196 protein-coding genes and 3 pseudogenes (2 of these 199 only partly in view) are annotated in these 230,686 nt (G+C 63.2%); 51 read left to right on the forward strand and 148 right to left on the reverse strand.

Annotation, left to right across the window (positions count from 1 at the left end; genetic code table 11):
• Positions 1 to 129, reverse strand: the beginning of a protein-coding gene (locus tag HXS66_RS01365; RefSeq protein WP_176502705.1) for a YqcC family protein. It extends 237 nt beyond the left edge of the window; only the first 129 of its 366 coding nucleotides appear in the window; the start codon lies at positions 127 to 129; the stop codon falls past the left edge of the window.
• A 76-nt stretch (positions 130 to 205) separates the two neighbouring features.
• On the opposite strand from HXS66_RS01365, the gene HXS66_RS01370 reads away from it, so the two are divergent.
• Entirely contained in the window at positions 206 to 2,194 is a 1,989-nt protein-coding gene (locus HXS66_RS01370; RefSeq protein WP_176502706.1) for a cation:proton antiporter, read from the forward strand.
• A gap of 137 nt (positions 2,195 to 2,331) precedes the next feature.
• Positions 2,332 to 2,589, forward strand: coding sequence for a late competence development ComFB family protein (locus HXS66_RS01375; RefSeq protein WP_084209043.1), 258 nt, complete (start codon positions 2,332 to 2,334; stop codon positions 2,587 to 2,589).
• A 155-nt stretch (positions 2,590 to 2,744) separates the two neighbouring features.
• Here the strand turns inward: HXS66_RS01375 and HXS66_RS01380 are convergent, their stop codons facing one another.
• The 3 genes from HXS66_RS01380 to HXS66_RS01390 form a co-directional block, all read right to left on the reverse strand.
• Positions 2,745 to 3,509 (reverse strand): amino acid ABC transporter ATP-binding protein, encoded by a 765-nt coding sequence (locus HXS66_RS01380; protein ID WP_077372546.1) that lies wholly within the window; start codon positions 3,507 to 3,509, stop codon positions 2,745 to 2,747.
• On the reverse strand, positions 3,506 to 4,180 hold the full coding sequence (locus HXS66_RS01385; protein ID WP_077372544.1) for an amino acid ABC transporter permease: 675 nt from the start codon (positions 4,178 to 4,180) through the stop codon (positions 3,506 to 3,508). Before HXS66_RS01385 ends, HXS66_RS01380 begins: the two co-directional genes overlap by 4 nt.
• Positions 4,181 to 4,411: 231 nt before the next feature.
• On the reverse strand, positions 4,412 to 5,146 hold the full coding sequence (locus tag HXS66_RS01390) for an amino acid ABC transporter substrate-binding protein (RefSeq protein WP_103751385.1): 735 nt from the start codon (positions 5,144 to 5,146) through the stop codon (positions 4,412 to 4,414).
• Between the two features lie 764 nt (positions 5,147 to 5,910).
• Between HXS66_RS01390 and HXS66_RS01395 the strand changes: the two genes are divergently transcribed.
• The 4 genes from HXS66_RS01395 to HXS66_RS01410 all read left to right on the forward strand — a co-directional run bounded on the left by HXS66_RS01395 (position 5,911) and on the right by HXS66_RS01410 (position 9,795).
• Positions 5,911 to 7,041 (forward strand): DUF3549 family protein, encoded by a 1,131-nt coding sequence (locus tag HXS66_RS01395; protein ID WP_176502707.1) that lies wholly within the window; start codon positions 5,911 to 5,913, stop codon positions 7,039 to 7,041.
• A gap of 514 nt (positions 7,042 to 7,555) precedes the next feature.
• A complete protein-coding gene (locus tag HXS66_RS01400) occupies positions 7,556 to 8,065 on the forward strand; it encodes a RimK/LysX family protein (protein ID WP_077372535.1) in 510 nt (169 codons plus the stop codon).
• A gap of 151 nt (positions 8,066 to 8,216) precedes the next feature.
• Positions 8,217 to 9,125, forward strand: a complete 909-nt coding sequence (gene rimK, locus HXS66_RS01405) for a 30S ribosomal protein S6--L-glutamate ligase (RefSeq protein ID WP_077372532.1) — start codon at positions 8,217 to 8,219, stop codon at positions 9,123 to 9,125.
• Between the two features lie 211 nt (positions 9,126 to 9,336).
• Positions 9,337 to 9,795 (forward strand): hypothetical protein, encoded by a 459-nt coding sequence (locus tag HXS66_RS01410; protein ID WP_077372529.1) that lies wholly within the window; start codon positions 9,337 to 9,339, stop codon positions 9,793 to 9,795.
• 111 nt (positions 9,796 to 9,906) lie between these two features.
• On the opposite strand, the gene HXS66_RS01415 is transcribed toward HXS66_RS01410, so the two are convergent.
• The 19 genes from HXS66_RS01415 to HXS66_RS01505 all read right to left on the reverse strand — a co-directional run bounded on the left by HXS66_RS01415 (position 9,907) and on the right by HXS66_RS01505 (position 32,686).
• A complete protein-coding gene (locus tag HXS66_RS01415; RefSeq protein WP_084209048.1) occupies positions 9,907 to 10,593 on the reverse strand; it encodes a vancomycin high temperature exclusion protein in 687 nt (228 codons plus the stop codon).
• Between the two features lie 158 nt (positions 10,594 to 10,751).
• Entirely contained in the window at positions 10,752 to 11,357 is a 606-nt protein-coding gene (locus tag HXS66_RS01420) for a YceI family protein (protein ID WP_084209049.1), read from the reverse strand.
• A 166-nt stretch (positions 11,358 to 11,523) separates the two neighbouring features.
• Positions 11,524 to 12,099, reverse strand: a complete 576-nt coding sequence (gene sufT / locus HXS66_RS01425) for a putative Fe-S cluster assembly protein SufT (protein WP_077372522.1) — start codon at positions 12,097 to 12,099, stop codon at positions 11,524 to 11,526.
• Between the two features lie 165 nt (positions 12,100 to 12,264).
• The gene (locus tag HXS66_RS01430; protein WP_176502708.1) at positions 12,265 to 13,509 is read right to left on the reverse strand and encodes a cysteine desulfurase; all 1,245 of its coding nucleotides are present in this window, start codon (positions 13,507 to 13,509) and stop codon (positions 12,265 to 12,267) included.
• Positions 13,506 to 14,918 carry a Fe-S cluster assembly protein SufD gene (gene sufD / locus HXS66_RS01435; RefSeq protein WP_176502709.1) on the reverse strand — a complete coding sequence of 471 codons (1,413 nt, stop codon included), beginning with the start codon at positions 14,916 to 14,918 and terminating at the stop codon, positions 13,506 to 13,508. Before sufD ends, HXS66_RS01430 begins: the two co-directional genes overlap by 4 nt.
• Positions 14,918 to 15,667 carry a Fe-S cluster assembly ATPase SufC gene (gene sufC / locus HXS66_RS01440; protein WP_077372513.1) on the reverse strand — a complete coding sequence of 250 codons (750 nt, stop codon included), beginning with the start codon at positions 15,665 to 15,667 and terminating at the stop codon, positions 14,918 to 14,920. Before sufC ends, sufD begins: the two co-directional genes overlap by 1 nt.
• Before the next feature lie 75 nt (positions 15,668 to 15,742).
• Complete coding sequence (gene sufB / locus HXS66_RS01445; protein ID WP_077372510.1) at positions 15,743 to 17,185, reverse strand: Fe-S cluster assembly protein SufB; 1,443 nt, start codon at positions 17,183 to 17,185, stop codon at positions 15,743 to 15,745.
• A 125-nt stretch (positions 17,186 to 17,310) separates the two neighbouring features.
• Positions 17,311 to 17,841, reverse strand: a complete 531-nt coding sequence (locus tag HXS66_RS01450) for an SUF system Fe-S cluster assembly regulator (RefSeq protein ID WP_176502710.1) — start codon at positions 17,839 to 17,841, stop codon at positions 17,311 to 17,313.
• 325 nt (positions 17,842 to 18,166) lie between these two features.
• Entirely contained in the window at positions 18,167 to 19,462 is a 1,296-nt protein-coding gene (locus tag HXS66_RS01455) for an adenylosuccinate synthase (protein ID WP_077372504.1), read from the reverse strand.
• A gap of 134 nt (positions 19,463 to 19,596) precedes the next feature.
• Positions 19,597 to 20,781, reverse strand: coding sequence for an ATP phosphoribosyltransferase regulatory subunit (locus HXS66_RS01460; protein WP_176502711.1), 1,185 nt, complete (start codon positions 20,779 to 20,781; stop codon positions 19,597 to 19,599).
• A gap of 400 nt (positions 20,782 to 21,181) precedes the next feature.
• Positions 21,182 to 22,063, reverse strand: a complete 882-nt coding sequence (hflC, locus tag HXS66_RS01465; RefSeq protein ID WP_077372498.1) for a protease modulator HflC — start codon at positions 22,061 to 22,063, stop codon at positions 21,182 to 21,184.
• Positions 22,060 to 23,292, reverse strand: coding sequence for an FtsH protease activity modulator HflK (gene hflK / locus HXS66_RS01470; RefSeq protein WP_176502712.1), 1,233 nt, complete (start codon positions 23,290 to 23,292; stop codon positions 22,060 to 22,062). The genes hflC and hflK overlap by 4 nt, the downstream gene beginning before the upstream one ends.
• A gap of 287 nt (positions 23,293 to 23,579) precedes the next feature.
• Positions 23,580 to 24,950 (reverse strand): ribosome rescue GTPase HflX, encoded by a 1,371-nt coding sequence (gene hflX / locus HXS66_RS01475; RefSeq protein WP_065392482.1) that lies wholly within the window; start codon positions 24,948 to 24,950, stop codon positions 23,580 to 23,582.
• A gap of 15 nt (positions 24,951 to 24,965) precedes the next feature.
• On the reverse strand, positions 24,966 to 25,214 hold the full coding sequence (gene hfq / locus HXS66_RS01480; RefSeq protein ID WP_065392483.1) for an RNA chaperone Hfq: 249 nt from the start codon (positions 25,212 to 25,214) through the stop codon (positions 24,966 to 24,968).
• A 115-nt stretch (positions 25,215 to 25,329) separates the two neighbouring features.
• Entirely contained in the window at positions 25,330 to 26,313 is a 984-nt protein-coding gene (gene miaA, locus HXS66_RS01485) for a tRNA (adenosine(37)-N6)-dimethylallyltransferase MiaA (protein ID WP_255303036.1), read from the reverse strand.
• A 60-nt stretch (positions 26,314 to 26,373) separates the two neighbouring features.
• A complete protein-coding gene (gene mutL / locus HXS66_RS01490; protein ID WP_176502713.1) occupies positions 26,374 to 28,650 on the reverse strand; it encodes a DNA mismatch repair endonuclease MutL in 2,277 nt (758 codons plus the stop codon).
• Between the two features lie 195 nt (positions 28,651 to 28,845).
• Positions 28,846 to 30,330 carry an N-acetylmuramoyl-L-alanine amidase gene (locus HXS66_RS01495; RefSeq protein ID WP_371861104.1) on the reverse strand — a complete coding sequence of 495 codons (1,485 nt, stop codon included), beginning with the start codon at positions 30,328 to 30,330 and terminating at the stop codon, positions 28,846 to 28,848.
• 93 nt (positions 30,331 to 30,423) lie between these two features.
• On the reverse strand, positions 30,424 to 30,909 hold the full coding sequence (gene tsaE / locus HXS66_RS01500; RefSeq protein ID WP_136938177.1) for a tRNA (adenosine(37)-N6)-threonylcarbamoyltransferase complex ATPase subunit type 1 TsaE: 486 nt from the start codon (positions 30,907 to 30,909) through the stop codon (positions 30,424 to 30,426).
• Positions 30,890 to 32,686, reverse strand: a complete 1,797-nt coding sequence (locus HXS66_RS01505) for an NAD(P)H-hydrate dehydratase (protein ID WP_176502714.1) — start codon at positions 32,684 to 32,686, stop codon at positions 30,890 to 30,892. The genes tsaE and HXS66_RS01505 overlap by 20 nt, the downstream gene beginning before the upstream one ends.
• 324 nt (positions 32,687 to 33,010) lie before the next feature.
• Between HXS66_RS01505 and queG the strand changes: the two genes are divergently transcribed.
• Positions 33,011 to 34,081 carry a tRNA epoxyqueuosine(34) reductase QueG gene (gene queG / locus HXS66_RS01510; protein ID WP_176493290.1) on the forward strand — a complete coding sequence of 357 codons (1,071 nt, stop codon included), beginning with the start codon at positions 33,011 to 33,013 and terminating at the stop codon, positions 34,079 to 34,081.
• A gap of 19 nt (positions 34,082 to 34,100) precedes the next feature.
• Here the strand turns inward: queG and orn are convergent, their stop codons facing one another.
• Entirely contained in the window at positions 34,101 to 34,673 is a 573-nt protein-coding gene (gene orn, locus HXS66_RS01515) for an oligoribonuclease (protein WP_084209058.1), read from the reverse strand.
• A 183-nt stretch (positions 34,674 to 34,856) separates the two neighbouring features.
• On the opposite strand from orn, the gene rsgA reads away from it, so the two are divergent.
• Positions 34,857 to 35,867 (forward strand): small ribosomal subunit biogenesis GTPase RsgA, encoded by a 1,011-nt coding sequence (gene rsgA, locus HXS66_RS01520; protein ID WP_077372474.1) that lies wholly within the window; start codon positions 34,857 to 34,859, stop codon positions 35,865 to 35,867.
• A 128-nt stretch (positions 35,868 to 35,995) separates the two neighbouring features.
• Here the strand turns inward: rsgA and pepN are convergent, their stop codons facing one another.
• The 6 genes from pepN to HXS66_RS01550 all read right to left on the reverse strand — a co-directional run bounded on the left by pepN (position 35,996) and on the right by HXS66_RS01550 (position 43,173).
• On the reverse strand, positions 35,996 to 38,647 hold the full coding sequence (gene pepN / locus HXS66_RS01525) for an aminopeptidase N (RefSeq protein WP_176502716.1): 2,652 nt from the start codon (positions 38,645 to 38,647) through the stop codon (positions 35,996 to 35,998).
• Positions 38,648 to 38,774: 127 nt separating this feature from the next.
• Complete coding sequence (locus tag HXS66_RS01530; RefSeq protein WP_255303037.1) at positions 38,775 to 39,245, reverse strand: YbaN family protein; 471 nt, start codon at positions 39,243 to 39,245, stop codon at positions 38,775 to 38,777.
• Between the two features lie 173 nt (positions 39,246 to 39,418).
• On the reverse strand, positions 39,419 to 40,570 hold the full coding sequence (locus HXS66_RS01535; protein ID WP_176502888.1) for a glycerate kinase: 1,152 nt from the start codon (positions 40,568 to 40,570) through the stop codon (positions 39,419 to 39,421).
• 316 nt (positions 40,571 to 40,886) lie between these two features.
• Positions 40,887 to 41,729: a S1 RNA-binding domain-containing protein gene (locus HXS66_RS01540; RefSeq protein WP_077372464.1), complete on the reverse strand. Its 843-nt coding sequence runs from the start codon at positions 41,727 to 41,729 to the stop codon at positions 40,887 to 40,889.
• 250 nt (positions 41,730 to 41,979) lie between these two features.
• Complete coding sequence (locus tag HXS66_RS01545) at positions 41,980 to 42,468, reverse strand: YajQ family cyclic di-GMP-binding protein (RefSeq protein WP_077372461.1); 489 nt, start codon at positions 42,466 to 42,468, stop codon at positions 41,980 to 41,982.
• 78 nt (positions 42,469 to 42,546) lie between these two features.
• Positions 42,547 to 43,173 carry an N-acetyltransferase gene (locus HXS66_RS01550; protein WP_176502717.1) on the reverse strand — a complete coding sequence of 209 codons (627 nt, stop codon included), beginning with the start codon at positions 43,171 to 43,173 and terminating at the stop codon, positions 42,547 to 42,549.
• 220 nt (positions 43,174 to 43,393) lie between these two features.
• On the opposite strand from HXS66_RS01550, the gene HXS66_RS01555 reads away from it, so the two are divergent.
• The gene (locus HXS66_RS01555; protein WP_176502718.1) at positions 43,394 to 44,947 is read left to right on the forward strand and encodes a RimK family protein; all 1,554 of its coding nucleotides are present in this window, start codon (positions 43,394 to 43,396) and stop codon (positions 44,945 to 44,947) included.
• A 151-nt stretch (positions 44,948 to 45,098) separates the two neighbouring features.
• Here HXS66_RS01555 and HXS66_RS01560 read toward each other — a convergent pair whose 3' ends face one another.
• The 5 genes from HXS66_RS01560 to HXS66_RS01580 form a co-directional block, all read right to left on the reverse strand.
• Positions 45,099 to 46,046, reverse strand: a complete 948-nt coding sequence (locus HXS66_RS01560; RefSeq protein ID WP_255303038.1) for a DUF2797 domain-containing protein — start codon at positions 46,044 to 46,046, stop codon at positions 45,099 to 45,101.
• Positions 46,034 to 46,312 (reverse strand): YeaC family protein, encoded by a 279-nt coding sequence (locus tag HXS66_RS01565; RefSeq protein ID WP_176493003.1) that lies wholly within the window; start codon positions 46,310 to 46,312, stop codon positions 46,034 to 46,036. Before HXS66_RS01565 ends, HXS66_RS01560 begins: the two co-directional genes overlap by 13 nt.
• Positions 46,313 to 46,420: 108 nt before the next feature.
• Positions 46,421 to 47,311: a rhomboid family intramembrane serine protease gene (locus HXS66_RS01570; RefSeq protein WP_176502719.1), complete on the reverse strand. Its 891-nt coding sequence runs from the start codon at positions 47,309 to 47,311 to the stop codon at positions 46,421 to 46,423.
• A gap of 316 nt (positions 47,312 to 47,627) precedes the next feature.
• Positions 47,628 to 48,695, reverse strand: coding sequence for a metallophosphoesterase (locus tag HXS66_RS01575; protein ID WP_077372446.1), 1,068 nt, complete (start codon positions 48,693 to 48,695; stop codon positions 47,628 to 47,630).
• Between the two features lie 16 nt (positions 48,696 to 48,711).
• A complete protein-coding gene (locus HXS66_RS01580; RefSeq protein ID WP_077372443.1) occupies positions 48,712 to 49,596 on the reverse strand; it encodes an NAD(+) kinase in 885 nt (294 codons plus the stop codon).
• A gap of 399 nt (positions 49,597 to 49,995) precedes the next feature.
• On the opposite strand from HXS66_RS01580, the gene HXS66_RS01585 reads away from it, so the two are divergent.
• Both HXS66_RS01585 and HXS66_RS01590 read left to right on the forward strand, forming a co-directional pair.
• A complete protein-coding gene (locus HXS66_RS01585) occupies positions 49,996 to 50,574 on the forward strand; it encodes an RNA polymerase sigma factor (RefSeq protein WP_077373190.1) in 579 nt (192 codons plus the stop codon).
• Positions 50,571 to 51,374, forward strand: coding sequence for an anti-sigma factor domain-containing protein (locus tag HXS66_RS01590; RefSeq protein WP_176502720.1), 804 nt, complete (start codon positions 50,571 to 50,573; stop codon positions 51,372 to 51,374). The genes HXS66_RS01585 and HXS66_RS01590 overlap by 4 nt, the downstream gene beginning before the upstream one ends.
• A 243-nt stretch (positions 51,375 to 51,617) precedes the next feature.
• Here the strand turns inward: HXS66_RS01590 and HXS66_RS01595 are convergent, their stop codons facing one another.
• On the reverse strand, positions 51,618 to 52,004 hold the full coding sequence (locus HXS66_RS01595) for a histone-like nucleoid-structuring protein, MvaT/MvaU family (RefSeq protein ID WP_077372437.1): 387 nt from the start codon (positions 52,002 to 52,004) through the stop codon (positions 51,618 to 51,620).
• Between the two features lie 684 nt (positions 52,005 to 52,688).
• Here HXS66_RS01595 and bioA point away from each other — a divergent pair.
• Entirely contained in the window at positions 52,689 to 53,993 is a 1,305-nt protein-coding gene (gene bioA, locus HXS66_RS01600) for an adenosylmethionine--8-amino-7-oxononanoate transaminase (RefSeq protein WP_084209777.1), read from the forward strand.
• A 185-nt stretch (positions 53,994 to 54,178) separates the two neighbouring features.
• Here bioA and HXS66_RS01605 read toward each other — a convergent pair whose 3' ends face one another.
• A complete protein-coding gene (locus tag HXS66_RS01605; protein WP_077372434.1) occupies positions 54,179 to 54,799 on the reverse strand; it encodes a YrbL family protein in 621 nt (206 codons plus the stop codon).
• Between the two features lie 300 nt (positions 54,800 to 55,099).
• Here HXS66_RS01605 and HXS66_RS01610 point away from each other — a divergent pair, with 300 nt between their 5' ends.
• Complete coding sequence (locus HXS66_RS01610) at positions 55,100 to 56,446, forward strand: Na+/H+ antiporter family protein (protein WP_077372432.1); 1,347 nt, start codon at positions 55,100 to 55,102, stop codon at positions 56,444 to 56,446.
• 154 nt (positions 56,447 to 56,600) lie between these two features.
• The gene (gene dinB / locus HXS66_RS01615) at positions 56,601 to 57,659 is read left to right on the forward strand and encodes a DNA polymerase IV (protein WP_176502721.1); all 1,059 of its coding nucleotides are present in this window, start codon (positions 56,601 to 56,603) and stop codon (positions 57,657 to 57,659) included.
• A 49-nt stretch (positions 57,660 to 57,708) separates the two neighbouring features.
• Here dinB and HXS66_RS01620 read toward each other — a convergent pair whose 3' ends face one another.
• From HXS66_RS01620 to HXS66_RS01635, 4 genes are all read right to left on the reverse strand, one after another.
• On the reverse strand, positions 57,709 to 58,842 hold the full coding sequence (locus HXS66_RS01620; RefSeq protein ID WP_176502722.1) for an HlyD family secretion protein: 1,134 nt from the start codon (positions 58,840 to 58,842) through the stop codon (positions 57,709 to 57,711).
• Positions 58,842 to 60,197: a glycosyltransferase family 2 protein gene (locus tag HXS66_RS01625; RefSeq protein ID WP_176502723.1), complete on the reverse strand. Its 1,356-nt coding sequence runs from the start codon at positions 60,195 to 60,197 to the stop codon at positions 58,842 to 58,844. The genes HXS66_RS01620 and HXS66_RS01625 overlap by 1 nt, the downstream gene beginning before the upstream one ends.
• Positions 60,198 to 60,207: 10 nt before the next feature.
• Positions 60,208 to 61,620 carry a hypothetical protein gene (locus tag HXS66_RS01630; RefSeq protein ID WP_176502724.1) on the reverse strand — a complete coding sequence of 471 codons (1,413 nt, stop codon included), beginning with the start codon at positions 61,618 to 61,620 and terminating at the stop codon, positions 60,208 to 60,210.
• A gap of 659 nt (positions 61,621 to 62,279) precedes the next feature.
• Positions 62,280 to 64,070 (reverse strand): bifunctional diguanylate cyclase/phosphodiesterase, encoded by a 1,791-nt coding sequence (locus HXS66_RS01635; protein ID WP_255303043.1) that lies wholly within the window; start codon positions 64,068 to 64,070, stop codon positions 62,280 to 62,282.
• A gap of 673 nt (positions 64,071 to 64,743) precedes the next feature.
• Between HXS66_RS01635 and HXS66_RS01640 the strand changes: the two genes are divergently transcribed.
• A complete protein-coding gene (locus HXS66_RS01640; RefSeq protein ID WP_077372427.1) occupies positions 64,744 to 65,610 on the forward strand; it encodes a 2OG-Fe dioxygenase family protein in 867 nt (288 codons plus the stop codon).
• Positions 65,611 to 66,000: 390 nt separating this feature from the next.
• Positions 66,001 to 66,618 carry a LysE family translocator gene (locus HXS66_RS01645; RefSeq protein WP_077372424.1) on the forward strand — a complete coding sequence of 206 codons (618 nt, stop codon included), beginning with the start codon at positions 66,001 to 66,003 and terminating at the stop codon, positions 66,616 to 66,618.
• 120 nt (positions 66,619 to 66,738) lie between these two features.
• On the opposite strand, the gene HXS66_RS01650 is transcribed toward HXS66_RS01645, so the two are convergent.
• The 9 genes from HXS66_RS01650 to HXS66_RS01690 all read right to left on the reverse strand — a co-directional run bounded on the left by HXS66_RS01650 (position 66,739) and on the right by HXS66_RS01690 (position 76,323).
• Complete coding sequence (locus HXS66_RS01650) at positions 66,739 to 67,356, reverse strand: YceI family protein (RefSeq protein WP_077372421.1); 618 nt, start codon at positions 67,354 to 67,356, stop codon at positions 66,739 to 66,741.
• A 59-nt stretch (positions 67,357 to 67,415) separates the two neighbouring features.
• A complete protein-coding gene (locus tag HXS66_RS01655) occupies positions 67,416 to 67,958 on the reverse strand; it encodes a cytochrome b (RefSeq protein WP_077372418.1) in 543 nt (180 codons plus the stop codon).
• 290 nt (positions 67,959 to 68,248) lie between these two features.
• Entirely contained in the window at positions 68,249 to 69,466 is a 1,218-nt protein-coding gene (locus HXS66_RS01660) for an O-succinylhomoserine sulfhydrylase (RefSeq protein WP_077372415.1), read from the reverse strand.
• Between the two features lie 232 nt (positions 69,467 to 69,698).
• Positions 69,699 to 71,213, reverse strand: coding sequence for an amidophosphoribosyltransferase (purF, locus tag HXS66_RS01665; RefSeq protein WP_136938195.1), 1,515 nt, complete (start codon positions 71,211 to 71,213; stop codon positions 69,699 to 69,701).
• Between the two features lie 245 nt (positions 71,214 to 71,458).
• Positions 71,459 to 72,136, reverse strand: a complete 678-nt coding sequence (locus HXS66_RS01670) for a CvpA family protein (protein ID WP_084209069.1) — start codon at positions 72,134 to 72,136, stop codon at positions 71,459 to 71,461.
• The gene (locus HXS66_RS01675) at positions 72,133 to 72,825 is read right to left on the reverse strand and encodes an SPOR domain-containing protein (protein ID WP_084209070.1); all 693 of its coding nucleotides are present in this window, start codon (positions 72,823 to 72,825) and stop codon (positions 72,133 to 72,135) included. The genes HXS66_RS01670 and HXS66_RS01675 overlap by 4 nt, the downstream gene beginning before the upstream one ends.
• Before the next feature lie 51 nt (positions 72,826 to 72,876).
• Positions 72,877 to 74,322: a folylpolyglutamate synthase/dihydrofolate synthase family protein gene (locus HXS66_RS01680; RefSeq protein ID WP_176502725.1), complete on the reverse strand. Its 1,446-nt coding sequence runs from the start codon at positions 74,320 to 74,322 to the stop codon at positions 72,877 to 72,879.
• Positions 74,315 to 75,346, reverse strand: coding sequence for an acetyl-CoA carboxylase, carboxyltransferase subunit beta (accD, locus tag HXS66_RS01685; protein ID WP_176502726.1), 1,032 nt, complete (start codon positions 75,344 to 75,346; stop codon positions 74,315 to 74,317). The genes HXS66_RS01680 and accD overlap by 8 nt, the downstream gene beginning before the upstream one ends.
• 344 nt (positions 75,347 to 75,690) lie before the next feature.
• The gene (locus tag HXS66_RS01690; RefSeq protein WP_176502891.1) at positions 75,691 to 76,323 is read right to left on the reverse strand and encodes a phosphoribosylanthranilate isomerase; all 633 of its coding nucleotides are present in this window, start codon (positions 76,321 to 76,323) and stop codon (positions 75,691 to 75,693) included.
• Here HXS66_RS01690 and HXS66_RS17590 point away from each other — a divergent pair.
• A pseudogene (locus tag HXS66_RS17590) lies at positions 76,264 to 76,413 on the forward strand (hypothetical protein); the annotation flags it as partial. The gene HXS66_RS01690 and the pseudogene HXS66_RS17590 sit on opposite strands and share 60 nt — an antisense overlap.
• Here HXS66_RS17590 and truA read toward each other — a convergent pair.
• From truA to leuC, 6 genes are all read right to left on the reverse strand, one after another.
• Complete coding sequence (gene truA / locus HXS66_RS01695; protein ID WP_218015132.1) at positions 76,346 to 77,464, reverse strand: tRNA pseudouridine(38-40) synthase TruA; 1,119 nt, start codon at positions 77,462 to 77,464, stop codon at positions 76,346 to 76,348. The pseudogene HXS66_RS17590 and the gene truA overlap by 68 nt on opposite strands.
• Positions 77,464 to 80,229: a FimV family protein gene (locus HXS66_RS01700; protein WP_176502727.1), complete on the reverse strand. Its 2,766-nt coding sequence runs from the start codon at positions 80,227 to 80,229 to the stop codon at positions 77,464 to 77,466. The genes truA and HXS66_RS01700 overlap by 1 nt, the downstream gene beginning before the upstream one ends.
• A 591-nt stretch (positions 80,230 to 80,820) precedes the next feature.
• The gene (gene asd / locus HXS66_RS01705) at positions 80,821 to 81,942 is read right to left on the reverse strand and encodes an aspartate-semialdehyde dehydrogenase (RefSeq protein WP_084209075.1); all 1,122 of its coding nucleotides are present in this window, start codon (positions 81,940 to 81,942) and stop codon (positions 80,821 to 80,823) included.
• Between the two features lie 220 nt (positions 81,943 to 82,162).
• Positions 82,163 to 83,245, reverse strand: a complete 1,083-nt coding sequence (gene leuB, locus HXS66_RS01710; RefSeq protein ID WP_084209076.1) for a 3-isopropylmalate dehydrogenase — start codon at positions 83,243 to 83,245, stop codon at positions 82,163 to 82,165.
• A gap of 142 nt (positions 83,246 to 83,387) precedes the next feature.
• Positions 83,388 to 84,041 (reverse strand): 3-isopropylmalate dehydratase small subunit, encoded by a 654-nt coding sequence (gene leuD, locus HXS66_RS01715; protein ID WP_136938204.1) that lies wholly within the window; start codon positions 84,039 to 84,041, stop codon positions 83,388 to 83,390.
• Positions 84,042 to 84,052: 11 nt separating this feature from the next.
• Positions 84,053 to 85,504, reverse strand: coding sequence for a 3-isopropylmalate dehydratase large subunit (leuC, locus tag HXS66_RS01720; RefSeq protein WP_141392273.1), 1,452 nt, complete (start codon positions 85,502 to 85,504; stop codon positions 84,053 to 84,055).
• A gap of 320 nt (positions 85,505 to 85,824) precedes the next feature.
• Here leuC and HXS66_RS01725 point away from each other — a divergent pair, with 320 nt between their 5' ends.
• Positions 85,825 to 86,709 carry a LysR family transcriptional regulator gene (locus HXS66_RS01725; RefSeq protein ID WP_176502728.1) on the forward strand — a complete coding sequence of 295 codons (885 nt, stop codon included), beginning with the start codon at positions 85,825 to 85,827 and terminating at the stop codon, positions 86,707 to 86,709.
• A 21-nt stretch (positions 86,710 to 86,730) separates the two neighbouring features.
• On the opposite strand, the gene HXS66_RS01730 is transcribed toward HXS66_RS01725, so the two are convergent.
• From HXS66_RS01730 to prmB, 6 genes and pseudogenes are all read right to left on the reverse strand, one after another.
• Positions 86,731 to 87,963 carry an AAA family ATPase gene (locus HXS66_RS01730; protein WP_176502729.1) on the reverse strand — a complete coding sequence of 411 codons (1,233 nt, stop codon included), beginning with the start codon at positions 87,961 to 87,963 and terminating at the stop codon, positions 86,731 to 86,733.
• A gap of 1,063 nt (positions 87,964 to 89,026) precedes the next feature.
• A pseudogene (gene phaC / locus HXS66_RS17410) lies at positions 89,027 to 90,757 on the reverse strand (class I poly(R)-hydroxyalkanoic acid synthase); the annotation flags it as partial.
• 509 nt (positions 90,758 to 91,266) lie between these two features.
• Complete coding sequence (locus tag HXS66_RS01740; RefSeq protein ID WP_167593039.1) at positions 91,267 to 91,716, reverse strand: phasin family protein; 450 nt, start codon at positions 91,714 to 91,716, stop codon at positions 91,267 to 91,269.
• Between the two features lie 170 nt (positions 91,717 to 91,886).
• Positions 91,887 to 92,396, reverse strand: a complete 510-nt coding sequence (locus HXS66_RS01745) for a DUF6489 family protein (protein WP_084209079.1) — start codon at positions 92,394 to 92,396, stop codon at positions 91,887 to 91,889.
• Positions 92,397 to 92,686: 290 nt separating this feature from the next.
• Positions 92,687 to 93,778 (reverse strand): chorismate synthase, encoded by a 1,092-nt coding sequence (gene aroC, locus HXS66_RS01750; RefSeq protein WP_054554938.1) that lies wholly within the window; start codon positions 93,776 to 93,778, stop codon positions 92,687 to 92,689.
• Positions 93,779 to 93,889: 111 nt separating this feature from the next.
• Positions 93,890 to 94,852 (reverse strand): 50S ribosomal protein L3 N(5)-glutamine methyltransferase, encoded by a 963-nt coding sequence (gene prmB / locus HXS66_RS01755; RefSeq protein ID WP_054554939.1) that lies wholly within the window; start codon positions 94,850 to 94,852, stop codon positions 93,890 to 93,892.
• 251 nt (positions 94,853 to 95,103) lie between these two features.
• Between prmB and HXS66_RS01760 the strand changes: the two genes are divergently transcribed.
• Positions 95,104 to 95,709, forward strand: coding sequence for a Smr/MutS family protein (locus tag HXS66_RS01760; protein ID WP_176502731.1), 606 nt, complete (start codon positions 95,104 to 95,106; stop codon positions 95,707 to 95,709).
• Positions 95,710 to 95,839: 130 nt separating this feature from the next.
• On the forward strand, positions 95,840 to 96,682 hold the full coding sequence (locus tag HXS66_RS01765; RefSeq protein WP_176502732.1) for a transporter substrate-binding domain-containing protein: 843 nt from the start codon (positions 95,840 to 95,842) through the stop codon (positions 96,680 to 96,682).
• 96 nt (positions 96,683 to 96,778) lie between these two features.
• On the opposite strand, the gene HXS66_RS17415 is transcribed toward HXS66_RS01765, so the two are convergent.
• The 6 genes from HXS66_RS17415 to HXS66_RS01800 all read right to left on the reverse strand — a co-directional run bounded on the left by HXS66_RS17415 (position 96,779) and on the right by HXS66_RS01800 (position 105,197).
• Positions 96,779 to 98,017, reverse strand: a complete 1,239-nt coding sequence (locus HXS66_RS17415; protein ID WP_255303048.1) for a patatin-like phospholipase family protein — start codon at positions 98,015 to 98,017, stop codon at positions 96,779 to 96,781.
• Positions 98,018 to 98,065: 48 nt separating this feature from the next.
• Positions 98,066 to 99,022, reverse strand: a complete 957-nt coding sequence (locus tag HXS66_RS01780; protein WP_176502733.1) for an alpha/beta fold hydrolase — start codon at positions 99,020 to 99,022, stop codon at positions 98,066 to 98,068.
• Complete coding sequence (locus tag HXS66_RS01785; RefSeq protein WP_254696434.1) at positions 99,019 to 99,957, reverse strand: alpha/beta fold hydrolase; 939 nt, start codon at positions 99,955 to 99,957, stop codon at positions 99,019 to 99,021. The genes HXS66_RS01780 and HXS66_RS01785 overlap by 4 nt, the downstream gene beginning before the upstream one ends.
• Before the next feature lie 97 nt (positions 99,958 to 100,054).
• Complete coding sequence (locus HXS66_RS01790) at positions 100,055 to 101,302, reverse strand: DUF4340 domain-containing protein (RefSeq protein ID WP_176502734.1); 1,248 nt, start codon at positions 101,300 to 101,302, stop codon at positions 100,055 to 100,057.
• Complete coding sequence (locus HXS66_RS01795; RefSeq protein WP_176502735.1) at positions 101,299 to 104,016, reverse strand: GldG family protein; 2,718 nt, start codon at positions 104,014 to 104,016, stop codon at positions 101,299 to 101,301. The genes HXS66_RS01790 and HXS66_RS01795 overlap by 4 nt, the downstream gene beginning before the upstream one ends.
• Positions 104,013 to 105,197 carry an ABC transporter ATP-binding protein gene (locus tag HXS66_RS01800; RefSeq protein WP_176502736.1) on the reverse strand — a complete coding sequence of 395 codons (1,185 nt, stop codon included), beginning with the start codon at positions 105,195 to 105,197 and terminating at the stop codon, positions 104,013 to 104,015. Before HXS66_RS01800 ends, HXS66_RS01795 begins: the two co-directional genes overlap by 4 nt.
• Before the next feature lie 209 nt (positions 105,198 to 105,406).
• On the opposite strand from HXS66_RS01800, the gene HXS66_RS01805 reads away from it, so the two are divergent.
• Both HXS66_RS01805 and HXS66_RS01810 read left to right on the forward strand, forming a co-directional pair.
• Entirely contained in the window at positions 105,407 to 105,595 is a 189-nt protein-coding gene (locus HXS66_RS01805) for a hypothetical protein (RefSeq protein WP_176492849.1), read from the forward strand.
• A 46-nt stretch (positions 105,596 to 105,641) separates the two neighbouring features.
• Positions 105,642 to 106,592, forward strand: a complete 951-nt coding sequence (locus HXS66_RS01810; RefSeq protein ID WP_176492989.1) for an AEC family transporter — start codon at positions 105,642 to 105,644, stop codon at positions 106,590 to 106,592.
• 118 nt (positions 106,593 to 106,710) lie between these two features.
• Here the strand turns inward: HXS66_RS01810 and sixA are convergent, their stop codons facing one another.
• From sixA to HXS66_RS01875, 12 genes are all read right to left on the reverse strand, one after another.
• On the reverse strand, positions 106,711 to 107,220 hold the full coding sequence (gene sixA, locus HXS66_RS01815; protein WP_077372339.1) for a phosphohistidine phosphatase SixA: 510 nt from the start codon (positions 107,218 to 107,220) through the stop codon (positions 106,711 to 106,713).
• A 141-nt stretch (positions 107,221 to 107,361) separates the two neighbouring features.
• Entirely contained in the window at positions 107,362 to 108,489 is a 1,128-nt protein-coding gene (locus HXS66_RS01820; protein ID WP_176492988.1) for an NAD(P)H-dependent glycerol-3-phosphate dehydrogenase, read from the reverse strand.
• A gap of 309 nt (positions 108,490 to 108,798) precedes the next feature.
• Complete coding sequence (locus HXS66_RS01825; protein WP_077372333.1) at positions 108,799 to 110,187, reverse strand: NAD(P)(+) transhydrogenase (Re/Si-specific) subunit beta; 1,389 nt, start codon at positions 110,185 to 110,187, stop codon at positions 108,799 to 108,801.
• Complete coding sequence (locus HXS66_RS01830; protein WP_077372330.1) at positions 110,187 to 110,519, reverse strand: NAD(P) transhydrogenase subunit alpha; 333 nt, start codon at positions 110,517 to 110,519, stop codon at positions 110,187 to 110,189. The genes HXS66_RS01825 and HXS66_RS01830 overlap by 1 nt, the downstream gene beginning before the upstream one ends.
• Positions 110,516 to 111,748, reverse strand: a complete 1,233-nt coding sequence (locus HXS66_RS01835; protein WP_218015133.1) for an NAD(P) transhydrogenase subunit alpha — start codon at positions 111,746 to 111,748, stop codon at positions 110,516 to 110,518. The genes HXS66_RS01830 and HXS66_RS01835 overlap by 4 nt, the downstream gene beginning before the upstream one ends.
• 607 nt (positions 111,749 to 112,355) lie before the next feature.
• Complete coding sequence (locus HXS66_RS01840; protein ID WP_176502737.1) at positions 112,356 to 114,002, reverse strand: YdiU family protein; 1,647 nt, start codon at positions 114,000 to 114,002, stop codon at positions 112,356 to 112,358.
• Positions 114,003 to 114,036: 34 nt separating this feature from the next.
• Positions 114,037 to 116,130 carry an AAA family ATPase gene (locus HXS66_RS01845; RefSeq protein WP_176502738.1) on the reverse strand — a complete coding sequence of 698 codons (2,094 nt, stop codon included), beginning with the start codon at positions 116,128 to 116,130 and terminating at the stop codon, positions 114,037 to 114,039.
• Positions 116,131 to 116,199: 69 nt separating this feature from the next.
• Complete coding sequence (locus HXS66_RS01850; protein ID WP_176502739.1) at positions 116,200 to 116,994, reverse strand: glucosaminidase domain-containing protein; 795 nt, start codon at positions 116,992 to 116,994, stop codon at positions 116,200 to 116,202.
• 456 nt (positions 116,995 to 117,450) lie between these two features.
• Positions 117,451 to 119,334 carry a molecular chaperone HtpG gene (htpG, locus tag HXS66_RS01855; protein ID WP_141392148.1) on the reverse strand — a complete coding sequence of 628 codons (1,884 nt, stop codon included), beginning with the start codon at positions 119,332 to 119,334 and terminating at the stop codon, positions 117,451 to 117,453.
• Between the two features lie 286 nt (positions 119,335 to 119,620).
• Positions 119,621 to 120,802: a PaaI family thioesterase gene (locus tag HXS66_RS17420; protein WP_255303050.1), complete on the reverse strand. Its 1,182-nt coding sequence runs from the start codon at positions 120,800 to 120,802 to the stop codon at positions 119,621 to 119,623.
• Between the two features lie 2 nt (positions 120,803 to 120,804).
• Complete coding sequence (locus HXS66_RS01870; protein ID WP_084209092.1) at positions 120,805 to 121,191, reverse strand: MAPEG family protein; 387 nt, start codon at positions 121,189 to 121,191, stop codon at positions 120,805 to 120,807.
• A gap of 180 nt (positions 121,192 to 121,371) precedes the next feature.
• Complete coding sequence (locus HXS66_RS01875) at positions 121,372 to 121,710, reverse strand: YkvA family protein (RefSeq protein WP_240704169.1); 339 nt, start codon at positions 121,708 to 121,710, stop codon at positions 121,372 to 121,374.
• Between the two features lie 221 nt (positions 121,711 to 121,931).
• Here HXS66_RS01875 and HXS66_RS01880 point away from each other — a divergent pair, with 221 nt between their 5' ends.
• A complete protein-coding gene (locus HXS66_RS01880; RefSeq protein ID WP_255303051.1) occupies positions 121,932 to 123,926 on the forward strand; it encodes a transglycosylase SLT domain-containing protein in 1,995 nt (664 codons plus the stop codon).
• A gap of 110 nt (positions 123,927 to 124,036) precedes the next feature.
• Here HXS66_RS01880 and HXS66_RS01885 read toward each other — a convergent pair whose 3' ends face one another.
• The 8 genes from HXS66_RS01885 to HXS66_RS01920 all read right to left on the reverse strand — a co-directional run bounded on the left by HXS66_RS01885 (position 124,037) and on the right by HXS66_RS01920 (position 129,993).
• Positions 124,037 to 124,984 carry a hypothetical protein gene (locus HXS66_RS01885; protein ID WP_176502740.1) on the reverse strand — a complete coding sequence of 316 codons (948 nt, stop codon included), beginning with the start codon at positions 124,982 to 124,984 and terminating at the stop codon, positions 124,037 to 124,039.
• Between the two features lie 154 nt (positions 124,985 to 125,138).
• On the reverse strand, positions 125,139 to 125,675 hold the full coding sequence (locus HXS66_RS01890; protein WP_077372307.1) for a hypothetical protein: 537 nt from the start codon (positions 125,673 to 125,675) through the stop codon (positions 125,139 to 125,141).
• Positions 125,676 to 125,771: 96 nt separating this feature from the next.
• A complete protein-coding gene (locus HXS66_RS01895) occupies positions 125,772 to 126,416 on the reverse strand; it encodes a LysE family translocator (RefSeq protein ID WP_077372304.1) in 645 nt (214 codons plus the stop codon).
• A 233-nt stretch (positions 126,417 to 126,649) separates the two neighbouring features.
• Positions 126,650 to 127,234, reverse strand: a complete 585-nt coding sequence (locus HXS66_RS01900) for an exopolysaccharide biosynthesis protein (RefSeq protein WP_084209094.1) — start codon at positions 127,232 to 127,234, stop codon at positions 126,650 to 126,652.
• A 97-nt stretch (positions 127,235 to 127,331) separates the two neighbouring features.
• Entirely contained in the window at positions 127,332 to 128,048 is a 717-nt protein-coding gene (locus tag HXS66_RS01905) for a divalent cation transporter (RefSeq protein WP_240499571.1), read from the reverse strand.
• The gene (locus tag HXS66_RS01910; protein WP_176502741.1) at positions 128,045 to 128,470 is read right to left on the reverse strand and encodes a hypothetical protein; all 426 of its coding nucleotides are present in this window, start codon (positions 128,468 to 128,470) and stop codon (positions 128,045 to 128,047) included. Before HXS66_RS01910 ends, HXS66_RS01905 begins: the two co-directional genes overlap by 4 nt.
• Before the next feature lie 109 nt (positions 128,471 to 128,579).
• Complete coding sequence (locus HXS66_RS01915; RefSeq protein ID WP_077372295.1) at positions 128,580 to 128,984, reverse strand: TM2 domain-containing protein; 405 nt, start codon at positions 128,982 to 128,984, stop codon at positions 128,580 to 128,582.
• Positions 128,985 to 129,153: 169 nt separating this feature from the next.
• On the reverse strand, positions 129,154 to 129,993 hold the full coding sequence (locus HXS66_RS01920) for an isopenicillin N synthase family oxygenase (protein ID WP_176502742.1): 840 nt from the start codon (positions 129,991 to 129,993) through the stop codon (positions 129,154 to 129,156).
• 248 nt (positions 129,994 to 130,241) lie between these two features.
• Between HXS66_RS01920 and HXS66_RS01925 the strand changes: the two genes are divergently transcribed.
• Positions 130,242 to 130,445, forward strand: coding sequence for a cold-shock protein (locus HXS66_RS01925; protein ID WP_043335501.1), 204 nt, complete (start codon positions 130,242 to 130,244; stop codon positions 130,443 to 130,445).
• A 228-nt stretch (positions 130,446 to 130,673) separates the two neighbouring features.
• On the opposite strand, the gene HXS66_RS01930 is transcribed toward HXS66_RS01925, so the two are convergent.
• The 7 genes from HXS66_RS01930 to HXS66_RS01960 form a co-directional block, all read right to left on the reverse strand.
• On the reverse strand, positions 130,674 to 131,222 hold the full coding sequence (locus tag HXS66_RS01930) for a hypothetical protein (protein WP_176502743.1): 549 nt from the start codon (positions 131,220 to 131,222) through the stop codon (positions 130,674 to 130,676).
• A 212-nt stretch (positions 131,223 to 131,434) separates the two neighbouring features.
• Positions 131,435 to 131,893, reverse strand: coding sequence for a nucleoside deaminase (locus HXS66_RS01935; protein ID WP_077372290.1), 459 nt, complete (start codon positions 131,891 to 131,893; stop codon positions 131,435 to 131,437).
• Positions 131,894 to 132,011: 118 nt separating this feature from the next.
• Entirely contained in the window at positions 132,012 to 133,037 is a 1,026-nt protein-coding gene (locus HXS66_RS01940) for an SPFH domain-containing protein (protein ID WP_077372286.1), read from the reverse strand.
• Positions 133,038 to 133,140: 103 nt separating this feature from the next.
• Positions 133,141 to 133,578, reverse strand: coding sequence for an NfeD family protein (locus HXS66_RS01945; protein ID WP_176502744.1), 438 nt, complete (start codon positions 133,576 to 133,578; stop codon positions 133,141 to 133,143).
• A 113-nt stretch (positions 133,579 to 133,691) separates the two neighbouring features.
• Positions 133,692 to 134,561, reverse strand: a complete 870-nt coding sequence (locus HXS66_RS01950; protein ID WP_176502745.1) for a DUF2971 domain-containing protein — start codon at positions 134,559 to 134,561, stop codon at positions 133,692 to 133,694.
• Positions 134,562 to 134,733: 172 nt separating this feature from the next.
• Complete coding sequence (gene yegS / locus HXS66_RS01955; protein ID WP_077372280.1) at positions 134,734 to 135,645, reverse strand: lipid kinase YegS; 912 nt, start codon at positions 135,643 to 135,645, stop codon at positions 134,734 to 134,736.
• Between the two features lie 89 nt (positions 135,646 to 135,734).
• On the reverse strand, positions 135,735 to 136,967 hold the full coding sequence (locus HXS66_RS01960; RefSeq protein ID WP_176502746.1) for a multidrug effflux MFS transporter: 1,233 nt from the start codon (positions 136,965 to 136,967) through the stop codon (positions 135,735 to 135,737).
• A 132-nt stretch (positions 136,968 to 137,099) separates the two neighbouring features.
• Between HXS66_RS01960 and HXS66_RS01965 the strand changes: the two genes are divergently transcribed.
• Both HXS66_RS01965 and HXS66_RS01970 read left to right on the forward strand, forming a co-directional pair.
• Positions 137,100 to 138,119: a LysR family transcriptional regulator gene (locus HXS66_RS01965; protein WP_176502747.1), complete on the forward strand. Its 1,020-nt coding sequence runs from the start codon at positions 137,100 to 137,102 to the stop codon at positions 138,117 to 138,119.
• 171 nt (positions 138,120 to 138,290) lie between these two features.
• Complete coding sequence (locus tag HXS66_RS01970) at positions 138,291 to 138,686, forward strand: glutathione S-transferase N-terminal domain-containing protein (RefSeq protein WP_176502748.1); 396 nt, start codon at positions 138,291 to 138,293, stop codon at positions 138,684 to 138,686.
• Positions 138,687 to 138,793: 107 nt separating this feature from the next.
• Here the strand turns inward: HXS66_RS01970 and HXS66_RS01975 are convergent, their stop codons facing one another.
• The 3 genes from HXS66_RS01975 to HXS66_RS01985 all read right to left on the reverse strand — a co-directional run bounded on the left by HXS66_RS01975 (position 138,794) and on the right by HXS66_RS01985 (position 141,757).
• A complete protein-coding gene (locus HXS66_RS01975; RefSeq protein WP_176502749.1) occupies positions 138,794 to 139,996 on the reverse strand; it encodes a heme A synthase in 1,203 nt (400 codons plus the stop codon).
• A 301-nt stretch (positions 139,997 to 140,297) separates the two neighbouring features.
• A complete protein-coding gene (locus HXS66_RS01980) occupies positions 140,298 to 140,894 on the reverse strand; it encodes a hypothetical protein (RefSeq protein WP_176502750.1) in 597 nt (198 codons plus the stop codon).
• A gap of 35 nt (positions 140,895 to 140,929) precedes the next feature.
• Positions 140,930 to 141,757, reverse strand: coding sequence for an SURF1 family protein (locus HXS66_RS01985; RefSeq protein WP_255303055.1), 828 nt, complete (start codon positions 141,755 to 141,757; stop codon positions 140,930 to 140,932).
• On the opposite strand from HXS66_RS01985, the gene HXS66_RS01990 reads away from it, so the two are divergent.
• A complete protein-coding gene (locus HXS66_RS01990) occupies positions 141,756 to 141,947 on the forward strand; it encodes a DUF2909 domain-containing protein (RefSeq protein WP_077372262.1) in 192 nt (63 codons plus the stop codon). The genes HXS66_RS01985 and HXS66_RS01990 overlap by 2 nt on opposite strands.
• 27 nt (positions 141,948 to 141,974) lie before the next feature.
• Here the strand turns inward: HXS66_RS01990 and HXS66_RS01995 are convergent, their stop codons facing one another.
• The 4 genes from HXS66_RS01995 to coxB are packed head-to-tail and all read right to left on the reverse strand — an operon-like array spanning position 141,975 to position 146,308.
• Positions 141,975 to 142,835 (reverse strand): cytochrome c oxidase subunit 3, encoded by an 861-nt coding sequence (locus HXS66_RS01995; protein ID WP_077372259.1) that lies wholly within the window; start codon positions 142,833 to 142,835, stop codon positions 141,975 to 141,977.
• Entirely contained in the window at positions 142,832 to 143,425 is a 594-nt protein-coding gene (locus HXS66_RS02000) for a cytochrome c oxidase assembly protein (protein ID WP_176502751.1), read from the reverse strand. Before HXS66_RS02000 ends, HXS66_RS01995 begins: the two co-directional genes overlap by 4 nt.
• Before the next feature lie 27 nt (positions 143,426 to 143,452).
• The gene (gene ctaD, locus HXS66_RS02005; protein WP_077372253.1) at positions 143,453 to 145,117 is read right to left on the reverse strand and encodes a cytochrome c oxidase subunit I; all 1,665 of its coding nucleotides are present in this window, start codon (positions 145,115 to 145,117) and stop codon (positions 143,453 to 143,455) included.
• A 30-nt stretch (positions 145,118 to 145,147) separates the two neighbouring features.
• On the reverse strand, positions 145,148 to 146,308 hold the full coding sequence (gene coxB, locus HXS66_RS02010; RefSeq protein ID WP_373996112.1) for a cytochrome c oxidase subunit II: 1,161 nt from the start codon (positions 146,306 to 146,308) through the stop codon (positions 145,148 to 145,150).
• A gap of 397 nt (positions 146,309 to 146,705) precedes the next feature.
• On the opposite strand from coxB, the gene HXS66_RS02015 reads away from it, so the two are divergent.
• From HXS66_RS02015 to HXS66_RS02050, 8 genes are all read left to right on the forward strand, one after another.
• Positions 146,706 to 148,454: a carbon starvation protein A gene (locus HXS66_RS02015; protein WP_077372250.1), complete on the forward strand. Its 1,749-nt coding sequence runs from the start codon at positions 146,706 to 146,708 to the stop codon at positions 148,452 to 148,454.
• Positions 148,444 to 148,764: a cory-CC-star protein gene (locus HXS66_RS02020; protein WP_218015134.1), complete on the forward strand. Its 321-nt coding sequence runs from the start codon at positions 148,444 to 148,446 to the stop codon at positions 148,762 to 148,764. Before HXS66_RS02015 ends, HXS66_RS02020 begins: the two co-directional genes overlap by 11 nt.
• The gene (locus tag HXS66_RS02025) at positions 148,755 to 149,939 is read left to right on the forward strand and encodes an ArsA family ATPase (protein ID WP_176502752.1); all 1,185 of its coding nucleotides are present in this window, start codon (positions 148,755 to 148,757) and stop codon (positions 149,937 to 149,939) included. Before HXS66_RS02020 ends, HXS66_RS02025 begins: the two co-directional genes overlap by 10 nt.
• Before the next feature lie 430 nt (positions 149,940 to 150,369).
• Entirely contained in the window at positions 150,370 to 151,665 is a 1,296-nt protein-coding gene (locus HXS66_RS02030) for an efflux RND transporter periplasmic adaptor subunit (RefSeq protein WP_176502753.1), read from the forward strand.
• 103 nt (positions 151,666 to 151,768) lie between these two features.
• The gene (locus HXS66_RS02035; RefSeq protein WP_176492971.1) at positions 151,769 to 154,900 is read left to right on the forward strand and encodes an efflux RND transporter permease subunit; all 3,132 of its coding nucleotides are present in this window, start codon (positions 151,769 to 151,771) and stop codon (positions 154,898 to 154,900) included.
• Between the two features lie 309 nt (positions 154,901 to 155,209).
• A complete protein-coding gene (locus tag HXS66_RS02040) occupies positions 155,210 to 156,637 on the forward strand; it encodes a paraquat-inducible protein A (protein ID WP_084209107.1) in 1,428 nt (475 codons plus the stop codon).
• On the forward strand, positions 156,634 to 158,268 hold the full coding sequence (gene pqiB / locus HXS66_RS02045) for an intermembrane transport protein PqiB (protein ID WP_084209108.1): 1,635 nt from the start codon (positions 156,634 to 156,636) through the stop codon (positions 158,266 to 158,268). Before HXS66_RS02040 ends, pqiB begins: the two co-directional genes overlap by 4 nt.
• A gap of 11 nt (positions 158,269 to 158,279) precedes the next feature.
• Complete coding sequence (locus tag HXS66_RS02050) at positions 158,280 to 158,975, forward strand: membrane integrity-associated transporter subunit PqiC (RefSeq protein WP_176502754.1); 696 nt, start codon at positions 158,280 to 158,282, stop codon at positions 158,973 to 158,975.
• A gap of 191 nt (positions 158,976 to 159,166) precedes the next feature.
• On the opposite strand, the gene HXS66_RS02055 is transcribed toward HXS66_RS02050, so the two are convergent.
• From HXS66_RS02055 to HXS66_RS02065, 3 genes are all read right to left on the reverse strand, one after another.
• Positions 159,167 to 159,706: a glycine zipper 2TM domain-containing protein gene (locus tag HXS66_RS02055; RefSeq protein WP_084209110.1), complete on the reverse strand. Its 540-nt coding sequence runs from the start codon at positions 159,704 to 159,706 to the stop codon at positions 159,167 to 159,169.
• A gap of 309 nt (positions 159,707 to 160,015) precedes the next feature.
• Positions 160,016 to 160,624: a hypothetical protein gene (locus HXS66_RS02060; protein ID WP_176502755.1), complete on the reverse strand. Its 609-nt coding sequence runs from the start codon at positions 160,622 to 160,624 to the stop codon at positions 160,016 to 160,018.
• A gap of 97 nt (positions 160,625 to 160,721) precedes the next feature.
• Entirely contained in the window at positions 160,722 to 162,026 is a 1,305-nt protein-coding gene (locus HXS66_RS02065; protein WP_176502756.1) for a GGDEF domain-containing protein, read from the reverse strand.
• A 686-nt stretch (positions 162,027 to 162,712) separates the two neighbouring features.
• Here HXS66_RS02065 and HXS66_RS02070 point away from each other — a divergent pair.
• The 8 genes and pseudogenes from HXS66_RS02070 to HXS66_RS02105 form a co-directional block, all read left to right on the forward strand.
• Positions 162,713 to 163,213, forward strand: a complete 501-nt coding sequence (locus HXS66_RS02070) for a hypothetical protein (RefSeq protein WP_077372220.1) — start codon at positions 162,713 to 162,715, stop codon at positions 163,211 to 163,213.
• Between the two features lie 516 nt (positions 163,214 to 163,729).
• Entirely contained in the window at positions 163,730 to 164,344 is a 615-nt protein-coding gene (locus HXS66_RS02075; protein ID WP_065392490.1) for a CBS domain-containing protein, read from the forward strand.
• A 219-nt stretch (positions 164,345 to 164,563) separates the two neighbouring features.
• Complete coding sequence (locus HXS66_RS02080; RefSeq protein ID WP_176502757.1) at positions 164,564 to 165,184, forward strand: hypothetical protein; 621 nt, start codon at positions 164,564 to 164,566, stop codon at positions 165,182 to 165,184.
• Between the two features lie 263 nt (positions 165,185 to 165,447).
• Positions 165,448 to 166,647: an MFS transporter gene (locus HXS66_RS02085; protein WP_176492966.1), complete on the forward strand. Its 1,200-nt coding sequence runs from the start codon at positions 165,448 to 165,450 to the stop codon at positions 166,645 to 166,647.
• Positions 166,648 to 167,061: 414 nt separating this feature from the next.
• Complete coding sequence (locus HXS66_RS02090) at positions 167,062 to 167,835, forward strand: DUF969 domain-containing protein (RefSeq protein WP_077372210.1); 774 nt, start codon at positions 167,062 to 167,064, stop codon at positions 167,833 to 167,835.
• Positions 167,832 to 168,743, forward strand: coding sequence for a DUF979 domain-containing protein (locus tag HXS66_RS02095; RefSeq protein WP_077372207.1), 912 nt, complete (start codon positions 167,832 to 167,834; stop codon positions 168,741 to 168,743). Before HXS66_RS02090 ends, HXS66_RS02095 begins: the two co-directional genes overlap by 4 nt.
• 78 nt (positions 168,744 to 168,821) lie before the next feature.
• On the forward strand, positions 168,822 to 169,481 hold the full coding sequence (pcp, locus tag HXS66_RS02100) for a pyroglutamyl-peptidase I (protein WP_176502758.1): 660 nt from the start codon (positions 168,822 to 168,824) through the stop codon (positions 169,479 to 169,481).
• A 116-nt stretch (positions 169,482 to 169,597) separates the two neighbouring features.
• Positions 169,598 to 170,536: pseudogene (locus HXS66_RS02105) on the forward strand (asparaginase); the annotation flags it as partial.
• 220 nt (positions 170,537 to 170,756) lie between these two features.
• Here the strand turns inward: HXS66_RS02105 and ppc are convergent.
• From ppc to cysM, 5 genes are all read right to left on the reverse strand, one after another.
• The gene (gene ppc, locus HXS66_RS02110; protein WP_077372197.1) at positions 170,757 to 173,405 is read right to left on the reverse strand and encodes a phosphoenolpyruvate carboxylase; all 2,649 of its coding nucleotides are present in this window, start codon (positions 173,403 to 173,405) and stop codon (positions 170,757 to 170,759) included.
• A 307-nt stretch (positions 173,406 to 173,712) separates the two neighbouring features.
• A complete protein-coding gene (mazG, locus tag HXS66_RS02115; RefSeq protein ID WP_077372194.1) occupies positions 173,713 to 174,648 on the reverse strand; it encodes a nucleoside triphosphate pyrophosphohydrolase in 936 nt (311 codons plus the stop codon).
• Complete coding sequence (gene relA / locus HXS66_RS02120) at positions 174,645 to 176,909, reverse strand: GTP diphosphokinase (protein ID WP_077372191.1); 2,265 nt, start codon at positions 176,907 to 176,909, stop codon at positions 174,645 to 174,647. Before relA ends, mazG begins: the two co-directional genes overlap by 4 nt.
• A 56-nt stretch (positions 176,910 to 176,965) precedes the next feature.
• The gene (gene rlmD / locus HXS66_RS02125; RefSeq protein WP_176492962.1) at positions 176,966 to 178,369 is read right to left on the reverse strand and encodes a 23S rRNA (uracil(1939)-C(5))-methyltransferase RlmD; all 1,404 of its coding nucleotides are present in this window, start codon (positions 178,367 to 178,369) and stop codon (positions 176,966 to 176,968) included.
• Positions 178,369 to 179,298, reverse strand: coding sequence for a cysteine synthase CysM (gene cysM, locus HXS66_RS02130; RefSeq protein WP_176502759.1), 930 nt, complete (start codon positions 179,296 to 179,298; stop codon positions 178,369 to 178,371). The genes rlmD and cysM overlap by 1 nt, the downstream gene beginning before the upstream one ends.
• Positions 179,299 to 179,638: 340 nt before the next feature.
• On the opposite strand from cysM, the gene HXS66_RS02135 reads away from it, so the two are divergent.
• Positions 179,639 to 182,620 carry a response regulator gene (locus HXS66_RS02135; protein ID WP_176502760.1) on the forward strand — a complete coding sequence of 994 codons (2,982 nt, stop codon included), beginning with the start codon at positions 179,639 to 179,641 and terminating at the stop codon, positions 182,618 to 182,620.
• 173 nt (positions 182,621 to 182,793) lie between these two features.
• Here the strand turns inward: HXS66_RS02135 and acpS are convergent, their stop codons facing one another.
• From acpS to HXS66_RS02180, 9 genes are all read right to left on the reverse strand, one after another.
• Positions 182,794 to 183,171 carry a holo-ACP synthase gene (gene acpS / locus HXS66_RS02140; RefSeq protein WP_077372179.1) on the reverse strand — a complete coding sequence of 126 codons (378 nt, stop codon included), beginning with the start codon at positions 183,169 to 183,171 and terminating at the stop codon, positions 182,794 to 182,796.
• Positions 183,168 to 183,992, reverse strand: a complete 825-nt coding sequence (gene pdxJ, locus HXS66_RS02145) for a pyridoxine 5'-phosphate synthase (RefSeq protein ID WP_176502761.1) — start codon at positions 183,990 to 183,992, stop codon at positions 183,168 to 183,170. The genes acpS and pdxJ overlap by 4 nt, the downstream gene beginning before the upstream one ends.
• 103 nt (positions 183,993 to 184,095) lie before the next feature.
• Positions 184,096 to 184,812, reverse strand: coding sequence for a DNA repair protein RecO (gene recO / locus HXS66_RS02150; RefSeq protein WP_176502762.1), 717 nt, complete (start codon positions 184,810 to 184,812; stop codon positions 184,096 to 184,098).
• A 147-nt stretch (positions 184,813 to 184,959) separates the two neighbouring features.
• The gene (gene era, locus HXS66_RS02155) at positions 184,960 to 185,904 is read right to left on the reverse strand and encodes a GTPase Era (RefSeq protein WP_077373161.1); all 945 of its coding nucleotides are present in this window, start codon (positions 185,902 to 185,904) and stop codon (positions 184,960 to 184,962) included.
• A gap of 92 nt (positions 185,905 to 185,996) precedes the next feature.
• Positions 185,997 to 186,689 carry a ribonuclease III gene (gene rnc, locus HXS66_RS02160; RefSeq protein ID WP_077372170.1) on the reverse strand — a complete coding sequence of 231 codons (693 nt, stop codon included), beginning with the start codon at positions 186,687 to 186,689 and terminating at the stop codon, positions 185,997 to 185,999.
• 343 nt (positions 186,690 to 187,032) lie between these two features.
• Positions 187,033 to 187,836, reverse strand: coding sequence for a signal peptidase I (lepB, locus tag HXS66_RS02165; protein ID WP_077372167.1), 804 nt, complete (start codon positions 187,834 to 187,836; stop codon positions 187,033 to 187,035).
• A gap of 54 nt (positions 187,837 to 187,890) precedes the next feature.
• Positions 187,891 to 189,711, reverse strand: coding sequence for a translation elongation factor 4 (gene lepA, locus HXS66_RS02170; RefSeq protein WP_077372164.1), 1,821 nt, complete (start codon positions 189,709 to 189,711; stop codon positions 187,891 to 187,893).
• Positions 189,712 to 189,988: 277 nt separating this feature from the next.
• Positions 189,989 to 191,395 carry a DegQ family serine endoprotease gene (locus HXS66_RS02175; protein ID WP_176502763.1) on the reverse strand — a complete coding sequence of 469 codons (1,407 nt, stop codon included), beginning with the start codon at positions 191,393 to 191,395 and terminating at the stop codon, positions 189,989 to 189,991.
• A 258-nt stretch (positions 191,396 to 191,653) separates the two neighbouring features.
• Complete coding sequence (locus HXS66_RS02180) at positions 191,654 to 192,124, reverse strand: SoxR reducing system RseC family protein (protein WP_077372161.1); 471 nt, start codon at positions 192,122 to 192,124, stop codon at positions 191,654 to 191,656.
• A 146-nt stretch (positions 192,125 to 192,270) separates the two neighbouring features.
• Here HXS66_RS02180 and HXS66_RS02185 point away from each other — a divergent pair, with 146 nt between their 5' ends.
• A complete protein-coding gene (locus HXS66_RS02185; protein ID WP_084209118.1) occupies positions 192,271 to 192,519 on the forward strand; it encodes a VF530 family DNA-binding protein in 249 nt (82 codons plus the stop codon).
• Positions 192,520 to 192,686: 167 nt separating this feature from the next.
• On the opposite strand, the gene HXS66_RS02190 is transcribed toward HXS66_RS02185, so the two are convergent.
• Positions 192,687 to 193,403 carry a sigma-E factor negative regulatory protein gene (locus HXS66_RS02190; RefSeq protein ID WP_176502764.1) on the reverse strand — a complete coding sequence of 239 codons (717 nt, stop codon included), beginning with the start codon at positions 193,401 to 193,403 and terminating at the stop codon, positions 192,687 to 192,689.
• A 321-nt stretch (positions 193,404 to 193,724) separates the two neighbouring features.
• Positions 193,725 to 194,327 (reverse strand): RNA polymerase sigma factor RpoE, encoded by a 603-nt coding sequence (rpoE, locus tag HXS66_RS02195; RefSeq protein ID WP_077372152.1) that lies wholly within the window; start codon positions 194,325 to 194,327, stop codon positions 193,725 to 193,727.
• 529 nt (positions 194,328 to 194,856) lie between these two features.
• Between rpoE and HXS66_RS02200 the strand changes: the two genes are divergently transcribed.
• Positions 194,857 to 195,945, forward strand: a complete 1,089-nt coding sequence (locus HXS66_RS02200) for a 3-deoxy-7-phosphoheptulonate synthase (RefSeq protein WP_077372149.1) — start codon at positions 194,857 to 194,859, stop codon at positions 195,943 to 195,945.
• Between the two features lie 159 nt (positions 195,946 to 196,104).
• On the opposite strand, the gene dinG is transcribed toward HXS66_RS02200, so the two are convergent.
• Together dinG and HXS66_RS02210 are read right to left on the reverse strand one after the other, a co-directional pair.
• Entirely contained in the window at positions 196,105 to 198,243 is a 2,139-nt protein-coding gene (dinG, locus tag HXS66_RS02205; RefSeq protein WP_176502765.1) for an ATP-dependent DNA helicase DinG, read from the reverse strand.
• Between the two features lie 183 nt (positions 198,244 to 198,426).
• Complete coding sequence (locus tag HXS66_RS02210) at positions 198,427 to 199,731, reverse strand: DEAD/DEAH box helicase (protein WP_084209121.1); 1,305 nt, start codon at positions 199,729 to 199,731, stop codon at positions 198,427 to 198,429.
• A gap of 943 nt (positions 199,732 to 200,674) precedes the next feature.
• Between HXS66_RS02210 and HXS66_RS02215 the strand changes: the two genes are divergently transcribed.
• Complete coding sequence (locus HXS66_RS02215) at positions 200,675 to 200,941, forward strand: hypothetical protein (RefSeq protein WP_077372139.1); 267 nt, start codon at positions 200,675 to 200,677, stop codon at positions 200,939 to 200,941.
• Complete coding sequence (gene xthA / locus HXS66_RS02220) at positions 200,941 to 201,753, forward strand: exodeoxyribonuclease III (RefSeq protein ID WP_176493284.1); 813 nt, start codon at positions 200,941 to 200,943, stop codon at positions 201,751 to 201,753. Before HXS66_RS02215 ends, xthA begins: the two co-directional genes overlap by 1 nt.
• Before the next feature lie 136 nt (positions 201,754 to 201,889).
• Here xthA and HXS66_RS02225 read toward each other — a convergent pair whose 3' ends face one another.
• The 8 genes from HXS66_RS02225 to HXS66_RS02260 form a co-directional block, all read right to left on the reverse strand.
• Positions 201,890 to 203,218, reverse strand: coding sequence for a hypothetical protein (locus HXS66_RS02225; protein ID WP_176502766.1), 1,329 nt, complete (start codon positions 203,216 to 203,218; stop codon positions 201,890 to 201,892).
• Between the two features lie 154 nt (positions 203,219 to 203,372).
• Positions 203,373 to 204,170, reverse strand: a complete 798-nt coding sequence (locus HXS66_RS02230; RefSeq protein WP_176502767.1) for an energy transducer TonB — start codon at positions 204,168 to 204,170, stop codon at positions 203,373 to 203,375.
• A 1-nt stretch (position 204,171) separates the two neighbouring features.
• Positions 204,172 to 204,570 (reverse strand): biopolymer transporter ExbD, encoded by a 399-nt coding sequence (locus tag HXS66_RS02235; protein WP_077372126.1) that lies wholly within the window; start codon positions 204,568 to 204,570, stop codon positions 204,172 to 204,174.
• On the reverse strand, positions 204,563 to 205,198 hold the full coding sequence (locus HXS66_RS02240) for a MotA/TolQ/ExbB proton channel family protein (protein ID WP_077372123.1): 636 nt from the start codon (positions 205,196 to 205,198) through the stop codon (positions 204,563 to 204,565). The genes HXS66_RS02235 and HXS66_RS02240 overlap by 8 nt, the downstream gene beginning before the upstream one ends.
• Complete coding sequence (locus HXS66_RS02245; RefSeq protein ID WP_255303057.1) at positions 205,191 to 206,657, reverse strand: MotA/TolQ/ExbB proton channel family protein; 1,467 nt, start codon at positions 206,655 to 206,657, stop codon at positions 205,191 to 205,193. The genes HXS66_RS02240 and HXS66_RS02245 overlap by 8 nt, the downstream gene beginning before the upstream one ends.
• The gene (locus tag HXS66_RS02250; protein ID WP_167593047.1) at positions 206,657 to 207,523 is read right to left on the reverse strand and encodes a DUF3450 domain-containing protein; all 867 of its coding nucleotides are present in this window, start codon (positions 207,521 to 207,523) and stop codon (positions 206,657 to 206,659) included. The genes HXS66_RS02245 and HXS66_RS02250 overlap by 1 nt, the downstream gene beginning before the upstream one ends.
• A gap of 365 nt (positions 207,524 to 207,888) precedes the next feature.
• Positions 207,889 to 208,815 carry an electron transfer flavoprotein subunit alpha/FixB family protein gene (locus tag HXS66_RS02255; protein ID WP_084209126.1) on the reverse strand — a complete coding sequence of 309 codons (927 nt, stop codon included), beginning with the start codon at positions 208,813 to 208,815 and terminating at the stop codon, positions 207,889 to 207,891.
• Positions 208,812 to 209,564, reverse strand: a complete 753-nt coding sequence (locus HXS66_RS02260; protein WP_077372115.1) for an electron transfer flavoprotein subunit beta/FixA family protein — start codon at positions 209,562 to 209,564, stop codon at positions 208,812 to 208,814. Before HXS66_RS02260 ends, HXS66_RS02255 begins: the two co-directional genes overlap by 4 nt.
• 620 nt (positions 209,565 to 210,184) lie before the next feature.
• Between HXS66_RS02260 and HXS66_RS02265 the strand changes: the two genes are divergently transcribed.
• Positions 210,185 to 211,828 carry an electron transfer flavoprotein-ubiquinone oxidoreductase gene (locus tag HXS66_RS02265; RefSeq protein WP_176492953.1) on the forward strand — a complete coding sequence of 548 codons (1,644 nt, stop codon included), beginning with the start codon at positions 210,185 to 210,187 and terminating at the stop codon, positions 211,826 to 211,828.
• 303 nt (positions 211,829 to 212,131) lie between these two features.
• On the forward strand, positions 212,132 to 213,367 hold the full coding sequence (locus HXS66_RS02270; RefSeq protein WP_176502768.1) for a dicarboxylate/amino acid:cation symporter: 1,236 nt from the start codon (positions 212,132 to 212,134) through the stop codon (positions 213,365 to 213,367).
• Between the two features lie 101 nt (positions 213,368 to 213,468).
• On the opposite strand, the gene HXS66_RS02275 is transcribed toward HXS66_RS02270, so the two are convergent.
• The 16 genes from HXS66_RS02275 to HXS66_RS02350 all read right to left on the reverse strand — a co-directional run bounded on the left by HXS66_RS02275 (position 213,469) and on the right by HXS66_RS02350 (position 229,182).
• Positions 213,469 to 214,410, reverse strand: a complete 942-nt coding sequence (locus tag HXS66_RS02275) for a sulfurtransferase (protein ID WP_255303058.1) — start codon at positions 214,408 to 214,410, stop codon at positions 213,469 to 213,471.
• A 98-nt stretch (positions 214,411 to 214,508) separates the two neighbouring features.
• Positions 214,509 to 217,079 carry an ATP-dependent helicase gene (locus HXS66_RS02280; protein ID WP_176502769.1) on the reverse strand — a complete coding sequence of 857 codons (2,571 nt, stop codon included), beginning with the start codon at positions 217,077 to 217,079 and terminating at the stop codon, positions 214,509 to 214,511.
• A 95-nt stretch (positions 217,080 to 217,174) separates the two neighbouring features.
• Positions 217,175 to 217,837, reverse strand: coding sequence for a DUF1285 domain-containing protein (locus HXS66_RS02285; protein ID WP_176502770.1), 663 nt, complete (start codon positions 217,835 to 217,837; stop codon positions 217,175 to 217,177).
• A 43-nt stretch (positions 217,838 to 217,880) separates the two neighbouring features.
• Positions 217,881 to 218,717, reverse strand: coding sequence for a TatD family hydrolase (locus HXS66_RS02290; RefSeq protein ID WP_084209132.1), 837 nt, complete (start codon positions 218,715 to 218,717; stop codon positions 217,881 to 217,883).
• Positions 218,718 to 218,823: 106 nt separating this feature from the next.
• Positions 218,824 to 219,174: a PilZ domain-containing protein gene (locus HXS66_RS02295; protein WP_077372097.1), complete on the reverse strand. Its 351-nt coding sequence runs from the start codon at positions 219,172 to 219,174 to the stop codon at positions 218,824 to 218,826.
• Positions 219,175 to 219,347: 173 nt separating this feature from the next.
• Positions 219,348 to 220,376, reverse strand: a complete 1,029-nt coding sequence (locus tag HXS66_RS02300; RefSeq protein WP_077372094.1) for a DNA polymerase III subunit delta' — start codon at positions 220,374 to 220,376, stop codon at positions 219,348 to 219,350.
• A complete protein-coding gene (tmk, locus tag HXS66_RS02305; RefSeq protein WP_176502771.1) occupies positions 220,373 to 221,104 on the reverse strand; it encodes a dTMP kinase in 732 nt (243 codons plus the stop codon). Before tmk ends, HXS66_RS02300 begins: the two co-directional genes overlap by 4 nt.
• A gap of 101 nt (positions 221,105 to 221,205) precedes the next feature.
• On the reverse strand, positions 221,206 to 222,207 hold the full coding sequence (gene mltG / locus HXS66_RS02310; protein ID WP_176502772.1) for an endolytic transglycosylase MltG: 1,002 nt from the start codon (positions 222,205 to 222,207) through the stop codon (positions 221,206 to 221,208).
• 72 nt (positions 222,208 to 222,279) lie between these two features.
• Positions 222,280 to 223,131 carry an aminodeoxychorismate lyase gene (pabC, locus tag HXS66_RS02315; RefSeq protein WP_255303060.1) on the reverse strand — a complete coding sequence of 284 codons (852 nt, stop codon included), beginning with the start codon at positions 223,129 to 223,131 and terminating at the stop codon, positions 222,280 to 222,282.
• Positions 223,132 to 223,278: 147 nt separating this feature from the next.
• Positions 223,279 to 224,523, reverse strand: coding sequence for a beta-ketoacyl-ACP synthase II (gene fabF / locus HXS66_RS02320; protein WP_077372085.1), 1,245 nt, complete (start codon positions 224,521 to 224,523; stop codon positions 223,279 to 223,281).
• Between the two features lie 530 nt (positions 224,524 to 225,053).
• Positions 225,054 to 225,287 carry an acyl carrier protein gene (acpP, locus tag HXS66_RS02325; RefSeq protein WP_065392587.1) on the reverse strand — a complete coding sequence of 78 codons (234 nt, stop codon included), beginning with the start codon at positions 225,285 to 225,287 and terminating at the stop codon, positions 225,054 to 225,056.
• Positions 225,288 to 225,387: 100 nt separating this feature from the next.
• Complete coding sequence (gene fabG, locus HXS66_RS02330) at positions 225,388 to 226,131, reverse strand: 3-oxoacyl-ACP reductase FabG (protein WP_043331893.1); 744 nt, start codon at positions 226,129 to 226,131, stop codon at positions 225,388 to 225,390.
• A 60-nt stretch (positions 226,132 to 226,191) separates the two neighbouring features.
• Positions 226,192 to 227,154, reverse strand: a complete 963-nt coding sequence (fabD, locus tag HXS66_RS02335; RefSeq protein ID WP_077372081.1) for an ACP S-malonyltransferase — start codon at positions 227,152 to 227,154, stop codon at positions 226,192 to 226,194.
• Positions 227,155 to 227,527: 373 nt separating this feature from the next.
• Positions 227,528 to 228,550, reverse strand: coding sequence for a phosphate acyltransferase PlsX (plsX, locus tag HXS66_RS02340; RefSeq protein WP_176502773.1), 1,023 nt, complete (start codon positions 228,548 to 228,550; stop codon positions 227,528 to 227,530).
• A gap of 29 nt (positions 228,551 to 228,579) precedes the next feature.
• Complete coding sequence (rpmF, locus tag HXS66_RS02345; RefSeq protein WP_065392644.1) at positions 228,580 to 228,750, reverse strand: 50S ribosomal protein L32; 171 nt, start codon at positions 228,748 to 228,750, stop codon at positions 228,580 to 228,582.
• A 33-nt stretch (positions 228,751 to 228,783) separates the two neighbouring features.
• Entirely contained in the window at positions 228,784 to 229,182 is a 399-nt protein-coding gene (locus tag HXS66_RS02350; RefSeq protein WP_308457318.1) for a YceD family protein, read from the reverse strand.
• Between the two features lie 494 nt (positions 229,183 to 229,676).
• On the opposite strand from HXS66_RS02350, the gene HXS66_RS02355 reads away from it, so the two are divergent.
• A complete protein-coding gene (locus HXS66_RS02355; protein WP_136938265.1) occupies positions 229,677 to 230,264 on the forward strand; it encodes a nucleoside triphosphate pyrophosphatase in 588 nt (195 codons plus the stop codon).
• Here HXS66_RS02355 and sppA read toward each other — a convergent pair.
• Positions 230,261 to 230,686, reverse strand: the 3' end of a protein-coding gene (sppA, locus tag HXS66_RS02360; RefSeq protein ID WP_077372070.1) for a signal peptide peptidase SppA. Its footprint extends 651 nt past the window's final position; only the last 426 of its 1,077 coding nucleotides appear in the window; the start codon falls outside the window, past its right edge; it ends in the stop codon at positions 230,261 to 230,263. The two genes, HXS66_RS02355 and sppA, sit on opposite strands and share 4 nt — an antisense overlap.

Consider the following 230,686-nt stretch of genomic DNA (forward strand, 5'->3'; position numbering starts at 1 on the left):
GGTCGGTGTCTCCATGCGCCACAGATCCGCCGCCTTCATCGTCGCTTCCAGGCGTGCCAGCAGGTCACGCAATTCGTCATGCGCGTTGCCGGCGAGTTCGCCGTCCTGGGGTATTTCGGTCGGGTTCATGACACCTCCGTCAATTCATGCATGATGCGTTCACGGTATTATCCCGTTCATACGCTTGGAAGGCCAGGAGGGCCAGATGGCAGATAGCCTGTTCAATGACGTGATGATCCTGCTGGGGGCCTCGGTGGTCGCGGCGGCGCTGTTCCGACGCCTGCACCTGCCACCGGTACTGGCCTATCTGGCGGTGGGCTTTCTGGTCGGCCCGCATCTGGCAGGCTGGATAGGCCGTCCGGAAGAGCTGGCCTTTCTGTCGGAGTTCGGCCTGGTCTTTCTGTTGTTCTCGCTGGGATTGGAATTCTCGATGCCCCGCATGCGAGCCCTCAAGACCACCGTCTTCGGACTGGGAGCCTCCCAGGTGGTGGTCTGCAGCGGACTCTTCTGGGCGCTGGGCTGCGCACTGGGGCTGACCCCTGCCGCGGCGCTGGTCGCGGCAGGCGCACTGGGACTTTCTTCCACGGCCATCGTGACGCGGGAGCTGGCGCGCTGGAACGAGCTGGACAGCCCCCACGGCCATGCCGCGGTGGGAGTGTTGCTGTTTCAGGACCTTGCCGCCCTGCTGTTCCTGATCCTGATTCCGGCCATGGCGGGTGATGGCAGCCAGCTGCTCAGCGATCTGGGCGTGATGCTGGCCAAGGGCATCGGCCTGGTGGTGGTGATGATGGCCATCGGCAAATGGGTGCTGCCACTGGTCTTTCAGGAAGTCGCGCGCTCACGCTCGGAAGAGCTGTTCGTGCTCACCGTATTGCTGGTGGCCCTGTTCTCGGCCTGGCTGACCCACAGCCTGCACCTTTCGATGGCGCTCGGCGCCTTCCTGGCGGGCATGATGCTCGGTGAAAGCCATTACCGGCATCAGATTGAGGCGGACATCCGCCCGTTCCGGGACATCCTGCTGGGCCTGTTCTTCGTCTCGGTCGGCATGCTGCTCGACCCGCATGTCCTGCTGGCACAATGGTACTGGGTGGTGATCGGCGTGATCTGCCTGCTGACCACCAAGGCACTGTTGATCACGGGGCTTGCCAGACTCTCCGGACGACCACTGGATTCGGCCATGCGCACCGGCCTGGTGCTGTCACAGGGCGGAGAGTTCGGGTTTGCCCTGCTGGCACTGGCCAGTCAACAACAGCTGATGGACACCGATACCGTGGGACTGGTGGTGGCGATCATCATCGGCTCGCTGGTCGTCACGCCCTCGCTCATTCGTCACAACCAGCATCTGTCGCAACGTGCCTGCCGCTCACATACCCCCACCCAGGAAAATCCGCACACCACGGCGCAGTTGAGCGAGGCCACGGCCCCGCTGCATGACCACGTCATCGTGTGCGGCTTCGGGCGTGTCGGTCAGACGGTCGGGCGCTTCCTGACCCAGGAGAAGCTCCAGTGGATCGCCATCGATGCCGACCCCATCCGCGTGCATGAAGCCGCCAGCGCGGGTGAACCGGTGGTCTTCGGTGATGCCCAGCGTCAGGACATTCTGCGCGCACTGGGCATCGAGCGCGCCCGCCAGGTGGTGATCACCGTCAACCAGCTGCCGCATGCACTGGCCATCCTGCATGCCATCCAGCCGCTGAAGCTCCCCGAGCTCAAGGTGCTGGTGCGCACCCAGGATGATGCCGACCTGGACACCTACAAGGCCGCCGGCGCGACCGAGGTGATCCCGGAGGTACTGGAAGGCTCATTGATGCTGGTCTCGCATGTGCTGGTCAATCTCGAGGTGCCATTTCGCCGTGTGGCGCGCTCGATCCAGAAAGCCCGCGAGGCCCGCTACAGTCTGCTGCATGGCTACTTCCACGGCCAGCAGTCCCAGCTGACCGACAAGCGTGGCAACCCGCTGCTGAGACGCCATCCCGTGACCCTGACCGAGAGCACCTGGGCCTGTGAGCGCCGACTGGACGAAATCTCCCTGCCGGAGCGCAGCGGTATCCTGATCTCCCGCATCGTGCGCGCCAACGGGGACTGCATCGAGGAGCCCACGGGTGATCTTCGTCTCGCGTGTGGCGATACGCTGGTATTGTCCGGGCTGGCTGATCATATTGAAGAGGCAGAAGCGCGTCTGTTGTCGGGCTGAGGCTCTGCCTGTCGGACGGGCACAGGAGACCGGCCTTTCGACAGCAGGCAATGACCGCCTTCGTCACGTCACAAGGGAGACTCATCATGCACGGACAGCACGCAACGTCTTGCTCGACCCAGGGGAGCCCACAGTCGATGGGCGTCCACAATTACATGGAGCAGCTGGTGTTCGATGGCATACGCCTGCATGCCACGGCCAGCGGCATGGATGGCGACAGCCGCGAGGATGTCGCCTGCATCGCGCTCAATCAGCTGGCACCGCGCTACATCCGTCATGATGTGGACATGGCCTTCTACATGACCCCTGCCGAACAGGAGCTGCTGGAAGAGCGTGTGGCCCTGGCTCTCGATGATGCGGTGGCCAGGGTGCACAGCATGCCGCGACGCAGCTAGTCGCCGCCCTCTCCTGCCCCGGGCGCATCCCCGCGATGCGTCCGGGCAATCACGATGCTCGCCATCAATCACGACGGGCCTCACCAACCACGACGGCCCACCTGCGCAGGCAGGTGGGCCGTCGTGATGAGGGTTGCCCTTGAGATGGCAGCCGCTCAGATACCTGCCGCTCCCTGCGGCGGGACTTCATCGAGCACCTTGCGCAGGAAGGCGCGGGTGCGGTCATCCTTCGGCGCGCTGAACAGCTGACTCGGTGGCCCCTGCTCGACGATACGCCCGCCTTCCATGAAGATGACGCGGTCAGCGACTTCCCGCGCAAACTGCATCTCATGGGTGACCACGATCATGGTCTGACGCTCCACCGCCAGCTGCTTCATCAGCTCCAGCACTTCGTCGACCCATTCCGGGTCGAGCGCCGAGGTCGGCTCATCGAACAGGATGACCTCGGCCTGGGCCGCCATGGCACGCCCGATGCCGATCCGCTGCTGCTGTCCACCGGAAAGCGCCGCCGGGAAGGCATCCGCCTTCTCGCTCATGCCGATGCGCTCGAGAATCTCGCGGGCGCGTTGATGCGCCTTGGCCTTGGGCCAGCCATTGACGACGATCAGGCCCTCGGCAATGTTCTCAAGCGCCGTCTTGTTGGCAAACAGCGCATAGTTCTGGAACACGAAGGCGCTGTTACGACGCAGGGCAAGAATGTCATGACGACTGGCGCGTGTGGCCGCGACCTTGTGCTCGCCGATCTGGATTTCCCCGTCATCGGGTTGTTCCAGGAAGTTGATGCAACGCAGCAAGGTGGACTTGCCGGTACCCGACGGGCCGATGACGACGATGATCTCGCCCTGCTTCACTTCCAGCGTGATGCCATCGAGCACGGCCTGCCCGCCGAATTTCTTGATCAGATTTCTGACTGCAATCATCGCTGATAGGCCTTGTTGAGACGTTTCTCCATCCAGCGCTGCACGAAGGACAGCCCTTCCACCATCACCCAGTAGACGATGGCCACCATGATGAAGGATTCAAAGTACAGGAAGCTGCTGGCCGCTTCCTTCTGGGTCGCGCCCATCAGTTCGGTCACCCCCAGCGTGAAGGCCAGCGACGTGGACTTGATCATGTCCACGAAGTAGTTCATCAGCGTGGGAGCCGCCACACGGGCTGCCTGTGGCAGCACGATGCGACGCATCAACTGGACATTGGTCATGCCGATGGACAGCGCCGCCTCGGTCTGGCTGCGATCGACGCCGACGATGGCCGCACGGATCGACTCGGCCATGTAGGCCGAGAAGTGCAGCGTCAGGCCCAGAATCGTCGCGGTCACGCCATCGATCTGGGTGAGGAACGACATCACCTGCGGCAGGCCGTAGTAGAACAGGAACAGCTGCACCAGCAGCGGCGTACCGCGGAAGAAGGAGATGAACACCACGGTCAGCGCGTTGAGCACCGGCACCTTCAGCACCCGCACTACCGCCAACAGCGAGGCCAGTACCAGCGCGGCCACCATGCCGATACAGGCCATCTTGAGTGTCAGTGGCAGGTATTTGAGCATGACCGGCAGCAGGCCAAGCATGTAATCGATATTGAGAGTATCCATTCGTTATCCGGACAGGCTGAGGGCTTGGCTGAGAGTCTCACGGAAGACGCCCATCGACGTGATGACGGCAATAACCCGGCGACACGTGGAGCATCATCACGGCAACGGGGTGACGGTTGTGCCGTCACCCCGTTTGCTCACGACATCGATTGACGCGCCTGCACGTGACACACCGTCATGCGTCAGGCTCGTCCACGGGTGCCCCCTGTATCAGGGCGCGCCCGTCAATGTTCAAGGCGTGGTGATGTCATTGCCGAACCACTTGTTGGAAATCTCGGCCAGACGACCATTTTCCTTGAGCTCGGTCAGCGCGGCATCCACCGCGTCACGCTTGGCTTCACCCTCGGCATCCTTGCGGAACGGCAGCGCGTTCTCGAGACGTGAGAACGGTGTGCCTGCCAGCTCCAGCGGCAACGGTGTCTTCTGGATCACCTGGCTTGCGCTGACGCGGTCCATCACGAAGGCATCGACACGGCCCAGGGCGGTGTCCTGCTCGATGTTGGATTCATAGGTCTTGATGTCGATCTGGTCGGCGTACGGCAGCTCCTTCATCAGCGCTTCGTAGTTGGACCCCAGATTGACCGCCACGCTGTGCCCCTTGAGGGACTCGACGCCGGTGATCTCGTCATTGCCACGACGCTTGACCACCTGCGCCCCGTCATAGACGTACGGCTGGGTGAAGGCGAACTTGGCCTTGCGCGCATCGGTGATGGTGATCTGGTTGGCCACGGTATCGATACGACCCGCTTCCAGTGCACCGATCAGACCGGAGAAGCTCATGGTGACGAATTCGACATCGTCGCCGGTGATCTCGCCCACGGCATTCAGGACATCCACCTCAAAGCCCTGCAGCTTGTCCTGCTTGACGAAGGTGAACGGGAAGTAGCCCCCGGACATGCCGACCTTCAGGGTGTCGGCGTGAGCGGCCAGGCTGCCCATGGCAGCAGCCCCCAATGCCGCCGCCATCACGGTGCCCTTGAGAGCAGTGGCAGAGAAGACGGCAGCAAGTGAACGTGAATGGCGCATCGGAAATCCTCGATGGTGGCAGACTTATGCGGGCAGGGCATGTGTCGAAGTGCAGACGTCATCCACCGTCCCACACGCAGCGAGCACATGACAGCAACGAATCAGGCATAAGCGACAGCATTTATATGTGATTTAGTTTTATAGAATAACGAGCCTGTCGCGCATTCCCAAACATTTCCTCCACTTTGGTAAGAACGAAAAGGAATAACGCTACATGCGCGAGCAATGATGAGATTCTAGCATGCTTGCCCCTGCTGACCAGCCATGCGCCGAGGCGTCCCGGCGGGCGCAACGACCGCTGACACTCGGATTGAGTGTGCCCTCTCAAGAGCACGCCACCGGGTAGCGGCTAACGATGACAGCCTGAGGTCATCAGGATGACAGTTATTCACGTCTTCCGTGGACGATACTGTGGATAACCTTGTGCTTCCTCGCTGCAAGCCGCGCCAGAACTGGGCAGGAGAAAATTGATCAAATTTTCATCAGCGAGTCACCAGGACGTCTCCCAACGGCCCCATAGCCGGCAATCCTTCTGCAATCAAGGTGTTGCGACAATGCGCGATAGCCTTCGCGGGTGGCATGCCAAGAGGCGAATCGCTAAAGTCTCAGCCATTCTTGGCGTATCCTTGCCGATATCACGCCCAATCTCAGGTCGTCCCGGACGCGTACTGCGTCCGGGGAGCCCAACCGCAGCGGTGAGCCTCATGACTCCACTCTCCTCCCTGAGCAACTTCTTCCAGCGCACCGGTGCTGACGTGCACCTTTATCATCTGGGGCGCATCCTGTCCCCCTTGAGCCTTGAAGAGCTGGAAGCCTTCGAGACCCAGCAACAGCCGTGGTCGCAACCTTTCAAGGGACAGGCCCGACTGGCGTGCGTCTTCCGACCCGCTGGCATCGACGATCCGCTGGTATGGTTTCTGGCCCTGCCGCTGGATGAAGAAGGCCGGCTTTCTCCGCCGCAACGAGATGCATTCCTCGAACGCCTGCTGACCACACTCGGCCAGACGGCACTGAGCGTCGGTCGTTCTGACCTGTTGCAGGCCGAGGCAGGCAAGATCGACAACCTCATGCAGGACAATCCCCTGGCCTTCACTCCAGATGACAGCCTGCGCGCCATGCTGCATGCCCGCGCCAGCATCGACTGTGATCGCCCTGCCAGTCAGTACTACGAACAGGCGGAACGCTATCTCGCCGCGCAACTGCCCCTTGATGACTGGCCCAGCGTTGGCCTGCAGGGCATCGCCGATGGACTGACGCGTCGCGGTGAGTTCACCAATGAACTTGCCGAGGCGATGATCGAACGGATCGGCTATCTTCCCGACACGCCGCTGCGCGCGCTCGCCCTGTGCCTGGAGCAGGCTCCCCCGGCCCATCCGCAGCTGGCCAGTCCGCTGACGGACAGTCTGGAGGCGGAGCTGCTCGACAGTCTGATTCGCCGCGGTCGGACGGCACGGGAGCTGGGAGACCTGGAAACCCTGTGCGCCTGCCTGCGTGCAGCGGCTGCCAGCCCCCTGCCAGCGGCCGCCGAATGGCTGGATATGCTATTGGCGGACGAGAGCGCCGCCAGCGTGGATGTGCTGGTCGCGATCGCCGCACGCGGTTATGCCCATCTGGAAGATGCCGAGCGCCTGCCGACCTTCCTCGTGCGACTGGCCAACTGCCCGCAGGCCAGCTTCCAGGCTCTCGCCCGTGATCTGGCGCTGATTCCGCGTCTGCGTCTGCCGGTACTGATGACGCTGCGCAACGCCGAACCCGACAGCGCCCTGGGGCTCGCCCTGGGGCTCGCCCTGGCGTCGCTCACCGGCCGGACGGTGGCGCCGACGCAACGCCACTGAGCCTCTGAATTACTGAGCCTCTGAGCCAGCCCTGCCATCAGGACCCGCCGCCCTCGCCGGTCCTGATGGCCCCCCCCTGCCGGCCCGTCCTGGCCAATCTCTCCTCTCGGCTCGTGCCCGGCACTGCGCCACGTACCTCGTTCGGCCCCAGGCCCAGCCCTATGCCTAGCTCTAGGCCCAGCACCTTGCCCGGTGGTCGCCAGCGCAAGCGACAGGTGAGCATCACAGTCCTTGAGATCATGCGCATAACCCACGACACTTGGGAGAGGCCTGATCATCGTGCGCGAGAACTGCCCGGTGAAAGCGCTCTGCAAGGCGTCAGGCACGGGAGCGGCGCTGCTCGCAGCCAAAGATATGCCAACAAGGATTGCTGCTGATACGGTAAGTGACTATGCTGCGCGCCCGTCTGGTCGCAATCCCGCTGTCTGCCACGCGCCATTGCGATCACCACGGTGCCTTTCATGCCGTGACCCGACCTCCAGGCCAGGTCATGCCCTCTGATTCAGGATGAAACATGCCGCATTCCAAGACCCCTGCTCGTCATCACGCTCACAAGGCACCGCCTCTGGATCTCAGATCCCTGAACCACGATCTGCTCGGCTTTCGGCCGCGAGCCGTCGTCGGGCGGCGTGAACTGATCGAGCTGCCGGAGCTGCATCTGCACCTCAACGCCAAGATCGACACTGGCGCGCACTCGAGCGCACTGCACGCAGAGAACATCGAGGTCTTCGAGAAGGATGAAGACCTGTGGGTACGCTTCATCACGCGCAGTGGCGGCAGTGATTCTCCGCCCCATGATGTCGAAACACGGGTCCACGACCGGCGTCGGGTCAGGTCTTCCAACGGTCAGGCACAGTGGCGCTACGTGATTCGCTCCCGCATGCAGCTCGCCGGGCTCGACTACGACATCGACATGACACTGGTCGATCGCTCCCAGATGCGCCACCCCATCCTGCTGGGGCGCCGTGCACTGCGTCGCCTGCTGGTGGCACCGGGTGCCGCCTATCTGCATGGCGAGCCCTGACGACCTTCACATTGTGCAAGACTCGCCCCCGGCATGACTCGAACGGGCACGCCGCCTTCGCGGCGCTCGCGCAAGACGCCTCCTGACGCACCTCTTTCATCCTTTCGCCACCTTCTCATTCCTGACGGCCCTTTCGGCTCTGGAGGATTTCATGCATATCGGTATCCTGTCGCGCAATTCCCGCCTCTACTCCACTCGCCGCCTGATCGAGGCAGCCGAAGCTCGCGGGCATACCGCACGCGTCGTGGACACGCTGCGCTGCTACATGAACATCGCCTCGCACCGCCCCTCCATCCATTACAAGGGTGCCGAGATCGAGCATTTCGACGCCGTGGTGCCACGCATCGGCGCCTCCGTCACCTTCTATGGCTGTGCGGTACTGCGCCAGTTCGAGATGATGGGTACCTACGTGGTCAACGACTCCGTGGCCATCGCGCGCTCGCGTGACAAGCTGCGCTCGCTGCAGCTGCTGTCGCGCAAGGGACTGGGCCTGCCGGTCACCGGCTTCGCGCATTCGCCGGATGACATCCCCGACCTGATCACCATGGTCAAGGGCGCGCCGCTGGTCATCAAGCTGCTGGAAGGCACCCAGGGCATCGGCGTGGTGCTCGCCGAGACCAATCAGGCCGCCGAGAGCGTGATCCAGGCCTTCATGGGCATGAAAGCCAACATCATGGTGCAGGAATACATCAAGGAAGCGCGCGGCGCCGACATCCGCTGCCTGGTGGTGGGTGACAAGGTGGTCGCCTCCATGAAACGTCAGGCGGCTGATGGCGAGTTCCGCTCCAACCTGCATCGTGGCGGCACGGCCAGCGAGATTCGCATCACGCCGGAAGAGCGCTCCACCGCCATCCGCGCCGCCAAGGCCATGGGCCTGGCCGTCGCCGGTGTCGACCTGCTGCGCGCCAACCATGGCCCGGTGATCATGGAAGTGAACTCCTCACCGGGTCTGCAGGGCATTGAAACGGCAACCGGCAAGGACATCGCGGGGATGATCATCGACCACATCGCCAAGTCCGCCGCACCCGCCAGGAAGATCCCGCCCAAGCCCAAGGGGTGAGATGCCGCCGGCTTGCCTGAGCATTCGGGGAGACATGACGCTGATCACGGACAGCCGTGACACTGTCGGACGTCACGATAACGTCATCGAACTGTCGTAAAATGAGTGGATTGACGCTACGGGAAGAAATATCAGGACTTTCTGCACATCAGGGGTAGAAAAACACTGTTTTCACCCGCACAATCTCTCCTGACGGAGGAGGTGACCGCCCATGTTTCTCGACAATCGCCAGGTGGCGATGGATAGCGTCCAGGAAGCCCTGGCAGACAGTCTTGATTATTTCGAGGACAACGCCGAACGGCTGCGTCCCGGGCTGCTGAAGGCCTTTGAACCCTTCTATGCCCGGCGCGTGGAGCTCAAGCAGGCGCTGGAAGTCGAGACGCGCAAGCATCTGAGCCTGATGCCGCGAGACGCTGATGTCGAGCGTGATGACTACATGTGGCTGTGGAGTCGCCTGAAGAGCATCGTCAGCAATGACAATCAGGTTCTGATCAACGAACTGCTCGAACAGGAGCGCGTGCTGATGCAGGCCTGCTCGACGGCCTTCACGCATCCTCTCCCGGACAGCATGGAGAAGGTGCTGGAAGCGTGCTTCCACAACTGCCGCCAATTGATTCGCGAGCTCTATCGTCACCAGACCGGCATCGCGGCACGCCGCCGCGCCGGCTGACCTCGGGCCCGCTCAGCGGAAAAAGCCTCGAGCAGACACGAAAAGCCCCCGCTTCCTATCGGAAGACGGGGGCTTTTCGTGTTGGCCGGCCGGTACGCTGAGCCGCTGTCGTCAACTGCCTGACACGGCCGGTACGGCTGGCAATACCGGTGTCGGCAGTCGCTCCGCCGGCCCCAGGAAACGCGGCTTGCGGCCCCACAGGTAAAGATCCCCCACCGTGGCGGCACGCGCCAGCCATTCGCGCAGCATCAGCCGCAGCCCCGCAGGCCGACGCTCGGAAACCGCCGGACAGCCGACGGCATCCAACCCCAGCACGTCAGCGATGAACAGTGCCCGTGGCAGATGCCAGGGCTGAGTGACCAGCACCGCCTGATCGACACCGAAGACCTTGTGCGCACGCACCAGCGTATCGAAGGTCGAGAATCCGGCGTAATCCAGCGTCATGAACTGCTGTGGCACATTGCGATCACGCAGGTCACGCCACATGGTCATCGGCTCATTGTAATAACGCGTACGATTGTCCCCTGACAGCAGCAGGTTGCTCACTCGATGCAGCCGGTAGAGCTGGGCGGCGGTGTCGAGACGAGCCTGATAGTGCGGGTTGCGTCCTCCGCCCACCAGGCCATGGGAGGTCCCGAAGACGATTCCCACTTCACGGCTTTCGCAGGTCAGCGGGGAAGACGCGATGCGATCACGGGTCGACATCACGACCCACAGATTGAGCCCGACCACTATCATCAGGCTCACGACCAACAGGCCAATCATGGCCATCACGGCCCGCTTGATCACTCGTCGCATCTGCTCCCCGCACCCATCCTTGCCTGTCACTACCGAATATCGCCATTCACTGCATCATGCAAGCATGAGCGCCCAGCCTACCCAAGCCATGCACACGACACCAGCGGGATGACGCCTGCAGGCTCGAAGCCACGGGGTCAGGGCAGACGCCTGTCGGCTCACTCTTCCTGCGTCATGATCGCCTTGACGCTGACCGGCACCTGGGTCGCGATGTTGCCCAGTCCCGCCAGGTCACGCAGGGTACGGATGCCATCCACCAGCGAGAACTGGCTGGCATCGACCATCACCGGCGCGTCCGTCTGCACCAGCCAGCGCTCCCCCTGCAGACGTGTCACCTGCAGGCTCACCGGCAGGGTCTGGGTACTGTCATGCAGCGTCAGCTGCCCTTCCAGGCTGACATGCTGGGTATCGCCCGGCTCCATGACCTTGAGCGTCGGCATGTCCAGTGACGCGGTCAGCACGGCCAGGGGATAGTCACCGGCCTCGAAGAGTTTCTCGCTGACACGCTGATCACGGATCTCGATACCGGTATCGGCGGAGTCCAGGTCGATCTCGACCGACAACTGGCCCGCATCATTGACGCGAGCACGCCAGGAATCGAAGGCGTGCTGCTCGACGGTGCTGGCACCGTTCTTGCTCATCTTGGTGGACTGGAAATTCAGTTGCGAGGCATCGCTGTCCAGTGTCCATGACGCCTGTGCACTGACGGCAGTACTCATGATCAGGCTGGCGGTCAGGACACGTAAGGCTGTCGGGTAGCGCATTGGGATATTCCTTGCTGGCAGAGAATCACGATCTTCGACGCCACATGACGCAACGACGGCGCCATGGTGCAGTCCTTGGCACGGCTTGGAAAGCGGTTGGCGCGAGAGGTTCCGTCAAGACGGCCGTGCCGCCCGTTGCGCGATTGCGCCCGAGCGACACGCAGCGTCAGAACATGCCAAGTTCAAGGCGCGCCTCTTCACTCATCATCTCCCGCGACCAGGGGGGCGAGAACACGATCTCGACGTGAACCTTGGAGACATCCTCCGCGCCCAGGATCTTGCGCTTGGCATCCTCGGCGATCACGTTGCCCATGCCGCAGCCCGGCGCCGTCAGCGTCATCTTCAGATTGACCATCTTCTCGCCGCTGATCAGGGTGTCGATACGACAGCCATAGACCAGCCCGAGCTCGACGATGTCCACCGGGATCTCGGGGTCGAAACAGGTGCGCAGCTGCGCCCAGACGAAGGCCTCTATCTCGGCGTCGCTCTGCCCGGCCGGCAGATGCGGGCGCGGCACGGCGTCCAGTCCCAGTGCATCGAGGCTGAAGCTCTCGATCAGGTACATGCGGCCCTCGTACGCCACGCTGACGGTGCCGCCCTTGGCCTGCATGACTTCGACCACCGAGTCCTCATGCAGGGTCACCGACTTGCCGAAGGGTACCGAGATACCTTCCACGTCACGCTGCAACGGCATCTTCTGGCCCTTGCCGAGGCTGGCCAGCTGGTCTTCAGTGTGGCTCATGCCCTCTCCTTGCCGAACCGCATGACAGCCATGCGGATCAAGAATACTGTGGGTTCACTCAGGATGTGCGGGTCACAACATCCCCTGGCAAGCGCCGATAGCAATGAGGCCCGCCATGCGCGAGCCTCATTGATCAGCGCCCGTCAGGGCCACCGCAGGGGGTGCTCAGCGCACCATGGTCAGCACGCGCTGCAGAGCCTCGACGAACAGGTCGATCTCCTCCGGCGTGTTGTAGGCCGCGAAGGAGGCGCGACAGGTGGCATCGACACCGAAACGTCGCAGCACCGGCTGAGCGCAGTGATGACCGGTCCGGATGGCGACCCCCAGCTGATCGATCAGCAGACCGATGTCCTGGGCGTGGGCACCGTCGACCACGAAGGAGATCGCGCCGGCCTTGTCGGACGAGTTGCCGATGATGCGCAGCCCGTCCACTTCGCGCATGCGCTCGGTGGCATGGCGCATCAGCTGCTGCTCCCAGCGCGTGATCAGCGCCATGTGGGTGCAGTCCAGCCAGTCGATGGCCTTGCCCAGCCCGATGACCTCGGCGATGGGCGGCGTGCCAGCCTCGAACTTGTGCGGCAGATCCGCGAACAGGGTGCCGTTCTCGAACGAGACCGTGCGAATCATCTCGCCGCCGCCCTGCCACGGTGGCATGGCATCGAGCAGCGCTTCCTTGCCGTAGAGCACGCCGATGCCGGTCGGGCCATACATCTTGTGGCCCGAGAAGACATAGAAGTCGGCGTCGATCTCGCGTACATCGACCTGCTGATGCGGCACCGCCTGGGCGCCATCGACCAGAATCAGCGCGTCGTGAGCATGCGCCAACCTGGCCATCTCGGCCACCGGGTTGATGCTGCCCAGGGCGTTGGAGACCTGATTGACGCAGACCAGGCGCGTCTTCTCGCCCAGCAGGTCACGGTAGGCCGCCATGTCGAGCACGCCATCGTCGTCACACGGAATCACCTTGATGACGATATCCAGGCGTTCCGCCAGCATCTGCCAAGGCACGATGTTGGCGTGATGCTCCATCACCGAGATCAGCACTTCATCACCGGCATTCAGCCAGTTGGCCCCCCAGCTGTTGGCGACCAGGTTGATCGCCTCGGTGGTGCCGCGCGTGAAGATGACTTCACGCGTCAGGCGCGCATTGATGAAGGCACGTACCTTCTCGCGCGTCCCTTCGTAAGCGGCCGTCGCCTCGTCCGCCAGGCTGTGCAGGCCACGGTGGATATTGGCATTGGTGTTGCGGTAATAATCGCTCATCGCGTCGATGACGGCAGTCGGCGTCTGGCTGGTGGCGGCGCTGTCGAGATAGATCAGCGGCACGTCACCATGCACGCGACGCTCGAGGATCGGGAAATCCTCGCGAACCCGCACGACATCGAGCATCAGATTGTCGAGTGCGCTCATGCGAAGTCCTCATCACGCGCCACTGCCACGGCCCCGCCGCCCAGCTCGACACTCAGATCCACCAGCTCATCGAGGTGGAAGCGTGACGGCAGGCGACCCGCGACGCTGCGCTCGATACGCTCGGCGATGGCGTCGATGCCCAGACCGGACATGACCTCATTGGCGAAGGCCAGGGTCAGCAGGCCGCGAGCCGTCTGCTCATCGATGCCACGCGCGCGCAGTGCGAAGACAGCCGTCTCGTCGAGCTGGCCGGTCGTGGTGCCGTGGGAGCACTTGACGTCGTCGGCGTAGATCTCGAGTTCCGGCTTGGTATTGATCTCGGCGCGGTCCGACAGCAGCAGGTTGGCGTTGTTCTGATGCGCCTCGATCTTCTGACTGTCACGCTTGACCAGCACGCGGCCATTGAAGACACCACGCGCGCGGTCGGCCAGGATGCCCTTGTAGTTCTCATCCGAGAAGGTCAGAGCCTCGTTGTGATTGACCAGCGAGTGGGTATCCACGTGCTGACGATCACGACCGAAGAACAGGCCATCGAGGCGTGCATGGGCATTGCTGCCGTTGAGATCGCAGACGATGTCGTTGCGCACCAGACCACCACCGGTATTCAGGTTGATGGAGCGGTACTGGCTGTCACGCGGCTGCTCGACCTGCAGTGAGGCGATATGCGTCTCGCCGGTGGCAGCCTCACCCAGCTTGTAGTGATTGAGCACGGCGCCGCGCTCCAGCATCACTTCGCTGACCATGTTGGTGAAGTTGGTCGCGCCGGTCTCGCCGATGTGATGCTCGATCACGCTGGCTTCGGCACGGCTGCCCAGCTGCACCAACAGGCGCGGATGGCTCATGGTCACGGGCTCGCCTTCGACGGCGGCGCGCGACAGGAACAGCGCATAGACCGGCTTGTCGAGCACCGTCCGCGGGCCGACCTGAACCACCGCACCCTCTTCGGTGAAGGCGGAGTTCAGCGCCACGAAGGGCGTGAAGTCGATGCCGGTCAGGCGATTCAGCGAGCCGCCGATCACTTCCGGCTGATCGATGATGGCCTGGGACAGCGGCACGACACGCACGGTGTCCGGCAGGCCCGCGACATCGGAGAGCTCGGCGTTGTAGAGACCATCGACGAACACCAGGCGGTAAGCATCGACGGCGAGCGCCAGCTCGTCCTTCACCGCCGCCGAGAGATGGGCATCGTCGGCGAGACGGTATTGCTGGCGACCCAGCGCCTGGGTGTCGGTGTACTTCCAGGCCTCGACCTTGCGAGTCGGCAGACCCAGCGCTTCAAAGCGGGCGATGCCGGCCTGACGGCGCGCCGCCATCCAGCTCGGGTCAGCCGCGAAGCGAGCCTTGCGCGCGGCGAATTCGCTGGCGAAGGCTTCGCTGCCGGGGACGGACGCGGTAGCAAGTGCTGTCATTACGCGGTTTCCTCCTGCAGCCAGTCATAGCCCTGGGCTTCGAGTTCGAGGGCCAGCGACTTGTCGCCGGACTTGACGATGCGGCCATCCATCAGCACGTGGATGTGGTCCGGCACGATGTGCTCGAGCAGACGCTGGTAGTGCGTGACCATCAGTACGGCGCGGTTCTCGTTGCGCAGGGAATTGACGCCCTTGGCGACGATCTTCAACGCATCGATGTCGAGACCGGAGTCGATCTCGTCGAGCATGGCGAGCTTCGGTTCCAGCACCAGCATCTGCAGGATCTCGTTGCGCTTCTTCTCGCCACCGGAGAAGCCCTCGTTCACCGCACGCTGCAGGAAGCTGGCATCCATCTGCATGAAGGCAAGCTTCTCGCGGATCAGCTTCATGAATTCCGGGGCCGGAATCTCGCCCAGGCCTTCGGCTTCACGCTTGGCGTTCAGCGCCGCCTTGAGCAGGTAGACATTCTTGACCCCCGGGATCTCCACCGGGTACTGGAAGCCCAGCAGCAGGCCGGCACGCGCGCGCTCCTCGACTTCCATCTCCAGCACGTCCTCGCCTTCATAGGTGATGGTGCCCGAGGTCACTTCATAACCGTCCTTGCCGGCGATCACGGAGGACAGCGTGGACTTGCCCGCACCGTTCGGCCCCATGATGGCGTGGACTTCACCCTTGTTGATGGTCAGGTCGAGCCCCTTGAGGATTTCCTTGCCTTCCACCGAGACGTGCAGATCTTTGACTACGAGCATGATGATACCTTTGGCTGACAGGCCGCCCGCAAGCGGCCCTCAAGAATGGGGATGAATGCGAAACAGGCTGTGGCGTTAGCCGACGGCGCCTTCGAGGGTGACGTTGAGCAGCGCCTCGGCCTCGACGGCGAACTCCATCGGCAGCTCCTGGAAGACGTCCTTGCAGAAACCGTTGACGATCATGTTGACCGCATCTTCCTCGCTGATGCCGCGCTGACGGCAGTAGAACAGCTGATCCTCGCCGATCTTGGACGTCGTCGCCTCGTGCTCGACGGTAGCGGTGGCGTTGCCGATCTCCTGATACGGGAAGGTGTGCGCACCACAGCGATCGCCGATCAACAGCGAGTCACACTGGGTGAAATTGCGCGCGCCCTTGGCCCGTGGACCGATCTTGACCAGGCCACGATAGGACTGCTCGGAGTTGCCCGCCGAGATGCCCTTGGAGACGATGGTGGACTTGGTGCCCTCACCGATGTGGATCATCTTGGTACCGGTGTCCGCCTGCTGGCGACCATTGGTGACGGCGACGGAGTAGAACTCCCCGACACTGTCCTTGCCACGCAGGATGCATGACGGGTACTTCCAGGTGATCGCGGAGCCGGTCTCGACCTGGGTCCAGGACACCTTGGAACGATCACCGCGGCAATCGGCGCGCTTGGTGACGAAGTTGTAGATGCCACCCTTGCCGTCTTCATCGCCCGGATACCAGTTCTGGACGGTGGAGTACTTGATGTAGGCATCTTCCAGCGCGACCAGCTCGACCACGGCGGCGTGCAACTGGTTCTCATCACGCTGCGGTGCGGTGCAGCCTTCCAGATACGAGACCTGAGCCTGCTTCTCGCAGATGATCAGGGTGCGCTCGAACTGGCCGGTGTTGGCGGCGTTGATGCGGAAGTAGGTGGAAAGCTCCATCGGGCAGGTCACGCCTTCCGGCACGAACACGAAGGAGCCATCGGTGAAGACGGCCGCGTTCAGCGCGGTGAAGTAGTTGTCTGCCTTGGGCACGACGGTCCCCAGATACTGCTTGATCAGCTCCGGGTAGTCCTGGATGGCTTCCGAGATGGAGCAGAAGATCACGCCCGCCTCGGACAGCTCCTTCTTGAAGGTGGTGGTCACCGATACGGAGTCGAATACCGCATCCACCGCCACGCCAGCCAGCGCGGCGCGCTCGTGCAGCGGGATGCCCAGCTTCTCGTAGGTCTCCAGCAGCTTGGGGTCCACCTCATCCAGACTCTGCGGACGATCTTCCGGCTTCTTCGGGGCGCTGAAATAGGAAATCGCCTGGTAGTCGATCTCGGGGTAATCCAGGTGTGCCCAGGACGGCGCCTTCATCTTCAGCCACTGATGATAGGCATCCAGACGCCACTCCAGCATCCACTCCGGCTCACCCTTCTTGGCCGAGATGAAGCGAATCACGCTCTCATCCAGTCCCGGCGGAATGGTGTCGCTCTCGATGTCGGTCACGAAGCCCTGCTTGTACTCTCGCTGTACAAGCTGCTCCATCTCCTGGCTCGCCATGCTGGTCTCCTCTCCCGGAGAAGCTCCGGGTCTGTTCAGATTCCTGATCACCCCGCCTCAACTGCGGCGAAGCTCGAATATTCGAATATTTCTGATGCCTGTCCCGCTACCGTGGGGCTGAGCATTCAGCGCCCGGACATGCCGTTGACGACGCTTCCTGCACTGCTGTCCTTGTCGGGGGCTCCCCCGTCAGCCTCTTCATCGCTGTAGAGACTGACGGCCTGAATGGGCAACTGGATCGGCATCCGCAGCGGTGTGGTGGATGCCAGATGTGCCAGCGTCACGCTGCCCAGCAGTTCACCGATGGCGCGCGAGACTCTCTGCCAGTTGTCGGCCACGCCACAGGTGTTGACCAGCTCGCAATCGCCATCGGCGTGGCTGCATTCCGTGACGGCCACCGGACCTTCGATGGCGCTGATGATGTCACTGGCCGTGATGTCACTGGCGGGTCGCGCCAGACGGTAGCCCCCCTGCGCCCCACGACGTGACTCCAGCAATCCGGCGCGTACCAGCGCCTTCAAGGTCTTGCTGACGGTGGGATGCGGCAACTGAACGCTTTCCGCGAGATCGATCGCTGCATGGGCCGACTCCGGCTCGCGAGCGATGCGCGCCATCACCACGGCGGCATAATCGGTCATTCTGGAAAGCTTCAGCATCTTGCCTCCACTGCGGGGTTATCAATTGGGGACCATTTTAGTCCTGTATCAGAACGATGTGAAGCCAAGCACTCAGCGAAAACGCCAAATTGCGGCCTGGGCAACCAGTTTGCCGACAAGATAGCCGCCGATCACAACAAAAATAACAATCATTCCCATTTAAAATTCCTACTGACCACCCCACCCTGCCACTCTCAAGACTGTACAAGCCCTTCTGCTGCCAGCCTTGGAACGCAAGACACCCCGCCGGGAAATCCCGACGGGGTGTCTTGGTCTTGCATCATCTCGACATCACGCGCCGCTCAGGAAAGCGACGTGGTCATGATCAGTCGTGGAACGGATTGCGCAGCACGATGGTCTCGTTGCGATCCGGGCCGGTGGAGATGATGTCGATCGGCACGCCGACCTGCTCTTCCAGGAAGCTGATGTAGGCACGGGCATTGGCCGGCAGCTTCTCGACTTCACGCACGCCGATGGTGGAGTCGCTCCAGCCCGGCAGATCCTGGTAGAGCGGCTCGATGGCTTCATAGCCTTCGGAATCCACCGGGTTGTCCAGCACGTCGCCATCCTTGCTGCGATAGCCGATGCAGACCCGGATGTTCTCGAGACCATCCAGCACGTCCAGCTTGGTCAGGCAGATGCCGCTGACCGAGTTGATCTGCACGGCGTGACGCAGGGCGACGGCATCGAACCAGCCACAACGACGCGCACGACCGGTGGTAGCACCGAATTCGTGGCCACGCTCGGCCAGGTGACGGCCGAACTCATCGAACAGCTCGGTCGGGAACGGGCCGGAACCGACACGGGTGGTGTAGGCCTTGGTGATGCCCAGCACGTAGTCGAGATACAGCGGGCCGACACCGGAACCGGTGGCGGTGCCGCCGGCAGTGGTGTTGGAGCTGGTGACGTACGGGTAGGTACCGTGGTCGATGTCGAGCAGTGAGCCCTGAGCACCCTCGAAGAGGATGTTCTCGTTGGCCTTGCGCACGGAGTGGACCAGATCCACGGTGTCGCAGACCATCGGGCGCAGCTCTTCGGCCATTTCCATGGCTTCGTCCAGCACCTGCTGGAAGTCGACCGGCGCTTCACCGTGATAGTGCTGCAGCACGAAGTTGTGGTAATCCAGCACTTCGCCCAGCTTGGAGGCGAAACGCTCACGGTGGAGCATGTCACCCAGACGCAGTCCACGACGCGCGACCTTGTCTTCGTAGGCCGGCCCGATGCCACGACCCGTGGTGCCGATCTTGGCGACACCACGCGCCTTCTCGCGCGCCTGATCCAGGCGCACGTGATAGGACAGGATCAGCGGGCAAGCCGGCGACAGACGCAGACGGTCACGTACCGGCACGTCATTGGCTTCCAGCTCACGGATCTCCTTGATCAGCGCTTCCGGAGACAGCACGACGCCGTTGCCGATGACACAGGTCTTGCCCGGGTGCAGGATACCTGACGGGATCAGGTGAAGAACGGTCTTCTTGCCATCCAGCACCAGTGTATGGCCGGCGTTGTGGCCACCCTGGAAGCGCACGACGGCGCTGGCGGATTCGGTCAGCAGGTCAACGACCTTGCCCTTGCCTTCATCACCCCATTGGGTGCCGAGCACGACTACATTCTTGCCCATGATTCCTAGTCTCTTTCGGTGAATAACCGTCGGTGAAAACCCACTCACAAGTGCAGCCACCTCAAGGGCAGCTGCACCTCGGGACCTGGTGGCCCCTGCTGTTCTGCTGGCTGGCACGTATGGCCGTCAGCGGATCACGACTGCAGCGTCACGACCTGCCAGGCGCCATCGACCTGGACAAGCTCGCGGTTGCAACGGTGCACATCGGCACCGGTGGTCTGGCCCGGTAGCGCGGCGATGACACGCTCGCCGTCGGCGCGCAGCTGATCGACACACTCTCGCAGCGCGCTGTCATTGAGCGCCGGTGCCCAGATGCCATCGCAGGCCGGAGGCTGCACGGCGAGCGACGCCAGCTGCTTCAGGTCCATCGAGAAGCCGGTGGCCGGACGCGCACGTCCGAAGGCACGCCCAGTATCGTCGTAGCGCCCGCCCTTGGCCAGCGCCTGACCGTAGCCCGGCACATAGGCCGCGAACACCATGCCGGTGTGATATTCATAACCGCGCAGTTCGGCGAGATCGAAGTACAACATGACCTGCGGATGACGCTCACGCACGACCTGACTGAGGGCGGCAAGCTGATCCAGTGCGCCGGCGACGGCAGCGGGCGCGCCGGCAAAGGCGGTCCGGGCCTGGGCAAGAATCTCTTCATCCCCGTGCAGGTGCGGCAGGGTCTTGAGCATGCTCGCCACCACCTTGTCACCCACCACGCGATCGATCAATGCATCGAGAGCGGAATACTGCTTGCGTTCGATGGCGGCGAACAGCTCGCGCTCGTGCTCGTCGCTCATGCCGGCTTCGGCGATCAAGGCACGATAGATGCCGATGTGCCCCAGCGCCAGGTGCAGCTCGCCAGCACCGGCCTGCTCGAGGCTGGTCAGTGCCAGGTGCAGGATCTCGTGGTCGGCCTCAAGGCCAGCATGACCGAACAGCTCGGCACCGACCTGCACCGGGCTGCGTCCGCCCTGATGCTTGTCCGCCTTGGTACGCAGCACGTTGGCGCAGTAGCACAGACGCACCGGCCCTTCACGATGCAGGGAGTGGGCATCCATGCGTGCCACCTGCGGGGTGACATCGGCACTGGCTCCCATCATGCGCCCGGTCATCTGATCTGTCAGCTTGAAGGTCTGAAGGTCAAGCTCGGTACCGGTGCCGGTCAGAAGGGAATCAAGGAATTCGACGGGAGGCGGCAGCACCAGGTCATAGCCGAAGCGATGATAGAGGTCGAGCAGCGCGCGGCGCAGCGCCTCCATACGGGTTGCCTGAGGCGGCAGTACCTCATCCATGCCATCCGGGAGGAGCCAGCGATCTGCGATGGTCATTGCGCTATCCTGCGAGAAATTTTTGACAAGGAGTGGCGCGTATCGCGCGTGCCGTCAGTGCAGGGACATGCCGCTGCAACTCAGTGACGAAACACCCGCGCAACACGCTGGACACTCGACGGCAACGCCCTTGAAACACGGCGTGAGACAGGCTCGAGCCGCGCCTTGAGGCGGCTTCGCGAGCAAGGACTGCCACGCTGACAGCGCCTGTCCGGGGCCCATCGGGACTTCGTGGGAACGTCGTCGATAGAGGAAAAACGGCCACAAAAAAACCGGGCGGTGCCCGGTTGCAGGAGTCTAGCATGAATCCTTTCGGGATGAACCCCACACGAGACTTCGTGCGGGGTTCATCCGCGGCATCGTCATCTGTTCGCCTGATGACGATGCGGACGGTCAGCCGTTACTGAGAGCCGCCCTGCGAATCCTTGAAGAAGCGGAAGAATTCGCTATCCGGCTGGATGACCATCATGTTGCCATCACCCTTGAAGCTGTCGCGATAGGCCTGCAGCGAGCGATAGAAGCGGAAGAACTCCAGATCCGCCCCGTAAGCCGCAGCGTAGATGGCGGCCGCTGATGCGTCCCCCTCACCACGCAGGGTCTGCGCCTGCTCTTCAGCCTGCGCAAGCAGTACCGAACGACGGCGGTCCGCATTGGCCTGGATCTTCTCGGCCTGCTCCTGACCCTGGGCACGATATTCACGTGCCTCACGCTGACGCTCGGTCTTCATGCGCTCATAGACCGCCTGAGAGACTTCGTCCGGCAGGTCGATGCGCTTGACGCGGATATCGAGAATCGACACCCCCAGTTCCTTGCGCATCACCGCGTCGAGCTCTTCGGTGGGTTTCTTCATCAGCGCATCACGCTGTTCGGAGATGATCTGTACCAGCTCGAGCTTGCCGAACTCGTTACGCAGACTCTCGTCGACACGCGGCGCGATCAGACGCTCTGCCATCTGCTCATCACCGGACGTCGCCTCGTAGTAGCGCTTCGGGTCGATGATCTTCCACTTGACGAAGGAGTCGACGATGACCGCCTTCTTCTCGCGGGTCAGATAACGGCTCGCCTGGGCATCCAGTGTCAACACGCGCGTATCGAAGGTACGAATCGTGTTGTAGACCGGCAACTTGAAATGCAGGCCCGGCTGGATGTTGTCTTCCACCACCTCACCAAACTTGAGCTTGATGGCGCGCTGGGTCTCATCGATCGTGTAGAGGCTGTTGCTGGCGAACCAGGCAACGACGGCCAGACCCGCCACGGCCATCAGTGAGCGATTGTTGATCATTGACGACCCTCCCGACGAATGCTGTTGCTGCTGTCATTGCTGCTCTGGCTGCTGCGGCCGAGAGCGTCGCTCGCCTGTCGGGACACGCGATCCAACTCACTGCGACTCATGCCACTGGCATCCTCGGACGTGGCATTGGACTTGCCAGCCAGCTTGTCCAACGGCAGGTACATGAGGGAGTTGCCGTTCTCGACATCCACCAGCACCTTGTTGGTCTTGCCGAGCACTTCCCCCATGGTCTCGAGGTACATGCGCTCGCGGATGATCTCCGGTGCCTTCTGGTACTCGGTCAGCAGGGAAGTGAAGCGATTGGCCTCACCCTGGGACTTGGCCACCACCGACTCCTTGTACCCTTCGGCTTCCTCGATGATGCNCTGCGCCTGACCTTGAGCCGCCGGGAGAATCGAGTTCTCGTAGGCCAATGCCTGGTTGATCGTGCGCTGACGATCCTCACGAGCCTTGATGACGTCATCGAAGGAATCCTGGACCGCTGCCGGCGCCGACGTGGACTCGACGTTGATGGTCTGCAATGTCAGACCCACGCCATAGTTGTCCAGGTAGGACTGCAGACGCGACTTGACGTTGCTGGCCAGCAGCTCACGCCCGGAGGTCAGGATGTCGTTCATGTCGGCGCTGCCGACTTCGTGACGCAATGCAGAATCCATGGCGTTCTCGAGGCTGACCTCGGGAGCACGCACGTTGAGCAGGAAGTCACGCGGGTTGGATACCTGATACTGGACGGACATCTGCACTTCGACGATGTTCTCGTCCTGCGTCAGCATCGACTTGGTCTGGGAGAGCGAGCGCACCTTGGTGACGTTGATCTCGCGCACGTCATCGATGATCGGCGGATTCCAGTGCAGACCCGGGCCGACGATGTCGTTGTACTTGCCGAAGCGAAGCACCACGCCACGTTCGGACTGATCGACCAGATAGAAACCGGAAGCCGCCCAGATGGCGACCAGCACCACCCCGATGATGCCCGGCAGGGCAAAGGCATTGGTGCTGCCACCACTGCTGCCGTTGCCGCCCCCGCTGCCGCCACGACGCTTGCGGCCGTTGCCCAGCATGCCGTTGAGCTTGTCCTGGAACTTCTTCAGCGCTTCGTCGAGGTCGGGCGGTCCACCGTTGCCACCGCCGTTGCCTCCACCCCCTTTCTTGTCCCCGTTGCGGCCACCGCCACTCCAGGGGTCATGCTGGTTGCCGCCACCCGGCTCATTCCAAGCCATACGTCGTCTCCACTCAGTCGATGTTCCGCTCGTCATTATGATGACGCCGCCCATGCCGGCTTTCGTTGCCGGGAATCGTCCCCGGCAATTGATGACCGGTTCTTTGCTATGACACGGCGGCGCGCCCCTTGCGGGAGAAGGCCATGGCCCTGCCTGACAACCATCCTCTGCCAGGCGGCATCCGACAATCCCTTCACGTCGAATGCCTGTTGCTCGCTGCACGTCACTATCCGTGCAAGGGCATCTGCATCAGGTACCTGCAGATGCCAGATGACGCAATCACTGCGTCAGGACTTGTGCGTCACCGAGAGGCGATGCTTCTCGGCGCGCTCGGCAGACAGCTCACGCTGCCAGGCCTCACGATCGTCATGCTCGCCCCCGAGGTAGGCCTCGGGAGATTCCCCAAGATGCGACAACAGCTGGAGAAAGTCGCGCTTCTCGAGACGAATGTCCATCAACGCATTGCCCTGCTCGTCATACGCTTCACTCTTGACGGCATCCAGCTCATGCAGACCGGCACGCAGGCGTGACTTCTCCGGCCCCAGCGTCAGACGGGTCGAGATGACATTGTCTGACAGCAGCTCGGAGAAGGCCTGCATCAGCAGATCCAGCCCCTTGCCGTCACGCGCCGACAACCATACGACCAACGGACGCCCGAAGCCGTCGCGCTCGATGCGCGGCGCCATGTCGAGGCGATCGACCTTGTTCATGACCAGCAGGCGTGGCACGTCACCGGCCTCAATCTCGTTGAGCACCTCGTTGACCTGCTCGGTATTGCGATCATTTTCCGGGTCAGCCGCATCGATGACGTGCACCAGCAGGTCCGCCTCGGCGGCTTCCTGCAGGGTGGCCTGGAACGCTTCCACCAGCTTGTGCGGCAGGTGCCGAATGAAGCCGACGGTATCCGCAAGCACCGCAGGGCCCACGTCTTCCAGCTCCAGACGGCGCAGCGTCGGGTCGAGCGTGGCGAACAGCTGATCCGCCGCATAGACCTCAGAGGTGGTCAGCGCATTGAACAGCGTCGACTTGCCGGCGTTGGTATAGCCGACCAGTGACAGGCTGGGGATCTCGGCACGTGCCCGAGCACGGCGGTTCTGATCGCGCTGCTTGTGCACCTTCTCGAGCCGCTTGTGGATCGACTTGATCCGGGCACGCAGCAGACGACGGTCGGTCTCGAGCTGGGTTTCCCCCGGGCCACGCAGACCGATGCCGCCCTTCTGACGCTCAAGGTGGGTCCAGCCACGCACCAGGCGGGTGGACATGTACTCGAGCTGAGCGAGCTCCACCTGCAGCTTGCCCTCGTGGGTACGCGCGCGCTGGGCAAAGATGTCGAGGATCAGACCGGTGCGGTCGATCACGCGACACTGGAGCGAACCTTCAAGGTTGCGCTGCTGGGAAGGGCTCAATGAATGGTTGAAGATCACAAGCTCGGCTTGGTGCTCGGCCAGGGCCTCACGCACTTCCTCAAGCTTGCCTTCTCCGATGAACGTACGGGAGTCAGGGCGGGGCCGGCTACCCTCGATGAGGGTGGCCGGCACGGCGCCTGCCGAACGTACGAGTTCGAGGAGCTCACCGGCATCCTCGCGTTCTTTTTCGTCCCGGAAATTGACATGGACCAGGACGGCCGTTTCACCGGCTTCGGGTCGTTCGAAGAACAATCAGCGCCTCGGATTTCAGCTTTCTGTGGAGGGCACGGTCGCATCCTGGGCCGGCAGGCGCACATTGCGCGAGGGCACCACGGTTGAGATAGCGTGCTTGTAAACCATCTGGGAGACGGTATTGCGCAGCAGGATGACGAATTGATCGAAGGATTCGATCTGGCCCTGCAGCTTGATGCCGTTGACCAGGAAGATCGAGACCGGAATACGTTCCTTGCGCAGGATGTTCAGGTACGGGTCCTGGAGTGATTGACCTTTGGACATGTGACTCTCCGTAAAAAATGTCTCGTTCGAGGCAAGTATGGTTATGTTCGCCAGCGCTCCGGGTTGCCCTCTTTGGGGGGCTTCACGGGCGCGGGTCGTGACAGCTCATGTTACGCTAAGTGCTGGTCTGGCGCACGATTTTCAAGGTTTCACTGTAAGGATTTACACCCATGGAATCCACGTGGTGAATCCCCTTCCAGCTACGCAGCCAGGTCAATTGACGCTTGGCGAGCTGGCGGGTGGCAATGATGCCACGCTCACGCATCTCGTCACGCGTCAGATGCCCCTCCAGATAATCCCACACCTGACGATAGCCGACACAGCGTATCGAGGGCAGCCCGGGGTGCAGCTCCGGGCGAGCCTTCAGCGCTTCGACCTCGCCAATCAGGCCCTGTTCCAGCATCTGGTCAAAACGCGTCTCGATACGTTCATGTAACACGGCTCTGTCATGGGGCGCCAGTGCGATCGGGATCGGCCGGAACGGAAGCTCGGCTTCCGGCTGCTCCGCGAGCAGCTCCGTCATCGAGCGCCCGCTCAACAGACAGACTTCCAGCGCACGTGTCAGACGCTGCGGGTCCGAGGGCCGGATCCTCTCGGCGCTCGCCGGATCCAGCCTGGCAAGCTGCGCATGCAGCGCCGGCAGCCCTTCGTCTCTGGCGCGTGCTTCCAGCTGTTCACGCAGCGCGGGATCCGCCGCCGGCAGCTCCGCCACACCTTCCAGCAGCCGCTTGAAGTACATCATGGTGCCACCGACCAGCAGCGGCATCTTGCCGCGGGACTGGATCTCGGCGATATGCGCCAGTGCATCGCGACGAAACTCCGCTGCCGAATAGCTCTCCAGCGGGTCCAGGAAGTCAATCAACCGGTGCGGCGCCCGCGCCAGCTCTTCGGCGCTGGGCTTGGCGGTCCCGATGTCCATGCCACGATAGATCAGCGCGGAATCGACGCTCACCAGCTCCGCCCCCTGCTCCTCGTGCCAGCGGATGGCCAGGTCCGTCTTGCCGGAGGCTGTCGGCCCCATCAACAGCATGACGGGCGGTTTGTCAGCCAGCTCATGCGCGGCACAGGGGGAAATGTCGGGGGATTGCGTCTGGGTCATGGCCTATTGTCTGGGCAAGGAGGTGAATCAAGGGTGAACCACTGTCGATACCGGGCAGGCTTACTGCCCACGCAGGAACAGCTTGTCGAGTTCATTCATGGAAAGTTCGGTCCAGGTAGGACGGCCATGATTGCACTGACCGGAGCGCTCGGTGCGCTCCATGTCTCGCAGCAGGGCATTCATCTCGGGAACCGTCAGGCGACGATTGGCCCGCACGCTGCCCCGACAGGCCATGTCCGCGAGCAGCTCATTCATGTGAGCTTCCATGCGATCGCTGCGGCCGTAACGCTCGAGATCCTCCAGCATGCCGCGCACCAGTGGCTCGACATCGGCATTGCCGAGCACCACCGGCACCTGTCGCACCAGCAGGGTTTCCGGTCCGGCGGCGTCCAGCTCGACGCCAAGACGCGTGAATGCCTCGGATTCGCGCTCGAAGGTCCCCATCTCGCGCGAACTGACGGCAAGTGACACCGGCACCAGCAACGGCTGGGCCTCCAGATGACCGCCGCCATGCACATGGCGCTTCATGCGCTCGTAGGTGATGCGCTCATGGGCGGCGTGCATGTCGACCATCACCATTCCACGCGAGGTCTGCGACAGGATGTAGACCCCGTGCAGCTGCGCGATGGCGTAGCCCAGCGGTGGCGTATCATCCTCGGCGCTCTGGGCTGGCAGGCCACGCATCACGATGTCAGAGGCGACAGGCGTGGGGCCGTCAGCGGACACATTCTCTGCCGGGACTCCCGACGATGGCTCCGCTGACGGTGCCGAGACCTGCCAACCGGCGGCAGATTCGCTGATACCGGCCGGTGCGTCATCCTCACCTTGGCGCATCCCTTCGCCCAGGGTGACACGCGGGGCGCGCCGCGCCTCGCGCTCGGCACTGGCGATGGCGGCAGGGTCGCGAGCAGCGCCATGCTCAGGCGTCGTGCCCGCAGGCCCGCCACCCGGCGTCAGCAGATGGTCTTCGCTGGGATGCAACGCACGATAGCCGGCCATGAACTGACGCACCCGCTCAGCACTCAGGCGCTCGCTGGAGCGGCCATCTCCGGCCGGCGGCAGCTGTGACGATGGCTTCCAGGGCGCGGCAGCGCCTGACGGCTCACCTGCAGCGGCTGACTGATCCTTCCCGGCCGACGCACCACCACCAGGGGATGACTGCGCTGACGCACCATGCTCCTGCGCATCCTGCTCCTGACGCCCGAGACGCATGCCCTGCTGCTGCCAGCCGGGATCCTCCTCCTTCTCCTGGCCCTCGATACCGGTGGGCGCGGCGCTGTTGTCACCGGGGCGCACCTCGGCCAGTGCCTTGTGCAGGCTGGAGAACAGGAAGTCGTGCACCAGGCGTCCGTCGCGGAAGCGCACTTCGTGCTTGGTGGGGTGAACGTTGACATCCACCACCGTGGGGTCCAGCTCCAGATAGAGCACGAACACCGGATGCCGGCCGTGGAACAGCACGTCGCGATAGGCCTGACGCACAGCATGCGCGACCAGACGGTCACGCACCACACGGCCATTGACGAAGAAATACTGCTGGTCCGCCTGGGCACGCGAATGCGTCGGCAAGCCAACCCAGCCGGAGAGACGCAAGCCGGAGGCCTCGATATCCAGATGCAGCGCATGCTCGAGGAAGTTGCGACCCAGCAGTGCGCCGATCCGTCGCTCCACCGTCAGCGTGTCCTCGCCGGCACGCAGCTGATGCACCACCTTCTGGTTGTGGCGCAACGTCCAGCCGATGTCGTGACGCGACAGCGCGAGACGCCGGAAGCTTTCCTCGACATGGCCGAATTCGGTCTTCTCGGTACGCATGAACTTGCGACGCGCCGGCGTATTGAAGAACAGGTCACGCACGGCCACGCTGGTGCCACGCGGATGGGGCGCCGGCGAGACGCGTGGCGACATCTCACGGCCTTCCGCCACCACCCGCCAGCCATTGGCGGGCTCATCCGAGACGTTCGAGAACAGCTCCAGGCGCGAGACCGAGCTGATCGAGGCCAATGCCTCCCCTCGAAAGCCGAGACTCGCCACACCTTCCAGGTCATCAAGGCTCTCGATCTTGCTGGTCGCGTGACGTGACAGGGCCAGCGGCAGATCCTCCTCGGTGATGCCGCAGCCGTTGTCACGCACGCGAATCAGCCGCGCACCGCCGCCTTCCAGTTCCAGCTCGATGCGCGTACTGCCGGCATCGATGGCGTTCTCGACCAGCTCCTTGACCACGGAGGCCGGTCGCTCCACCACCTCGCCCGCCGCGATCTGGTTGGCAAGACGCGGATTGAGGATGCGGATACGCCGCTCACGTGTTTCAGCGACATCCGTATCAGATGGCTCGACGGACATGGAAGAACTCCTGATTATGCATGCGTAGAGGGCGTCTCTCTGAAAACGACACTGCCCGCCGACCCGGCCTCTCCGTGCGGCGAGCACGCAAGAGCCGAGTCAGCGGACAGTCGACGGGCTTCATGCCCGATGGATAGCGTGCTCGGGCTGCCACGCCCGCCTGCCGCCACGTCGAAGGAGCAGGCGGCCTGACACTCAGCCGCGCGGAATCTTGAGCACCTGACCGACGCGGACCGTGTCCCCGCTCATGCCATTGGCCTGCTTCAGCGCGGCCATGCTCACGTTGTGACGCTGTGCGACTTCCGACAGCGTATCGCCACTCTTGACGCGATACTCGCCACCGTTGCCGCCTCGTGCCTGGCTGCGTCGCCATGCCAGCAGACTGGCAGGCGGCGGATTGCGCTCGAAGTGACTCTGGATACCCGAGAAGATCGAGCGCGCCAGCTTTTCCTGATAGGCGCCACTGTTGAGGTTGCGCTCTTCCTGGGGATTGGAGATGAAGCCCGTCTCCACCAGCAGAGACGGGATGTCCGGCGACTTGAGCACCACGAAGCCGGCCTGCTCCACCTGACGCTTGTGCAGCGAGTTGATGCGGCCCAGATTGGCCAGCACGCCGCTGCCTGCCGCCAATGAATCATTGAGCGTGGCGGTCATGGTCAGATCCAGCAGCACGCCGCGCAGCATCTCATCCTTGTCATTCAGGCTGAGGTTGCCATCCACGCCGCCGATCAGGTCAGCACGGTTCTCGGTGGCCGCCAGCCAGCGGGCGGTCTCTGAGGTGGCGCCTCGGCTGGAAAGCGCAAAGACCGAGCTGCCATGCGGCCGCGGACTGTTGAAGGCGTCGGCGTGCACCGAGACGAAGAAGTCTGCCTTCTGCTCACGCGCGATCTCGGTACGCTTGCGCAGCGGGATGTAGTAATCGCTGTTGCGGGTCAGGATGGCCTTGAAGCCGGGCTGCTCGTCGAACATGCGCTTGAGGCGCTTGCCGATCTTGAGCACCACATCCTTCTCCTTGGTACCGCTCGGGCCGCTGGCGCCCGGGTCCTCACCGCCATGACCGGGGTCAATGGCGATGATGATATCGCGCTTGGGATGCGTCGCCGCCTTGCTGCTCGGCAGCGGCGCGGCAGGCTCGCCCTTCAGCTTGCGCTTGGCTGCCGCCTGCTCCTGCTCGCGGATACGGGCTTCGATCGGGTCAATGGGATTCTCGACCGCGGACTCGCCCGGGAACTCGAGATCCACCACCAGACGGTTGCCGTACTTGTCGTTCGGCGCCAGCGTGAAGTCCTTGGGATTGACCTGGCGCGTCAGATCCAGCACGACCCGCAGGGCATCGTCCTGTCGTCCGGTACGGATCGCCTTGATGGCACTGCCTTCCAGATCCAGCGCATCGAGCTTGCGCTTCACCGCGTTGCTGGCCACCTCGCTTGCCGCGAGGTCGATCACCAGACGCCGAGGATTGTCGAGGCTGAAGATGTTGGCACTGGCTGCGCTATCGAGATCGAACACCAGCCGCGTGTGGTCCGGCGCGGTCCACAGCCGCAGATTCTCGACCTTGGCGGCCAGCGCCTGGGGAGCGAGCGCGAGACTTGCCAGCGAGCACATCACCCCCCCCGCCAGGCAGCGACGTAGACCGCGCATCATGCGCAGGCGAGAGGATTGGGGCGCAGTTTCAGGCATCGGAAAGGGTGACTCGAACAGAAGGAACATGGATGAATATAGCGAAGGATGACCAGACGCAGCCACGAAGATGATACGGCACGTCAGGCGCCATCATGCCTGAGAGGCGCGTCGCTCGGCCAGTGCCTCAAGCCAACCCTCTCCTCGCGGTGTGAGGGCATGCAACTCGGCCTCGCGGCCCTGCTCGGCGACGGACAACGTCACGCGCAGGTCCGGCACCGGCAGGAAGCCCTGACCACAGCTTGGCCACTCGATCAGCGCCAGGCTGTCATCGGCAAGCAGGTCTCGCCCGCCGATGAACTCAAGCTCCTCCGGGTCAGCCAGCCGGTAGAGATCAAAATGATTGATGTGCCATTCGCCGCCCTCGGGACGTGGCAGCACATAGGGCTCCACCAGGGTATAGGTCGGACTCTTCACCGCCCCCTCATGCCCGTAGGCACGCAGCACGCCACGCGTGAGAGTCGTCTTGCCGGCCCCCAGCTCACCTTCCAGGAACACCAGCCCGCGGCCGGCAAGGACGTCGCCCAGCTGGCTGCCAAAGGCAACCTGGGCATTTTCATCAGACAGGAGTATGCGCATTTCGGGCCCGTGGATTGAGCAATAAATGCATATAGGATGCCAGATCACCCGCGAGCAGGCCACGCTCGCCGCGCTCCTGCACCGCACGGTCGGCGGCCAGGGCGTGCACCAGCACGCCGACCCGTGCCGCCTGCGCCATGCAACGCGTGACATGCGCCGCCTGTGCCGTGCCCTGCTCATGGGTACGTGACTGGCGTGCATCGAAGCCACCATTGAGCGCCTGGGCCGCCAGCCCCGCGATGATGCCGCCCAGCACGTCCCCCATGCCGCCACTGGCCATGCCGGGATTGCCATAGGGACACAGCGCCACGTCTGGCCCTTCCAGCACGCCGGCGGGACTGGCAATCAGACTGCCGGCCCCCTTGAGCACTACACTGCCGCCATATCTTTGCTGCAGGGCGCGCACGGCGCCGGGCCGGTCCTGCTCGACCTGTGCCACCGAGCAGCCCAGCAGGCGCGCCGCCTCTCCGGGATGCGGCGTCAACACCCAATCGTCACGACGGATCACCTCACCTTCACCGGCTCGCCAGGCCAGCAGGCTCAGGGCGTCGGCATCCACCACCAGCGGCTGGTCGGCCGCGAGCACGCGAGACAGTCCTCCCCAGCCCCACAACAGGCTCTCCAGCGGCTCCGTCCCCATGCCGGGGCCGACCAGTGTCACGCTGGCCTGCGCCATCTGGGCTTCCAGTACGGCAAACCCGTCATGACTGCTGCCCTCCGGCCCGCTCTTGAGACCACGCACCATGACTTCCGGGCAGCGTGTCAGGCTGGCGCTGACATGCGCCGGCGCGGTAAGCAGCGCCACCTTGCCGGCACCGGCACGCGCGGCGGCTTCACTGGCCAGCAGAACGGAGCCGCCAAGCCCCGGCCCGCCGCCAAAGACCAGCACGCTGCCGGCATCCCCCTTGTGCGCCAGCGGAGAGCGCGGCACCAGCTCGGTCTCCAGCCAGCGCGGCGTGAGGCGCTGCACGGACTCGCACGCCAGCAACGCTGCCGTTCGGGTCTGCTTGACCACCTCCGGCAGCACCCGAGCCGCACCAAGCCGCGCCAGACTGACGTGTCCGGCATGCAGCTCGGCGCGCCCGGTGTGCAGACCCGGCTTGTCGACCAGAAATGTCAGCGTGACATCCGCCTCCACGGCGACACCGGCCACCGCCCCCGTGGCGGCATCAAGCCCCGAGGGCACATCCAGCGCCATGACATGCGCGCCCTCCAGGTGACGTTGGTTGATCAGCTCGATGGCGTGGGCGACCGCGCCGCGGGGCGCCTCGCGCAGACCGATACCGGTCAGGGCGTCCAGCAGCAATGGCCAGCCCTTCACCAATGATTCTGCCGTGGCGGTATCTTGTGGCCAGGGGTGACGCTCGACCCCGGCTTCCCGCGCGTCAATCGCGGCCAGCTGGGCATCGCCTGTCAATTGCGCCTCATCCTTCAAAGCGATGATGCGCACCTCGAACCCCGCCAGCTGGGCAAGACGCGCCACCAGATAGCCGTCGCCCGCATTGTTGCCGCCACCACACAGGACACACAATCTGCGCGTCTCGGGCCATCGCTGCCGCAGCAGGTCGAAGGCTGACTGCGCCGCCCGCCCCATCAGACGCTTGTCCACCGACGCTTCAGGCAAGCCGTTGGTCATCGAGACGGTCTCTTCCGCCAGCAGCCAATGCTCGAGGTCACGCAGCGCCGCGATGGGCCACAGGCAATTGACCGAACGCCACAAGGCTTGAGTGGCGGATGAGACCGGCGTCACATCGCAGGGGTTAGAGGAATCGCTCACGGCCATGCCCACACTCCATGTCTGATAAACTGAGTCGTGCCCACGCCCTGGAAAAGCGACGCCGCACGCCCTGAAATACTGGGTAGCGCACACCTCACATGCCGCTTGGGCTGATCGGCAAGTTACGCTAAGGTGGCGCCCTTTCGCACGCACCGCCGACTCCTCGCCGTGAGACGCCAGCGTGCACCATGCTCCTGAACATCCTGTCCAGCTGGAATGCCCATGCCTGCTTCATCCGCCACCATGTCCCTGCCCGCCGACGCAGCCGCAAGCTCTCCCGCCGAGACATCCGGTGATGACTCGCGCGTCGCCGACCCTCAGGCCATGGCGGAACTGGCAGCCCGCATCAAGACATGGGGGCGCGAACTGGGGTTTCAGCAGGTCGGGATCACCGACGTCGACCTCTCGGAACACGAGGCCTACCTGGAACGTTGGCTGGCCAATGGTCATCACGGCGAGATGAACTTCATGGCCAAGCACGGCACCAGACGCACGCGCCCGGAGGAGCTGGTGCCCGGCACGCTGCGCGTCATCAGCGTGCGCCTCGACTACCTGCCGCCCGAGGTCGAGACCACCCAGGTACTCAGTCAGCCCGAGCGCGCCTACGTCTCACGCTACGCGCTGGGACGCGATTACCACAAGCTGATGCGCAAGCGGCTGGCCAACCTGGCCAAGCAGATAGAGAAGGAAGTCGGCACGTTCGGCTACCGCGCCTTCGTCGACTCCGCTCCGGTCATGGAGCGCGCGCTGGCCCAGAAGGCCGGTATCGGCTGGTTCGGCAAGAACGCCATGCTGATGAACCAGCAGGCTGGCTGCCTGTTCTTCCTGGGCGAACTCTACACCGACCTGCCTCTGCCGGTGGATGCCCCCTTCGAGAAGGAACACTGTGGCAGCTGCAACGCCTGCAAGGTCGCCTGCCCGACGGATGCCATCGTCGAGGACAAGGTCGTCGATGCACGCCGCTGCATCTCCTACCTGACCATCGAGCTGGATGGCGCCATCCCCGAAGAATTCCGCCGTGCCATGGGCAACCGCATCTATGGTTGCGACGACTGCCAGCTGTTCTGTCCCTTCACGCGCTTTGCCAAGGCGACCCAGGAGGCGGATTTCTCGCCACGCCATGATCTGGATCGCATCGAGTTGATCCGGCTGTTCTGCTGGGGGGAGCAGGAGTTCCTCGACAAGACGCAAGGCAGCCCCATCCGGCGTATCGGCTATGAGAAGTGGCTCTCCAACATCGCCATCGGACTGGGCAATGCGCCCTGGTCGGAGCAGGTCGAGCATGTCCTGCGTGCCCGCCTGCCCTATCCCAGCGAGCCACTGCGCGAGCACGTGCGCTGGGCACTGAAGGAGCAAGCCATCAAGCGCGGCGCCCGTCTGGCCACCGCGCTCTGAGACTCTCACGCTGCGTCGTTCAGACGATGCCCTGCTGGGTCAGCTTGAGGAAGGTCTTGCGGTAATGCGCAAGCTCCGCCAGTGACTCGCGGATATCATCCATCGCCTGGTGAGTCGCCCGCTTCTTGAAACCGTCCAGCGCGGCCGGATTCCAGCGCTTGGCGAGTTCCTTGAGGGTCGAGACATCGATGTTGCGGTAATGGAAGAACGCTTCCAGCAACGGCATCTCATGCTGCAGGAAACGGCGGTCCTGATGCACGCTGTTGCCGCACATCGGCGAGGCGCCTGCCGCCACGTGGCGGGCCAGGAACTCGAGAGTCTGACGTTCGGCTTCGGCGGTATCGATCTGACTTTCCTTGACGCGCGTCACCAGTCCGGATTCGCCGTGGGTGCGCGTGTTCCATTCATCCATCGCCTCCAGCAGGCTGTCCGGCTGATGCACGGCCAGCACCGGCCCCTCGGCAATCAGGTTGAGATCTCCGTCGGTGACCAGCGTGGCCACCTCGATGATGCGCTCACGCGCGGGGTCCAGCCCGGTCATTTCCAGGTCGATCCAGATGAGTCGATCGGCCTGCGCGGTGGGATTTGCCATGGGTCACTCCTTGCTGAACGGGGAATGGGAAGACGCTGAGGATCCGCCTGTGACGGCAGTATCACACGCCATCCCTGGGTGTCGCACGACACCCGAGGGCGCAAAGGGTACAATCGCGCCGCAGAGGGGGGAAGACGCTCCCATCCCTGGCGAACGAACGGCGACCGGAGTCACCAGCCAAGCATGAGCAAACGCAAGCTAAGCCGCCAGCAACAATGGCGCATCGAGAAGGTCCAGGCCGAGCGTACCAAGCGCGCCGAAAAGCGCGAGACGCAGGACCGCGACAAGCTCGACGCCGGCGAATACGGCCCGGAACAGCACGGCCGTGTCATAGCCCACTACGGGCGCAGCCTGGAAGTCGAAAGTGAATCCGGCAGCCTGCATCGCTGCCACCTGCGCGCCAACCTGGAAACGCTGGTCACCGGTGACCGCGTGATCTGGCGTGAAGCCAGCGACGCCACGGGTGTGGTGGTGGCACGCGGTGCCCGCACTACCGAGCTTGAACGCCCGGACATGCGGGGGGTGCTCAAGCCGGTGGCCGCCAACATCGACCAGATCATGATCGTGTTCGCCGCCGAACCCGCGCCACAACCCAATCTGATCGACCGCTACCTGATCGCTGCGGAAGCCACCGGCATCACGCCGGTGCTGGTGCTCAACAAGGTTGACCTCCTGCCCGAGAGCGGTGGTGTGCTGCGTGACCTGCTGGCACGCTATGAGGCACTCGGCTACGACGTCGTCGCCTGTACCACGCGCGGCGAGGCAGGCCTGGACGCCCTGAAGGCACAGCTCAGCGATCGCACCTCGGTGTTCGTCGGTCAGAGTGGCGTCGGCAAGTCGTCACTGGTCGGCATGCTGCTGCCCCGAGAAGAGATACGTGTCGGCCCGCTCTCCACCGAATCACGCCAGGGCATGCACACCACCACCACGGCCTGGCTCTATCACATGCCGGACGGCGGTGATCTGATCGACTCACCCGGTATCCGTGAATTCGGCCTGGTCCACCTGACGCCGGAGCAGGTCACCGATGGCTTCCGTGAATTCCACGACTACCTGGGGCTATGCCGCTTCCGTGACTGCAAGCACGAGAAGGAACCGGGCTGCGCCCTGCTTCAGGCGGTCGACAGCGGCGAGATAGGCCGCGTGCGCTTTGACAGCTACAAGAAGATCCTGCTGTCACTGACCGAGAGCTGAACGTGCGCGACTGACGCCTCTCTTCAAGGCCTGGTTCGCAAGCACCACGAAAAACCCCCACCCGTCTGTGACGGGTGGGGGTTTTTCATGTCAGTCGAACTGACGGGGCGAAGACGTGATCCGGCGGATCAGGCCAGCGCCTTCTCCACGACCTCGTAGAGATTGCGCGACAGCTTCTCGCCACGGATACGCTCGAGCTCAGCCTTCATCAGCGCCTGACGCTTGGCATCGAAACGCTTGTAGCGCGTCAGCGGCGTGATGATGCGCGCGGCGATTTCCGGATTCAGGCGATTGAGTTCGATGACCACATCCGCCAGCAGGCGATAGCCTTCGCCATCGAGGCGATGGAAGTTGACGCGGTTCTGGCCGGCGAAGGCACCGATCAAGGCGCGCACCTTGTTGGGGTTGGTCAGCGAGAAGGCCGGGTGCTCCATCAAGAAGCGCACGCGATCCAGCACGTCGGCCTGCGGACGCGTGACCTGGATCGAGAACCACTGATCCATCACCAGCGGATCATGTGACCAGCGCTCGGCGAAGGCCTTGAGGGCCGGATCGCCCAACTCGGTGCGCGAGGAGTGCACCAGCAACGTCAATGCCGCGCGTACGTCGGTCATGTTGTGCGCCGCGGCCAGCTGGGCCTGGGCCAGACGCACGCCCTCCTCGTCCTCGATGCTCATCAGATAGCTGAGCGCGGCATTCTTGAGGCTGCGGCGCGCCATCTGCTCGAAGGTCGGCGCGTAGTCGCCCTGCTGCTCATTGGCGTGATAGAGCGCGACGAAATCATCGCGCAGTGCCGTGGCCAGTTGCGCCTTGGCGGTCTTGCGCGCCCAGTGGATGGCATCGACATCGACGACAGTCTGCTGCTCGGCGATATAGGCCTCCGACGGCAGAGTCAGCATCTCGGCCAGCACGGCGCGATCGGACGGCTCGCTCTGGAGCAGGAAGCGATAGGCGGCCAGCAGACGCGCATCGAGTGATGCCTGGGTGTCGCCCTGCTGCCAGGCAGCCATCAGATCCTCGAGCGCTGCCAGCGCCAGACGCTGACCGGCATCCCAGCGGTTGAAGCCATCGCTGTCATGCTGCATCAGGAAGGCCAGCTGCTCACGGCTGTAGGCGAAGGACAGCTTGACCGGCGCCGAGAAGCCGCGCAGCAGCGACGGCACGGGGTCGGCACCGGCCTCGAGGCCAGTGAAGACGAAGGTCTGCTCGGCCTCGGTCAGCTCCAGCACCGTTTCCGTGCCCAGCGCCTCGCCGTCGAGCGTGAGCGCCAGATCACTGCCATCCGCACCCACCAGGCCCATGCGTACCGGGATCACCAGCGGCAGCTTCTCAGCCTGCCCCGGTGTCGCCGGCGTGGACTGATGCAGCGTCAGGGAATAGCGGCCCGTCTCGGCATCGAAGTTGCCACGGGCACTGATTTCCGGCGTCCCCGCCTGAGAGTACCAGCGCATGAACTGGGTGAAGTCACGCCCGGAGGCTTCGCTCATCGCACTGATGAAATCCTCGATGGTGGCGGCGCTGCCATCGTTGCGCGCGAAGTAGAGGTCACTGCCGCGGCGGAAGGCCTCTTCGCCCAGCAGGTTGGCGACCATGCGCACCACTTCGGACCCCTTCTCGTAGATGGTCAGGGTGTAGAAGTTGGAAATCTCGATATAGGACGCCGGGCGCACTGGATGCGCGGTGGGACCGGCATCTTCCGCGAACTGCGCGGTGCGCAGCATGGCGACGTCTTCGATGCGCTTGACCGGCGCCGAATTCATGTCGGCGGAGAAGGTCTGGTCACGATAGACGGTGAAGCCTTCCTTCAAGGACAGCTGGAACCAGTCACGGCAGGTGACGCGATTGCCGGACCAGTTGTGGAAGTACTCGTGTGCCACCACCCCTTCGACGCGCTGGAAGGCAGCGTCGGTGGTGGTGTCGGGATTGGCCAGCACACAGGCGCTGTTGAAGATGTTGAGACCCTTGTTCTCCATCGCGCCCATGTTGAAGTCATTGACCGCGACGATCATGAAGATATCGAGGTCATACTCGCGCCCATAGACCTCCTCATCCCACTTCATGGAGGCCTTGAGAGAGTTCATGGCGTGCTGGGTCTTGTCGAGATTCTCCGGCTCGACCCAGATCTCCAGGGCGACATCACGCCCGCTCATGGTGGTGAAGCTGTCGGCATGCTTGACCAGATCCCCCGCCACCAGCGCGAACAGGTAGCACGGCTTGAGGTGCGGGTCCTGCCAGGTGACGAAGTGACGGCCGCCGTCCAGCTCGCCACGCTCGACGGGATTGCCGTTGGAGAGCAGGATCGGGTAGTTCGCCTTGTCCGCGATGACGGTCGTCGTGAATACCGACATCACGTCCGGACGATCCGGGTAATAGGTGATACGGCGGAAGCCCTCGGCCTCGCACTGGGTGCAGAACATGCCGGAGGACACATAGAGCCCTTCCAGTGCCGTGTTGGCCGCCGGGTCGATCAGCACGACCGTCTCGAGCTCACAGCTGGCCGGCAGCGCCGCGAGGGTGAGATGCGTCTCGTCGACCTTGTATTCATCACTGGCGAGCGCTCGCCCATCGACACGCACGGATTCCAGCGTCAGGTGCTCGCCATTGAGCACCAGCGGCGGCGTCGCGTCACTGCCCACGGCGGCATCGGGATTGGCCTCGAGGGTCAGCACGGCCGTCACGCGGGTCGCGGACGGCGCCAGGTCGAACGTCAACCGAGTGCTGAGAATGCGCCAGGCCGGCGCTTGATAATCATCAAGATGAATGGCGGCAGGTTGTGACATGAAGGACTCCACGATCAACGCCGCGCGGACGATGCCACACGGCAGGAAAACATCGGGCAGCGATGGCAGCCTGCCACCGCGCCCGCGATGAATGGCCCCTCACGTGAGGGGCAGGACACGCGAAAGACTAGTCGTTCTGCAGGCGTTCGCCGCTGACGGGTCGGGAAGGCTCATCGTAGGGCTCGGCCGGGGAAGGCGCAGGCGCGAGTTCCTCGTATCCCCCGCGCGGCTCGGGGCGCGTGCCCAGCCAGATGGCCAACAGGGAAAGGAAGATCAGCAGCGAGACCTTGACCGCCATCACGGAGACGGTGAAGAGGATAATCAGCATCGAGACCATCAGCATGCCGACCGCCAGGATGCGTGCACGCAGCGGGATGGCACGCTCGCGCTCCCAGGAGATCAGGGGAGGCCCGATCTGGGGGTGTTCGCGAATGTAGCGCGCGAAGCGAGGGGAGCCGCGACTGGCGCAAGCCAGCGCCAGCAGCATGAAGACGGTCGTCGGCAACAGGGGCAGGAACATGCCGGCAAACCCGATCGCGAAGAACAGCCAGGCCAGCCCCAGCCAGCAGATCCGCTTCATGCGCCGAAAAATCATCATCTCAAGGTCCCCTCAACCATCGGGCGCACACCGCGTGCCACCTGCTACCAGTCAAGCGCCAGATGCCTCCCGAGGGAAGTGCATTCTGGCTATCTTTCCCATAGCTGCTGCGTGCATGGTAACGGGCTTGCCCGTGACACGAAAGGCGAACGGGGTTGCGGTGCAGGCGACATTCAGTCGCTGTGCGCCACCTGCCAGAGGCGCATGATGGCTTCACAGCGGTCCGCCAGCAGTTCAGCGGTGCGCGTCAGGGCCTGCTCCAGCGGCATGGCAGCGTCACACAGGGTGAAGACGGCGCTGACGCCTTCGTCATGCGCAGCCTGCCAGCCATCCGCGAGACGCCCTGCCAGCACGATGGCCGGCACTCCGGCCGCTCGGGCGGCACGCGCCGCGCCGATGGGCGTCTTGCCTCCCAGACTCTGCCCATCCAGCCCGCCCTCGCCGGTGATCAGCAGGTCACACCCTTCCAGACGCTGGGCCACGTTCAGTCGTTCCATCACAAGCTCGATGCCCGGGCGCAGCTCCCCCGTGAGCCAGGCCGCCACTGCGTAGCCCATGCCACCTGCAGCACCAGTGCCCGGCAGCTGCTGGTGGTCCTCCCCCAGCACCTCGGCACTCATCCGCGCGAAACGCCCCAGCGCGACGTCCAGCTCCTTGACCACCGCCTCATCCGCGCCCTTCTGGGGCCCGAACACGGCCGTCGCGCCACGCGGGCCACACAGCGGGTTGTCGACGTCCACCGCCGCGGACACCTTGAGAGTCGCCAGCCGCGGGTCCAGGCCACTGGCATCCAACCGCGCCAGTCGTGCCAGCGCCGCGCCTCCCTCCGGCAGTTCGTCACCCGCCTCATCCAGCAGGCGCAGACCGAGTGCACGCAACATGCCGCTGCCGCCATCGTTGGTCGCGCTGCCGCCCAGCGTGACGATCAGGCGCTCGGCACCGGCCTCCAGCGCGGCAAGCACCAGCTGTCCGACGCCGTAGGTACTGGCGATGCTCGCATCACGCTCATCGGGGCTGAGCAGGTGCAGACCACTGGCCTCGGCGAGCTCGACGATGGCCGTGCGGCTACCCGCTTGCCAGCCCCATTGCGCAGTGACCTCACGCCCCAGCGGATCACGTACCTGAGCGCTGCGCGCCTCGATGTGATCTGCCTCGCTTGCAGCGGCCAACAGTGCCGCCAGGGTGCCCTCTCCGCCATCTCCCAACGGGCACAGGTCGAGCTCGGCCTCGGGCATTACGCGCCGGATGCCGCTCGCCATTGCCTCGGCAGCCTCCAGCGCAGGCAGCGCTTCCTTGTAGCTGTCAGGGGCCAGCAGGATACGCAACGCCGAACGAGAGGAGGAAGTGGAAACGGGAGACATGGGCTGACGATCCTTGTTGTCAATGGTGGGGATGATCTCAGGTGCTCCTGCGTGATCAGGCATGCGCTGGATGACGCCACGGCACGCACGGCGCGCCATGGACACGCAGGGCGACTCATGGTCCGCAGGGTCCTGACGCTCATTGGTGCCATGCGCTGCCCACAAACGCAACTGCCACCCGCCGGAGAACCGACGAGTGGCAGCGAAATTGCCGACGGGAAGCTTGTGATGCTGGCGCGGCAGAAGCCACTCGGGCGATGCGCGACGCATCACCGGCGCCTCACTTGACCAGGCGCGTCTCGGTGGGGGCCAGTGTCACCTTGCCCTCGCGCTTCAGGTGGCCGATGGCACGCTTGAAGTTGGCCTTGCTGGCGCCGAAGGCGTCGCTGATGGCCTGGGGGTCGCTCTTGTCACCCAGCGGCAGCACCCCGGCGTTGGCTTCCAGACGTGCAAGGATGCGGTCCGCCAGCTGTTGATGGCCTGCAGGGCCCGGGGCCTGCGGGGTCAGGTCGATGTTGCCGTTGCCATCATTCTTGAGCACCCACAGACGCAGACGATTGCCGATATGCAGGCGGGTGAAGATGCGATCATGGTGCACCAGCCCCCAATGGGCATTGTCGATGATGATCTTCATGCCCAATTCGGTCTTCGCCGCCACCAGGCCGGAGATTTCCTGACCGACGGTGTACTCGGCCGGAGTCTTGTCCAGCCAGCGATCCAGGCGCATCGACGCGACCATGCGATCGCTGTGCTTGTCGAGCCCCACGTGCACCATGGCGAACTGGCCCGCCTTGAGCTCACGCTTGCGCTCGCCGTAGGGCAGCAGCAGGTCCTTGCCCAGGCCATTGTCAAGGAAGGTGCCGATGTCGTTGACCTCGACCACCTTGAGGGCGGCGAACTCACCGACCATGGCGCGCGGATAGCGCGTGGTGGCCAGCAGGCGGTCTTCATCATCAAGACTCACGAAGACTTCCACCGCGTCACCGATATCGGCACCGGCAGGAATGAAGGGAGTCGGCAGCAGGATTTCACCGCGGTCACCGCCGTCGAGGAAGACGCCGAAGCCGACCCGCTTGGTGATGGTCAGGGTATTGCGCTGGCCGATAGCGAGCGGAGCAGACATGTAACCTCTCTTTGCGCAGCCCGACCCACCCGGGGCGAGCGTCACGCGAATATGACGAACGAAGATGGTGAAACGCTTTGAGAGCGCAGCGCCTGAAACGGGTACGTGACGCTTTCAAAGCGATTCAAACGAACACAGCACCGCTCGCCGAGAGCGAACGGTGCTGAGAGTGGCGCCCCTGACACTTGTCGACGACATTTGCCGCTGACAGCGGTCAGCCGTGACATGAGCGCCAGGCGCGCGAGGAAGATCAGTCGCGGAAGTTGTTGAACTGCAGCGGCAGCTCGATGCTCTCGTCACCTTTCAGCAAGGCCATGGCCCCCTGGAGATCATCACGCTTCTTGCCGGTGACGCGCACCTTCTCACCCTGGATCTGGGCCTGGACCTTGAGCTTGGCATCCTTGAGCGCCTTGACGATCTTCTTGGCGGTTGGCTGGTCCAGCCCCTGACGCAGCACCAGCTGCTGGCGGGCACGCACACCGCCGGTGTCGGCGTCCTTCTCTTCCAGGCAACGCACGTCGATGCCACGCGCGATCAGGCGACCCTTGAGCAGCTCGATCATCTGACGCAGCTGGAAATCGGCGTCGGCTTCCAGATTGACGGTCTCTTCCTTCTCGAGTTCGAAGCCGGCAGTCACGCCCTTGAAATCAAAGCGTGTCGCAAGTTCGCGATTGGCCTGATCGACGGCGTTCTGAACTTCGTGCTTGTCGAGTTCGGAGACAATATCGAATGACGGCATGGGAGCGATTCCTTTGAAGCCATGAAGAATAAACAGCGCATCCTAGCCCATGGGGGCGACGCGCGCCATGCCCGGCCGTCAGGCAGCGCCCGCATCTCCCCACGTCGAGATCCCCTCAGCCCTGATGTCGCTGCTGCTGGCGGGCGGGTTTGATGAGGGAATCACCAGTGACTTGCGCATCTTCCAGGCCGCCGCGCCGTCGGCGTAGTAATCGCGCAGGCGACCATTCCTGGCAAAGCCGTGGCGCTCATAGAGGGTGATCGCTGCACCGTTGCCGGTATGCACTTCCAGATCGAACTGCTCACAGCCCTGCTCGACGGCCAGCTGCTCGAGCGCGATGAGCAGACGCTGGGCGAGACCGCGTCCGCGCGCCTCGGGATGCAGACAGAAGGAATAGAGTCGTGCCCGGCGTGAATTGCGTCGGAACAGCACGGTGCCATAGCCCAGCACGCTGCGCAGCGGGGTGGCGTCATCCTGCGCCACGCTGCCCGCCGGCCACAGTGCGGCCATCGCATTGCCTGCCGCCGGCAGGGCATCCGAGCCATCGCCTTCTGGCTGGATGATGACGAGGGTGCGTGCATTGGCACGCAGAATCAGATGGGACAGCTGACGACGACTGAACCAGTCGCTATCGAAACTGACTTCCTCGAGCTCTACCAGAGCATCGAGATCGGCCCGGATCGCCGGACGCAGAATGGGGGTCATGATGCAGGCTCTCCCGCCTGTCAGCGCCCTGAGGCAGCCCTGAAATCAAGGTGTCGTGGGGCGGTAGCAATCCGCTGCATTCTGGGCATGCAGGCACGTCTTGTCTCGACCTATTTGCATGAAATTATTTCATCTTGTTGCCTATTGCGATGACGGAGATTGTTTTTCATGATGCGCTGCATTCGGCACCGCTTCGGTGCCCGCCCTTCGAGGCTACTCAATGTCCCGCCTGCGTATCGTGGTTGACCGTGTCAGTGACTGGCGCGCCTTCTATCCCAGTGATGATGTCATCAGCGCCCACGACTTTCTGTCCGAGCTCTCCCACGACAGCTCCGTGCCCACGGCCCGGGCAGACCAGGACGCTCCGCAGCCCGCGACCCACGTCATCAATCTCTGCGGCGGGCTCGATTACCTCGGGATCGGCTATTACGTCTCGCTGCTGGCACAGGCGCGCGGACAGAAAGCCCTGCCGTCGGTGGAAACGCTCAACCAGCTGTCGCGCAAGTCACTGATCGACATGGAACTGGGCAGCATCCGTGTGCTGCTTGAGGAGCTGACGCGCAAGAGCGCCCTGCCCGCCCCGCAGACAGTCCCCCACGAGACCGGCAAGCATGCGCATCTCGACCTGCTGCTGACCTTCGGTGAGAGCGATGACCCTGCACTGGCACGTCTCGGTCGCAAGCTGTTCGAGCGACTGCCCTGCCCGTTGCTCGAGGTACGACTCGAGGCGCGTGGCGAGCGCTGGACCCTCAGGCGAGTGCGCCCGCAATCCTTGAACCATCTGGCGGAAACGGACGAGGATCGCTTTGCCCAGGCGCTCAACCGCCATTCACGCAAGGTCTGGCGCACCCCGAAGGCTCGCCGCCACTACCGTTTCGACCTGGCGATGCTGGTGGACCCGAATGAGGCACTGCCACCGTCCAATCGTACGGCGCTCAAGCACTTCATCCGCGAGGGACGCCGCCTGGGCATCGATGTCAGTCTGATCACCAAGCGTGACGAGGGACGTCTGGCCGAATTCGATGGGCTGTTCATCCGCGAGACCACAAGCCTGGACCACCATACCTACCGCATGGCCAAGCGAGCCGAACACGAAGGGCTGGTGGTGATCGACGACAGTCAGTCGATTCTGCGCTGTACCAACAAGGTCTTCCTGCATGAGCTCCTGAAGGCTCGCGGCCTCAGCGCCCCACAGGGACGCCTGATTCATCGCGGCGAACTGCGCCAGCTGGCCGAACGCGGACAGCACATGCGCTATCCGCTGGTGATGAAGGTGCCGGATGGTGCCTTCTCGCGCGGTATCGTCAAGATTGACGGGCCGGAGACACTGGTGCGTGAAGCCGAGCGACTGTTCCATGACTCCGCTCTGCTGCTGCTGCAGGAATGGCTGCCGACCGAGTTCGACTGGCGTATCGGCGTGCTCGACGGCAAGGTGCTGTTCGCCAGCCGTTACTACATGGCGCGTGGCCATTGGCAGATCTATGACCACAGCGGCGCCCGCACCCGCTCCGGCGGCTTTGCCACCGTTGACCCGAGTGACGTGCCCCCCGCCGTGATCAAGGCGGCACTCAAGGCGACACGCCTGATCGGTGATGGACTCTATGGAGTTGACCTCAAGCAACTGGAGGATCGCGTGGTGGTCATCGAGGTCAATGACAACCCCAATCTGGATGCGGGGGTCGAGGATGTCGTGCTGGGACGCGAGCTCTACCACCGAGTGATGCAGGTCTTCCTGGAGCGCATGCAGGCGCGCCGCCAGCCCGTGCTCGGCTGAATCCCCCGGCTGAATCCGCTGGCTGAACCAGTCGGGCCGGCATCTTTCTTCGATATCCCCAGGCCATACGACAACGCCCGCACTCCTGGAAGGGAGCGCGGGCGTTGTCATCCTCATTAGCTTTGAGCTTATTCTTCAACACGGGACGACGTCATTCGCCGAGCTGGACCTCGACCTCATACCCCGTGAACTTGCGCAGATTGATCACCCCGCTGTCGAGGATCAGATACTGACCCTTGAGCCCTTCGAGAACGCCTTCCACCACGGGTGTCTTGTCGAAGTTGAACGAGGTGACCTTGGTCGGCGCGGTACGCACCGGAAACTCGAAGGCCAATGCCGTGGTATCCAGTACCCGGATGGCGTCTTCACCGCAATGCGCCTGCAGCGCCGCCAGACCCTCGGCCATCTGCTCGAGCAGTGCATCACGCTCGGCTTCCAGATCCAGCTCGGCCACATCGCCCTTGAGCATCGCGCGCCAGTTGGTGCGGTCATTGAGTGCCTGCTTGAACAGCACCTCGACCAGCCCTGACTGCAAACGATTGGAGACCTCGACGATGGGCAAGGCCTGGATGGCACCCTGATCGAACCAGCGCGTCGGCATCTGGGTCTTGCGGGTGATACCGACCTTGAGGCCGGAGGAGTTGGCCAGGTAGACGATGTGCGGCTGGAAGCAATGTTCCTCACCCCACTGAGGATCACGACAGGTTCCTTCGGCGAAGTGACAGGTCTCCGGCTTCATGATGCAGCCATCGCACTGTGGCAGCTTGCGAAAGCAGGGATAGCAATGCCCCTGTGCGAAGCTCTTCTTGGTCTTGCGTCCGCAATGGCTGCAGTGGATCTGACCGGTGAAGTCCAGGCGTACCTTGTGGCCAATATAGGCGTTCAGCGGCTGGGTGATCTCGCCCAGTCGCAGGCCATAGCTGGCCGCCAGCGGCTCACGCGAGCCTGACTGCGCATCTGCCGAGGTATCGATCGCAAGCGCCTCACCGGCAGGCACGATGGACATCTTGCGGATGTCCCCTCTCAGGGTCACCGACTCCACGGCTGGCTGAGGTGCGCCATCGACGTCCAGTGCATCATCCAGTGTCAGTTGACCCACTTGATCTGCTCCGGCTCATCGCGTGAAGCAGTGTCGTCACCGTCACGTGGACCGCAGGTACCGTTGTCGATGAAGCCGACACGTGACTCGGCAGGCACGTTGTTGTGGACCTCGTACTTGATGACGGCCTCCATGCACAGCTCGACCTGCTCCGAGGTCAGCACCCGGCCGTCCGGCCATTTGCGCAGCTGCATGGACTGCTTGAGGCTCTCGTAGATGGCCGGGGTCATCTGTTCGACCATCCCGTCGAAAGTCATGTCACTCATGGGGGTTCTCCTGATGCTGGAGCACGGCGCGGGGGCAGCGCCACGCGGGCAACGTGACGCCACGCCGTGCAAAATGCGCCCATTCTATCATTGTCATCCGCCTGGCTGTCATGACGTGGCGCCCGGCGCGCGGCGCGGCAGCACGAATCCCAGCACCAGCCCTGCCAGCAGCCCACCGAGATGCGCCTCATTGGCGATGGCCCCAAGGCCGATGGCACTCGATAACGGTGTCATGCACAGCACCAGATAGATCAACATGAAGATCATCAGCGAGCGCTGCATCTGATAGCCCAGCATCGGCCGTCGACGAGCCGCGATGAAGACATAGCCGATCACGGCGAAATCGATTCCCGAGAGCCCACCGAACAGCACACTGCCGGTGGCGTACTGCGCCAGGTTGGCAGCCACCCCGCTCACCAACACCACCAGCGCGAAGCGCCAGGCGCCATCGATGGCCTCGATCTGGCGCCCGAACACCCATAGCCACAGCAGATTGAAGACCAGATGCAGAATGCCGAAATGCATCAAGGAAGGTGACCACAGCCGCCACCACTCCCCCGCCAGTGTCGTGGACAACGGCGCCGGTGCAATGTGCTGACTGCCCACCAGCTCAAAGGGCACGATGGCCAGCCATTCGAACACCGCCGCCTGACCCAGCACGTACTGACACAGTACCGTGAGGCAACAGGCGAGCCCGACCAGCCATGTCAGCGGGGTCTGTCTGACGAGCTGCCAGAGACCGCCCGATGAACCGCTTGAGAAACCCGACGCCTCCGCAGCCTCATCGCGCAGCGGCTCTCCGCGTGAGTGGCGCTCCAGCATCGCGATCACGCGGGGGAGCTGCTCGGGGTCCGCCAGCCACAGCATCTGACGCACCGCTTCCCCGTCAGGGGTCGAGACGCGCTCGGAGGTGATCTGGTGGCCGATCTTCTCCGCCCACAGCGCCTGACGCAGTGCGAGCGTATCGAAGGAGTCGTCTAGAGTCAGAACCTGGAACATGCAGTGTCCTTGCAGTGACAAGTCAGCGTGATGGCATCTCTCGACAGTAGCCCGACGTCGAGAGCGCCGATGGGCGGTCGGTGGCAGATCCAGCTGATGCCACTCTGGATAGGGACTTGTCTGGAGAGCCGCGATGGCGGCGATGACAAACTGACAGGCATAAAAAAAGTCCGGTGGGGGGCACCGGACTGAGCAAGGGATCATTCAAGGGAACACTTACTCTGAGTCCGGGATGGCGCTTTGGTTCACTGGCTGCTTATTGAAAAAAACAATGGCAATGAGAAAGGACCGGTAGATATGACTATGGCCCAGCACGCTATCCCCTCATCTCACCGCGCCCCGACAACTCCTCGGCCGGCAACTCTTCCGGCAGTGGACGACTCGAGGGTTCGCGCGGCACCGGCACCCAGACGAAATTGGCTGCATCCAGCGTCGCTTCGCCACTGAAGCGATAGGCGACCAGGCGACCGCACTTGACGGCGCTGTAATCGAGACAGGCGATATTGGTCGCCGGGAGCGCAGGCACGCCTTCACACCAGTAATGCCCCAGGAACAATGGCAATTGCTCTGGTCCGTAATACGGCAATTTCTCGAGCTCGCCCTCGCTCAACCAGCGCGACTCCAGCTCTCCCGGCAGATTGTCGGGCTGGAACACCACATCGCCATAGGTGCGAGGCTCCCGCGCCCAGAAATGCGCCCGGAAACTGCGGCGCGTGAAGCCATCTCCCGAGTGAATCTCGACGCCCTCCGGCAAGCGCAGACTGGTCCCCCGAGTCAGGCGATCCAGCACCCGATAGGCAAAGCTCGAGGGGTCGACGGAGTCCTGCAGGAAGGCTTCATCGATGCAGCCATCCGGAAAGCGCGCCAGAAACGGACGCACCAGCGCTTCATCCCAACAGGCGTGGACCACGCGCAGACCACTCTTGCCCTCTCCCAGCGACGGCAGTTCAAGACACAGTGGCATGCGCATAAACCAGCTCAATGCGTCATCCCACTCATCGGGATGATGCTGATACTGATCGAGCGTCTCGCGAATGATGCGATTGTGCCGCGAGGTATGCGGGCGCAGAAAATCACGGTGATCGCCACTCTCCCGCAGGCGTGCACGCCGACAATAGGCCAGCGCGTTGTATTCATGGTTGCCCATCACGATCAACGCCTCACCGGCTTCCACCATCCGGCTGGCCAACTGGACGGCCAGTCGGATACGAGGCCCACGATCGATGATGTCACCAAGAAAGATCACCTTGCGCGTGGCATGACGATACACGCCATCCTTCAGGTGATAGCCGAGCTTCTCCAGCAGCGCCGCCAGCGTGGCGCCACAGCCGTGCACATCACCGATCAGATCATAGCCATCCCGTGGCGCCACGAATGCGTTCATGCTGCTTGCCTTGATGTCATTCGCCGAGGCGGTTGCTCCAGCCGAGCTTGGTGCGACAGATCTCGAAATAGTTGTGCTCCAGCGGATGGATCAGCGTCAGACGTTCGCGCTTGCGACGAATCTTGAGCACATCGCCGGGCTTGGCCACGACCTGAGTCTGGCCATCGCAGCTGATGTGGGGATAGGTCGTGTTGCTGGCGCTGATGTGCAGGAGTATCTCGCTGGCCGCGTCGATCACGATCGGACGACTGGACAGCGTATGCGGGAACATCGGCACCAGCGTGATGGCCTCCAGGCGCGGGTGGACGATCGGCCCGCCGCCGGAGAGCGCATAGGCAGTCGAGCCGGTCGGAGTGGCCACGATCAAGCCATCGGAGCGCTGGGAATAGACGAACTGGCCATCGATGAACAGCTCGAACTCGATCATCCGCGCCGCCTTGCCAGGGTGTAGCACGACATCGTTGAGGCCGTCCGCCGCGCCTATCTTCTCGCCGTCCCGAAAGACTTCCGCCTCCAGCAGGAACCGCTGCTCACTGAGGTAGTCACCCTCGAGCACCTCGGCGACCTTTTCCTCCAGCTCATCTGGACGGATGTCGGTGAGAAAGCCCAGACGGCCGCGATTGACGCCCAGTACCGGCGTGCCACTGCGACACAATGCACGCGCCGCGCCCAGCAGGCTTCCATCACCGCCCACCACGATCACCAGATCACAGCGCTCGCCCATCTGACGACGGCTCGCCACCTCAAGGCCATGGTCAAGCAACAGCGTCGCCGTGCGCTCCTCGATGATCATCGCCAGCTGGCGAGCCTCAAGAAAGCGAATCAAGCGCTTGAGCGTGTCCACTACCTGAGCACTGCCCAGTCGACCAATCACGCCGATCGTATTGAATTGCTGCTTCATCACGCCTCCCGGGCTGTCATGCAGAACATTATGCGGACTCCCTTGACCAGCGGCAATGCACCTGCATTTTCCGTTGCTGCATCAAGCCACTACCCACCCTTGGCGATATCAGCACATCCAATTGCCTGAATGGCGCGTTAGTTCAGGCATATCGCAAGACATTGTCCCGGTCCACGCCCGCGTGTGACAGACAGCGACTCAACGGGACCGGACCAGCACGCCATGCTCTGCATGTCTCGCCATCAAATCACCTTCATGCCTCCTCGACGTGCACCATCAATGTCACAGCCGAGAGGTTCACACGACTCTGGAGCTCTCTCCATGTCACTTGCCAACCTCTCATGGGGCGACTACCGTCAGCTGAACGATGGATTCCCAGCCAATGGAGTCGGGCCCCCGATGCCAGCACACACGACACCCGTCAGTTCGCAAGACCCGGACGACTTTGACCACGCCAGTGCCATAGAGGCCTGTGCGCTCGGTGATGAAACCGCCTTTCGTCGCCTCTATGACCTTGAGTCCGGCCGCATGCTGGCACTTGCCATGCGCCTGCTCGGCAGCCGGGATCAGGCCGAGGACGCCGTCCACGATGCCTTCATCAAGCTGTGGTCCAATGCCGGCCAATATCGCCGTGAACTCGGCAATGGCCGCGCCTGGCTGTTCACCATCCTGCGCTATCGTGCATTGGATCAGCTGCGGGCCCAGGGACGGACGCCCCGCGGTGACAGCGAGGCGCTCGACAGCCTCGCCGACTTGCTCGCCAACCCGGAAGCGGCAGCACACGACAGTCAGACAGCCCATCAGCTGAGCGATTGTCTGGGTGAGCTGGAAGCCCCACGACGCGAACCCATTCTGCTGGCATTCTTCAAGGGCCTGACCCACGAGCAGATCGCCGAAAAACTCAGCGCCCCGCTCGGCACCATCAAGGGTCGCATCCGTGCCGGACTCAAGCGACTGCAGGAGTGCCTGTCACGATGAACCATTCCCCGATCCCCGAATCTCCACAAGAGCAGAATCTGTTGCTGGGTGAACACACCCTGGGCCTGCTGGACCCCGAACGTGAAGCCGAGGTGCGCGCCTGGATAGAACGTGACGATGAGGCCGCCCGCATGGCACTTCGCTGGCAGCAGCACTGGCTGAGCGTCAGTGATCGCCTGCCGCCGGAACCGGCCTCCGATTCGCTGTGGAAACGCATCGATGCCAGCCTGACGCGCCTCAAGCAGACTCCGACGCCAGCCAATGACACGGGTGGCGCTCCTGCTCCGCAAGCCCCCTGGCTGTGGCGCTGGCTGGGAGGCGGGCTGGGTCTGGGGCTGGGCGCCGGACTCGCCCTTGCTCTGGCGATGCAGGTGGGACCCTTCGCGCCTCAATCACCACAAGAGGGCACCCCGCCAGTGGCGACCGAAGTGCCCGAGTCATCCGCGCAGCGCATGGTCGCGGTGCTGCAGACTCTCGAGGACCCTGCCACGCCGACCTGGGTCGCCAGTGTCACGGCCGATGGCGGACTTCAGCTGACACCCAAGGTCAGTATCGAGCGTCCGACGGATCGCGCCATCGAACTCTGGACCCTGACCGATCCAGCGGAGGGCCCGCGTTCGCTGGGTCTGGTGGACCCGGTGGCAGGTATCGAGTTGAGCGCCGAACAGATCGGCCGCATGAGTCCGGGCCAGTTGCTCGAGATGACACTGGAGCCCAGCGGTGGTTCGCCGACCGGCAAACCGACCGGCAAGGTGCTGGCCATCGGCCGCCTGGTCAACCTGGGACAGATCGACAGCTGACGGGAGCGCTCTCTGCCCAGGCTCGCCCGCCCTGCCACGCCATGCCTTCTCATCAGAGGCTCGCCGTGCAGGGCGGGAGGCGCCATGCTCTCGGAGGCCCCCCAGGCCATGGGGAGCATGGTCAGCGCAAAGGCAACATCAGCGCCAGACACGAACGCCAGACACGAAGAAGCCCCGCCATGGCGGGGCTTCTTCGTGTCTGGTCAACCGTCTCTTCAGCAGATGCTCAAGGAAAGTGTCAACTCAGCTCTCGGTACGCTCGAGCCAGGATTCGACGGTTTCGGCACCGTGCTCTTCCTTCCACTCTTTCAGCTGCTTGTGATTGCCACCACGGGTCTCGATCACTTCACCGGTATTCGGGTTCTTGTAGACCTTCAGCTTGCGCTTGCGACGAACGCCGCCAGCCTTGGTTTCCGCGCTCGCGGCAGCTGCCGGCGTCTGGCTGGCTTTCGGATCCAGCAGGCCAATCACGTCGCGAGTGGACTTGCCGTATTCACTCATCAGGGAATCAAGCTTGTCCTTGAATTCCAGCTCATTCTTCAGGCGATCATCGTTGCGCAGGCTTTCCAGTTGCTCTTGAAGTTTCTTGAGCTCTTGTTCTTTCTGCATGAAATCGGTCAACAGGGACATGGGGTTCTCCAAGGGTATCGGGACAGTCAGGAATTCACTTCCGGAAACAGGTGCTGCGAAAGAATTCGCCGATCAACAAATAACAGCTGCTTCCTGGATTTGGCTCACGCAGGGACTTGGGACAGTAAGACCCTACAGAAGCTGAAGGGATTATAGACCAAGCATGTCCACGCCGTGAAGCACTAATCAACTAACGACAAGTTAATCAAGCGCTCTCTGGAATGCAATAGCTGGCACTCGAAAAGATATGTGAATTCAAAATAGTCTCTGCCTGCAAATATCGTTAATTAGAATCGACATGAGCCTAGAGTCCCTATATGGCGGGCGTCAGCGGCCGTCAGGCGGTATTGTAGAATCACATCGACATCACAGGCAGGTAAATTCTCTCGCTGGCAAGCCGCAGCTTTCATGAAGTATTCATATTGTGACTTTTTCAGTAGCTCTTTCATCACACATCATCACTCCGAGTCCCTCTTGTTCTTGAGCGTATCCTCAAAAGCATGCAGACACTGAGGAAAGTAAACCTTCGCTTCAGCTCCACCAATCCCCCAGCACTATTTTCGCCGGCAATATTAGAGACATCACCCCCTCCAGAAAGTGACACTTCACAAATCATGTCAACCTGATAAAGTGGTCAAGGTTAACAAAGAGATTCAATTGCCGTCAGCGTCGATGGAGAACATCATGTCCTACCCCCAGACCGCCTCACATGCCGATCAGCCACAAGCGCTTTGGCATCCGTATACGCAGATGCACGCGATGCCTGCCCCGCTTGAGGTCGTGGGCGGAGTCGGGCCGCGCATGACACTGAGTGACGGCGAGACCCTGCTGGACGCAACCTGCTCCTGGTGGTGCATGATCCATGGCTATGGCCATCCTCGACTCGTCTCCGCGATTCAGCAGCAAGCGGCTCAATTGTGTCATGTGATGCTCGGGGGTATTCGGCACCAACCGGCAGTGGCGCTGGCCGAGGCACTGGTGCGCATCACCCCGGAGGGGCTGAACCACGTGTTCTTCTCGGACAGTGGCTCCGTCGGCATGGAAGTCGCCATGAAGATGGCAGTGCAATACCAGCAACAGCGTCAGGATCGTGATGACACTCGCGGGCGGACGCGAATGCTGTCGTTGATGAAGGCCTACCACGGGGACACGGCAGGCTGCATGGCGGTCTGCGACCCGGAAGAGGGCATGCACTCACTGTTTGCCGACTTCCTGCCCAGACATCATTTCGCGCCGGCACCGACGGCGGGATTCACGGCGCCATATGAAGAGGTCCTCGGTGACATCGCAGCGCTGCGCAGAGAGCTCGAGACGCATGATGACATCGCCGCCCTGCTGATGGAGCCGCTGCTCCAGGCTGCCGGCGGTCTCAACATGTACTCGCCTCACTACCTGAAAGCGGCACGTGATTTATGTGACGAGTTCGGTGTGGTGTTGATCTTCGATGAGGTCGCGACAGGATTCGGACGTACTGGAAAACTGTTTGCCTGTGAGCATGCAGATGTGACGCCCGATATCATGGTGCTGTCAAAAGGACTGACGGGAGGGTATCTGGGACATGCTGCCACCCTCGCCCAGAGCCATATCTTTCATGCCTTCGATGGCAAGGATGCCAATACTGCCTTCATGCATGGCCCGACGTTCATGGGCAACCCATTGGCTTGCCGAGTGGCACTGGAAAGCCTCAAGGTTTTCGAGGAAGACGATTATCTCGGCAAGATCGCCAGCCTCAATCAGGTACTACGAGAGGAACTCGCGGATTTCTCACATCCCGCCATTGGCGACATACGCGTATTGGGAGCCACTGCCGTGATAGAAGTTCACGATGCAGCAAGTCTTGAAGGGGCTCAGGCTCACGCTCGTCAGCAAGGGGTCTGGTTGCGACCGTTCGGCCGCTGGCTCTATACCATGCCGGCATATATCACCTCACACGACGACTTGCGCAAGATCACGCATGCCATGAAGAGCCACTTTACCGACAATCTCTGAGGCAAGACGTCAGGACAGGGATCTGCTCGGCTGCCTGTCGGCTGACGGGGAGTGACTGAGAGTGACGATCGCCCTCATCACTCCCCTCTTCTTCCTTCACTCTTCTCTCAACTCCTATCTTCTCTCTTCTCTCAACGCCGAGATTCGAGGCCCATCTCCCGGCAGGGGAATGCGGTCGGAAGCGCTCAATCTCCCCATAGACGCCGCTCGAGGCGCGCATGTGCATCTGCCGTCAGCATCCCGCCCTTCATCAGTTTCTTGAGAAAATGACGATAGCGGCGGGCGATCTTGCGGCGCGCCAACCAGGCGATACCGGTGGCGAGGGGGATGAAGTCCGGATTGGAGATGCCATCGATCAACCACAGGCGCGGGGATTGATGCTCGCGAAACTGGACCACGATGTTGCGATCATTGAGGTCGGACGGTATCAGCCAACGCTTGTCGAGATAGCGATAGAGGTTGGCCAGCTCATCCATCAATGCCTCCTCCCCCACCCGCTCGGGAGTTTCATGACAGACCTCTCGCAGACGGCGCGAGGTCGTGCCGTCATCGTCGAGTATCAGGTCGAAGACCAGCCCGAGGCCCTCTCGGGTCGCCACGCTGCCATGATAGGCAGGCACGTAGGACCAGTCGTGCACACCTCGCCTCACGAGCCCTTCGAAGTAGCGCTGCTCGCGCTGATTCTGGCGGCTTCCTTTGTCGGGATAGCGCGGTACCTTGATGCAGCGCCGAGGATCACGGGGGTCCTGATAGACACGGCGATCATTGCCCATGCCGATGACACGGGCATTTTCAAGCTCCAGCATGCGCTCTCCTGTTGAATAACGCCTGCGACTGCAGCCGCCGGGCAGCGTGGCATTCTACAAAAAGCCCTTCCCTTGCGCCAACCGTGCCGCCGGCGGCCGCGTTCCATGAGGTCATTCATCGGCCATTCAGCTTGGGACCTCGCTCTGGTATGATAACGCGCCGTTTTCTGGCAGTTTCAGGACGAAACCGCCTGACGTAAGCGATCAGCACGACTTGCGAGGTATTGCCCGGGATCGGGTGGCCGCGCACACCTGCAACCCCCCGCTCCATTGGCACATCTCCCTTAATGAGGTACTCGCATGAATGCGGTAATACTGGCCGTTCTGGTCATGGTCGGCCTGTCACTGGCCCGAGTCTCGGTCGTCTTCGCTCTGGTGGCCGGCGCCTTGGTCGGCGGCCTGTTCAGTGGCCTGTCTCTGACTGACACTCTCGGCGCCTTCAACGACGGCGTCGGCGGTGGTGCCAAGGTCGCCCTGGCCTATGCCACGCTCGGTGCCTTTGCCGTGGCCCTGTCTCGCTCCGGCCTGCCGGATCTTCTTGCCGCACGCCTGATCGGCATGCTCAATGGGGAGAGCACCCCTCGCCGTCAGACCGCCATCAAGTACGGCTTGCTGGGCAGCGTGACATTGGTGGCGATCTCGTCCCAGAACCTGATCCCTGTCCACATCGCCTTCATTCCGATCCTGATTCCGCCACTGCTGGTGGCCATGAACCGCCTGCGCCTGGATCGCCGCGCTGTCGCCTGTGCCCTGACCTTTGGCCTGACGGCTCCCTACATGCTGCTGCCGGTGGGCTTCGGTTCCATCTTCCTCAATGACATCCTGCTGGCCAACATCAATGAAGCGGGCCAGGCAATGGGGCTGGAAGTCACCCGCGGCATGGTGCCGATGGCGATGGCCATTCCGGTAGGCGGCATGTTCCTGGGACTGCTGACTGCGGTCTTCGTCTCCTATCGCAAGCCGCGTGACTACGCCAATCGCGAGATCAAGTCGACCAATGTCCCGCACCATACTCCAGTGCACGCACCATCCCGCAGCGGCCTGATCATGGCTGGGGTCGCCATCATCGCCGCCCTGGGCATCCAGCTCTATTCCGGCTCGATGATCCTGGGCGGCCTGGTCGGCTTCGCCATTCTTTCCCTGGGTGGCCTGTTCAAGTGGAACGAAGCCGACGACCTGTTCACCTCCGGCATGCGCATGATGGCACTGATCGGCTTCATCATGATCTCGGCAGCCGGCTTCGCCTCCGTCATGAAAGCTACGGGTGATATCCAGACCCTGGTGGATGCCTCCTTCCACATCATCGGAGACAACAAGCCGTTGGCCGCGCTCGTCATGCTGATGGTCGGACTCTTCATCACGCTGGGCATCGGCTCCAGCTTTTCCACCATCCCGATCATCGCGGCGATCTATGTCCCGCTGGCCCTGCAGTTCGGCTTTTCCCCCCTGGCGACCGTCGCCCTGATCGGCACCGCGGCCGCACTGGGCGATGCTGGCTCCCCCGCCTCTGACTCCACACTCGGCCCGACGGCAGGCCTGAATGTCGATCAACAGCATGATCATATCTGGGACAGCGTGGTGCCGACCTTCATCCACTACAACATCCCGCTGATCGTCTTCGGCTGGGTGGCGGCGATGACGCTGTAATCCGCCGGCCAGGGTAGCCTGGCAACGGCAACAGGAAATACGACAACGCCCGGCAGGCATCACGTCTGCCGGGCGTTGTCGTCTCTGGGCGAAGAATGAGGCGACACGCCGCCTGATACTGGACAGCCATCCAGTCTTTTAGGATGATGCGCGAATGCGCAAGATCCTTCATGCTGACTGCGATTGTTTCTACGCCGCCGTCGAGATGCTTCGTCACCCAGAGTGGCGCGAGGTGCCCATCGCCATCGGTGGCCGCACCGAGCAACGTGGCGTGATCGCCACCTGCAATTATCCGGCTCGCGCCTTCGGCGTCCGCTCTGCGATGTCCACAGCGCGCGCCCTGCGCCTGTGTCCGCAACTGATACTCGTCCCCCCCGACTTCGAGCGCTACCGTGCCGTCTCGCAGGAGATCCAGGCACTGTTTCACGAACTGACACCACTGGTGGAACCTCTATCGCTGGACGAAGCCTACCTGGACGTCAGCGACATCGAGGAATTTCAGGGAAGCGCGACCTGGATGGCGCGCTGGCTGAAGGAAGAAGCCCTGAAGCGCACCGGGATCACGCTGTCGATCGGCGTGGCCGCCAACAAGTTCCTGGCCAAGATCGCGAGTGATTGGGAGAAACCCGATGGCCTGACGGTGATCACGCCAGAGTCCAGCGACGCCTTCATTCGTAAGCTGCCCGTCGGCAAGCTGCATGGCGTCGGCCCGGCCACGCTGGCCCGCCTCAATCGGCTGGAGATTAGCACCTGCGATGACATCCGCACGACACCACTGACCACACTGGTCGAACACTTCGGCAAATTCGGACATCGCCTGCATGAACTCTCTCATGGCATTGATGACCGCCCCGTCAAGGTCGAGAGAGAGCGAAAGTCCATCAGTGTCGAACGCACTTTCGATCAGGATCTTCCGGATCTCTCCGCCTGCCTCGCCAAGCTTCCCATGCTGATGGAGCGCCTCGGGGAGCGTCACGCACGCCAGGAACAGCCGGTGCTGGCCAAGCAGTTCGTCAAGGTACGCTTCAACGACTTCACCAGCACCACGCTGGAAAGCCTCCTCCCCGCCTCCACCCTCTCATTGCCGGACACCAGGAGTTTCGCACTGCTGATGGAGCAAGCCTGGCAACGTGGCCATCGACCGGTGCGCCTGCTGGGAGTCGGTGTCCGACTCAAGGCCCACGAAGAGACGCAACAGCTGGGGCTGTTCTGAGAGGGTGCCGAGTGATGGGTGTAAACATCTTGGACAGGAGAGGGTGAGCTTACTTAACACCACCTGCAACGGCATCGTTTTCCCGATGAGTCTCGCCCTCCTCCTCCCAATTACCCCAGAGCGCCGAGGGTGAGCGTAGCCGTATTTCCAATGGCAAGCCCTCCACATCGTGTTGAACATCGATTTTCTCAAGCGGTTTCAACCTTACTTCCAGCATTGCCTGATGACCGTCGAAAGGGCCCGCCAATTGAGAGGGAAGCTTCTGCGTCAGTTCCGGTGGCGCTACGATGCGAGCCAATATACTTCGCCCATCTGCAAAATGTGCTTCAGCAACCCGCCCTACGGCGACCTTGCCAACATACTTGGGTGAGAAATAAGCATGGAACTCGGGTGAGTTGGCTGGCACCAGGACTCCCAGAGGATCTCCTGCACTGACTCGCTGGCCGGCCTGGACATAGGTCTTGGCCAACAGACCATCTTGCGAGGCATCGATCCTCAACTCATGGATCATCGCTTCCAGCTGAGCAAGCTCCCGTGTCAGATTCTGACGTCGCTGGACGATAGGACCCACCAGCTCGGCACGCAACTTCTCACGTTGCTGCAACAAGAGGTTCTCTTCAGCCTCGGAAAGCTGATCACGAGCATTTGAACGCGCGACATGAATACTGGCCAGATCCGTCAGAGGCACTTCTCCCTGTCGTCGGAACGCTTCGAACTTGTCCGCCACCCCGGACTGGAACGTCAAGGACGACTGTGCATTGGCCACACGTCGCTGTGCCGTCTCTATCAATGACTCACTTTGTTCCTGGGCGCCTTGAGGAGGCAAGGTCGACAATATATCTTCAAGTGCATGTCGCTCGGCAGTGAGTGCCGGATCCTCAAGCTCGAACAGCCTCATATCGACGGACACCTTGTTACCCGCACGCTGGGGAACCTCAGTGACACGAGCATCGCGTGGACTGGTGATCACAAGAGGCTCATGAGTCAGCACTGCTGGCGCCACCAGCAACACACGATCACGTAATGCATACCAGCTGAAGGCGGCGATGGGGACCAGTACCAATGCCATCAAACCAAACCAACGCCAGCGCCCCCCGCCACGACGTGCCTTGGCGTAAGGCACCTTGAGCCCATCCTGCTGATCAGGACGACGGGATTTTTCGGGATCGAAACGAATATCCATCAGAAACGGTTTCCTCTTCGCAGGACCCACCAGGGTGCCATGCTGGTTTCTTCGTGGCTGCGACGCAGCATTTCATTGAGAATCGCGACCAGGGCCAATAGGCGCATGCTCAGCTGATATATCGGAAGTACCGGCAGCCAGATCATGTCGCGTAGCGCAAGTGACGGCACTCGGCTCACACATAGCAATCCCATCAATGCATACCAGGAGCACAAGGCAAGATAAATCAGATACAACAACACGCTGATCGCCACGGCATGCACCAGCGGCTGGGTGGCATACCACCACATGACATACCCTCCTATCAGGAAGGGTAATGCCACACTCTGGACAAGCCCGTAAGCCAAGGTGAACAAGGTTCCGGGCCATCCCATCAATCGGGGTCGGATGCCATGCCAGTGCTTGCGTAGATAAACAAAGTAGAGATCTCCCTCCCAACGCATGCGCTGACTGGCAAGGCCCGCCACCGTATCCGGGCCATCCGTGAAACCTATGGCGTCCGGAATGAAGGCAAGGCGCATGCAGGGATGACGACGCTGGTACTGCTTCAAGCGCAGGGTGAGATCGAGATCTTCCGCCGTGTGGGTATCCCAGCCACCGATCTGACGCAGAATATCCGTGCGAAAGATCCCGAAAGCCCCAGAGATATTGTTGATCAGGTTCCAACGAGCCAATCCAGTTCGCCCATACTCGATGGACAGCAGATATTCCAATGATTGAAGTCGGGTCATCAAGGACTTGGTTCGATTGCGAATTCGCAGATTACCCGCCGCAGCCAGCACATCGGGATCTTCGAACACCACCACACTGCGTGTGATCATGTCAGGGGCAAAACCTGTATCGCCATCCAGCGCATACACAAGCTCTCCCCGTGCCAATCCAAGCCCGGTATTGAGTGAAGAGACTCTGCCTCCCCGCTGCCATTTGGGGACAACACGCAATGTACGGTTAGTCACATCCTTGAAGGCAGCAGCCTGACGCCGTGCTGCCATCAAGGTAGCCTGATTGGCATTCGCACCATCAATCACCATGATGACTTCCACATGCCCAGGATAATCCTGATGCAGCAAGGTTTCGGCGCTCTCAGCTACACCCTCACCCTCGGAGTAGCACAGTACCAGGCAACTGACGGTGGGATAGCGGCAAGGAAGTACATCGGCATCACCCGATGCGTTTAGCCCACGTGCCTTCAGGTGCCCAACCATGCCGGTGATCACGATAGCCGCCAACGGTAGCTCAAAGAGAATCAACAGCGGCAGGATCGCTATGGCCACCCAGACGGATTGCAGCATTCCGTTGAGCACCCAATGCATTTCCCACACCACTTGAGAGATGAAGAAATTGAGGGCATTCATGCGAAGTACCTCATGCCATTTCCGATGGTGATCTGTAAGGCTTGCCTCCCAGCTCTGGCAACCACTCCGCTGCCTTGCCGACTTGGTGCTCACCCGGAAGTTCATGCATGTCGAGAGACAAGCCGGACTCACCCTCGGATTGTTCCAACTCCATGACGGAACGAATTCGCTGTGCCACATCGGTAAAGCGGGCACGCGGCGTGTGAGGCAGCAAAAATATCCACTGTCTCATCGAGTACTGACAGAAGAGGTCCGTGTCGCGCAGCAAGCTGCCAATGCGAAGGGCTAAGCGTTCAAGCAAGCCTTGCTCGCTCTCTCCATGTTGTGAGAGCACCATCAGCAGATGGTGATGAGAATGGCGACGCGCCAGCGGCACCAGAATATCCAGCATATTATGCAGCTCATGCGACTTCATTCGCAGACCCGAAGCCACTACTTTGACCTCCTCTGAAGCTGCAACTGCTTCCCGGCCAGCGGCACTCAATTGCAGCGAGGCAATTCGATGCTGAATAAGCTCGCCAGGTTGCTGGCTCTGTCCACAATCCAGGCATTGCGCTTCCACTTCACCCTCGACGATCCATAGATCGCATTTACCACAGGCCAAGGATTCAAGTGGGCGATCATAATCGACCCCGATATGGCGCAATCGAGTCCGACACTGAGGACAGCTGAGCTGCTCGGCCTTCACGAATCGATCCATTCGGTCTACATGGCCACAGGCAAAACAATGCAGGCCATCCAATGCCTTGAGATCCACCTCGCGACAGCGAGGACAAACATCAACATAATTGAGGTGCACACTTCGGCATTGACGGCAGTGGCGCGTCCGAGTGACCAGCACCCTCTCCTCCACCCATCTCCGCTGCTCGAATGACCTTAGTACCTCGCGCTGCGCATCGGGCTTCACTCCCCATGCCGTCAGCAGAGGCCAATGACACCCTGACGTCAGTTCTGGGGCGAGCGAGACCTCAAGGACATGATCTGGATACAGGGTCCACCAGCGCAACAATGCCTCGAAAGGCGCCTTGCTCCTGTTGAGACTCACCATGACATCACTTTCTCCTGAGGGGCCATGCTGCTGATACAGTCGCTTCAGGTCGATCTCCCGACGCCCAGGCCATTGATTTGCCAGAGCCCGGACACAGGGTGTATCAGCCCCTTCCACAAGAATAGGAACAAGTGCGCCTCTCACCGTCGACCTGATACGGGTAATCAGCTCATCGAGCCGGTGCAAACCCTCAGCGCCTTCGGTGACCGGAGTGATACGGATGGCAGACCAAGCATATTCCTCAATCCGCTGACTATCGTGATCCGAGAGAGAATTTTGCGTCGCATGCTGGTCTAGCGCGGCCAGCATGGTGTCCTGTTCAACAGGGTATTCATAGGAATGGGTCGCGGCACGACCGATAACAGCAATACGCATGAGAAGGCTTCCAGAGACGTTACGTACTTCCAAGAGGCAGAGGCATGAATGTCGGCGCTTGTACAACGCATGAAGCACACCATCGGAATCGACTCATTCGGACTGACCAGATACACCAAAGTTCAGGTGGCAGATAGTGTCGACATGACTCGATTAGCAATATCAACCCTATGTAAACCTTAGTGACATATCTTTTTATGATGTTTTTGGATTAGATTGCTAGCACTAAAGGCTATGCCTGATAGCGTAATGCGCTTGAATAGAAAGGGGATCATTCGTTGGCTCAATAGCCGACAGGAGGCGACAGGCATAAAAAAAGCCAGTCACAAGGACTGGCTTGTCCGGTCATCGATACCCCAAGGGTATCGCCGGAAGGGTCGTGAAACCCGCTCAAGGAACCATCGCAACCTGCAATGCAGGCAGGAAGCGAGAGTGGGCGAACAGCTCTGCGCATTGAACGACGCAGCCACTCTCGGCAAACGCCTGCGGGGAGCATGAGATGCTCGACCCGCAGGTGTCAGGAAGGAATGCCCAGATTCATCGATGATGATGACAGTCCATCCGCTTCAACTGTCAGCATCATATCTTTTAGCCCGCAAACTAAAAAGCCGATCCACAGCAACAGTCCCATGCCACAACGGCACCGGATCAACGCTGACTCAATGGCAACCGTTGGATGCACTGGTTGGATCACTGGACGGGCGATGGGCGCTAGGATGAGGCGGGTTGTTGCCCCCGGACAGCAGCCGCTGGATATCCGCCGCCGCCATGGGCTTGTAGAAGTAGTATCCCTGAATGAGATCACAGCGCATTTCGCGCAACAGCTCGAGTTGCTGGATATTCTCCACCCCCTCGGCCACCACCTCCAGCCCCAGTCGATGCCCGAGGAAGACCGTCGCTTCCATGATGGCGCGATCCTTGGGTTCCTGAGCACATTCGATCACGAAGGAGCGATCGATCTTGAGCGCCGTCACCGGCAGCATCTTGAGGTAGCTCATCGAGGAGTAGCCGGTCCCGAAATCATCGATCGCGATCTTGTAGCCTCTGTCGTGCAGGGCACGCAGGCTATCGCGCACCTTGACGTCAGCATCGATCAATACGTTCTCGGTCAGTTCGATGCCGATGTCCCGTGGCGTCAGGCCATATTCCGCCACGCATGCCTCAAGACGCTGGAAGACGTCGCTGTTGATCGCCTGACGCCCGGAGATATTGATATCGATCCGATAGCCCTTGATCCCCATGGCATGCCACTCGGCCTGCTGGCGACATGCCTGGCGAATCACCCAGTCACCCAGGCGCTCGATCAGATTGGTGCGCTCTGCCACCTTGATGAAGTCAGTCGGGGGAATGGGCCCCTCGGGCGCATGCCAGCGCATCAGCGCCTCTACCGACTCGATACGCTCACTGCGCGCCGCGACCTGAGGCTGGAAGTGGAGGAACAGCTCGCCACCCCCATCCTCGCTCAGCAGCGTCTGAAGGCGCCCCGCCAGATGATGCTGATGCAGCATGGCATCGCGCACTTCCTGGTTGAAGAACTGATATCCATCACGCCCGGCCTGCTTCGCTCGGTGCTTGGCGACGTCCGCATTGCGCACCAGTTCCGGCGCATCATTGCCATTCTCGGGATAGAGGCTGACGCCGATGCTCAGACGCAGCAACAACTCACGCCCTTCTATCTGGAAGGGGCGCTGGAAATCTTCGCGGATCCGCTGCACGACCGACAAGGCATCACTTTCATAATCCAGGCGCGGCATCGCCATGACGAATTCATCGCCGCCGAAACGTGACAGTAGATCCTGACTCCGCTGGAACCCCTGCAAGCGCGACGCGACACTGCGAATCACGAGGTCCCCCATCTCATAGCCCTGGGTATCGTTGATCTCGGTGAAGTGGTCGATATCCAGAAACAGCACCATCAAGGTATCGCCGTGACGCTGACACTCCCCGAGCATGTTCTCGAGCTCACTCTCGAACGTCTGCCGATTGGGCAGTTCGGTCAGCGGATCGAATCGCGTCATGTAGTCCAGCTCACGCTGCACCTTGCGCTCGCCCGCCAGATCGATGTCGATGCAGAACATCAATGGATTGTCCGACCGCTCACCCAACATGACGTGGTGAGAGAACACCGGCACCGGTGCGCCTGACTTGTGCTTCAGCTCAAGCTCGCTCGCCGGGATCTGGGTGCCGTGATTGACCCACGCGTGGTGGGCATCCACCACGATGTCCGCCATTTCATCCGGTATCAGCAAGGCTTCAAGACAACGCCCTCGAGCTTCCTGCTCGCTGAAACCATACAGTCGCTCGCTGGCCTCATTCCAATAGATCACTCGGCGCTGGCTGTCGTACCCCTGCACTGCCACACGTGGCAGGCTTTCCAGCAATTCGCGAAAGCGCTGGTCACTGGCAGGGAGTCCCATGCTGGCCGAGGGGCCAACAACACTAGTCTGCATGACCGCCTCCTGCGTGTGCTGTTGATATGCCATCTGACGATGACGAATCAGCATGATGCCCGCAGTTGCGCCAATAATCACCATCAGCAGCGCTGAAGGCCAGCGGCCGATGATGTCCTGCACTGCCACGACCCCCACCAGCAGGCCGATCGCGATGGCAGCGACCACTGTTCCAAAGAGCGCAATTCCAGTCGCTCTTCCGGTCTGACGAGACCCATCTGCCATGATCCAGGATACCTCCCCTACCATCTTGTCTACCGACCGGTGCTCGGCGGGGACACGCACGTTGCCTGAATCCGCTGAGTTATCGCGATATACATCACTGGAGCCAATAGCAGTCTAAGTGTCTGCCTCGCATAAACACAGTGCCAAACCCGCCGTGACACACGCCTCTTCTCAACGCTACCAGCACCTGCGTCACGCATTGCCCATGCCGTTTTTCGCCGAAAGGCGACAAAGAATACCGCTCATGACTGACATGATGCCAGGAGATCAGACCTCTAATACCCCTCCATCGCCCAGACGCCCATATTGATGATACTTACGCAAGATTAACGCTCTAAGCCGCGCGCTTGGTTTGACTCTCTCTCATGCATCTTCCCATTCTCCTCGACGTTGCGAACGCAACACCTTCCAACAGGCGCTAAATGCCGAAACATCGAGGAATTCTTGCATGAACATCGTAAACCGTGGTGTACGTCAGCTGGCCGATGCTTCCCGTAAACTCACTCTTGACCAGAGCGCTCTCAACGATCGCTACCCGGCAACGTCATCAGAGGATAGCGCTCTCTCGCTGCCCAGGATCTCTGAGTACTGGCCGACAAGCGTGCATGAGGAGCTGGCTCGTCAGCACTGGAGCAAGGCAACGATCACTCCACACATTGACTTGAACGCCTGGCAGGGTTTCCTTGACAACCTTCCCCGTGACCCTTACGTCAACACACGCTGGAAGCGCATGTCCTGGCTGCACCTGAATGACCAGATGGAAGTCGAAACCCTTGGCGAGTGCCCGATGGCACAGGGTGGACGCTTCAATGACGCTGCCAGCATGGCGGACCGCCTGAGATACTACGATCCGCTGGAAGCGGCGTTCACCGAGCGCGACGACGTGCGCGCCTTCGTCAAGGCCTGGGCCGACATGTGGGGCATCGGGCCGCGTGAGCCGATCCTGATGCAGATCACGGGTGTCCGCGGCGACGGCACCATCGACCCTCTCCAGGGACAAGGCATTCACGCCGATGGCTGCAAGTACTTGAGCATTCTGGTACTCAATCGCGAGAACGTCAGTGGTGCCATCAATACCCTCTACCGCGACAAGGCCGGCAGCGAGTTGCTGGCGACCACCGAGCTGGCACCGGGAGAGGTTCTGCACATCCATGATGACCAGCTGTTCCACAGCGTCAGCTCCATCACTCAGGATAACGCGGGCCAGCACTTCGAGCGGTTCATCATCATCATCAACTGCTCATTCATCGATGAGTTCCAGAACCGCATGCTGCGTCGTCACTTCCCGGGGGCAGTCCTGAACGACTGCGAGTGAAGCCATTCGACTCCACTGAGCAGACTGGCAACCTGGTGTCCGGGCATCGCCCGCACAACTGCCTCGACGACAGCTTTCCTCATCTCATCCTGGGGGATCGGTAGCTTCCGAGGCCTCCCCACCTGACCTGCACTCAAGCGTCGCAGCACGCTACCTGAGCACGACACGAGGAACCAGCCGGGCAACCGGCTGGCCTGGCGTGCCACTCCTGACTGGGCCGAAGGCCTCAGCCTGATCGTGACCTGCCCCCTCCTGCAACAGCCCCGCCAACGGCTTCCGCCTGCATGCCAAGCGCATCGGTTTCATTGTCCGCGCGCCATGTACAGGCGATATACTCGACTCATGACAGAGGCGTTGCCCACGATGCGCCTTCCACGACAGGAAATCCTCATGACGCTTGAATCGGGACTGACCTTCTTCCTTGCCATCTTCCTCTTCGGGATCACTCCCGGCCCCGGAATCCTCGCCCTGATGGCGCGTGGCATGAGCCAGGGAGGCAATGCCTGTGTCCCGATGGCCGTCGGCATGAGCCTCAGTGACGTCTGCTACATGCTGGCGGCCGTCTTCGGTCTCTCGGCACTGGCGACCCATTGGAGCGAGCTCTTTCTGGTCATCCGCCTGCTGGGGGCCGCCTATCTGATCTACCTGGGGTACAAGCTCTGGACCTGCCGGCCCAGCCTGGAAGACACGGAAATTCCCGACATGCGCGGAAGCTGGTGGCGTGGCTTCCTGCAAGGCTTCCTGATCTCGGCCTCCAACCCCAAGGTCATCCTGTTCTACATCGCCTTTCTGCCGACCTTCATGGACATCACCCGCCTGAGTGGTGGCGATATCGTGATCGCGGCCGCTCTCAATCTCAGTGCCTTGCTGATCGGGGTCGTCCCTGTCGGTTACGCCGCAGGCCGCATTCGTCGCCATCTGCGCTCGACGCGAGCCGTCAGACGCCTCAACCGCAGTGCTGCCAGCCTGATGATCGGTGCCGGCAGCTACCTCGCACTGCGTGGTTGAGCACCGGCCTCCTGCGCCAATCTGGCCGCCGATACGAGAACGCCCCTGTCAATCACATGACAGGGGCGTTCTCTTCGATCACTGAGGCAATTCGCTCAGGTCATGCAACGGATGGCACCGTTACTGACGGATACCTTCCACCACCAGGTACATGTCGACCGTCGCGGCCGCTGGCCCAAGCTTGGAGGTGTCGATGCCATAGTCGGCGAGCTTGAGCGTGGTGGTGCCCTCGAAGCCCTGACGATAGCCGCCCCAGGGGTCTTCGCCACCGCCGATGTGATCGACATCGATGGTGATCGGCTGCGTCTCGCCATGCAGTGTCAGATCCCCCGTCAGCTTGCCGGCACCATCACCGGAAGAGGTGAACCCGGTGGAGACGAAAGACGCCGTCGGGTACTCGGAAGCATCCAGGAAATCAGCGGACTTGATGTGCTTGTCTCGCTCGGCGTGGGCGCTGTCCAGGCTGTCGACATCGACTTCGACCTTGACGCTTGACGCCTCGGGCTGCCCCTCGTCATAGCGGAAGGTCCCCGTGAAGTCCTTGAACTCACCCAGGACGTAGGAGTAGCCGAGATGGCTGATCTTGAACTGGATGAAGGCGTGCTGGCCCTTGGTGTCAATGACATAGTCCGAGGCCTGAGCCTGGCCCGCCATCAAGGGAAGTGCCGCTGCCAGAAGGCCGCCAGCGAACGTCTTGCCCAGCGAGAAGGCCTTGGGTGTTAGGGATGTGTCGTTCATGTCCTAGCTCCTTGAGGATTCGTCATGCATGGTGCCGCCGTGGTGGCCGGCAATTCCTTTCAGCGCAGCGGCCAGAGCATACGTCGCAACGTGTCCTGGCCCTCCATCAGATGATGCTTGAAGGCGGCAGCGGCGTGACCAAGCGACAGGATGACAAGCGCCCAGGCCGCGTACCAGTGAACGTCTCCTGCCAACGTCGCCTGATCCTTCATCCCGCTGAGCAAGGCAGGCACGTCAAACAGCCCGAATACGCTGATGGCTCGTCCATCCGCCGTCGAGATCAGATACCCCGAGATCATCACCAGCAACAGCAATGCATACAGCAAGGCATGCCCGATGCGCGCCGCCCGCTGCTCGATGCGGGAGCCATGCGCCTGTGGCGTCGGCTGCATGGCTCGCCAGACAAGGCGCAGCAACGTGATCACGAACAGCACCACGCCCACGGAGCGATGCCACCAGGGACCCAGCTGATACCAGCGATCATAATAGCCCAGTGATGTCATCCACCACCCGAGGGCGAAGAGGCCGATGATGGCCAGCGCCGACAGCCAGTGCATCACGATGACGGGCCAGCCCCACCCCCGACGACTATTGCGCCACATGCTTGTCTCCCTGTCCTGTCATCCAACGCGCCGAGCGTGAGCCCACCTGCCGTGATCGACGCTCTGAACCGCGATACGACACCGTAGCGTGATGATGCCTTCCCATGGCTGCCAGCTTACCCACTGGCCTGCCACGCGCCAAGCGATAGTCCCACCCCTTTCTCATCATGCCGCGCCAGCCATGCCGGCGCTGAGCGCTCTCTTCCCGAGACACCGGCCACCGTCACGGCCGAGCAGATGCAGAAACGCCCGGCATGGCCGGGCGTTCCCTCACGACGGTGCTGGTCGACTCATGCAGACGCCAGGCGATCCAACCCAAGCGCCAGATCACGCTTGATGTCATCGAGATCTTCCAGGCCCACTGCGATGCGCACCATGCCGTCCACGATACCGGCGGCCGCTTTCTGCTCATCACTCAAGCGGCCATGCGTGGTGGTGGCAGGATGCGTGATGGTGGTCTTCACATCACCGAGGTTGCCGGTGATCGACAGGATGCGCGTGGCATCGATGACCGACCAGGCCCCTTCACGGCCTCCCTTGATGACCACCCCCAGCACGGCACCGAAGGCCTTCTGCTGAGCCTTGGCGAGCGCATGCTGCGGATGACTCTCGAGGCCTGAATAGTGGACGCGCTCGACCGCAGGATGCGCTTCTAGCCAGTGCGCCAGCTCCAGCGCACGTGCACAGTGGGCCTCCATGCGAATGTTGAGCGTCTCCAGTCCCTTGAGGAAGACCCAGGCATTGAAGGGACTCAGGCAGGGCCCGCACGTCCGCACCACGCCGAAGACCTCTTCCATCAACGCGCTGCTGCCGACCACTGCCCCGCCCAGAGTCCGCCCCTGCCCATCCAGATACTTGGTGGCGGAGTGGATGACGATATCCGCGCCCAGGGTCAGCGGACGCTGCAATGCCGGGGTGCAGAAGCAGTTGTCGATGGCCAGCCATGCATCATGTTCATGTGCCAGCGCTGCCAGCGCCTTGATGTCACCGATTTCGGACAACGGGTTGGACGGCGTCTCGGCGAACAGCAGCTTGGTGGACGGTGTGATGGCCGCGCGCCAGGCCTCGAGATCCCCCAGTTCGACGAAGCGCGTGGTGATGCCCAGCTTGCCGAAGTACTTGGTGAACAGGCTCACACTGGAGCCGAAGATGGAACGCGAGGCGACGATCTCATCCCCGGCTTCCAGAAGGGCCAGCACGGTGGACATGATCGCGGCCATGCCGGAGCTGGTGGCCACGCAGCGCTCACCGCCCTCCATTGCCGCCAGTCGCTCCTCGAAGAAGCGCACCGTCGGGTTGGTGAAGCGCGAGTAGATGTTGCCGGCTTCGTCACCACCGAACTTGGCTGCCGCCTCGGCCGCACTGCCATAGACGAAGCTGGACGTGGTGTAGATGGGCTCGCCGTGCTCCTGCTCACCGCCACGCAAGTGACCGGCGCGGATGGCGAGCGTCTCCAGTCCCAGCTCATCGCGGGAAAGGTCGGCGCGGGAAAGATTGTCGTCGTGCATGGTGTCCAGTACCTCTACTGATGGAATCCGCTGATCTCTGTCTCGGATGACATGGCTCACGGGATTGTCAGGTTACGCGCCGCGGGCGCTTCTTTCATGAGCCGGGAAACAGAGCAGAAAGCTGTCGGTCAATGTTACCGGTTTTGAACGCGCAACGGGCCCCGGATTTCTCCGGAGCCCGTTGCGAATCACTCACCCTGCCTTGACCTGTCACGCGAGACAGGCCAAGGGGTCAGTCGATGTCTTCGGAATCGTTGTGCAGATCCACGACCGCGTGGGTCTCGCCTGCGTTCTTGGCACCATCGTTGCGTGAGGCCTGCAGGTCGTTGAGGTAGGCCTCATCGATATCGCCGGTCACGTAGATGCCATCGAACACGGAGCAGTCGAACTCGTCGAGGGCAGGATTGACCTCGCGACAGGCGTCCTTCAGGTCATCGAGATCCTGATAGAACAGACGATCAGCGCCGATCAGATCCGCGATTTCCTTCTCGGTACGACCATGGGCGATCAGCTCTTCCGCGGCCGGCATGTCGATACCGTACACATTGGGATAGCGAACCGCTGGCGCCGCCGAGGCGAAGTAGACATTCTTCGCGCCCGCCTCACGGGCCATCTGGATGATCTCGTTGCAGGTGGTGCCACGCACGATGGAATCATCCACCAGCAGCACGTTCTTGCCGGCAAACTCGATATCGATGGCGTTGAGCTTCTGACGCACGGACTTCTTGCGCAGCGTCTGCCCCGGCATGATGAAGGTACGGCCGATGTAACGGTTCTTCATGAAGCCTTCGCGGTAAGTCACTCCCAGATGCTGAGCCAGCTCGAGAGCGGACGTGCGCGAGGTATCCGGAATCGGGATGACGACATCGATGTCCTGCTCCGGCCATTCCCGCACGATCTTGTCGGCCAGCTTCTCCCCCATGCGCATGCGGGTGCCGTAGACATAGGCACCGTCCAGCAGGGAGTCCGGACGCGCCAGATAGACGTGCTCGAAGATGCACGGCTTGAGTACCGGGTCATCAGCGCACTGCAGGGTATGAAGCTGACGCTCCATGTCGATGAAGACGGCTTCCCCCGGTGCCAGGTCACGGATCAGCTCGAAACCGGCGACGTCCAGCGCCACGGATTCGGAAGCGATCATGTACTCGGTACCTTCAGCAGCCTCGCGCTTGCCGAAGCACGCCGGACGAATCCCGTGCGGATCACGGAAGGCGACCAGGCCGGTGCCGTTGATGATCGATACGGCGGCATAGCCACCCTTGCAGCGACGGTGCACACGACGTACCGCATCAAAGACATCACCCGCGCCCAGACGCATGCCCTGCTTGCCCAGCTCGTGAGCGAAGACATTGAGCAGCACTTCGGAATCGGAGCTGGTGTTGATGTGACGCAGGTCGGAGGAGAAAAGCTCCTGCTTGAGCTGCTCGGAGTTGGTCAGGTTTCCGTTGTGCGCCAGGGTGATGCCGTAGGGCGAATTGACGTAGAACGGCTGCGATTCCGCCTCGCTGGAAGAGCCAGCGGTCGGATAGCGAACATGGCCGATGCCCATGTTGCCCTTGAGTCGCTGCATGTGACGAGTGCGGAAGACATCACGCACCAGGCCATTGCTCTTGCGCAGCAGGAAACGACCCTCGTGCCAGGTCATCATCCCCGCGGCATCCTGCCCACGATGCTGCAATACGGTCAGCGCGTCATACAGCGCCTGGTTTACCGAGGCGTTGGCCATCAAACCTACAATCCCGCACATCCCGTCATTACCTCACTGATACACACTAGGAGAGGGAGGCGCCAGCCATCATCAGCGCGCCTCCACATGGCAATATGAGTGCTCACATGCCGCAATTGTCAGGCCTTCCCACACCACAGGCAACACCTGACCGATGGGTCAATCGATACCACGATGCTTGCTGCACCTCGACGCGCTGACCTGCTCGGGGGGTCGAACAGACAAAACAAAAGCGCCGAGCAAGAATGCCCGGCGCTTTTGTCGTCTCAAGGTGCTGCGGTGTCACCATCACGCTGCTGATGCTGCTGACGCATGAACTGCTCGGCGACCTGCTGACTGACGCCTTCACTCAGCGTGCGGCCTTCGTGGCGGGCACGCTCGAGCAGGCCACTCGCCTGCTGCTGGAAACCGGCAGTCTGTGAGGATGGAGCCGTCCCGTCCTGCGGCAACTGCCAATCCCCTCCCGTGTCCCACTCACGGTAGCGTGCCAGCGACCAGTCGCGCAGCTGCTCCAGCGTCGGGCGCAGCTGCGCCGCCTGCCAGTCCGCACTGTCACGCAGAGGTGTCAGGCCGACGACAGCCGTCACCAGCACCAGGATCACCGCCGCCCGAAGCGCGCCGAAGACACCCCCCAGCAGGCGATTGAAGCCCCCCATGCCGACCGCCTGGACCAGGCGTTCGAGCAGACGCAGCATCAATCCCCAGACCAGCACCGTGCCCAGTACCACCAGCACGAAGCCGACCGCGGTGCGAATGCCCGGAGACAGGATCACCTCGTCGAGCAGGGCCCCGGCTTCCGCCCCGAACTGGCGTGCCGCCACCAGGGCCACCAGCCAGCCTGCCAGTCCCAGCGCCTCGCTGAGCAGACCACGCATCAACCCCAGCAACACGGAGATGATCAGCAGCCCCAGACACAACCAATCGATCCAGACCAGCGCGTTCACTCACCCTCCTTCCGGCGTACCAGAAGGCCCTTGATATTGACCTGCTCCTGAAGGCGAGAGCGCGCGGACTCACCAATCTCGGAAGATTTGTAGGGACCGACGAATACCACGGTCAGATTGCCATCCCGCGCGACGCGATAGGCCGCGAATCCCTTGCTCTGCAGGTCCTTCTGGAGTCGCTCGGCGTTGGCCGGCTTGCCGAAGCTGCCGACCTGCACCGCCCAGCCACCGGCGGAAGAAGATGGCGCGCTGGCGGCAACGGCAGGCTTCGGCTCAGGCGCCGGCTTGGGCTCTGGCTTGGGCGTCGGGGCCGGCTTGGGCTGCGGTGTCGGCGCAGCCTTCGGCTCGCTGCTGGACACGGATCTGGTCGGCGACAGCTGCTGCGCCTCCGCCACGCGAGCTCGCGACTCGGAGGCGTTTTCGATGCCGGGTCCGGGATCACTGTCACGCACCTTGCCATTGCCATCCACGAAGGTGATGGGGACATCGGTACCAATCTTCAGCTCGCTGGGGGGCTGCGGTGCATCCACCGTCGAACGGTCGATATCCACCGGCTTGCCCAATGTCATCACCGGACTGGGACGCTCATCACGGGCCGGCGGCTCATCAAACAACATCGGGATGAAGATCACGCCCAGGGCCAACAGGATGACTGCGCCGCTGATCCGTTCTCGCTTGCCATATTTCATCGTGCCATCTCCCTTGCACCCGGATTCCAATGACCGCGGTCCTGCTTCACCTCAGGCATCCTCGTCGTCAAGCCATGCCAGCGCTTCGCCGACCGTGAAGAAGGAGCCGCAGACCAGCACCTCCCCCGCGGTGGCATGCTCCACCAGCCAATTCGCCGCCTCAGCGACCGAATCACACTCCGCCAGCACGGTCCCCTGGCAGGCACGCACCACGGCAGCCAGCTCACTGGCCTGGCGAGCTCGCTCGCCCCCCAGTGTCGCCACGACGAAGCCATCCACCACGGGCGACAGCGCCTCGATCACGCCTCGTGCGTCCTTGTCTCCCAGCATGGCCAGCAGCACCAGACGCGGTCGAGCGGAACGCTCGCGCGCCGCCAGACGACTGGCCAGATAACCTGCCGCATGCGGGTTGTGCCCCACATCCAGACACCAGTCACGCCCATGACGCTGGACCCATTGCATGCGCCCCTTGAGCTGGACATTGGCCATGGCATGGCGCACGCATGACACCTCAAGCGCCACACCGGCTGCGACGAGCGCATTCAGCGCACTGGCCGCGTTGTCGCGTGGCAGACCGGGGTCCGGAAGTGCCTCGAGGGTCATGATGGGGTCGCTCAGTCGCTGCCAGTGCCAGAGCCCATCCGCAGACGACCTTGCCGGGGAGGCGAGGTCCTGCTCGCAGGCGTCCTGCCAGACAAAGTCCTGCCACAGCACCTGAGGCGTCACACCCAGCGAGCGGGCGTGCTCGGCACAGCTGCTCGGCAAGTGATCGGAGCCGAAGATGGCCGGGCGCCCTGCACGCAGGATACCCGCCTTCTCGAAGCCGATGTTCTCGAGGTCCGTGCCCAGGAAGGCAGCATGATCCTGTGCCACGGTGGTGATCATCGCCACATCGCAGTCGATGATGTTGACGGCATCCAGACGCCCGCCGAGACCGACCTCCAGAATCGCCAACCGTGGCTGTCGCTGAGCGATCAACCACAGGCCAGCGAGCGTGCCGGCCTCGAAGTAGGTCAGGCTGATCACGCCCTGCCCATCTCCCGCATCCGAATGACGCGCCGAATCCACCTGCTCGAAGGCAGTGATCAGCTCGGCATCACTGGCGTGCTGCCCATCGAGGGTCACACGCTCGTTGTAATGCAGCAGGTGCGGAGAGGTGTAAGTCGCGGTCGTCAGACCATGCGCACGCCCGAGCGCCTCGAGCATGGCGACCGTGGAGCCCTTGCCGTTGGTACCGGCCACGGTGATGACCCGCTCGCCAATGCGACGAGCCCCGGGGCCGACAAGCCCCAGACGCTCAGCCACGCATTGCACGCGGGCGAGCCCCATGTCGATGCTGACGGGATGCTGGCGCTCCAGACGCAAAAGCCAGTCTTGCAGTGACAGCTCGCGTGGCACGGCCTCATGCAGGGCAGCAATGCTCAGCGGAGGCCGCTCACGGGACTGCAGCACCTCTCGGGTGCTGCAGTGGCCCGGCGCATTGGCCTGCTCAGCCATCGCGACGATCGCCTTGCGGCTTGTCGGCGGAGAATGTCTCGTCAAGCACGCTGTCAACCGCGGAGCGCGGCTCTGCAGGCTGCGGCTCGCTCGGTGCAGCCTCGACAGCCTCACCTTCGACGACGACTTCCGTGGCATCTACCACCGGTGTCTGCACGTCAGCCTTGACCGGCAGACCCTGCAGCTTGAGCAGGATGCTGGACAGACGCTCACGCATGTCGCGACGGTGGATGATCATGTCGACCGCGCCATGCTCGAGCAGGAACTCTGAACGCTGGAAGCCTTCCGGCAGTTTCTCGCGCACGGTCTGCTCGATGACACGCGGGCCAGCGAAGCCGATCAGGGCATTCGGCTCGGCAACGTTCAGGTCGCCCAGCATGGCAAGCGATGCCGATACGCCACCGAAGACCGGATCCGTCAGCACGCTGATGTACGGTACGCCTGCCTGCTTGAGCTTCTCGAGCGCAGCGGAGGTCTTGGCCATCTGCATCAGGGAGAACAGTGCTTCCTGCATGCGCGCTCCACCGGAGGCCGCGAAGCATACCAGCGGCACTTCTTCCGCCAGCGCGAGTTCGGCTGCACGCACGAACTTCTCACCGACGATGGCACCCATCGAGCCGCCCATGAAGCTGAATTCGAAGGCAACGGCCACGACAGGCTGTCCGGAAAGCGTGCCGCGCATGGCGACCAGCGCATCCTTTTCGGACGTCTGCTTCTGGGCGGCGCTCAGGCGATCCTTGTACTTCTTGGAATCGCGGAACTTGAGGCGATCGACCGGCTCCAGATCTGCCGCGATCTCCTCGCGACCCTCGCTGTCGAGGAACCAGGACAGACGGGCACGCGCAGTGAGACGCAGATGGTGGTCACACTTCGGGCAGACGTTGTCGTGCTTGGTCAGCTCCGGAAGGTACAGGACTGCTTCGCACTTGGGGCATTTACGCCACAGGCCATCAGGAATGGAGGTGCGCCGATCCTTGCGTTGGATACGGCTCATTGACGGCACAATCTTGTCAAGCCAGCTCATGGTGGGGAGGCTTCCGTTTTGCTGCTGTTCTGGGCACCGCTCGACGACTGTCGGCGGCCATGCGAGTTGGCACACGCCCACCTCTCCAGGAGGCAAGGACGTGGCGGGCAACGACTGACACCCTCTTCGCCCCCTTGTCTCGGGACGCTGGAGGAAGTCAGTGGCGCCAAAGGAAAAGACCGTGCAACCCATTGGTCGTACGGCCCCTTTTCCAGATTCTGGCAAACATTGTAGCGGCTTCGCCCCCCTTGCGGGTAGTGCGATATGCCAATTGCCTTGTGGAGTCCAGTGTTGCGCCTGTCCCGCGCAGGCCTTGCGGCATGCCGCGCAGGGCATCAGTGGAGTCAGTCGGCGGCTCGTACTGCCTGACAGAACGCCTGGAGGCGCTCCCGTGACTTCTCGCCAGGGGCAGACTCTACCCCTCCCGAGACATCGACCGCGTGGGGCGCTACCTGCCTGACCGCCTCCGTCACGTTGCCGGCCTCGAGCCCGCCCGCCAGGATCACTGGCAGGGGCAATCCTCGAGGGATGCGCGACCAGTCAAAGGTCTCGCCCGTGCCACCGGGGACACCGGGACGATAGGCATCCAGCAGCAGACCGCGTGCGTCATGGAAGCGTTCTGCCTCTGCCGCCAGGTCGATCCCGTCACGCATGCGCAACGCCTTGATATAGGGGCGGCCAGCGGCGCGGCACTGCTCGGGCGTTTCGTTGCCATGGAATTGCAGCAGATCGAGATGCGGGGCAGCGGCGGCCACTTCGGCCTCACTGGCATCGACGAACAATCCGACACGCGTCACGAATGCCGGCACCAGGCGCGAAAGCTCCGCCAGGCGAGCAACGTCCACCGCCCGCTTGCTGCCCGCCCACAGCACGAACCCCAGCGCATCGGCACCTGCCGCCACGGCGCCGGCGATATCCTGTTCACGTGTCAATCCGCAGATCTTGATTCGGGTACGCTGGCTCGCTCGAGCGCTCATCTCGGTCATGGGATCACTCCGTTCAACGTGAGGATTCATTCTGTGCGACAGGCGATCCTGCGGCAGGCGATCCTGCGGCAGGCGATCCTGCGGCAGGCGATCCTGCGACAGGCGATCCTGCGGCAGGAATCGCTTGTTCATGTTCCCGACTGAGACGCTCGGCCTCACGGGCAACGCTTGCCAGCCGAATGGCTTCCTTTTCACTGAGCTTGCCTGCCGCCCGAGCCTCTTCGGCACCCTCGGCTTCGGCACGGGCCAGGCGTGAGCGTACCATCGGGCAATCCGGCAAGGGACGCTCTCCCGTCCACTCCCCGAGATGGGCCACCAGACCAGGCCCGAGCGGCTCCCTGGGCAGCTCATAGCGCGGCGGATAGATGACGTCGACGAAGTGAAGTCCCGTGGCTGCTGCCGTGGCACTCGAACGCGTGCGATCTCCCCCGCGCATCAGCTCGACGATCCACTCGACAGGCTTCTCGCCACGCCCGATGGCCATCAAGGTACCGGCGATATTGCGCACCATGTGGTGCAGGAAGGCATTCGCCTGGATGTCGATCATGACCAGCTGGCCGTGACGACTCACCTCGATGAAATGCACGTGGCGTCGTGGCGAGCGCGACTGACAACCTGCCGCACGGAAGGCCGAGAAGTCCAGCTCCCCTACCAGATGGGCGGCCGCCGCCTGCATGTCGGCGACATTCAGGGGTTCACGACACCAGGTGGCGTTGTGACGCTCCATCACCGGCCGAAAAGGCTGATTGATGATCATGTAGCGATAACGACGCGCGATGGCGCTGAATCGGGCATGGAAGTCATCGGGAACGGGGACCGCCCAATGGATGCCGATATCCGGGGGAAGATTGACGTTGCTGCCCATGCGCCATGCCTTGCGGCTGCGGCCCACGGGGGTATCGAAGTGCACGACCTGACGCACGGCGTGCACACCTGAATCGGTGCGCCCGCTGCAGTGGACGGTGATGGGAGTGGAAGCCACCTTGGAAAGCGCCTTTTCAAGCGTTTCCTGCACGGAGGGTGCGTGGCTGAGGCGCTGCCAACCGCAATAGCGGCTGCCATCATACTCGACGCCCAGAGCGATGCGCCCCGGGCGTCTTTCATTATCATCAAGCGGTGTAAAAAAGGGCATCAGGTCAGACCAAAGCGCTCCATCAACGCCAGCGCCTCTTCACGGATCATCCCGTCACTGGCGGAGGCGAGCGGCTCAAGCAGCGCTGCCGCTTGATCATCCTCACCATCCACCAGCAACTGGCGGGCTTCCTCGAGCTGCTGGAAGGCCACGCTGTCCTGGGCGCCAGCCCCTGCCCCTGCCATGCCGACAGAGGGATAGGCATTATCCTGATCCCCGGACTCGAACGCCACTTCCTCCACCTCGAATTGCGAGATATCACGACGAGGGACATCCACCTCTTCCAGCGTCATGCTATCCAGCGACGGCAACTCGTCGGCTGCTGAAAAGGCGCTTGCAGGCGCCACCTCGTCGCCTGAAGGTGCACTGGATTTCGCAGATTCACCTTCCTCATCGATGGAGGCGGAGGTAAATTCGACCGCCTCACCCTTGAGCGCCTCGTCCGCCTTCTCAACACTTGCCACTGCCGCAGACTCCACACCGTCATCAAGCGTCAGTTCTGGCGCCTGGTAATCGATCACGTTGTCACTGAAGAAACTGGTATCGGGTGCCGCTTTTCCGTGCTCGGGACTCTTGCCCTTGAGGCCGGGCTCGAATGCGACTCCCACGTCTGCCGGAGTGTCATTCGTGACGGCGGCATCAGCGTGCAAGTCATCCTCGAACGAGCCACTGTCCTGCCCTTCGCCTGAAGAGTCAGACACGTCACCCTCCGGCTCGCGCTCATCGTCCTGCAGGTTCGCGCCACCTGCCGCCAGCCTTTCAGAGGCTGCGCTGGCCGAGGATGGCACACGCAGGGACTGGGCATATTGACTGACGACACCGGAGAGATGCGTCACGTTGCTTGCGGCCACCGCGCCACCCATGGCAGCACGCATGGGGCTACCCATCCCGGCATAACGGTTGAGCAGCGCCTGAGCCTCTTCACGCTCTTCTGCATTGCCCGCCGCCAATACCTTCTCGCTTTCGTGATTCAGCGCCTCGAGATTGCCAAGTTCTCCATGTACTCCCATCAGCTTGAGACGCAGGTCCTGACGACTCTCATCGTCTGCAAGACCGGTTTCCAGCAGGGCTTGCGCCTGGTCGAAGCGTCCATAGGCGATGAAGATATCCGCCTCGCTGATGGCAGCGGCCTCAGGCTGGGCCAGAGGCTCAAGAGTGTGAGAGCCACGACTTGCCACTGCGGACGTCTCTTCCGGGACCTGTCTGTCAGCGGTACCCGCTGCAGCTCCAAAGGCACCCCGTGACGGGTCCTGCAGGTCCTGGTCGTTGTGACGCACGGCATCCGCGAAGCTCATGCTGGAGTCATCCTTCGGCCCCGAGCGACGACGCAGCAACAGCAACAGCAGCAACAGCAATGCTCCCGCCGCGCCGCCCACCATCATCAGATTGTCCTGTACCCACTTCCACGTCGCCTGCGGCCAGGGCTGGCTGGGCAACACGAGATTGCCTTCACCATCACGCGGCTGGCCCAGATCCACCCCGGCAGCGACAAGACTCTCGGGTAGCGTCAAGGGAGTGATGCCGCTGTTGACCAGCAGACGGTTCTGCTTGGCCAGCAATACCTTGGCCGTTTCCAGCTGCTCGGTACGCTCGGCCAGGGAAGCACGCAGTTCACCGACTTCACTGCGCAATGAAGCGACTTCACTGCGCAGGTCGTCACGCTCCTGCTCCAGTTGATCCAGACGCTGCTGGTTGGTCAGCAACTGGTCTTCCAGCGATTCGAGGCGATCCGACAGCTCATCGATGGCCTGCTGGCTGCCTGCGGAAATCTGCGTACTGGCGGCCGCCTTGCTCGCCGGCGTGGCCTCTTCATCGATCAGCGTCAGGCGCGGCTTGCCGTCAGCACCCGCACTGGCGGGGCCGCTGGGAGCGGGCGCTGCAGCGGGCGTCTCACTGGCCGTGGCGGTATCCTTCGGAGACGCGGACGTCGTCTTCTTGCTGGCCGGGGCAGGAATGGTCTTGCCTTGCGCCCCCGCGACCCACTGCTGATATTGCTCACGCACTTCGCGATCGGCCGCCGTGCGCGAGCGGCCCAGCATGGTGGCACGATCGGGAACGCTCAGGACCACCCCCGCCCTCAGCTTGTTGATGTTGCCGCCCGGGAAGGCACTGGGATTGGCTTCCTGAATCGCCAGCATGGCCTGACGGATGCTGACCCCGGCATCCGGCCGCACGCGTCGTGCGATGGTCCACAGGGAATCGCCACTGCGTACCTTGATGCTTGACGGCGTTTCGCCCGCCGCGGGCGCAGCGCTTGCCGAGGACGACTGACCACTGTCACGGAAGACCACGGAACGCGAGGGTGTCGACCCCGTGTCGGCCAACGGACGTGAGCGCGCACCAGAAGGCGTCACCAGTGCCGGCTGACTGGAATAGCCCGCCGGATCGAACAGCAGCGTGACCTGACGCTGCAGCTTGCCATTGGGCCACTCGACGTCCAGCAGAAGATCCACATAGGGCTCACGTACTGCCCCGTTGGTGGTCAGCTGAAGATAATAGCGGCTGCCCTGCTGCTTGATGGCCACCTTGACGTCATCACTGACATAGCTGCGGTCCACACCGGCACGCGCAAAGGCGGCGGCATCGGAGACGTTCGCCTTGATCAGGCTGCTATCAAGCCCGGAGGTATCTGTCAGGCCGATGCGGGCATCCAGCGGTTGATTCAGATTCGAGCGCAATCGCGGCGATTCCATGCCGACCGCCAAGGCCTGAGCACTATAGATGGCGAAGGAGATCGCCAGTGCGAGAGGAAGCTTGCGTCCCATTGAGTGTCCCTTCGTATGCGACCGATTCAGTGTCCGGCCGGCGCATTATGTTACGTATTCTTACATATAAGATACCAGAGAGTCCGCCTCATGATTCAGGCAAGGCGCGACTCAGCCAGAAAAATTTCAACGCTAGCGGGCGTCGTCCCCTCTGATAGCCCACCTGCTCCCCGGATGACAGGAGTGACCAGCTCCACCTCATCCGGCTGACACGATACTCAAATATGCATACGAGATGCCATCATGCATCAACATCGCCAGCCAAATTCGCAAAAAATGCGCAAGCCGGAATGAAGCCGGTCAGTCATTGGAATGACATGCCGGTCATCTGATGCCCATGGCACTGCCGATCATCGGCACGACCGACCATCACAATCACCCTTCATTGGGCATTCGGGGAATGACCGGGAACCCGGACATGGTCCGCCAGGACATTCGCCAGGGACGTTCGAGTGCATGGATATTCGATTGCAGGATTTTCGATTGCAGAATTTTCGAGCGCAAAAAAGTCGCCCCCGGCTCCGAGGAGTCGGGGGCGACGTCTTGCATCACGCCATGGCACTCAACCGCGAGGGCCAGCCATCGTGATGATCAGGCGGCGCGATGTTCCCGCAGAATGGTCAGCATGCGCTTGAGCGGCTCCGCGGCCCCCCACAGCAGCTGGTCACCCACGCTGAAGGCAGACAGGTATTCACCACCCATCGCCAGCTTGCGCAGACGGCCGACCGGAACGGTCAGGGTGCCGGTAGCAGCAGCCGGTGTCAGGTGCTTGAGGCTGTCTTCCTTGGTGTTGGCGACGACCTTGACCCAGTCATTGTGCTTGGCCAGGCGGTCTTCGATCTCGTCCAGCGGCACGTCCTGCTTGAGCTTGACGGTGAAGGCCTGGGAGTGGGAGCGCATCGCACCGATCCGCACGCACAGCCCATCGATCATGATCGGGTTGCCCTGGCTGTCGAGAATCTTGTTGGCCTCGACACCGGCCTTCCACTCCTCGCGGGTCTGACCGGATTCCATCGGGGAATCGATCCACGGCAGCAGCGAGCCGGCCAGCGGCGCACCGAACTGCTGGGTCGCGAAATCATCGCCGCGCATGGTGGCGGTCACCTTGCGGTCGATATCCAGAATCGCGCTGGCCGGGTCTGCAAGCTCCGAGGCCACGCTGCCATTGAGCTGGCCCATCTGGGTCAGCAGCTCACGCATGTGGCGCGCACCGCTGCCGGACGCCGCCTGGTAGCTCATGGAGGTCATCCACTCGACCATGCCGGCCTCGAACAGGCCACCCAGGCCCATCAGCATCAGGCTGACGGTGCAGTTGCCGCCGACGAAGGTGTTGGCGCCGGCGCCGATCTTCTCATCAATCACGTGACGGTTGACCGGGTCCAGCACCAGCACGGCATCCTTTTCCATGCGCAGGGTGGAGGCCGCATCGATCCAGTCGCCCTTCCAGCCGGCTTCACGCAGCGGGCCGAACACCTGCTTGGTGTAGTCGCCACCCTGACAGGTAACGATGACGTCCAGCGCCTTCAGCTCATTGATGTCATTGGCATCCTTGAGCGCCGGCACCGGCGTGCCCACGTCCGGGCCGGCCTGACCGACCTGGGAGGTGGAGAAGAATACCGGCTCGATACCGGCGAAATCGTTGTCATCACGCATGCGTTGCATCAGCACGGAACCGACCATGCCACGCCAACCGACAAATCCGACTTTCAACATGCTTGTTCTCCTTGTTCATGCACGGCCGGGAACACGGAAGACACCGAAGCTCCCGGCACAGGAATGACCCGCAGCGAGCACAGGCAACTCACACGAGGCGAGCCTTGCCCAACGCTCCAGCCGCAGGTCCTGACACGAAAGCCCAGCGACGCACGCCAGGCTTCCTCATGATCATCTCGCGTGAACGCCACTCACGAGCGGCGTTCACGCGGGTCTTGCCTTATGCCTGGGCCTTGAAGGCGGCCAGCACGGCATCGCCCATCTCGGAGGTGGAGACCTTGCGAGTGCCAGCGTAGGCGATATCGGCGGTACGCAGACCTTCATCCAGCACCACACCGACGGCCTTCTCGATACGCTCGGCCCACGCCGCTTCATTCAGCGAGTAGCGCAGCATCATCGCCACCGACAGGATGGTGGCCAGCGGGTTGGCGATGCCCTGACCCGCGATGTCCGGCGCGCTGCCGTGGCACGGCTCATACATGCCCTGGCCGCTGGCATTCAGCGAGGCGGACGGCAGCATGCCGATGGAACCGGTCAACATCGCGGCTTCATCCGAGAGGATGTCGCCAAACATGTTGCCGGTGACCACCACGTCGAACTGCTTCGGTGCGCGCACCAGCTGCATGGCGGCGTTGTCGACGTACATGTGCGACAGCTCGACATCCGGGTAGTCGGCGGAGATGCGCTCCATCACGTCACGCCACAGCATGGTGACTTCCAGCACGTTGGCCTTGTCGACACTGCACAGCTTCTTGTTGCGCTTCTGGGCCATCTCGAAGGCGGTGCGGCCGATACGCTCGATCTCGGATTCTGAGTAGACGTAGGTGTTGTAGCCGACCTGCTGTCCGTCGCGCGTCTCGATGCCACGCGGCTGGCCGAAGTAGATGCCACCGGTCAGCTCACGCACGATCATGATGTCCAGACCGGACACCACTTCCGGCTTGAGGCTGGAGGCCTCGGCCAGCTGCGGGTAGAGAATTGCCGGGCGCAGGTTGGCGAAGAGTTCAAGCTCCTTGCGCAGCCCCAGCAGGCCGCGTTCCGGACGCAGCGAGATGTCTTCCAGCTTGTCCCACTGCGGGCCACCGACCGCGCCGAGCAGGATGGCGTCTGCCGCCTTGGCGGCGTCCAGCGTGTCCTTCGGCAGCGGATGGCCCGCCGCGTCATACCCTGCACCACCGACCTTGCCTTCGCTCAGCGTGATGTCCAGCCCTTCGCTGCGTGCGGCTTCAAGGATCTTCACGGCTTCGGCCGTGATTTCCGGGCCAATGCCATCACCGGGCAGAATCAGGATATTGCGGCTCATCTGGAACTCCTTGGGCCGGAGAGCATCCGGCAAGACCGACGGTTCACCGCCGGTGCTGAGACTGGGCTCGCTGCCACTCTGGACGGCGAGCCATGACGAATGTGTTGCGACTTCGGCGCTGACTGGCGTGACGCTGGACAGATCAGGCCGTCTTGCCATCGCGGAACAGCCACGGACGCTCGGCGCGATGACGCGTCTCGAAGCTGTCGATGGCGTCCTGATCCTTGAGAGTCAGACCGATGTCATCCAGGCCTTCCATGAGGCAATGCTTGCGGAAGCTGTCCACCTCGAAGGCGATCGACTCACCGGACGGCGTGATGACGGCCTGTGCCTCGAGATCGATATCCAGACGATACCCTTCCACCGCCTCGGCTTCCTTGAACAGGCGATCCACCGTGTCCTCGTCGAGGGTGATCAACAACAGGCCGTTCTTGAACGAGTTGTTGTAGAAGATATCGGCGAAGCTCGGTGCGATGACGACCCGGAAGCCGAAGTCGGTCAGTGCCCAGGGCGCGTGCTCCCGCGAGGAGCCGCAACCGAAGTTGCGACGTGCCAGCAGCACGCTTGCGCCTGAGTAACGCGGCTGATTGAGAACGAAATCCGGATTCAGCGGACGCTTGCTGATGTCCTGTCCGATATAGCCCTCATCGAGATAACGCAGCTCATCGAAGAGGTTCGGGCCGAAGCCGGTACGCTTGATCGACTTCAGAAACTGCTTCGGGATGATCAGGTCGGTATCGACGTTGGCGCGATCGAGCGGTGCCACGAGGCCCTGCTGGCGAATGAACTTTTCCATGTCGGGCCTCCTCAGGCTGCGTGGGTATCGGAAGTAGGAATGGGGGCAAAGTCACGAACATCAACGAAGTGACCCGCAATCGCGGCAGCGGCGGCCATGGCCGGGCTGACGAGGTGCGTACGCCCACCGAAGCCCTGACGGCCTTCGAAGTTGCGGTTGGAGGTGGAAGCACAATGCTCGCCGGCGCCCAACTTGTCGGCATTCATCGCCAGACACATGGAGCAGCCCGGCTCGCGCCATTCAAAGCCCGCGGCGAGGAAGATCTCGTGCAGCCCTTCGGCTTCCGCCTGTGCCTTCACCAGGCCAGAGCCCGGCACGACCATCGCCTGCTTGAGGCTCTTGGCGACCGTGCGGCCTTCGGCCACGCGCGCCGCTTCACGCAAGTCCTCGATACGTGAGTTGGTGCAGGAACCGATGAACACGCGGTCCAGCTTGATGTCGGTGATCTTCTGCTGAGCGCTGAGGCCCATGTACTCGAGCGCACGGGTGATGCCACGCGCTTCGGTGTCATCGTTGGCGGCTGCCGGGTCCGGCACCACGCCATTGACGCTGGTGACCTGCTCCGGGCTGGTGCCCCAGGTGACCTGCGGGGCGATGTCTTCCGCCTTGAGCACGACAACCTTGTCGAATTCGGCGTCTGCATCGGATACCAGATTGCGCCAGTCGGCGACGGCCGCTTCCCACTGCTGGGCGTTCGGCGCATAGGGACGGTCGCGAAGGTAATCGATGGTGATGTCATCGACCCCGACCAGACCGACCCGTGCCCCGGCTTCGATGGCCATGTTGCAAATGGTCATGCGGCCTTCCATGGAGATGTCCTGGATGGCGGAGCCGCCGAATTCGATGGCATAGCCGGTACCGCCGGCGGTACCGATCTCACCGATGATGGCGAGCACGACATCCTTGGCGGTGACGCCAGTGCCGAGACGACCATCGACGCGCACCAGCATGTTCTTCATCTTGCGCTGGATCAGACACTGGGTGGCGAGCACGTGCTCGACCTCGGAGGTGCCGATACCGTGAGCGAGTGCCGCGAAGGCACCGTGGGTCGCGGTGTGGGAATCGCCACACACCACGGTCATGCCCGGCAGGGTCGCGCCCTGCTCCGGCCCGACCACGTGCACGATGCCCTGACGCGCATCATTGATGGTGAACTGCTCGATGTTGAAGCTGTTGCAGTTGTCGTCGAGGGTCTGCACCTGGATGCGAGAGGTTTCATCCTCGATCCCCGCGATGCCGGCAGCGCGCTCCTTGAGAGAGGTCGGCACATTGTGGTCCGGCGTTGCCAGGTTGGCATCCAGACGCCACGGCTTGCGACCGGCCAGACGCAGCCCTTCGAAGGCCTGCGGCGACGTCACTTCGTGCAGCAGGTGACGGTCGATGTAGATGAGTGCAGTACCGTCTTCACGTTGCTTGACCAGATGCTGGTCCCACAACTTGTCATAAAGGGTCTGGCTGGCCATGTCGTGTCTCCTCGTGGCGCCCTACGGTAAGAGCGCTTGCTGCCTCGGGGCTCGTGGCGGCCCCTTGATGAGGTGTGTCGTCCAGTGTTGATGGCGGGGCGGTCGTGCGAGCCATGTCGCAGGTGGCTTGCCACCAGAGGCTCGAGCATCGCCGCCGCGTCCTGTGTCATCAAGAGTACTCGGCGGCGATGAATAAAAGCAATTCATGTTTTTCATGCTTTGGATTCCCAAAAGGAATACCATTGCCTCAGCCGACATTCCCCCTGATCGCACGGAAGATCATTCTTCTGAACGCCCTCATGACAGGATAGCTGCCTCACATGGACACTCCCTCTCTTCAGGCCTTCGTTGCCGTCGCGGAAACCGCCTCCTTCTCGCTGGCGGCCGAGCAGCTGCACCTGACACAACCCGCTGTCTCCAAGCGCATCGCGCAGCTGGAACAGCTCCACGGCGCGCGGCTGTTTGATCGCATCGGGCGGCGCGTCACCCTGACGGAGGCCGGCAACATCCTGCTGCCGCGGGCCCGTGCCATTCTGGTGATGCACGATGACACGCGGCGCGCGCTGCGCAATCTGTCCGGCGAGGTAAAAGGCAGTCTGACAATGGCGACCAGCCACCATGTGGGCCTGCACCGTCTGCCGCCACTGCTCAAGGCCTTTACCATGTCCCACCCCGAAGTACGCATGGACATGCGCTTCCTGGATTCAGAACAGGCCTATCAGGGCGTACTGGATGGGGAGCTGGAACTGGCCGTCGTCACTCTGGCACCGCATCGCGATCCCAATCTGACGGTGGTACCGGTGTGGCTGGACGAGATGCGCTTCGTGTGCGGACGGGATCACCCGCTGGCGGGACACAAGGCGTTGCCACTGGCCGCCCTCTCACAGCACGACGCCGTGCTGCCGGGCCACCTGACCTTCACGCGTGGCATCGTCATCGACACCTTCGCGCGTGACGGCCTCTCGGTGGAAGTCTCGATGTCCACCAACTACCTCGAGACCCTCAAGATGATGGTCGCCATCGGCCTGGGCTGGAGCGTGCTGCCGGAAAGCATGATCGACGACGAGATCGAGATCCTGCCCATCGACCACCGCCCCATCGAACGCCAGCTCGGCTATCTCTATCACAACAACCGCACCCTCTCGAATGCCGCCAGCGCCATGATCGAACTGCTGGAAGGGGCAAGGGATGCGGCGTCGCGGTAAAAATTAAGCACTGCTAACCAGCTAGTTTAAAGTAAAGGTTTTCTTTTTAACCTTTTCAGTAATAGGCTCTATATATAGCATAAGCCTTATACACATCAAGTAACGTGGATCTTGGAACGAATACAAAGTGGAATTAAGCAATTTTTTAAGTATTGGCTTATCACCTTTGGATATATACCCCAAAACCTGTCCGATACCCGAATTACTACTAGGAGCACAGCTTGGAAAATCCTGAGAGATAACAGCACCAATCTTAGATGCATCTATCTGGTGGGTCGAAATCCGCCCCAATGCATAAATAACTTGATTCCGTCTACCATCCGTCGTTTCATCGGAATTTAAATACCACTCAATAATAGAATAACATTCTCTCAAGCCTTTCTGCAGCCAATCAAAATCGGCCAGATCCATCAACCCATCATTGTAAGACCAGTCATTATCTTCGACACGATATGCCAAACATTCACAGTATTCATGCATACGCTGAGGAATTCCCAGCGTGACTGTATAAATATGCTTCGCAAGCTTTTTGCGATCTACATCTTCAATACTAACTCTAAGAGAATTTACAAATCCTCTCTCAATAAAATCTTGTACCTGCTTCGCATTTAGCCCAGCAACTCTAGCGAGCTCATTAACTCGATTTCCAACGGATGTAGGATTCTTCGCGTGTGAAAAATATTGGAGAACATTATTAGGCACAGCTATCAGAAGAAACTTAACCTTAAAGCCTGCATAATCATCGTCATCCAACAAAATTAACACATCTGTTAACTCGCTCATTAACTTATGGCTTTCGAACATTGTCTCTATGTTATCTAGTACAATAGTTGCGCCTTTCTTATTAGACTTGCTATAGAGATACTTGTAAACCTCATACAGCTTATCTTTCTCCTCTAAAACAAATTCGGCCTCATGAGATAGCTCTGCAGTGCCAATAGCTGAAAAACCTGCTTTTTTAGTCTCCTTGTATCCCACCTTTTGTGCTTTTAAATCTTTAAAACATCTTCTATAAAGCTCATCAACTAACGAACCACCCCTAGAAACATTGGCCGCATTAACTGACAAATAAACAACATTGTGATCAGCAAAAACCTTTTTATACAACCATGTTTTGCCACTACCACTTTCACCAAACAAAAAAGAGTGCATTGTCCCAGTAACTGAACGATATAAAGCTCGCTCATGCGTGCCACGGTCGATATACATACTAGTATTTACAGAAGAATTCCTTGGTGTGAACACTTCATTCACTGCTTTCCTTCTCATCATCATCCCTTGATAATCGCACTATAAAAATGCCAGCCCCCTAAAGAGCTGGCAACATTGCTATACATTTAACAACACACAATTAACTATTACTAGGCTTTTTATTAGTATTAGACGAATCGTCCGTCTTGCTGGCCGCAGGCTTGGCATCGTCCTTCTTCGCCTCTTCCGCTGCCTTGGCGGTGGCGGCCTTGCTGGCATTGGAGGGACGGCCACGGCGCGGCTTGGACGCTTGGCTGCCGGTGTCGCTCTTGGCGGTGGTAGTGGAAGCACCAGAGCTTGAAGCGCTCTGACTGGAAGTCCCAGTGCTGCTGCCCGTCTTGGCAGTGCTTGCGCTTCCCGTCGAGCTGGCAGTGCTCTTGCTCGCCGTGGTTTTGCTGGAAGTGCTCTTGCTGGCAGTGCTCTTGCGCGTCGTCGCGGGCTTCGTAGCGCTGGAACCCGAAGCCGTGGAAGAAGTGCTGCTGCTCGAGGTGCCGGATGCAGACGGCTTGCTGTCAGAGGCTGACGTGCTCGCAGTCGCCTTGCTTGCGGTCGCCTTGCTTGCAGTCGTCTTGGCCGCCGTTGACTTGTTGGCAGTGGTCGTCTTGCTGGCAGCCGTCTTGCGTGGCGTGGAAGTCTTTCTCGCCGTGGTGGTCTTGGTTGCTGAGCTACCGGAGCTGCTGGCAGCCGTGCTCGCAGTGCTCGGTTTTGCAGTGCTCTTGGCAGCAGTGCTTTTGGAAGCCGTGCTCTTGGGTGCAGCACGTTTGCGCGCGGCGGGCTTGCTTGCCGGCGCTGCTGACTCAGTAGCCGCTGATGCCGCCTTGGAAGCGGCTGGCCTGGTACGCGCCCCTTGCGCCTTGGAGGCACTGGATGAGCTATTGTCCGCCGTGTCGCCGGCATCATTGGCGGCCTTGCCGGTGGCGGCTTCGGTCATCGCGGTCATGGCCTCTTCCAGCGGCAGCGTCACCTGCTTGAGCGCTTCATTCATGCGCTTCTCGACCGTCTCCTGTACATCACGCACGGTCTTGAGCTGCGCCTGTGCGGCTGAGGTGATCTCTTCCGGCACAGTCTGGCCGAGTACTTCGGGGATGGTCTGGCGCGCATAACGCCCCGGCGCCGCTTCGATCACGTCGAGCTTGCCCTCACCCGGCGTGCGCGCAGAGACTTCCGGTTCCGGCTCGACGAAACCATTGCCGGACATCCATGCCTGCCAGTCATTCCACCAGGAGCCTTCATGCGCCTCGGTGCCTTCAAGCCAGGCATCCGGTGTCGCCGGCAGCTCGTCATTGGTGACGTAGCCGTACTTGTTCTTGTGCGGCGGATTGACGATACCCGCGATATGGCCTGAGCCACCCAGCACGAAGCGCTTGATGGAAGCCTTGGGCAGCTGGGTGCCGTTGTAGGTGGTCTGCCACTTGGCGATGTGATCCTCGCGGGCAGAGACCCAATAGCTGGGAATCTCGATCTGCGAGAGGTCGATCGGCACACCGTCCAGCTCGATACCGCCGGGCTGCACAAGGCGGTTCTCCAGATACATGTGACGCAGATACCAGGCATGGGTACCGGCCGGCAGGTTGGTGCCGTCGGTATTCCAGTACAGCAGGTCGAACGCGGTCGGCGCTTCGCCCTTGAGATAGTTGGAGACGTAGAACGACCAGAAGAGGTCATTCTCGCGCAGCAGGTTGAAGGAGAACGCCATCACGCGGCCATCCAGGTAGCCGTCCTGCGCCATCTGCTTCTCAAGGCCCTGCAGTACCGGCTCGTTGAGGAAGACACCGATCTCGCCGGGATCGGAGAAGTCCTGCAACGTCGCCATGTAACTGACCGAGCGCACGCGATCCGCCTGTTTCCTGGCCGTGAGATAGGCCATGGTGCTGGCCGTCAGCGTGCCACCGATGCAGTAGGACAGGATATTGACCTGCTTCTCGCCGGTGGCCTGTTCGATGGCATCCATCGCGGCAAGCGGCCCCATCTGCATGTAATCGGCCCAGGTGAGATCGCTCTGCTCCGGCCCGGGATTGCGCCAGGAGATCAGGAACACGGTGTGCCCCTGCTCCACCAGCCAGCGCATCATCGAATTGTCCTGACGCAGATCGAGAATGTAGTACTTGTTGATCCACGGCGGCACGACCAGCAACGGCGTACTGAAAGCCTTTTCCGTCGCCGGGCGATACTGGATCAGCTGGATCAACTCATTCTCGAACACCACATCCCCCGGCGTGACGGCGATGTTGTCGCCGAGACGGAAGGCTTCGGTGTCGGTCATCGCGACATTGATGCCTTCGGCGGAGTTGGCAAGGTCTTCCCGCAGACGCTTCAAGCCGTCGAGCAGATTCTGGCCGCCGGTTTCGCGGGTCACCCGCTGCACTTCCGGGTTGGTGGAGGCGAAGTTGGAGGGCGAGAAGGCACTGACGTACTGGCGCGCGTAGAACTCGAGATTGCGCTTCTGGCTCTCCGGCAATCCCTTGATGCCCGCCAGCATCTCATCCACGGCGCGCGAGAACAGCAGATATTGCTGCACGAGGAAGTGATAATACGGTTCGCTCTGCCAGGCCTCATCGCGGAAGCGACGATCAGAGCGTGCGGGGCTGATCACGGGCTCGACACTCTCACCGCTCATCTCGCGCAGCGTGCCCTGCATCAGGGCCATCTGGTCCTGGAAGAGGCGGGTCTGCGTGGAAATCAGCAATTGGGGGTCACGTGCCAGCGCCTCCGCGCCTGCCTGGAAGCAACGTCCCATCTCGTCGTAGATGGTGGAGGCAGCAGCACTTGGCCACAGGCGCTCCAGCATGTCACTCATCAGAGCCTGATACTGGGTGCTGGCTTCCTGTACCACGCCGGCCCATTCGCCGCCGTCGACGCCATCGGGGAACAGATGGGAAAAGGCCTGAGAGAATGCCTGAGAAAGTGCCTGCTGCTGGGCTGAAACCATATCGCCCGTCCTCCTTGTCATTGGCTATCGAAGCATGGCTGTCGAACGAACGCCGACATGCACGATTTCATCGAACCGAATCCTTCCGTACCTCTGCAGTGCAATGGCCTCGAAAGGCGTTCGCGGCGCCGTCACTGGCACCTTGCACCGACTCTCTTCACTCTGGCGTCACTCTGGCAGGCCAGAGCCTTGCAGTCCGCTTTCCGTCGCATTCATGCCAGAGGCGCGAATACGACGGAAAGCCGGCTGAGACCTCTCATCTGTCGTCTTGCCGCCTCGGGGGGCGACTCTCAGCATGCACCCGGGCCGTGATGGGGGCAATGCCTGACCTCGCCAAAAAAAGGGCTGGCGCGTGCGCCAGCCCTCTCGATGATTCTTCAGCTCTGCTTGGCGCGGCTGGTGGCACTTGCCGGCTTGCTGGTGCTGTCTTTCGCGGCATCCGCCGTGGCGGAAGACGCCTTGCTGGCAGCGGAAGATGCCTTGTCCGTGGCTTCCTTGCCCGCATCGGAATAGGCCTGTTCCATCTGGCTGCGCATCTCGTTGCCCATTTCCGCCAGTTTCAGGGAATCGTCCATCATCTGCTGGGACAGCTCGGTGGCCACTTCCAGCTGACGATTGCCGAATTCGCTGAGCTGCTCGACACTCTTCACTTCCGTCGCGGCGCGGGCACGCTCGAAACCGGTATCGGCATAGCGCTTGGCGGCATCCATCTGGAACTCGGCCACCTTGCTCATGTGGTCGAGCACCAGGCTGTTGAGCTTGCGCATCGGCTGATAGAAGCTGCGGGCCTGCTCGGCAAAGGCGTTGAACATCTGATCCTGTTGCATGACGGTTCCTCCCATGGATTCCGTACCGGAAGAGCGCGCAGAAGACTCTGCGCCATCTTTGGAGCGCAGCATTATGCTGCACTGCACAAAGACTAGTCTGCTCCCGAAGCGGTTGCAATCCCATGACGATAATCCTGCACCGCAATGCCTTCAGCTTCCCTCGTCATCCATCAGTCACGCTGACTGCGTGAGCGCGCGCTGGCGGCCTTGGGTCTGTCCTCAGCGGCCGCCTTCTGCGCAGCTCCCGCATGCGGGTCATTCCCAGCGGGCTCACTGTCGCCACCACTGGCCCCACCACTGGCGTTGCCCGTGCCCTGCTGACCGAACTGCTGCAAGGTATCCAGCATCATCTTCTGGTACTGCTGGAAAGCCGCCATGCCCTTGGCCATGCTGTCGCCCATCTCGTTGGATGAGGCCCCCGGGGAATCGGCCGCTGACGCGCCGCCCATCCCCGCCATGCCTTCCGCCATCCCCGGCGGCATGAACCGGGCAAACGGCGTGCCCGCCCCCGGTGTCATCAGCGGCTTGAGCAGGCTCATCGGATCATAGCCCTCGACGCCCGCTTCCATCTGACGACGAAAGCGCTCCATCAATTCCTGTTGAAAGGCTTCCACATCCGGCAGGCCCATCGCCTGGCGAAACTCCTGAGGCGTCAGGTCGAATTCGACATTGATCTTCATGGCAGTGTCCTTTTGTTGTCTGCCCGCGCACGGCGTGGTGCGCGAGTCCGCTGGCATGCTTGCCATTCGAGTCTAGCAGCGAGAATGACACGGGGGCAGCCTGCTACTTACGCCTTTTCTTATTTACTTTGTGCAAGCCAACCCACCACGCAAGACGCCCCAGCCACGAAGGATGCAGGGCATCACTCCACGGATGGGGCGTCTCTTTCTCACTAAAAGTTCAGCAGCTTGGCAGCGTTACAAGTTCAACAGCTGGGCAGCGCCAGCAGTTCAGCCGCGCCGCAAGCGGCTTACACCTCGCGCAGCACCGGTGTGTCGACCTTGACGTCGGCATTCTGGCCACGATGGCGCAGCAGGTGGTCCATCAGCGTCAGCGCGACCATCGCCTCGGCGATCGGCGTGGCGCGGATACCGACACACGGATCATGACGGCCAGTGGTGATCACCTCGACCGCCTCGCCGTTGACGTCGATGCTGCGACCCGGCAGACGCAGGCTGGAGGTCGGCTTGAGCGCGATGCTGGCACGCAGGGTCTGGCCGCTGGTGATGCCGCCCAGGATGCCGCCGGCATGATTGGAGAGGAAACCTTCCGGCGTCATCTCGTCACGGTGCTCGGTACCCTTCTGGCTGACCACGGCGAACCCGTCCCCGATCTCGACGCCCTTGACGGCGTTGATGCTCATCAGGCCATGGGCCAGCTCGGCATCGATGCGATCGAAGATCGGCTCACCGAGACCCACCGGCACGCCAGTCGCCTCGACGGTGACCTTGGCGCCCACGGAATCGCCTTCCTTGCGCAGGGCGTCCATATACTGCTCCAGCTCCTCGAGGCGGTCCGCATCGCCACAGAAGAACGGATTGGTGTCGACCAGCGACCAGTCCTTGACCTCAAGCTCGATGGGACCGAGCTGGGACAGATAGCCGCGCACCTGCACGCCGTGGCTCGCCAGATACTTCTTGGCGATGGCACCGGCGGCGACGCGCATGGCCGTCTCGCGCGCGGAGCTGCGGCCACCGCCACGGTAGTCACGCTCACCATACTTGTGGTGATAGGTGTAGTCGGCGTGGGCCGGACGGAACTGGTCCTTGATCTTGCCGTAGTCCTTGGAGCGCTGATCGGTGTTCTCGATCATCAGACCGATGGCCGTGCCGGTGGTGCGGCCCTCGAACACGCCCGAGAGAATGCGCACCTGGTCCGGCTCGCGCCGCTGGGTGGTGTGGCGCGAGGTGCCGGGACGGCGGCGGTCCAGATCGATCTGCAGATCCGCTTCGCTGATCTCGATGCCCGGCGGGCAACCATCGATGATGGCGCCCAGCGCCGGGCCATGGCTTTCGCCGAAGGTGGTGACGGTGAACAGCTTGCCGAAGGTATTTCCGGACATTCAGGGGGTCCTCAGGCGATGCCGCCGGTCATGGCCGACGGCGTTCTGATAATAGTTGTCGTGAGCTTTTCAGGTCTGGGGCTGAAGCGAAGGCACCAGACGAGCCTGTCTTCAGGCGAATTCGGGGGCGCAGACGTCCAGTGTCTGGGCATCGATGGCGAAGACGCCGTTGCCGCCGCGCTCGAACTCCAGCCACATGAAGGGCACGTCCGGGAACGCGTCCATCAGGTGGCGCTCGGAGTTACCGACCTCGACGATCAAGACGCCGTCGTCGGTCAGGTAGTCACGCGCCTCGCGCAGGATACGGCGCACGATATCCAGGCCATCATCACCGGCGCCCAGCGCCAGCGCCGGCTCGTGGCCGAATTCCTGCGGCATGTGGGAGAGATCGAAACTGTCCACGTAGGGCGGATTGGAGACGATCAGGTCATAGCGCTTGCCGGCCACCCCCGCGAACAGGTCCGACTGCACGGCGATGACCCGCCCTGCCACATCGTGACGCTCGATGTTGCGACGCGCGACTTCCAGCGCCTCGCTGCTGATATCGACCAGATCCACCTCGGCGGTCGGCATCACCAGCGCCGTGGCGATCCCGATGCAGCCGGAACCGGTGCACATGTCCAGCACCCGGGTCGGCGGCAGTTCCGGGAACCAGGCCGAGAAGCCGCTCTCGATCAGTTCGGCGATCGGCGAGCGCGGAATCAGCACGCGCTCATCGACATCGAAGGGCACGCCGGTGAAGAAGGCTTCACCGAGCAGATAGGGCAGCGGCTTGCGGGTGGTGATGCGTTCACGCACCAGCGCCACGATGCGCGCACGCTCCATGGTCAACAGACGGGCATCGATCACGGCGGGGTCCGTGTCCCACGGCAGATGCAGCGCACCCAGCACCAGTGCCACCGCCTCGTCCCAGGCAGAGTCGGTGCCGTGGGCGAAGTGCAGACGGTGCGCGTGGAACTCGCTGGTCGCCCAGCGAATCAGGTCGCGCAGAGTCACCAGCTCCTCGACGAGACGGGAGTCCGGCTCACTGAGGCTGGAAGGATGGCGCAGGTCGGACGCGGAAGTAGTGGACACGGTGATTCCTGTAAGCGGACAGATGGACAACGAGCGCCGCCAGTCATGAAGCGTCGGTGGCGTCTCGCGCAGGCATTGTAGCGTTCACGAGGCGTGGCGGCGACCCTTGCACGCGCCATGGTCACCGCGCGTGACGTGCGCGACATCATGGGACGCCACTGACCTTGCACGGCACGGCGCGGTGCTTCACAGCACCGACAGCCACGCTATACTGCGCCCCTTGCCATTCACCGCTTGCGGAGCCCCCAGCCATGCCCCCCCGACACGACGACAGCTCGGATGACGGCGACGATTTCAACGCCTTCCGCGCCGCCCTCAAACAGGCCGGCGTGCGCAAGATCACCAGCAACCGGGCAGACCCCGGCCGCAAGCCGCTCAGCCGTGACGAGCAGGCCCGACTGGCCGCGCGTCGCGCTGCCGCCAGCGAAGCCTCGACCGACTCTCTCAGTACGCCATCGCGCACCACGGACGGCCAGGTCGAACCGGTCACGCCCAGCCAGCTGCTCGACTTCGCGGTACCGGACCTCCCCTACCGCCAGCGCCAGCGCCTCAAGCGCGGCGAGATCGCCTGGGAAGCCGGTCTCGATCTGCACGGCTACACACTGGAGCAGGCGCGCAGCGAGCTGGAATCCTTCATCGATGACGCCATCGCGCGGCGCTCACGCTGTGTGCTGGTCGTGCATGGCAAGGCGTGGACCGGCATGGCGGATCACCCGATCATCAAGAGCCACGTCAACGCCTGGCTTCGCCAGTGGCCGGATGTGCTGGCCTTCACCTCGGCGCTGGAGCTGGACGGCGGCAGCGGCGCAGTTTATGTATTGTTGCGCAGCAAGGGCCGTGATCCGCTGATGGACTGAGCGAGCCCCTCCATCGCCACGCCACGGAGTAGCGACACAGGACATCTGAGCATCTGAACACCTGAGCAACGGAACATCTGAAGCAGGCCTCACGCCGAGCCTGCCACCATAACGACAAGGGAACACCTCGATGACACCCAACGCTGAACACTTCACACGCCAGCCCTCACGCCGCGCGCGCTCCACCGCCATCTTCAGCGGCGTGACCGCAGCCACCCTGTCACTGACGCTTGCCATGCCCGCTGCCGCCAGCGATTCCCTGGCCGACAGCACGCTTTCCCGCGTGAAGGACGCTCAGGTACTGAAGGTCTGCACCACCGGTGACTATGCCCCCTTCAGCCATCGTGAAGACGACGGCGAGTTCGAGGGCATCGATCTCGACATGGCCGCCTCGCTGGCCGCAAGCCTGGACGCAAGCGTCGAGACGGTTCCGACCAGCTGGCCGACGCTGATGGAAGACTTCACCTCCGGCAAGTGCGACATCGCCATGTCCGGTATCTCGATCAAGCTGGATCGTCAGGCACAGGCCTACTTCAGCCTGCCCTACCAGACCGGCGGCAAGACGCCCATCGTGCGCTGTGAAGATGTCGACAAGTACCAGACCGTCGCCCAGATCAATCAGCCAGGCGTGCGCATCACCGTCAATCCGGGCGGTACCAACGAGCGCTTCGCCAACGAGTTTCTCGGTGATGCCACCCGTGTGGCACACGATGACAACCGCACCATCTTCAACAACATCATCGAAGACCGCGCCGACGTGATGGTGACGGATGCCATCGAGACCCAGCTGCAGGCCAGCCGTCACCCGGCGCTGTGCAGCGTGCATCCTGATGCGCCATTCACCTTTTCCCAGAAGGGCTATCTGCTGCCGCTGGGTGACAACATCTGGAAAGCCTATGTGGATCAGTGGCTGACCCAGATGCAGGGCACCGGCGAGCAGGCCGCCATCTTCGAGAAATGGATCAAGGGCTGAACCAGCGCCTCAGCGTCAGCCTGAACCACATGCCAAAAGCCCCCGCCAATCTCCTTTGGCGGGGGCTTGCGTCATTGCCGCGTGCTCATCGACCTCCTAGCCATCCAGCCCCTTCTCGTAACGATCCAGCGCCTCGGCGGCCAGGTGACGGCCCAGCTTGATCAGGCCTTCGGCCCGATGGAATTCGTAGGCGCCACACACCGTCTTGGGGATCTCGACCAGAATGTCCGGCGGATACCCGGCGATCTTGTACTTGGCCAGTGTCGCCTGGGTGATATCGAAGGAGCGCATCATCATGTCGAGCTTGCCCCAGGCCTGCTCCGGCGAATTGTCGTCGTCGACTCCCTCCTCGATCTCCGCGAGCCGCCGCGACTCCCGATTCTCGCTCTGACGCCCCTGCGCCTCGCGCGGATCAGCGTCGTCCCGGCCCTCCTTCACGGCCTGATTCAGCACATCGTTCAGGGTCGCGCCCGCGCTGGTGGTGGGCTCCGTCTCCGGCGCCTCCGACAAGGCCGTGAAGGGCGGGGCGAGACTGCCTCCCGGCGGCAGCGGCACGCCGCCCAGGGGGCTCACCGCCGAGGTGGAGGATGGCGGTGGCTCGGCGAGCTCAGGAGGCTGCGTCGTCTCACGTTCGGCCGAGAACATGCGCTCGGCACTGCGGCGCACGCCACGCAGCCAGTCACCGAATCCGCCCTCCTGCGCCTGCAGCGCGGCCTCGCGTGCTTCCTCTTCGGCCGCCTCCGCCGGGGGCAGCATCTGCTCCAGCGTCTGGTTGCGCGGCGAGTGCGCGGTGGCATTCACCGCCAGCACCAGATCCACATGCGCGGCCACCAGCGGCGTGATGGGCAACGGATTCATCAAGCCACCATCCACCAGCATCTTGCGATCGCGCTGCACCGGCGTGATCACCCCCGGCACGGCGATGGAGGCCCGGATCGCCTCGAGCAGATTGCCGCTCTGGAACCAGACCTCCTTCTGGGCGATCAGGTCCGTGGCAACGGTGGTGAGCGGTATCGGCAGGTCCTCGATGCGCGTATCCCCGATCAGGGCCTCCAGCTCTTCCATGATGCGACGGGCGCGGATGGCGCCCATCGGGCTCCAGGTCACGTCCACCAGTCGCAGCACATCGAAATAATCCAGCTTGCACACCCAGTCCCGATAGGCGTCGAGCTGACCGGCGGCATAGATGCCGCCCACCAGCGCGCCCATGGAACAGCCGGAGATGGCGCGAATGTCGTAGCCCCGCGCCAGCACTTCCTCGATGACACCGATATGAGCATAACCGCGTGCCCCGCCACTCCCCAGTGCCAGGGCGATGGTCTTGCGCTTGGCCATGGCATGTCTCCCGATGACGATGATGAAGGATGACCTTGGCGCGACGGACTACTCGCCCGCGACGGTCCAGTCGATGATCCGTGCCGCGACCGCCGCGACATGTCCCGGCTCCAGATGCAGGTGATGGCCGCCGGGCAGGACGCAACGCTCCAGCCCGCGCACGGCCGCTCGCGCCAGCTGCGCTTCGGGCCGCTCCCTCAGGATACCCTGCTCCCCCTCGATCAGCAGCACCGGCTGATTGACGGCGGCCAGCAGCGCCAGTACCTGCTCCGGGGTATAGCGCATCACCGAGGGTCTGAGCAGACGACGGTCACTGCACAGCCGCCAGCCCTCTTCGAGGGGTTCGAGGTTGCGCTCGACCACCGGGCGTATCGTCTCGGCATCCACGGGCGTGACGCCACCAGCCACACGCGCCGCCACCGCCTCCTCGATGCCACGATAGTGCGCACGACGCGACGGCTGGCTCCCTGAGGCCTCTCGCGAGAGCGGACGCGCATGACGCGCCAGCAGGCCACGGCGCAACTGCCCCACCACCTTGTCAGCCGGTGTCGCCAGCGCCCCGATACCGTCGATAAGCACCAGTCGGGCGACATGCTCCGGCAGGGCCGCTGCGACTTGTCCGGCGACGGCAGCGCCAAGCGAGTGCGCCAGCAAGGTGACCGGTGCCTCCGACATGCCCTCGCCTCGCAACCCTTCCAACGCTTCGATGACATCGTGACAATAATCCCACACCGCATAGTCGCCATCCGGCCCCTGGGGACTCGAGCGACCATGCCCGACCAGGTCGATGGCCACGATCCGGATGCCTAGTCGCTCACACAGCAGAGGTGCCAGGCGCGTGAAGCTGGCGGCATTGTCGAGCCAGCCGTGCAGCGCCAGCCATACCGGGGCGTCAGCGCTGACCTGCTCGGAGCGCCACTCCAGCGCCGCTATCTCGCCGCCGCAGCGCCGCGTGAACGTCAAGGGACGAGGGGATGGGCGTGATGTGCCCGTCGTGGAATTCATGCCATCAACTCCGGTGCCAATTGCGAGAGGGTCGCCAGCAGCGCCTCACGCGTCAGATCAGGATGCTCAAAGGGATACATGTGTCCGCCCGGCACCGTGGCGACCTCAAGCCCGGCCCGTTGGAGCCTGGCGATGCGCGGTGGCGTCAAGAGGTCCGACTGCTCACCTGCCAGTATCTTCACCGGCACCTTGAGCCTGGCCACGGACCCCGTGAGGTGATCACTCAGATGGCGGAAGATCTCCACCTCGTGACGCGTATCGAAGCTCAGCGACAGGCTGCCATCGCCGTGGCGATGCGTGGCATGCTCGATGTAGTCCGCAAGTGCCCGGGGCGTGAAGTTGGCGAACAGCGAGCGGCGACGCAGGTAATCATGCATCGCCTGAGGCGAGTCCCAGCGGGCGCGCCGCCCACGCGTGCGCCCTGCAGGCGTGACACGGTCGATGAAACCGAAGCGCTTGGCGATCTTGAGGCCGATGGCATCACGCCCCAGCATCAAGGGCGGGTCAAGCAGGATGACGCAGTGGAAACGCGCCGGCTGCTTGAGCGCGGCCATGTAGTTGACCACGCCTCCCAGCGAATGCCCTACCCCGATGACCTTGCGACTGTCCGGCGTGCCCACCGGCCCCAGCGCCGTGTCCAGACAGGCCAGCCATTCGTCACGCAACGCGATCAGATTGCGCCCCACCGGATAGGCGGGATCATGCGCCAGCCTGTCCACCGGCAGCAGATCGAACGACTCGGCCAACGGGGCCAGCAGGCTGTTGTAACAGGCGCCGGTGAAGCCATTGGCATGGGCAAACGCCAGCAGCGGACGTGACTCTCGCGGCTCGGACACCTCCCGAGGCTCCGCTTGCGGCGTGACCTCTACGGCCCCCGCCACGGCGGCTTGCCCAGCGGATGCTGATGAGGCATTGCGGGATGGCACTGTCATCATGAAGTCTCCTCACCTTGCGTGGCGGTGTCGCCGGATGCCACAGAGCAAACGGTCGTTTGACCCAGTCTCCCAGCATGCCAGCCCCACCGCCACCACGCTACTCGCCTAATGTCTCACCTTGCGCGGCAGACCTGGCATCCGCCGTCGAAGCCACCTCTTCGCTCGCTCGGGAAGCCGCCTGCAGAGCGGCCTGAATCGCCGTTGGCGACAGTCTGCCCGCCTCGAGGCTACCGCCCGCCTCTGCCGAGCCAGCGGACACGCCAGGATGAGGCCCGGTATGGGTCTCGATGACCTTGCCCAGACCGATCAAGCGCTCGCGCAGCGCACCGTTGACCTGGATCTCCACCGCCGCGAGACGCCGTACCAGAGCCGCCGGCCAGCGCGTGCCCTCCAGGGTCAGACGCGCCCAGGGCTTGCTGCCGGATGCGATGGACAGCGTCAGCTGCAGGTGATCATCCCGCGATGGCGGCTGGCGATACTGCCGCGCGGCGTGGGACCAGTTCAGGGTCAGCGTGACCGCCGGCTGCCAGTCCGCCTGCGCGACACGCAGGCGCAGATCGTTCTGGTTCAGGGGCGAGAGCGCCGCCATGAGGGCCTCGGCCGCCGCGCTGTCGGGGGCAAGCCCTCGCGTGTGCGGGGTATGGGATGCCTGCGGATGAGGCGCCAGACGCACCTCCACACGACTCAGCGCGGGCGGCCCCTGCCTCTCGTGCAGCAATGCGGACAGATCCAGCACCTCGCTTGCCGCCAGGCCGCCCCGCCAGTCCGGCAAGCCGATGTCGCGAGACAGTTCCAGCACCGGCGAATCCGGCAGCGAAAGCCAGCGCACGTAACGCCCCGGCAAGGCATCAGCACCACTGCGGGCAGCCGACGGCGTGCCGCCCAGTTGCAGACTCACCTCACCATCACTGCCGGTGACATTCACTACCGGAGACTGCCCCGCCAGGCCCAGCGCCTGAAGCGCCTGGTCAGTCGCGGGCTTGCGCGTGCGTAGGCGTGCCTCGTTCAGCTGGTGCAGCAGCCCGGTCACCTTGTCCTGACGCGCCGGCCAGTTGCCCAGTGATGCCAGCTGCCAATCCCCCTTCGGGTCTCGCGTCAGACTCAGCCAGTCCTGCGCCTCATCGGGATGGCGACGAATGCCGATTCTCTGCGCCGTCGCGGCGACATGCGACAACGCCGGCAGCGGTGTCAGGATGGCGCTTGAGGCCTCGCCCTCCTGAAGCGGAGCGCCTGGCCCGGCATCCGGAAACGAGCCCGACTCACGCGGGCCGAGCGTCAGAGCCCCGATCGCCAGCAACGAGGCCAGTGCTGTCAGTGCCCATCCGGCGCGATTGAAGCGACTCATGCGTCATCTCCCCTGCGGCGCTCGCCGCGATGATCCTCAGCGGATCGGTCAGACGTGCTGGATGAGTCCGGTCTGCCGGATGCCGACGCCGTCTCGGCGCTGGTGGACGCGGACAGTCCCCCGCCACCGAGGCGATGACGACCGGGCTGACGATGGCCGGACAGCCGCCCGGCAGGGCGATAGCCCGCTCGACGGCTCGCGTGATAGCGCCGCCAGCAGATCAGCTCACCCAACAGGCCCAGCAACACCGGCAGCGCCAGCAAGGTCCAGAGACGAAGCCTGCGACGCAGGTCATCACGCTCGGCATTCGCCGCGCGCTGCTGGCGCGCGAGTGCGCTCTCGAACGCCTGTTGCATGTCATCCAGTGCCGTTCGCTGGTGTGCCGCCTCCGCCTTGTCGGCCACCGGGGCAGTCCCCAGTGCACTCAGGCGCGACTGCCAGTCATTGCGCAGACGGGTTTCCTCGGCCGCCTGGCGATCCGCCAGCTGATGCAGTCGCGTCAACTCGCGCACCTGATGGGCACCGGCACGCAGCGCCACCAGCTCCGGGCTGCCCGCCAGCACATCCACCGCGTTCTCCAGCCAACGGGCATTGGCATTCAGCTCGCGCTCACTGCCGTCCGCCGCGCTGCGCCGCCACAGGCGATCACTGGCCATGTCGACATCGCTGACCACCAGCAGCTGGCCCTCACGCCCGTCTTCATGCCCGTCGTCACGCGCCCCCTGTTCCACTGGCGCCGGCCAGTGGGTCAGCACCGCCAGCCCACCCTCCTCGACGCCCTGTCCAGACAGGCCGGACAACGGCCGCGGGTCCATGCGGTTGGCGTACACCTTGTCGGCCGGCAGCAGGCGCGTGGTGTCGGCCCCTCGGATCAGCCACTGCCGCGAGGTCGCTGACGGTGTCTCCGCCGTCTCCTCACGTGGGGCCAGCCAACCGGCGCTGGACATCACCAGCTGATCGACATTCTGGTTCAGCAAGGCATCCGACAGACGGTCCGGGCCGATGCCAAGCAGCGTCGGACTGAGGGCGCGCGTGCCGTCCAGCAGACCGATCGGCAAGGCAAGTCGGGTGTCCGCCACCACCTCGTCGGCACGTGACTCAAGTCCTGCATGGGCCAGCAAGGCGCTCAGAGCCTCGGAGGCCGGGGCTGGCTGATCCAGCATCTCGGGGAGCGGGTCCAGCATCATCAGCACTCGCCCTCCACGATCCAGATAGTCACGGATCGCCGTCAGCGTCGCCGTCGGCAACAGGCGCGGGGCGATCACCAGCAGCGCATCCTGATCGCCGATAGGGCGCGCCGGGTCATCCCCGCCGGACAGCCAATCGATGCGCAGGCGGGCATTGAGACGTTCCATCAGCCCCCAGCTGCCCAGTGCCCGGCCCTGCTCCATGCTCGGCTGACCCATCACCGGCAGGCTGGAGATCACGCCCAGACGGGGTGGCTGGGTGCGCGAGACTTCCTGGATCTGACGCGCGACCTGCGCTTCCAGTCCGCCGAGATCGGAGGCCTTGAGCATCGGGATCGCACGGCGCTCGGAATAGGGGCCATCGATGATCAGACCGAACAGCATTCTTTCACCGCCAGGCAGCGAAAGCGCCGTGAGTCCCTGGGCCTCGAGATCCGTGAAATCGGCACTGTCCGGCTGCGGGTCCACCCGCTTCAGGCGCACCTGAGGCTCACGCGCGAAGGCGCCCAGACGCGTCTCGATTCGTGTCGCCAGCTCCCGCAGCTGCGGGAGGTCCGCGGCAAAGCGCTCGCTGTAGGCGAAGGTCAGCGTCACGGGGGATGTCAGCCGCGACAGCAGCTCCCGGCTGGCAGGGCTCAGGCTGTGCTGGCGGGTATCGGTGAGGTCATGCGCCGTGATCAGCGGATTGGACCCACTCGGGGATACCATGGCGGGCAGACGCTGGGCGGCCAGCAGCACGGCCGTGACACTTGATGCCACGGCCAGGGCGACCAGCCACTGGGGCGCCTGCCGACGCGTGTTGCGCTCCTGCTTGAGGCCACGCACCTGCAGCACCAGACCGGCCAGGGTCAACGACAGGAAGTAGCCGACATCCAGCAGCGCGGGACGCCCTTCGCTGAAGGGCGTGAGATGGGCCGGCAGACTGATCAGATCCAGCAGCTGCACCCAGTGTGGCGCCAGATGACGCGCCAGCTGTGCGGTCACTGCCGGCGTGCCCGGCAGCATCAACGCCAGCCCCAGCACCAGTGCCCCCAGCCAGGCCGAGAGCGCCGAGGGCGCACGGACCGCCAGCGCCTGACCGAGACTTGCCAGTGCCATCACCAACAGCGCCATGCCAAGATACCCGCTGAGCACAAGGCCGAGATCGGGATCGCCCAGCCAGTGGATCAGCACCAGCAACGGTGCCGTCATCGCCAGGCCCAGCCAGCCCAGCACACAGGCGCTTGCCAGGCGGGCGCCCGCCAGCCGCCATGGACCAAGCCCGAGCCCTGACAGCCATTCAAGCAGGCCATTGGCGCGCTCTTCCGGCCAGCCACGCAGGGCCAGCAACGGTGTCCATAGCACCAGCAGCCATGGCAATACCTGCCACAGCGCTCCCAGGTCCGCACGATCACGTGCCAGAAGATCACCGACCTCGAAGGCCCCCAGCGGGGCCAGCACCGCCATCACCACCAGCAGAGACCAGCTGGCCCCCTGGGTCATTGCCTGATGCAGGTCACGCCGCACCAGCGCCATCATCGCCCTCATGACGATACCTCCTGATCCGCATCCAGGGGGCGCTTCACGCGCGGCAATGGCGCGGGCTGCTCGGCCATGCGCGCCACCAGCTGACGGAATGCCACCTCGATGTCCCCCCGCTCATGCACGCACTCGTCGAGCCGTATCTGCATGTAGCTGCACCACCGCGCCAGCGCGGAGCGCGGGTCCTGCCCGGGCCTGCCCACCAGTCGATAGGCCGGGTCCGCCATCAGGCGTCGCCCTGAACGGGACACTCGCTCGGCGCCCTCGGGCGACACGGCGGTGATGGCCGCGACACCGGGCAGCCGCGAGACGCTGGCCAGTTCCAGCTCGCTGAGTTCACGGCTCAGGATCACCCGCCACACCGGCAGGGGCGACGTGCCGCCATGAGCGGCACCGAGTCGCTCACGATAGGCACTGGGCACCGCCTCGCTGACGGACAGGGCCGCCAGCGCCGCCGGCGTGTCATCGAAGCCCAGCTGGCCGTTGGCCATGACCAGCACACGATCACAGATGCGCGGCACCTCTTCCAGCAGATGAGTGGAGACGATGATCAGACGCTCGCGCCCCAGCTCACGTATGAAGGCGCGCACGCTGTCCTTCTGCAGCGGGTCCAACCCATCGGTGGGCTCATCCAGCAGCAGGATGTCCGGGTCATGGGTCAGCGCCATCGCCAGTGCCACGCGCCGGCGATAGCCTTTGGATAACACGGCGCACAATTGATTGGCGAACGGCGTGATGTCGAGGCGATCCATCAAGGCAGGCAGGCGCTCCTTGCGAGTCCTGCGCGACAGACCATGCAGGCCCGCGACGCACTCGAGCGTCTCGCGCACGGTAAGCTGCGGCCACAATGGTGCCCCTTCCGGCAGATAGCCGATCCGTCGCTTCAGGCGATTGAGCTGACGCTGACCGGCTCGCCCATCGAAGGCCTCTCCCTCGAGCGTCAGTTCGCCATGGGTTGCCGCCAGGGTGCCTGCCAGCATGCGCAGACTGGTGGTCTTGCCGGCGCCATTGGGCCCCAGCAGACCGATCACTTCGCCGCGAAAGGCCTTGAAGGAAAGTCCGGACACGGCCTGGTGAAGGCCGAATTGACGCCCCAGCCCCCGGCTTGCCAGCAGTGGCACAGGCGCAGGTTGATGAGGCAAGGGCACGGAAGACGATGCGGCAGAGGTCGCGTATGGGTCCTGCAAGTTACCCGCTCCTTGTGATGATGTGGGGCCTGCGCCCGAAAGATTGCAGCACAGGGTAAGCGGACAGCCTGCGCTCGCCAAGCCGGGCGCGCGCCTTCCAGTCTGCTGCGCTGCAAAATCCTGATATGCTGGCGCTATTCTGCCGCAAGGCGAGGCGCCGGACATCCGTGAGGCGCCGGGACCACGCGCTCACCCTTCCAGGAGTTCCCATGCCCGATCCGCACGTCAACTCGCCCTCTTGCGGCTCCCGTTCGAACGCCTCACCGACACCCGAGGACCTGGAGTCTTCCACGGACGAGCGCTCGACCAGGCGCCCGCAGCGTGACACACGCCTGCGCAATCGCCTGTTCTGGGCACTGCTGGCGGCAGCATTGATCACCGGCTTCTGGCTGATCTGAGGGCGGACTGACATGAGCGAGAGACTGACATGAGCGAGAGACTGGAATGAACGACATGCTGGCGCTGTTCGTCGCGACACTCAACATCACCGTGCCGGTCTTCGCGATGGTATTTCTGGGACTGGGTCTCAAGCGTCTCGGCTGGATCGATGACACCTTCATCGGCACCGCCTCTTCCCTGGTCTTCAAGGGCACCATGCCCGCACTGGTGTTTCTGTCCATCGTGCGAGCGGACCTCGACCACGCCCTGCGCCCCGGCATGCTGCTCTACTTCGCCTGCGCCACGCTTGGGACCTTCCTGCTGCTGTGGGGCTGGGCCATCTGGCGCATTCCGCTGAAGGAGCGCGGCGAGATCGTCCAGGGGGCGTTTCGTGGCAACTGTGCCATCGTCGGGCTGGCACTGGCAGCCAACCTCTATGGCGACCTCGGCCTGTCGATGGGCGGCATCCTGATGGGCGTCGTCATCCTGTCCTACAACATGCTGTCAGTGGTGGTGCTATCGAGTTATCTGGGCGATGGCCGCACCAGCTGGAGTGCCATCGCGCGCGGCATCATCACCAACCCGCTGATTCTCGGTGTCCTGGCGGCGCTGCCCTTCGCGGCGTTCAGCTGGCAGCTGCCACAGTGGCTGGAAACCTCCGGTGACTACTTCGCGCGCATGACGTTGCCGCTGGCGCTGATCTGCATCGGCGGCACCCTCTCGATGCGCTCACTGCGTGAAGGCCGCCAGCTGGCGCTGAGTGCCAGCCTGATGAAGATGGTCAGCGTGCCACTGGTGGCCACGGCCTTCGCCGTGCTGCTGGGCTTTCGCGGCACGGAACTCGGTGTGCTGTTCCTGTTCTTCGCCTCACCGACGGCGGCGGCAAGCTTCGTGATGGTGCGGGCCATGGGCGGCAATGATCGCCTCGCCGCCAACATCATCGCCATCAGTACCCTGATGGCCGCGCTCACCATCACCCTGGGCATCTTCCTCCTCAAGCTGAGCGGATTGGTCTAGCACCCTTCGGATGACGCAACGCAAGCGCCCCCGACAGCGAATGGCTGACGGGGGCGCTTGCGTCTGAAGCTCATGTCCCGGTCCCGGTCCCGGTCCCGGGCACGCGCCTGCGCGTGTGTCAGTCAAGCTCCGCCGGGCTGACGAAGTGGTGCAGGTCCGCCAGACCTGCCGCCCAGATATCGGCATCCAACCACGCCAGACTCGCGGTGGCAAAGGCCAGCTGAGTGCTGCCGGGGCCATCCACCAGCGCACTGGCCAGGCTCGACACCAGCGGGTTGTGGCTGATGATCAGCCAGTCACGCGGCTCACGCGCCTCGCTGCAGGGCGGGACGTGGGTCTGCAGCCAATCCAGCACCGGCGTGAGCGGGTCATCCGGGGTGATGATTTCCAGAGTCGTCTGTTGCTCACCGGCAAGCTTGAGCGCCGAGGAGACTTCCTGCGCCGTCTGCTGGGCACGGGTGAAGGGGCTGACGACGAGGGTCAGACGGGCACGGCGTTCCGCGGGCAACTGATGCGCCAGCCATTGCCCCATGCGGCGGGCTTCTTCACGCCCTCGGGCGCTCAATTCCCTGCTGGCGTCCGGCGAGCCGGAGCTTGCCTCCCCGTGACGCATGATCAATACACTCATGGCTTTCTCCTGAAGGGTGACTACCGCGCGGGACGAAGATCCGCCCTCGGCGGTCGATGACAGTGCTCGCACGGCCGGAGCGCCGAGCGAGGAACGGGATGGCACCACTCAGCCGATGCCACCCCATGGAATTGGGAGTCTTCAGGAGCCATCAGGTTCCAATTGACGCGCCTGCTTGACGGACTCGCGCGACAGCACGAATTCCACATCCGTGGATTGCTCACCGCCCATCAGGGCGCGGGCCATGTGGTGAGGATCGACATCCTCGAAGAGCACCTTGGCCATGCCATTCACCAGCGGCATGTAGATCTCCAGACGCTCTGACTCATCCTGCACCAGTCGCACCGTATTGACACCTTCCGCGACCTGCCCCAGCACCTCCACGGCCTGATCCAGAGTACGCCCCTCCCCGAGGGCGTAGCCGACCCGATAGTTGCGCGACAATGGCGACGAGCAGGTGACGATGAGATCCCCCACGCCGGCCAGGCCGAGGAAGGTCATCGGATTGGCGCCCTTGGCCACGGCGAAACGGCTCATCTCGGCCAGCGCCCGTGTCATCAGCATGGCGCGGGTGTTCTCCCCCATGCCCAGGGCCGCCGCCATGCCCGCGGCGATGGCGTAGATGTTCTTCAGCGCCCCGCCCAGCTCCACCCCGTAGCGATCATTGCTGGCATAGACCCGGAAGTAATCACAGCCGAAGGCCGTCTGTACGCGTGCGCGGGTGTAGGGGTCATCCGAGGCGATCACCGTCGCGGTCAGCTGACGCTGAGCGATCTCACTGGCCAGATTGGGGCCGGAGAGCACGCCGATGTGGGAGAAGCCGGTTTCCTCTTCCAGCACCTCGCTCATCAGGGTGAAGCCTTCGCTCTCGATCCCCTTGGTGGTCGCGACCAGAATCTGCTCCTCGCGCAGATGCGGGCGCGCTTGACGCACCACACTGCGAAACGCCTTGGAGGGAATCGCCACGCACACCAGTTCCGCCTCCTTGAGGGCCTCTGCCATGTCGGTGGTGGCCCGCACGGCCGAGTTGATGACGAAATCCGGCAGATAGCCCGAATTGCGGTGCTCGGTGTTGACCTCTTCGGCCTGGATTGCATCACGCATCCACTGGGTGACATTGGCACCATTGTCGGCGGCGATCGAGGCGATCGCGGTGCCGAAGCTGCCGCCGCCCAGCACACAGACATTCAAGCCGGCTGCCTGCGGTGCACTTTCCGAAAGCTCGCGATCACGGATGGCGCGACGAGGAGCGGGTGAAGAGGCAGACATGAAGACTCCTGGTAGTGGCGTAAGAAGGAGAAAGAAACGCGGATTCGGCAACTGTCGCGCATTGTACCTCTAGTCAGTGCCTGTCGTCGGCACCTGTCGGGCTGCCCTCGCAAGCCAAAGCCTGCGTGGGCGATGACATCCTGACAGTGGTGGCGATGACGTCATATTCAACTCTCCTTGATGAGGGATGGCGAACACGAAAACGCCGGCAACTCTCAAGGCAGGAGCCCCGGAAGTTGCCGGCGTCGTCACGAAGGCCGATGGCCATCGCGTCTTGCATCAGGCAGCGATCACCGCCCGGCAGTCAGTTCAGAGTGTCTTGAGCGCCGTGATCATGTCGCCCACCACCTTCTGACCATCGCCATAGACCATGCGCGTGTGGTCCAGATAGAACAGGTGATTCTCGACACCCGAGAAGCCTGCTCCCTGGCCACGCTTGATCACCAGCACGTTGCGTGACTGATCAGCATTGAGGATCGGCATGCCGTACAGCGGGCTAGAGGGATCGTTCTTGGCGACCGGATTGACCACGTCATTGGCGCCGATGACCAGCGTCACGTCGGTGTTCTCGAAGTCGTTGTTGATCTCGTCCAGGTCCGCGATCATGTCGTAGGGCACCCCGGCTTCCGCCAGCAGCACGTTCATGTGGCCCGGCATGCGACCGGCGACCGGGTGGATCGCGAAGCGCACTTCCACTCCACGCTCGCCCAGCAGCTCGACCATCTCCCAGACCTTGTGCTGCGCCTGGGCCACCGCCAGACCATAGCCCGGCACGATGATGACGCGCTCGGCGAAGGCCAGCTGCACGGCAGCGTCCATCGGATCAGAAGCCTTCATGCTGCCTTCGATCTCGCCCTGCTCCGCGCCGCTTGCGCCACCGAACTGCTTGAACAGCACGTTACGGATCGGTCGGTTCATCGCCTTGGCCATCAGCTGGGTCAGCAGCGTACCCGCCGCCCCGACGACAGTACCGGCGATGATCATCGCGGCATTGCCCAGCACGAAACCTTCCATTGCCACCGCAAGGCCCGTCAGCGCATTGAACAGCGAGATGATCACCGGCATGTCCGCGCCGCCGATGGGCAGTGCCAGCATGGCGCCGAACAGCAGTGCCAGCACGAAGAACACGATCACCAGCGAGCTTGACGGCTCCACCGCCGCGATCACCACCCCGAGATAGATCGCCAGGCCCAGCACGATCATGTTGATCAGCTGCTGATTCTGGAAATGGACAGCCTTCTTGATGCGCCCGTCCAGCTTGGCCCAGGCGATGATGGAACCGGAGAAGGCCACCGCACCGATCAAGGCGCCGAGCACGCCCAGCCACAGGGCCAGCGAGCCGTGCTGCTCGATCAGTCCCGGGTTGTCGCTCATGCGCATCAGCTCGACCGCGGCGATCGCCGCCGCCGCGCCGCCGCCCATGCCGTTGTAGATGGCGATCATCTGCGGCATGTCGGTCATCGCGACCTTCTTGCCCGAGTACCAGGCAATGCCGCCACCGATCACGATGGCCAGCAGCATCAGCCCGTAGCGCCCGTCAATCTGCGGGTGCAGGAAGGTCAGCAGCGTGGCCACGACCATCGCGATCCCGGCCCAGTGGATGCCGCTGCGCGCCGTGGTGGGGTGCGACATGCGCTTGAGGCCCAGAATGAAGACCACCGCCGCGGCGAAATATCCTGTTTCGACCAGCCAGTTCATCAGCGAGCCTCCTTGTCGTTGATGGCGTTGGCCGCGTCAGCGCCCTTGCTGCGATCACTGGCCTTGAACATTTCCAGCATGCGCTCGGTGACGACGTAGCCGCCCACCGCGTTCCCCGCACCCAGCAGCACGGCGATGAAGCCGATGAACTGCTGCATGCCGGTCTCGGCCTGGCCGAGGGCGATCATCGCCCCGACCAGCACGATGCCATGGATGAAGTTGGAACCGGACATCAGCGGCGTATGCAGGATCACCGGTACCCGGGAGATGACCTCGTAGCCGACGAAGGCCGCCAGCATCAGGATGTATATGGCTGAGAGTCCTTCGATCATGCGGCGTCCTCCGCGCGAGCGCGTACGTCATCGTGGGTGATGCGACCCGCTTCGGTCAGGCGCATCGGGCCGAGTACCGCATCCTCGAAGTCCAGCGACAGTTCGCCATCCTTCATGAAGGGTGTCAGCAGGTTGAAGAGATTCTTGGCGTACATCTCGCTGGCATTGACCGACAGGCTGGAGGTCATGTCCAGCGGGCCGAGTACCGTGACGCCGCCATGTTCGACCCGGGCACCGGGCTGGGTCAGCTCACAGTTGCCGCCCCCTTCCGCCGCCAGATCCACCAGCACGGCGCCGGGCTTCATGCCCTCGACCATCTCGCGGCTGATGATGCGCGGCGACGGACGCCCCGGAATCGCCGCGGTGGAGATCACCACATGGGCATCGCCCATGTGACGCGCCAGTGCCTCGGCCTGCTGGGCGCGCTCCTCATCGGTCAGCTCACGGGCGTAACCGCCCTCACCGGAGGCATCGACACCGGTATCGATCATCTTGGCCCCCAGCGATTCGACCTGCTCACGGGCGGCTGCGCGAATGTCATAGGCCCAGACCTGCGCGCCGAGACGCTTGGCGGTGGCGATGGCCTGCAGCCCCGCGACACCGGCCCCGACCACCACGACACGTGCCGGACGCACGGTGCCGGCAGCGGTGGTCAGCATCGGGAAGAATACCGAGGACTCGTTGGCCGCCAGCAGTGCGGCATGATAGCCGGCCACGGCGGCCTGGGAGGACAGGGCATCCATGCTCTGGGCACGCGAGATGCGCGGCACGAACTCCATGCACAGGCTGGTCAGCCCGCGCTGGGCAAGCGTCTGGATCAATTGCGGATTCTGATACGGCGTCATCAGGGCCACGATGACAGCACCCTCACGGAAGTCGTTGATCTGGGACTCGCTGGGCGTACGCACGCAGAGGATGAGGTCCGCCGCGGCACGTGCCGCCGGGATGTCCTGCTCGGCGACGATGGCGACTCCGGCCTGCTCGGCATAGGCGGCATCATCGAAGTGCGCATGGCGCCCGGCGCCGCTCTCCACGTGCACGATGGCGTCGCCGGAGTCAGCGATGGCGCTGTCCAGATGACGCGCCAGCTTGCCGGCCGTCACCGGGTCCAGCGCGACACGACATTCTCCGCGCGCCAGGGTGGGGTCTGCGCTGCCCTGCTGTCCGTCTGCGGCCTGCGAGACAGTATCGGGCGCACGCATTTCACGCACGACAAGAATATTCAGCATCGCGCACCTCGTTTCACATCCATGTTCATGCCAGAGGCTGCCAGCCTTGAAAGGTTCATGGCGTCGTTCCTGTTGAGCGCTGATTCGCGTCATCCCTGCCTGCCCGATGCGCTTTCAGCGACGTTATTGTCTGTCACAGGTGAGGCGTGCCGCAATCGCAAGCCGCGGGTCACGCACGGCCAAGAGGCCTGACATCCCCTGTGACACGATGAGTGTCCAGTATCAGTCTTTTCTCGTCGGTGTATCAGGGTCAAGCGCTGCATTGCAAAAAAGGCAATAAAATCAATCATAAAGCTAACGTTATGCGCGACATAACAGTGAGCTTATGCCTGAACGACACTCCACATCTCGCCAAGCGACTGATTTCCAATGAGTTTGTGAATCAGGCCCTTCCAAGAATAGCTCAGCTTTGTGTTATGCATCGCATAATCTCGAGCTTATGGCTGTTGCCGCCATTGCCACGGGAAACGGGATGCCACCGAAGCAGCCTCCCCTCGTGATGGCGCCGAGGTGAGTACCAGTGCATGATCCCGGCATTGCGCCCAGCGGATGCTCGGCCAGCGCTTGCACTGTCAGAAAGCGGTCCAGCCCTCTCGCCAGGCGCGGCTCAGGAAGAGCAGCTCATGCAGATCGGCGCGGCATTCGCCGCCGGCGGGCGTGTCCAGTCATCGACGAGTTCCGCCTCGACACCCTGCGCCTGACCGAGTGCCTGCGCCGCCTCGAGACTGCCTTCTTCAGGACGATGGAACGGAGCACTCAGGCGCTCACGGAACGCTTCGAGCGTCGTGTCATCGCCCTGCTCGACCCGCGCGATCACTTCCAGCAACAGATGCGTGCGCGGCACGTAGAGCGGGTTCACACCCAGCATGGCGAGGCGCCGCTGGCGCTCATCATCGGCGGAGAGCCCGATGGCCATGACACGTGCCTGATAGCGTGCAAGCCAGGCCGAGGCTTCATCGCGCGCCTGTGCCGAGTTGCCGTGCGGCCCACGCTCGCCCGCCAGGCGCACGACCAGCGCTTCCGGCGCGGCCTGCGTGACATCCCAATGGCTGAGCAGACGATAGGCGTGGGTGTGATCCACCTTGCCGGCCGCCAGCAGCTCACGCCATTGCTGCACCAGTGTCATGTCCTCATCCCGGGAATCCGGCAGCCCGAGACGCGCGCGCATCAGGCGAGCATATTCGCGCTGCAACTCGCCTTCATAGGCGCCCAGCGCGGCGGAGAGCGCTTCCACATCGATCAGCGGGGACAGCGCAATCCCGAGGCGCTCCAGATTCCAGAGCCCGATGCCCGGCTGCTGGGCAAACCCATAGCGCCCGGCCTGGTCGGTATGGTTGGGGATCAGATTCTCTTCGTAGCCATCGAGGAAGGCATAGGGGCCATAATCGAAGGTCAGTCCCAGCAGCGACATGTTGTCGGTGTTCATCACGGCATGCACGAAGCCATACGCCTGCCAGGCCGCGATCAGTTTCGCGGTGCGAGTGATCACTGTCTCGAACATCAAAAGCGCGGCGGCGATGCGCGTCTCATCCGCCAGCGGCGCGCTGGGCGCTTCACCTGCGCGCGATGCCCCTTTCTCCGTGTCGGGCAGACACTCCGGGAAGTGCTCCCGCAGGGCATGGTCGATCAACGTCTTGAGGTCGGCGTGACGGCCGGAGTGCGCCAGCCACTCGAAATGTCCGAAGCGCAGATGACTCTCGCAGACCCGCAGCACGGTGGCACCGGGCTCGAGCGTCTCGCGCTGGACCTGCTCGGCATTCACCGCCAACGCCAGCGCGCGACTGGTCGGGATGCCCAGCGCCGCCATGTACTCACTGGCCAGATACTCGCGCACGCTGGAGCGCACCACCGCCTGCCCATCACCGAAGCGGGAATATGGCGTACGCCCGGCTCCCTTGAGATGCAGGTCGAAGACGCTGCCGTTCTCGGTCTGAAGCTCACCGAGCAGCATGCCGCGCCCATCGCCCAGCTGCGGGTTGTAATGACCGAACTGGTGCCCGGTGTACTTCTGGGCCAGTGCGTCCATGCCCGGCAGCAGGCGCTCCCCCGCCATCAGCAGGCGAAGTGACTCGCGATCCTCCCGGCTTGACGCCATTTCCGCCACCAGCGAGTCCAGGCCCAGCAGGCGGGCGCAGTCAGGACTCACATCGGCCAGGCGAGTGCCTTGACGTGGCTGCGGCGCAACACGACTGAAGAAGTGCTCCGGCAGACGGGCGTAGCGGTTGTTGAAGCTCAATGACATCAGATCAGGCACGTTATCTCCGACAGCCGGGCTGTCTTCGCTGGATTCATTCATCGGAAAGCGGGTCGCGCGGACGCGGGGGCGTGACGACCCCATCCGGGGATTCACGGGAGCCACGCTCCTCGTCACTGCCAGCCCTAGGGGCTGTCGCGGGAGGCGCTTCAGGGGTCAACAGGCTACGCAGCCCCCCTGGCGGACGCCCCGGCGGCAACTGGCTGGCCATGTCATACAGCTTGCGCGCCGTGCTGTCCCTGTGCGCCTGACGCTCCAGCGCCTGGAGGCCGTCGTCGTGACGAGGGCGGGTCTGCACGTCGGGGGCCAGCTCGGCACCGGTCTGTCGGTGTTCGGCGGCGGCCCGAGTCGGACGCACTGGTTCGTCGACGGCCTGATGAGTCCGCTTGAGCATCAGACGCTTGCGGGGCGTCAGGGCCAGCTCGGCCAGCCGCGCACGTCCCCACCAGGGGTGAGGGGCACGGCTGCCATGGGCAGCCCCCGCCGCCTGCCCCCTCACGGCCGGACGCCACATCGCCAGCATCTCGGCGGACAACTCCTGGATCAGAGAGAAGCGCTCACTCTCGGCCTGCGCCTGCCACCAGTGGCTCAGCCGTTCGTTGAGCACCAGCAGCTGTCGTGCCCGCGTGGCTGCGGTGTAGGTCAGATTGGTGACCAGCACCTGATTGGCAAGCTGCTGTCGTTCACCGGGCAACATCAGGTCATCCGCCAGCACGACGCAATCGAACTCCAGGCCCTTGGCGCGGAAGACGGTCCCGAGCATGACGCAAGGCAGCGTGACGGTCTGGTCGGCCAGGATGGCGGCCTGCAGATCACCATCCTGCCTGCGCAGCTCGCCTATCCATTGATCCAGCGGCGCCTGCGCGTACCAGGAGGCCAGCTCGTGCAGGCTGCGCGCCTGATGATCATCGAGACGCGCGAGAGCCCCCAGCACCTGTGCCGGGGTCTGGCCAAGCCGCGTCAGTGCTGGCGGCAACTGACGCCACCATTGCTGCTGCTCGTGCCTGTCGCCCTGCTCCGCTAGCTGGTGGCAGCGCCACAGGCGCCAGTGGTCCAGCAGACCCGCCAGCGGATAGCCTTCGATGCCGTCCAGCCATGCCACCGCGATGCCACGCTGATGCAGTGCCAGCGCTTCACCCAGCGCCGCGATGGGCCCGGCACTGATCACGGCATGTCGCGCGCCGGCGGTCAGCAAGGCCTCACGCACGCCCGGTGCCGCCAGACGCGTGGCAGGCCCGAGACCGCTCATGGCCTGCTCACGCGAGGTCGGGGAACAGGCCGCCAGACGCGTTCCCAGCGCGGCCAATGACGGCCCGAATCGCCAGGCCCCCGGCAGGGAGTAGACGGTGGCATCGCCAAGCAGCGGCGAATCCAGCGAGCTCAGCCCCTCGGCCTGGCGTGCCAGACTCTGGTGTGGGTCGCCGATCAGCAGCAGATCACAGCGCTGACGTCTCAGCATGGCCAGCAGCGCCGGCGTGGCGTCCTGGGCCTCATCCAGCATGACCAGATCGGCATCGAGCGACTGACCATGCTGGGACCACAGCTTGAGCAAGGCATTGAAGGACAGCGCCTGCTGATGGTCCGCCGGGTCCAGCAGGCACTCCCACACCAGTCGCATGCTCTCGACCAGCTGGCGCAGCTCATTGGCGCTCAAGCGGTCGGCGCAGCCCTCCGGCAGATGCTCCGGCATGGGCACGGCATCACTCAGCGTGAAGAAGGTATTGAGTCCCTGGGCGATCAGGCTGCGCGACTGACTGGACAGGCTGCCCAGCCAGTTGAGGCTCTGGGGCAACAGTCTGCGCGTGATGTCCGGCTGCCGCTTGAGCTTGTCGCCGTACTCTTCCTGCAGCGCCTGACGCGCCAGCTGGTGCAACGACAGGGACTGGACATTGGCCGGCAGCTGGCTGGCCGTACGTCCCGCGACCGCCGGGTTGAGTGAGGTATAGATGAGGATCTCATCGGCATAGGTCCGCGCCAGCTCTACCATCAGGACGGTCTTGCCGCTGCCGGCACAGGCTCGCACCACCACGCAATCGCTGTTCTCGGCACTGGTGGCCGGCGTGCGATCGCGCAGTCGCGAGGGAAAGGGGTGGGCGAGAATCCGCCGTTGATCATTGCTCAGATGCATCGGGGCATGATCCCTTCTGTCAGACCGTGGGACAAGCGATTCACGCAGGACGATATCCAGCACCAGGGCTCACGACAAGACACCATTGGCCGCCAGGCGCTCACGCACGGTACGGATCAGGCCGCGATTCCAGCGCAACAGCTCATTGAGCGTCGCGAAGTAGGCCTCGCCCCGGGTCGAATAGGCGCCCAGCATCGGGATGAGATCCTCGGCGCGCACCCGTTCACCGGCATTGCGCAGGCGGGCCCGCAGCTGGCGCATCCTGGCATAACGCGGGTTGGCATTGAGGTTCTGGTAATAGGCGGCCAGCCCCGCCTCCAGACTCTCGAAGCGCTGATATTCACGCCCTGCCCGGCCGGTACCGCAGCCGGAGGTGAAGCAGCGCATGCCGAACAGATTGTTGGCGTTGCGGGCGTGACCGGACGTCCCCCAGCCGGACTCCTCGATGGCCTGCACCATCACCATGTCCAGTGGCAGGGTATCGATGCTCGCCAGCAGGTCGTCCCAGGGAATGCCGATGTCCGCGGCGCTGACGCTGCAGCGCTGCTGCGCCTGCTCGCACAGGGCATTCAATCGCTCCTGCTCACGCTCGCTGTAGTCTCTGCCGGCCTCGCCTGCTCGCCGACGCATCGCCTGCAGCCAGTCACGCTGCTCCGAAAGACGCTGATTCTGGGCCACCACCAGCGGGATCATCAGCTCGAAGAAGGCGACCTTGCGTGGATTGCCGGCAGCAAGGACACGCAGGTCCGGCATCTGATGGGTGGTGTCCCTGACCAGCAGCTCGTCATCCAGGCGTGCCGCCTCGGCGACCGAGCACACGGCCATCACCACCATCAAAAGGCAGAGGCCGGATCGACGTTGCATGCGTGACCTGGCAAAACGGCGCAGGAGTCGCTCGCCGGCAGCCCGCAGGCCACGAGCCATCGCGAGAGGCTGCAGGGACTGACGGCGGTTCGGGAGTCGACAGGAAAGCAGGTAGGTCATGCGCGGCGCTCATTTGATGAGACATGTGATGAGAATGGACACATCCAAGACGCATAATCACTGGCAGCGTATCTCATGAGGCTGCATGAAACCCCAAAAATGCCGTCTGGAGAAGCCCATCTCATCGCCAGCGACACGAAAGACTGACAGGCTGACAGGCTGACAGGCTGACAGGCACGGTTGCTGAAATACACGATGTCTGAAACGCACGATGCCTGAAACGCACGATGCCCCCGCAGCCGGGGCTGCGGGGGCATCACGTCAAGCATGGCCGGTCACGAACGACCTGTCACGACGGGCACTCGAGCCTCCACGTGACGTGTTCGGTCAGTCGCCTCAGGCGCTGAGCATGCCGTTCAGGCGACGCACGTAGGCGGCCGGGTCTTCCAGCGCGCCACCTTCGGCGATGATGGCCTGATCGAGCAGCACGTGAGCGAGGTCGGTGAAGTAGTCGCCTTCGCCGCCTTCCAGACGCGAGACCAGGGCGTGCTCCGGGTTCAGCTCGAGAATCGGCTTCACTTCCGGCAGCGGCTGGCCAGCGGCTTCCATCATCTTGCGCATCTGGTAGCCCATCTCGTGCTCCGGCAGCACCACGCAGGCCGGGGAATCGGTCAGACGGTGCGTGATACGCACTTCCTGAACGCTATCAGACAGCGCTTCCTTGACACGCTTGACCAGATCTTCCTTGGCCTTGGCAGTCTCTTCCTGGGCCTTCTTCTCTTCCTCGTTCTCGACATCGCCGAGATCGAGATCGCCCTTGGCGACGTCGGCGAAGGACTTGCCGTCGAACTCGGTGAGGTGGCTCATCAGCCACTCATCGATACGGTCGGTCAGCAGCAGAACCTCGATGCCCTTCTTGCGGAAGATCTCGAGATGCGGGCTGGACTTGGCGGCGTTGAAGCTGTCGGCGACCAGGTAGTAGATCTTGCTCTGACCTTCCTTCATGCGCTCGACATACTGGGCCAGCGACTGATCCTGAGTGGCGCTGTCGGTATGCGTGGTGGAGAAGCGCAGCAGCTCGGCGATCTTCTCGCGGTTGGCGTAGTCTTCCGCCGGGCCTTCCTTGAGCACGGAGCCGAACTGGTTCCAGAAGGTCTGGTACTGCTCGGCGTCCTTGGCCAGCTTCTTGAGCATGTCCAGGCCACGCTTGGTCAGCGCGGACTTGAGCTTGTCGACCTGCGGGTCCTGCTGCAGCAGCTCACGCGAGACGTTCAAGGACAGGTCATTGGTGTCCAGCACGCCCTTGATGAAGCGCAGATACAGCGGCAGGAACTGTTCGGCGTCATCCATGATGAAGACGCGTTGCACGTAGAGCTTCAGGCCACGCGCGGCATCACGCTGGTAGAGGTCGAACGGCGCACGACCCGGCACGAACAGCAGGCTGGTGTACTCGAGCTTGCCCTCGACCTTGTTGTGGCTCCAGCTGAGCGGGTCGGAGAAGTCGTGAGAGACGTGCTTGTAGAAGTTCTTGTACTCCTCGTCGCTGACCTCGGACTTGGAGCGCACCCACAGCGCAGTGGCGGAGTTGGCGGTTTCCCAGTGGATCTGCTCGTTGCCTTCCTCGTCCTTCTCGACACGCTGCATGCGCACCGGCAGTTCGATGTGATCGGAGTACTTGGTGACCAGGTTGCGCAGGCGATGTTCATCGGCGAACTCGAGGGCATCGTCCTTGAGGTGCAGCACGATCTCGGTACCGCGCTCGGCGCGCTCGATGTCCGCCACGCTGAACTCGCCCTCGCCACGGGACTTCCACTCGACACCCTGGTCGGCATCGAGGTCGGCGCGACGGGTGCGCACGGTGATCTCGTCGGCGACGATGAAGCCGGAATAGAAGCCGACACCGAACTGACCGATCAGACGCGAATCCTTCTGCTGGTCACCTGACAGATTCTTCATGAACTCGGCGGTACCGGAGCGCGCGATGGTGCCCAGATTGGCCACCACGTCATCGCGGCTCATGCCGATGCCGTTGTCACGCAGGGTGATGGTCTTCGCGTCGGCATCGTGCTCGATCTCGATGCGCAGCTCGCTGTCGTTGCCGTAGAGGGCATCGTTGTCCAGCGCCTGGTAGCGCAGCTTGTCGCAGGCATCCGCGGCATTGGAGACCAGCTCGCGCAGGAAGATCTCGCGGTTGGAGTACAGCGAGTGGATCATGAGGTGAAGCAGCTGCTTCACTTCTGTCTGGAAGCCATGTGTTTCGGTGTGGGTGGCGGTGGTCATCGTGAAGGACCCCTCTATGTCTGTGCCTGATGTGGAAACCGGCGGCAACCTGCGTCACCGCTGCAAGGTGGTGGCGAAGGCTCGCCCGTCATTCTCGGGGACGGGTCGAGTCACGCTCTCGTGGACCAGATATGGGGCAAGGATGAACGATTTCAAGGCACTAGAGGCAGCATATTGCGCTCGGCGTCGCGCTGATTCCTTCAGCAGGTTCCGTCAGGCCAGGCGTGAGACGACAGGGCACCCGCGCGGGGTGCCCTGAGGTGTCGCTGACGAAGGTGGCTGAGGATCAGGCCTCTTCTTCTCTTGCCAGAGGTTCCAGCACGAAATGCATGCGCGCACTGGCGACCGGCCGTTGACTGGAGTGCTGCCAGGCACTGACGCGCACGTTGGCCATGCGCCGCCCCTCGCGCAGCACCTCACAATCGATGCGCGTGACACTGTCACCCCGCGCCGTGGCCAGATAATCGATGGAGAAATCGATCAACTTGGGCAGACGCGCCTGACGCCCTCCACGGCCATTCAAGCGCAGCACCTCGAGCGTGGCGGCCGTCTCCATCGCGGCCGCCAGCACGCCTCCATGCACGGCGGGCAACATGGGGTTGCCGACGTTCTCGGGCATGGCGGCCATCGCATAGCGAAGCGGGGTGGTCGGCAGCGGGTCATCCTCTGCCAACGAGGAGGGCGCCAGGGAGCACAGGCCCAGCCCGATGGCTCTGGCGTAGGGCAGGCTTGCCAGCAGGTCGGCAAGATCCCCTCGGGTGCGCTGGCCTTCGACGAAACGCCGGGCATGCTGCAGCCCGTTCCCCGGACGGCTGACGAACGGCTGCGACACGGCAGGGAGCGCCTCGTCGTCAGCGGTCTTCTGCGGGTCATCGATGACAGAGCCGGCCGCCCCCGTCGATGGGCGACCCTGCGCGGCGGCCATCAGCGCCTCGCCAAATCCCGGAGGCGTATTGCGCGCCCCCAGGCGAACGAAGTTGCCGATGGCGCGACACAGAAGCTTGCCCTGTTGCTGCCAGATCTGCGCTTCGGTGAAGACCATCGACTCGGTGACACGCAGGACGCGTGCCTCGCCGATCAACGCCATGCCTTCCACCCCGGGACGATAATGATCGAGGCGCAGATCCAGCGTCGGGCAGACTTCCGGACGCTCAAGGCCCGTCAGGACGGCACTGCCGCACAGGGTGTCGGCGAACATCGTCAGCACGCCGCCGTGCACCAGGTGGCGATGCGGGTCCCCCACCAGTGCCGCCTGCCAGGGTAACGTCATGCGCACGGCTGGCGCGGCGACCTCATCGACACTGACCTGCAATCTCGCGGTATGCGGAATGAAGCTCACGAACCCCGTCAGCGCCCTCACCCAGCTGGCGTCATCCAGCCCTCCTCCCGCCGCCGGCACGTCAGCGCGATTGACGGCCAGCCCCAGCAGACTGTGCGGCCCGTCTTCCGTCGCCTCCAACGCCGTCACCGTCACATCCATAGCGGTATCGCGATCAGCGCGAGGGAGACCAGATAGCCGACGCCCCACAGCAGGGAGCGCAAGAGCGCGATATTGGCCAGATAGCAGCCCCAGTACCCGAGACGCGCCAGCACGAAGATCACCGCCAGAGTGGTGGCGATCGGCGCGCCGGGTGCGACGATGACACTCACCAGCACCCCGGCGGCAAACAGCGGGAACGCCTCGTTGCTGTTCTGATGCGCGGCGAGCGCACGCGCCCCGAAGCCCGTGAGTTCGCGCTGCTGCGCGCGGGGGTCATGGTTGTCATAGCGTCCGGTACGTTGCTGGGCCCAGGCGACGGGCGCCTTGGTCAGCACCAGCATCAGCGCCGCGAACAGCAGACAGGCATAGATCAGCATGCAGGATTTCCTCGAGACTCGTCATGAAAGGCATCGTCCGCCAGGGCGCGTGTGCATGTCACCGGCACGACGCGGTTCAAACTGGTGTTTGATGATTCCTCACGAGCATGACAGGTGATCCTCATCGCCGCCATGCGGCCAATGGGCAGTGCCTTGGCATCGCATGGTCAGCCAGCGCCGTCAGGGCGCCGAGGGATCGGAAGGCTCGGAGTCGGGGACCTCGCCACGCCACAGGCGATAGTCGGCCAGCGCATCATCGAGCTTGCCGAGCAACCAGGTCACGATCACCAGATCATCCAGAATCCCCAGCCCCACCAGCATGTCGGGGATCAGGTCCAGCGGCGAGACCAGATAGAGCAACGCACCTGCGGCCAGTCCCAGCGCCTTCCACGGCACCGGGCGATAACGTCCACTGATCACGTCACGGCACAGCGGAACGAGTGTACGCAATGCCGCTCCGGCCTTGCCCAATACGTGTCGGCGACCAAACAGGCGGGTCAACCACATTGCCTTGCCCATGGGAACACTCCTCGTACATTGCCTGTATCGCAGGTATTGCATGTATTGTGACTGTCAGCATCCATCGACACTGTCATTCCTCGTCATCGGCTGCCACGATAGCCCTCAATGGGTGCTATCTCTGCAACCCCTGATACACGACATCGGGGCACTGGGGCGTCTACGCAAGATGCGGGCGACGCCTCAGCCCTCTTCACCTCGTTCATCGCAGGAGTCTCCAGGTGACACTAGGCAAGTTCGTTTCCCCACCGGGCCGCGGCGCCCGCGCCATGCGCCGCTTCACATCGTTGCGCCATTTGACAAGCCTGGGTCTGCTGCTGGGCCTCAGCCTGCCGCTGCAAGCGGCCACTCCCAGTGATCAGAGCTTCCGCGCTGCGCTGGAGGATGCCCGAGCCAAGCGCTTCCAGGATATCCAGCAGGTCGCCGTCAATGGCCATGTGCTGGAAGGCTATATCGAATATCACCAGCTCAAGGCACGCCTGCCCTACGCAACGCCGGCGGAAGTCCTGTCCTTCATGGAGCGTCACGCCGATTCCCCCCTGGCGGAGTGGATGCGCGGCCAGGCCATCTCGGCCTACGGGCGCACCGGACGCCATGATGCTTTGCTCGAGGTCAGCGATGGCGTGCCTGCCGGTGCCAGCCGTCAATGCCATTACTACACGGCACAGCTGAACAGTGATTTCGCCAGCGCCTCGCAAGGCGGCCTGAAACTCTGGCATGTCTCGGGCTCGCAGGATTCCGCCTGTGACCCGCTGTTCTCGACGCTGCGCGAACGTGGCGTGATCGATGATCAGGCCGTCTGGGAACGCATGATGCTCGCTTGGGCCGCCGGTCAGGGCAGCATGGTCAGCTACCTGGAACGCCAGCTGTCGGGCAACTGGCAGCAGGCTATCGCCGCACGCGAGCAGCTGGACGGCAACTTTGCCGCCATTACCCGGATTCCGACCGATCTGGGTCACGGTGGTCATGCCTTTGCCGCGCTCAGTGTCGCTGCCATGCATGGATTCGTGCGCGCGGATACCGAGGCAGCCCTGGAGGCCTGGCGCAAGGTCAGCCCGCACATGCCGCTGAGCGATGAGCAGCGTCATGAGGTCGAGCGTGATCTGGCCTGGTATTCCCTGGTACGTGACATTCCCAACAACCAGGGCTGGGTGGATGAGCGCCTGGCCATGCTCGATGATGAGGAGCTGTTCGACCTGCGCATGCGCAATGCCATTCGCGATGGCGCCTGGAGCGAGGTACGCGAATGGGTCCTCAAGATGCCGGAACGCTTCAGTGGCGAAGCCCGTTATCAGTACTGGCTGGGCCGTGCGGATGACAGCCTGGGACGCCGGGATGAGGCACGCGCCGCCTGGACACGCGCCAGTGGCGAACGCAACTTCTATGGTTTCCTCGCCTCGGACCGGATCGGCAAGGCCTATTCGCTCAATCGCGATGACCAGACCTTCGATGATGCGCAACTGGCAGAGATTGCCCGCACCCCGGCCGTCAGGCGTGTCAGGGCGCTGATGGAGATCGATGAGATCGGTCTGGCGCGTTCGGAATGGTTCAATGCCGTGAGCCAGGCCGATGACGCCGGCGCGCGTCGCCTGGCGGCTTACGCCCTCAAGCAGCAGTGGTATGACCTGACCGTGTTCGCGACCATTCGCGGCAAGCTGTGGGATGGCCTGTCCTGGCGCTTCCCGCCCGCCTGGCAGCAGGACTTCCAGCGCTATGGGGCCAACGCCGGCGTGGACCCCTGGATGCTGATGGCACTGGCGCGTCGCGAGAGCGCCTTCAATCCTACCGCCACCTCGCCCGTGGGTGCCCGTGGGCTGATGCAGCTGATGCCGGGCACGGCGGCCAAGGTCAGTCGTGACCTGGGGCTGGCCACGCCCAGCCATGCCGCGCTCGGTGACCCGGACACCAACATCCGCCTCGGCAGCACCTATATCCGCGAGATGCTGGACCGCTACTCCGGCAATCGCCTTGCGGCAGCGGCGGCCTACAACGCAGGCCCGGGCCGCGTGGATCGCTGGCTGGCCGATACCCCGCGCGAATATGACCGCTTCGTCGAGCGCATTCCCTTCAAGGAAACCCGTGAGTACGTCAAGGCAGTACTGGCGTATCGCGTCATCTTCGAGTCGCTGGCCAAGGGCACGAGCGACGGCGTCAGAGTGGTCAGTGAGCGCGAGGTCAATCAGCCCTACACCACCGCGCTGGTGGACCGCCGCTGAAGAGAGTCATGCCGAACGTCCAGCGCACGCGCTGACAGACCAATCGTGACGTCACACACGACAACGCCAGCCTCAGGGCTGGCGTTGTCGTCGTGCGTCTCCGCTACGGCTCAATCATCGCGTCGGGCATGGATTCCCGATAGCGGTGGCGTCTGGCCGTCACCCTGTCGGGGAGCTTCCTCATGCTGGGGAGCGTAGCGATTCAGCGCCTCGGCATAGCTCAGCGGACGCCCATCACCGCTGTCGCGCTGACTGCCCTTCCAGTTCTCGTCCTTGCGGGCGAGAGAGGGATTCGCGGGAAATGTCGAGGGCGAGGTCTCATGGGGTGTCTGGCGAGCCCCATCCGAGTGACGAGCCGAATGGCTGACGCGAGGGCGGCGCCACAGGCGCCAGGCCAGTATCAGCCCCCCTGCCCAGCTGACGCTCCCCAGCAGCCCGTAGGCGATCATGCTCCAGACATTGCCGGGACGATGGCCCGCATTGATGATGATCACCCGCGACAGGTCGATGTCCGGCCAGCGTTCACTCAACAGGGCGCGCTCATCGCCGGGCAGGTCGGTCTCGGCATGCAGCACGGTACCGAACAGGCCATCCGGGAACTCGATGAGCGGCGGGACGTTCTTCAGACTATGGACGGAATCGGTACGCACCAGCACGCCCATGCGCTCGATGCGCGGCCACTCGTCCGAGGGAATGCCATCGATGCCACCGAAGGCGCGTGACAATCCTGCCAGCTCCAGCAGATAGGGGTTCATGTCCGAGATCACCGGGTAATAGAGCGTCTCGATACGCTGCCCACCTTCGGCAGCCGCATCCAGACGAAAGGTCTCGGCATGTTCGCGATAGACCGCCCAGTGATCGCGTAGCGACACGAACTGATTGACCGGTAGATTGCCCTGTTCGACGGCTTCCAGGTTCAAGGTCTCAGGCCGGGACGTGACACGGCCCACCCAGCGTCCCTCTTCGAAGGCAAACAGCCAGGCCGCCAGCCCCACGAGCAGCAAGACGACGATACCCGCCCCGGCCAGCCGGCGACGCAAGGTGTAGGAAGGACTCATTGGTTAGCATTCCCTGCTTCTGCCAGCCTGACGTGCGGCCGGTCTTGATGTAATGACGACACGAACCATCGTGATCTTCACGACAGCATACCTCATCCACTCACGCGGCCTTTCCACACTCGGCCGGCCACGCGACAGCGGTGAGCGCCCGGACTCAAGGGCCCTTGAGTCGCGAGGACAGACGCTCACTTTCACGACAGTAGCGCTGACGCAGACGCAGCACCTCAAGTGAGTTGCTCGACAGCGCATCCAGCACATAACGATTGCAGGCGCGTTCCGCACGTTTCTGGGCAGCTTCCAGCGCCTTGCGCGCCTCACGCTGGGCAGGTGTCATCCCGGCATAGGGGTCGCGCAGGGGCTTGTAGGTGGCGGCCGCCTTGCAATACATGGTGCGAGTGTCGAGATGGGCAGCACGCCCCCTCTGCTGCAGGGCGTGACAGGTCTCGACGAACAGACGGCTGGCCATGCGTGAGCAATCACGTTGCTCCGCCGCGCTGCCGGTCTTGCTCAGCCGGGCACACACCGACTCCTCCTGGATACGCCACAACTGATGACGGAAGTCGACGGTGTAGCCGTGATAGAGCACCTGTACCTGCTGGACACGCGAATCGTAGACATCGCTGATATCACGAGACTCAAGATGGGTCACGATCTTGAGGAAGGAGGCAAGGGTCAGCGTAGCAGGATCCATGTGGCGTGAGGGATAAGGCGTTCATCCCCGGCTTCTCCGTCGCAGTGAGTGCTCTCGTGCCCGCAAAGGGCCGCGTGCAGATGTCAGACGCCGCCGTCAGCGGCTCAGGGCCAGGCGCGCGCCGAGTGCCACCATCACGGTGCCGGTGATGCCTTCCATCCAGCTGGCGACACGGGGTCGAGCCAGCCAGCGCCCGGCACCGCCCACCATCACCGCCACACCGATCTGCCACAGGTTGGCGATCACGAAGTGGACACCTGCCAGCCACAGCGACTTGAGAATGGCCGGGTCGGTCGGTGCGATGAACTGCGGCAGGAACGCCATGTAGAAGACGACGGTCTTGGGGTTGAGCACGTTGGAGAGGAAGCCTTCGCGCAACGGTTGCCAGAGAGAGACTCGCTGACGCGCGACATCGGCCTGGATATCCAGCCCGCGAGTGCGGCGCGCACTGAGCAGACTCTTGATCCCCAGCCATACGAGATAGGCAGCACCGACCAGCTTGAGTGCCGAGAAGGCCCAGGCGGATTGCAGAAGAATCAGCGAGATCCCCGCCGACGACACCAGGGCATGCACGAAGAGTCCGGCACAGATGGCAACACTGGTGAGCACCCCGTCGCGCAGGCCGCCACGCAGGGTGTTGCGAATCACCAGCAGGGTGTCCACTCCGGGGGTCACGGTGAGCAGCGTGATGGCCACCACGAATGACCAGAACGCGGTATCGAACTGAATGAAGTCAAACATGCCGCATATCCTTGTGACGGACTTCTCCACGCCCTGCGGCATGAACGGATGTCCAGTCTAAGCGAGGGATGCGAGCCTGAAAAGTCATCGCTGACAACCTTCAGACCGCCAGCCCATCCTCGTCGCTCAACTGCCGCCCTCGCCCCCACCTCGGCGTGATCCCTTCCACTGAGAATCACTCATGCCTTCGGGGGAGCCGCCCCGGGCGCCGAGGCGCCGCAGGGGCAGCGCCTTCAACCGACCAGCCACAATCCCGCCACCACATCGGCAAGCAGCACCGCCAATGCCAGCAGAATGACGACGCCATCCTCACCGATCAGCCCCAGCCCGAGCAGCAACAGCGTCGCGGCGGGCAGTGCCGAGGCAAACGGCACCAGCTCCAGCGGCACCATGGTGGCCGCCAGCAGAATGGCCAGTGCAGCGATCAGACGATAGGCGATGCCACGTGTCATGAAACCGAGCCGCGGCTTGAGCAATCGGTCGATGCGCCGTGTCCAGGGACGCGCTCGCTGCACGCCATGGGTGAGGCGCTCATGCTCGAAACTGAAGCTGGCCAGCCGTCTGGGCAACCAGGGAGTGCGATGGCCCAGCAACAGCTGGAAGGCGATCAGCCCGATGAACAGCGCACAGGTAGTCGGCACGCCCGGAATGGCCCCGGTCGGCAGCAGAACCAGCAGCGCCGGCAACACCAGCAAGGGGCCGAAGCCGCGTGAATTGAAATGTTCCAGTATGGCACCCAGCGAGATGTCGCCTTCTATCTCGCGGTCCAGCTCTTCCAGCAATGCGGTGAGACCGCTGTCCTTGGCGTGTTCGCTCATGAGATATCCGTGGTGAGACGTGACAGGGAAGAAAGAGCAGACACATGGCAATACCGATGTCGGTCAGTCCTGCTGTCGGCAAGCGGATCGCCTGCCATCAGCCGACCAGACGTTCACCGAGCATGCCGATCATGAATCCCAGCGTGGCCCCCAGCGGTGGAGACCAGTGATGCACCACTCGCGCCTGGGGGGCGATGTCCTGAAAGATCAGATACAGGATGCCTCCCGCCGCGAAGGCCATCAGCCCGCCCAGCAGCCGGGGGGCATCCGCCAGCCACAGATGGCCGGAGAAGGCCGCCAGCGGACCGAGCAATGACAGCAGCAGGAAGGCGCCCAGTCCCTGTCGCGCGGTGAGGCCAGCGCCTTCCAGCTCCCGATAGGCATTGAAACCTTCTGGCAGGTTCTGCACGGCGATGAACAGCGCCATCAGCATGGCCGCCGCAGGTGAGGCGGATGCCAGGGCCCCGAGAGCGATCGCCTCGGGGATGAAGTCCATCAACATCGCCAGCAGCTGTCCCCTGGCGTCGCCGCTGCGGGCCAGCCAGCGATCCAGCTGCATGAAGACGAGCGCCCCGAGCAGAAACAGCCCGAGCAGAGGCAGGACGGACAGGGATTCCATGGCGCGAGGCACCAGCACCAACGCGACCGCTGCCAGCAGGATGCCTCCCCCCAGCGCCGTGATGCCAGCCAACCAGCTGCGCTTGACGTGGGTTTCGTGGCTACGCTCCAGTTGCGCGATCACCCCACCCAGCGGGATGCACAACCCGGCCGCCCAGGCCATCGCCAACATTTCCCAGGGGAGGTCTGCCATCATGCTGCCGGGCGGCCACCAGGGGCCGGACGTTCATCCAGCACGCGCATCAGCAGGCTGGTACCGAGCCCCCAGGCACCATTGAGAATCAGCCCGCCGATGATCATCATCGGCACCACGGCGATGCCCTTGAGCGGGAAGACGACCAGCATGGCCACTGCCGTCGGACCGACGGCACCGAATGCCAGACTGATCAGCCAGTGGCTCATGCCGGTGCTGCGGCGTACCAGCGCCCATAGCGGCAGTCCCCATAGCCCGCCCCAGAAGGCCAACGAGAGCACTGACGGAACGCCCAGCGGCCCGGCAGGGGTCATGTTGTAGGGCGCCTTGGGCAGGATATCGGCCAGATAGAAGAGCCCGAACAGCCCCTGATGGAAGATCAGGGTCGCCAGAAAAGCCGCCACGAAAGCCTTGAGCCAGATCATGTGAACATCCTTGTGATTGAGGCCGCCTGCACTGAAGGTCGGCGGCGTCCGGACAGTCCCGGAGCCACCTCCCGGGACCGATGCGGCACTGACGCTTGCCGAAGGTGGATCAGCGGGCCTGTTCCTGGGAGATCTGCTCGTTGAGCGTCCAGAAATCATAGAGCACGCCGATGAAGAACAGCCCACCGGTACACAGATAGATCAGCCCGGTCAGCCACTTGCCCATGTACATGCGATGGACGCCGAATACGCCCAGGAAGGTGAGCAGAATCCAGCTCAGCGAGTAGTTGATTGGCCCTTCACGAAAGCGGAAATCCGCCTCGCGGTCCATGGCGGGAATCAGGAACAGGTCGATCAGCCAGCCGATCCCCAGCAGGCCGAAGGTGAACAGCCAGATGGTGCCGGTGACCGGTTTGCCATAGTAGAAACGATGGGCGCCGAGGAAACCGAAGATCCACAGCAGGTAGCCCATGGTCTTGGAGTGCGTGTCCTGTACGACGGGCGATGCGGTCATCTGTAAAGCCTTAGCCGTGAAACGGCAGATCATGATTGCGAATACAGTCAATGCGGTCTTGGCGGGCGGGAATCAAGCCTCTCGTGCCCGCAAGCCCTGTCCAGACGCGACAACGCCACCCACGCAGCCGCGCGGGTGGCGTTGAAGCCTGTCGTGTCGTCACCGAGGCCTAGATCACGCCCAGTTCGCGCAGACGTTCCTTGAGATAGGAATCCGCGGTGTGCTTGTCAGACAGCACCACTTGTGGACGCGGATGCAGGAACAGCGGCAGGGACAGACGCGACTGACTGCACCCTTCCCCCGTCGGATTGATCACGCGATGCGTGGTGGACGGGAAATAGCCGCCACTGGCTTCCTGGAGCATGTCGCCGACATTGATGACCAGCTGACCCGGATCACAGGGCACGTCCATCCATTCACCATCGACATCCATCACCTGCAGCCCCGGCTCATTGGCGGCAGGCAGCACGGTCAGCAGGTTGATGTCCTCATGGGCAGCGGCACGCACGGCACCCGGCTCTTCCGAACCGGTCATCGGCGGATAGTGCAGGACGCGCAAGAGCGTCTGCCCACTGTCCTTGATCATGTTGGAGAGCGGCTCACGATAGAGCTCGGCCACTTCAGCGGGCGAATGCGCTTCCACCCAGCTCAGGAGCTCCGCGGCGAAGGCTTCTGCCTGACGGTAGTACTCCATGGCATTCTCGCGCAGGCTGTCCGGAATCTTTCCCCACGGATAGATGTGGTAGTACTCCTTGAGGTCCCGCGCCGTATGCCCCTTGGCGGTCTCGGAGACATCCGCCGGGAAGAGACCATCCTGGGTCTTCGGGTCGTAGCGCCACTCCATCTTGTCGGCACTCGCGAAGAATTCCGCCCATTCAGCGTAGATCTTCTCGACCAATTCATGAGAAATCGGATGATTGCGAATCACGCCGAAGCCTGTCGTGCGCAGGGATTCGACAAATTTTTCGGCAGCATCGGCCGAGCGGTAATCTACGTTCTGGACCTTCATGGCATTTCCATCTATGTTGGCTCTGTGTACGCATCCTACTTGAGCAGGCAGACGTCGCCAATACGACGACTGACTATTCGGTCAAGATGCGAACATGTGCAGTTTCTACTGCAGGCGTAGGTCAAGCAGGAAAGGATGTCGTCGCAGGACGTAACGCGTCTCTCTGGTGGAATTCCCCCTAGCCGCACCAACGCAATCCGGTCTGATGGGCAGACCACCAACATCATCACGTAAGCAAGGAAAGAATCATGGCAACTGGCACAGTCAAGTGGTTTAACGACACCAAAGGTTTCGGCTTCATTTCTCCGGACGACGGCGGCGACGACCTGTTCGCGCACTTCTCTGAAATTCAGGCAGAAGGCTTCAAGTCCCTGCAGGACGGCCAGAAGGTTTCCTTCGACGTCACCCAGGGCAAGAAAGGCCTTCAGGCCGCAAACATCAAGCCGGTCTGATCATCTGATCACTCCGGTCAGTCCACCCTCACCGGTGGCCTGATGATGGCAAGACACAGAAACGCCCGCCTATTGGCGGGCGTTTCTGTGTCCGCTGCCTCCGCCAGAGCGATGGCACTACATCGCTTCAGGACGGCATGAGAGCAAGACGCAAAACGCCGCAGCACGGGGCCGCGGCGTTGCAGGCAGGACATTCACTCACGTGAGTGATGGCATTGCCTCAAACGATCACTGCTGAGCGTCATCAACGGATTCGTTGGCCGCCTTCTGAGCTTCATTGATCTCGGCGTTGGCTTCTGCCGCAGCGTCATCACCCTGCTGTTCAGCGGAGTTGGTCAGTTCAGCAGCCTGCTCCTTGGTGGAGTCGTAGGCGTTCTTGGCAGCATCGGCGGTGGCGTCAGCGGCATCGTTCACACCCTGCTTGGCGGACTCGTAAGTCTCGCTTGCGGCGTTCTTGGTCGCATCGAGGGCATCATCGCTCTCGGCGGCAGCTTCGTCACCCATGGCGTCAGCGGACTGCGCTGCGTCATCGGCCATGTTGTCAGCCTTGTCAGCCGCGTCGTCCATTTCAGCAGCAGCGTCATCTGCAGCCTGGTCCATCTCGGCAGCAGCGGCTTCAGCAGCCTGATCGGCACTCTGCTCAGCCTGCTCTGCGCTTTGCTCTGCAGACGTCTCGGCTTGCTGGGCGGCCTTGTCGGTATCGCCATTGTCACAACCGGCGATGGCCAGGGACAGGCCAGCGGCCAGTGCGGGAATCATCCATTGCTTGAGCTTCATCGTCTTCTCCTTGATAGGTGGGGAGTCATCAGCCCCTTGTTTCCTGCGCAAAGCATTGCAACAAAGGTCGAGTATTCATGCAAGCGAAAGCGTGTTCAAACGCTTGGATGACTTCAACATGGTGCTCGCTTGGCAGCTTTTCAAGCAAATCGCCCTTTCAGTAGCATGAAAATGTTAACGAACACCATTTCTTTTCTCTGACGACTCTCTGATCACTCTCCGATATCTTCGTTCCATACTTCCGGCTGTTCGCGGATGAATGTCTCCATCAGCTCCCGACAACGCGCATTGTCCACGACGTCCACCTTGACGCCTTGAGCGCGCAGATGGTCTTCCGCGCCCATGAAGGTCCTGTTCTCACCCACGACGACATGGGGAATCCCGTAGAGCTGGATGGCGCCACTGCACATCGGGCACGGTGACAAGGTAGTGTAGAGCACGCACTCGCGATAGACCTTCGCCGGCAGACGTCCGGCATTCTCCAGCGCATCCATCTCACCGTGCAGTACCGTGCTGCCCTTCTGCTGACGCTGGTTGTGGCCACGCCCGATGATCTTGCCATCGTGGACCAGTACCGAGCCGATCGGTACGCCACCTGCGGCATGGCCCTTCTCGGCCTCCTCGATGGCCGCTTGCAGGAAACCTTCGTGATCCTGAGTCTGCGCTGACATGGTCTTGCTCCTGAATATTCAGTAAGGGGGTTCAGTCATGAAACATCGGCGATGACGACATGGGGAGGCCACCCTGCAGGTACGCCCCTGTGAGCGAACCTGGCGTGAACGGCGAGCATCACCCGAGTCCCGCTTCCCCTGTCATCATCTGACGGGCTCGTCTCAGCCCTTCATTGCCCGCATTGGTGGGCTCACCGACTTCATTGGCAAGCTCGCGGAAGCTGCCCATCGCACCGAGCAGCGCCGAGGCTTCATAGGGGATGAAGACTCGATCACCGTCACGGGCCATGTCCGGCAGCATCTGCAGGTATTTCTGTCCCAGCATGTAGCCCACCACCAGCTGCGGATCTTCCGCCCCGATGGCATCACGCAGCTGGTAGATGGCCTGGCGCTCACCCTCGGCACGCAGGATGGAGGCCTGCTTGTCACCCTCGGCGCGCAACACCGCGGACTGCTTCTCACCTTCCGCCGTGGCAATGGCCGCCTCGCGCTGACCATTGGCCTCGGTGACGGTGGCACGACGCCGGCGCTCGGCCGCCATCTGCAGACGCATCGCATCCTCGACTTCATCGGGCATGCTGATGTCCTGGATCTCGACTCGGGTGACCTTGACGCCCCACTTGTCACCGACCTCATCCATGGTGACCTGCAAGGCATCATTCACTTCCTTGCGACTCTCGAACAGCTTGTCGAGCTCCATTCGTCCGATCTCGGAACGCAGGCTGGTCTTGGCGAGCACCTCGATGGCCTGGGTGAAGTTCTCCACTTCATAGACCGCACGCTTGGGGTCGACGATCTGGAAATAGAGGGCGCCATTGACGGTCACCGTCACGTTGTCCGTCGTCACCACGCTTTGTCCCGGAAAGTCCATCACCGTCTCACGACGGTCGATGCGCGTCTCCTCGACCACCAGCGGCAGGTTGTCGCCCTTGATCTGGCGATAGCGGCGAATGGTAATCGAGCGCGGCTTGTCGATGAAAGGCACGACCAGATTGATACCGGATTCCAGAGTACGGCTGTAGCTGCCGAGCCGTTCGATCACGACGGCTTCGGACTGCTGGACGATCATCAATCCCTTGGCCAGCAGAATGACGACAAGCGCCACGATGAAGAGAATGATGATGAGACCCGGACTGATGATCATGTTGCTCAACTCCCTTGAACTGGGCAGCTTCCTGCCGCCCGAATGAATGGTGATATCACCACTTGTCCGACCGCCAGGACGGCGAGACGGACCTTGAGACAGATTACTCGACGCGCTCCACGCAGAGCGTGATGCCTTCGACGCTGAGGATCCTGACCGTGTCCCCCGCTGCCGGCTTCGTCTCCCCCTCCCAGCGTAGCGGATACTCATTGCCTGACACGCGCACGGCAAGTTTGCCGCCGTTGCCGATGATCACCTTGGCCAGCTGGCCGGTCTCCGCGCCACTGCCCAGGGTACCGTAGGGCGTCTTGGGCAACAGATAGGGATGGATCTTGCGGACGAACAACGGCACGACCACCAGCGCCGTGATGGCCACGCTGATCAGCTGGACGTTGAGCCCCGCCCCGAGAACGGATGCCAGAGCGCCACTCAGCGCACTGACCCCCAACGCCAGCAGCACGAATTGCGCTCCCAGCAACTCAAGCCCCGCCAGAATCAACCCGAGAATGACCCAGAGATGCCACGCTGCCAAACCGATCATGCAATCACTCCCTGAACACTGGCATGAAATGCCAAGCAATTTAACCTACCAAGTTGCATCAAACTCTACAGTACGACAACCGTAATTCTCTTACTCCAAGAATCAACACTCCATCAATCAATATTTATAGAATACACACCTTGAACTCTTCGTGCAGTTCTAACTGGAACATGAGGATAACTTTCCCTTAATATAGAATTAATACGCTGCCTTACACCATACTCCATCCGCTCGCCCAAAATAATCTCTCTAACCGCCTTAGGTGAATATTGTAGAAGAGATGGCGAAACATTTTCTTCTTCACTCATCACTAAAAGTCGCCGCTCACGCTCATACTTCCAAGCAAGTGGTTTTGTGGCAAATACTTGTTGCCATGTTTTTGCCATACTATCAAAAGCTTCAAGTTTAGCTTTCTTGTAAAGTGGAATCCAATATTTCTGATCAGCCAGAGCACTAGCTTCCTCTATAGCCATACAATGATATTCATATTGATCACGTGCTATTACATACACAAAACAATCGATAACCGGAGGATAGTCCTGATAATCAACATTTAATAGATAAGGTTCTAGCTCAGATTCCAACAAAACATCTTCATCGAATACTACACAAAACCCTCTAAGCCCATCAGCATAATGTGACCACATAAGCATACTATCACGCTCTGAACCAAAGCAGGATATACGGGTCTTATCGCACATATCCTGGAAACCAGGGTCGTAACTTACACAACCATCAAAATATTTGAACACAACTTCATCTTCAGGCGGGCTATCTAACACGCCCCAAGCGTCAAGAGCAGCTGCATACCTTTTCGGCTCTTTCCAACGATCTGGAACATTGGTGTAGATATGATGCCAAAACTCAAAAGGATCATTGTAAGCAGAATAATGCTGACAAAAAATCACTCCTTTCTCAAGATTTGAAATAGAGTTTTCTGTAGGACCACAGAATTTCAAAAGACCTAGCTTCGAGCTTTCCATTTAACATCCTTATTAAAAACCATAACTCTCATCGCATAGATATTTATCATAAGTCACTGTAAACATTATTGCTGACAACCCAAACTTTCTACCCATCAACGCCACGAGCGCAGCCCGAGTAAACCTCAGACTGCGCTCGTGTACCAGACTGGCATCGATGATGAGAGGAGCGCTAGCGCTTCGCCTGCAACAGCTCGGTATCCGCTGGCACCACCAGTTGCAGAGCCTGTGGCGCGATACTGAACTCGCTGTCCTCGATCAGATGACTCTCGCCGTCCAGATTGACCGGCAGCGGCTCCCCTCGATAGCGCAGCGTATCGGTACGCACATAACGCACGAAATGACCGTTCTCAGGCAGGGATTCCAACTCTTCCACCACCTCACCGATGCGCGCGATGGGGAAATCACGAATCACCAGCACATCGAAACCGGCATCATCGAGCAAGGCCCGTGGCGCCAGCTCCTGCCCGCCACCGGCCTGCCGACCATTGCCGATGGCCAGCACGAACAGCGCAAGCTCTTCCTCGACCCCATCGAGCGTGAGACGTCCTCGATAGGGACGGAAATCCCACGCCTTGAGCACGCCCATCAGCGAATAGGCCCCACCCCCGAACAGCTTCTTGAGTCCGGCCGGGGTCGAGCGGGTCACCTCCGCTCCGAAACCGGCCGAGGCGACATTGAGGAAGTAGGCATCATCGAGCTGCACCAGATCCACCGCTCGTGATTGCCCTTCACAGGCCAGTGCCAGAGCCTCGGAGATACCGGGCGGTATCCCGAGCGAGGTCGCCAGGTCATTGGCCGTCCCCAGCGGAAGAATGGCCAGTTCCGGACGTTGAGCCCGTGGATGCGTCATCAGCGCATTGGCCAGCAGGTTGAGCGTGCCATCCCCGCCCCCGGCAATCAGGCGTGTGACGCCTTCCGCGATCGCTTCATCCACCAACCTCGCGACATCCTGTGCTTCGAAGGTCAGACGTATCTCCAACCCCTGGGTGCGCTCACGCTGGGCGAACAAGGCATCACGCAGCTCAGGCTGCTGTGCCTTCTCACCGTTGAGTATCACGCGCACACGCGCCGCTGATTCCATGTGGTGTCTCCTTGGCGACATGCGGATCGAGCGACAAGCATACTCCCGTCAGGCCTCAGGAATGAACCACCCACGCGAGCCCACATCGGTTAGCTGCCCTGAGGTGTCTCATCGACGCCAAGCCCCGGCTGACGACGCGCGCCCAGCAACAGCAAGGGAAGAATCATCACCACGCTGATCAGGAGCAATCCCTGTTGCGGCGCCAGCGGGGTACTGAGCAGCGCGGTGGCCACGATGGCCGAGCCCCCAAGCTGAATACTGCCCAACAGCGCCGCCGCCGTACCAGCACGCTCACCGAAGGCTTCCAGCGCCAGACTGGAAGCGGCGCCCAGGGCCAGCGAGAAACCGACTGACAGCACTCCCACCGGCACCATGAAGGCTGCCGCCGACAACGGCAGCCAGGCCATGGCGGCCCCTTGCATCAGCCCGGAGACCAGGATGATCGCCAGTCCCAGCCGAACCGTCGGCTGGCGTCCCAGCCGGGTGATCACGCGCGGTGCGAAGAAGAACGTCAGGATATTGATCACGGCGTTGCCCCCAAACATCGCGCTGAAGGCAAGCTCGGAATGGCCCAGCGTTTCCACCAGCAACTCGGAAGAGGAGGAGACATACAGCAGGATCGCACTCATCGCCGACATGGCCACCAGCGCCTGATACAGGAAGCGCCAGCTGGTCAGCACCGGACGATACCGCGCCCAATTGTAGAGCGGACGCTCCACCACCGTGTTGGCGGGGCGCGTCTCGGCGAACAGCCGCCAGGCGGCTGACCCGACGCATAGCGCGAAGAATCCCATGAACAAGAAGTTGGAACGCCACCCGAACTGCACCGCCAGCAGGCCGCCCAGAACCGGCGCCAACGCCGGAATGATGCACAACGCGCCGTTGAGGTAGCTGTACATCCTGGCACCCTGCTCCGGCGTATAGCAGTCACGCACCGCCGCGAAGGCCACCGTGACGGTGGCACAGGCCCCCAACCCCTGCAGGATGCGCCCGACATACAACATGCCGATGTCCTGGGCCAGCGTCGCGACCACGGCACCTGCCAGATAGACCAGCGCACCGCCCAGCAAGGCGGGACGACGGCCATAGAGGTCCGTCAGCGGCCCGACCAGAATCTGGCCGACCCCCACCGCACCGAGAAACAGGGTCACCGTCATCTGCATCACGTCGGTGGGCTGCGCAAACTCGCGCGCCATCGCCGGCAGCGATGGGAGATAGATATCGATCGCCAGCGGCGAGAACATCACGCAGCCGACCAATAGCAGCAACAATTGTCGGGCACTCGGCAGGGGCCGTGCGGTAGCGGAGGAAGACGCGGACATGGAGTCTCTCATGGAGTCGGAAGGCAGCTCAGCGGCGAATGGCGAGCGAGTCGGAAGCTGCAGAGACTAGCGCCTGTGACTTATGCTGCAAAATGATATTATTTCAGCCCTGATATTCCACTGGCGAAATTCATGAGCTCGACTTCCCGCCATGCTCCCTCCAATGCTGGCATCCGGTCACCCGGCCCCCTCAATCCGCGCCTGGACCTCAATCTCCTGCAGGTGTTGCAGGTGCTTCTGGAAGAATGCAGCGTCACGCGGGCCGCGGGCCGTCTGCACCTTTCCCAGTCGGCCGTCAGCAAGAGCCTGGCTCGCCTGAGAGCGATGTTCGATGACCCCCTCTTCATTCGAGAGCGTCATGGCCTGCGGCCCACGCCACGTGCGCTCGGGCTCAGGGGTGAGCTTGCCGAGCTGCTCTCGCGTCTCGAGCATCTCAGCGCACCGCCGACCTTCACGCCCGCCACCAGTCGCCGACGCTTCCAGCTGGCCGTGCTGGAGAGCGCCTGGGCGACGCTGATGCCCTCCTGTACCCGCGCCCTCACCCAGGCCCTCCCGCTCGGCAGTCTCGAGATCAGTCGCTGGCAGGCCGACTGTCTCAATCTGATGGAAAGAGGCCTGCTGGATATCGGCCTCGGGGCACACGACCATCCGACCGACACGCCGAGCGAGCCCCCGGCGCTACCGAGAGGCTTCCACTCGCACACCCTGTGGCGCGATGATCACGTGATGTTACTGCGCGACGGCCATCCACTGCTCGAGCGTTCGGTGCCGCTGACTCTCGAGGAGTTCGCCACGCTCGATCATGTCCAGGCCACCTGCGAGGGCCGCTCTCGCTGGTCGCTGGATGAGCGGCTCGAACGGCATGGTGCTCCGCGTCGCATCAAGGTACTGGTGCCGGACTTCCGGGATGCCTTGAGCATCGTGGCCCACAGTGAGCTCATCTTCTGCGCACCCAGAAGCTTCGCCCAGGCCAGCCGCCAGCAACACGGACTGGTCATTCGCGAACTGCCGCTGAAACTGCCGGCCCTGAGTTATCGCCTCATCTGGCATGCCAGCCACGAGCAGGACCCGGGCCATCGCTGGCTGCGTCAATCGCTGATGACCCACATTCGCAACGCCCATGGGGCAGACGCAGCCGCTGACGAACACTAGAATGGCCGCACACTCTGCAACCCACCGCTTTTGCGAGCGCTGACCGAGGGTGCTGATCAAGAGCACTGATCGCAAGCGCAGTGCAAGCGTCGTCCAGCCCTCCACCAAGGCTTGGCCCGACGCGCAAGCACTCACCTCATATCACCATCCGCCTGTACACGAGGTATTTCCATGCGCCCCATCATCCGCCTGTTCTTCCGCACTCTGCGACTGGTACTGGCCCCCTTCATGCTGATCAGCGAAAAGCTGACCCGTGGCAGCGCGCTCGAGCGTAGCCCCGCCCAGCAGGCCGAGGTGGACGCCGAGACCGCCAGGCTGGCGCTGTATCAGTTCTCGACCTGCCCGTTCTGCATCAAGGTGCGCAAACGCATGCATCAGCTGAACCTGAACATCGAGCAGCGCGACACCCAGCACAACGCCACTCACCGCCAGGCCCTCGAACAGGGTGGCGGTCGCGTCAAGGTGCCGTGCCTGCTGATCACCCATGACGATGGCCGCGAGGAATGGATGTACGAATCCGACACCATCAATGCCTATCTGCAGGAACGCTTCGGTCACGCCGCCTGAGACTCTCGCAAGTCTCGAGACCGCCCGAGGTGCGCCTTGGCAAACAAAACGACGCCGCTCTCATGAGCGGCGTCGTTGCGTCAGCGGGACAGTCATCAGCATGCCGTTCAGGCCAGCGTCTGACACATTCCCGTCCGCTTAACCCGGTGAGCCTGGCTCATCCGATCCATCGCCCACACCATCGCCAATGTCAGCATGACGGCCCCCAGGGTGTGCGCCAGCGCCAGGTCCAGTGGCAGCCACCACAGCACATTGGCGATCCCCAGCGCGGCCTGCAGGCCCCAGGCTGCCAGCGCCCAGCCCCAGGGATTGAGCGTCCCCGTGGTCATGAAGCGCCTATCGCCCGCCAGCCTCGCCAGCGGGCGTGCCAGTGAAGAGGAAGGTCGCGATGGAAGGACGGCCTCGGGATGCCCGGATTGCACATGACGCCGCTGGCGCCAGTAGAGCATCAGCAGCACTGCGCCCAGCAACACCGCTCCACCGCGATGCGCCAGATGGATGGCGGTACGCGCCTCCCCATGCAGCTGTCCGTGCAGATAGCTCGGGCCGACATCCTGAGACAGATGGAAGCCCTCTCCCCAATCCATCGCCGGCCATAGCGAGCCATTGCAGGTGGGGAAACCCTCGCAGGCGAGTCCGGCATAATTGCTCGAGGTCCAGCCTCCCAATGCCAGCTGTCCAAGCAACAGTGCCGCTGCCAGCGTGGCCAGCCACGGCTGACGCAAGACACGATGCCCGTGATCGTCCGCCGCCTTGGGCAGCGTTGCTCTCGCGCCACGCGCCGCCAGTCGTCGCGTCAGTGACAACCACAGCAACAGCAGCAGACTCGCCACGCCCAGGCCGCCCAACAGATGCAACGTCACCACCTGTGGCCAAAGCTTCAGCGTGACGGTAAAGGCGCCGAAGGCACCTTGTATCAGCAATGCCGCCAGCAACAGCCAGCACCCTGCCAGCGGGAAACAGGTAGCCATGTCCAGCGCCAGATGACGCATGCCTGCCGCCGACCAGGTAAGCCGCAGGCGGCGCTCACGCCGCCGGACACGCCAGCCCAGCACGAGCAAAGCCAGTGATGCCAGCCCGAGCAGGCTCGCCGCATAGCGGTGAATCATCTCTGCCCATGCCTTGTAACCCTCCAGCGGGTGGTGAGGACTATGCAAGCTTGCCGTGTGCGCATCCGGCACCACCAGAGCGCCATAACAGCCAGGCCAATCGGGGCATCCCAGGCCGGCATCCACCAGACGCGTCCAGGCCCCGAGACCGATCACGAGAATGACCAGTCCCAGCATGCCGGCGACCAGCTGCCGAGCCATCCGCCACACACGCAGGAGGTCTGTCTGACTGACTGCCTGCCGGGCCATCGAGTCATCAGCAGCGGTCAGCGGTGTGATTCCCGGCACACTCCCAGACAAAGGATGCCCTGTCAGCGAAGTGGCAGAGGTTGAGGGACGCAGGAACGGCGGCGGGGGTATCAGCGCGGCACCGCGCTGACGGGCGCGCGCGCTGACACGGGGACGTAGAGGGTAGCGCGGGTGCGAGACAAGGCGAGACATGGCGTATCTCCCTGCTGGAGAGCTAGGGGCGAGCGAGTGATCGACGCATCACACGCTCAGCTCAGCGCGGCGCAGCCGGATTGCGCTTGAGCAATCGGCGCACATCCTTCATGACGGCCTGCGGTGTGATCTCGGGGCCGTATGCCACCACGACTCGCCCCTGTGGGTCGATCAAGCGCAACGGCTGTGGCGAGGCCGCTGGGCCATTCGCCGAAGGCCAATGGCCCAGCGCACGCTGCTCCCCCGGTACTTGGGGATGCTGAAAGGACTGCTCGGCCACCACTAGACGCCCCAGCCGCGGCGCCTCCTTGCCTAGGGCGCGGTGCAGACGCCACCAACGTTCGGCCTGCGCCGTGGCAAGCTCCGACCGCCCCGGCTCCGGCCAGCTGAGCCAGAAACGCTGCTCATCCGCGCCCTGAGCGGCTCTGGGCGGCATGCCACTGTCATCCTCGAGCTGTCGCGGGGCTGATGCACTCACGAGATACTCCAGTGACCAGTCCTGCAGCGGCATCACGTCCGGCAGCAAGGCGCCGTTCGCCACCCGCCCTTCGGGTATCCCCACCTGCACACTCAGCATGGCCCACGCCAATGGCAACGGGGCAGACAGCAACCCCAGCAATGCCACGAGTTTCAGACGCTGTCGCATCACGTGTGTCATACCACCTCCTCCAGAGCAAGACGTCCCTTGACTCGCTAGACCTGGCGCTGACGCAGCGCGGCCTGTCGTTGGCGGCGCGCGCCCACGATCATCACCACCGCCGCACCGAGACTGAGCCCCAGCCACTGCAGGGCGTAGGCGTAATGGCGCTCAGGCGTCATGTTGCTCGGCTGCCACCAGGGCAAGAACCTTCCCGCACCGCCGGTCTGATGCACGATGCCGGCAAACGCCGGAGCGCCAAGCGCCTTCCAGGCACTCAGATCCACCTGCTGCAACCGCTGCCCCTCCCGGTTGGGGCCGAACAGTGGCCCACCGCTGGTCCCCTGGCCGTTCAACCACTGCCAGCGACCCCTGATCACCAGAGAGCCTTCAGGGGTGGTGAACTCCGGGTCCGCACGTGGCGCTGGCGATGCCACGAAGCCCCGCTCCACCAGCCACCAGCGGCCATCCCGGGACCTGAAAGGCGTGAGCACCGCCACGCCATGGCGCTTGTCCAACGTCCGGTTATCCAGTAACAGGCTGTGCTCCGCGAGCCACTCGCCCTGCAGCTCGATCAGGCTGGCACTCGCTGGCGGTGCCGTCGGCATCACCAGTTCCGGCGCACTGGCCGTATCTTCCAGATGCTGGGCTCGCGCCTGGCCACGCATCACCTGCCAGCTGCACAGACACAGGCCCAGCACGATCAGGCATCCCCAGAACAGCCACCAGCCACGCCCGACACATCGCTCCTGCGGCGCCTCCGGTGACGCCAGCGCTGTCATCGCCGACTTGCGCTTGTCCGTCGGATGGGCTCGACTGTCAGATACGGGGCGAGCGAGATCCTTGCCCTCGCCTGACAACGTCTGCGCCCCGGGAGGTGACATGCTGCTCAAATCGCTGATCGCGCTGGTCTTCGTCGGCATGCTGGCAAGTCTCATCGCCGGAGCCGGCTTTCTGTTACACGACGGCAGCCGCAGTCGACGCCTGCTGACGTCTCTCAAGTGGCGAGTGGGCCTGGCGGTCTGTCTGGTGATTCTGCTGGTCATGGGCTTCTCCACCGGAATGCTGAACTGACTCGCGCTCGACGCTCTTCGGCCTGCCTCAGAACACGTAGACGAACAGAAACAGGCCGATCCACACCGCATCGACGAAGTGCCAATACCAGGCAGCCGCCTCGAAGGCGAAATGGCGCTCGCGGGAAAAATGACCGCGAATCACCCGAACCAGCATCACGATCAGGATCACGGTGCCGATGGTGACATGCAGGCCATGAAAGCCGGTCAGCAGGAAGAAGGTACCGCCATAGACACCGGCTTGAAGCGTCAGCCCCAGATGATGCCAGGCCTCGTAATATTCGAGCCCCTGCAACAGCAGGAAGCACACCCCAAGCGTCACGGTACCCGCCAGCCAGTTGCGCGCCGTGCGGCGATATCCCATCTTCAGCGCCTCATGGGCCACCGTCAGGGTGACACTGGAACTGACCAGCAGCAGCGTATTGGCCAGCGGCAACTGCCAGGGGGACAGCACTTCCTTCGGTCCGGCAATGCTGGCATCCGGCGGATTCATCAAGGGCCAGCTGGCCGTGAAATCAGGCCACAACAGGGCCGTCACGCCCTTGGCACCCTCGCCATCCAGCCATGGCAACGCGAAAGTTCGTACGTAGAACAACGCGCCGAAGAAGGCTGCGAAGAACATCAGTTCAGAGAAGATGAACCACGCCATGCCCCAACGAAACGAGCGGTCCATCTGATCGTCGTAAAGGCCGCCCATCGACTCGCGAACGACATCGCGAAACCATCCTGCCATCACCAGCACCACGGCCAGCATGCCGATGCCTGACAACCAGGCGGCGCTGCCATGCACCATCCAGATTCCCGTGCCGATCATCATCCCACCCACGGCCAGCACACCGAGGATGGGCCAGGCACTGTGTGCCGGAACGTAATAGCTGCCACCGCTCATCGTTCACCTCCTGCAGAGTTCTCTGCCAGGTCGCCCGCCGGCATCGACGGCATCGCGACCGGGTAAAGGGTATAGGCCAGCGTCAGGTCGCGAATGCCCTCGGGGAGATCCGGGTCCACCTGGAAGACCAGCGGCAACTCACGCCGCTCTCCCGCCGCCAGCGTCTGTTCCTGAAAGCAGAAACACATGATCTTGCGCAGATGCAGCGAGCCCTCGGCAGGACTGACGCTGGGGACCGCACGACCACGCACCGGATGATCGGCGTGATTGGTGAACACGAAGCGTGCGCGGTACTGGCCACCGGGGTGGATGCGGAACTGCTCATCCAGCGCCTCGAGTGTCCAGGGCAGACCCTGTCCCTGCTGGGTGATGAAGCGCACCGAGACCCAACGGCTCTCGTCGATCTCCATGGCCACCGCAGCCCTGGCCTGACTGGCGGCCTTGCCATTGAGGCCCGTGAGATTGCAGAAGACGTCATAGAGCGGCACCAGCGCGAAGGCGAAGCCCAGCATCCCGACCAGCGCCAGCAGCGTGCGCCGCACGGTACGTGCCACCGCCTGTTGCTGTGCTGCGTGATCGCGTGAGGACATGTCATTCTCCTGGCCGCTGGCTATCGCTCAGCGGATGATCTGACCATCGCGGGTCTGCGGCGGTATCTCGAAGGTATGCAGCGGTGCCGGGCTTGGCACGCTCCACTCAAGATCCACCGCCCCTTCCCAGGCCTTGGCCGGCGCCCTGACACCGCCGCGCGCGCATTTGATGATCACGACCAGGAACAGCAGCTGCGAGATACCGAACAGGAAGGCCCCGATACTGGACAGCATGTTGAAGTCGGCGAATTGCAGCGCGTAATCCGGAATGCGCCGTGGCATGCCGGCCAGCCCCGAGAAGTGCATCGGGAAGAAGGTGAGATTGACGCCGATGACCGACATCCAGAAATGCCATTTCGAGAGCCCCTCGTGGGGATAGAAGCCAGTCCACTTGGGTAGCCAGTAATAGGCCCCGGCGAGAATCGCGAACAACGCGCCGGGCACCAGTACGTAATGGAAATGGGCCACCACGAAATAGGTGTCGTGATACTGGAAATCCGCTGGCGCGATGGCCAGCATCAACCCCGAGAAGCCGCCGATGGTGAACTGGACGATGAAGGCGATGGCAAACAGCATCGGGGGCTCGAAGCTTAAGGAGCCGCGGAACATGGTGGCGATCCAGTTGAAGACCTTCACGCCGGTCGGCACCGCGATCAGCATCGTCGTGTACATGAAGAACAGTTCCGCCACCAATGGCAGGCCGACGGCGAACATGTGATGCGCCCAGACCAGGAAGGACATGATGGCGATGGAACCGGTGGCGTAGACCATCGAGGCGTAGCCGAACAATCGCTTGCGCGAGAAGGTCGGCACGATGGCGGACACGATGCCAAAGGCCGGCAGGATCATGATGTAGACCTCGGGATGGCCGAAGAACCAGAACAGATGCTGGAACAGCACCGGGTCTCCCCCGCCTGCGGCATTGAAGTAGCTGGTGCCGAAGTTGATGTCGAACAGCATCATGGTGATGGCACCCGCCAGCACCGGCATCACCGCGATCAGCAGGAAAGCGGTGATCAACCAGGTCCAGACGAACAGCGGCATGTCCATCAGGCGCATGCCCGGCGCACGCAGATTGAGGATGGTGGCGATGATGTTGATGGCGCCGAGAATCGAGCTGATGCCGGCGATGTGTAGCGAGAAGATGAAGAAGCTGGTCGAGGGCGGCGCATAGGTGGTGGAAAGCGGTGCGTAGAAGGTCCAGCCGAAGTTGGGACCCCCGCCCTCCATCAACAGGGTGGAAAGCAACAGCAGGAAGGCGACCGGCAACAGCCAGAAGCTGAAGTTGTTGAGACGCGGAAGCGCCATGTCAGGGGCGCCGATCTGCAGCGGAATCATCCAGTTGGCCAGTCCCGTGAAGGCCGGCATGATGGCACCGAACACCATGATCAGCCCATGCATGGTGGTCATCTGGTTGAAGAACTCCGGCTGCACCATCTGCAGGCCGGGCTGAAAGAGCTCGGTACGGATCACCAGTGCCATGATGCCGCCGATGAACAGCATGCTCAGCGAGAAGATCAGATAGAGCGTGCCGATATCCTTGTGGTTGGTGGTCAATAGCCAGCGCAGCATGCCGCGCGGCGCGGTGCCATGGCCTCCTCCCGCACGGGAGCCGCCTGCGGAATAGCCGCCGGCGGTCCCCTCGCTCTCGCTGGCCTGAAGTACCGCCTTGCGTGGCTGTTCACTGGCCATGACACGCCTCCTGAATGCGTCGCTTGCACGCTATTGAGACAGCTGTTCCTTGATGACGGCTGGCTGTACCAGCTCGCCGGTATCGTTGCCCCAGGCATTGCGCTCATAGGTGATGACAGCCGCAAGCTCGACCGGACTGAGCACATCGGCGAAGGCCGCCATGGGCGTGCCTGCCTTGCCGTTCACCACGATATCGATGTGCGCCTGCATGTCCTGCGTGACGATGGCACTCCCCACCAATGAGGGGAATGCCGGGGGCATGCCCTGTCCATCCGGCTGGTGACAGGCGGAGCAGATGGTGGCGTAGGTCTTCTCGCCCTTCTCCATCAACTCCTCGAGACTCCAGTCGCGTCCGGCATCATTGCGTGACGCTTCGGCCTCGGCCTTGCGTGCGATCAGCCACTCGTCGAATTCGGCCTCCGGCAGCGCCTCGACCACCACCGGCATGAAACCGTGGTCCTTCCCGCACAGCTCGGTGCATTGGCCGCGATAGGTGCCGGGTGTCTCGATGCGGGTCCAGGCCTCGTTGATGAAGCCGGGGATGGCGTCCTTCTTGACGCCGAAGTCCGGCACCCACCAGGAGTGGATGACATCGGAGGACGTCGTCAGGAAGCGCACCTTGCGATTGATGGGCAGCACCAGCGGATTGTCGACTTCCAGCAGGTAATGCTCGCCCTTGGCGGCGGTGTTGTTGATCTGCTCGCGCGGGGTCGCGAGACTTGAGGTGAAGGCGACATCCTCGCCCAGATACTCATATTGCCAGCGCCATTGGTGCCCGGTGATCTTCACGTCAAGCGCCGATTCGGAGGCGTCGTACATGTCCTTGAGGGTGGCGGTGGCGGGGACTGCCATCACCACCAGGATCAGCAACGGGATGGCGGTCCATAGAATCTCGATGCGGGTGTTCTCGTGGAAGCTGGCCGCGACCGCACCACGCGACTTGCGATGCTTGACCATCGCGTACCCCATCACACCGAACACCACGATCCCGATGACCACACAGATCCAGAAGATGATCATGTGCAGGGAGTGGATCTCGCGACTGACGGCCGTGACGCCGACCGGCATGTTGTATTCGACTCCCCATGCCGCGGGAACGAGCCCCATCAGTGACACCGCCGTCAACGGGCGCCACGAGCGCCGCCACCGGAGTGCGGTGACACGGGAAAGGCATTCCGCGATCCACGACATCGGCGCCTCCTTGTCATTGTTATCGAGAGCCTCATCCGGATGACGGCAATGAGCGACTCCCTGTGCTCCGACTTGCTTGGAGTATAGAAGAGCTGGGCGGAACACAAGGTCGCGTGGATCAACCCACTGATACTCCTTGGTCGCAAGGCGAGGAAGTGCAACAGCGGCTACGCGGTTCCACCAGACAAGCGCCGGCAGGGCCCCGGGCGACTTCCGCGATGTCTCCACGCACCGCGTGTATTCCACCTGCTTGCCTGCGCTTGCAGACAGGGTCCACGTCGGGTCAGCCCGGGGCGACCAATGGCGAAGTTATATGCGCAAACATAGATGTTAGCGTCACGCCGATGACACGCCATGCATTGCCGTCACCCCACTCACACGCCTACTGGAACGCCCCATGAACGCCATCTGGCTCGCCCTGTTCGGCTGTCTCGCCTTTGCCATCGGTTATCGCTTCTACTCGCGCTTTCTGGCGGAACGCATCTTCCGTCTCGACCCCGATTACGTGACTCCCGCCCATGCGCTGCGCGATGACACCGACTACCTGCCGACCAATCGCTGGATACTCTGGGGCCACCACTTCACCTCGGTCGCCGGTGCAGCGCCCATCGTCGGGCCGGCGATCGCCGTCTACTGGGGCTGGCTGCCGGCGGTGCTGTGGGTCGTGCTGGGCAGCCTGTTTGCCGCGGGAGTCCATGACTTCGGTACCTTGACGCTCTCGGCGCGTCATCGCGGCCAGTCCATCGGCACGCTGGCGGACAAGCTGATCGGCAAGCGCGCCAAGCTGTTGTTCCTGTTCATCATCCTGATTCTGGTGCTGATGCTGAACGCGGTGTTCGCCTGGGTGATCGCCAACCTGTTCATCAACTTCCCGGCCAGCGTGCTGTCGGTGCTCATCCAGATTCCGCTGGCGGTCTGGATCGGCCATCGTGTCTATCGGCGTGGCGGCAAGATGCTGTTGCCCTCGATACTGGCGCTGCTGGTGATGTATGCCGCTGCCCTGCTGGCCGGCCAGTACGAATTCTTGCAGATTGATCTGGCCGGCACCTTCACCGCCATGGCAGGCGGCGAGGATGGCACCTTGCTGTTCGGCCTCTCACCGATCTCCAGTGCCTTCCTGGTGTGGATCGTCGTGCTGATGGCCTATGTCTACATCGCCTCGGTGCTGCCGGTGTGGAAGCTGCTGCAACCGCGCGACACCATCAATTCCCATCAGCTGGTGGTCGGGCTGGTGCTGCTGTATCTGGGGCTCGCCGTGGGCGGCCCACATCTCACGGCGCCGGCCTACAACACCGAAGCCGAGATGTCCTTCTATCCGCTGCTGTTCATCACCATCGCCTGCGGCGCGATCTCGGGCTTCCATGGACTGGTCGCCTCGGGGACCACCTCCAAGCAGCTTGCCCATGAGCCGGATGCACGCATGATCGGCTACACCGGCGCACTGGGCGAAGGCATGCTGGCGCTGATTTCCATCATCGCGGTAGCGACCCTCTTCGGGACCCAGGCCGATTTCACCGCCACCTATTCAAGCTTCGCCGCCGCCGGTGCCAACGGGCTCTCCAGCTTCGTGGAGGGTGCAGGACAGCTGATCTCGCACCTTGGCCTGCCGGCCAGCATCGGCAGTACCCTGGTGGCGGTCATCGTGGTGAGTTTCGCGGCCACCACACTGGATTCCGCGGTACGTCTGATGCGCTACATCATCGCGGAGCTGGGCAGCGAGTACGGCATGCCGGCACTCAGCCACAAGCACGTCGCGACCAGCATCGCGGTCATCTCCAGCGCCGCGCTGGTCATCCTGCCGCAGGGGCCCAAGGGCTTCGGTTCCGGCGGCTATCTGCTGTGGCCGCTGTTCGGGACCAGCAACCAGCTGCTGGCAGGGATCTCGCTGATGCTGATCTCGGTCTGGCTCAAGCGTCAGGGACGCCCGGTGATCTACACCCTGGCTCCGATGGTCTTCCTGATGATCATGACCCTGTGGGCGATGGTGCAGCAGGTAGTCCTGGACTGGTCCGGCATGGGCAGCAACGACCCGCAATGGCTGCTGTTCACCTTCGGCAGCCTGATCATGGTGTTCGCGCTGTGGATTCTGCTGGAGGCCAGCCGCAGCCTGAAGGCACCCGCCCAGGTGAGCGCCCATGAGAGCTGATGACGACTCCCGCATGGCACGCTCGCCACGACACCCCGTACTGACGAGGCGCCTGCTGACAGGTGCCGCAGGGCTGCGGGATGGCTGGGAGGCCATGCTGCGCGTCAATCAGCAACGTGACCTGGCGCAGCTCGCCCGCGAGGAGGAAGACATCTTCATGATGATGAGCTTCGCCGAGCTGATGGGAATCCCCAATCCGGCACCCGCCGTCTCACTGGAAATGCTGCCGCTGATGCTGGAGCGCATGCACGACTGGCACCTGCGCCAGGGGCTTGAGCATTCACCGCTGGAAGGGATCAAATGCTGCTGAACTGGCTCAGGCGGCGTCGCCGACAGGATGGGACCCGACGCACGCATGCAGCCGAAGGCCGCTCCGACCCCGGCAGGGTGCGTGATACGCAAGAGGAAGGCGCCGCCCCCCGCCCCGAGATCTGGTTCTTCGGTGGCAAGGGCGGTGTCGGCAAGACCAGCTGCGCGGCGGCGCAGGCATTGGCGCTGGCAGAGAAAGGCGAGCCGACACTGCTGGTGTCGACGGACCCGGCGCACAATCTGGGCGATCTGTTCGGAGATCTGGGAGGCAGACCGCGCGCCATCGCGGCGTGCCTGGATGTGATGGAGCTGGACCCCGAACAGGAGTGCGAGCGCTATCTCGAGGAGGTACGCCAACGCATCGCGCCACTGGTCAGCGGGGAGCGCAGCGCCACGGTGATGCGCCAGCTGGCACTCGCACGCCATGCACCGGGCACCAGTGAAGCGGCGCTCTTCGATGCGCTGGTCGAGATCATCCTCACCCCGCCGGCCCCACTGGCACCGGACAACTCATCGTATCGACACATCCTGTTCGATACGGCTCCCAGCGGGCATACCATCCGATTGCTGAGCTTGCCGGAGGTGCTGGGCGGCTGGCTGGAAGGCATGCTGGGCCAGCGCCGGCGAGCCGTCGCGGAGCGCAGCCTGTGGCTGGACAGCCAGCAGACAGCCACCGCCAGCGAGACCGGATCTTCTGCCCCCGAAGACCCGATCAGCGAAGCGCTGGAGCAACGTCGTACCCGCTACAAAGCGCTGCGTCGGTGCCTGACGGATGCCAGCCGGGCGCGCGTCATCCTGGTCAGTACGCCAGAGAAGCTGCCCTGTCTGGAGACGCTCCGTACGCGCGAGGCACTGGAAAGCCATGGGCTCTGCGTCGGCGGCCTGATCATCAATCAATGCCTGCCGGATGCCCCGTCAGAGGTCTCGGGCGCAAGCTCGCCCTCCTCCGGGGAAGCACAGGCCGACTGGATCACGAGCTGGCGTGAGCAGCAGTACCAGTGGGCGGCCAGACTGGAGGACGCCTTCGCTGATCGCCCCTGCCTGCGCCTGTCACGTCAGTCACGTCTGCCGGAAGACAGGGAGAGCCTAGGCCCCCTGATCACGGCACTCTCGACGTTCCGGCCGTGGTCTCACAACTCCTCATCGACACCTTCCTGGCACTGCCTCCCTGAATGAGATGCTCGATCACCGCGCCACGCCCTTCGGGCAAAATTTCTTCCCGGTGCGCAGTGGTTCAGCATTCATACACCTCTATCTGCTAACTTATGCACCATTGACGCATAGGATGGGCTGTCACCGCCTCATGTCTCACGAAGCTAGAGTGGGGCAATGCATGAGAACGATCCACATGATGGCAAGAGAAAGGTATTGCCAGGATCATGCAAGCCTGAACATAAGGTGCTGATCACCTGGCAACAATCTGTTGCAGCACGATGCGCAATAACTGCACAAAACAACCATACAGCCGCCTCGCCATTCCGATAGAATAGCTGGCTAAATATTTTTCTCATCATGACACCATTGCCTTGGCGTGCCGCACCCGCGGCGGGCCAGGGTGTGACGATTGAAACGCACCTCAGCCCCTGAACTTCGTAAAGGACGCTCCATGGCCCCGACTTCCCTCCGTCTACCCCGCCTGCAGAGACAACCCTTGGCCGTCAATGCCCGCCGCCTTGGCTTGCTTCCGGCAAGCCTGCTGCTGATCGGTGCCCTGTTGGCCGGTTGTAGCGGCGACAAGGAAGAGGCTGCCCAAGGCCCCGCCGCAGGTGCAAGCCAGGCCGCTCAGGTCGATGTCATTACCGTCACCACGCAGGATGTGCCTATCACCACCGAGCTGCCGGGCCGCACGCGCGCCTATCAGATCGCTGAAGTACGTCCGCAGGTGGGAGGCATCATCGAATCGCGTGACTTCACCGAAGGCAGTGACGTCAAGGAGGGGCAGGCGCTTTATCACATTGATTCACGCACCTATCGCGCCGATGTCGAGAGCGCCAAGGCGAGTCTGGCGCGTGCCGAGGCGAGCCTCAACACCTCCAGCCTCAAGGCCAAGCGCTTCAAGAACCTCGTGGCACGCAAGATGGTCAGCCAACAGGATTATGATGATGCCGTGGCGACCGTCGGCGAGGATCGCGCCGATGTCGCCTCTGCCAAGGCTGCCCTAACCAGCGCCCAGATCAATCTGGATTACAGCGTGGTGAAGGCCCCCATCAGCGGTCGTATCGGCAAGTCGAGCGTCACCAAGGGCGCATTGGTCACGGCAAGCCAGGACACCAGCCTGGCAACGGTCCAGCGGCTCGACCCCATCTATGTTGACGTGACCCAGTCCGCTACCGAAGTTCTGCGCCTCAAGCGTGAACTGGCCGAGAATCGCGATGCCGCCGCAGCACCGGCTCAAGCATCGGTGGAACTGGTAATGGAAGATGGCAGCGTATACGGCACTCAGGGCAAGTTGCAGTTTGCGGATATCACCGTCGATGAAGGTACCGGCATGGTCACGCTGCGCGCTCTGTTCCCCAACGAGGACGAGCTGTTGTTGCCCGGCATGTTCGTGCGCGCCCGCCTGACGGAGACGGTGGCCAGGGATGCCATTCTGGTTCCGCAGAAAGCCGTGAGTCGTGACAGCAAAGGCAATGCGAGCGTGATGACGGTCAATGCTGACAACAAGGTCGAAGCCAAGCAGGTAGTGATCGGTCAGGCCATCGACAATCAGTGGCTGGTGACCAATGGCCTCGACAACAATGACAAGGTCATTGTCAGCGGACTGCAGAAGATCAAGCCGGGTGCCACGGTCAAGATCGCTGCCAACGAGACGAGCACTGACCAGAATGGCTCGGCTCAGTCCGAGACTGCGGCCAGCGACTCCTCGGAAAGTGAACCGGCCGGGACTGGCAATCGCCAGTAAGCCTGCCGCCTCTTTTCGCGCCACTGTCGCCAGTCACTGAGCTATGCGTATCACGCCTGACTGGCGGCACGTCCCGAACGACGTTCCAGGAGCCTCAAACGTCATGGTCAGATTCTTCATCGATCGCCCTATCTTCGCCTGGGTGCTCGCCATCATCGTGATGCTGGGGGGTATCTTCAGTATCCTCAAGCTGCCGATCGAGCAATATCCCTCGCTGGCCCCGACCAGCATTACCATTCAGGCCACCTACTCCGGCGCTTCAGCCCAGACGGTAGAAGATACGGTGACTCAGGTCATCGAGCAGCAGATGAACGGCATCGACAATCTGCTGTACATGAGTTCGAGTTCAGACTCCCAGGGCAATGCCAGCATCGAGCTGAGCTTTGACACTGGCACCGATCCCGACATCGCTCAGGTGCAGGTGCAGAACAAGCTGCAGCTGGCTACCCCGCGCCTGCCGCAATCCGTCCAGAACCAGGGTGTCTCGGTCACCAAATCGTCCGGTAGCTTTCTGATGGTGGCAGCTTTCGTCTCTGACGATGGCAGCATGACCAAACAGCAATTGACCGACTATGTCGCCTCCGATATTCAGGACGAGGTAGCTCGCGTTCAGGGCGTGGGCGAAACTCAACTGTTCGGCGCACCGGGGGCCATGCGCGTCTGGCTTGACCCGCAGAAGCTCAACAACTTCAAGCTGACCACCAGCGATGTCACCACGGCCATCAGCACGCAGAACAACCAGATCGCCTCGGGCCAGCTTGGCAACCTGCCGGCGGTGAAGGGTCAGCAGCTCAACGCTACCATCGTGGCTCAGACACTCTTCGAGACACCGGAACAGTTCGGCAACATTCTGCTCAAGACACAGGAAGATGGCTCTCAGGTCTATCTGCGCGATGTCGGCCGTGTCGAGAAAGGGGCGGAAAGCTACAGCACCGTCAGCCGCTACAATGGCAAGCCTGCTGCAGGGCTGGGCATCAAGCTCGCCTCGGGTGCCAACGCACTGGACACCGTACAAGCCGTCAAGGATCGTCTCGGTGAGCTGTCCGACTACTTCCCCCCGGGCATGAGCTTCAAGGTACCTTACGACACCTCGCCCTTCGTCAAGATTTCCATTGAAGAAGTGGTGATGACGCTGCTGGAAGCCGTGGCGCTGGTCTTCCTGGTAATGCTTCTGTTCCTGCAGAACTTCCGTGCCACGCTTATCCCCACCATCGCTGTCCCGGTCGTTCTGCTGGGCACCTTCGGGGTGCTGGAAGTGATGGGCTTCTCCATCAATACCCTGACGATGTTCGCCATGGTGTTGGCGATTGGGCTGCTGGTCGACGATGCGATCGTGGTGGTGGAGAACGTCGAGCGCGTGATGCATGAGGAAAAGCTCTCGCCGCTCGAGGCGACGCGCAAGTCAATGGGACAGATCACCGGCGCTCTGGTCGGCATCGGTCTCGTGCTGTCTTCCGTGTTCATCCCGATGGCCTTCTTCCCCGGCACCACAGGGGCAATCTTCCGTCAATTCTCGGTGACCATCGTCTCGGCCATGACGTTGTCCGTGCTGGTGGCGTTGATCCTGACACCGGCCCTGTGCGCCACGTTGCTGAAGCCGACCAAGGAGAAGACCACCGGCTTCTTCGGGCTGTTCAACCGGGTCTTCGACCGCTCCAACGCGCGCTACCAGAAAGGCGTCAGTGGCATGCTCAAGCGCACTGGCCGTTCCATGCTGGTCTACGCCTTGATCGTGGTCGGCTGCGGGGTACTGTTCACTCGCATCTCCACGGGCTTCCTGCCCGATGAAGACCAGGGCTATCTGTTCAATCAGGTCATCCTGCCGGTGGGCTCCACTCAGGAACAGACGCTCGAGACGCTGGAAAAGGTCGAGCATCACTTCCTCGTCGATCAGGAAGATGCCGTTCAGGAAATGTTCGACGTCGCCGGCTTCAGTTTCGCTGGCCGAGGCCAGAACATGGGCCTGGCGTTCATCAACCTCAAACCCTGGGATGAACGTACTCGTGACTCCTTCAGCGTGGTCGGACAAGCTCAGAGCTACTTCAACACCTTGAAGGAAGCCGTGGTCTTCGCCATCAACCCGCCACCGATCATGGAACTGGGCAACGCCAGCGGTTTCGACATGATGCTGGTGGACCGAGGGGGTATCGGCCATGAAGCGCTGACCAATGCACGCAATCAACTGCTGGGAATGGCAGCTCAGAATCCAGCAGTGACCGGCCTGCGTCCCAATGGTCTGGAGGACAGTCCGCAGTTCACGCTCAACATCGATGAGCTCAAGGCGACAGCGATGGGCGTCTCGTTGTCAGAGGTCTACTCGACTCTCTCCACGGCGTGGGGCTCGAGCTATGTCAATGACTTCCTCGACAACGGCCGCACCAAGAAGGTCTACGTGCAGGCAGAAGCCAGCGCACGCATGCAGCCAGAAGATCTCAAGAAGTGGTACGTCCGCAACACCTCTGGTGAGATGGTGCCACTGAACGCCTTCATCCACGGTGAGTGGACCTATGGGTCTCCGCAGCTGGAACGCTACAATGGCGTCTCCTCGATGGAACTGTTGGGTCAGGCGGCACCGGGTTACTCCACCGGTCAGGCCATGCAGGCCATGGAAGACATGGTCGGCCAGCTCGATAATGGCGTCGCGCTGGAATGGACGGGCATTTCACTGCAGGAATCCCAGAGTGGCGGCATGGCTCCTTATCTGTATGCCATCTCGCTGGTCTTCGTCTTCCTGTGTCTGGCCGCGCTCTACGAGAGCTGGAGCATTCCGTTCTCCGTCATGCTGGTCGTCCCGCTGGGGGTCCTCGGCGCCCTGCTCGCCACCTGGCTGCGTGGCCTGGACAATGACGTCTACTTCCAGGTCGGCCTGGTGACCACCATCGGGCTCTCGGCGAAGAATGCGATCCTGATCGTCGAATTCGCCAAGGACCTCGAGGTCCAGGGCCGCTCACTGATCGACGCCACCATGGAAGCGGTACGCATGCGTCTGCGCCCAATCCTGATGACCTCCATGGCCTTCACCCTGGGGGCCGTGCCACTGGCCATCTCGACCGGTGCCGGTGCGGCCAGCCGTCATGCCATCGGCAACGGCGTGATCGGCGGGATGATCTCGGCCACGGTACTGGCGATCTTCCTGGTGCCGGTCTGCTATGTGGTGGTTCGCCGCGTGTTCGGGGAGCCGAAAGAGCTCAAGCGGGCCCATGAAGCCGCAAGCCAGGAAGACGATCTTGTCTGAGCATTGATCGCACGCTTCCTCATTGCCGTCACCTCGCGTGATGGCCCTGCACGCCGCCCTCTCCGGGCGGCGTGTCGGTTCATGCGTCTGGTGGATCGATGACGGCACGGGTGCCCGTGATGTCTCGTGAGCGATGCTTCGCATTGGCGGGCATTGAGTGCGAGGCGAGTTTTGCGGCATCATGCAGGTATCGAACAGTGTTTGCCTGCCGCCGGGGCAGGCGCCAGTCACCCGGACTTCGCCCCCGTCATTCTCGCCACTCGCCCTTATCCGGCATGGCGCCAACGCGCCCCTTCATTCAGGAGAGACATGCCTCGTCCTCTAGCTGCCTTGCGTCGTCTTGCGCGCCATACCCTGGAAAGACGTGACCCGCCGACACTGTTCGCGCCTGTCACGCGCAGCGTCTCACGGCGGCGACTTCGCGCATGCGAATGCTGTGACCTGGTCGTGGCCCTTCCGGCGCTCAAGACCGGCGAGCGGGCGCGCTGCCCACGCTGTGATCATCTCTTCGCCCAACGCCACGCCCATTCCGTCCAGCGAACCCTGGCACTGGCGACGGCGTGCCTGGTGATGCTGGGGCTGACGCTGCCCTTCGAGTTCATCGCCTTTGCCACCCGCGGCATCTCCGCCAGCCTCAGTCTGGTGGACACGCCAGCGGCGCTGACGGCAGAGTCGTATCCGTCGCTGGCGGTGCTGCTGATTCTGACCATCGTGCTGCTGCCGGCGCTCTACCTGATCGGGGTGATCTATACCCACACGGCCATCGGCCTGAAGGTGGCGTTGCCCGGCATTCGCGGCATTGCCAGAACGCTCAGCCATCTGCGCCCTTGGATGATGGCCGATGTCTTCCTTGTGGGCGTGATGGTGAGTCTGGTCAAGATCGCCGGCATGGCCGATATCAGCTTCGGCCCGTCGTTCTGGGCCTTCTGTGCCTTCGCCCTGCTGATGACCAAGACCCTGGCCAGCATCGACGGTGATCGCATGTGGTTCGCCCTTGCGGGCGAGCCGCCGGCCCCGGAGACAGCCAGACCGGGGCTGGGGGCCGCGCTGCAGGGGCTGGGCAGCTGTCACAGCTGCGGGTTGATCAATGAATGCACGCAGGACCAGCACGTCAACTGCCGGCGCTGCGGCGACCCGGTCCATCAGCGCAAGACACATAGTCTGCAACGTACCTGGGCGTGGTTGATCGCGGCGCTGATACTGTATCTGCCGGCCAACCTCTTCCCGATCATGAGTACCGTGAGTCTGGGCGAGAGCGACCCGCAGACCATCGCCGGCGGTATCGTGGTGCTGTGGTCCCACGGAGACTGGCCCATCGCGATGGTCATCTTCATTGCCAGCATCCTGGTGCCGGCCTCCAAGATGATCGCCATCGCCTGGCTGTGTCTCAGTGCGCAACGCCCGCAGGTCCAGCATGCCCGCGCGCGCGTCACGCTCTATCGCATCACCGAGTACATCGGCCGCTGGTCGATGGTCGACGTCTTCGTGGTGGCGCTGCTGGCGGCATTGATCCAGCTGGGCGCCCTGATGTCCGTGCACCCGGGGCCGGCAGCGCTGTCCTTTGCCAGCGTGGTGGTGCTCACGATGCTGTCCGCCCAGAGCTTTGATCCACGTCTTGTCTGGGATACGCCACAGGAGGCGCGAGTCGCGACCAGCGGCCTTCTCCAGGCAAGCAAGGAACGTGAGGTCTCCCCCGCTTCCTCCCCTATCGATTCACCGTCACAGGATGACCTATGAGTGATGACTCTCGTGCGCGTCGTGAAAGCCGACGCCGTCTTTCGCCGATCTGGATCGTCCCGATCGTGGCATTGCTGATCGGTGCCTGGATGGTGTGGCACAACATCGCCAGCCGTGGCCCGCAGATCACCATCGAGATGGAGACGGCAGAAGGTATCGAGGCCGGCAAGACCTTGATCAAGACCCGTAACGTCGAGGTCGGCAAGGTCGAATCCGTACGCCTGTCGGACAACCTCGACAAGACCATCGTCACGGCACGCATGTCCAAGGACAGCGAGCGCATGCTCAATGAGGACACGCGTCTGTGGGTGGTCAAGCCGCGTATCGGACGCGAAGGCATCAGTGGTCTGAATACCGTGCTGTCAGGCGCCTACATCCAGCTGCAGCCCGGCGACAGTCGCGAGGAAGCCGACCACTTCGTGGCGCTGGAGCAACCTCCGGTCACGACCCAGGACGCCAAGGGGCTGCGCATCGACCTGACCAGCAATGATGGCAGCGTGCTGTCCGATGGCGACCCCGTGACCTACGAGGGCTTCGTCGTGGGGCGCGTGGAATCCAGCGAGTTCCGCCCCAGCGAGAAGGAAATGCATTACACCCTGTACATCGACTCGCCCTACAACGAGCTGGTGACCTCGACCACGCGCTTCTGGTCCACCAGCGGTGTCAGCCTGCGCCTGGACTCCCAGGGGCTTCAGGTGGACGTGGGGTCACTGGAAAGCGTACTGAGCGGCGGGGTCGCCTTCGGCATCCCCGAGGACCTGCCGCGTGGCCGCCCTGTGGTGGAGAACACCTCCTTCACCCTGTATTCCGATCAGGAAGAGGCCCGTGAAGGCAGCTTCCATCAGGCCATCGACTACGTGATCATGGTCGACGACACCGTGCGCGGCCTGTCGCGTGGCGCACCGGTGGAATTCCGCGGCGTGCGACTGGGCACGGTGGTCAGCGTGCCCTACCGCCTGACCCATCAGCGGGTACGCACGCTCTCCAGCTTCGAGATTCCCGTGCTGATTCGCATCGAACCGGAACGCCTCGAGGGTCAGGTCGATGATGAAGGCGTCAAGCAGTGGGAGAAGCGACTGGAGCGACTGTTCAAGCGTGGTCTGCGCGCGACGCTCAAGTCCGGCAACCTGCTGACCGGTGCCTTGTTCGTCGACCTGGACTTCTATGACAATCCACCGCCGTACAAGACCGATACCTTCGATGACATCGAGGTCATGCCCAGCGTGTCAGGCGGCCTCGCGCAGATGGAAGCCAAGCTCAATGCGCTGCTCGACAAGCTCAATGGCCTGGACATCGAGCCGGTGCTGGGCAATCTCAACAAGACCCTGTCGGCCTCCGAGAGCCTGGTGAAGCGTCTCGACAAGACCGCCGGCCATGTCGATGCCCTGTTGGGTTCCGATGAGGTACAGAAGCTGCCGAGCGACATCAGCACCAGCCTCGACAACCTCAATCGCACCCTGGATGGCCTGACACCGGAGTCTTCTGCCTATCGCAAGCTGGAGGGAGATCTCGAGCGCCTGGACCGCGTGCTCAAGAAGGCCGAGCCTCTGCTCGACACGCTGGAGAAGAATCCCTCAAGCCTGATCTTCGACAAACCGACGACCCGTGATCCGATTCCGAGGGCCCAATGATGACAACAGCCATGAGTCTCTCGACCCGCACGGCAGCCATGCCGCAAGCGTGCAGCGCGTCTGCCTCACCGCGCACTTCAACGTCGCGCAAGGGCCGCTTCGGCGGCCTGATGGCAGGTTTGCTGATGCTCGGCACACTGGCGGGTTGCACGACCGCCGCCACTGGTGGCGCTTACCTGCTGCCACAGACGACACAGACCGCTGCCCAGCGCAGCGTTGCCGCCGATGCACCCCTGCTGGAAGTGATGCCGGTGCAACTGGCCAGCTATCTGGAAGGCGGCAGTCTGGTCTATCAGACGGACGACATCACCCTGGTACAGGCCAGCCAGAACCTGTGGGCCGATGACCTGCAGGACATGCTGACCCGCCAGCTGCTGAACCAGCTGAAAGCCAGCCCCGCCCAGCCGCTGAGCCAGTACCGTATCGCGGATACCAGCCTGAGCGGATTGAAGGGTGCCCGCCTGAGCGTCAGCCTGGATCGCTTCATCGGTCGCCATGATGGCCAGTCCGTCATCACCGGTCGCTGGCGCCTGCGCGGCGTGGATGGCAGCGTGCTGGAGGAAGGCGACATCCAGACGCTGACTCCACTGACGGATGACGGCTATCCGGCACTGGTCAACAGCCTGGGCGAAGGCTGGCGTGTGACCGGCGAGCAGTTGGCACGTGAGATCGCCAAGGCATTGCCGGCCACGGCAGGTGCCAGCTGACGGTCTGACAGGCTGACAGAACGGGGCACGGTATGATGCCCAGAAACCAGAAGACCCCCGACGGATTCCGTCGGGGGTCTTCTGGTCTGGCGGCTATTGCGCAGAGCGATCGAGGGAAACGTTTGAGAGAACTCATCGAGCCGCGCCTGTCGACGCTCTTCGTCTACGCCTGACCGCTCGGCTATCTGGCCTCAGCCCTGCTGTGGCAGTACCAGCTCACCGTCACGAATCTCGAAGCGCTTCACGTCCGGCTTGTCTTCAAGACGCACGGTGCGAGTCTCGTCGCCCATGTCGACCTTGACGTCATAACCCACCACCTTGTCGCTGGCATCCTGCACTGTCTCGCAGCGCTGCTCGGTCGTGGTGTAGGTATCACCCTTCTTCATCTGTCCCTGGATCTGGTTGCCGGCATAGCCACCCCCCACGGCTCCAGCGGCGGTCAATACCTTCTTGCCGTTGCCACCGCCGAATTGATTGCCCACCACGCCTCCGACGATCGCACCGACGGCAGTGCCGACGACATTGTGGGTATCCTTGCTGGGCGCCTGATGGGTCACGGTCTCGTTGTGGCATACCTGACGCGGGGTGGTCACGGTTTCCGTCACCGCATCCACCGCCACGATGTCGGCGTATTCAGGGCCTGAGTTGCTGGCCGTATAGCTGCCGATCGCCACTCCACCACCAATGCCCAGTGCAGCAACGATCGCGCCAATCAGGATGGACTTGTTCATGCGTGTTCTCCTCACCGAATAGTGTTGCAGCCTGGCTCGTCGGCCAGTCAGCCATGCCCCTGGATAACACTTGAGGGGCGTGCCGCTGCGTTCGGAGAGTAATCTAACACTGTTCGATAAACTCGGTAATGTGGCAACTTCACCACCCGGCTGTCTCAAGAAAGCAACAACCAGCCCGATAACGGCATATCGACGCTAGAAGATGCCGCTATTATGCAAATATTCTAAATAATTGAATATCCGGGCCTCGATTCGAAAGACTCAAGCAGCCAGGCATGCTCGGCCCCCTTCCAGCAGGGGTTCAGGTCGTCAGTCCCGCTGCGTCGCGGTGATGGAGACAGCCTCGTCATTGCAGAACTGGACACGAACATCTCCCCACCAGCTGAGCAGGCGACATGACTGATTGTCGGCGATGGTCTCGCTGACATCACTGGGCTTGCCCAGCAGGGACACCGCCTGAGACTCACTCATGCCTTCCACCAGATAGCCATCATTGATGGCCGAGCGAATCCGGTATTGGCGCTGGCTCTCCTGACGGGCCGCCAGAGTCCGCTGCTTTTCGCGCTCGAGACGCTCCGCGGTGGCGTCTTCCTCCAGATCTGCCGGCCCGCCTTGCGCAGCGGGTACCAACGTCAGGGAGTCATCCAGCGCCACCGGCGCATCCCCTTGATGACAGGGCTGCTGCTGCCAGGTGGGGACACCGTCGAGCATGCAGCGATAGATGCTGTTGCCGGCCTTGGCAGCCGTTGGCAAGGCCGGCGCCACAGCTGGCGCGGCGGCATTGGCCTGGCCGGCCTTCACATCACCGTCCTGCGTCGTTGCAGGAGCCGCCAGTGTCATCTCTGCCGTCAACAAGGCTGCGGTCATGAACAGGCACTGCCAGAGACGCCCCGCGCGTCCACCACTCGTATCGATCATCAATCTCAATCTCCGGAATACGCAGAAAGGGTCTTGCCACCGGGCTGCCCGGGCACGGCCATGGAAGTGGCGCGACCGTCATCGGGAGCGGTGCGATTCAAGGACGTTTGTAGCCATAGCATCCAGTCCCGGCGACATGGGAGCTACCTTCGCCGTGAGTGTCCTGCTGTCGCGTCTCGCGCTGGGAGCCCTCCACACAGAGACGCATCTCTGACGAGGATGACGCAGGACTCGGCATCGGGGCGGTGGCTTGTGCTGTCGCCGGGATATCGGCCGCGTCGGTCTGGCTGCGGGGTTCATCCAGCATGTCCCAGGCCGTCACCACCCGATTGCGACCGGTACGCTTGGCGCGATACATCGCCTGGTCCGCACGACGGATCAGCTCCGGCAGCAAGGACTCGGCTGCCGTGGCCGGCCCTCCCTGGGCCACGCCGATACTGACCGTGACCCGCAGCAGCTTGCCATTGTTCAACACGAAGGCGCGTCCGTTGATGGACTGCAGCAGCCGGTCAGCTGCGTGTCGCAACCCCTGGCGATCATTGCTGGGGCACAATGCCACGAACTCCTCGCCCCCCTGGCGACAGAGCAGATCACTGCCGCGCAGGTGATGACTCAGACGGCGTGTCAGCTCCACCAGCACATCGTCACCGCTGGCGTGCCCATGCGTGTCATTGATCGTCTTGAAGTGATCCACGTCGATCATCAACACCCCCAGCCCGTCCTCCTGAAGCATGCGTGCGCCCTCCTCCCTGAGCGCAAGCCGCGAGAGGGCCCCCGTCAGCTGATCATGGCGCAACTCCAGCAGATAGCGCTTCTCGCGCCGCTCGGATTCCCACCCCATCTCGATGGCCACCAGGCCGATGAAGGTGACACAGATCACGAGATTGACGATGCTGGCCGTGGCCATGAACTCATAGGAGCCGATGTAGACAGGCCCCGGCAGGGATTGGGCGATCAGATAGAAGATCAGCAGGCCGCCACTGGTCAAGAGACGCGTGATCCGCGCCATCGGCGCGATGCAGATGAAGAAGATCGACAGGATGTGGTAGTACTCGAATCCCGCACCCACGCCGAACTGGTGCTCCCACCATGACGCCTTGAGCGATACCGGCACGACCAGCAGCAACAACGCGGTCTGCAGGTGTCCCCTGCGATGCAGGATGACGGAAGCCACGGTGAGCAAGGTCCCGACCACCTGGGCGACGACGGGCTGCGGGTAGGGCTGCATGCTGAGCAGGGCGAAATAGCCGATGTGGCAACCCAGCGCACTGATGTAGCACCACATGAACAATTGATAGAGCCCGGCATGCCGCTCAGCCAGCCCTCCTGGAGCCGGCCAACGCCACTTCACCCCAGCCAGACCGGTCCTCTCCCCGGCCCGACGGCGATCAGGTTTCGCCATGATTCCTTCCTCTTTGAACTGACACCTTCCATGTGTCCCGTGTGAGAATCTCATACCGTCTGAATGCTCCCAGTCTACCTCACGTTCGAGTGTGAAACGTGATGGCGACAGTCCATGCGCGTCATTCAAGGCATGCAGGAAAGGGGGCATAACGTGACATAACGTCGCCGTTTGACGCGGGAAAGGCATATGGACGTGCCAAGTCTTCGTTGTTGGCGTTTGCGCCAGGGGCCACATCTCGTAGAGGATTTCAGGCAAGAGTGTGAGTGAGGTGCCATCACCTGCAAATGGCAGCCTGATACTCCTGCATGACAGCCAGCCTGATCACGTCTCGCCGACAGGCGCCGCAATCCGATGCCGCCCACCTCAAATGCCATCCCTCTTCCGCACGATGTCCATCCCCCTCGACATGACCTGGCCGCGCATTGAATGCGGCCCATTATCCGGTGAGGCTGCATGGCGCATCAACCACGGTGGATGCCACGGGGCCGCGCAATGCTCGACGCTCATGCGCGGCGACGCTTGCCTTGGCAGCGCCCTTCGGATTAGGGATGATGAGGGCCATCAGTGATACGCCTGACTACCGGGCCGGAGCAGCACGACCACAAGGTCCTGCCTCCCGCCACCATCCTTGCCCGTTTCCCCCGCCAGGGGGCAACGGCCTTCATGCAACAAGAGAGTATTCAATGGACGCGACCACTCTGACGCGCGATTTCCACCTGTGGCAGCGTTTCTCCAAGCAGGATCGTCTCGAGCGCGAACACCGTGCTGCCCGTCGCAAGATTGCCGAAGCCGGCACCATGGCGACCCGCATGATTCAGGCCTACCAGAGCATGGCGGCCAAGGGTGCCTCGGAAAACGCCTGCTACCGCACGATCTACAAGCACAAGGATGCCCAGGGGGATGTCCTGGTGCGCGAAGGTTGGCTGAAAGTCCGCCGGATCGTCGCCGAAGGCGGCACTACCCGTCTGCGTGGCACGCTGATCACCACCTTCAGTCTGGCAGATGGCGAGCGGGAGCCTGCCGATGCCGAGGTGGAGAAGCTGACGCTGGAGGTCTATGACGAGATCGTGGCCGGGACTCGCATGAAGCTCGCCTGCAAGGTCGATCGCTGCGATGGCGAGGGTCAGACGGACTTCATCACCTTCCTGGACTCGGTGCGCGGCGACTTGAAAGAGTGGCTGTGATGCCGTGAGCATGCTGGCATCAGGGCCCAGACATCAGGGCTTGGCATAAGGGCCCTGGCATATGAGCCCTGGCATAAGAGCTCTGGCATAAGGACTTCGACATGAGGGCTCTGAAACGGAGCCAGCGGCGCATTGTTGCCAATCCAGAACAACAGCTGGGCCTGCTGACGCGGTGATGAGCTCACTGCCCCCTGCATGAACAAGGCACGACGTGATTCCTGATCCGGGAGGACGCCGTGCCTTGTCACATCCGGCTGTCATTCAGCGCAGGATCTTTCACCCCCCCGCCCCATCCGGCTTTCTTGCCAGTCACTTCGCCTCTGTTCCATCTTGCTCGCCTGCTGCCAGACAGCGTCTTTCCGCGCGCCAGTCACACGCCCGCCTCTCGAGCGGGGCCTTGCATCAGTGGTTGCGACAACAGCAACAAGTCGTTACTCCTGGTGCAGGAAACTCCCTTGATCAGCGTGACTCTCATCTTGCAGACGCTCATCGTTCATCAAGTATCGGAGTCATTCCATGAATGCCATCGCCCCATCTGCCTATCACACCCTCGAAGTGAAACCGCTTGAACAGGTCACCACCTCACGCCTGCCTCTCCAGCCTCTGGGCGACATCAACATGGACAGCCCCGCCAGCGAACTGCTGACCGATTTCTCGGTGACCGCGGGTCGCAGCATCCAGGGGAGTGCCTCCATCGGTCAGGCGCTGGCGACCATGAAACAGGCAGGCGTGCGTCTTCTGCTGGTGCATGATCACGACGGCACCTTCACCGGCGTCGTCACCTCCCGCGAGCTGCAGGGCGGGCGCGTGGTGATGCGGGCCATGACACGCTTCGATGTACAGCGTGATGAAGTCACCGTTGACATGGTGCAGGTGCCACGCGCCGAGCTGCACGGCATTGCCCTGTCAGTGCTCAAGCGCGCCAGGGTGGGCGATCTGGTCGAGACCCTGCGTCAGAGCGGAGAATCCCACCTGCTGGTCACGGAAGAGGACAGCGATGGCCACCCCTGCATCCGTGGTTTGATCGCGGCATCTCGTGTCGGGCAGGCCCTCGGACTCCACCTTGAGCATCCCCCGGAAGCCCGCAGCTTTGCCGACATCTGCCGGGCGGTACTTGGCAAGTACGAGTGACATGAGCACTTGGCACCAGACGCCTCAGCCCTTGTCATCAAAGACGCCCATGAATCCAGCGACAGGTTGCATAGATCACTGCGCCAGGGCGCTGGATTCAGGAAATCCTCGACAGGACGGCGTATGATATAGTCGACAGATATCGCTTCAACGCCATCCAACCCGTCTGGCGACCCGCCACTGAAAAGAGGCCAGAAGCTGCCAGAGAGGATTCCCGCCATGCCCTTGAGCTCATTGCGTAATCAACTGTTCAAGCAACGCCACGTCGAGGTGCTTGTCATCAAGCAGATCGACGGCGAACTGTTGCACGTCTGTGGCGTGGGTGTCCTGGAAGGGTCTGGCAGCGTCAACCACAAGCGACGTGAACTGTCCCGCGACAACCACGCCTTCCCGGTGCGCATGCATGAAGGCAACCAGGTCCTTCAACCCCAGGACTTCAATCGTCTGGTGTTGCTGGAAGAGGTACAGCTTCATCCTCGGGGCTGCCGTCCCAGGGAAGCCGTATCGCTGGAGGTGGAAGGCCACCGCTACCGCGTCGCCCATACCCCGATGCGCTGCTGGCACTTCAAGGGCCTGTTGAAGATCGAGCGTACCCAGCAGGGCCTGCTGCTGAGTACCGAGGACATGTCCCTGATTCGTGCCAAGGCGCTGCGTCGTCCCGCTGCCTCGTCGACCAGCAGCGTCTCGTCTGATCGCACGTCGCCGCTTTCCTCATGGCGCAACGGTGACACCAGGTCACGTACCGGGCAGCAAGGGCAGGGAGCTGGCACCACGCCACGCAAGACTCCGCTTGAGCTCTACCCCGGGGCTCGGGAGCTGGAGCTCGAGCCGAAATACTGAGCCCCTCTCTGCAACCCGCCTTATCTCACAAGACGCCCAGCCCCTGCTGGGCGTCTTGCGTCGTGGATGCCAGATCGTGAATGGCAGGTCGTTCATTGCACGGCGTGCCTTGTATCATGGGTATTGCATATTGGTCGGAACCCGCAAGACAGTGCCGGAGGATGACGGTATTCTCGCAGAACTGTCCAAGCGTTCAGGAGGTTCACTGCCCCTGTCCGCCCGCGTATTCATGACTCTCCTTCACTTCAGGATAGGCCTGCCTCATGCGCCGAATGTCCGTCCCGCTGTTTCTGCTCATCCTGATACTGGTCGCCCTCAATCTACGACCGGCGCTGTCCTCGCTGGCCCCCCTGCTGGATCGCATCACGCAGGATCTTGGCCTGAGCACACTGGCCGCCGGCCTGCTGACGACTCTGCCGGTGATATGCCTGGGACTGTTCGCGCCACTGGCACCACGCCTGGCGGGGCGACTGGGGGCGGAGCGTACCTTGAGCCTGGCGCTTGTCACCCTGGGGATCGCCTTGTGGCTGCGTGCCAGCGACCTGACCCTCCTTCTCTATCTGGGGACCTTGCTGTGCGGCGGCAGTATCGGTATCGCGGGCACCCTGTTGCCCGCCATCGTCAAGCGCGAACATCCCGAGCGCGCTGACCTGTTCACCGGTGTCTACACCATGGCGCTATGCCTTGGCGCCGCCCTTGCCGCAGGGCTCAGTGTGCCGCTGGCCAACTGGCTGGACAGCTGGCAGGCCTCTTTGAGCTGCTGGGCATTGCTGGTGGTGATCGCCCTACCGGTCTGGCGTCTGAGCATGCCGCACCCCTGGCCTCGGCGCCTGCCGGCCGGCCAACATGACGCGCCACGCCTGTGGCACCTGCCATTGGCACGACAGATCACCTTCTTCATGGGCTGCCAGTCATCACTGGCGTATATCGTCTTCGGCTGGCTTCCGTTTCTGTTGCAACAACGTGGCTTGAGCGATGTCGAGGCCGGCTGGCTGATGGCCGCCTCGGTGATGGCCCAGGTACTCACTGCCCTGCTGGCGCCGGTGATCGGGCGCATGGGACGGGATCAGCGTCCCGCCATCCTGCTGCTGCTTGCCTGTTCGGCGGTCGGCTTGCTCGGCCTGATGGTCGGCCCGCTGTCACTGCGCTGGCTGTTCGCCGTACTGCTGGGCTTTGGTCAAGGAGGCAGCTTCTCGATGGCGCTGACCTTGCTGGTACTGCGCAGCAACGACGCTCGCCTGGCCGGGGCGCTGTCGGGAATGGCGCAAGGCACCGGCTACATGCTGGCGGCACTCGGCCCGCTGGCGGTGGGCATACTGCTTGAATTCACCAATGACCTTGACGTGATCGCCTCGCTGTTCGCGCTGATTCTCATCGCCGCCGCAGCGCTGGGTCTCAAGGTCGGGAGACGTCAGCGCATCTGTCTGCGCGATGATGGAAGCCCCGAGGTCATCGACGGCTGAGTCCTCTGCTGCGCATTCTTCATCTCTTCCCTGCCCCGCCGTTTTGCCCAAGCGGTTGCTCGCTCTGGCGTGATGTTCGAGCGTGCGCCCGGCGGGGCCTGTTGACGCGAGCGTCCCGCTCCGGCATTCACACGCTGACGTGCTGATGTCTGCCTGATATCGACCAGACCTGTCATGCACCTCCAAGTGATAGATTCTATCGATTCAACAATTACGATTAATTTATATATTCCGAATGTCTCATTTGGATTATTCCTGCCTGACCCTACCCTCTGAACTCGCGTAGTAAAACAACGTACTTCACGGTACCTACTTCGCGGCACGTACTTCACAACAACAAGCTCACACTCAGAGGTGAAAGCCCATGTCCTGCCCCCGCAACAGACTGTCCTCCTCAGGCTCGGGAGATATCACATGTTGTCATTGATCGGCGTCGCCATCATCGTGGTCGGTCTGGCACTGCGCTTGAACGCTCTGCTGGTGGTCCTGGTGGCAGGCTTTGCCTCGGGACTCGTGGCCGGCATGACACCCACCGAGATCCTCGGCGCCCTCGGCCAGGCCTTTACCGACAACCGCGCCGTGTCACTCTTCATCATCACCCTGCCGGTCATTGGCCTGCTGGAGCGCAATGGCCTGCGTGACCAGGCCGAGCATCTCGTGCAGAAGCTGCGTGCCGCCAGTGCCGGCCGCATCACCCTGAGCTACCTGCTGCTGCGCAAGGTGACCAACGCCTTCGGGCTGCAGCTGGGTGGGCACCCGGCGATGATCCGTCCGCTGGTCGCGCCGATGTCGGTCGGTGCCGCCGAGCGCGACCTCTCCGAGGAAGCCGTGGCCTCCCCCCGCTTCAAGACCCTGAGCCAGCGCATCCGGGTACTCAATGCCGTCAGCGAGAACTTCGGCAACTTCTTCAGTCAGCTGATCTTTGTCGCCTCGGGCGGCCTGCTGCTGATCAAGAGCGTGCTGGACAAGAGCGGCACCAGCGTCAGTCTCGCGGACATGGCGCTCTATGCCATTCCTACCGCACTCGTCTCGCTGGTCGTGGTCTTCATCCTGTGTCGCCGGCTGGACAAGCGCATCCAGCAGGAGCATCGACTGCTGCGCGAGGAGTATCCCGCCTCCCCTTTGCAGGCAACCCCCGCGTCAGCCCCTGACAGCTACACCACTCCCGTGACGGAGAGCCACTCATGAGCGGTATCGATGCCCTTTACCTGATCACCGGCTTCGCCGTCATGGTGTTTGCCCTTCTGACCCTGACCGACCGCGACCATCCGCGTCGCCTTGGCACCAGCGCCTTCTGGATGATCTTCGGGATCAGCCTGGCCTTCGGCCAGTGGCTGCCCAATGTCGTGGTCGGCCTCGCCATGCTCGCCATGGCACTGCTGGCCGCCACCGGTCAGCTCGGCTTCGGCAACTACGGACAGCTCAGCGATGAAGCCCGCCAGCAGCGCCGCCAACGCCTGGGGTCTCGGCTGTTCATTCCGGCACTGGTGATTCCCATCGGCACCTTCCTCTACACCCTCACCACCGGGCAGAGCGCACTGGTCGGACTGGGGCTTGCGACCGTGCTGGCGTTTGCCGTTGCCCTGCTGCTGCTGCGTGAGCGCCCCGGCACCGGCATGCAGGAAGGTCGTCGCCTGGCGGATGCCATCGGCTGGGCCGCCATCCTGCCGCAGTTCCTGGCCGCGCTCGGTCTGCTGTTCGATCAGGCCGGTGTCGGCCAGACCATCGCGGGGCTGGTCTCAAGCGTGGTTCCCGATACCAGTCTCATCGCCTGCGTGATCGCCTACTGTGTCGGCATGGCCGTGTTCACCATGCTGATGGGCAACGGCTTCGCCGCCTTCGCCGTCATCACCTCCGGGATCGGCTATCCGCTGGTCATCGCCCTGCATGGTGGCAATCCCGCCATCGTCGGCGTGCTGGGGATGCTGTCGGGCTATTGCGGCACGCTGATGACGCCCATGGCCGCCAATTTCAACATCGTGCCGGCGGCGCTGCTGGAGCTGGATGATCGCTATCACATCATCCGTGCCCAGATCATTCCGGCGCTGGTGATGCTGATGGCCAACATCAGCCTGATGCTGCTGCTGGCCTTCTGATTCGTTCTCATGCTTACCCGCGCATCGATCACTGCCAGCAGTGGCCTGCGGTGATCGATGCCAGTCAAGGAGTCTCCCATGTCCCGTCTGCTTCTCTGTGGTTTCGAGCCCTTCGGCCACGACAGCGTCAATCCGGCACTCAAGATCATCGAGCAGCTGGAGGGTCAGACCCTGGCCCTGCCGAATGGCTCATCGGACAGTGTCGAGATACGCACCTGCCGCGTGCCGGTGACGCGCTACGCCGCGATCGAGAGCGTGGTGGAGGCCATCGAGCGTCACGCCCCCGATACCGTGATCATGCTGGGCCAGGCGAGTGATCGCAGCGCCATCACGCCGGAGCGCGTCGCCATCAATCTGGATGACTACCGCATCAAGGACAATGGCGGACACCAGCCGGTGGATGAACCCATCGAGGTCGCAGGGCCCGATGCCTGCTTCACCACCCTGCCCATCAAGGCGATGGTCAATGATCTTCAGGCAGCGGGTCTGCCGGCCAGCGTCTCCTATACCGCCGGCACCTTCGTCTGCAACCATCTGTTCTACGGCGTGCAACGCCATCTGGCGGACAGTCCGATCCGCTCCGGCTTCGTGCATATTCCGGCACTCCCCGAGCAGAGCCTCGATGGCCGACTGCCGACCATGAGCCTGGAGAGCCTGCTGGAAGGCGTGCGCGTCCTTTGCATCAGCGCCATGACCCATCAGCAGGATGTGCGCATCGGCGGTGGCAACATCAGCTAGCCCTTCCGCCGCCTCCCCACTCGCTGCTGACCTGGTCATCCCCTTGGCAGCACGTCTCACCCGCCAGCCGGCATGCGTTACAATGCCGGCTTTCCCATTTCTGGCAGGTGGATACGATGACTCCCGAGACACACATCCTGGTGCTGTATACCGGCGGTACGCTGGGCATGGTCGAAAGCGAGCAGGGCCTGGTGCCGGCCGGAGACTTCGATGCGCGTCTGCGAGCAGCGCTGGAGGATCTGCCGCCCAGCCGTCGTGGCCGTCTGCCCGCCTTCACCCTGCGCGAATTCCCGCAACTGATCGACTCCTCCTCGGCGACGCCCGCTGACTGGCAGCAGATCGCGGGCGAGATCGCCGATGCCTATGACAGTTTCGATGGCTTCGTGGTGCTGCAGGGCACCGACACCCTCGCCTGGACGGCGTCAAGCCTCGCCTTCCAGCTCAAGGGCACAGCCCGCCCGGTGATCGTCAGTGGTGCCCAGCTGCCATTGGAGGCCGACGGCAGCGATGCTCTTGCCAATGTCGAACTGGCCCTCACCGCCGCCGCCCAACCGACCCTCAATGAGGTGGTGGTCGCCTTCGGCGGTCAGCTGCTGCGCGGCGTGTGCACCCGCAAGTGGTATACCCAGGATCACCGCGGCTTCACCACTCCCAATGCCCCCCTGCTGGGCGAGTGGGTCGATGACCGTGTCGTGGTCTATCCAGGCCGCCTGATGGATGACCAGGGGCCGGCCTTCGAATTGCCGGATTACGCCTGCCTCGGCCAGGATGCCATCATCCGCCTGCCACTCTACCCCGGCATCAGCGCCGAGAGCGTACGAGTGCAGTTGCTGCGCAGCGAAGTGAAGGGCGCGGTGCTGGAACTGTGGGGCAGCGGCAATCTGCCGGCGGACGCCGAGCTTCTAGGCGTGCTGGCCGATGCGCGCGGCGAAGGCAAGCTGCTGGCCGGCATCAGCCAGTGTCCGCATGGCCCGGTCAGCATCGGCCACTATGCGGCAGGCGCGGGCCTTGCCACCATCGGGGTACTGTCCGGTGATGACATGACGCTGGAGGCCGCCTTCACCAAGCTGCTGCACCTGGTCGCGCTCAATCAGGATGAGGACTGGCAACGGGAACGCTTCCTGATGCCATGGGTGGGAGAGCGCGCCAGCGGCCTGCTGTAACCAGACGTCGCCGTTAGCTTCATGACAACGAAAAGCCCCGACAGGCATGCCTGTCGGGGCTTTTTCATGCAGTGACTCAAGACTGGCTGACGCGATATCGTCAGCCGCCGCCTCAGCCGGTGTTGCGCAGACCGGCCGAGATACCGGCCATGGTCACCATCAGGGCGCGCGACAGCTCGGCGGAGATGGCGCCATCGGCATCCCGGTTGCGCTGCAGAAGCTCGGCCTGCAGGCCATGCAACGGGTCGATGTAGGGGTTGCGAACATCGATGGCCTGACGGATCAGCGGCATGTGCTCCAGCAGCGTCTGTTGATCGCGGATCTCCAGCACCACCTTCTCCAGACGCTCGAGACGATCACGCAGCGACTGCCCCAGCTCCTTGAGCGCCGGCTCATCCACCAGACGTTGCTCGTAGTAGGCCGCCGTCGAGAGATCCGCCTTGGACAGCAGCATCTCCAGCATGTCGACATAGGTGGAGAAGAACGGCCAGTCGTTCATCATCTCGCGCAGGATTTCCAGCCCACCCTCTTCCTCGAGCCGATTGGCGAAGGCTTCGCCACTGCCAAGCCACGCCGGCAGCATCAGACGAATCTGGGTCCAGGCGAAGATCCACGGGATTGCCCGCAATGTCTCGACACCGCCATCCTGACGACGCTTGGCCGGGCGTGACCCCAGCGGCAGGCGCGCCAGTGCCGTCTCCGGCGTGACCGAGCGGAAGTAAGGCACGAAGTTCGGGTCCTCGCGCACCACCCCCACATAGGCCTTGTGCGCGACGTCCGCGAGACGATTCATCTCGTCGCGCCATTCCTGACGCGGGGCGGGCGGCGGCAGCAGGCTGGCCTCGAGCACCGCACAGACATAGATCTCCATCGAGCGGCTGGCGATGTCCGGCAGGCCGAACTTGAAGCGGATCATCTCGCCCTGCTCGGTCACGCGCAGGGAACCGGTCACCGAGCCCGGCGGCTGCGAGAGGATCGCCGCATGTGCCGGACCGCCCCCGCGACCCACCGTGCCGCCACGACCATGGAACAGTGTCAGTTCGACGCCGTGCCGCTTGGTGACATCCACCAGCGTCTCCTGGGCACGATACTGTGCCCAGGCCGCCGCCAGCTGGCCGGCATCCTTGGCGGAGTCGGAATAGCCGATCATCACTTCCTGACGATTGCCGGCGTGCTTGCGATAGATCGGCATGCCCAGCAGCGTGTCGATGACCGGGCCGGAGCGATCCAGGTCGTCCAGGGTCTCGAACAGCGGCGCGATGGGCAGGCGCACATCACCGCCCACCTCCTTCATCAGCAGCGCCACCGCCAGTACATCGGAGGCCTGGCCCGCCATCGAGATGATGTAGGTGCCCAGCGCCTCACGGTGTTCACGCGCGATGACCTTGAAGGTATCCAGCACTTCGCGGGTATCGGTGGAGCACTCCCAATGACGCGGGATCAAGGGACGCTGACCGCCCAGCTCCCTGGCGAGGAATTCACAGCGCTTCTGCTCATCCCACTCGAAGTAGCTGCCCATGCCCAGCGACTGGGTCAGCTCGTCGAGCACCTGGGCGTGGCGCGTACTTTCCTGACGGATGTCGAGCTTGGTGAGAGTCACGCCGAAACAGGCCACGCGGCGCAGCGTGTCGAGCAAGGCGCCATTGGCGATGGTATCCAGTCCCACGTCACACAGCGAGCGGTAGCAGGCCAGCAGCGGTGCATAGAGCTGCTCACGCGTCTCGATGATGTCGAGCCCCTCGTGACGCTTGCCGTCCAGGCCAGCCTTGGCCCAGTCACGGGTGCTTTCCATGCGCAGGATCAGACGCCGCAGGATCTCGCGGTAAGGTTCCGCCACGTCGCCGGCCTCGGCACGCAGCGCCGCGGAGCACTTCCACATGGAGAGCTCGGACTTGAGCTGCTCGAGATCCCGCAGGTAGAGATCCGCCGCCATCCAGCGACCCAGCAGCAGCACGGTGCGGGTGACCCGCGCGGTGACATTCGGGTTGCCATCGCGGTCGCCCCCCATCCAGGAGGCGAAGCGCAGGGGCGCGGCGTCCAGCGGCAGACGCTCGCCGGCCGCCTCCAGCGTCATCTCGTCCAGCTGACGATGGAAGTCAGGCACCGCCTGCCACAGCGAATTCTCGATGGTGGCAAAGCCCCACTTGGCCTCGTCCACCGGGGTCGGGCGCTCGTGACGGATCTCGTCGGTATGCCAGGCCTGGCTGATCAGCTCAGAGAGGCGTGCACGCGCGAGCGTCGCCTGTTCCGGGCGATCACAGGCACCTTCCATCTGGGTCAGGCAGCCTTCGATGGCATCGTACTTCTGGATCAGGGTACGGCGGATGACTTCCGTCGGGTGGGCCGTCAGCACCAGCTCGACGCGCATCGCCGACAGCTCCTCGACGATCTTCTGGGCACTGAAGCCACGCTCACGGATACGCGTGATCAGCTCGCCCAGATCCGGCTGACTGCCGGGACGATAATCCTCGACACGCTTGAAGCGGCCGCGGTAGTGCTGCTCGGCGATGTTGGAAAGATTCAGAAACTGATTGAAGGCGCGGGTGACCGGCAGCAGATCGCTGTCGGGAAGGTCGCGCAGGTAATCGATCAACTCGCGACGGGCCGCGAGGTCGCCTTGCTGGCCTTTCTTGGCCAGGGCGCGAATGCGTTCGATACGCTCGACGAAGTCATCGCCGAGATCGGCCGCGATGGTCTGGCCGAGGTTGTCCCCGAGAATGCGCACATTGTCGCGCAACGATTCATGCAGGTCGTGACTCATGCAACCCTCCTTGGGAGTGACGGTGCCGCCGCGGGAATCATCCCCTGTCATCAGGGGCATTCAATTGACAGATCCATGACGGGCTCGCGGCCCGTCGCAAGCCCTGCGCCATCTGACACGGAGACTGGCACAGAGATCTGACGCATGCCCCAAACGAAAGGCCCGCGGCGCAGCAGACCGGAAAGCAGGACAAGGCACTTGCCCTGATCGCTTACCATCAGCATACGACCGCGGGCCTTGGCTCCACAATCCGACTATCGCGTAAACTTACTACATTTTCTTTCTGTCGCCCGACGACGGCATCACATCACCTGACAAGCGGAGTCACCGCACGCGCGTTCGACGAGCCATCCTCGAGGCTCTCGGACTGACTGGCCGCCCGCTCCCGGCGCTTGGCCTCATCCCAGTGCGCATCCATCTCGGCGAGACTGGCCTCCTTCAGCGAACGCCCCTCTGCCGCAATCGCGGCTTCCACATGACGGAACCGGGACGCGAAACGGGCATTGGTCGCCCGCAGCTGCTGCTCCGGGTCCGCCTTGAGCGTCCGCGCCAGGTTGACCACCGCGAACAGCAGATCCCCCACCTCCTCACGCGCATGGGCCTCATCGCCCTCGGCCAGCGCTTCCTCGACCTCGCCGAGTTCCTCGCGGATCTTGTCCAGCACGCCGGCAGTGTCCGGCCAGTCAAAGCCCGAACGTGAGGCCTTCTTCGAGAGCTTGGCCGCCCGCGTCAGCGCCGGCAGGCCCAGCGGCACGCCATCCAGCACGCTGACGTCAGCGGCCTGGCTGGCAGATGGCTCGCCGGACTCCTGCTGCTTGAGGGTCTCCCACTGGGCATTGAGCGACCCTGCGTCCACCTCATGCGTGGCGATGCCCTCACGGCGCGAAGCCAGGGTGCCATCCGGGAAGACATGCGGATGGCGGCGCAGCATCTTCTCGGTGAGCACATGAATGACGTCATGGAAGTCGAAACGCTGCTGCTCGCTGGCGATCTGGGCGTAGAACACGCCCTGAAAGAGCAGGTCGCCCAGCTCCGCCGGCAGCTCGTCGAGCACCTCGGCATCTGCCGCGGCCCGCTCGATCACGTCGGCGACTTCATAGGCCTCCTCCAGGGTGTGCGGCACCAGGCTCGCGTAGTCCTGCTTCAGATCCCACGGACAGCCGTACTGCGGGTCACGCAGCACGGCCATCAAAGTCAGCAGGTCCTCAAGGCCATGGCGTCCGGGGGGAGTAGCGGCACTCATGACTTGTTGCCACCGACCCGCAGGCGCTTGACGTCGATGATGTTGGGCAGCTGCTGGATACGTGCGAACACGCGTCCCAGCACATCGAGGTTCTCGACCTCCAGCGTGATCCTGAGTGTGGCGATGTTGTCGAGCTGGTCGGTGCGCGTATTGACCGACAGCACATTGACCTTGTCGCCACTGAGCACATTGGTGACATCGCGCAGGAGCCCCGAGCGGTCCCAGGCCTGGATCTCGATATCCACCGGATACTGGCTGCGTGACCGCTGGCCCCAGTCGACATCGACGATGCGCCGCGGCTCGTCCGAGCGCAGCTGGATCAGGTTCGGGCAGTCCTGACGATGCACCGTCACGCCACGCCCCTGGGTGATGAAACCGGCGATCTGATCCCCCGGCACCGGATGGCAGCAGTTGGCCATGGTGGTCTTCAGGTTGCCGACCCCCAGCACCATGACGGCGTCCGGCTTCTCCTTGCCCTGCGGCTTGCGCTGACGCAGCAGGCGCTCGAGCTGCTCCTGATCATCGGTGTCGCCGAACAGCTGCTGCGCCTGATGCAGCACCTGGCCGACTCGCAGGTCCCCCGCGCCGATGGCGGCGTACATGTCATCACGTGTCGGATAGTTGACGGCGTTGGCCAGCTTGTCGCGATCAAGGTTCTCCAGCGCCAGACGCGAGAATTCCTTCTCGAGCAGCGCCTTGCCCTCGTCGACGTTCTGATCCCGCGCCTGGAGCTTGAACCAGGTCTGGATCTTGGCGCGAGCGCGCGAGGTACGCACATAGCCCAGATTGGGGTTGAGCCAGTCACGACTCGGCCCGCCCTTGGTGGCCGTCAGGATCTCGACCTGCTGGCCGGTCTTGAGCTTGTAGGTCAGCGGCACGATACGGCCGTCAACCTTGGCACCACGACAGCGATGCCCCACCTCGGTGTGCACGCGATAGGCGAAGTCGATGGGCGTGGCGATCTTGGGCAGGTCGATGACATGCCCTTCCGGCGTGAAGACATAGATGCGATCAGGCGCCACGTCGGAACTCAGGCCCTGACGGATGGACTCCTGTCCCCCGCTCTCACCGACCTCGTCCTGCCATTCGAGCACCTGACGCAACCAGGCGATCTTGTCCTCGTAGCTGCGACTCTTGTGGCCGACGTCGTGGCCCTTGTAACGCCAGTGGGCACACACGCCCAGCTCCGCCTCCTCGTGCATGTCGAAGGTGCGGATCTGGATCTCGATGACCTTGTTGCTGGGCCCGACCACTGCGGTGTGCAGCGACTGATAGCCATTCTTCTTCGGATTGGCGATGTAGTCATCGAACTCGTGAGGCACGTGGTGCCAGCGCGAGTGGACGATGCCCAATGCCGTATAGCAGTCACTGACGGTGCCGACGAGAATCCGCACCGCACGCACGTCATACACCTGCGAGAAGGCGATGCGCTTGATCTTCATCTTCCGCCAGATGGAGTAGATGTGCTTGGCGCGGCCGGCGACATCGAAGTGCTTGATGCCCTGATCGCGCATCAGACTGCGCATCTCGACCAGCAGATCGGCGATGTAATGCTCACGCTCCAGACGCTTCTCGGCCAGCTGCTTGGCGATGTTCTTGTACTCGGTCTCCTCGCGGTAGCGGAAGGACAGATCCTCCAGCTCCCACTTGAGCTGACCGATGCCAAGACGGTGAGCCAGCGGACCATAGATGTCGAAGACCTCATTGGCGACCCGCATGCGCTTCTCGCGCGGCGCATCCTTGACGTGACGCAGGGCGACGGTGCGCTCGGCGATCTTGATCAGCGCGATGCGCACGTCATCGATCATCGACACCAGCATCTTGCGCAGGTTGTCCTGTTGATCGTGCTGCGCCATGCCATGACTGGGCGCCTGCAACTGACTGATGGCGGCCATGTTGAGCACGCCCTCGATCAGGCGTGCCACCTCGGCACCGAAGTGCTTGTCGATGGCCTCAAGCCCCAGGTGCCCCTCACGCACCGCGCGATAGAGCACTGCCGCCACCAGCGCAGGCTGGTCGAGTTTCAGCTCCGAGAGGATATCCGCCATCTCGAGACTGAAGCGGAAACTGACCAGCGGCTCACGCCAGGGCTTGTCGCCACGCGCATCCGCCTCACGCGCCACCTTCAATGCGACTTCACAGGCTCGCACCATGACCTCGGCATTCACCGACGGGACTTCCTCGCGCAGTCGCGCGACCCACACCGGGATGTCCACACCACCGCTATCGGTCAGCGGCTGATCTTCGCGCACCTTGACCATGACCCTATGTCCTTGAATATCTTGCCATCTTGATGACAGCGCCCGGGGGCGCCGTCTCAGTCTTCCATCCGCTCCAGCAGCAGCATCGATTCCAGATGTGCCGTGTGAACGAACATGTCCGCCATCAGCGCACGCGTGACACGATAGCCGGCGTCGGTGAGCATCTTCACGTCACGCATCAACGTGGTCGGGTCACAGGCGATGTACAGCACCCGTGCGGGTGCATGGGAGACCTTCCCGGCATGCAGGTGACGTGCCAGCTCATCGCATAGAGGCTGAGCGCCATCGCGCGGCGGGTCCAGTACCAGAAGGTCGATACCCTCGAGTGATGGCAGGGCACGACTGAGGTCGGCGCGTCGAGCGCTCACCTGGGGCAGCGCGTTGTGCTCGGCATTGGCGATCAGCTGATCCACCATGCCCTGGCTGCCTTCGATGCCGGTTACCTTCGCGGCCCCCGCTGCCGCCACGGCCAGCGTGAGATTGCCGACTCCGGCGTAGAGGTCCATGACCGCAAGGCCACTGACGTCGCCCAGCCAGTCCAGCGCCGTATCCACCAGGCGCTGATTGAGCGCGGCATTGACCTGCACGAAGTCACCCGGCGAGAAGGCGAGACGCAGTGTCCGCTCGCCGACGCGCACGGAGTAGGCGGCGTCCGGCGTGCCGGCCAGCCATTCCAGCACCACCGGATCACGCCCGACTCGCCAGCCGACCACCAGCCCATGCTGCTCGGCAAAGGCCTGCCAGCGCTCGGCATCACGCGGCACGGCCTTGAGCTGTCGTATCACCAGGATGACCTGGTCATCCGCGGCCGTCAGCTCCAGATGCCCCAGACGCTTGGGCGCTTCCAGCGTATTGATCAGCTCGCGCAGCGGCGTGATCAGTCGATCCAGCGCCGGCACCAGCACGCTGCAGCTCTGGATATCCACCAGCTGATTGCTGCCACGGCCGCGGAAGCCCAGCTGGATCTCGCCGCTGTCCGTGACGCGCACCCCGAGGCGTGCACGCCGACGATAACGATGCTCGTCCTCGCCCAGTGGCTGGATATCCGCCAGCGCCACGCCATTGCGCTGTGCATGCTCACTGAGCACCTGCACCTTGTGGGTGCGCTGGGCCGGCAATGCCATGTGCTGGAGATCACAACCACCACAGGTGCCAAAGTGCGCACACGGTGGCGTCACGCGACTCTCGGCAGCATTGTCCCGCGAGCGCACATGCGCTTCGTTGAAGCGCTTGTGGGTACGGTGGATGGCCAGCGTGACCCGCTCACCGGGCAAGGCCTGGTCGATGAACTGGGTCTTGCCGTTCTCGTCATGCGCGACGCCTCGCCCATCATGCGCCAGACGTTCCACCGTCAGCCATTGGCTGTCGGCATCACTGACGTTGCGCGTCTCGCGACTGGCCACTTCCTTCTCACGACGCGTCGGTTTGCGCGCTGGGCGTTTCTGTCCGAGCAGTGCCATCAGAGGTCATCTCCGTGGGTGTAGAGGCCGGTCGACAGATAGCGGTCGCCACGGTCACAGACGATGAATACGATCACCGCGTTCTCGACCTGCTCCGCCACCGTGAGCGCCCCTGCCAGGGCGCCGCCGGAGGACACGCCCGCCAGAATGCCTTCCTCACGCGCCAGACGGCGCATGCAGACTTCGGCGTCCCGCTGAGCGATATCCAGGGTGCGGTCGATGCGCGAGGCATCGAAGATGCGCGGCAGATAGGCCTCGGGCCAACGACGGATGCCGGCGATGCTGGCGCCGTCCGCCGGTTGCAGTCCCACGATCTCGATGGCGGGATTCTGCTCCTTGAGATAGCGCGAGGTACCCATGATGGTGCCGGTCGTGCCCATGGAGGAGACGAAATGCGTGATGCGTCCCTGAGTCTGTTGCCAGAGCTCCGGTCCGGTGGTGCGGTAGTGCGCCAGGGGATTGTCCTGATTGGCGAACTGATCAAGGGCCTTGCCCTCGCCACGCGCGATCATCCCATCGGCGATGTCCCGCGCGTGCTCCATGTTGTCTGCCTCGATCAGCGTCGCGCCATACGCGCCCATGGCCTGCTTGCGCTCGCTGGAGGCAGTGGAGGGCATCACCAGCACCATGCGGTAGCCCTTGATGGCCGCGACCATCGCCAGCGCGATGCCGGTGTTGCCGGAGGTGGCTTCCACCAGGGTGTCACCGGGCTGGATCTCGCCGCGATCCTCGGCTTCATTGAACATCGAAAGCGCCGGACGATCCTTCACGGAACCCGCGGGATTGTGGCCTTCCAGCTTGGCCAGCAAGACGTTGTTGCGACCGGCGGTGATACGCGTCAGGCGTACCAACGGCGTATTGCCGACGACATCGGCAAGACTGGGGAATTCAGTCGCGGCAAGATCCGCGGGGTCACTGACATGAGACATGAGGGGCAGACTCCAAGGACGCGCCCGGATACTCCGATGCTGACCGTCAGGAGGCAGCATCGAGACCTGAGACAATCGGGGCCACGTCGGGGGTGTAGAAGATGTGCGCAGTATATCGCTCCCGCCACCTCCCTGTCAGGGCGCGAACCATCGCATCACTGCAGTCTGGAAGGTATGCTTGAGCCTGGCTTTCGCACGCCGCTCGCCGCTGGCGGCTGTGCGGGCCTTGCACGCAGGCCCTCGGACACGTCACCTCCGAATGGTGCGGCGCTGCAACCCTGTTTTCCTCTTCCTGCGGCATCCGAGTCTCTGGCTCGCTGCCCCGTCGCGATGGACTGCCATGCTGCTTAGAACCCGCTTTCAGCTCGCGTTGCTTCTGCTGCCGCTTGCCACGAGCCTGCTGTTCAGCCTCTATGTGGTGGATCGTGAGATCAGTCGTGAACGCACCGCCATGATGCAGCGTCTGCAGGCCAGTGTGCAGGCGATCATGCCCGGGCTTGCCAATGCCGCCCTGGAAGCCGACGACCAGCGTCTGCATGAACTGGCACAGATGCTCATCGATCAACGCGACGTGCGAGGGTTGACGCTGCGCACCCCCGAGGGTGGCACCCTGCTTCACATGGGGCCGAGCCAACGTCCACAGACAAGCGCGCTGCTGGAAAGCGACGCCTACCCGCAAGCCCCCGACGCGCTGGTGCTGGTGACACCGGTGATCGACCCATGGCGGGAGGCACGACGCGGAGACCGCATCTCCTGGCTGATTCTCGAGGCCTCCGATACCCGTATCGTGCTGCACCGCTATCAGCTGCTGGTCGGCTATGGGCTGGCCAATCTGGTCTTCGGACTGGCACTGCTGCTGTTCGCCTACCATGCCTCACGTCGCATGCTGCAGCCCTTCCATGACCTCGGCGAAGCCATGACCCGCCTCGCGCGCGGCGAGACTCACCAGCGTCTGCCGGTGCAGGGGAATGACGACATGAGCGAGCTGGCCGAGCACTACAATCTCAGCGTCGAGCAGCTCAAGCGCGCGCGGGAAGACATGCAGGACCAGATCGACCAGACGACGCGTGACCTGCACGAGTCGATGGAAACCGTCGAGATCAAGAACATCGAACTGGACATGGCCCGCCGCAAGGCGCTGGAAGCCAACCGCATCAAGTCGGAATTCCTCGCCAACATGAGCCATGAGATCCGCACGCCGCTCAATGGCATCATCGGCTTCAGCAACCTGCTGGGGCGCAGTGACCTGGACAACCGCCAGCGCGACTGGCTGGGCCACATGCAGAACGCCTCCTCCTCGCTGATGTCATTGATCAATGACATCCTGGACTTCTCCAAGATCGAGGCCGGCAAGCTCGAGCTCGAGAAGGTCCAGATGGACATCGAGCCGCTCATCGAGGAAGTGCTGGCGATGCACGCCCCGGAGGCGCATCGCAAGCATCTGCACCTGCTGGGGCTGGTCTACGATGACGTGCCACAACGCTTCGAGGGTGACCCGCTGCGCATCAAGCAGGTAGTCACCAATCTGGTGGCCAATGCGGTCAAGTTCACCGAGCAGGGCGAAGTCATCATCCGCGTGATGGTGGATGACCTTTCCGGCAGCAGTACCCGCCTGAAGATTGCGGTGGCCGATACCGGCATCGGCATGGACAGTGCGCAACGCAACCGCCTGTTCCAGGCCTTCTCCCAGGGTGACCCGTCCCGCGCCCGCCAGTTCGGCGGCACCGGCCTGGGCCTGATGATCTCGAAGCGCCTGGTGGAACAGATGGGTGGCGAGATCCAGGTCGAAAGCCTGCCCGGACATGGCTCCACCTTCCTGTTCAGCGTGCCGGTGGCCGTCAGCAGCATCGAGGAGCGCCCGCGCGAGATCGTCTTCGATCATCAGCGCATCTGTCTCATCGAGCCTCACCCGGCCACGCGCCGCGCCCTGAGCTACCTGCTCTCGCGCTGGTCGCTGGACCTCGTCGGCATCGAGGAGCAGCCTGATCTCGTGGTAGTCGCCCTGGAAAGCCGTGACCTGAAGCGGCTGGAGGAATGGAGTCAGCGCCTCAAGCATCTGCCGTGTCGCGTGCTGTGTCTGCTGAATGCGCCACTGCCGGCCAATATCGAGGACCTGCAGCAATACGGGATCGACGAACTGCTCAGCAAGCCGGTCACACGCCTGCAGATGCGCCACAAGCTGGCCAACCTGCTGCATTCACCGCGGCGCGACACACCACGCCTCCAGGAGCTGCCGGCCTTCACGCCGCTGGAGGATGGCACCACGGCCGGGCGGCTGACGCCTGATCTTTCCGCTCCGCTCCCGGAGCGCTCGCCGGCATCGCCGCGGCCCCCCGAGGCGTCGCCTGCCTCCCCCATGCCTGACGGGCTGCCTCAGGCTGCCACGCCTGCGGAGACGCCGAACATGACGCGCAAGTGCGTGATGGTCGTCGATGACAACCCCTCCAATCGCCTGCTGGCCGAGGAACTGCTCACCGACATGGGTCTGGATACCCTGGCCGCACAGAGTGGCGAGGAAGCGTTGGCCCTGGCCCAGCAGCAGCCGGTGGATGCGGTACTGATGGATATCCAGATGCCGGGCATGAACGGCCTGGAAGCCACCAAGGCACTGCGCCATCAACAGCGCATGCGCCATGAGCACCTTCCCGTCATCGCGTTGACCGCGCACGCCCTGGCACACGAGCGCCGGGAGCTGCTGGCCGAGGGCATGGATGACTACCTCATCAAGCCGGTCGACGAGCACCTGCTGGCCAACATGCTGAGCCGTCATCTTGGCATCACGCTCAGCGTGCCGAAGACCCCGCCACACGACACGGCCCCCGCCTTCTCCCCCCTCTCCAGTGCCACTGACGCGGGCAGTATCGAGCGTGGCAAGCGCCCCGAGGGTACACCTCCCATGCCCGCCGCGTTCGAGGGACTGAGCGAGCAGGATGGCGAACTGCCCATCGTCGACATGGCACTGGGCATCGAGATGGCCGGCGGGCGCAAGGCGCTGGCCCTGGAGATGCTGGGACTGCTGATCAAGAGCCTGCCGGAGAGTGAGGTCACCATCCGCAGGGCCTGGGCGGTACAGGATGGCGAGGCCATGCTCGATGGGGTGCACTATCTGAATGGCGCCTGCCGCTACTGTGGCGTGCCGCGCCTGGCACTGCTGGTCGAGGCGCTGGAGACACGCCTGCGCGTCAGTGGTCTGGATCAGCTGGAGGACGACGTCGCCGCGCTGTTCGATGCCATCGCAAGCCTTGCCCAGTGGGCGCAGAGCGAGGAAGCCACCTTGCTCCTGGCAGAATCGCGCCCCGACGCCTCGGACCGCGAGCGCTGAGCGAGAGCGCTGGTCGAGAGCACTGATGACGGCATCCGCTCTTCGCCACCCCTTTTTCTCTTGCCTTTTCCGCCCCCTCCTCACCATCCCTCTGCCGACAACGACAACGCCACCCTGGCCGCAAGGCGAGGGTGGCGTTGTCATGTCCAGCACTTTCAGCGGTCAGCGGATACTCAGCGCTCCAGCACCACGAAGGCGATGGCCTGATCACGCTCATCACTGATCGACAGATGCAGATGACGAATCCCGGCACGCGCAGTCAGCGCTTCCGCTTCATCTGACAGCACGAAGGACGGCTTGCCCAACGCATCGTTCACCACCTGAATCTGGGTGAAACGCATGCCCTGACGCAGCCCGGTCCCCAGCGCCTTGACGAAGGCTTCCTTGGCCGCGAAACGCTTGGCCAGAAAAGCCGCCGGCTGGGGGTGATCCGCGAAGCGTGCCAGCTCCTGCGCTCCGAGCAGACGCCGAGCGAAGCGCTCTCCGTGGCGTGCCATGCCGGCCTCGAAACGCTCGATTCGCGCGATGTCCGTGCCTATCCCGACGATCATCCGCAGCAGCCTGACCCTTGCACGTGCTCATGATCCTCATCGTGCTCATGATCATGGTCGTGTGCATCCAGCGCTGCCATCAGGCCCGCTTCCTGGCCTGCGATGCACAGGCGCTTCATCTCGATGACGGCCTCCTTGAGGCCGACGAACATGGCGCGCGCGATGATCGCGTGACCGATATTCAGCTCGTTCAGCCCCGAGATGCCCGCGATGGCCTCGACGTTGTGATAGTTGAGACCATGCCCGGCATTGACGATCAGACCCAGCTCGTTGGCGAGCTCGGCTGCAGCCGCGATGCGCTCGAATTCGACACGCGCCGCTTCACCGCTGGCATCCGCGTAGGCACCGGTGTGAAGCTCGACGACTGGCGCCCCGGTCTCGAAGGCGGCACGAATCTGCTCAGGCTCCGGGTCGATAAACAGCGAGACTTCACAGCCCGCCGTCGCGAGACGCTCACAGGCCGCGCGAATGCGTTCCAGATCCCCGGCGACATCCAGACCACCCTCGGTGGTCAGTTCCTCGCGCTTCTCCGGCACCAGGCAGACATTGGCCGGACGCACTTCCTCGGCCAGCGCCAGCATCTCGTCACTGACGGCCATCTCGAGATTCATGCGCGTATTGAGCACCTCGGCCAGAAGACGCACGTCGCGCTCCTGGATATGGCGACGGTCTTCACGCAGGTGCACGGTGATGCCATCGGCGCCGGCTTCCTCCGCGACCAGCGCGGCCTGGACCGGGTCCGGATAACGGGTGCCACGCGCCTGGCGCAGAGTGGCGATGTGGTCAATATTGACCCCGAGCAGGATACGCAGCGGGTGCATGATCAGCTCCTAGCGATGGAGATGGAAAATAGGCATGGCAACAGGTGCCATGACGAAGACAGCTTGCATGACGACAGGATACGATCTGCAGGCAAGGCCCGCATCAACCTGTCTGACGACTTTCACGTCGCCGGGCGGTCAGCTGACGCATCAGTTCACGCGAGCGCAGCGGACGCTCTCCCAGCAATGGCGCCAAGGCGCGCCGCGCCAGCCATAGACTCTCGCGCGACAGGCCGGCGTGCCCCCAGTCCTCACTGGCCAGCAGCTTCAAGGCACGCCCCTCGATACCTGCCACCCCCTCGGGTTGGGCGCGAAAACGCCGCTCGCTGGCGACATAGTCGTAGCGCACGTCGGGCATCAGAGGGGCATCCTCCAGCGTACGAAACTGCGGCAATTGCTCAAGGGCTTCCAGCAGGGTGTATTCCAGTCGCCTGAGTGCCGGGGCGCGACGAGCAGGCAGCGCCACGTCATCCAGGGTCAGCGAATAGAGGGCGAACAGCTCCGGTACCGGCATTTCCACCGGCAAGGTGCGCGTCAATAGCTCATTGGCATAGAAGCCACACAGAAGCCCTTCCCCCGCCAGCAGACTGGCGCTGCCGCCGGTCTCCATCAGGTTGAGCGTCTTGAGATCGCTTTCCCCGCGCCAGGTGACGTGCAGGGGAGTGAACGGCTGCAGTCGCGCCCGCGACTTGCTGCCCGGACGCTGGACACCGCGTGCCACCGCACGCACCCGACCATGCTCGAGGGTCAACAACTCGATGATGGCACTGGTTTCACGATACGGCTTGCGATGCAGCAGGAAGGCCGGTTGCGGCGTCATCGGACAGGCTCACGACAGAGAGGGCTTGCGGACAGGGAAGATGGCATCCGGCAGAGGCGAACGCCGAGCATCAGGCGATGCTCGGCTGATGAGGCCACCCGTGGCGCGGCAGTCGTCTTGCCTGCCACGCCACGGGTGCGGGGAGCATCAGTCCTTGTCGTGGGTGTAACCCAGGCTTTTCAGGGCGCGCTCGTCATCCGACCAGCCACGCTTGACCTTGACCCACAGGTTGAGCATTACCTTGGCATCGAAGGCACGCTCCATCTCGAGACGCGCTTCGCGACCGATGTTCTTGATGCGCTCGCCATTCTCGCCGATCAGGATCTTCTTCTGGCCCTGACGCTCGACCATCATCAGCGCGCTGATGTGCAGCGTGCCGCGCTGATCGGTCTTGAATTCCTCGATCTCGACGGTCATCTGGTACGGCAGTTCGTCACCCAGCTGACGCATCACCTTCTCGCGCACCAGCTCGGAGGCCAGGAAGCGTGAGCTCTTGTTGGTGATCTGATCATCCGCGAACATGTGCTCGCCGTGCGGCAGACGCCCCATCACGTTCTCGAGCAGCAGGTCGATGTTGGTGCCATTCTTGGCCGACATCGGGATGATGGCCGCGAAGTCACGACGCTCCTGCAGACTCTGGAGCCAGGGGGCCAGAGTGGTCTTGTCCTTCAGCCAGTCGATCTTGTTGACGACGAGAATCACCGGCGCCTTCACGTGGGCCAGCTTCTCGAGCACGATCTGGTCTTCTTCCATCCAGCGGGTGCGGTCGACGATGAACACCACGGCGTCCACATCGCGCAGCGCCTGGGTGGCGGTCTGGTTCATGAAGCGGTTGATCGCCTTGTTGCGATCGCGCTGCATGATGTGGATCCCCGGGGTATCGACGAAGACGCACTGGGTGCCGTCCTCGGTGTGGATGCCCATCACCTGGTGACGCGTGGTCTGCGGACGACGCGAGGTGATCGAGACCTTCTGGCCCAGGATGTGGTTCATCAGCGTCGACTTGCCGACATTGGGGCGCCCGACGATGGCGACGAAGCCACAGCGGGTATCCGGCAGCGGCTGATCGCTGACACCGGCGGCCGCCAGCATGCCCTCGAGGGCATCGGCGTTGCCGGTGTGCGTCTCGGTAGAGGCATCAGGGGCGTCGCCGCTCGGGGTGACGTTGTCTTCTGGGGTATGGCTCATGAGCGGCCTCCGCGGGCAGGTTCGAGCAGTTGCAGCGCGAACTCGGCCGCCTGCTGTTCAGCATGGCGACGGCTGGAGCCGACGCCTGTGGTCTTGGTGTCGATCATCTCGACGTGGCAATCGACGCTGAAGGTCTGCGAATGCGCTTCGCCTTCGACGCTGGTCACCTCATAGCGCGGCAGGGCCGCCTGACGCGATTGCAGGAATTCCTGCAGACGTGTCTTGGGATCTTTCTGGGTGTCCTGAAGGTTCAACGCCTCAAGACGGCTGTCGTACCAGCGCAGCACGTGTTCACGCACGACCTGCATGCCAGCATCCAGATAGATGGCACCGATCACGGCTTCCACGGCGTCAGCCAGGATGGATTCGCGACGATGACCGCCGCTCTTCATCTCGCCGGAGCCCAGGCGCAGGTTCTCGCCCAGCTTGAACTCACGGGCAAGCTCCGCCAGGGTCTGGCCCTTGACCAGACGCGCACGCAGGCGTGACAGCTGGCCCTCACGGGCCTGGGGGAAGCGCAGGAACAGCGCTTCGGCGATCACGAAATTGACGATGGAATCGCCAAGAAACTCGAGCCGCTCATTGTTCTGGCCACCATAGCTTCGATGGGTCAATGCCAGTTCCAACAGACTGGCATCCTCGAAGGTGTGGCCGATACGCTTTACAAAGGCATTCAGCGGGCTACTCACAGGTCTCCCTACTCTCTTTTTGTCGCTGACGCCCGCAGGCGTCCTGTCGAATGGTGCATCAGTCTTGACGGCTGATGCCTGTCGTCATCGACATGCTTCGCGATGCCCGAAGCCTACACGGCTTGAGGAGTTGCCGATCGCCACCATCCCAATCCGATATTCGTCAGCCGCGCTGCCCGCAGGCTCGTGGCCTCGGGTCCGACATGATGAACAGCAGGTTGACATGGCAGGCACGACGCATCGTCCCATGTCGAAAGATCCGTCCTTGCGGTACTGGCACGCCGCCGGGCGGCGCTGCCAGACACGACCGGGCCGCCTCTCGGCGGCCCGGTCAATGCACTGATCAATGAATCAGGCGTACCGAGGAAAAGTCCGGGAATCCGTCCTTCCAGTGCATCCACACCGCGACCGCCTTGCCGACGATGTTCTCTTCCGGCACGAAGCCCCAGTAGCGGCTGTCGTTGGAATGGTCGCGGTTGTCACCCATCACGAAGTACTGCCCTTCAGGCACCCGGATCTCGCGCATCTGCGGGCCGGGGTCCTGAGGGTTATTGTAGATTTGATGGGCGTGTTTCCCCAGTGTCTCATCCAGCAGACTCTCGCCGGGCTGCTCACTGACGTTGCGCGCATTGAGCGTCTTGCTGACCGCCTGACCATTCACGTAGAGCTGCTTGCCCTCATAGCGAATGGTGTCACCGGGCAGACCGACGACGCGCTTGATGAAGTTGGTGGACGGGTCCTCCGGGAAACGGAACACCATCACGTCACCACGCTCGGGCTCGCCGACCTCCAGCACCTTGGTGTCGACCACCGGCAGGCGCAGGCCATAGTCATACTTGTTGACCAGGATGAAGTCGCCGATCTTGAGCGTCGGCAGCATCGAGCCGGAGGGAATCTGGAACGGCTCATAGGCGAATGAGCGCACCACCAGCACCAGCAACAGTACCGGAAAGAACGACTTGGCATAGTCCACCAGCCACGGGTCCCGCGTCAGCTTCTCACGCGTACCACTGTCCAGCTCCCCTTCGACGGATGCCTCGGCCTTGGCCAGACGCGCCTTGCGCGCACCGCGCAGGGCAATCAGATCTATCAGCCACACCACGCCGGCTACCGCTACGGCAATCACCAATACTAGCGAGAAATCCATCGTCATCCCTGTCTGCCCTGGGTCTTGGGGCAGGCCGCCAGCCGGCGGCCTGCATCAGTCGTTCATCTTGAGCACGGCAAGGAAGGCGTCCTGGGGAATTTCCACCCGGCCGACCTGCTTCATGCGCTTCTTGCCCGCTTTCTGCTTCTCGAGCAGCTTCTTCTTGCGGCTGACGTCGCCGCCGTAGCACTTGGCGGTCACGTTCTTGCGCAGCGCCTTCACGGTGGAGCGTGCCACGACCTGACCTCCGACGGCCGCCTGGATCGCCACGTCGAACATCTGACGCGGGATCAGTTCCTTCATCTTCTCGACCAGCAGTCGGCCACGGCCGTGAGCATGGTCGCGGTGGATGATGGCCGCCAGCGCATCGACGCGATCGCCATTGATCAGCACGTCCAGACGTACCAGCTTGGCCGCCTCGAAACGCTCGAAGCTGTAATCCAGAGAGGCATAGCCCTTGGAGATGGACTTGAGGCGATCGAAGAAGTCCATCACGACCTCGGCCATCGGCAGCTCGTAGACCAGCTGGATCTGGCTGCCCAGGAACTGCATGTCGAGCTGGACGCCGCGACGATTGACGCACTCGGTGATGACGTTGCCGACGTATTCCTGTGGCACGAGGATGGTGGCGCGGCAGATCGGCTCACGCAGTTCATCGACGTTGGCCATGTCCGGAAGCTTCGAGGGGTTGGACACCGGCAGCACGTCGCCGTTGTCCATCAGCACCTCGTAGATCACCGTCGGCGCAGTCGTCAGCAGGTCGAGATTGTACTCGCGCTCCAGACGCTCCTGGATGATCTCCATGTGCAGGGTGCCCAGGAAGCCGACGCGGAAGCCGAAGCCCAGTGCGTCGGAGTTCTCCGGCTCGTAATCCAGCGAGGCATCGTTGAGCGCCAGTTTCTGCAGCGCGTCACGGAAGTCCTCGTAGTCATCGGAGCTGATCGGGAACATACCGGCGTAGACCTGCGGCTTGACCTTCTGGAAGCCCGGCAGACGCTCGACCTTGTCGGCCGTCTTGGTGTGCACGATGGTGTCACCCACCGGCGCGCCCATGATGTCCTTGATGCCGGCGACGATGAAGCCCACCTCGCCGGCACGCAGCACACCGGTTTCCTTGCGCTTGGGCGTGAAGATACCGATCGCGCCGGTTTCCCAGTCGCGGCCGGTGGACTTCAGGCGGATCTTCTCACCCTTCTTCAGGGTGCCGTCGAAGATACGCACCAGCGAGACGACGCCGAGGTAGTTGTCGAACCAGGAGTCGATGATCAACGCCTGCAGCGGCGCTTCCGGATCGCCCTTGGGCGGCGGAATGTCACGCACCAGACGTTCGAGCAGCGCTTCCATGCCCATGCCGGACTTGGCCGACACCTGACAGGCATCCGTCGCGTCCAGACCGATGATCTCCTCGATCTCCTGGGAGACCTTCTCCGGGTCCGCCTGCGGCAGATCCATCTTGTTGAGGACCGGCAGCACCTCGAGGCCCTGCTCGATGGCGGTGTAGCAGTTGGCCACCGACTGGGCTTCGACGCCCTGACCGGCATCCACCACCAGCAGCGCCCCTTCACAGGCATACAGCGAGCGCGAGACTTCATAGGAGAAGTCGACGTGGCCCGGGGTATCGATGAAGTTCAGCTGATAGGTATTGCCATCATCGGCGTGGTAGTCGAGGGTCACCGACTGGGCCTTGATGGTGATGCCGCGCTCACGCTCGATGTCCATCGAGTCAAGCACCTGCTCCTTGAGCTCACGGTCACTCAAGCCTTCACACAGCTGAATGATGCGGTCAGCCAGCGTGGACTTGCCGTGGTCGATATGGGCGATGATTGAGAAGTTGCGGATATGCTTCAAGGACGGCGGCGTTACGCGTTCGGTCATGGATCACTGCTCTGTATTTGTGCCCGTCTCCGTGAAATCACACGGCCAACACGGGAGACGACGGAAATCGAATTGCACGCATTGTACAGTCCGACTTGAGGCGATGATAGAAGGCGTTACCTTTTGCACCTCTCTCACCCAGCCGTACGAACGGCAGCCACAGGGCAATCCTCATGCTTGCGAGCCCCGCGAGAAGGGGGCTCGCCCCTGAATACAGACGGGGCGCACAGTCGCCCGTGCGCCCCGTCGTCACTCGCCACCCTTGCTGGCGTCCGCGTCATTCATCGCGCATGCGCAGTGCGATGTACAGCGGGCGGCCGTTGCGCACCAGGCGCAGCGAGACCGGGCGATCCGCCGGCAGCTTGGCCACCACGTCACGCAGCGACTGCACGCTGGTCAACGGCTGCTGATTGAGCTCGACCAGCACATCGCCGGCAGTGATGCCCGCTTCTGCCGCCACGCCCTGTGGGTCGACCTCCAGCACCTTGACGCCATTGTCGAGGTTCATTTCCGCCAGGGCCGCCTTGCCAAGCTCGGTCACGGCAATGCCCAGGCCCTGCTTGTCATTGCTGGCAGCGGCAATCTCGTCCTGATCGCTGCCCGGCCAGTGACCTACCTTGGCCTGCAGGGTCTGACGCTTGCCATCTCGCAGGATGGAAAGCTTGAGCGAATCCCCCGGCGAGCTGGCACCGACCATGCGCGGCAGGTTGGCGGAGGTTTCCACCTCATCGCCATCGACCGCCATGATGATGTCGCCCGCCTTGAGGCCGGACGCTGCGGCCGGGCCATCCGGGTCAAGATCGGCGATCAGCGCGCCACGCGCCCGGTCCAGCCCGAAGGATTCGGCCAGATCCTTGGACACCGGCTGGATGACGACCCCCAGCCAGCCACGATCGACGCGACCATCGGTCTTGAGCTTGTCGGCCACATCCATCGCCACATTGATGGGAATCGCGAAGCTCACCCCCATGAAGCCACCGGAGCGGGTGTAGATCTGGGAGTTGATTCCGACCACGTCTCCCTCGAGATCAAACAGCGGCCCCCCGGAGTTGCCCGGGTTGATCGCGACATCCGTCTGGATGAAGGGCACATAGGCATCCGAGGGCAGCGTGCGATCGATGGCACTGACGATCCCCGCCGTGACGGAGTGATCGAAGCCGAACGGCGAGCCGATGGCCGCCACCCACTGACCGACTTCCAGAGCGTCACTGTCGCCCATCGGCAGAGTGGGCAGATCATCCGCCTTGACCTTGAGCAGCGCGATATCGGTCTTCTTGTCCTCGCCGACCACCTGAGCCTTCAGCTCTCGACGGTCATTCAGGCGCACCATCACCTCGTCGGCACCATCCACGACGTGGGCGTTGGTCATGATGTAGCCATCGTCGGAGATGATGAAGCCGGAACCGAGGCTGGAGCGCTTCTCGATCCCCCCACGCCCCTGACCGGGGAACTGATCACCGAAGAAGTGCTTGAAGAACTCCGGCATCTCCTGGCCATCCGGGCCACGGAACACCGGCCCCGAGGTACGTTTGATCTCGGTGGTGGTCGCGATGTTGACCACGGCAGGCGCCGAATCCTTGACCAGCTGGGTAAAATCGGGAAGTTCACGCGCCTGGGCCATCTGGGCACCCATCAGGGCAGCCATGGCCAACGCGGGCGCCATCAGGCGAGAAAGCGATTTCATCGATGCGACTCCTGGTACGTCCTGTCACTTGTTATGAGGCACGCTGTCACTTGCCATCCAGCATGCTGACGCCGCAGGCGACGTCCCATTCATTGACGCCAAGACGGCGTTGAAGTTCAGCGAATGATACCGCGCTCGACGCAACCTCAGGTCGCATGAAAGCGACAGACGACATGCAGCAGGCATTCTCGGGGACGGGCGAGGGTCGACCACTGCCGCTCACGCGCGCGAGCAGCTGTCAGCCGAGCACAAGAGCCGTCAGACGGCCTTGATGGCCAGCGAGTCCACTCCCAGGCGACGCAGCAGGCGGGGACGATACAGCGCCTGCTGCTCAGGACGCGCGGCATGCCAGCGCACCACGCCCAGCCCCGCCGCCAGCGAGAGCGCAAAGCCCAGCGGCACCACCAGAGCCCCTGCGCCTGCCAGCTGCTCGGCCACGATACCGCCGAGCATGCCACTCATCAGCGGCAGGCCATACAGCAGTCCGGCACTGCGCAGGAAGGCGGATTCGTCGATACCGATCACGACCCGTTCGCCGACCATCGGCCACGCCTCGCCAAGCGGCACATGAATCAGCACGCGGTGTGCCTTGCGGCGCGAGAACTGGCTCAACAGCCCGCTCCCGCAACTGCTGCGAGCCTTGCAGGCTCCGCAGGTGGAGCGGCGCTGGGTCTCGACCCACACCCCTTCCCTGCCATGACCGGTGACCTGCCCTTCTTCCTGCATCATCTTGCCGACTCCTGAAATCTCGCCACCTGCCGGCAGCACATATGGGTAGAATAACGCCTTTCAGGGGGACGCTTCACCTCACCCCGCCGCCATTGCCCCTCATCCCGGTCGACCGAGATGACACCCATGTCCGCACAGGAACTCTCATGAGCGAAGCACCGCCACCCTCCACCTCGCGTCTCGACCCCCTGCACGGGGTCACCCTCAAGGCGTTGCTGACCTGGCTGGTCGACCATTACGGATTCGAGACGCTGGGCGAACTGATCCCCATCAATTGCTTCCTGAGTGACCCCAGCATCAACTCCAGCCTCAAGTTCCTGCGACGCACGCCCTGGGCACGCGCCAAGGTCGAGGCGCTCTACATCCAGACGGCAGATCGCTATCTACATGACTGAGGCGGAGAGTGGCCACACCGCCAGGTGACGGCGCTGGCCGGACGCGACCAGGATATGCAGACGCAAAAAGAGGGGCAGCCAATGGCTGCCCCTCTTTTCCTGTCGACCCTTGCTGCTTTCACCTACCCTGGCAACGACGCCATCGCAGGCCAGTCATCCAGCGAAGGTTACTGGGCGACATCCTGCAGACTGATCCATTCGCTGCGCTCCGGCACGGGGCCGCGCTCGGACGACTTGCTCAGGTACGCTTCAAGCAGTCGACGCTGGGCAAGATCCGCCGCTGCGACGTTGCTGGACGACATGCCGGAGTCATAACCGCCATTCTGCGGGGCCATGAACATGGGACGCGACGGAGAAGCCGTCACGCCGACCTGCATCAGACCGCCTGCAGCACTCGGTTGTGCCCACTGGGAAGCCTCGGCATTCACGGACGGCTGGCTGACCTGATGCACCGCGCCACCCTGCAGGCCTGAAGCCCCGCTGGCCAGCTCCGCGCCTGAGCCGTTGAGGCTCGGTACGCCAGTGTCAGTGCCATTGAAGACCTGCACACCGGTGATCACCATCACCGCGACACCCGCCGCGATCGCGGCAGAGCCTGCGAAGGAGAAGAGGCTGCGGCGCTCGGCCACGGGTTCGGCAACCGGCGCTTCACGAGAGATCATCTCGACCTCGGCACTCACGGCCGCCGAGATATCCATGGTGAAGCTGCTCTCGCGCTCGCGGTGCATGACGCTGCGCGCAAGATGATAGCGACGCCAGGTGTCTGCCGCCTGAGGCGATTCGTCGAGCCCCTTGAGGACACGTCGCAGATCCAGCTCGTCACCCTCCGCATCCATCAGCGCGGACAGCGACTCCTTCACGGATTCGGTGGTCTTAAGATTCATGCGTAAATACCCTCACACTCGACAGGCCATCACGGGGCACAACCTGCATTTCAGACAACGAATGGCGTCATGACACGACTGGCTCGCTGCATGACTCTTGGCGGCCCGACTGAACGAACCGGCAATCTGCACACTATGATCACGCGCGCGCCAGTTCGTTCCGCGATTCATTCAGAAAACATTCACTTTTCATGCACTCTCTGAACAAGCCATTGTTTTTGATGAGTTTTCTCGACAGACAAGGATGTAGACCATCGGAGACAGATACCTGCCTGTCGGGTCCTGCTCGACCGCCAGACGCCGTCCTCAACAGTGCCCCTCTCAGTCAGCTACCGCCCCAGCTGCAGCAGGACTGAGCAGCCCCTGGATGGCCTTGTCCACCGATTCGCGAGCACGGAAGATGCGTGAGCGAACGGTCCCCACCGGGCACTGCATCACCTCGGCGATATCCTCATAGGACAGACCGTCGAACTCGCGCAGCGTGATGGCGGTGCGCAGGTCTTCCGGCAATTTCTCGATGGCATCGAACACCACCTTCTCCAGCTCGTCACGCGCCATGGCCGCTTCCGGTGTCTCGACATCCGCCAGACGCCCGGACTGATCCAGCACCTCGGCATCCCCGATGTCCAGATCCGTCCCCGGGGGACGCCGCCCCCGCGAGACCAGATGATTCTTGGCGGTATTGATGGCGATGCGATACATCCAGGTATAGAAGGCGCTCTCCGCCCGGAAATTGGGCAAGGCGCGATAGGCCTTGATGAAAGCTTCCTGGGCGACATCCTGGACTTCGGCATGATCATGCACATAACGGCTGATCAGGCCGAGAATCTTGTGTTGATACTTGTTGACCAGCAGATCGAAGGCGCGGTTATCCCCTTTCTGGGCGCGCTCGACCAGCTGCTGATCTGTCTCATTGACACTCATTCACTCGCTCCCTCCGCGGGAGTGGAGGCACCGCTAGAGACGACTCGCAAAGACGTCCCCGGGGCATCAGTACCTGATGGAAATTGCGACTCGCGCATATGGAATCCGGCCCCTTTGACATTCATGCTCATGGATGCGTCGCGCAATTCGAACAGCACACTGGCTACCTTGCACCCGTTCGGGCGACCAAAATCAACGCACAGTGTTCCTGTTTATCATTTGCACGGCAAGACACGTGGTGGCCAAAGCCACAGGTTTTCCATGCCTACGCCTGAGATGACCGTGTTTGGCGACGCTGACTCGCTCAAGTGTAACGATTACTTTACGACTGACTCATTGCCAGGCATGACACTCGCTCCTGATCCCTCCATTTACCTTGACAGGTGATTTATATTGCGCCAAAGCCGCTGACAAGCGTCAAAGCAGCAGATACCATGGAGCCATTCACGACTCCACTCACGGCAGGGGGACAGCCTCTGCCAGGATCTGCGCTCACGATTGCGGACCGAACAACGCTCAGGACACCGTCATGTCAGAACAGCACGTCAACAACCTCAACGTCCTGTCCCAGGATGTACTGATCACTCCGCAGGCGCTCAAGCAGGACATCCCGCTGACCGACAAGGCCGAGCAGACCGTCATCGAAGGCCGTCGCACCATCCAGCGCATTCTGGACGGCGAGGATCCGCGCCTGCTGGTGGTGGTCGGCCCCTGCTCCATCCATGACCTGGACGCCGCCCGCGACTATGCTCGCCGCCTGAAGGTGCTCGCGGAAGAGGTCAAGGACAGCCTCTACATCGTGATGCGCGTCTACTTCGAGAAGCCGCGCACCACGGTCGGCTGGAAGGGATTGATCAACGACCCGCACCTCAACGATTCCTTCGAGATCGAGGAAGGCCTGCACATCGCCCGCGGCCTGCTGGTCGAACTGGCCGAGATGGGCCTGCCGCTGGCCACTGAAGCGCTGGACCCGATCTCCCCGCAGTACCTGCAGGACTGCATCAGCTGGTCCGCCATCGGCGCGCGCACCACCGAATCCCAGACTCACCGTGAGATGGCGTCTGGCCTCTCATGCCCGGTCGGCTTCAAGAACGGCACCGACGGCTCGCTGGATGTCGCCGTCAACGCCCTGCAGTCCGTCTCCCACGGCCACAACTTCCTGGGCATCAATCAGGCCGGTCAGGTCGCGATCATCCGCACCCGCGGCAACGCCTACGGCCACGTCGTGCTGCGGGGTGGCAACGGCAAGCCGAACTATGACAGCGTCAGTGTCGCCCTGGCCGAGCAGGAACTGGCCAAGGCCGGCGTCACCGCCAACCTGATGGTCGACTGCTCCCACGCCAACTCCAACAAGGACCCGGGCCTGCAGCCGCTGGTGCTGGAAAACGTCACTCAGCAGATTCTCGAGGGCAACCGCTCCATCATGGGCCTGATGGTCGAATCGCACATCAACTGGGGCGCCCAGAAGATCAATGCCGACCGCAGCAAGATGGAATATGGCGTTTCCATCACCGATGCCTGCATCGACTGGGCGACCACCGAAGAGACCTTCAAGACCATGGACACCAAGCTCAAGGACGCCCTGCGCGCCCGCCTCGAGCAGTCCGCCGAAGCCTGATACGCACCGGACAGGCAGACAGAAAAAGCCCCGCCGATCGGCGGGGCTTTTTTGTGGCCACTCAGTACTTGCGAATCAGTACTTGCGAATCAGTACTTGCGAATCAGTACTTGCGAATCAGCACTTGCAGATCAGGGCTTGCGGATCAGGGCTTGCGGCTCAGTACTGACGTACGCCGTCAATCTCGCGCACGAAGGGCGGCAATGCCTCGATCAGCTGCTGACCGTAACGCTTGGTCAGGATGCGCCGATCCAGAATCGTGATGCGCCCCTCATCGGCCTCCTTGCGGATCAGGCGCCCGCAGGCCTGCACCAGCTTGATGGAGACATCGGGCACCGCGATGCGCATGAACGGATTGCCGCCTCGCGACTCGATCCACTCTGCAAGCGTCGCACCGACCGGGTCATCCGGCACCGCGAACGGCAGCCGCGTGATCACCACATGGGTCAGGTACTTGCCGGGCAGATCGATCCCCTCGGCGAAGCTCGCCAGGCCGAAGATGATGCTGCCGCGACCACCATCCACCGCCTTGCGGTGCTGACTGAGCAGCTCGTGCTTGGGCAGGCGACTCTGGGCCAGCACCCGCTTGCGGGTCTCGTTGTCCAGCGCCTTGTTGACCGCCGCCAGCTGCTTGCGCGAACTGAACAGCACCAGCACCGCCTCGCGCACATCCAGCGCATTGACGAAATCGACGATCGCCTGCTCATGCGGGCCGGGCGGCGACGGCTCCACCGCCTCGCGCGGGATGGCCAGCACCGCCTTGCCATAATCGAACGGGCTGGGCAGTCGCTGATAGCGATAGCGATTGGCCAGACCAGCGCGCTCCTGCAGGCGCTCGAAGCGGTTGAGCGCCGTCAGGGTCGCGGACGTCAGTACCGCGCCGAAACAGGCCCCCCACAGGTGGCGCGCCAGGGTCTCCGCCGCCGAGACGGGGCTGGCCGAGACGGTCATCTCCGGTTCGCCATTGAAGCGCTCGAAGGTCAGCCAGCGCGCATGCGGCGGGCCATCCGCGGGGTCGCTCAGGCCGATGGCCTCCCACAGCGCATGGGCTTCCAGCGCACGTCCATGCAGCAGGGCCACCAGCGGCAACCAGTCCTCGGCATTCTCCTTGGGCAGGCCTGTCGCCTTCTCCGGGTCCAGACTCTCGCGCAGGATATCGGCGATCTGCTCCAGCGCCCGTGACAGCTCCGCGAAGCCCTTGAGCAGATTGTGCCCCAACTCCTTGAGCGCCTCCGGTGCCTGGCCGCGCTCGAAACGATGATTGGTGGCATCATCGCCCGCCCCCTCCGGCAGGTCAGCCAGCTGGTGGCCCAACCCGAACACCTCGCCCAGCCGCGGCTCGATGTCGGCCAGCAACTCCGGCATGCGCGCCAGCAGGCGCCCGATGGTCGGCTGACTGCCCAGCGCCGCGTTCAGCTCGGTGAGCGACTTCTTGAGATTGCCCAGCCAGCGCAGCGTCTGATTGATCGGCGTGCGGTGGTGGAAGTGGTCCAGCGCCTTGTCCGGCAGGTGATGCGCCTCATCGAAGACGTAGATGCAGTCACTGGGCGAGGGCAGCACCAGCCCGCCGCCCAGCGAGAGATCCGCCAGCACCAGATCATGGTTGGCGACGATGATGTCGGCCTGCTCCAGCTGACGGCGGGCACGGAAGAAGGCGCACGCCGAGAAGTGGCTGCAGCGGCGATTGGTGCACTGGCGGTGATCCGTGGTCAGCCGCGCCCAGTCGCGATCCTCGACCTGCAGCGGCCAGCTGTCACGGTCCCCTGCCCACTCGCCGCTGGCATAGTCCTCGGCCATCTTGCCGGCCAGCTCCACGAAGCTGCCACCATCGCTGGCGATCATGTCGCGCTCGAACAGCGCCATGGTCGGGTTGTCCTCGACGCCTTCCAGCGCCTGATCCAGCTTCTGTACGCACAGATAGCGCCGCCGCCCCTTGGCCAGCGCATAGTCGAAGGTCAGCCCCGAATGCTTCTTGAGCGCCGGCAGGTCCTGATGCATGACCTGCTCCTGCAACGCGATGGTGGCGGTGGAGACCACCAGCCGCTTGCCGCGCGCCTTGGCGACCGGCAGCGCGGAGAGCAGGTAGGCGAGCGTCTTGCCGGTACCGGTACCGGCCTCCAGCACGCAGACGTGCTCGTTGCCGAGGCGATACCCTTCCGGATTCTGCTCGATGTTGCCCAGGGTGCGTGCAATCTCGGCGATCATCAGCCGCTGCCCATAGCGCGGCGTCAGCTCAAGCCCCTCAAGCAGCTTGCGATAGGCGGTCTGGATCTCGCCCTTGAGACTGTCTTCCAGCATTGCGTGTCTCTCCTTGTGCCGAGCTGACCGCCGTGCGGCGCCCTAGCGCAAGACGGCGAACAGCCTGAGCTGTTCGCCGTCCATCACTTGCTGTCTTCTGACTGCGCTGCCGAGCCATGCCCTGATGAGTGGCATCGGTCATCCAGGCCAGACAGCCAGCATGAGCGGGGTATCACCCCCGCGTCACAGCATGCCCTGTGGCGGTTGCTCGCGGGGCAGCGTTTCCTGGATGTACTCCTCGATCTCCGGCAGGGAGAACACATCCTCCTCGCCGATGAAGCTGATCAGGCTCACGTCACTGAAGCTGGCACGATGCACGTAATCTTCCGGCACCTCCGGCAGCGTGAAGTTGATGGCATGGGTGGCATCTTCCAGCGGCAGACCCCGCCCGGCCACGTCACTGACCACCAGCACCTTGAGCTTGCCGTTGCGGAAGGCTTCCTGCGCCTCGAGACGTGCCGTCTGGGTCTCGGCACCCGACATCAGCGCCACCTCGATGCCTGCCTCACGCAGAGCGGCATCGATGCGACGCACCAGCGCACGGGTATTGCCGAACACCACCACGCGCTCCAGTGCGTCCTGCTCGACGAGCTTGACCAGCAGACGCAGCTTGTCGTCGTCGCTGACGGTGTAGGCCTGCACGCCCGCGTTGTCCGCCGGGATGGCGGCCGCGGCTTCATGCTCCACCGCCACCTGAGCGGCCTCATGCGTCCACTGCTCTGCCAGGCCCAGCACGTCGGAGGACAGCTCGGCGGAGAACAGCAGTGTCTGGCGCTCCTCGGCACGCGGCGTGGCGCGGATGATGCGCTTGACGTCCGGGATGAAGCCCATCGACAGCATGCGGTCGGCCTCGTCGACCACCAGCACTTCGGTCTCGGAGAGATCGACATCGCGCTTGGTATGGAAGTCCAGCAGGCGACCCGGCGTGGCGACCAGCAGGTCGACCTTGCGCTCGAGACGCTCACGCTGCTTCTGGTAGTCCATCCCGCCGACCACGCAGGCCACGGAGATGCGCGCGAATTCGGAGAATGCCTTGGCATCCTTCTCGATCTGCAGCGCCAGCTCACGGGTCGGCGCGATGATCACGGCACGCGGGGCACCCGGCTTCTGACCTTCCGGCGCCTTCTCTTCCAGGAAGTAGGCGAGCGTGGCGATCAGGAAGGCAGCCGTCTTGCCGCTGCCGGTCTGGGCGCGCCCGACCACGTCACCACCCAGCAGCGCCTTCTCGAAGGTCTGGGTCTGGATCGGGGTGCAGTATTCGAAACCGGCCTTCTGGATGGCACGCATCAACGGCAGCGGCAGATCGAAATCGTGGAAGCGCCACTGACCGGCGACCGGCGCGACCTGGAACTGATCAAGGTTCCACTTGGACTGGGAGCGACGCGGCTTGCGGCGGCGACGCTTGGGCTTTCTGGGCTTCTGGTTCGGGTCCTGCGGCTCTTGCTGAGTCTGCTCAGCGGCTGGCTGGGTCTGATCCGTCTCGCTCATGTAATCCGTTCTTTTCAAGGGTTCATATGCGACAGGCGCGGGCCGCTCTCGGAATCTCGCCACGACAGGCCACACCCGGATGGTTCGTCATGCCCAGTGGTCTCACCTGGTTCGCCTGACCCGCTTGTGACAAGCGGTCGTCTCGGGCTGCATGCGCCTTTGCCGGATTGGGAGTCATCCCGTGCCTGTCTGCTCCCCTTCGGGGGTATGCGTCTCCAGGGCCACGCAGGCCCCGGGTGCAGACATGCACGAATGCTCTCACCTGTTCTGAACGGATTCACGCATCCGGATCTCCCCTGCCCGAATGTTCGGCAGGGGCTGGAGCGGACGTCGGCCATGAGGGTCAGCTCACCTGGCATCGGTCATGTCATCGCCGCGCACAGGGAACCGACAGGCTCATGGGTCGCCACAAGGGCGGCCAGTACTGCGTGTCGGTGGAATGGTTGTCTTCTGTCATCTTCTTTGGGCCCGGCGAGGACACGCTGAACGCTTCCTGCCGGAGCGACCGGGCGGTACGTTGCAGGCCAGGTCAACGAGGCTGGCGGGTCCTGAGAGCCGTCCCCCGGCACGGCATTCAAGCAACGTGCCGCGAAGGCAGGGTACTTGAGACATGCGTGTGGAGGGTGAGGCTTCGGATCCTGCGGCCAGTCGCGAGTCGCGCCTGCGGGTAACAACGATGATGCCGGATCATTGTACCAGCACGTGACCATCTTCGCGCCCCTGCGTGGCATCGTGATGACCCTGCCCGGGCATGGGGAAACCTCCCATCACCGTCTGCGTCCTGCAGGCATCAGGGGAGCGGCGTGTGACATGGCGCATGGCACCTGCCCCGTGCAGGCTGGTAGAATGCCCGCCAACTGATGCGATTGCCCGCACGCCACGCCCTGACTTGCGCGTGTGCCCGAGGCTGGCGACTGCTGACACCGAACAGGAAAGCCCGAAGATGACACGCAGAAAGAAGAGCCGCTCCATCGCCGACAAGGTGCAGATTCGCACCGGCCGCCGCAAGGACTTCAAGAAGTGGCGCGCCGAGAATCCGGATCAGGTACATTCCGGACCTCGCTATGTGGCCAAGAAGAAGGATCAGCGCAAGAGCCAGGCAGCCGCCAAGCTGGAACGCATGAACGCCGCCCCGCTGCTGCCGCTGCATCCGGACGCCCCTGCCGAGCAGGACGACAAGGGCGGGAATGATGAGGGAGGCAAGGCGTGATGCGACTGGTGTCCTTCAACATCAATGGCATCCGTGCGCGTCCGCATCAGCTGGAAGCGCTGATCGAGGCGCATCAGCCGGACGTCATCGGCCTGCAGGAAACCAAGGTGCAGGACAGCGAGTTTCCCCACGCGCACATCGAGGCACTGGGATATCACGTGGTCTGGCACGGCCAGAAGGGCCACTACGGCGTCGCCATGCTGACCCGCCAGGTGCCGAAGAAGGTGCATTACGGCATGCCCGATGACACCGAGGACGCCCAGAAACGCATGATCGGTGTCGAGATCGACGGCCCGAACGGCGAGCCGCTGATCGTCTACAACGGCTACTTCCCCCAGGGCGAGAATGTCGAGCACCCGGTGAAGTTTCCCTACAAGACGCGCTTCTATCAGCAGCTGTTCCGCCTGCTGGAAGAGGACCACACCCCCGATCAGCACGTGGTGGTGATGGGCGATTACAACATCTCGGCGACTGACCGCGACATCGGCATCGGCGAGCCCAACCGCAAGCGCTGGCTGCGCGAAGGCAAGACCAGCTTCCAGCCCATCGAGCGCGAGTGGATGGAGCGCCTCTACGCCTGGGGCCTGACCGACAGCTTCCGCCACGTGCACCCGGAAGTCGATGACCAGTTCAGCTGGTTCGACTATCGCTCGCGTGGCTTCGAGCGCGAGCCCAGACGCGGCCTGCGCATCGACCTGATCATGACCAGCCCGGGTCTGACCCCGCTGATCAAGGATTCCGGTGTCGATTACGTGCTGCGTGGCATGGAAAAGCCATCGGACCACGCGCCCGTCTGGACCGATATCGGCTGATACGCTGAGCAACGCCAGCGCGAACACGATCGCCAGATACGCAAACGCCGCCTTCCCCCGTCTCAGGACGATCAGGAAAGGCGGCGTTTTCGTTGCACTGACGGTCAGTCAGCCAGGAGTCGCGGGGGTGGGCGCCTCAGCGCTGCGCGAGAGACTTCAGCCAGTCATCGGCCCCTTCGGCGCCGCGTGCCTGCGCCTTCTTGAAGGCCTCACGCGCGGGGTCCAGCTGATCAAGCTGACGGGCGACCACACCGCTGAGCAACCAGTGACGCGCGGAATCATCCCCGCGCTCACCGGCACTGGCCAGGGCACCGCTCGCGATATCCCAGCGCCCCCAGTCATAGGCCAGTTCCGCCAGCTGCCGAGCATCCTCGACACGGCCACTCTGCTCGGAAACCGTCGCCCACGCCGTCAACGAGTGCTCGATGTCGCGCGCCGAGGTCCAGGCCTCTGCCAGCTGACGACGCAGTACCGGCGTGTCTACCAGCAACGGCTGCCCCTCGGGAGTTGCCGACGTCGAAAGTCCCGCCTCGATCAACTCCGCGGCCCGCGCCGGCGCGCCGGCGGCCAGTTGCAGATCGATGCGCTGCTGATAGGCCTCGCGACCACTGACGATTCCCGCCGCCCAGGCGGCTTCCCAGGTACTCGCCGCACGCCGCTGCTGATTGAGACGCTGATAGAGCGCCACGGCGCGCTGCCAGTCCTGCGCATCCCGCGATTCGCCAAGTCCCTGCTCGACCAGTGCCACCGCCGCAGCATGGCGTCCCGTCTGCTGATAGACGCTGACGGCAAGTTTCAGACGATCGCCTTCAGGCGCACTCGCTCTGCTGGCGCGCTCCAGCCAGTCCTCGGCCCGCGACCACTGGCCACGGTTGGATTCCAGGCTGACGGCCAGCCACAGATCATCGGCACTCGCCGAGCCGCCATGCAGGTACTCCGCCAGACGTGCGGTACCGGCTTCCTGCTCTCCCGCCCGCAATCTCAGCATGGCTTCGCGCCGCAGCCACTTGCGCGCCTGACTGGCATCGACGCCCGGCAACCGGCGGGCTTCGCCATAGAGTCGCGCCGCCTGGGCCTGATCCCCTTGTCTTGCCCGCGCGCTGGCGGCCAACGACAGATACAGCGCACGTACCTCGCCACGTTGCTGACGGGCTTCCCGCTCGGCACGCTCGCCGACCTCGTCGTAATCCCCCTCTTCCAACCGTGACTGGAGCGTGCGCAGCTGCCCCGCGACCTCCGCCGACACGCGCATTGCCCCATTCGCGGTGGCGACGCCCCCGACCTCCATCATCAGCATCAGACAGGTGGAGACCAGGGTCACGCGCGTCAGGCGACGCCCGCCGCGACGAATCGCCGTCATCAGACGAGCGCCGAGACCTTCAGGCGTCGCTGACTCGGCAGGCGCCTGTCGCGCGGACTGCCCGCATGGTGAGCGCTCGGCGGAATGCTTGTCTTGGTTCGACATCGTACGGATATCCTTTGCTCCACGACTCAAGTACGTCTCAGATACGCCTCAGGCGTCATGCCTGCCATCTGCTTGCAACACCAGCTCTTTTCTACACCAGATTCGCGGCGAAGACATGAATGACAGGTACCGCTTTGCATGCGCCCGGGTTGCCTCAACGCAACTGGAACTCAAGCCGTTGACGCGCCTGACGCGCTGTCTGGGCCGCCGGGAACTCCCAGCGCGCGATGGCCTTCATCGCGGCGCGATCAAAGACACCGGAAGGCTCTGCACGCACCACCCTCAGCGAACTGCCATCGACATTGCCATCCGGACGAATCACGAAGGCCACCTCGACGAAACCCTCGATGCCACGCCGGCGTGCACGACTGGGGTACTCAGGCGCCGTGCGCAGCGTCGGGCGGGGCGAGCCCCCTTGCGCCGCGGGTGCCGGCGTCGACCTGGCCTCCGATCGAGAAGCACTGGCGGTGGCCTGGGCACTGGACTGGGCTGACGCCTGGGAGGCGGGTGCCGGGGCCGGCTTCGGCGTTGGCTTGGGTTTCGGCTCCGGTTTCGGATCCGGTTTCGGCTCCGGTTTCGGTGTCGGTCTCGGCGGACGCTTCACCTCCAGAGGCGGCAGGCTGTCATCCAGCGTCAGCTCCGGCGTTGGCGGCAGTGGTGTCTTGACCTCAGGGATCGCCACCGTGCTTGTCACCTCTGGTGACGGCTTCGGTGCCGCTTTAGGCGGCGGCGGTGGCTCGGCCGGTGGTGTCGGCAAGGCCTCTGCCGGCGCCGCTTCAGGGGCGGGTGCCTCTTCAGGCGCCTGAACGGTCGAGACCGACAGCGGCTCAGGCGCCGGCGCATCGTTCACCGGCGGCGCCACCAGCAGTGCCAGGGCATAGAACAGGGCCAGCGCCAGCAGGGCTCCGCCCAGCAATCCGATCAGTCGATTGGCATACAGACGTCGCGTCATGTCATTCGCCTTTCGATGCCGCGACCGCGATGTCCTGCACTCCCGCACTGCGCAGCGCATCCATCGTCTCCACCAGCAGCCCGGTCCGCGATTGACGGTCCGCCTGGATCACCACCGGTTGGCCATCGGCCAGCTCCGCTACCGCGTCCCCGACACGGTGGGCATCCACCGGCTTGCCATCGACCCATACCGCGCCCTCGGCGGTGATCGCCACCATCACGGCCGCATCCGGACGCGCCGTGGCATGCGAGGCCTCGGGGCGCTGGATCTCGACCCCCGACTCCTTGACGAAGCTGGTGGTGACGATGAAGAAGATCAGCATGATGAAGACGACATCCAGCATTGGCGTCAGGTTGATCTCGCCGCTGTCTTCCGCGGCTTCCATGCGACGTCTACGCATGCGGTGTCTCGCTTGTATCAGAGGAATCGGAGTCAGGCGCGATGGACATGCCGCCAGGTACCTTGCCCTTGCGGGCATCATCCACGGCGCGCGCCAGGCGGTCGTGCAGGCGTTGGTCCTCACGACGCACGACACGCTCGAAACGGGTCACGAACAACAGTCCCACCACCGCCACCGCCATGCCGGCCAGGGTCGGCAAGGTGGCACGGGCCACGCCATCGGCCATCGCTCGCGCCTGGCCGGTACCGGCGATCGCCAGGGAATCGAAGACGTGAATCATGCCGGTCACGGTGCCCAAAAGGCCCGCCAGCGGGCAGATCATCACCAGCAGCTTGAGCCACGGCAACGGCGCGCGCAGGCGCGACAGCAGCTCGCGGGTCAGTACCTCGCGGTGAGTGAGCGCCGACCAGCTGTGGTGCTCGCTGCGCGCCACCCAGTCGTGGATCAACTGGCGGCGCGCCGGCCGATGCACCAGCCGCCAGTAAAGGCCGCGCTCCAGCGCCAGACCGAACAGCAGCATGGCGATCAGGCAGATCACCACGATCAGAGGCCCGCCGCTATCCACCAGCCGCATGACCGGTGCCAGCGCACCGGGCAACAGGGAAGAAGAGGCCAGCGACTCAGGCATGCTCGGCTTCCCGCGTGCGGGCATTGGCCGTCGCCGCGGCGGCGGGCGCACGTCGCTCGAGGTGATCCGCCAGACGCGCACTGGCACGCCCTTCCAGGCGTCCCATCAGCCCCTTCGACAGGCTCGACAGACCGGTCTGCGCGAACAGCAGCGGCACGGCGGTGATCAGACCCAGCACGGTGGTCACCAATGCCTGGGAGATGCCGCCGGCCATCAATTTCGGATCGCCGGTACCGAAGACGGTGATCGACTGGAAGGTGCCGATCATGCCGGTCACGGTGCCCAGCAGACCCAGCAGTGGCGCGATGGCCGCCAGCAGCTTGACCAGTGCCTGACCACGTTCCAGCTTCGGTTGCTCGGCGAGCAGCGCCTCATCGAGACGCGCTTCCAGCGCTTCCGGCTCATGATCATGACGCATGCCTTCAAAGCGGGTCAGCACGCGGCCCAGCGGGTTGTCATCCTTGAGCTGGGTCAGATCCGCTTCCTGACGCTTGACCGCGCGCCGCGTGGCCGTCAGGCGCACCAGCTGGATCAGCGCGATGATCAGCCCCAGCACGCCAAGCCCGACGATCACGTAACCGACCGCCCCGCCCTGCTTGAGTCGCTCGGTCAGCCCCGGCGCACGTGACAGGGCGCGGGTGACATCACCACCGGTGGGATCGAAATCGAGTCGATCGGTATCGCCGGCATTGAACGCCGCCAGCTGATCACGCATGGTCGCCGGCGTCTTGCCGGCAAGGCCGAGACTTTCCAGTGCGCTTGCACCATCCACGGCCTTTTCATCGGACAACGGTGAGAGCAGCAGATCGCCACTGAAGGCCATCTGCTCGCCGACACGCACGATCTCGCGTGGCTTGATGCTGCCATCGGCACCGGCCAGCGGTGCCTTGAAACGCAGCGCACGGCCACTTTCGCGGGCGATGCTGCCGATGTCGGCCGTCAGGGCCGCGAGTCGCTCACGACCGGGCACTTCATCCCGCGGACCAAGGTCCGGCAGTCGGGCCTGCCCACCGGCCAGCAACCAGTTGCCGGCCACCCCTTCACGGACTTCCCGCGCATGCTTGCGCGCCACCGTGAAGACCTGGCCGAGATCACCCTGCTGCGCCTGGCGCTCGTCATCCAGGCCGCTGAGGGTCGCCTGCTGCTGCTTCGCTTCGGCTTCAAGGGTCTCGCGCTTCTCGCGCAGGCTGTCACGTTGCGCCTCGGCCTTGGCCACGGCCGCCTTGAGCGCTTCACTGTCCGACAGCAACGTCTCCAGGCGTGTCTGATCGCGACCTTCCGCCTGACTGGCCGCCTGCTCGAACTGCTCGACGCTCAGTGCCTGTGCCGCGGAGCCGGTCACGGCATGTGCCGGCAGCGCGCTCATGCCGAGCACGCCCAGCAGGCTCACGCCGAGCCACCCGCGCTTGAGTGCGCCAGACATCGACAGTCGCGGGAATGTCTTGTGCATCATGGACATCAGCTGGACTCCTGCGCGGACGGGGTAGACGAAGCGGCATTGGAGACAGCCTGACGAGAGGCGTCGAGCTCCACGTTTTCCACCGGGACGGACAGCGGCAAGGTGAGCAATGACGGTGCCTGCTGGTCACGCGCCATGCTGATTCCCTGGCGCAGCTCGCTCAGCGCACTGTCATCCAGTACCTGCCAGCTGTCATTCTGCGTCTTCCATGCCCCGCCGTGCTGGCCATCCAGCGTCAGGTAATAAAGCCCCACGCGACCGACACGCAGATATTGCACCTCGGTGTCCTCCGCACCGATCAGCCCCGCACGCCAGGTATCCAGGCCCTGGCCGTAGCTCAGCTCCTGCTGCCAGGCATTGAGCAGCTGATCGAGGCGCTCGTCATTGGTGAGACTGGCGTTGGACAGGTTGTCGCGCAGCCGTGCGACACGCGCCAGACGCTCTTCCTTCAGGAAGGGCAGGTCCTGCTCGATGAACGCTTCCAGCTCATTGACCTGCTCACGCAGCAGGCCCGGCAAGGACTCGCGGGTGGCCTCGAGATTCTCGAGCGCCGTGCGCTGACGCTCGATTCGCGCGGCACGGTCGGCATTGAGCGGGGTCAGTTCCGCGGTATAGCTTTCCAGACGCGCCGCTTCCTGACGCGCCTCGCGCAGCCTCACCAGCAATTCGCGGGTCTCGTCGTCAGCCGCGTCGATGCGCGACTGCAACTCCCCCTGAGTCTGCTGATGACTCGCCGCACTGTCACGCAGCGTCTGTGCATGAACCGGCAGACTCGTGGCACACAGAGGCACCATCAGCGCCAGCGCGGGCAGCATGCCGCCAAACGCGCGCGCCCTCGGGAAAGAGAAAGAAGTGGAACGCCGCACGGACATCTCCTGAAGAACAAGACTGGGTTGCATCCTCGGTCACTGGCCAAGCTGCCAGAAAGTCGCGAGTGGAAATGCAAATCACTGGCAGGGACGGTATTACAAACAAGAACAATTATCAATTGATCTCGATCCGCACTCGCCTCCATCTCTGCAATGCCGCGTTGCAGGCTTTCCCCTCGCGTGCCGACGCTCACGCAAAGCCTGTCAGATGTCATGCCCACGGGGTGCCATCCAGGCAGACGCCATGACGTGACGATGTCTGATCCGGGCACAAAAAAAACGCGACCCGCCGAAGCGGGTCGCGTTTTCTGCTCATCTCCGGTCCGGGTGTCCGGCGCCGGATGAGAGGTCAGCGCACTGTCTTACAGCTTGCCTTCCAGCTCCGGCAGCACCTCGAACAGATCACCGACCAGACCGTAGTCCGCAACCTGGAAGATCGGCGCCTCATCATCCTTGTTGATCGCGACGATGACTTTGGAGTCCTTCATGCCCGCCAAGTGCTGGATCGCACCGGAGATGCCGACGGCAATGTACAGGTCCGGGGCAACGATCTTGCCGGTCTGACCGACCTGCATGTCGTTGGGCACGAAACCGGCATCCACGGCGGCACGTGAGGCACCGATGGCGGCGCCCAGCTTGTCGGCGATGCCGTCGAGCAGAGCGAAGTTCTCACCGTTGCCCATGCCGCGGCCACCGGAGATCACCACCTTGGCAGCTCCCAGCTCCGGACGCTCGCTCTCGGCCAGCGTCTCGTTGACGAAGCTGGAGACACCGGCATCCTCGACGACATCCACCGCCTCGATGGCCGCCTGGCCGTCAGCCGCCACCGGGTCGAAGCCGGTGGCACGCACGGTGATCACCTTCAGGACGTCGTCACTCTTGACGGTCGCGATGGCGTTGCCGGCATAGATCGGACGCAGGAAGGTATCGGCACTCTCGACCGCGATGATCTCGGAAATCTGTGCGACGTCCTTCAGCGCTGCCACGCGCGGCATGAAATTCTTGGCCGTGGTGGAAGCACCGGACAGCACATGGCTGTAGTCGTCCGCCAGCGCCACGACCAGCGCCGAGACATTCTCCGCCAGCTGATGGGCGTAGACCGCGTTGTCCGCCACGCGCACGCGCTTGACGCCGGCAAGCTTCGCGGCCTGCTCGGCAACGCTCCCGACACCTTCCCCCGCGACGAGAACATCGATATCGCCACCGATGGCGCTGGCAGCCGCTACCACACTGGCAGTGGTACCTGTCAGCTGGCCATCGTGATGATCGGCAATGACGAGAATGCTCATGAGATCACCTTTGCTTCATTCTTGAGTTTGTCCACCAGCTCATCGACGGAGCCGACCTTGACGCCACCCTGGCGCTCGGCCGGCGGCGTCACCTTGACCAGCGTGACCTTCGAGGCCGTGGAGACACCCAGCTCTTCCGGCGTCTTGACGTCCAGCGGCTTCTTCTTGGCCTTCATGATGTCCGGAAGCTTGGCGTAGCGCGGCTCGTTGAGGCGCAGGTCCGTGGTGACCACCGCCGGCAGGCTGAGCTTGACGGTTTGCAGACCCCCGTCGATCTCACGAGTGACGTTGACGCTCTCGCCATCGACTACCACCTCGGAGGCGAAGGTGCCCTGTCCCATGCCGGTGAGCGCCGCCAGCATCTGGCCGGTCTGGTTGTTGTCGGCATCGATGGACTGCTTGCCGAGAATCACCAGGCCAGGCTGCTCTTCCTCGACCACCTTGGCCAGCAGCTTGGCCACTGCCAGAGAGTCGACGGCGTCATCGGTCATCACCTGCACGGCGCGATCAGCCCCCAGCGCCAGCGCGGTACGCAGCTGTTCCTGGGCGGCCTTCGGCCCGATGGTCACGGCCACGACCTCGGTCGCCACGCCTTTTTCCTTCAGGCGTACCGCTTCTTCCACGGCAATCTCGCAGAAGGGGTTCATGGCCATCTTGACGTTGGTCAGATCCACGTCAGACTGATCCGCCTTGACGCGAATCTTGACGTTGTAATCGATGACGCGTTTCACCGCGACGAGTACTTTCATGGTGTCCTCGCTGATCTCTCATGGAGCGAGAGGCTGCTCGAGGCGCCCCCGCTCGATTCATGCAAGCGTTTGATAGGTGAATATCATCCAAAATAGGTCGTGCTGACAAGCACCGCGTCACGGCACCCCATCCCACGACCCGAAGGCATGCTGCCTGCTGCTGGCGAACGCTGCTCGCCGGCCGTTGACAACCGGCCCTGATGGCAACGGATCATCATTCTCATGGGGGCATCTTGCGCAGAATTGGGGGTCGGGGTCAAACCGGAAAGCCACCATCCGGGTGCCCGGACATGAAACCCGTCAGGCGATATCCTGCAACACGCCGTGTGGCTATTACGTCAGACCCAAGCATAATAAACAAACGGTCGTTTTAAATGCTACTGTTGCGGCATGCTATGCGGCTGCCTTGCGCATGACAGCTCGCCACGACGGGATGGGGACCATATCCTTCACTGTCGACACGACGAGCACAGCATCGTTTTTTGCTTTGGCGAGCCACCGCCCTGACGCGCGCCGCCGAAGATCAATAGCCCTGCGATCAGCAACGACTGATCGTGATACGCCCACCCCGCCGGATCCGCGGGGCCTGATACAGGGCATCAAGATTGAGGAGACGGGTCATGGAACGCGAATTCATGGATTTCGACGTCGTCATCGTCGGTGCCGGGCCTTCCGGCCTGTCGGCGGCCTGTCGACTGATGCAGCAGGCCAATGAGGCGGAGCACGAACTGACGGTCTGCGTGGTCGAGAAAGGCTCTGAAGTCGGCGCCCATATCCTGTCAGGCGCAGTGCTGGAGCCACGCGCACTCACCGAACTCTTCCCCGACTGGGCCGAGCGCGGCGCGCCGCTCAATACCGCCGTGACCCGTGATGAAGTCGTACTGCTCAAGGATGACCAGAAGGCACAGGTCATCCCCAATGCGCTGGTTCCCAAGACCATGCACAACGATGGCAACTACATCATCAGCGCCGGCAACCTGACCCGCTGGCTGGGCGAGCAGGCCGAGGAACTGGGCGTCGAGATCTTCCCGGGCTTCGCCGCTCAGGAAGTGCTGCACGGAGAAGATGGCACGGTGCGCGGCATCGTGGTCGGCGACATGGGCGTGGCCGCCGATGGCAGTGAAAAGGATGGCCACATGCCGGGCATGGAACTGCGCGGCAAGTACACCCTGTTCGCCGAGGGCTGCCGCGGGCATCTGGGCAAGCAGCTGATCTCGCGCTTCTCTCTCGACAAGGACGCCGATGCCCAGCATTACGGCATCGGCCTCAAGGAGCTGTGGGATGTCCCGGCCGAGCAGCATCAGCCGGGGCTGGTAGTCCACGGCAGTGGCTGGCCGCTCAAGGGCAACGCCGAAGGCGGCTTCTTCCTCTATCACACCGATGACCAGCAGGTGGTGGTCGGGCTGATCGTCGATCTCGCCTACGACAATCCCTGGCTGTCACCCTTCGATGAATTCCAGCGCATGAAGCAGCACCCGACCCTGGCTCGGCACCTCGAAGGCGGCAAGCGGGTCTCCTACGGGGCACGCGCCATCGCCAAGGGTGGCCTCAACTGCCTGCCGAAGATGAGCTTCCCGGGTGGCCTGCTGATCGGCTGTGACGCCGGTACGCTCAACTTCGCCAAGATCAAGGGCCTGCACACCGCGATGAAGTCCGGCATGCTGGCGGCGGAGAGCGTGTTCGCCGCCATCAAGAGCGGCGATGAAGGTGGCGAGGACCTCGTCGACTTCGGCAAGCGCTTCCAGGACAGCTGGGCCCATGAGGAGCTGGATGCCTCGCGCAGCTTCGGCCCGGCGATGCACAAGTACGGCACCTTCCTCGGTGGCGCCTACAACTTCCTCGACCAGCTGATGGGCGGCCGACTGCCGACCCTGCATGACACCACCCCGGACTACGCGCGCATGCGCCCGGCGGATGAATGCACGAAGATCGAGTATCCCAAGCCGGACGGCAAGCTGTCCTTCGACAAGCTGTCCTCGGTGTTTCTCTCCAACACCAATCACGAGGAAGACCAGCCGTGTCACCTGCGTCTGGCAGACCCGGCGCTACCGGTGCGTGACAACCTGCCGCGCTTCGCTGAGCCGGCCCAGCGCTACTGCCCCGCCGGGGTCTACGAGATCATCGAGGAAGCCGGTGAGCCGCAGTTCCAGATCAACTTCCAGAACTGCGTGCACTGCAAGACCTGTGACATCAAGGACCCGGCGCAGAACATCACCTGGGTCGCCCCGGAAGGTGGCGGTGGCCCCAACTATCCGAACATGTGACCCATCGCTGCCCGCCAGCTGACAACGCCGCCGTGGCCCTGCCGCGGCGGCGTTGTCGTTTCTGGTCTCCCGTACGGACCTGCTCCGTGGACCGCTGCGCGGTCCGCTTCAGCAGGGAGATGTCGCGCTCTCACGAGGGCGCTTCTTGTGTTATTCCAAAACAGTCTCAAATACTTCATTGATATAACTTTCCATGGATAGCACATTAGCCATCCTTGATTTCACTCACTCCAACGTGGTCAGACGGCGCAGCACCCGAGCGTCGACTCGACTCTTCCTGACTTCCCTTGCTTCGGAGCCACCATGTCCGTCACTCGTCAGATACTGCTCGCCCTGGGGCTGGGTATCCTCAGCGGCCTTGCCCTGAACGCCGGAGCAGGTGCCTTGCCCGAGGGCAGTGTCGCCTGGCTCGACACCAACCTGCTGACGCCGGTAGGCCAGATCTTCCTGCGTCTGCTGCAGTTCGTGGTGGTACCGATGGTCTTCGGTGCCCTCATCCTCAGCCTGACCAGTCGCGAAGGCGGTGCCGACGTGGGCCGCCATGCCGGGCGTCTGCTGGGCAGCTACGTGGTCACCAGCGCCGTGGCGCTGACGCTGGGCATGCTGGTCGCTCATTGGCTCAGCCCGGGCAGCGGTGCCGAGAGCCTGGTGGACTCGGCGCCTGAAGGCCGCAACGCCGACAGCATCGCCCAATGGCTGGTGGGCCTGGTGCCCAACAACCCCTTCACGGCGCTGGGTGGCGGCGGCCTGCTGCAGGTCATCTTCGCAGCCGCCTTGATCGGCCTGGCGATGCGTGCCCTGCCGGAAGAAAGCGCGCCGCTGCATCGCGTGATCGAAAGCGGCTACACCGTCAGCCTCAAGGTACTGTCCTTCGTGCTCAAGCTGGCCCCGCTTGGTGTCTTCGCGCTGATCACCTCGGTGATCGCCACCCAGGGGCTGGATCTGCTGATGCGGCTGGGCATGTACGTGATCGGTCTGATCATCGCGCTGGCCTTGATGGCACTGCTCTATCTGGTGCTGCTGGCCGTGACCGGTGCCCGCCCGCTGGCCTTCATGCGCCACTTCGGCCAGAGCCTGGGCTTCGCCTTCGGTACCGCCAGTTCCGGTGCCACCCTGCCGCTGGCGCTGGGCAATGCACGCGACTACGGCATGCAGGAATCTCTGGCCAGTTTCGCGCTGCCCTTCGGTACCGCGCTCAAGCGTGATGGCGCCGCCGTGCTGCAGGGCTTCAATGCGTTGTTCGTGGCGCAGTTGTTCGGTATCGACGTCACGACGTCACTGGTGATCACCGTCTTCACCACCGGTCTGCTGGTCAGCTTTTCCACGGCGGGCGTGCCGGGTGCCGGGCTGGTCGCGATGACCACCGTGCTGGGCGCAGCGGGCTTGCCGCTGGAGGGCGTGGCCGTGGTCGCCGGCGTCGACCGCTTCACCGACGGCCTGCGCACCGCCCTCAACGTGATGGGCAACTGCGCCAACGCTGCCCTGCTGGAGCGCTTCGAGTCGCGCAAGCCCGCCGCGGAGCCCAAGACGCCAGCCTGAGCGCGCACGGAAAGCGCGCCCCACAAACGACAACGCCCGCCAGAGGTTTCTCTGGCGGGCGTTGTCGTTTCGGCAATATCCGTGTCGGGCTTGCCTGAATGCTACCCTTCGCTGGCCTCGCCGGTGGCGACCGGGCGCTCGGGATCACTGATCCAGTCGCTCCAGGAGCCGGCGTACAGACGCGGCAGCGGCAGTCCCGCGATCGCGAAGGCCAGGATATTCTGACAGGCGCTGATGCCGGAACCGCAATAGGCGATCACGGCGCTGTCATCCGGCAATGTCCGGCGCAGCTCGCGCATCAGGCTCATGCGGTCCTTGAAACGACCATTGGCCTCGAGATTGCCGGGGGTCGGGCGACACAGGGCGCCGGGGATATGGCCGGCCACCGGGTCGACCGGCTCCTGCTCACCGCGAAAGCGCGCTTCACCACGGGCATCCAGCAGCACCGCCTGACTGTCCACCACCTCCTCGGCAGTGACCAGCAGGCTGTCGTCAAAGCTCGGCTGCCAGTCACTGGGCTCGAAGGTCACTGGCTGGGAGGGAGCGCGCTTGAGCTCGCCCATGGCCTGATTCCAGGCCTGGATGCCGCCATCCAGCACACGCACATCCGGATGCCCGGCCCAGGTCAGCATCCACCACAGGCGCGCCGCCGCCATCTGGCCGCCCATGTCGTCATAGACCACCACCTGTTGCTCGGGCGTGATGCCGAGACGGCGAAACAGCTCGACTGTCGCCTGGTGCGACGGCAGTGGATGACGACCGCCCACGCCGTCCTCGCGCACGGGCGCGGAGAGATCACGTTCCATATCGACATGGATGGCCCCCGGCAGGTGCCCTTCACGCCACATCCGCTCGCCCGCCTCGCCATCCTCGAGGCGAGCGCGGCAATCCAGTACCACGGGGGACTTGAGCCCTGCCATCGCCAGCTGGGTCACCAGCTGACTGGCGTCGATCAAGGGTGCCTGCCGCTGGTCCGGGGCCAGCAACGATGAGGTGGAGACGGAGGCTGCCGCCAGTGCGGCAGGATCGGGATACTGGGCCATGGGAACTCCTTTCCAGCGGACGGTGACGCCATGAAGGCATGATGGCCCTCACGTCGATGATTGGCAATCGCGCACCTTGCCACCCTGGGCGCCTGGTCTTACAGAGCGGACAGTGGCGCACGCGAGGCGATCAGGCGTCGCTTGCTGCCATCGGCAAAGCGCACTTCGACCAGCGGATTGGTGTCATTGCCGGACACCTCTTCGATCACGCCCTCGCCAAAGGTGTCATGAGCGACACGCTGCCCCACCTTCCAGCCACCGACGCTTTGCAGCACGCCAGACACCTCGCTGCGAGAAGAGGATGACGTGCGGGAATGACGGCCCCCGGAACGAGGCTGACGCCAGCTGGATGCGGCGTCAGCGGTCTTGCCTACACCACCGGGCTTGCTCTGGTGCTCGGCTCTGGGCCTGGGCGAGGCCTCAAGCGTCGGCGGCGTGATGCCATGACGTACCAACGGCAGGCGCGCCAGATAGGCCTCGCCAAGGGCTGGCGCGCTCACGCGCAGGGTCTCGGTACTTTCAGAGAACGCCTCGCGACTGGATGCGTCGCCCTCACCGGCCTGCTGGCGAGCGAGCTTGGCACGCTTGCCCGCACCGTGAATCCAGTCACCGAGGCGGGAGCAGTCCTCTACACACAGTTCCGCCAGGAAGCGACTCGGCGCATGGGTCCCGCCATCCCGCCACAGATGCAGCTGTTCGCGAGCACGGGTCACACCGACATAGCACAGACGTCGCTCTTCCTCGAGGCGCTCCGGTGACAGCGGGTTGTCGCGCGAGTAGGCCGGGAAGTCCTCTTCGTTCATGCCCCAGAGGCCTACCAGCGGCCATTCCAGCCCCTTGGCGCCATGGACCGTGGTGATCAGCACGCCATCGGCGGCATCCTCGACCGGATTGCGCAGCAGGTTGACGAAGGCCTCGGGGTCGTTGGCAAGCTCCCCCGCCTGCTCGATCAGCACGTCCAGCAGACGCACGTCCTCCTCGCCCTTGTCCCGTCGGGCCGCGGCCCGTCTCAGCACCTTGTCGGCTTCCAGCTCATCGACCACGTGCCGCAGCAGCCGCGCGGGAGCCCAGTCGCCCAGCGAAGGGAGATCACACAACAGCTTCCAGCGCTTGTGCAGGTTGCGGCGCTGCAGCGGCTTGAGCCCTTCGAGAATCGCGTCTTCCTTGCGCGGCCAGCGCTGGCTGTCGGCCAGTTGCTGACACAGACGCTCGAGGCGCTCGCGCGCGACGAAGGCGGTGGGCTGGGTGAACAGCAACATCAGATGTGCCGGGTCGCGCAGCCGCGTGGCGTCACGCGCAAGCTCCAGATAGCCTGCCAGCGCCTGCACCAGTGGCAGGCGGAACACGAAGCGATCGCCCTGCCCGAGACGGAAGGGAATCCCGGCCTTCAGCAACTGCAGCTGCACCGGCACCGACAGCGCCCAGCTGCGCACCAGCACGGCGGCCTCGGCACCGCTGCGCCCGGCGTCCCGCCAAGCGGTCAGCGCCGCGATCAGACTGGCGGCCCCCTGCCCTTCGAACAACCGCGTCGGCGGTGTGCCGGGTGCAGCCAGACACAGCTGATCCGGTCGGCGCGCATTGGCGGCAATGGCGTGATTGGCCGCCAATGCCAGACGATGACCATGGCGAAAGGTGTAACTGAGCGGGAAGTCCAGCGGGGACGGGAAACTCTCGGCGAAACGCGTCAGCATGTAATCAGGGCGGGCGCCACGCCACTCATAGATGCACTGGTTGGCGTCACCTACCGCCATGACTTCTGCCACGGTGCTGGATGATTCGCCGGTGACTGCCGGCGAGGAAGCCGCAGTGGACGGCGCACCGGCCAGCAGCGCCAGCATGCGCTGCTGCGCCTCATTGATGTCCTGATACTCATCGATGATGACGTGCTGCAGATGCCCCTGGATGCGCGCACGGGTCTCCGGCTCCTTCTCCAGCTGACGCAGCGGCCGGTAGAGCAGATCGGCATAGGTCATCTGGCCATGCTGCTCGAGCAGCTGCTCAAGCTGGGCGAAGGACTCGACGAAGTGACCGGTGTGCTCACCAAGGTTCATGCGCTCGTACAGCAGCGTCGGCTCGCACATCTCGGCCTTGACCAGATCACAGAACTGGGCAAGCGCTTCGAGACGCTCACCTTCCAGTGCCGCCTCACGATCGGCGCGGTCGGCATCGCCCAGAGCACGCTGGGCGGCCTGCTTGAGCAGCCGCTCCAACGCCCAGTCCTGCTGGATCAGCTCGCGCGGCGCCAGACACCCCCAGCGCACCAGGGTAGTGGTCAGGCGATGACCGATGGAGTGGAAGGTGCGGACATCCGGCAGCCGCGTCCCCGGTGGCGCCGACTGCGCCAGCTTGGCGACGAAGTCCTCGCGCGCCGAGCGGTTGAACATCAGCACCAGAATCCGCTGCGCCGGAATGCCTTCCGCCAGCAGACTCAGCACTCGCGCCACCAGCGTGGTGGTCTTGCCGGAGCCTGCCACCGCCGCGACCCGTGCGTGCCGTCCGCGATGTGCGACCACGGCACGCTGCTGATCCGTCAGCCGTTGCGTCAGCTGGCCGACGGCGTGCGCGAGCGGCGAGACCGGTTCCGCACCGTCGGCGGCGACATCATCTGGCGTGACGCCGATGGCCTCGACAGGGGTATCAGGCGCGACTGGCGGGAGAGTAGAAGACATGAAGACCTGCAATGGCTGACGAGGGACGGCAAGGATGCCATGCGTCGTTGATGAATACGGTTCAGGCGGCGCTGCCGCGGGCGAGACCGGGTGGCTCAGGTGTCGAGGTCACGGGCGCTCAGTACGCCGAGCATCTGCCAGTGGCCGTCGCTCATGAAGCCCAGTGCCTGATCGCCATTGTCCAGCTCGCGCATCTCGGCCTCTTCCAGCAGGCGGTAGTAGAGATTGCGATGCAGACGAGCGGCGAGTCCGAAGCGCACCGGCGCTTCCGGCAACCACAGGCCATCCGGTGTCTCGCTGAGCGTCAGACGGGTATCCCCTTCCAGTCGCACGATATCACCCTGGTCGGTGACCAGCTGCCAGATGTCCGGCTGAGGCTGAGGCTGAGGCTGAGGCTCAGCCTCTCCGAGTTCTGCCTGTCCAGGCTGTGTCTGACCAGGCGGTGTCTGATCAGGTTCAGACTCGACACGAGAGCAATCCACCGCCAGGAAAGGGCGATCCTCGACCTGGATGGTGACCTTCTCCGCCGGCGTGACCAGGCAGTAGCTGCCATCGGGTTCGCGCCGCATGACCCGCGACAGCATGTGCACCAGCCGTGCACGACCGATCGGCGTGCCTTCATGCATCCAGCGACCATCGGCGCGGATGACGAGATCCATCTCGCCGCAGTGCTCCGGGTGCCAGGTCTCCACCGGTGGCAGTGGCCCATCCTTGCCGGCCCTGTCGCCCAATCGAGTGAGAATGGCGGCTGGATTCATGACATTTCCTCCCTGCCTGGCGTGTCACGCTGCCCGTGGGCGCTCATCCGTCGATGAGCATGCCGCTGCTGGCCAGCGCTTCGCGAACGTTGTCCGGGGCTTCCGGCGCGGCGGCGCGGAACAGACGATAGAAGTTGGCGGTGGTCTGCATCGCCAGCTCATCGACGGTGATGCCGCGCTCGGCGGCGATGCATTCGGCGACCTCGACCACGTTGCCCGGCACGTTGGAGGTGCCACGGTACGGCACCGGCGCCAGGTAGGGGCTGTCGGTCTCGATCAACAGGCGATCCAGCGGGATGGCGCGCGCCAGCTCGCGGACATGCTCGGCATTGCGGAAGGTGACGATCCCGGAGATGGACACCATGAAACCGTGGCCCACCGCGACACGTGCCATGTCCAGATCTTCCGTGAAGCAGTGCAGCACGCCACCCACGGCGGGGTCGGTATGCTCCTTGATCAGCGCCAGGGTGTCCTCGCGGGCTTCACGGGTATGGATGATGACCGGTAGCTCCAGCTCGCGCGCGGCAATCAGATGACGCGTGAAGCGCTCGTATTGCAGTTCACGGCTGACGCTCTCGTAGTGATAATCGAGGCCGGTCTCGCCGATGGCCACTGCACCGAAGCGCTCGGCACACTTCTTGATGTCCTCGACCGAGGGCTCCGGATCCACCTGATGCAGCGGATGCACACCGGCGGAAATCACCACATCGTCATGCTGCCGGGCGATGGCCGAGATCTCGGGCACATCGTCCAGCGTGACCGCGATGGCGAGGAATTGATGCACGTGACGGGCGCGTGCGGCGTCCAGCACGGCGTCAAGGCTGCCGCCATGTTCTTCAAGCTTGAGGCGATCAAGGTGGCAATGCGAATCGACAAACATCCGGAAACTCTCAGACTGGGGGCCACGCGAGGCATGGCGAAAACATGAACGACCGACACGCCAGCATGGCGGCACCGGTCGGGGTGACAGGCAGAGCGGGGTCAGCTCATAGCGTATAGGTGGCGTGGCCCTTGCCCAGCATGCCGGCCAGATGGTTCTCGATATGATCACGCACCTGGCGGTCCTCTTCACTGAAGTGGATGCCGATGCCTGCGGTACGGCGACCGCCGACACCCGAGGGGGAGATCCAGACCACGCGACCGGTGACCGGAATGCGCTCGGATTCTTCCGGCAATGTCAGCAGCAGGTAGACCTCCTGCCCCATGGTGTAGCGCTCGGTGGTCGGCACGAAGATACCGCCTCGCACGAGAGTCGACATGTAGGCGGCCAGCAATGTCTTCTGGTCGCGAATCGTCAGCGACAGTGCCTTCTGGCCTTGCTGTGGAGCGGTGTGCATCCTTCACCTCCGGCCGGTGATCCGGCGAATTCAGTCTCGTGGCTCGGCGTCTGCTCTTCTCACGGCGACGCCGAGCAGCGTGAATCTCATGGCGCCTGTCCTGCGGTTCGCGCGGCGCCTGCTGTCAGTCTAGCCCGCGGGGCACGTTGAGCGCTGCCTCCTGCTCACGGGCATCACGAACGCAGCAGCGCTGCCCAACGCACCAGCCAGGACTCCAGCACCAGCTGCGGGTTGGGGTTGCCCCCCGCCGCCAGCAGACGGCGCTGCTCACGGGCAAAGTCCAGCAGCTTGAACCAGTCACGGGTGCGGCCATTCTTGACCGCCTGACGCAACAAGGGCTCAAGACTCGGGTCACGCAGCTGCGCGGTATTGCCAGACAAGCCCATGCGAATCAGATCTTCCAGCCAGGCAATACCGTACCACAGCACCTGCGACAGCGGTTGGCGCTCCAGACGCCAGGCTTCCGCCACCGGCTCTCCCCCGCGCACCAGCGCGTCGAACAGTTCACGCAATGCCTGCCTGAGCTGGCGCTGGTCCGCCTCGCCCAGACGCACCGCCAGCTGCGGCAGGCCTCCTGCCATGCGCAGCAACGATTGGGCATCTTCGCCCAGCTGCTCGCTCAACCACGGCAGACTGTCTTCAGCCGACGGAATCACCAGGGGCCACTGCTGGCAGCGGGAGCGAATGGTCGGCAGCACGCGCGATGGCATGTCACTGAGCAGGATGAACAGGGTGTTGGCGCCGGGCTCCTCGAGACTCTTGAGCAGCGCGTTGGCCGAGGCGATGTTCATCGATTCCGCCGGCTGCAGGCGAATGACACGATAGCCGCCCTGCTGGGCCGTCTGGGCGACGAACCGATTGACATCGCGGATCGGGTCGATACGGATCATCTTGCCGACGTCCTGAGGTGACACCGCCATCAGGTCAGGATGATGCCCTGCCGCCAGCATGTGGCAACCATGGCAGTCACCGCAGGCGGCAGCGCCGGGTTTGCCCTGTGCGGTGCGACACAGCACACGGGCGATCATCGCATCCGCGAGTTCCTGCTTGCCAAGCCCCGAAGGTCCGCTGAGCATCACCGCGTGCGGCAGGCGACCGCTGTCATGCACGGCGGTGAAGTGCTGCCACAGCGAGTGCTGCCACGGCAGCGGCGAGAAACTCGAGAGTGTCACGCCGTCATCGCTGGATCGCGTTGCGCTCATGCGGTCTCTCCTGCCTGCCAGGCGGCGATGCGGGCCGACAGCACGCCGGCGATCTCGGCCTGTACCTCTGCCAGCGACTGATCGGCATTGATGGTGGCAAAGCGCTCGGGGTCTGCATCGCGCCGCTGGTGATAGCCGATTCGCACCGCTTCGAAGAACTGCTCGGCTTCCTGCTCGATGCGATCCGCGCCTTCGCCGGTCTCGGCGCGCCGTGCGGCCAGACGCCCTCGTGCGGCCTCGACCGGCATGTCCAGCAGCAACGTCAGATCCGGCTGCAGGCCTTTCTGCACCAGGACTTCCAGTGTGGTGATGTCGGCCAGCGGCAAGCCACGCCCGCCGCCCTGATAGGCGAAGGTGGCATCGGTGAAGCGATCACACACCACCCAGGCACCACGTTCCAGCGCCGGACGAATGGTCGCGGCCAGGTGCTGGGCACGCGCGGCGAACATCAGCAGCAGCTCGGCATCATCGCTCAAGGCCTCCGCGGGGGCCGGGTCCAGCAACAACCGGCGTATGGCTTCCGCCCGCTCACTGCCTCCGGGTTCCCGCGTGCGCACCACCTCGATGCCGTGCGCCTCGAGTTCGGCGACCACGAAGGCGACATTGGTGCTCTTGCCGACACCTTCTCCTCCTTCCAGGGTGATGAAACGCCCCGTCGATGGGCTCACCTCGAGGGGGGTGGTGTAGCGAGAAGACGTCGTGCTTGCGGCGCTCGGACGTGAAGACATGAGGTTTCCTGATTCAGACGGCAGATGACTCGCGACGAAGGCCCACGCGGCATGGCGATGATCACCGGACCACGCGGACATTTCGCCTCATTCACGGCGTATTACCGGTTGAGAATATAGCGGCGCACGGCGTTGTTGTGCTCTCGCAGAGTGCGCGAGAAGTGGTGCTTGCCCTCGCCCTTGGCGACGAAGTAGTAGGTGTCGCCTGGCTTGGGGTGCACCGCGGCTTCCAGAGCGGCACGCCCCGGCATCGCGATGGGTGTCGGCGGCAGGCCGGTGATCACGTAGGTATTCCAGGGGGTCGGCTTGCGCAGATCGGCACGCGACAGCGAGCCATCATAATCCTCGCCCAGACCGTAGATCACGGTCGGGTCGGTCTGCAGGCGCATGCCACGCTCCATGCGACGCTTGAACACGCCGGCGATCTCGCCACGCTCTTCCGGGGCACCGGTCTCGCGCTCGATCAGCGAGGCCAGAATCAGGGCCTCGTACGCGGTGGTGATCGGCAGGTCGTCATCACGCCCGGCCCACACGTCCTCCAGCGTCTTGCTCATGCGCGCGTAGGCCTGCTTGTAGAGCGACAGATCGCTCACGCCCTTGTGATAGCGGTAGGTGTCCGGGAAGAAGCGCCCTTCCGGCTTCTCGCCTTCTGCCCCTACGGCCGCCATCAGTTCCTCATCGCTCATGTCGCGAGTCGTATGCTCAAGCTTGGGTGAGGCGTCCATGGCGGTACGCATCTGGGCGAAGGTCCAGCCTTCCGGCACGGTCAGGGTATAGCTGACGACGTCATCGCTGGACAGCAGTGCCACCAGCTCACGCCCGTTGAGGCCCGGCGTGAGACGGAATTCACCGGCGCGCAGACCATTGACGGCATCAGGCTCCAGACGTGCCCATACCTTGTACGGCCAGCTGGCCTCGATGATGCCTCGGGATTCCAGCTCGCTCATCACCTTGGAGAGACTGGCACCGCGCGGGACCTCGAACAGCTGTTCCTGCTCGATCGCCAGCGGTGACAGCAACTGTGCCTGCCAGTAACGAAAGCCCACCATACCCGCAGCCACGGCCACGACGACCAGCATCAGAAGGATCTTGAATACACGCATAATCGGATTTCCAGTCTTCATGGCGAAGAAGGTGTCTGCTCGGGAACGCCCCCGCAGCCTGGACGCCTTCCATCAATACGCGGGCTCGCCCAGCAAGCGCGCGACAATGTCGTTCAGTGACGCAAGCGCCGGATGCCGCTCATCACTCCATTGGGCCAGAGGCGCTCCCGACGCCGCCAGCAAGGTGCGCAGCGGCCAGACGCCCTGCACGGAATTCATCACCACCACCACCTCGGCCGCCCTCAGTGATGACAGTCCTTCGCGCACTCGCATGACGGGGAGCTCGGCCTCTAGCGCCACCAGCAAGGTGCCCTCGACACCGGCGCGATCCAGGCATGGCGTGAACCATTGCCCGTCGCGATACCAGGCGAGGTTCATGCTGGTGGCCTCGACGAGCTCATCGCTTGCCGTCAGCAACAGCCCCTCCCGGATGGCGGGGTCTGTCCACTCACGGCGTGCCAGCACATTCTCGAGCCGGTTGAGATGCTTGAGTCCGGCCAGCGCCGGCTGCTCCGCCACGCGCAATTCGCACACGCGCGCCGTGATGCCCTGACGGGCCTCACGATTGACCACAAAGGGCATTGCGCGTGCCCGCAGACGAGGTTCGGGTGACTCGGGTGCCTTGTAGCCACGACCACCGGACCCGCCGGTGACGACCAGCTTGAGCACCTCGAGCCCCTCGCCCCGACAGACGTCCAGACACGCATCGAGCGCCTGCGACGAGGGCACGGGCAAGCCAAGTCGCCGGCAACCACGGGTCAGTCGCGCCAGGTGCCGTGACCATAGCTGCGGCTGGCCATCGCGCACCAGAATCGTCTCGAACACGCCCTCACCATAGGCAAGGCCGCGATCCTCCATGGGCAGGTCCGCCGCAAGCGAGTCGCGAAGCATCTCCTGCGTGGTACCGGTATGGTCAGCCGTCATCGATGCAACACTCCTTCGCGACATGCATGGCACACAAGGTGTCAGCAAGACATCGTGATCCGGTCATCACCGCCAGGCAACGCCCCACAGACAGACGCGCCCCCGGATGGGAGCGCGTCAGAGGGGAGATCACGACAGCGTGCGACCTCAGTCCTTGAGCTTGCCGAACACCAACGAGCCGTTGGTGCCACCGAAGCCGAAGGAGTTGGACAGGGTGTACTCGATCTTCATGTCGCGTGCGACATTGGGAACGTAGTCGAGATTGCAGCCCTCGGCCGGATTGTCGAGGTTGATGGTCGGCGGGGCGACCTGATCACGCATCGCCAGCACGCAGAACACGGCCTCGACGGCACCGGCGGCACCCAGCAGGTGACCGATCATCGACTTGGTGGAACTGACGGCCACATTGCGCGCCGCGTCGCCCAGCACGGATTCGACGGCCAGGCTCTCGGCCTTGTCGCCGGCATTGGTGGACGTGCCGTGAGCATTGATGTAATCGATCTCGCTCGGGTCCAGCTTGGCATCCCGAATGGCGTTGCGCATCGAGGCGGCCGCGCCACGGCCGTCTTCAGGCGGTGCCGTCATGTGATGCGCATCATCGGACATGCCGAAACCGAGCACCTCGGCGTAGATGGTCGCACCACGTGCCTTGGCGTGCTCATACTCTTCCAGCACCACGACACCGGCACCGTCGGACAGCACGAAGCCATCACGATCACGGTCCCATGGGCGGCTGGCCGCCTGAGGGTCGTCGTTGCGGGTCGAGAGCGCGCGCGCCGCGGAGAAGCCGCCCAGACCCAGCGGTGTGGTCGCCATCTCGGCACCACCGGCCACCATCACGTCAGCATCGCCGTAGGCGATGGTACGAGCGCTGTAACCGATGTTGTGCGTTCCGGTGGTACAGGCGGTGGTGATCGCGATGTTGGGGCCGCGATAACCGAACTGGATCGCCAGGTTGCCGGAGATCATGTTGATGATGGAGCCCGGCACGAAGAACGGCGAGATGCGACGCGCACCGCCTTTCTCCAGCGCCTTGTGATTGTGCTCGATCATCGGCAGACCACCGATACCGGAACCGATGGCAACACCGATGCGATCGGCATTGTCTTCCGTGCACTCGATACCGGAATCGGTGATGGCCTGATGGGCCGCCGCGATACCGTACTGGATGAAGAGGTCCATCTTGCGGGCCTCTTTCGGGTTCAGATACTGACCCACATCGAAATTCTTGATGGAACCGCCAAAACGGGTATTGAAACCGCTGACATCGAAATGCTCGATGGGTGCGATGCCACTCTTGCCCGCCTTGATGTTGCTCCAGCTTTCCTCGACGGTATTCCCTACCGGGGTCACCAGGCCTAGACCTGTCACCACTACCCTTCTGCGAGGCATCGTGTCTCCTCCAAAACTATCGACTTGGCACGCCTGGGCCAGCTGCACCTGGGCGGTAATTGAGCGCATTATACAGAAACCTTGCCAGTGATGGGCAGTCGGTTTTCCTGCGGTTTTCCAGACGCTGTCCTGCGCACAGGCGACGGGGGTGGCACCGCCATGTCACCTGCGATCAACACTGCCGACCACACGCCCTGCTCCCGCCTCTTTTCGCCCACAAAGACAGGGCTCTGGCACAGGAAGGTCGCGCGAGACATCCCGCGACAGGCTCACGCTCCTGCGCAGACCTCGCCCTTGCCTCGGACGTCGCCCGCCCCTGGCACCGCCAAACTCTCGCATCTCCCGCCGACAGAGAAGTCTGCCGTCCTTGCTGGCCGCTCTGCCAAGAAAGGCACGGCCGACCAGCGCTCAAGAGTGACGAATGGCAGAAACGACAAGAGCCGCACTGAAGACAGTGCGGCTCTTGAACGTACAGACGATTGCATCACGACCCTGAGCCACGAAGGGCCCGCTGGTCGCTTCAATCCACCTTACTGGTGGTTGACGATGTAATCGATAGCTTCCTGCACGGTGGTGATCTTCTCTGCTTCTTCGTCAGGAATTTCAGTATCGAATTCCTCTTCCAGAGCCATCACCAGCTCAACGGTGTCCAGGGAGTCGGCGCCCAAGTCTTCAGTGAAAGAGGAAGAGTTCTGGATGTCTTCTTCTTTGGCGTTCAGGCGCTCGGCCACAACCTTCTTGACGCGTTCTTCAATGGTGCTCATTTAACAATCACTCCTAGTGGTACGGAATCCGCAGCTCGAAAAAGCTGGGCGTAGTTTATAGGCCACCCCAAAAGGACGCAACCACGTCCCCGCGCGGGGCTTAGCGCATGTTCATGCCGCCGTTTACCTGCAACGTCTCACCGGTAATGTAGCCTGCTGCATCACTGGTCAGGAAGCCGACTGCCGCAGCAATCTCTTCCGGCTGGCCAAGGCGCGCCAGCGGGATGTTGCCGAGCAGCGCTTCGTGCTGCGCTTCCGGCAATGCTTCGGTCATATCAGTGGCGATGAAGCCCGGCGCCACTGAATTGACGGTAATGTTGCGCGACGCGACTTCACGCGCCAGCGAGCGGGCAAAGCCTTCCATGCCTGCCTTGGCGGCAGCATAGTTGACCTGACCGAGGTTGCCCATGGTCGCGACCACGGACGAGATGTTGACGATGCGACCGAAGCGCGCCTTGGTCATGCCGCGCAGGCAGCTCTTGCTGACACGGAAGACCGACTTGAGGTTGGTGTCGAGCACCGCATCCCAATCATCTTCCTTGAGGCGCATCAGCAGGTTGTCACGGGTGATGCCGGCGTTGTTGACCAGGATGGTCGGTGCGCCGAAACGCTCGCCGATTTCCTTGAGCACGGCGTCGACGCTGGCCTGGTCGGTGACGTTGAGCAGCATGCCCGCGCCTTCGATACCGTGCGCCTCGAGGTCAGCGCCGATGGCGGCCGCCCCTTTTTCGCTTGTGGCCGTGCCGATCACGATACGGCCCTGACGGCCGAGTTCACGGGAGATGGCTTGGCCGATGCCACGACTGGCACCGGTTACCAGTGCGATTCTGCGTTCGCTCGTCATCTTGAGTCCTGAGTTGGCTGATCCAAGTCACATGACTGGCCGCGCGGGCCAATCACGAGCTTACTGATTCTGTTCGGCAGCGGTCTCACGGGCAAGTTCCAGCGCCGCTTCCAGGCTGTCCGGGTCGTTCACGGCCAGGCCACGGGCCTGACGCTGGATACGCTTGCCGAGACCGGTCAACACCTTGCCCGGACCGCATTCGATGAAGGTCCGCGCGCCGCTGTCGAACATGGCATTGACGCAATCCGTCCAGCGCACCGGCTGATAGAGCTGCTCGATCAGACGCTGACGCAGTGTCTCGACATCCTCATGGGCCTTGGCATCGACATTCTGGATGACGGTGTAGCGCGGCGCACGGAAGTCGATGTCGTTCATCGCCTCGGCCAGCTTGTCAGCCGCCGGACGCATCAGATCACAATGCGAAGGCACGGAGACCGGCAGCGGCATGGCACGCTTGGCACCCGCCTCCTGACACGCCGCGATGGCACGCTCGACGGCAGCCGTGCCGCCCGCGATGACCACCTGACCCGGCGCATTGTAGTTGACTGCCGCGACCACTTCACCCTGCGCCGCACTGGCACAGGCAGCTTCGACCTGAGCATTCTCGAGACCGAGAATGGCCGCCATCGCGCCCTGCCCCTGAGGCACGGCAGTCTGCATGGCTTCGCCGCGCAGATTGACCAGCTTGACGCCTTCGGCAAAGCCGATCACGCCGGCGCAGACCATCGCGCTGTATTCGCCCAGGGAGTGACCGGCCATGCGCGCCGGACGCGGACCTTCCAGCTCCTGCCAGACGCGCCAGATGGCAACGCTGGCCGTCAGAAGCGCAGGCTGGGTCAACTCGGTACGATTGAGCTCCTCTGCCGGGCCTTCCTGCGTCAGATGCCAGAGATCGCGCCCCAGCGCGTCAGAGGCTTCTTCGAAGGTAGTGCGGACGACGCTGTAGCGCTCCGCCAGCTCCCGCAGCATGCCGACCTGCTGGGAGCCCTGTCCCGGGAAGATGAGGGCCAGGGAATCTGTCATTGCTGTCACCATTTCCATCTGTTCAGGTGGGACTGACACGGGTAAGGAAACCCGATTTCCGCTGGCCCGCCAGTGCGCTGCGCCGTGTCGCTCCCCTCCGGAGCCATTCACCAACGCCACACACTCCTGCCAGGGGAAAGCCTGCTTCTCCCTTCACTGCATTGTACTCGCCAGCGACACACTTGCTGCCTGCTGCCACCCTCTCACTCGCCATCCCTCGCGAGAACAGGCCTTCACACCTGCCGGACATCCCGGACATCAGGCGGCGCCTTCGCGTCAGACCCGATGCCACATCGGTCGGGCGCAGGCATTGTCGCACCGAGTGAGACCAAGCTCGACCCCCGCCGACCAAGAATCCGACCAATTTACGCAATTAACCCGGCAGGCTGCCCTTGAGAGCATGCGCAAGACGCTCCGGCAAGCCTCGACGCGCCTCACTCGCCGCGCGCGAGACAGCATAGGCGAATCCCTCCGCGGCCGCCCCGCCATGACTCTTGACGACCACGCCGGCCACGCCCAGCAGACTGGCACCGTTGTAGCGCACCGGATCCAGCTGACGAGACAGGCGCGTCAATGCCGGACGTGCCAACCAGGCCATCAGGCGCGTACGCCAATCCGCCGCCAATGTCGCCCCCAGCTGTGCCGACAGCATCTGGGCCAGCCCTTCACTACTCTTGAGCACGACATTGCCGACGAAACCGTCGCAGACCACGACGTCTACCTCACCTGCGAAGAGGTCGCCCCCTTCAACGAAGCCGAGATAATCGAAATTCGCACCGCTGCCAGCCAGCAAGGCATGCGCTTCCTGCACCTGCGCCGTCCCCTTGCCGGATTCGACACCGACATTGAGCAGCCCCACGCGCGGGCTGGTGACACCTTCCACCAGCTGGCACCGCACGGCACCCATGCGAGCAAATGCCAGCAGATGCTGCGGCGCGACCGCCACATTGGCGCCAAGATCCAGCAGACTGCAGGACCGCTCTCCCTGCGTGGGTACCGCCGCACAGATGGCTGGCCGCTCCACTCCCTCGACCGTTCCCACGTCCCGCATGGCCAACGCCATCAAGGCGCCGGTATTGCCCGCACTGACGCAGGCATCGGCCTGCCCGCTCGCCACCAGGTCGAGCGCACGGGACATGCTGCTGGGCTCGCGACTGCGCACGACACGCGAGGGGCGAGCATCAGACGCGACAATGCCGTCGACAGCGAGTGTCTGAAGGCGATCACGAACACGGGAGAGTGAAGCAGGGAGGGAATCAAGCTCGGCATCCAGAAGATGCCCTGGACCCACCAGCGTGGCGCTGAGTCGTGGGTCACGCAACAGTGCACTGGCAGTGCCCCGTAACGTAGCGCGGGGACCGAAGTCCCCGCCCATCGTATCGATGGCGATACGCACGGCGTTACGCCGTGCGCTGCATCAATGCTTTAGGCATCGACGACTTTACGGCCACGGTAGAAACCGTCGGCAGACACGTGGTGACGCAGGTGAACTGTACCGGTTTCCTTGTCCTGGGACAGGGTCGGTGCAGTCAGGGCGTCGTGGCTGCGACGCATGCCACGCTTGGAACGGGTTTTGCGGTTCTGCTGAACTGCCATGGGAATTACTCCAATCTTGTCGACAAATTGAGTTCAGTGCTTGTCCTTCAGGGTGCCAAGCACACTGAATGGATTCACAGCGGGTGCGTCCGAGGCCTCGGGTTCCACACCGCTGGCCAGCTGGTCGCGAGAGACGGCACAATCGGCCTCCTCGTGGTAGACCACCTGCGGCAGGACAAGGAGCACTTCATCCTCGATCACTGACAGGAGATCCAGCTGTTCGTTTTCCACCACTACCGGCTCGTACTCACCGGGCAGCTGCGATGCCAGTGCGTCATTGGTGACCAGTCCCAACAGGAATTCGCTGGAAAGCGGTTCCGGCTCGGTAGGTCCCAGGCAGCGCTGGCACAGCAGACTTGCCTCGAAGGCGATGCTGCCCTCGATGAAGCTGCGACGCTGAGTATCGATGTCAAAGGCCAACGTGATGCTCACGTCACCCTCCTGTGCACCGATCGCTTCAACTACACGGGGCATGTCCGCCAGAGGAATCACGCCTTCAAGGCGTTTTCCCGCTGACGCCAGCCGGTAGGGCTCGACCTTGGTCGGCAGTCTTGTGGTCAACATAGGCGCGCCATAATAGGGATTCCCCCTCCCGGTGTCAAAATGCATGAGCAACTTGTTCATTCTGCCAGCCCACGGCATGGCGGCCTTTCCGCGCCACCCGACCCGAGCATGAGTACAGATGAGGTCAGGCGGATCCTTCAGCGCGCGATTGTACGCCTGTGTCGCTTCAATGCCGAGAGGATTTGCGGCATCCTCCAATCTCAAGCATATCAACGAGTTGTCGTGAGAATGCATGGCGGCGATGCATCACACGGAGAATCACGCGCGCGCCGGCCCCTCTCGACCTCCTGCCCTCTCATGCTCCGCCCCCTTCGCGCCCCGAACGCCTGCACGAATCGAGAGCCCAAAAAGAGAACAACGCCATGACACGACTGGTACTGGCTTCCAGCTCCCGCTGGCGCCGAGCCTTGCTTGATCGACTCGGACTCCCCTACACATGGGGGGCGCCTGACATCGATGAAACCCCTCGTCCCACGGAATCTCCCGAGGCACTGGTTCATCGCCTGTCCCTGGGCAAGGCCAACGCCCTGGCGGAGGCCTATTCACACCACTTGATCATCGGCAGCGACCAGGTGGCCGTCTTCGAGGGCGAGATCCTCGGCAAGCCACAGGACCTGGCCGCCGCCCGCGCTCAGCTGACACGCTTCTCGGGACGCCGAGTCCGCTTCGTCACCGGCCTGGCGCTGTTGGATACACACAGCGCGCGACACTGGGTCTGCCATGAAAGCTACGACGTGGTGTTTCGCACGCTGAGCGAGCAGGAGATCACGCGTTACGTCGAGCGCGAATGCCCGCTGGACTCGGCCGGCAGCTTTCGCATGGAGGGGTTGGGCATCACGCTCTTCGAGCGTCTCGAGGGGCGTGATCCCAACACCCTGATCGGCCTGCCGCTGATTCGCCTGTGCGAACTGTTGCGTGAGGCAGGACTGGATCCACTGCTGGAGGGCTAGGGCAGGCGATAGCTGACCGGCGAGACATTGGCGTCAAGCCCCAACGCGCTGGCCATCACACCGGCAAAGCGCCGCGTAAAGCGCTCGAAGGGATCCTGACGCGGCGTGTAATCATGCACGCCACCCTGCGGCGCCAGCTCGGCGGCCAGCTCCTCAAGCGTTGCGGTGCGATCCACAAGCCCGAGCGCGCGAGCCTGCTCGCCGGTCCAGATCAGACCGGAGAACAGCGCCGGATCGTCCTTGAGCCGCTCACCGCGCCCGGCCTTGACCGCCGCGATGAACTGCTGGTGAGTCGTGGCCAGCACGTTCTGCCAGAAGTCGCGCTGCTCAGGCGAGATCTCGGAGAAGGGATCGAGAAACGCCTTGTTGTCACCTGCCGTGAACACACGTCGCTCGATTCCCAGCTCTTCCATCGGCCCCTT

Source organism: Cobetia sp. 5-11-6-3 (assembly GCF_013374055.1).
Lineage (GTDB): Bacteria > Pseudomonadota > Gammaproteobacteria > Pseudomonadales > Halomonadaceae > Cobetia > Cobetia marina.

Bases quoted from the DNA above. Each gene is read 5' to 3' on its own strand.
- HXS66_RS01915 (WP_077372295.1), bottom strand. From the start codon at position 128,984: ATGACCGCATCGCCCGTCGTACAGGACACGCACTCCAAGACCATGGGC.
- lepB (WP_077372167.1), bottom strand. From the start codon at position 187,836: ATGGATTTCTCGCTAGTATTGGTGATTGCCGTAGCGGTAGCCGGCGTG.
- HXS66_RS02235 (WP_077372126.1), bottom strand. From the start codon at position 204,570: ATGCGTAGACGTCGCATGGAAGCCGCGGAAGACAGCGGCGAGATCAAC.
- queG (WP_176493290.1), top strand. From the start codon at position 33,011: ATGGCGGAACTGGCAGCCCGCATCAAGACATGGGGGCGCGAACTGGGG.
- HXS66_RS02075 (WP_065392490.1), top strand. From the start codon at position 163,730: ATGAATGCCATCGCCCCATCTGCCTATCACACCCTCGAAGTGAAACCG.
- HXS66_RS02095 (WP_077372207.1), top strand. From the start codon at position 167,832: ATGAGCGGTATCGATGCCCTTTACCTGATCACCGGCTTCGCCGTCATG.
- HXS66_RS02245 (WP_255303057.1), bottom strand. From the start codon at position 206,657: ATGTCCATGATGCACAAGACATTCCCGCGACTGTCGATGTCTGGCGCA.
- HXS66_RS01555 (WP_176502718.1), top strand. From the start codon at position 43,394: ATGTCCCGCCTGCGTATCGTGGTTGACCGTGTCAGTGACTGGCGCGCC.
- HXS66_RS02135 (WP_176502760.1), top strand. From the start codon at position 179,639: ATGCTGCTTAGAACCCGCTTTCAGCTCGCGTTGCTTCTGCTGCCGCTT.
- HXS66_RS02040 (WP_084209107.1), top strand. From the start codon at position 155,210: ATGCCTCGTCCTCTAGCTGCCTTGCGTCGTCTTGCGCGCCATACCCTG.
- pabC (WP_255303060.1), bottom strand. From the start codon at position 223,131: ATGACGGCTGACCATACCGGTACCACGCAGGAGATGCTTCGCGACTCG.
- HXS66_RS01375 (WP_084209043.1), top strand. From the start codon at position 2,332: ATGGGCGTCCACAATTACATGGAGCAGCTGGTGTTCGATGGCATACGC.
- HXS66_RS01810 (WP_176492989.1), top strand. From the start codon at position 105,642: ATGAACGACATGCTGGCGCTGTTCGTCGCGACACTCAACATCACCGTG.
- pqiB (WP_084209108.1), top strand. From the start codon at position 156,634: ATGAGTGATGACTCTCGTGCGCGTCGTGAAAGCCGACGCCGTCTTTCG.
- HXS66_RS02225 (WP_176502766.1), bottom strand. From the start codon at position 203,218: ATGTCGAACCAAGACAAGCATTCCGCCGAGCGCTCACCATGCGGGCAG.
- HXS66_RS01430 (WP_176502708.1), bottom strand. From the start codon at position 13,509: ATGAGCGCACTCGACAATCTGATGCTCGATGTCGTGCGGGTTCGCGAG.
- HXS66_RS01985 (WP_255303055.1), bottom strand. From the start codon at position 141,757: ATGTCACCTCCCGGGGCGCAGACGTTGTCAGGCGAGGGCAAGGATCTC.
- HXS66_RS01640 (WP_077372427.1), top strand. From the start codon at position 64,744: ATGAACATCGTAAACCGTGGTGTACGTCAGCTGGCCGATGCTTCCCGT.
- HXS66_RS02060 (WP_176502755.1), bottom strand. From the start codon at position 160,624: ATGATCGATACGAGTGGTGGACGCGCGGGGCGTCTCTGGCAGTGCCTG.
- HXS66_RS01380 (WP_077372546.1), bottom strand. From the start codon at position 3,509: ATGATTGCAGTCAGAAATCTGATCAAGAAATTCGGCGGGCAGGCCGTG.
- HXS66_RS01590 (WP_176502720.1), top strand. From the start codon at position 50,571: ATGAACCATTCCCCGATCCCCGAATCTCCACAAGAGCAGAATCTGTTG.
- asd (WP_084209075.1), bottom strand. From the start codon at position 81,942: ATGTTGAAAGTCGGATTTGTCGGTTGGCGTGGCATGGTCGGTTCCGTG.
- HXS66_RS02050 (WP_176502754.1), top strand. From the start codon at position 158,280: ATGAGTCTCTCGACCCGCACGGCAGCCATGCCGCAAGCGTGCAGCGCG.
- leuB (WP_084209076.1), bottom strand. From the start codon at position 83,245: ATGAGCCGCAATATCCTGATTCTGCCCGGTGATGGCATTGGCCCGGAA.
- HXS66_RS01740 (WP_167593039.1), bottom strand. From the start codon at position 91,716: ATGCAACAGGATCAGATGTTCAACGCCTTTGCCGAGCAGGCCCGCAGC.
- HXS66_RS01530 (WP_255303037.1), bottom strand. From the start codon at position 39,245: ATGATGATTTTTCGGCGCATGAAGCGGATCTGCTGGCTGGGGCTGGCC.
- HXS66_RS01805 (WP_176492849.1), top strand. From the start codon at position 105,407: ATGCCCGATCCGCACGTCAACTCGCCCTCTTGCGGCTCCCGTTCGAAC.
- HXS66_RS01565 (WP_176493003.1), bottom strand. From the start codon at position 46,312: ATGAGTGACATGACTTTCGACGGGATGGTCGAACAGATGACCCCGGCC.
- HXS66_RS02290 (WP_084209132.1), bottom strand. From the start codon at position 218,717: ATGTTTGTCGATTCGCATTGCCACCTTGATCGCCTCAAGCTTGAAGAA.
- HXS66_RS02020 (WP_218015134.1), top strand. From the start codon at position 148,444: ATGAGAGCTGATGACGACTCCCGCATGGCACGCTCGCCACGACACCCC.
- HXS66_RS02285 (WP_176502770.1), bottom strand. From the start codon at position 217,837: ATGAATCCAGCCGCCATTCTCACTCGATTGGGCGACAGGGCCGGCAAG.
- HXS66_RS01785 (WP_254696434.1), bottom strand. From the start codon at position 99,957: ATGATGACAGTGCCATCCCGCAATGCCTCATCAGCATCCGCTGGGCAA.
- HXS66_RS02240 (WP_077372123.1), bottom strand. From the start codon at position 205,198: ATGCCTGAGTCGCTGGCCTCTTCTTCCCTGTTGCCCGGTGCGCTGGCA.
- HXS66_RS02295 (WP_077372097.1), bottom strand. From the start codon at position 219,174: ATGCACACCGCTCCACAGCAAGGCCAGAAGGCACTGTCGCTGACGATT.
- HXS66_RS01885 (WP_176502740.1), bottom strand. From the start codon at position 124,984: ATGAGTCCTTCCTACACCTTGCGTCGCCGGCTGGCCGGGGCGGGTATC.
- rpoE (WP_077372152.1), bottom strand. From the start codon at position 194,327: ATGAGTGTCAATGAGACAGATCAGCAGCTGGTCGAGCGCGCCCAGAAA.
- HXS66_RS01385 (WP_077372544.1), bottom strand. From the start codon at position 4,180: ATGGATACTCTCAATATCGATTACATGCTTGGCCTGCTGCCGGTCATG.
- HXS66_RS01825 (WP_077372333.1), bottom strand. From the start codon at position 110,187: ATGAACTGGCTGGTCGAAACAGGATATTTCGCCGCGGCGGTGGTCTTC.
- pepN (WP_176502716.1), bottom strand. From the start codon at position 38,647: ATGTCACAACCTGCCGCCATTCATCTTGATGATTATCAAGCGCCGGCC.
- HXS66_RS01410 (WP_077372529.1), top strand. From the start codon at position 9,337: ATGTTTCTCGACAATCGCCAGGTGGCGATGGATAGCGTCCAGGAAGCC.
- era (WP_077373161.1), bottom strand. From the start codon at position 185,904: ATGCTGGCGGCCGCCGGTGTCAGCGATCAGCCGCTGCCGGATACCCGC.
- HXS66_RS01660 (WP_077372415.1), bottom strand. From the start codon at position 69,466: ATGCACGACGACAATCTTTCCCGCGCCGACCTTTCCCGCGATGAGCTG.
- HXS66_RS01835 (WP_218015133.1), bottom strand. From the start codon at position 111,748: ATGCTGAATATTCTTGTCGTGCGTGAAATGCGTGCGCCCGATACTGTC.
- HXS66_RS01620 (WP_176502722.1), bottom strand. From the start codon at position 58,842: ATGGATATTCGTTTCGATCCCGAAAAATCCCGTCGTCCTGATCAGCAG.
- HXS66_RS01585 (WP_077373190.1), top strand. From the start codon at position 49,996: ATGCCAGCACACACGACACCCGTCAGTTCGCAAGACCCGGACGACTTT.
- HXS66_RS02280 (WP_176502769.1), bottom strand. From the start codon at position 217,079: ATGTCTTCTACTCTCCCGCCAGTCGCGCCTGATACCCCTGTCGAGGCC.
- leuD (WP_136938204.1), bottom strand. From the start codon at position 84,041: ATGGAAAAGTTCATTCGCCAGCAGGGCCTCGTGGCACCGCTCGATCGC.
- HXS66_RS01625 (WP_176502723.1), bottom strand. From the start codon at position 60,197: ATGAATGCCCTCAATTTCTTCATCTCTCAAGTGGTGTGGGAAATGCAT.
- HXS66_RS01995 (WP_077372259.1), bottom strand. From the start codon at position 142,835: ATGAGCGGTGGCAGCTATTACGTTCCGGCACACAGTGCCTGGCCCATC.
- HXS66_RS01945 (WP_176502744.1), bottom strand. From the start codon at position 133,578: ATGATCGGTTTGGCAGCGTGGCATCTCTGGGTCATTCTCGGGTTGATT.
- HXS66_RS02275 (WP_255303058.1), bottom strand. From the start codon at position 214,410: ATGGCCCAGTATCCCGATCCTGCCGCACTGGCGGCAGCCTCCGTCTCC.
- rpmF (WP_065392644.1), bottom strand. From the start codon at position 228,750: ATGGCAGTTCAGCAGAACCGCAAAACCCGTTCCAAGCGTGGCATGCGT.
- sufB (WP_077372510.1), bottom strand. From the start codon at position 17,185: ATGGCGAGCCAGGAGATGGAGCAGCTTGTACAGCGAGAGTACAAGCAG.
- HXS66_RS01965 (WP_176502747.1), top strand. From the start codon at position 137,100: ATGAGCTCGACTTCCCGCCATGCTCCCTCCAATGCTGGCATCCGGTCA.
- HXS66_RS01760 (WP_176502731.1), top strand. From the start codon at position 95,104: ATGCCCCCCCGACACGACGACAGCTCGGATGACGGCGACGATTTCAAC.
- yegS (WP_077372280.1), bottom strand. From the start codon at position 135,645: ATGGAATCAGCGGCGCGTGTGCGCGTGATACTCAACGGTGAGAAGGCA.
- HXS66_RS01650 (WP_077372421.1), bottom strand. From the start codon at position 67,356: ATGAACGACACATCCCTAACACCCAAGGCCTTCTCGCTGGGCAAGACG.
- HXS66_RS02355 (WP_136938265.1), top strand. From the start codon at position 229,677: ATGACACGACTGGTACTGGCTTCCAGCTCCCGCTGGCGCCGAGCCTTG.
- HXS66_RS02215 (WP_077372139.1), top strand. From the start codon at position 200,675: ATGACACGCAGAAAGAAGAGCCGCTCCATCGCCGACAAGGTGCAGATT.
- pcp (WP_176502758.1), top strand. From the start codon at position 168,822: ATGTCCCGTCTGCTTCTCTGTGGTTTCGAGCCCTTCGGCCACGACAGC.
- HXS66_RS01570 (WP_176502719.1), bottom strand. From the start codon at position 47,311: ATGTTCCAGGTTCTGACTCTAGACGACTCCTTCGATACGCTCGCACTG.
- HXS66_RS01450 (WP_176502710.1), bottom strand. From the start codon at position 17,841: ATGCTGAAGCTTTCCAGAATGACCGATTATGCCGCCGTGGTGATGGCG.
- HXS66_RS02270 (WP_176502768.1), top strand. From the start codon at position 212,132: ATGTCCGTCACTCGTCAGATACTGCTCGCCCTGGGGCTGGGTATCCTC.
- HXS66_RS01935 (WP_077372290.1), bottom strand. From the start codon at position 131,893: ATGTCAGCGCAGACTCAGGATCACGAAGGTTTCCTGCAAGCGGCCATC.
- HXS66_RS02085 (WP_176492966.1), top strand. From the start codon at position 165,448: ATGCGCCGAATGTCCGTCCCGCTGTTTCTGCTCATCCTGATACTGGTC.
- lepA (WP_077372164.1), bottom strand. From the start codon at position 189,711: ATGACCGAACGCGTAACGCCGCCGTCCTTGAAGCATATCCGCAACTTC.
- HXS66_RS01960 (WP_176502746.1), bottom strand. From the start codon at position 136,967: ATGTCCGCGTCTTCCTCCGCTACCGCACGGCCCCTGCCGAGTGCCCGA.
- rsgA (WP_077372474.1), top strand. From the start codon at position 34,857: ATGAGCAAACGCAAGCTAAGCCGCCAGCAACAATGGCGCATCGAGAAG.
- HXS66_RS01690 (WP_176502891.1), bottom strand. From the start codon at position 76,323: ATGAGCGCTCGAGCGAGCCAGCGTACCCGAATCAAGATCTGCGGATTG.
- htpG (WP_141392148.1), bottom strand. From the start codon at position 119,334: ATGACCACCGCCACCCACACCGAAACACATGGCTTCCAGACAGAAGTG.
- mazG (WP_077372194.1), bottom strand. From the start codon at position 174,648: ATGAGTGCCGCTACTCCCCCCGGACGCCATGGCCTTGAGGACCTGCTG.
- HXS66_RS01680 (WP_176502725.1), bottom strand. From the start codon at position 74,322: ATGGCTGAGCAGGCCAATGCGCCGGGCCACTGCAGCACCCGAGAGGTG.
- HXS66_RS02180 (WP_077372161.1), bottom strand. From the start codon at position 192,124: ATGATGCAGGAAGAAGGGCAGGTCACCGGTCATGGCAGGGAAGGGGTG.
- HXS66_RS01830 (WP_077372330.1), bottom strand. From the start codon at position 110,519: ATGATCGAAGGACTCTCAGCCATATACATCCTGATGCTGGCGGCCTTC.
- HXS66_RS02030 (WP_176502753.1), top strand. From the start codon at position 150,370: ATGGCCCCGACTTCCCTCCGTCTACCCCGCCTGCAGAGACAACCCTTG.
- tsaE (WP_136938177.1), bottom strand. From the start codon at position 30,909: ATGCGCATACTCCTGTCTGATGAAAATGCCCAGGTTGCCTTTGGCAGC.
- HXS66_RS01850 (WP_176502739.1), bottom strand. From the start codon at position 116,994: ATGCAACGTCGATCCGGCCTCTGCCTTTTGATGGTGGTGATGGCCGTG.
- HXS66_RS02300 (WP_077372094.1), bottom strand. From the start codon at position 220,376: ATGAGCGCAACGCGATCCAGCGATGACGGCGTGACACTCTCGAGTTTC.
- leuC (WP_141392273.1), bottom strand. From the start codon at position 85,504: ATGGCCAGCCAGACCCTTTATGACAAGTTGTGGGACCAGCATCTGGTC.
- HXS66_RS01420 (WP_084209049.1), bottom strand. From the start codon at position 11,357: ATGCGCTACCCGACAGCCTTACGTGTCCTGACCGCCAGCCTGATCATG.
- rlmD (WP_176492962.1), bottom strand. From the start codon at position 178,369: ATGGCACTGCTCGGACAGAAACGCCCAGCGCGCAAACCGACGCGTCGT.
- mutL (WP_176502713.1), bottom strand. From the start codon at position 28,650: ATGTCCGTCGAGCCATCTGATACGGATGTCGCTGAAACACGTGAGCGG.
- HXS66_RS01630 (WP_176502724.1), bottom strand. From the start codon at position 61,620: ATGCGTATTGCTGTTATCGGTCGTGCCGCGACCCATTCCTATGAATAC.
- HXS66_RS02025 (WP_176502752.1), top strand. From the start codon at position 148,755: ATGCTGCTGAACTGGCTCAGGCGGCGTCGCCGACAGGATGGGACCCGA.
- hflC (WP_077372498.1), bottom strand. From the start codon at position 22,063: ATGATCAACAATCGCTCACTGATGGCCGTGGCGGGTCTGGCCGTCGTT.
- HXS66_RS01905 (WP_240499571.1), bottom strand. From the start codon at position 128,048: ATGATGGCAGACCTCCCCTGGGAAATGTTGGCGATGGCCTGGGCGGCC.
- HXS66_RS01990 (WP_077372262.1), top strand. From the start codon at position 141,756: ATGCTGCTCAAATCGCTGATCGCGCTGGTCTTCGTCGGCATGCTGGCA.
- HXS66_RS01370 (WP_176502706.1), top strand. From the start codon at position 206: ATGGCAGATAGCCTGTTCAATGACGTGATGATCCTGCTGGGGGCCTCG.
- accD (WP_176502726.1), bottom strand. From the start codon at position 75,346: ATGAGCTGGCTTGACAAGATTGTGCCGTCAATGAGCCGTATCCAACGC.
- tmk (WP_176502771.1), bottom strand. From the start codon at position 221,104: ATGTCTTCACGTCCGAGCGCCGCAAGCACGACGTCTTCTCGCTACACC.
- HXS66_RS01675 (WP_084209070.1), bottom strand. From the start codon at position 72,825: ATGAAATATGGCAAGCGAGAACGGATCAGCGGCGCAGTCATCCTGTTG.
- HXS66_RS02035 (WP_176492971.1), top strand. From the start codon at position 151,769: ATGGTCAGATTCTTCATCGATCGCCCTATCTTCGCCTGGGTGCTCGCC.
- HXS66_RS02190 (WP_176502764.1), bottom strand. From the start codon at position 193,403: ATGAATCTTAAGACCACCGAATCCGTGAAGGAGTCGCTGTCCGCGCTG.
- fabD (WP_077372081.1), bottom strand. From the start codon at position 227,154: ATGACAGATTCCCTGGCCCTCATCTTCCCGGGACAGGGCTCCCAGCAG.
- HXS66_RS02055 (WP_084209110.1), bottom strand. From the start codon at position 159,706: ATGAACAAGTCCATCCTGATTGGCGCGATCGTTGCTGCACTGGGCATT.
- HXS66_RS01610 (WP_077372432.1), top strand. From the start codon at position 55,100: ATGAATGCGGTAATACTGGCCGTTCTGGTCATGGTCGGCCTGTCACTG.
- HXS66_RS01980 (WP_176502750.1), bottom strand. From the start codon at position 140,894: ATGACACACGTGATGCGACAGCGTCTGAAACTCGTGGCATTGCTGGGG.
- HXS66_RS01545 (WP_077372461.1), bottom strand. From the start codon at position 42,468: ATGCCGTCATTCGATATTGTCTCCGAACTCGACAAGCACGAAGTTCAG.
- purF (WP_136938195.1), bottom strand. From the start codon at position 71,213: ATGTGCGGGATTGTAGGTTTGATGGCCAACGCCTCGGTAAACCAGGCG.
- recO (WP_176502762.1), bottom strand. From the start codon at position 184,812: ATGACGCCGCAACCGGCCTTCCTGCTGCATCGCAAGCCGTATCGTGAA.
- orn (WP_084209058.1), bottom strand. From the start codon at position 34,673: ATGGCAAATCCCACCGCGCAGGCCGATCGACTCATCTGGATCGACCTG.
- HXS66_RS01895 (WP_077372304.1), bottom strand. From the start codon at position 126,416: ATGTTTGACTTCATTCAGTTCGATACCGCGTTCTGGTCATTCGTGGTG.
- sufC (WP_077372513.1), bottom strand. From the start codon at position 15,667: ATGCTCGTAGTCAAAGATCTGCACGTCTCGGTGGAAGGCAAGGAAATC.
- HXS66_RS02230 (WP_176502767.1), bottom strand. From the start codon at position 204,170: ATGACGCGACGTCTGTATGCCAATCGACTGATCGGATTGCTGGGCGGA.
- HXS66_RS01550 (WP_176502717.1), bottom strand. From the start codon at position 43,173: ATGACCCCCATTCTGCGTCCGGCGATCCGGGCCGATCTCGATGCTCTG.
- HXS66_RS01575 (WP_077372446.1), bottom strand. From the start codon at position 48,695: ATGAACGCATTCGTGGCGCCACGGGATGGCTATGATCTGATCGGTGAT.
- dinG (WP_176502765.1), bottom strand. From the start codon at position 198,243: ATGCTGGAAGACAGTCTCAAGGGCGAGATCCAGACCGCCTATCGCAAG.
- HXS66_RS01415 (WP_084209048.1), bottom strand. From the start codon at position 10,593: ATGCGACGAGTGATCAAGCGGGCCGTGATGGCCATGATTGGCCTGTTG.
- HXS66_RS02070 (WP_077372220.1), top strand. From the start codon at position 162,713: ATGGACGCGACCACTCTGACGCGCGATTTCCACCTGTGGCAGCGTTTC.
- HXS66_RS02065 (WP_176502756.1), bottom strand. From the start codon at position 162,026: ATGGCGAAACCTGATCGCCGTCGGGCCGGGGAGAGGACCGGTCTGGCT.
- HXS66_RS02210 (WP_084209121.1), bottom strand. From the start codon at position 199,731: ATGAGCGAGACGGATCAGACCCAGCCAGCCGCTGAGCAGACTCAGCAA.
- truA (WP_218015132.1), bottom strand. From the start codon at position 77,464: ATGCCCTTTTTTACACCGCTTGATGATAATGAAAGACGCCCGGGGCGC.
- HXS66_RS01400 (WP_077372535.1), top strand. From the start codon at position 7,556: ATGCCGCATTCCAAGACCCCTGCTCGTCATCACGCTCACAAGGCACCG.
- HXS66_RS01870 (WP_084209092.1), bottom strand. From the start codon at position 121,191: ATGCTGATCTATGCCTGTCTGCTGTTCGCGGCGCTGATGCTGGTGCTG.
- sufT (WP_077372522.1), bottom strand. From the start codon at position 12,099: ATGAGCCACACTGAAGACCAGCTGGCCAGCCTCGGCAAGGGCCAGAAG.
- mltG (WP_176502772.1), bottom strand. From the start codon at position 222,207: ATGCGTGTATTCAAGATCCTTCTGATGCTGGTCGTCGTGGCCGTGGCT.
- HXS66_RS02260 (WP_077372115.1), bottom strand. From the start codon at position 209,564: ATGAAAGTACTCGTCGCGGTGAAACGCGTCATCGATTACAACGTCAAG.
- HXS66_RS01700 (WP_176502727.1), bottom strand. From the start codon at position 80,229: ATGGGACGCAAGCTTCCTCTCGCACTGGCGATCTCCTTCGCCATCTAT.
- HXS66_RS01890 (WP_077372307.1), bottom strand. From the start codon at position 125,675: ATGGATCCTGCTACGCTGACCCTTGCCTCCTTCCTCAAGATCGTGACC.
- HXS66_RS01390 (WP_103751385.1), bottom strand. From the start codon at position 5,146: ATGGCGGCGGCATTGGGGGCTGCTGCCATGGGCAGCCTGGCCGCTCAC.
- HXS66_RS01970 (WP_176502748.1), top strand. From the start codon at position 138,291: ATGCGCCCCATCATCCGCCTGTTCTTCCGCACTCTGCGACTGGTACTG.
- fabG (WP_043331893.1), bottom strand. From the start codon at position 226,131: ATGACGAGCGAACGCAGAATCGCACTGGTAACCGGTGCCAGTCGTGGC.
- rimK (WP_077372532.1), top strand. From the start codon at position 8,217: ATGCATATCGGTATCCTGTCGCGCAATTCCCGCCTCTACTCCACTCGC.
- HXS66_RS01925 (WP_043335501.1), top strand. From the start codon at position 130,242: ATGGCAACTGGCACAGTCAAGTGGTTTAACGACACCAAAGGTTTCGGC.
- HXS66_RS01460 (WP_176502711.1), bottom strand. From the start codon at position 20,781: ATGACCATCGCAGATCGCTGGCTCCTCCCGGATGGCATGGATGAGGTA.
- sixA (WP_077372339.1), bottom strand. From the start codon at position 107,220: ATGAGTGTATTGATCATGCGTCACGGGGAGGCAAGCTCCGGCTCGCCG.
- HXS66_RS02200 (WP_077372149.1), top strand. From the start codon at position 194,857: ATGTCAGAACAGCACGTCAACAACCTCAACGTCCTGTCCCAGGATGTA.
- HXS66_RS01395 (WP_176502707.1), top strand. From the start codon at position 5,911: ATGACTCCACTCTCCTCCCTGAGCAACTTCTTCCAGCGCACCGGTGCT.
- HXS66_RS01950 (WP_176502745.1), bottom strand. From the start codon at position 134,561: ATGGAAAGCTCGAAGCTAGGTCTTTTGAAATTCTGTGGTCCTACAGAA.
- dinB (WP_176502721.1), top strand. From the start codon at position 56,601: ATGCGCAAGATCCTTCATGCTGACTGCGATTGTTTCTACGCCGCCGTC.
- HXS66_RS01875 (WP_240704169.1), bottom strand. From the start codon at position 121,710: ATGGGCAAGGCAATGTGGTTGACCCGCCTGTTTGGTCGCCGACACGTA.
- fabF (WP_077372085.1), bottom strand. From the start codon at position 224,523: ATGCCTCGCAGAAGGGTAGTGGTGACAGGTCTAGGCCTGGTGACCCCG.
- ctaD (WP_077372253.1), bottom strand. From the start codon at position 145,117: ATGGCCAGTGAACAGCCACGCAAGGCGGTACTTCAGGCCAGCGAGAGC.
- HXS66_RS01635 (WP_255303043.1), bottom strand. From the start codon at position 64,070: ATGCAGACTAGTGTTGTTGGCCCCTCGGCCAGCATGGGACTCCCTGCC.
- HXS66_RS02185 (WP_084209118.1), top strand. From the start codon at position 192,271: ATGAGCGAAGCACCGCCACCCTCCACCTCGCGTCTCGACCCCCTGCAC.
- relA (WP_077372191.1), bottom strand. From the start codon at position 176,909: ATGGTCAAGGTGCGCGAAGATCAGCCGCTGACCGATAGCGGTGGTGTG.
- HXS66_RS02255 (WP_084209126.1), bottom strand. From the start codon at position 208,815: ATGAGCATTCTCGTCATTGCCGATCATCACGATGGCCAGCTGACAGGT.
- HXS66_RS01975 (WP_176502749.1), bottom strand. From the start codon at position 139,996: ATGGCTCGGCAGCTGGTCGCCGGCATGCTGGGACTGGTCATTCTCGTG.
- HXS66_RS01910 (WP_176502741.1), bottom strand. From the start codon at position 128,470: ATGATCTGGCTCAAGGCTTTCGTGGCGGCTTTTCTGGCGACCCTGATC.
- HXS66_RS01795 (WP_176502735.1), bottom strand. From the start codon at position 104,016: ATGAGGGCGATGATGGCGCTGGTGCGGCGTGACCTGCATCAGGCAATG.
- HXS66_RS01645 (WP_077372424.1), top strand. From the start codon at position 66,001: ATGACGCTTGAATCGGGACTGACCTTCTTCCTTGCCATCTTCCTCTTC.
- HXS66_RS01725 (WP_176502728.1), top strand. From the start codon at position 85,825: ATGGACACTCCCTCTCTTCAGGCCTTCGTTGCCGTCGCGGAAACCGCC.
- HXS66_RS17415 (WP_255303048.1), bottom strand. From the start codon at position 98,017: ATGGCCAAGCGCAAGACCATCGCCCTGGCACTGGGGAGTGGCGGGGCA.
- HXS66_RS01455 (WP_077372504.1), bottom strand. From the start codon at position 19,462: ATGGGCAAGAATGTAGTCGTGCTCGGCACCCAATGGGGTGATGAAGGC.
- HXS66_RS01820 (WP_176492988.1), bottom strand. From the start codon at position 108,489: ATGTCTGCCTCTTCACCCGCTCCTCGTCGCGCCATCCGTGATCGCGAG.
- HXS66_RS01790 (WP_176502734.1), bottom strand. From the start codon at position 101,302: ATGAGTCGCTTCAATCGCGCCGGATGGGCACTGACAGCACTGGCCTCG.
- HXS66_RS01780 (WP_176502733.1), bottom strand. From the start codon at position 99,022: ATGAATTCCACGACGGGCACATCACGCCCATCCCCTCGTCCCTTGACG.
- hfq (WP_065392483.1), bottom strand. From the start codon at position 25,214: ATGTCCAAAGGTCAATCACTCCAGGACCCGTACCTGAACATCCTGCGC.
- coxB (WP_373996112.1), bottom strand. From the start codon at position 146,308: ATGTCGTGGATCGCGGAATGCCTTTCCCGTGTCACCGCACTCCGGTGG.
- HXS66_RS01540 (WP_077372464.1), bottom strand. From the start codon at position 41,729: ATGTCTGCTCCGCTCGCTATCGGCCAGCGCAATACCCTGACCATCACC.
- xthA (WP_176493284.1), top strand. From the start codon at position 200,941: ATGCGACTGGTGTCCTTCAACATCAATGGCATCCGTGCGCGTCCGCAT.
- HXS66_RS01495 (WP_371861104.1), bottom strand. From the start codon at position 30,330: ATGCCTGAAACTGCGCCCCAATCCTCTCGCCTGCGCATGATGCGCGGT.
- HXS66_RS02000 (WP_176502751.1), bottom strand. From the start codon at position 143,425: ATGTCCTCACGCGATCACGCAGCACAGCAACAGGCGGTGGCACGTACC.
- HXS66_RS01655 (WP_077372418.1), bottom strand. From the start codon at position 67,958: ATGTGGCGCAATAGTCGTCGGGGGTGGGGCTGGCCCGTCATCGTGATG.
- cysM (WP_176502759.1), bottom strand. From the start codon at position 179,298: ATGTCTCATGTCAGTGACCCCGCGGATCTTGCCGCGACTGAATTCCCC.
- bioA (WP_084209777.1), top strand. From the start codon at position 52,689: ATGTCCTACCCCCAGACCGCCTCACATGCCGATCAGCCACAAGCGCTT.
- HXS66_RS01930 (WP_176502743.1), bottom strand. From the start codon at position 131,222: ATGAAGCTCAAGCAATGGATGATTCCCGCACTGGCCGCTGGCCTGTCC.
- HXS66_RS01595 (WP_077372437.1), bottom strand. From the start codon at position 52,004: ATGTCCCTGTTGACCGATTTCATGCAGAAAGAACAAGAGCTCAAGAAA.
- aroC (WP_054554938.1), bottom strand. From the start codon at position 93,778: ATGTCCGGAAATACCTTCGGCAAGCTGTTCACCGTCACCACCTTCGGC.
- HXS66_RS01900 (WP_084209094.1), bottom strand. From the start codon at position 127,234: ATGAGCGAACACGCCAAGGACAGCGGTCTCACCGCATTGCTGGAAGAG.
- HXS66_RS02175 (WP_176502763.1), bottom strand. From the start codon at position 191,395: ATGAAATCGCTTTCTCGCCTGATGGCGCCCGCGTTGGCCATGGCTGCC.
- pdxJ (WP_176502761.1), bottom strand. From the start codon at position 183,992: ATGCACCCGCTGCGTATCCTGCTCGGGGTCAATATTGACCACATCGCC.
- miaA (WP_255303036.1), bottom strand. From the start codon at position 26,313: ATGACCCAGACGCAATCCCCCGACATTTCCCCCTGTGCCGCGCATGAG.
- HXS66_RS02015 (WP_077372250.1), top strand. From the start codon at position 146,706: ATGAACGCCATCTGGCTCGCCCTGTTCGGCTGTCTCGCCTTTGCCATC.
- acpS (WP_077372179.1), bottom strand. From the start codon at position 183,171: ATGATCGTCGGGATAGGCACGGACATCGCGCGAATCGAGCGTTTCGAG.
- HXS66_RS01605 (WP_077372434.1), bottom strand. From the start codon at position 54,799: ATGCTGGAGCTTGAAAATGCCCGTGTCATCGGCATGGGCAATGATCGC.
- HXS66_RS01940 (WP_077372286.1), bottom strand. From the start codon at position 133,037: ATGATCATCAGTCCGGGTCTCATCATCATTCTCTTCATCGTGGCGCTT.
- HXS66_RS02265 (WP_176492953.1), top strand. From the start codon at position 210,185: ATGGAACGCGAATTCATGGATTTCGACGTCGTCATCGTCGGTGCCGGG.
- HXS66_RS01765 (WP_176502732.1), top strand. From the start codon at position 95,840: ATGACACCCAACGCTGAACACTTCACACGCCAGCCCTCACGCCGCGCG.
- HXS66_RS01580 (WP_077372443.1), bottom strand. From the start codon at position 49,596: ATGAAGCAGCAATTCAATACGATCGGCGTGATTGGTCGACTGGGCAGT.
- acpP (WP_065392587.1), bottom strand. From the start codon at position 225,287: ATGAGCACCATTGAAGAACGCGTCAAGAAGGTTGTGGCCGAGCGCCTG.
- ppc (WP_077372197.1), bottom strand. From the start codon at position 173,405: ATGAGTCACGACCTGCATGAATCGTTGCGCGACAATGTGCGCATTCTC.
- HXS66_RS01745 (WP_084209079.1), bottom strand. From the start codon at position 92,396: ATGAAGATCAATGTCGAATTCGACCTGACGCCTCAGGAGTTTCGCCAG.
- HXS66_RS02090 (WP_077372210.1), top strand. From the start codon at position 167,062: ATGTTGTCATTGATCGGCGTCGCCATCATCGTGGTCGGTCTGGCACTG.
- HXS66_RS02080 (WP_176502757.1), top strand. From the start codon at position 164,564: ATGCCCTTGAGCTCATTGCGTAATCAACTGTTCAAGCAACGCCACGTC.
- HXS66_RS01845 (WP_176502738.1), bottom strand. From the start codon at position 116,130: ATGCATCTGAGCAATGATCAACGGCGGATTCTCGCCCACCCCTTTCCC.
- HXS66_RS01920 (WP_176502742.1), bottom strand. From the start codon at position 129,993: ATGAAGGTCCAGAACGTAGATTACCGCTCGGCCGATGCTGCCGAAAAA.
- sufD (WP_176502709.1), bottom strand. From the start codon at position 14,918: ATGACAGCACTTGCTACCGCGTCCGTCCCCGGCAGCGAAGCCTTCGCC.